The following is a 228500-nucleotide window of genomic DNA, read 5'->3' on the forward strand; positions in this document are numbered from 1 at the left end:
TTGCGGTGCAGAACGCCTTCGACCGCAAGCCGCCTTTCCGTCCTTACGATGGCAATAACTACTTCGCGCCACTGCACAGCGCGATGGGCCGTTATTTCCAACTGACGGCTGACTACAAGTTCAAGTAAGTCGTCATCCCGAAAAAAGCGCCGGAACCCTGTGTTGCGGCGCTTTTTTTAATTTTTGGGGTATTTCCCCGCCGGACCGGCCGCATCCGCCGCCGCCGCGTCCGCCCAAAGGAGACTTGTTTTGAAAACACGCATCATCCCCACCCTGCTTGCCGCGCTGATGCTCGGAACCGGCCTGTACAGCGCAGGCGCGCACGCCGACGAGTCCATCCCGGTTGCCGAATTCTTTAAAAAGCCCGAGTTCAACAGCCAGCCCATCCTGTCGCCCGACGGCCAGAACATGGCCGTGCTGACGCCGCGCAACGGCCGCTTCGTGCTGGCCATCATCAACCTCGACACCCGCGAGTCGAAGGTGGTCGCCTCCGATCCGGATTGGAACGTCAGCAACCCGCAATGGGTGAACAACCAGCGCCTGATCTTTAGCATCAGCAAGGGCGCCGACGAGGTCCTGGAGCGGCAGACCGGCGGCGGCTTGTTCGCCGTGAACCGCGACGGCAGCGCCTTCCGCAAGCTGGTTGTCAGCGTCAAGGAGGCGATGAGCACGGGCGTTTCCTACAAACCCGTCAGCGTGCTGCAGCGCGTGGGCGGCGACAGCAACGACTTGTTCGTCATCAACAACGAGCGGGGCCGCGACGCCGACCTGGGCGCCAGCGACGTGTTCCGCCTCGACACGACGACCGGCCGCATGAGCCTGCAAACATTCAACAATCCCGGCTCCGTCAGCGGCTGGCTGCTGGACCATGCGAATGTGATACGGGTCGCTTCCGCGATGGCCGTGGAGCCGGGCAGCAAGCGTATCCAGCAAACCGTTTATTACCGCGACGACGAGAAGGCGGCGTGGAAAGTCATTTACCGCGCCTACCTCGACGAAGGCAAGGAAATGAACCCGCTGGGCTTCGATTTCGACAATAAAACCCTGTTTGTCGCCGGCCGCTTTGGCGGACGCGACAAGGCGGCCCTGCATATCTGGGATTTCGCCGCGAACCAGGCGGGCGAATTGGTGGCCGAGCATCCCGAGGCCGATATCGATGACAGTTTGCTCGTCGATAATGAGCGCAAGAAAATCATCGGCATCGTGGCCAAGGGCATGAAGAGTGAGATTTACTACTTCGACGAAGAATATGCGCGCTTGCAGGCGACGCTGAACGCCAGCCTGCCGGGCCAGGAAGTGCATTTCCAATGGCGCGGCAACCGCGCCGTGGTCAGCACCAGCGGCGAGAACAATGTCGGCAAGCTGTATTTCTTCGACACTGAGAAGAAGACCCTGGAGCCCTTGTACAGCGTCAAGCCCGCGCTGGACGGCAAAAAGCTGTCGGCGCAAACCGTCATCCAATACACGGCCCGCGATGGCCTCAATATTCCCGCCTACCTGACGCTGCCGGAGGGCCGCCCCGCCAAGGCGCTGCCCCTGGTCGCCTATATCCACGGCGGCCCGCACGCCCGCGACCAGTTCGGTTTCGACCCGATCACGCAGATGCTGGCCTCGCGCGGCTACGCCGTGCTGCAGCCGCAGTTCCGCATGTCGACCGGCTTTGGCTGGAAGCACCACACGGCGGGCTGGAAGCAATGGGGCCTGGCGATGCAGGACGACATCACCGACGGCGTCGCGTCGCTGGTCAAGCAGGGCATCGTCGATCCCAAGCGCGTCTGCATTATCGGCGCCAGTTATGGCGGCTACGCGACCATGTATGGCTTGATCAAAGATCCGGACATGTATAAATGCGGCATTAACTGGGTCGGCGTCACCGACGTCAAGATGTTGTTTACCGTGTCGTGGTCGGATATGTCCGGCCCCGTCATGGACAATATCGGCGCGAAAATGCACGGCGATCCAAAGACCGACGAGGCTTATTTCCACAAAGTGTCGGCCATCGAGCACGCCGCTAAAATCAAGTCTCCGGTCTTGATGGCCTATGGCAGCGAAGATATCCGCGTGCCGCTGATCCACGGTGAAAAAATGCGCGACCAGTTGCGCAAGCAGGGCAACACCGTCGAGTGGGTGGTGATGACCGGTGAGGGCCATGGCTGGAGCAAGGAAAGCAATAACATCAAGTGGGGCGAAACTGTCCTGAACTTCATCGACCGCTACATCGGCGCCGGCGCAAAAGACGACACGGCGAAGCGATAAGCGCTTAGCTCGCCCCTAAAATCCGGCAATCTTGCCGGATTTTTTTTTGCCGGCGCCGTGCCCCGGGTTTATTTATAGATGCCGGAGCCGACGATCATATTGTCGACTTTTTCGATGTAGCCGGCCTTCTGTTCGATGACCTTGGTCACGGGATTGGGCCACTTGAACTCGACCCAGCCCTTGCCGGCGGGGCTGTTGGCGATCTCGATGAGGTTTTTGATGACGGGCTTGCCCTCGTTATCCTTCATTTCGATCAGGTTTTTGCCGACCATCTTGGGATTGTTGCCGTGCGCCAGGGTCACGCCGTGCAGGTCATACACATAGACATACAGGTCGCGGTCGTGGAAGTTGGCGTTGGCCGGGTTGCTGATTTCCGCGAAAGCCTTGTCCTTGCCGGCCGACTTGATCAGCGCCGCCGCTTTCTTGGTCATGGCGACGGCCTCGTCGGCCGTGCCCTTGTCGGCCGCCAGCGCGGCGCACGGCAGGGCGAGGATGCCGAGGCTGAGCGCCACTGTGCTAATCAATGTTTTCATTTTAAAGTCTCCAAAGGTGGGGTGGGTGGGCGCCGGATGGGGGCGTTCTTGTTATCTGTTGCCTAAGGGCATCATAGCGGATTCCCGCCACCTTGGTGTGTCATTTATGCAACGTTGTCGCCGAAGGTGGCCAGCCACAACTGGCGCACGCTGTCCGTGTGCATCTGCACCTGGGCCGGCTCGACCCGGGCCAGGTCCTGGCCCTGCAGGCGCATCTGGTGCTGCAGCTTGCGCAGCGCCCGGTAGGCGTCGGCGGCGCGCGCCGCCAGCGCCGCGTCGATCAGACCCAGCTCGCCGCAAATGCGCAGCAGCGCGATGTTGCCGGCGTTCGCCGTCAGTTGCGGGTGGCGGGCCGCGTGCTGCAGCACGAGAAACTGGACGATGAATTCGATGTCGATCATGCCGCCCGGGTCTTGCTTGAGGTCGAACAGGCCGGGCCGGGGCGGGTGGGCGTCGCGCATCTTCAAGCGCATGGCCAGCACCTCCTGCCTCAGCGGGCCGTCCTGCGGCCGCTCGCGGCGCAGCACGTCTTCGCGGATTTGCTCGAAGCGCTCGCCGATGGCGGCGTCGCCGGCGCAAAAGCGCGCCCGCGTCAGCGCCTGGTGTTCCCACACCCAGGCCGAGTTGGCCTGGTAGCGCTCGAAGGCTTGCACGCTCGACACCAGCATGCCGGAGGCGCCGTCCGGGCGCAGCGCGATGTCGACGTCGAACAGGATGCCGGCCGAGGTGTGCGAGGTCATCCAGGTGATGAAGCGCTGCGCCAGCTTGGCGTACAGGCCGGGCGCGTCCTGGTCGTCGTCGTCGAACAGGAATATGACGTCGAGGTCGGAGACGTAGCCCAACTCCTTGCCGCCCAGCTTGCCGTAGGCGATCACGGCGAATTTCGGCACGTCGCGGTGGCGCGTCGCCAGCGCCTGCCAGGCCGCCTGGATGGTCGCCGCGACGATGGTGTCGGCCAGCCGGGACAGGTAGTCGGCCAGTTTTTCGACGCTCAGGTCGCCGGCCAGGTCTTGCGCCAGCCAGTGGAACAACTGGGCGTGGTGCAGCTCGCGCAGGATGTCCATCTGGCGTTCCGTGTCGCCGGCGGCGCCGCCCAGCTGCTGCTGCAACTGCAGGGCCAGCGCGGCCGGGTCCGGCACCTCGTTGCGGATGCGCGCGTCCAGCAGCTCGTCGAGCAGGATCGGGTGCTGGGTCAGGAAGGTGGCGGCCCAGCCGCTGGCGCAGACCATGCGCACCACGCGCTCCAGCGTGTGCGGGTATTCCGTCAGCAGCGACAGGTAGGCCGAGCGGCGCGCGATGGCCTCGAAGAAGTCGAGCAGGCGCCCCAGCGTCGTCAGCTGGTCGCCGGGGCCGGAGCGCGGCGCGTAGTCGGCGATCAGCGGCAGCGCCGCGTTGACCAGGGCCGCCAGGCGGTTGCGGCTGGCCTCGGGCATCGTTTGCAGCCGCGGCGCCTGCCAGGTGGCGAGCAGGCGCCGCGCGGCGGCGGCCGCTTCGCTGTAGCCGAGCGCGACCAGGCGCGCCTCGATGGCGTCGCGGTTGTCCGGGTCGGCGCAGTCGTTGCCGGCCTGCGGCTCGGCGTTGCCGTCGGCGGCCGCGCTCTTGTCGCTGAACATGGCGTCGAACTGGCCGGCGACGAAGGCGCGGTGCTCCTCCAGCCGGGCCAGCAGCGCGGCCGTGTCGGGCAGGCCCATCATCCGCGCCACCGTCAGCCGGTCCGCCTCGTTGGCCGGCAGCGTGTGCGTCTGGGCGTCGTCGAGGTATTGCAGGCGATGCTCCAGGTTGCGCAGGAAGGTGTAGGATGCCAGCAGTTGCTCGACGATGCTTGGCGTTAGCAGGGATTTGTCGGCCAGCACGCGCAGCGTGGCGCGCGTCGAGCGCTCGCGCAGGGCGGCGTCGCGGCCGCCCCGTATCAGTTGGAACACCTGGGCCAGGAACTCGATTTCGCGGATGCCGCCGCGGCCCAGCTTGACGTTGTTGCTGCGCTCCGGGTGCAAGCGCTCCTGGCGGTCGACCTCGGCGCGGATCTGCCCGTGCATATTGCGGATCGCGTCGATGACGCCGAAGTCCAGGTAGCGGCGGAACACGAAGGGGCGCACGATGGCGTCGAGGGCGGCGATGTCGGCGGCGGCGCCGCTGACGGCGCGCGCCTTGACCCAGGCGTAGCGCTCCCACTCGCGGCCCTGGACGATCAGGTATTGCTCGACCATGTTCAGGCTCGCCACCAGCGGGCCGGAGGCGCCGTTCGGGCGCAGCGCCATGTCGACGCGGAAGGTGAAGCCATCCTCGGTGATCTCCGACAGCGCGGCGATCAGCTTCTTGCCCAGGCGGGTGAAGAATTCGTGGTTCGACAGGGGGCGTTGCTGCGGCCCGCTGGCGAGCGTGTCGCCGTCCTCCGGGTAGACGAAGATCAGGTCGATGTCGGAGGATACGTTGAGCTCGCCGCCGCCCTGCTTGCCCATGGCCAGCACCAGCATGCGCTGCGGCAAGCCCGATTCATGGCCCATCGGCGTGCCGTGCGCCGCCACGGCCTCGGCCATCAGCCCGTCCAGCAGGGTGCGTATGGCGAAGTCGGCGAAGCCCGTCATCGCGCCGACCACCTCGGCCAGGTCGGCGCGGCCGTCCAGGTCGCGCTCGATCAGCGCCGCCACCAGCAGGTTGCGCAGGCGCCGCATGGCGCGCGCCGGCGGCAGCGGCGCGGCGCCGTCCTGGGCGGCCTCCTGGGCCAGGAAGCGGGCGAAGTCGAGCTTGGCCAGCGGCAGTTGCGCCAGCTGCGCCAGCTTGGCGGCGCGCCCGGGGGCGGCGCCCAGCCAGCGCTGGTGGAAACGGGAGGCGGAGATCAAGGGGGAGTGGCTCATCGTCGGCAAGTGTGGGGGCAAGGTCTACGGCAAAAGTAAATAGGGCAAATGGCGGGCAAAGCGGCAGTGCTGCGCATGGGGATGCGGTAGAATTGGGCCGCGGGCAGAAACGCGCGCTGCCCGCAGTGTCGGATTGATGGTAAGGGAGGCGCGGCCTGGACGCAAGCGCGCTGTTTATTTCCTATTTTTATTACGCCGGGCCCGATCTATTAGCTTATCGATGCACAATACGCCAGAGGAGACCGTGACCGCGCACATGCCACTGGCCAAGCGCTGGCACAGGCTGCGTGCCGCCTATCGGTTTTTCAATGTGGCCAGCCACCACGTGCTTGGCTTCACCGTCAAGCTGGCCGTGCTGGCGTACTTCGTCTTCGCCGTCGTCTTCCTGTTCCTGCGCTACGCGATCCTGCCGAATATCGACTACTACAAGCCGGGCATCGAGCGGGCCGCCAGCCGCGCGCTCGGCAACCAGGTCGCCATCGACCGCATCTACGCCTCCTGGCACGGGCTGCGGCCCAACCTCTTCCTCGGCGACGTCAGCCTGCGCGACGGCGACGGCCGCCAGGTGCTGAGCCTGCCGAGCGTGTCGGCCACGCTGTCGTGGTGGAGCGTGCTGGCCGGCGGCGTGCGCTTCGAGTCGCTGGAAATCATCCGCCCCGAGCTGCAGGTGCGGCGCGCGCCCGGCGGCAAGCTGTACGTGGCCGGCATCGCCCTCGCCGACGGCGGCGCCGACGGCAAGGGCGCCGACTGGGTCTTGTCGCAGCGCGAAATCGTCATCCGCGACGGCCGCCTGCACTGGACCGACGGCGTGCGCGGCACCGAGACGCTGGCGCTCGACCATGTCAACCTGGTGCTGCGCAACCAGTGGCGCGACCACCAGTTCGGGCTGCAGGCGACGCCGCCGGCCAGCCTGGCCGCGCCGCTCGACGTGCGCGCCCGCTTCGTCCACCCGCCGTTCGCCCGCAGCATGGCCGACGTCACGCTGTGGAAGGGCGAGGTGTACGCGGACCTGAAGGGCGCCGACCTGGCGGCCTGGAAGCGCTATATCGACTATCCCTTCGAGCTGAGCCAGGGCAAGGGCGCGCTGCGCGCCTGGCTGACGCTGGACCACGCCAAGCTGGCCGCCTTCACGGCCGACGTGCGCCTGGAAGACGTGCAGGCGCGCCTGGGCAAGGACTTGCCGCCGCTGGACCTGCTGCGCGTGCGCGGGCGCGTGTCGGCGCGCGAGGACTACGCCGCCCAGGCGCAGGACGGCAAGCCGACCTTCGGCGCCCGCGGTCACGCCGTCAGCCTCAGCGAATTTTCGCTGGAAACCCGCGACGGCCTGAGCCTGCCGCCGACCACGCTGTCGGAGCGCTATGTCGCCGCCGCCGCCGGCAAGCCGCAGCGCACCGAGCTGCGCGCCCGGGCGCTCGACTTGCAGACGCTGACGGCGCTGGCGGCCCGCCTGCCGCTGGGCGCGGCGAATCTGCAGCTGCTGGAAGAGCTGGCGCCGCGCGGCCGCCTGGAGGATTTTTCCGCCGAATGGCAGGGCCCCTTGGCGGCGCCGCTGGCCTTCCACGTCAAGGGCCAGGTGCTGGGCCTGGGCCTGCGCGCCCAGCCGGCCCGCGCGGCGCAGCCGAAAAGCGCCGCCGCGCCGGCCCAGGAGGCGACGGCCGCCATCCCCGGCTTCGACAACCTGACGGGCAGCGTCGACGCCACCGACAAGGGCGGCAGCGTCAACCTGGCCTCGCGCGACCTGGTGCTGCAGATGCCGGCCTATTTCGCCGAGCCGGCCTTGCCCTTCGAGCAACTGAACCTGAAGGCGCGCTGGTCCTTCGAGGGCCAGGAGCAGTTGCGCGTCGACGTGGACAGTTTCGACTTCCTCCAGCAAGGTCTGGCGGGCACGCTGAAGGGCTCGCACCTGCTGCCGCTGAAGGGCGGCGCCGTCAAGGGCGCCGGCAGCGCCGACTTCAGCGGCACGCTGAACAATTTCGACTTGAAGACGATAGGCCGCTACCTGCCGCTGCAAACCCCGGCCGACCTGCGCCACTGGCTGGTCGGCGCGCTGGAGGACGGCCTGGCCCAGGACGTCGGCCTGCGCCTGCGCGGCGAGCTGGCGCATTTCCCGTTCAAGGCCGACAACGCGCAGGAGCGCGCCCGCGGCGAGTTCCGCGCCGCCGGCCGGCTGGAGAACGCCAAGCTGAACTACGCGCCCGGCGAACTGGCCAAGGACGGCAAGGGGCCGCTGTGGCCGCAGGCCGAGCGCATCAAGGGCAATTTCGTGTTCGACCGGGCGCGCATGGAAATCCGCGGCGACACGGCCGCCACCGGCGGCGTCGCGCTGGCCAATGTGAAGGCCGTCATCGCCGACTTGACCGTGCACGACATGATGCTCGACATCGACGGCAGCGCCCAGGGCGCCATGCAGGAATTCCTCAAGTACATGGCGGCCAGCCCCGTGCTGGAATGGATAGCCCATTTCACCGACCAGACGACGGCCAGCGGCAACGCCAGGCTGGCCCTGAAGCTGCACCTGCCGCTGAACCACATGATCGATTCCAAGGTGCAGGGCACGCTGCAACTGGCCGGCAACGACATCGTGCTGTTCGACGACTTCCCGCCCGTCCAGGGCACGCAGGGCAAGATCGAGTTCAATGAGCACGGCGTCAACCTGAACGGCCTGGCCGGCACCTTCGTCGGCGGCCCCGTGGCCATCGCCGGCGGCAGCTTGCGCGACAACTCGATCGCCGTGCGCATCGGCGGCGCCGTCAGCGTCGACGGCCTGCGCAAGGTCTACACGGCGCCCGTGATGCAGCGCCTGGCCGGCCACCTGAGCGGCGGCGCCCGCTACAGCGGCTTGATCACGGCGCGCGACCACCAATACCAGGTGGCCGTCGACTCGACCCTGGTGGGCCTGGGGCTGGACTTTCCGGCGCCCGTGAAGAAGGCGGCCGCCGACGCCGTGCCGTTCAAGTTCCTGCTCAACGGCGGCGCCGCCAATGAGGCCGGCCTGACGCGCGACGACATCCGCATCAATCTGGGCCCGGCCATTGCCGCCCGCTACCAGCGCCAGAAGCAGGGCAAGGAGGCGTGGCGGGTGGTGCGCGGCGGCGTCGGGGTGAACGCGCCGGCGCCCGAGCCGGACAGCGGCATGATGGTCAACGTCAACCTGAAGTCGCTCAACGTCGATGCTTGGCTGGCCCTCGGCGACGGCATCGCCGGCCCCGCCGCCGGCGGCGCCGAGGCGGGCGGCCCGGAGCTGGCCCAGTACGTCGTGCCGGACTTGATGGCGGCCCGCGCCGGCGAGCTGATCCTGGGCGAGCGCAAGCTCGAAAACGTCGTCGTCGGCGCCAGCCACCACCGCGGCCTGTGGCAGGCCAACGTCGATTCGGCCCAGGCGTCCGGCTATGTCGGCTGGGTCGAGACGGCCTCCGGCCTGGGCAAGATGACGGCGCGCCTGTCCTCGCTGGTGATACCGGAGTCGGCCGCCGGCGACGTCAAGGATTTGCTCGAAGGTAAAAACGGCGTGGCCCAGACCATTCCCGCGCTCGACATCGTCGCCGAGCGCTTCGAATTGTTCAACAAGCAGATCGGCCGGCTCGAACTGCAGGCTTACAACGCGGCGGCCACGGGGCGCGACTGGCGCGTCAGCAAGCTGTCGCTGGCCAATCCGGACGGCGAGTTGAAGGGCACCGGCAAATGGATCGTCAAGGATGGCCAGAGCAACACCAGCCTGAACTTCGGGCTCGACATCGTCGACGCCGGCAAGCTGCTGGAGCGTTTCGGCTTCGCCGACACCGTGCGCAAGGGCAAGGGCAAGCTCAGCGGCGACATCAGCTGGAAGGGCTTGCCGTATTCGCTGGACATTCCCAGCCTGTCCGGGCAGATCCAGCTGAACGTCGAGTCGGGCCAATTCCTCAAGCAAGACCCGGGCGCGGCCAAGCTGCTGGGCGTGCTCAGCCTGCAAGCGCTGCCGCGCCTGCTCAAGCTGGACTTCCACGACGTCTTTTCCGAGGGCCTGGCCTTCGACGGCATCACGGCCACGGCGGCCATCACGCGCGGCGTGGCGAAGACGGATAATTTGAAAATGCACGGCGTCGCCGCCACCGTGCTGATGGACGGCAGCGCCGACATTGCCAACGAATCGACCAATTTGCACGTCGTCGTCATTCCCGAGTTCAACCTGGGCACGGGGCCGCTGGTGTACGCGCTGGCGGTGAACCCGGTGATCGGCCTGGGCAGCTTCCTGGCCCAGTTGTTCTTGCGCGCGCCGGTGATGAAGGCGCTGACCTACCAGATGCAGGTGGCGGGGCCGTGGAAGGCGCCCGTGATCACCAAGCTCGATAGTGGTAAATTGGAGCCTGTGCCGGTTCCGGCGGAATAGGGCGGACCCCGGGGAGTACGCCCCGGCTTTACACAGGATAACGCGGCATGACGCAGGCAGGAGAGGGTATGAACACAGTTGCAGCAGTACAGATGATTTCGTCGCCGTCGGTGCAGCAGAACATCGCGGCGGCGCGCCGCCTGATCGGCCAGGCGGCCGCCACCGGCGCCTGCCTGGTGACGCTGCCGGAATACTGGGCCATCATGGGCCAGAGCGACAGCGACAAGGTGGCGCACGCCGAACAGCCCGGCAGCGGCCCGATCCAGGATTTTATGGCGCAGATGGCGCGCGAGCACGGCGTCTGGCTGATCGGCGGCACGCTGCCGCTGGCGTCCGGCCAGGACGGCAAGGTCTTGAACACGACGCTGGTCTACGACCCGCAGGGCCGGCCGGCCGGGCGCTACGACAAGATCCACCTGTTCGGCTTCACCCGCGGCGGCGAATCGTACGACGAGTCGCGCACCATCGTGCCGGGCGCGGCGGTGGGCAGTTTCGAGGCGCCGTTCGGCCGCGTCGGCCTGTCCGTCTGCTACGACCTGCGCTTCCCCGAGCTGTACCGGGCGATGGGCGCGTGCGCGCTGATCGTCGTGCCGGCCGCGTTCACCCACACCACCGGCCTGGCGCACTGGGAAGTGCTGCTGCGTGCCCGGGCCATCGAAAACCAGTGCTATGTGCTGGCCGCCGCCCAGGGCGGGCTGCACCCGAACGGCCGCCGCACCTGGGGCCACAGCATGCTGATCGACCCCTGGGGCGAGATCAAGGCCATGCTGCCCGAGGGCGAGGGCGTCGTCAGCGGCGACATCGACCCGCTGTTTCTGGCCAGCGTGCGCGAGTCGCTGCCGGCGCTGCGCCACCGGACCATGTAGGCGGCATTCCGCATATTTGAACAAAACCCACGAAAAGACACGATCATGATCCTATTTGAACCGAATCTCTCCACGCTGGCCGTGGCCCGCGACATCCTGCTGACGCCGTTCGGACTGGACGAGGCGAAGCTGTTGAAGGCGCTCGGCACGATGTTCACCCACAAGGTCGACTACGCCGACCTGTACTTCCAGTTCACCAAGAACGAGGGCTGGAGCCTGGAGGAGGGCATCGTCAAGACGGGCAGCTTCTCGATCGACCAGGGCGTCGGCGTGCGCGCCGTGTCGGGCGACAAGACGGCGTTTTCGTATTCGGACGAAATTTCCGAAAACGCGCTGCTGGAGGCGGCGGCGGCCACGCGCACCATCGCCCGCGCCGGCGCCGGCAAGGTCAAGGTGGCCGGCAGCATGCGCCAGCAGGGCGGCCGCTCGCTGTACCTGCCGAACGACCCGCTCGACTCGCTCGACGCGACGGCCAAGGTGAAGCTGCTGGAGCGCGTCGAGAAAATGGCGCGCGCCAAAGACCCCCGCGTGGTGCAGGTGATGGCCGGCCTGGCCGGCGAATACGACGTCGTGCTGGTGGTGCGCAGCGACGGCGTGCTGGCGGCCGACATCCGGCCGCTGGTGCGCGTGTCGGTGACCGTCATCGCCGAGCAGAACGGCCGGCGCGAGATGGGTTCGTCCGGCGGCGGCGGGCGCTACAGCTATGACTACTTCAGCGACGCCGTGCTGGAACAATATGCGACGGAGGCCGTCAACTCGGCCATCGTCAACCTCGACGCGCGGCCGGCCCCGGCCGGGCCGATGACGATCGTGCTGGGACCGGGCTGGCCCGGCGTGCTGCTGCACGAGGCCATCGGCCACGGCCTCGAAGGCGATTTCAACCGCAAGGGCTCGTCGGCGTTTTCCGGGCGCATCGGCGAGCGCGTCGCCGCCAAGGGCGTCACCGTCGTCGACGACGGCACGCTGGCGGACCGCCGCGGCTCGCTGAACATGGACGACGAGGGCAACCCGACCCAGTGCACGACGCTGATCGAGGACGGCATCCTGAAGGGCTACATCCAGGACACGATGAACGCGCGCCTGATGAAGATGCCGGTGACGGGCAATGCGCGGCGCGAATCGTTCGCCCACCTGCCGATGCCGCGCATGACCAACACGTATATGCTGGCCGGCGACAAGGACCCGGAGGAAATCCTCGCCTCCGTCAAGAACGGTCTGTACGCCGTCAATTTCGGCGGCGGCCAGGTCGACATCACGAACGGCAAGTTCGTCTTCTCGGCCAGCGAGGCGTATATGATAGAAAACGGCAAGCTCAGCTACCCGGTCAAGGGCGCCACGCTGATCGGCAACGGCCCTGACGTGCTGAACCGCGTGTCGATGATAGGCAACGACATGCGCCTCGATTCCGGTGTCGGCGTCTGCGGCAAGGAGGGCCAGAGCGTGCCCGTCGGCGTCGGCCAGCCGACGCTGCGCATCGACGGCGTCACCGTCGGCGGCACCGCCTAAGTCCTGGAGCCCCGCCCTAGGGCGGGGCCGCGTCCGCTCTTTACCCGCCGGCGCTCAGAAGCTGTATTTGCCGCGCACGTAAAACGTCCTGCCCAAGGGGTCCGTGTAGCGCGGATCGTAGCCTTGCTGGAAGGTCGTTTGCTGGTTCGTGTAGGGCGGCTCCCGGTCCGTCAGGTTCTTCACGCCAGCTGTCAGCTCGACATTCTTGATCCCCGTGTAACTGCCCGACAGCGACCAGGTCGAGTACGCGCCGACGCGCTGCTTGAAGGCCGCGTCGACGGCGTTCTGGTCGGTGTAGCCGGACAGGTAACGGTTGCCCAGGTTGATATTCCATTTGCCCAGACTCCAGGCCAGCAAAATGTTATGGCGCCAGCGGAACACCGGCGTCGCGTCCGCGTAGATGCCGGCGTTGGCCGTGAACGGGCCGCCGCGCTCGTTCTGGTAGTCGTATTTGTCGACGTAGGTGCCGTCGGCCTGCAGCGTGAAGCTGCCGAAGCGGTTTTTCGGCAGGCGCCAGTTGACGCTGACGTCGACGCCGCGGGTGTGCACCTCGCCCAGGTTTTGCGTGATGTCGAGCACATAGTCGAGCTGCCTGCCGTCGGCGCTGTAGTGGAACAGGTCGCGGTATTTGGCGTAGTCGGCGAAGATGGTCTGCTCGGCGAGGAAATTGATCTGGTCGCGCAGCTTGATGTTCCAGTAGTCGAGCGAGAGCGTGAGGTCGCGCACCGGCTCGATGGCGACGCCGATGCTGTAGGTCTTGGACTTTTCCGGGCGCACCTCGGGATTGCCGCCCTGCCGCACTTTTTGCTGCTGCTGGCAGACGACGTTCGGGTTGGCGCCGGGCACCGCCGTGCCGCCCGGGCACAGCAGCGGGTCGTCGTAGGTGTCGGAGGTGTTGGTGCTGGTCTGCGGGCCGTGCAGGTCGAACAGCGTGGGCGCGCGGAAGCCGCGGTTGTACGAGGCGCGCAGCAGCACTTGCGCGCCGGGCTGGTAGCGCAGCGACACTTTCGGGTTGGTGCTGCCGCCGACGTCGCTGTAGCGGTCGTGGCGCAGCGCCAGGTTCAGCTCCAGGCCCTTCAGCACGGGAACGTTGAGTTCGCCGAACACGGCGCCGATATTGCGGCTGCCGAACTGGTCCAGCGCCTCCGAATAGCCGGAGCTGGACGCCTGCGACGCCAACGCGCGGTCGACCAGGTAGCGGGCCTTGTCGTGGCGCCATTCGGCGCCGACGGCGAAGCCGAGCGGGCCGCCCGGCAGCGTCGTCAGGTCGCGGCTGGCCTTGAAGTCGAGCGCGCTGCTGCTCATTTTGGCGTCGAGGAATTTCCCCAGCAGCAGGGAATCGGCGAGGAAGGCGGCCCCGGCCGCGTCCTGCGCGCCGAAGGGGTTCAGGATGCCCTGGCCGATGCCCTCGACGATGCGGGCGTCGATCACATAGCCGCCCGTGAAGGTGCTGCGGGCCCGGCTGATCGAGTGGCTCAGCGCGCTGTTGTAGTCCCAGCCGTGCAGCGCGCCGTCCAGGCTGAGCACGACGCGGTCGGAGATGCTGGTGTCGAATTGCCGGCGCTTGCCGGTGACGAGGGGGCGCCAGCTCAGCGTCAGGTCTTCGCCGCCGAGGCCGGCCACGGCCGGCACGCCGGCGCTGCCGCCCGGGTAGTAGGGGCTGCTGGCGTGCATGATCAGCTGGACGTCGGGCGGCGCCAGCGGCGGCGGCGCCACCGCCGAGGTGTTGGTGCTGCGGCTATGCAGCCATTCCAGGGCCGCCGTGTGGTCGGCGCCCAGTTTGTAGGAGGCGCGCCCGAGCACGGTTTCCTGGCGCGTCGCCGGCAGGTCGTCGACAAAGGACGAGTAGTCGAAGCGGCAGGTGAGCCGGCTCGTGTCCGGGTTGGGGATCGAGGCCGGCGGCAGGCAGCCGCCGAGGTAGCCGGGGTTGCCGGCGATGCCGTTGTCGGAAAAGAAGTTGGCCGGGAAGGGCGTGCCGCTGGTCTGGCTGACGCCCCGCTCGGGCCGCACGCCGGTGCGCGAAAAGCGCCGCGCCGCGGCCGGCAGCGCGCCCTGGTGGTGGACGTCGAACACGCCGAACAGATTGTAGCCGTCCGTGGCGAGGTCGCCGAAGCCGCCGCTGAGGTTGAAGCGCTGCTCGTCGCCGCCGCCCGGGCGCTGCGGCGCGTACAGCTCGGCCGCCACGGCCCCGCCCTGGACGGAGCGCTTGGTGATGAAGTTGATGACGCCGCCGATGGCGTCCGTGCCGTAGATGGCGGAGGCGCCGTCGCGCAGCACCTCGACCCGTTCCAGCGCGGCGACGGGGAGGATGTTCAGGTCGACCGTGTCGGCGTTGAACGGGTGGTTGGCCAGGCGCCGGCCGTTCAGCAGCACCAGGGTCTTGTCGCCGCCCAGGCCGCGCAGGTCGGCCACGGCGCGCCCGCCGGTGCCGCTGCCGACCGACTGGCTGGCCCCCGTCGAACTCTGGTTCATGGGGATCGTGTTGAGCACTTCCTGGGCCGTCGTCAAGCCCTGTTTGGCGAAGTCCTCGGCGCGGATGGTGGTGATCGGCAAGGCCGTCTGCGCGGCCAGGCGCTTGATCGACGAGCCGGTGATTTCGACGCGCTGCATCGGCGCGTCCTGGGCCGGCGCGTCCTGGGCCGGCGCCGCCGGCGCCAGCAGGGCCAGGCCGCAGGCGGCGCCGGCGCACAGGCCGCGGCGGGAACGGGATAGGGGGGATGGTCGCATGGGGATTCTCCTCGGGCAGGTGGGTGGGGCCGTCGCGGCGGCGCCCGGCGCGCCGCTGCGCGCACGCGTCCGGAGCTGCCAGTGTTGCGCGCCGGGCCGGGCCCGCCTTGGAGTTACATCAGAGGTGCGCGCCGCGCGCGCCGAGGCTGTCGCGGTGGCGCGACAGAGTTCCAAAAGACAATTCACTTGCCAAGGGCCGCCAATTGGCGGTATAGTCGGTGCGACTTTTATGGATTCCGACTATGTTCAGCTTCGCTTTCTTTACCGGCTACTTTTACTTTAGCAATTCCACACCCATGGCGGTGGAGTAGCGGCCGGTTCACGTAGCAAGCAAGACGAGATCCCAGCAAATCCTTCAAAACCGCCAGCGATGGCGGTTTTTTTTTATCCCGACGTTTCATTTTTGGAGAACACCATGCCACGCACCGACGACCTGCGCATCCGCGAAATGAAGGAATTAACGCCGCCGTCGCACCTGATCCGCGAATTCGCCTGCTCCGAGGTGGCCGGCCAGACGGCGGCCGACGCGCGCATCGCGCTGCACCGCATCCTGCACGGCCAGGACGACCGCCTGATGGTCGTCATCGGCCCGTGCTCGATCCACGACACCAAGGCGGCCATGGAATACGCCCGCCTGCTGGTCAAGGAGCGCGCCCGCTTCGCCGGCGAGCTGGAGATCGTCATGCGCGTGTACTTCGAAAAGCCGCGCACGACGGTGGGCTGGAAGGGTTTGATCAACGACCCCTACATGGACAACAGCTTCCGCATCAACGACGGCCTGCGCATGGCGCGCGAGCTGCTGCGCGACATCAACGAGCTGGGCCTGCCGGCCGGCACGGAATTCCTCGACGTCATCAGTCCGCAATACATCGCCGACCTGGTCAGCTGGGGCGCCATCGGCGCCCGCACCACCGAGTCGCAGGTGCACCGCGAGCTGGCCTCGGGCCTGTCCTGCCCGGTCGGCTTCAAGAACGGCACGGACGGCAACGTCAAGATCGCCGTCGAGGCGATCAAGGCGGCGTCGCAGCCCCACCATTTCCTCTCCGTCACGAAGGGCGGCCACTCGGCCATTGTCTCGACCAACGGCAACGAGGATTGCCACATCATCCTGCGCGGCGGCAAGGCGCCGAACTATGACGCGGCCAGCGTCGACGAGGCGTGCAAGGCCATCGGCGCCCAGGGCCTGGCGGCGCGGCTGATGATCGACGCCTCGCACGCGAACAGCTCGAAGAAGCCGGAAAACCAGGTGCCCGTGTGCGCCGACATCGCCGCCCAGGTGGCCGGCGGCGACGCCCGCATCGTCGGCGTGATGGTCGAGTCGAACCTGGTGGCGGGCCGCCAGGACCTGGTGGCGGGCCGCGAGCTGGTGTACGGCCAGTCCGTCACGGACGGCTGCATCGACTGGCAGCACAGCGTCGCCGTGCTGGAGGGGCTGGCGGCCGCCGTGCGCCAGCGCCGCCTGTGCGAAGACGCCTGAGCTTAGAAGGTGTAACTGCCGCGCACGTAGAAGGCCCGCCCGATCGGGTCCGTGTAGCGCGGATCGTAACCCTTCTGGAACATCGTGCCCTGGTTGCTGAACGGCGGCTGCTTGTCGAGCAGGTTTTTCACGCCGGCCGTCAGCAGCAGGCCCGGCACGCCGGCGTAGCTGCCGGAGACGTTGAACAGGCTGTATGACGGCACATGGCCCTTGAAGGCGGGCGCGACGAGGTTCTGGTCCGTGTAGCCGGACGTGAAGGACTGGGCCAGCGTCGCGCCCCAGTCGCCCATGCGCCAGTTCAGCGCCAGGTTGTGCTTCCAGCGGAACACGGGGCCGTTGTCGGCGTAGCGGCCGACGTTCTGGATGAACTCGCCGTTGCGCTCGTTCTGGTACTCATACTTGTGCACATAGGTGCCGTCCAGCGACAGCGTGATGTTGCCATAGTCCTTGGCCGGCAGGCGCAGGTTCACGCTCAGGTCCAGGCCGTCCGTCTTGACCTCGCCCAGGTTGTCGTTGAAATCCTGGATCGCGTAAGGCGTGCCGTCGGCGTTGCGCAGGAACAGGGCCTTGTATTTTTCGTAGTTGCCGAACACGGATTGTTCCGGCAGCGCGGAAATCTTGTCCTTGAGTTTGATGTTCCAGTAATCGAGGGCCACGGTCAATTCCTTGACCGGCTCGACGACGATGCCGAAGGCGAAGGTGGTGGATTTTTCCGGTTTCAAGTCGAGCTTGCCGCCCTGCAGCTTGTACTGCTGCTGGTCGCAGTCGCGCGAGGGGTTGGCGGCCGGAATCGGCTTGCCGCCCGGGCAGAACACCGGGTCGTCATAGGTGTTGCTGGTGTCGTTCTTCGACGGCGGCGCGTTTTTCTCGAACAGCGTCGGGGCGCGGAAACCGGTGCTGGCCGAGCCGCGCAGCAGCACCTGCTTGCTGGGTTGGTAGCGCAGGCCCACTTTCGGGTTGGTGGTGCTGCCGACGTCGCTGTAATTGTCGTAGCGCACGGCCAGCTGCACGTCCAGGTCCTTGATCAGCGGCAGGCTCAATTCGCCGAACACGGCCTTGATATTGCGCGAGCCGTTTTTCGACAGCGAGCCGGACAGCCCGGAACTGGCGGCCTGGCCGGCGATGTCGCGGTTGACGTAGAAGTCGGCTTTTTCGCGGCGCCATTCGGCGCCCACGGCGATGGCCATCGGCCCGCCCGCCATCGGCATCAGTTCGCGGCTGGCCTTGGCGTCGATGCCGTTCGTGGTCACGCTCGCGTGCTGCACTTCGCCGCGCAGGGCCGTGCCGGCCATGTAGGCCAGGCCGGCCGGGGTTTGCGGGGCGAAGGGATTGAGCACGCCGTTGAGGACGCCGGCCGCGAAGGACGCGTCTTGCACATAGCCGCCCGTGAAGACTTCGGACGATTTGCTGATCGCGTGGCTCAAGCCGGTCTTGTAATCCCAGCCGCTCCATTCCCCCTCCAGCGCCGCCACCAGGCGGTCGGCGCTGCCCTTCGAGTCGATCTGCCGCTGGCCCGCCTCGATGGGGCGCCAGCTGACCTCCAGCGGCCCGCCGGACAGGCCGGGCTGGGCCGGCACGCCGCCGGCGTTGCCGGGATAGTAGGGGCTGCTGATCGGCAAAATCAGGTTTTGCTGCGGCGGCGGCGCCGTGCGCGTCTTCACCTTGTTTTCCGAGTGCAGGTATTCCAGCGTGGCCAAGTGGGAGCCGGCCACCTTCAGCACGCCCTTGCCGAAAAAGGCGATCTGCCGCTGTTCCGGCAAGATGTCGATCTGCCGCGTGTAGTCCTGGCGGCAGGTGCCGGTGCCGTTGGTGCTGGGGATGGACAGGGGCGGCAGGCAGCCGCTGGCGAAGCCGGGGTTGCCCGAAGCCTTGGAGAGGGGATCGTGGTAATTGCCGGGGAAGGTGATGCCGCTGGTCGTGCTGGAGCCGCGCTCGAGCGCCACGCCGGTCTTCGCGAAGTCGCGGTCCTGCGACGTCAGCACGCCCTGCTTGTGGATGTCGACGACGCCGAAGACGTTGAAGCCGTCCTGGTCGAGCTTGCCGTAGCCGCCCGACAGGTTCAGGCGCTGCTCGGCGGCGCCCTTGTGCTGCGGGGCGATGATTTCGGCGGTGATGTTGGTGCTGTTGATGGCGCGCTTGGTGATGAAGTTGATCACGCCGCCGATGGCGTCCGTGCCGTAGATGGCGGAGGCGCCGTCGCGCAGCACCTCGACCCGGTCCAGCGCCGACAGGGGGATGATGTTCAGGTCGACGCTGGCGCCGTCGTAGGGGTGGTTGGCGATGCGCCTGCCGTTGAGCAGCACCAGGGTCTTGTCGCCGCCCAGGCCGCGCAAGTCGGCGCTGGACTGGCCGCCCGTGGGCAGGCCGCTGGAGCTGCCGCCGACGGCGTTGCCGCTGCTCACGCTGGTCTGGTTCGCCGGGATCTTGCTCAGCACTTCCTGGGCCGTCGTCAAACCCTGCTTGGCGAATTCCTCGGCCTTGAAGACCGTCAGCGGATTGGCCGTTTCCGACACCAGGCGCTTGATCGACGAACCCGTCACTTCGACTCTTTGCATGGGCGCGTCCTGCGCCAGCGCGGCTTGGGCGGCGAGGCCGATGCCGGCGGCGCACAGGGTGCGGATGGAACGCGACAACAGTGTTTCTCTGAACATGCGGAACTCCCTAAAAAAGCGTGGTTGGCGATGACGGGGGGATGGCTGCGGGGCGGCTGCCCCGGCAGGAGAAAAATTGTTAAAAAACTTAGCATTATTGGCAAGTAAATGTAACGAGGACTTGCGCCTGGTGTCAATCAGTACCAATTAATTGTGCATTTAAACAACGTGCCGCCGGCGTTTGTTTGGCGCCGCGCAAAAAAAGGCGGTGATCGCTCACCGCCCTTGCCGGCCGGCGCGGCGCTTCGGCGGGGCGCTTCGGCGGGGCGCTCCGGCGCGGCGCTTAGTTAAACCTGTAGCTGGCGCCGACCTTGAAGTAGCGGCCGATGGCGCCGCTGGCGTCCATCGGGTTGTAGCTCATGCCGCCGTAGGTCAGCGGGTCCAGCGGCGCGATCTTGTCGGTGACGTTGGCCACCGAGGCGAACAGTTGCAGCGCCTTGCTGTAGTTCCAGCGCGCCGACAAGTCCAGCGTCGTGAACGAGGCTATGCTGCAACCGTTGGGCGCGTCGCTGCCGTTGGCCAGCACCGTGGCGCATTTGGCGCCCTCGAACTTGATGTTCTTCATGTCCGAGCGGTAGTTCAGCGTGGCCGTGACGTTCCAGTCCGCCTTGTCCCAGGAGGTGACGAGGTTGATCTTGTCCTTCGGCGTGCCGGCGCAGTTCGAGGTGTCGCAATTGCCGTGGGTGCCGGCGAACTGGTAGCGCACCGTGTCGGACTCGGCCCGCAACCAGGAGGCGATGTGGGTCCAGGTCAGGCCGATGGTGGCGCGGCCGTATTCGCCCAGGCGCAGGCGCTGCTTGACGTCCAGGTCGATGCCCTTGATCTCCGTGAAGCTGGAGTTGCGGTAGGGCGCCTTGGCCAGCAGCAGCGTGCCGGTGTTGGGCGTGACGACGCCGTTGATGGTCAGGTTGTTGTCGGCGCGGATGGCGTTGGGCAGCGCGGCCGCCTCGTTGTAGGGCAGCGGGTTGATTTCATTGCTGCGCTTGATTTTCCACGCGTCCAGCGACACGCTGGTGTCGTCGAACGGGTCCCACACGAGGCCCAGCGTGTAACCCTTCGACGTCTCCGGCTTCAAGTCCGGATTGCCCAGCTTGACGGCGTTGATGGTGATGTTGCAATCCGTCGAGGTGGCGCCCGGCAACGGCGTCTTGCCGTCCGGGCAGCGCACCGGGTCGACCGTGGGCGCCGCGCCCGTGCTCTGGCTTGCCGTGCCCGACTCGGCCGGGCCGGGGGCGCGGAAGCCTTTCGAGTAGGTGCCGCGCAAGGCGAAGTTCTTCAGCGGCGTCCACTTGGCGCCCAGCTTGGGCGTGGTCGAGTTGAAGTTCTGGTATTTATCGTAGCGCAGCGCGGCCGACAGTTCGACCGTTTTCACGAGCGGCGCCAGCACTTCGGCGTAGACGGCCGACACCTTGCTGTCGCCCTTGGCGGCGACGTAATTCGAGTTCACCGAGCCGTCGCTGGTGCCGTCGAGCGAAGGGTTGTCGAGCTTTTCGCGGCGGTGTTCGGCGCCGACGGCCAGGCCCATCGTGCCGCCGGGCAGGGCGAACAGTTCGCGCGAAGCCTTGATGTCGATGATGTCGAGTTTGGTCTTCGAATCGGAGCGCAGGCTGCGCGCCATCGCCGCGTACAGGGAGGCCGGGTTCTTGCCCGCCTCGGCGCCGATGTAGTAGGGGAAGTACTTGCTGGTCGGGTCGCCCAGCGCCGCCTTGACGACGTTCAGGTTCAGCATATTGCTGTAGTCCAGGTGCAGCTTCGATTCCGAGTGCACATAGGCGCTGTCGTAGTCCCAGCCGGCGAAGCTGCCCCTGGCGCCGATGACGAAACGGTTGAACTCGTTGTTCGCCTTGCGCGTGCTGGCGCCGACGTCGAAGGCGCTGTAGCGCACGCGCACCGGCACGCCATACGGGTTTTGCGGGTGGTTGGCGGCCAGCAGGATGGCGGTGCCGGCGCCGGAGCCGTAGTTGATGACGCCGGCCGGATTGGCGGCGCTGGACGGGAAGGCCACGGTCGGGGTGATCGACGGCGGCACCAGGGTGAACGCGGTGTCGCGCTTCGAGTAGCCCAGCTCGGCGTACAACTGGGTGTCGGCGTTCAGCTGCAGGGTGCCGCGCGTGTAGAGATTGATCGATTCGATTTTCGGCTGCATGGCGCGGAACTGGTCCTGGTGCCAGACGCAGCCGCCCTTCGGGTCGGGCGGCGCGGACGTCGACAGCGCGGCGCAGCCGGGCAGGGAGACATAGTCGAGCGTGGTCGGGTTGCGGATCGAGCCGGCCGGGCTGGCCGTGGCGTCGTTATTGCCATTGATGTAGCCGAGGCCGAACTGGGTGCCGATCGGGTAGCCGTAGGCGCGCAGATCGCCCTTGCCTATCCAGGCGCGGCCGGCGCGGTCCTTGTTGAACAACATGTCCGACTTGGCGTACTCGGCGTTGAAGACGACGTTGAACTTGTCGCTGTCGAGATTGCCCTTGCCGAAGCTGAACGATACCTTGTGCTGCTTGGCGTCGCCCTCGCCGGACAGGCCGGTGTCGGCCTTGAGCAGCATGCCCTCGAAGTCCTTGCGCAAGATGATGTTGACGACGCCGGCGATGGCGTCGGCGCCGTAGGTGGAGGAGGCGCCGTCCTTGAGGATCTCGATGCGTTCGACGATCTGCATCGGCACCGTGCTCATGTCGGTGAAGCTCTTCTGGCCGTCGTCGGCGCGGGCGAACGGCGCCATGCGCCTGCCGTTGAGCAGCACCAGGGTCGAGGTGGCGCCCAGGCCGCGCAGCGAGATCGCCGTCGAGCCGGCGGCGAAGCCGTTGCCGAAGCCGGTGGGCAGCGAGCCGGCGCCGTCGACGGTCAGGGTTTGCAGGTATTCGGCGACGCTGGCCTTGCCCGATTTGAGCAGGTCATCGCGGCCGATGACCTGGACCGGCGAGGCCGTCTCGGCGCTGGCGCGCTTGATGCTCGAACCGGTGATTTCGACGCGCTGGATGGGCGCGTCCTGGGCCAGCGCCGGCAGGGTCAGCAGGGCGGCGGCGCCGCCCGCGCAGAATAGGCGCACGGAACGGGCGATAACTGTTTCCATCATCATTGCTATTACTCCAAGAAAATAGTTGCATGTAAACGGGAAGACCGGACATCAAAACCATACTGGGAAATAGTTGCTGTACAGATAGTTATATTGAAAAGTCTATGTTGACAAATTTCAATTCTTCGATCAAACCATTGCCCGCCGGCCCCTGTCAACGCGCGCGCGCGCGCCGTTCAACATAGAAACAACAGTCATATTGTTTATTTTTTACCGTTAATGAATGGCTATCTTGCCGATGCTGTTTTGCAGCAAGCACATTTAGTTGAGGTTTCATGTATCGGGCCGGGCGCGGCCGCGGCGGGGCCGGCGGGCGGCGCCGCCGCGGCCCCGTTTGATATTGCGCCGCAGCAAATGGCGGCGCGGCCCGGCGCGAAAATATTTATGTCCGCCCGCTTTCGCCCAGGGGCCGAAATATGCGTTATCGTTACGCCTTTTTTGGCCGTGGCGCAAAGCGCGCCGCCGCGGCGGACAGGGCAGGCCGGCTCCCCCATCCGGGGAGCGGCGAAGGCGGCGCGCCGACACGGCGCGCCCACAACACGATAGGGAAGGGTTGCAGATGAGATCAAATTGGGTCCAGCGCTTGGCGCTGGCGGCGACGCTGGGCGGCCTCGGGCCGCTGGCGCTGGCCGCGCCGAACGAGCCGAGCCAGCCAGTGAAGGTATTGCGCTATATCCTGCCGGCGGCGGAGACGGGTTTCGACCCGGCCACCGCGCGCGACCTGTATTCCAACCACATCACGCAAGCCATTTTCGAGCCGCTGTTCACCTACGACTACCTGGCGCGCCCGGCCACGCTGGTGCCGCACGCGGCGGCGGCCCTGCCCGAGGTGTCGGCGGACGGCAAGACGTACACGATACGCTTGAAAAAAGGCATAGTCTTCACGCCCGATCCCGCCTTCAAGGGCAAGCGGCGCGAGCTGACGATGGCCGACTTCGTGTACTCGTGGAAGCGGCTGTTCGACCCGAAGCTGGCCTCGCCGCACGCCTGGTTGTTGGAGAACAAGGTGATCGGCCTGGACCAACTGGCCAAGGACGCCAAAAAGAGCGGCAAGTTCGACTATGACAAGGCGATCCCCGGCTTCGAGCTGCTCGACCCCTACACGCTGCGCATCCACCTGACCCAGACCGACTTCAACCTCGGCATGATCCTGGCCTACGAGCCGGCGGCGGCGCTGGCGCGCGAAGTGGTGCAGATGTACGGCGACGTCAAGGGCGAGGTCGCCTCCAACCCCGTCGGCACCGGCGTCTACAAGCTGGGCCAGTGGGTGCGCGGCAACCGCATCGTGCTGGAGGAAAACACCGACCACTTGCCGGAGATCTGGGACTTCAAGGCCGGCGACGACCCGGACGACGTCCGCATCGTCGCGCAAATGAAGGGCAAGAAGATGCCGCAGATCGGCCGCATCGAAATCAGCGTGCTGATCGAGGACCAGTCGCGCTGGCTGTCCTTCCAGAGCGGCGGCACCGACCTGTTCTGGCTGGACGGGCCGCTGGCGCCGAAGGCCATGCTCGACGGCAAACTGCGGCCGGAGCTGGCGGCCCGCGGCGTGCAGCTGTCGCGCCTGATCGACCCGGAAATCACTTACTACTACTGGAATATGCAAGACCCGGTGCTGGGCGGCTTCTCGAAGGAAAAGATCGCGCTGCGCCGCGCCATCGCCATGGCCCACAACATCGACGAGGAAATCCGCGTCGTCTGGAACGGCCAGGCGCAAAAGATGGAATACCCGATACCGCCGGGCGTGGTCGGCCACGACCCGCACTACCGCAGCCTGCTGCAATACGATCCCGTGCTGGCCAACAAGCTGCTCGACAAGTTCGGCTACAAGAAGGGCCCGGACGGCTGGCGCACCCTGCCCGACGGCAAGCCGCTGGTGCTGCAGTATGCGTCGCGCAACGAGGCCAGCGGCGTGCTGCAGGCGGAAATGTGGCGCAAGACCTATAACTCGATCGGCATCCAGATGCGCAACGACAGGATGATCTTCGCCGACATCATGAAGGCGGAAAAGCTCTGCAAGCTGCAAAGCCGCAGCGCGCCGTGGCTGGCCGACTACCCGGACGGCGACAACTTCATGCAGTTGTTCTACGGCCCGAACACCAACCAGAACAATAATGGCTGCTACCAGGACCCGGAATACGACAAGCTGTACGCGGCCAGCCAAAAGATGCCGGCCGGCCCGGAGCGCGACGTGCTGTTCCACAAGATGGCGCGCCACCTGGAAGTGAACGCCGGCGCCCTGATGGGTTACGCCCGCTACCGCAATATGCTGGCCCAGCCCAGCGTGCTGGGCTACAAAAAACACCCCATCCTGCACCAGGAATGGCAATACATCGACATCGACAAGTCGAAATAAGCCGCGCTTATATTCGCTAAGGAAAAATCATGCTTGCTTATATACTGCGCCGCCTGTGGCAAATGCTGCCGACCATGCTGGGCGTCGTGCTGCTGGTGTTCGTCCTGTTCAACTGGGTGGGCGGCGACCCCGCCTACATCCTGGCGGGCAAGATGTCGAATGCCGAGAGCATCGCCAACATCCGCGCCCAACTGGGCGTCGACCAGCCCTACTACGTGCAATTGTGGATCTTCGTTAAGCAGATCGTCACCTTCGACTTCGGCCAGAGCTGGGCCACCGGCGAAACCGTCTCGCACATCATCGGCAGCCGCCTGGGGCCGTCGCTGACGGTGCTGGTGCCGCTGACGATACTGGAAACCTTCTTCGGCATCGCGCTGGCGCTGGCCATCGCCTTCGTGCGCGGCTCCCTGACGGACCGCGCCGTGATGGTCGCCTGCACCGTCGGCATGTCGATTTCCATCCTCGTCTACATCATCGTCTTCCAGTACGGCTTCGCCTACAAGCTGGGCCTGTTCCCCGTGCAGGGCTGGGGCGAAAGCTTCGCGGAAAACCTGCTGCGCTACGCCACGCTGCCTATCCTGATCGGCCTGGCCGTCTCGATCGCCCCGACGCTGCGGCTGTTCCGCACCTTCGTCCTCGACGAGGTCAACCAGGACTATGTGCGCACGGCGCGCGCCAAGGGCCTGGCCGAGCGCCGCGTCATGTGGGTGCATGTGCTGCGCAACGCCGCCATCCCCATCATCACGCACGTGATGTCGAACCTGCCGGCCCTGCTGATCGGCGCCTTCCTGCTGGAGCGCTTCTTCGGCATCCCCGGCATCGGCCGCGAGGTGATCCTGGCCGTCGAGCGCAGCGACTTCCCGGTGATCAAGGCGATCACCGTCTACGTCGCCGCCGCGACCATGGTCTTCAACCTGCTCACCGACCTGATGTACCAGGCCGTTGACCCACGCGTACAACTGAAGTAAGGATAGCGATGTCGAATACTCACTCTTCGCCGGGCCTGTGGGCCCTGGCGTGGCGCCGTTTGCGCGCCGACCGGCTGGCCATGCTGGCGCTGGGCGTCGTCGGCGCCTTCCTGCTGATGCTGGTGCTGTCGTCCACGGGCCTGATCGTGGCCGACTGGGAGGACGAGGTCGGCGTCAGCTACGCGCCGCCGACCTTCACGGGCGCCGGCGAGGCGGCCGTGCGCGCCAGCGGCGCCAAGGCCGGCCCGCAGCCGGCCACCGAAGTCAATGTGCTGGACCCGCTGGCCGAGGACATCCGCCAGTTGCGCGCCGAGCTGGGCGCCAACCCGGACGTGGCGCTGGACATGTACGGCGTGGCCGACCCGCTGGCCGCCGACGTGGCGCAACTGCGCGCCGGCCTGGCCGGGACGCGCCAGGCCGGCCTGGCGGAGAAGCGCGCCACCCTGCCATTCGGCGCCGACAAATGGGGCCACGACGTGCTGAAGAAAACCGTGAAGGGCGCGGAAACCTCGATCGTCGTCGGCCTCGTCGCGGCCCTGCTGGCGGTGCTGCTGGGCACCCTGTTCGGCGCCTTCGCCGGCTATTACGGCGGCCGCATCGACGACTTCTTCACCTGGTTCTACAGCATCTTCACGGCCATCCCCTCGATCCTGATGATCTTGACGGTGGCCGCCGTGCTGCAGCAAAAAGGCTTGCTGACCATCGTGCTGATCCTCGGCTTGACGGGCTGGACCGGACCCTACCGCCTCATGCGCGCCGAATACATCAAGCACAAGGCGCGCGAATACGTGATGGCGGCCGACGCCATCGGCGCCTCGCACTGGCGCAAGATGTTCTCGCACATCTTCCCCAACGTCAGCCACGTCGCGCTGGTGCAGATGTCCATCCTCGTCGTCGGCTTCATCAAGGCCGAGGTGATCCTCAGCTTCCTCGGCTTCGGCGTGCCGGTCGGCATGGTGTCCTGGGGCAGCATCCTGAACGAGGCGCAAAACGAGTTAATTCTGGGCAAATGGTGGCAATTGACGGCCGCCGCCGTGGCGATGGCGGTGCTGGTGACGGCGTTCTCGCTGTTTACCGACGCCCTGCGCGACGCGCTCGACCCCAAAGTGAAATAGGAGCGGCCATGACACCCGACAGCCACAACAACCTGCTACAGGTGCGCAATCTGCGTGTGACCTTCCGCACCGACAAGAAGAACACCTTCGAAGCCGTCAAGGCGATTTCCTTCAACGTGCCGCGCAACGCCACCGTGGCCCTGGTGGGCGAATCGGGCAGCGGCAAATCCGTCAGCTCGCTGGCCGTGATGGGCCTGTTGCCGGCGGAAACCACCATCATCGACCCGGACAGCCGCATCCTCTTCGACGGGCGCGACCTGCTGCGCATGTCGGACGCCGAGCGGCGCGACATGTGCGGCAAGGACATCTCGATGATCTTCCAGGAGCCGATGTCCTCGCTCAACCCGGTCTTCACGGTCGGCTTCCAGATCGCCGAAGTGCTGCGCCAGCACATGGGCATGAACGGCAAGCAGGCGCGCGCGCGCACGCTGGCGCTGCTGCAGGAAGTCGGCATCCCCGACCCGGCCAGCAAGATCGACGCCTACCCGAGCCAGATGTCGGGCGGCCAGCAACAGCGCGTCATGATCGCCATGGCGATCGCCTGCGAACCGAAGCTGCTGATCGCCGACGAGCCGACGACGGCGCTGGACGTGACGATCCAGAAGCAGATCATGGAACTGATCGCCGCGCTGCAAAAGAAACACCAGATGTCGGTGCTGTTCATCACCCACGACCTGGGGCTGGTGGGCGAGATCGCCGACCACGTCATCGTCATGCGCCACGGCGACGTGCGCGAGACGGGCGCCACGCGCCAGGTCTTCACGGCGCCGCAGGACGCCTACACCAAGGCGCTGCTGCACTGCCGGCCCTCGCTCGACGAGCGGCCGTGGCGCCTGCCCGTCATCGACGACTACATCAGCGGCGCGGCCGCGCCGGGCGCCGCCGTGCGCCAGCGCAGCCGCGGCTACGTGGCCGGCGAGGAGAACGTGCTGGTCGTCGACAAGCTGAGCAAAAGTTTCTTCCTGCGCGAGGGCCTGTTCGGCAAGCGCGAATTCCACGCCGTCAAGGACGTGTCGTTCACCCTGCCGCGCGGCAAGACGCTGGGCGTCGTCGGCGAATCCGGCTCGGGCAAGACGACGGTCGGCCTGACCCTGCTGCGCCTGCACCAGGCCAGCGGCGGCACGGCGCTGTTCGAGGGCAAGGACCTGATCGCCATGCCGGACAAGGAATACCTGCCGTACAAGCGGCGCATCCAGATCATCTTCCAGAACCCGTATGCCTCGCTGAACCCGCGCTTCACCGTCGGCCAGATCCTGCTCGAACCGATGCGCATCCACAAAATCGGCGCCACCGACAAGGAACGCATCGACAAGGCCTACTGGCTGCTGGAAAAAGTCGGCCTGCCGGCGCAAGCCTTCCACCGCTACCCGCACGAATTCTCCGGCGGCCAGCGGCAGCGCATCGCCATCGCCCGCTGCCTGACTATGCAGCCGGAAATCCTCGTCTGCGACGAATCCGTGTCGGCGCTGGACGTGTCGGTGCAAGCCCAGGTGCTGAACCTGCTGCAAGACTTGCAGGACGAATTCGGCATGAGCTACATCTTCATCTCGCACGACCTGTCGGTGGTCAAATACATGGCCGACCAGGTGATGGTGATGCACAAGGGGCAGGTGGTGGAGATGGCCAACTCGGACGAGCTGTACCGCAACCCGAGGCATCCGTACACGCAAACCCTGCTCAGCGCCATCCCGCGCGGCGTGCCGGCGTAACACGGCGCGGCCGGCGCGCCCATCGCGCCGGCATTTTCAGCTACCATGACGGCATGTCCCACCTCATCCAACTCCTGCAGGAATATGGCGTCCTGATCGTCTTCGCCGTCGTGCTGGTCGAACAGATCGGCTTGCCGATTCCCGCCTTTCCCATCCTCATCGTCGCCGGCGCGCTGGCCGTCGACGGCAACGGCAGCTGGCCGGCGGCGCTGGCGGTCAGCATGCTGGCCTGCCTGATCAGCGACTACTTTTGGTTCCGCGCCGGGCGCCACTACGGCAAGCGCATCCTCAAACTGCTGTGCCGCATCTCGCTGTCGCCCGACTACTGCGTCAGCCAGACCGAAGACAACTTCAAGCGCTGGGGGCCGAAAGCGCTGATCGTCGCCAAATTCATCCCCGGCTTCAACACCATCGCGCCGCCGCTGGCCGGCGCGATGGGCACCGGCAACCCGACCTTCCTCGGCTTCAGCGTGCTGGGCGGACTGCTGTGGAGCGGCAGCGGCATCGCCATCGGCGCCTACTTCCACACCAGCGTAGACCAGGTGCTCGACATCCTCGGCGCGATGGGGGCGACGGCGCTGACCGTGCTGGCCGGCCTGCTGCTGCTCTTCATCTGCTTCAAATACGTCGAACGCAAGCGCTTCCAGCAAAAAACGCGGGTCGAGCGCATCAGCATCGACGAACTGCGCCGGCTGATCGACGCCGGCGCGGCGCCCGTGCTGGTGGACGCCCGCAGCGCCACGGCGCAAATGCTGGAGCCGGCCGCGCCCGGCGCCATGCTGTTCAACGGCGGCGCGGCCATCGACGCCATCGGCGCGCTGGCCAAAGACCGCCACATCGTCGTCTACTGCAGCTGCCCGAACGACGTGACGGCCGCCCAGGTCGCGCAACAACTGCAGGCGCGCGGCTACCACCGCGCCAAACCGCTGCATGGCGGGCTGGACGCGTGGAACGCCGCCTACCGGCCGCAGTAGCACAGCCGGGGACAGACCACGATTTCCAGGGCAAGTATTGCCCTGGAAATCGTGGTCTGCCCCCAGCTTTTGGTAGTTTTACTACCCACATTTATGCGTAGTATTGTGGCGTTTTGCGTATTTTCCGCCATGAAATGTACTAAAACTACAAACTCAGCTTGCGCCGCGACCGACTAATCCTTTAAGCTTGGGCTCCCACTTCTTAATTCAGATCATGAGCGCTCAGTCCATTTCCGCCTTGCTTGCCTCGTCCTCCGCTTTCGCCGACGGCCCGCGTTTGCTGGCGGATGTGGGCGGCACGAATGCGCGTTTCGCGCTGCAGACGGCGCCCGGCAGCATCGCCCTGGTCGAGGTCTTGCCGTGCGCCGACTATCCCAGCCTGACGGCGGCGCTGCGGGCGTATCTGGCCTCGCCGGCCGTCGCCGCCGCCGGCGGCCAGGCCGTGCGCCACGCGGCGGTGGCCATCGCCAATCCGGTCGACGGCGACTTTTTGCAGATGACCAATCACCACTGGTCGTTTTCCATCGAGGCCATGCGCGTCGAGTGCGGTTTCGCCACCTTGGTCGTGGTCAACGATTTCACGGCGCTGGCGCGCTCGCTGCCGCATCTGGCGGCGGCCGACAAGCGCCAGGTCGGCGCCGGCCTGGCCCGCGACAACGCGGCGCTGGGGCTGATCGGCGCCGGCACCGGCCTGGGCGTGTCCGGCCTGATTCCCGCCCACGGCCACTGGACGGCGCTGCAAAGCGAGGGCGGCCATGTCAGTTTTTCACCCGTCAACGCCACTGAAATCGCCATCCTGCAATTCGCCTGGCGCGAGTTCGAGCATGTGTCGGCCGAGCGTCTCTTGTCCGGCGTCGGCCTGGAGTTGATTTACCGCGCCCTGGCCGAGCGCGCCGGCGTCGCCGCCGAGGCCATCGGCGCGGCCGAGATCACGCGCCGCGCGCTGGCCGGCGAGTCGCCCCTGTGCGACGAGGTCATCGAGGCGTTTTGCGGCATGCTCGGCACCATCGCCGGCAACGTCGCCGTCACGCTGGGCGCGCTGGGCGGCATTTATATAGGCGGCGGCATCGTGCCGCGCCTGGGCGCGCGCTTCGAGCGCTCGGCTTTCCGCGCCCGTTTCGAGCAAAAAGGCCGTTTCGCCAAGTATCTTTCGCAAGTGCCAACTTTTGTTATCACCGCGCAATATCCCGCCTTTCTTGGTGCATCTGCAATCTTGTCGGAAAAATTGGCCGACGCCTGAGGCCGGGCGGGTGGCGGCGTTTACCCGTTTTTGCGCTTTTCCCGCTTTTATCAGGTACAATTGGCGTCGTTGGATGAAACGGCGTCTCTCGTTCGCACGGACTTTTGCCTGAAAATGGCGGGTCGGAGCCGCCTCACTTTGAAATCAACGGCCAGCCAGCGCTTCGTTTGAAGCGGCGCCGTCGATGCCAGGGCACATTACTCTCCATCTGTAACACTCCCGCTCAGCGCGCATCGGCCAGGGCGTCGGAAAACAGCCTCAACGAGAAATGCAGCAAGGCGGCATCCCCTGATGCCGGTCCCCTGTTCCGCTGAGATGATTTGTTTTGATTTCTTTCTTTGCATACGGTTTGCAATACACATCCGCACAGAATTGCTATGAATACAATTGAGGCGAAAAAAGTCCTCGAAACCGCTTTGCTGTGTGCGCGCGAAGCCTTGTCGATCCACAGCCTGAAAAAGCTGTTTGTCGATGCCGACGACAATGGCCGCGTGCGCGGCGTCGGCGTCGGCGCCGACACGATCAAGCAATTGCTGGAGGAGTTGCGCGCCGATTGGGCCGGCAAGGGCATCGAGGTGGTCAGTCTGGCCTCGGGCTGGCGCTTTCAAAGCCGCCCGGAAATGAAGATGTATCTGGACCGCCTGACGCCGGAGCGGCCGCCGAAGTATTCGCGGGCGACGCTGGAGACGCTGGCCATCATCGCCTACCGCCAGCCGGTGACGCGCGGCGATATCGAGGAGATTCGCGGCGTTGCCGTGAATTCGCAGACGATCAAGATGTTGGAAGACCGCGGCTGGGTCGACGCGATCGGCTACCGCGATGTGGTGGGGCGGCCGGCCTTGCTGGCCACCACCAAGCAGTTTTTGGACGACCTGGGTTTGAATTCGCTGTCCCAGTTGCCGCCTTTGCAGCAAATCAGCGAAATGGGTGGCGGCGGGCTGGAAATGGAAGCCCTGGAAGCCGCCCTGCAAGAAAATTTTGATAAGGCGACGCAAGACGCTGCAATACAGCTTGGTGCAGGTAGCAATACGACTGTGACGGATGTGACAGCAAGCCCTGATGCCGGCCCCGATGCTTCTGCTGTTGAGGAAGCCTACACTCACGACCCTGCGCCAGAATTAACGGTTGACGCTGCGCCAGGTCAGCACAACCAAGAAACGAATAATGACTAATCCGAACACTCCAGATACTCCCGGCGCCGTGATGGGCGCCCCCGACGGCCTTGCTGAGGTCGTCGCCAAGCCGAAGCGGCGCACCAAGGCGCAGATCGAGGCCGATGCCGCCGCGGCGCTGGCCGGCGACGCGCCGGCCAAGCCGAAACGCCGCGCCAAGGCCAAGGCTGAGGCCGATGTTGATGCCGCGCCCGCCGCCGAAGGCGCCGTCGTTGCCGACGCCGCGCCGCCGAAAAAGCCGCGCGCCAAGCCGGCCGCCAAGGCCGAACCGGCTGTGCCGGACGCGGTCGTGGCCGCGCCGTCCGCCGCCCCCGCAGTGAGCGCCGACTCCGCCGCCGCGCCCGACGCCGCGCCGCAGCAGGAGCGCGGCCGCCGCGGTCCGCGGCAGATGCGCGCCCAGCAGGCCGACCGCGCGCCGCGCATCAATTTGCCGCGCAACGCCCAGCTGGCCGACGCGCCGGCCGTGGAAACCGTCGACGCCGAAGGTAATGTCGTCGCCGCCGCGCCGCGCCAGGAGCGCGCGCCGCGCAACGACGTGCGCGGCGCCGGCAAGAATGCCGGCAAGAGCCGCGGCAAGGGCCGCCAGTCCGGCCCGGCCGGCGCCGGCAAGGCGAACGAAGCCGACGCCCTGTTCTCTTTCGTGACCTCGGACGCCTTCGATAGCGACGAGCCGGCCAAGGGCCGCCAGCAGAAGCCGGCCGTGCGCCGCGACCTGACCTCGGACGACGACGCGCCGAAGCTGCACAAGGTGCTGGCCGAGGCCGGCCTCGGTTCGCGCCGCGACATGGAAGACTTGATCGTGTCGGGCCGCGTGTCCGTTAACGGCGAGCCGGCCCACATCGGCCAGCGCATCCTGCCGACCGACCACGTGCGCATCAATGGCAAGCTGATACAGCGCCGCGTCAGCAAGAAGCCGCCGCGCGTGCTGGTCTACCACAAGCCGGCCGGCGAAATCGTCAGCCATGACGATCCGGACGGCCGTCCATCCGTGTTCGACCGCCTGCCGACTATGAAGGCCGGCAAGTGGCTGGCCGTTGGCCGCCTCGACTTCAATACCGAAGGTTTGCTGTTGTTTACGACTTCCGGTGATCTGGCGAACCGCCTGATGCACCCGCGCTACGGCATCGACCGCGAATACGCGGTGCGCACGCTGGGCGAGCTGGAAGAGGGCATGCGCCAGAAACTGCTGGCCGGCGTCGAGCTGGAAGACGGCCTGGCGAACTTCTCGAAGATCGCCGACGGCGGCGGCGAGGGGATCAACAAGTGGTATCGCGTCATCATCAGCGAAGGCCGCAACCGCGAGGTGCGCCGCATGTTCGAGGCCATCGGCCTGACCGTGTCGCGGCTGATCCGTACCCGCTACGGCGCGATGATGCTGCCGAGCGGCTTGAAACGCGGCCGTTGGGAAGAGATGGAAGAAAACACCGTGCGCGACCTGCTGGCCGCCTATGGCATCGAGAAGAAGATGCCGGCCTCGGGCGACCCGCGCGCGGCTGCCGCCGCCAAGGGACGCCAGGCGCGCGAGTCCGATGAGCCGAACGGCAATCGCCTCGACGTCAGCAACCGCAACGCCGATCCGTATCCATCGACCGGGCGCGGCGCCGGCCGCGGCCAGCCGCAGGGCCAGTTCGCCGGCCAGGGCCGTCCGCAGGGCCAGGGCCGTCCAGGCGGCCAAGGCCGTCCGGGTGGTTCCGGCCGTCCCGGCGCCGACAGCCGCGGTCCGGGCCGCGGCCAGGCCGCCGGCCCGTTCGCCGGCCAGCCGCGTTCGTCGGCGGCCGCGTTCGACGGCCAGGGCCGCGCCCAGGGTCAGGGCCGTCCGCAGGGTCAGGGCCAGGGCCGCGCGCCGGCCCGCCAGCCGGACCCGCTGCAAACCGCTTTCGGTTTTGCCAACACGGGGCCGCGCCGCAACGGCGGCGGCGCCGGCCAGGGCCGTCCCGCCCAGCCGCGCGGCGGCATGGACCACGGCATGCCGCGCCGCTCGCGCAAGCCCTAAGCCGCAGCGGCGGCGCGTTCGCGCGCCGCCGTGTTGGCGTCTTCATAAGTGTTGTATGAATGCCCTCGGGGCTGCGCGGCATTGCGGCGCAGTCAAGAAGAGGTTATAATCTGCAGCCTAATAAAAGTTCTCCGCAGGGTGGTTCGGTGGGGAGTGCTTTCATCTGGTTGGGAAATACAAGAAGATGGGCAGATGCCCATTTTTTTTTTGTTGAACCGTTTGTGGCGGGTTGTTCCTGCGCCGCAACGGCTTGGATCTGGAGAATGACTTGCAGCGGTTGGGATTAATAGAAACGACGGTTACTGGACTGGGCTACGAGCTGGTTGATGTCGAACGAGCCGAGCGCGGCCTGCTGCGCGTGTTTATCGATTTTACCGCCGCCGATGCGGCCGAAAAAGGCCCGATCACGGTCGAGGACTGCGCCACGGTCAGCCATCAGTTGTCGCATGTGCTGACGGTGGAAAACGTGCCCTACGAGCGCCTTGAAATTTCTTCCCCCGGCTTGGACCGCCCCGTGCGCAAGCTGGAAGATTTCACGCGTTTCGCCGGCCACGAGGCGATCGTCAAGCTGAAGGTCGCCATGCCGGGTACGAACAACCGGAAGTCGTTCCAGGGCATCTTGCAAGAGCCCGTGGGCGATACTTTGTCGTTAGAATTCGAAGGTAAGGATGGTCCGGCGATGTTGGAGTTTACGCTCGCCGATATGGATAAGGCACGCTTGGTGCCGCAGGTGGATTTTAGGAGTCGCAAAGCATGAGCCGCGAAGTTTTATTATTGGTTGACGCGCTGGCGCGCGAAAAAAACGTCGACAAGGATGTCGTTTTCGGTGCGCTGGAATTCGCGCTGGCGCAAGCCACGAAAAAACGCTACGAGGGCGAGGTCGACATTCGCGTCTCGATCGATCGCGACTCGGGTGAGTTTGAATCTTTCCGTCGCTGGCACGTCGTGCCCGACGAGGCCGGCCTGCAACTGCCGGACCAGGAAATCCTGCATTTCGAAGCCAAGGAACAAATTTCCGACATCGAGATCGACGACCACATCGAAGAACCGATCGAGTCCGTCGAATTCGGCCGCCGCTTCGCCCAGGACACCAAACAGGTGGTCCTGCAGCGCGTCCGCGACGCCGAGCGCGAACAGATCCTGGTCGACTTCCTGGAGCGCGGCGACGCCCTCGTGACCGGCACCATCAAGCGCATGGAGCGCGGCGACGCCATCGTCGAATCGGGCAAGATCGAAGCGCGCCTGCCGCGCGACCAGATGATCCCGAAAGAGAATCTGCGCATCGGCGACCGCGTCCGCGCCTTCATCCTGCGCATCGACCGCAATATGCGCGGCCCGCAAGTGATCCTGTCGCGCACCGCGCCGGACTTCATCATGAAGCTGTTCGAGCTGGAAGTGCCGGAAATCGAGCAGGGCATGCTGGAAATTAAATCGGCCGCCCGCGACGCCGGCGTGCGCGCCAAGATCGCCGTCTACACGGCCGACAAGCGCATCGACCCGATCGGCACCTGCGTCGGCATGCGCGGTTCCCGCGTCCAGGCCGTCACCGGCGAGCTGGGCGGCGAACGCGTCGACATCGTGCTGTGGTCGGAAGATCCTGCCCAGTTCGTCATCGGCGCGCTGGCCCCGGCCAATGTGTCGTCGATCATGGTCGACGAGGAAAAACACGCGATGGACGTGGTGGTCGACGAAGAAAACCTGGCCATCGCCATCGGCCGCTCCGGCCAGAACGTGCGCCTGGCGGCCGAGCTGACCGGCTGGAAGATCAACATCATGACGGCCGAGGAATCGGCCGACAAGTCGGCCCAGGAAACGGCTGCCGTGCGCATCCTGTTCATGGAAAAGCTCGATGTTGACCAGGAAGTGGCTGACATTCTGGTGGAAGAAGGTTTCGCCAGTCTGGAAGAGATCGCCTACGTGCCAATTTCCGAAATGCTGGAAATCGAATCGTTTGACGAAGATACCGTCAATGAATTGCGGACCCGGGCGCGCGATGCGCTGGTCACCGAGGCGATTGCCTCGGAAGAGGGTCTGGAAGGCATGGACGAGGCGTTGGTTGGTCTGGAAAGCATGGACCGCGTCACCGCCGGCAAGCTGGGTCTGGCTGGTATCAAGACTGTTGAAGCATTTGCAGCACTGGCATACGACGAGTTCGGCGCAATCCTGGCCTTGTCTGCGGACCGTGCGCGTGAACTGATTACAAGTGAATTTAAAGATGTGACCGACGATGAGATGAAGTTGGTTGACTCGAAATACGACGACCGCGCCAAGGCCCTCCAGGCCAAGGCATGGAGTCTTGCCGAATCCGCAAAGGCTTAATTTGAGTATCTTTATCATCTCCGCGACACATAGAAAAGAGGACTGAATGGCGAGTAACAACGTAGCCCAATTTGCCACCGAACTGAAGATGCCTGCAGATTTGCTGCTGACGCAGCTGCGTTCTGCCGGCGTCGAGAAAAGTTCGACGTCAGATCCATTGTCGAAAGATGATAAGGACAAGCTTTTGGATCACCTGCGCCGCACGCACGGCGCAGTGGCAGATACTGAGAAAAAGAAAATCACGCTGACGCGCAAGGAAACCACCGAGATCAAGCAGGCCGATGCCACTGGCAAGTCGCGCACGATCCAGGTCGCCGTCAAGAAAGTGCGCACCTTCGTGCAGCGCGACGACGTCGCGCCGGCGCCGGTTGCCGAGGCGCCAGCCCCGGCCGCTCCGGTGATCGACGCGGCCGAAGTGGCGCGCCGCGAGGAAGAGGCGCGCCGCCAGGCCGAACTGATCGCCCGCCAGGAAGCTGAGCTGCGCGAGAAACAGGAACGCCTGGCCAAGCTCGACGCGGAGAAGGAAGCGCAAGCGAAAGCGACGCAAGCGGCCGAACTGAGCGCCAAGCGCGAAGCGGAAGCGGAAGCGAAGAAAGCCGCCGCCAAGGCAGCCACGGCCGTTGCCGCCGTCGCCGCCGGCGCGCCGGTCGTCGCCGACGACGCCGCCGCCGAAGAGAAGAAACGCGCGGCCGCCGAGGAGGCGAAGAAAAAAGCCGCCGTCGCGGCCAAGGAAGCGGCCGACAAGGCCGAAGCCACCGACCGCGCCCGCAAGGCCGTGGCCGACGAAGTCGCGCAGATCAAGGCCATGATGAACGCGCCGCGGCGCGCCATCAAGGCGCCGGAACCGGTGCCCGTGGTCGCCGCCGTCAAGCCGAAGGCGCCGGAAGGCACGCTGCACAAGCCGGCCGACAAGAAGCCGGGCGACAAGCCGGGCGACAAGAAGCCTGTGGTGGCGGACAAGAAGTCGATCAAATCGGCGAACGTGTCCTCGACCTGGTCGGACGATGCGAAAAAACGCGGCGCCTCCGGCGCGGCCAAGCCGCGCGGCAACGCGCCGGCGGGCCGCGACAGCTGGCGCGGCGGTGCCAAGGGCCGTCGCCCCGCGCACCATGACGACCGCGAAACGAATTTCCAGGCGCCTACCGAGGCCGTCGTCAAAGACGTCCACGTGCCGGAGACGATCACCGTCGCCGAACTGGCGCACAAGATGTCCGTCAAGGCATCCGAAGTCATCAAGCATTTGATGAAACTGGGCCAGATGTGCACGATCAACCAGGTGCTGGACCAGGAAACCGCCATGATTCTGGTGGAAGAAATGGGCCACAAGGCGTTCGCCGCCGAGCTCGACGACCCTGAAGCGCTGCTGGCCGACCTCGGCGAGCACGCCCACTTCGAGGCCAAGCCGCGCGCCCCTGTCGTGACCGTCATGGGTCACGTCGACCACGGCAAGACCTCGCTGCTCGATTACATCCGCCGCGCCAAAGTGGCGTCCGGCGAAGCGGGCGGGATTACCCAGCACATCGGCGCTTACCACGTCGAAACGCCGCGCGGCACCATCACCTTCCTCGACACCCCGGGTCACGAAGCCTTTACGGCCATGCGTGCCCGCGGCGCCCGGGCCACCGACATCGTCATTCTGGTGGTTGCCGCCGACGATGGCGTGATGCCGCAAACGAAGGAAGCGATCGCCCACGCGAAAGCGGCCGGCGTGCCGCTGGTGGTCGCCATCAACAAGATCGACAAACCGGGCTCGAACCTGGACCGCGTCAAGCAGGAACTGGTTGCCGAACAAGTCGTGCCGGAAGAATACGGCGGCGAATCGCCGTTCGTGCCCGTGTCGGCGAAAACCGGTGCCGGCATCGACGACCTGCTCGAGCAAGTGCTGCTGCAGGCCGAGGTGCTGGAACTGACGGCCGCCATCGACGCGCCGGCCCGCGGCCTGGTGGTCGAGGCCCGTCTGGACAAGGGCCGCGGCCCCGTCGCGACGATCCTGGTGCAGTCCGGCACGCTCAAGCGCGGCGACGTCGTGCTGGCCGGCTCTTCCTATGGCCGCGTGCGCGCCATGCTGGACGAAAACGGCAAGGCCATCACCGAAGCGGGTCCATCGATTCCTGTGGAAATCCAGGGCTTGACGGAAGTGCCGGTGGCCGGCGAGGAAGTGGTCGTCATGGCCGACGAGCGCAAAGCGCGCGAAATCGGTCTGTTCCGCCAAGGTAAGTTCCGCGACGTCAAACTGGCTAAGCAGCAAGCGTCGAAACTGGAAAACATGTTCGACCAGATGTCCGAAGGCGAAGTCAAAAACCTGCCGCTCATCATCAAGACCGATGTGCAGGGTTCGCAAGAGGCGCTGGTGCAGTCGCTGCAAAAACTGTCGACCTCGGAAGTGCGGGTTCAGGTGGTGCACGCCGGCGTCGGCGGCATCACGGAAACCGACGTCAACCTGGCGATCGCCTCGAAAGGCGTTATCATCGGCTTCAACGCCCGTGCCGACGCGCAGGCGCGCAAGCTGGCCGAGTCGAACGGCGTCGATATCCGCTACTACAACATCATTTACGATGCGATCGACGAGATCAAATCGGCCTTGTCGGGCATGTTGTCGCCAGAGAAGCGCGAAAGCGTCATCGGCCAGGTCGAGATTCGCCAGGTCATCCTGGTGTCGAAAGTGGGCGCGATTGCCGGCTGTCTGGTCACCGACGGCGTCGTCAAGCGCGGCTCCTCGGTACGTTTGTTGCGCAACAACATCGTCACCTGGACCGGCGAAATCGACTCGCTGAAGCGCTTCAAGGACGACGCGAAAGAAGTGCGTTCCGGCTTCGAGTGCGGTCTGTCGCTCAAAGGCTACAACGACATCGAAGTCGGCGACGTACTGGAAGTGTTCGAAGTCCAGGAAATCGCGCGTACACTGTAATAGCAACACGGCTGCGGGCCTATGGTGGTCCGCAGCAACACGTAGGGCGCACGAGCGTCGCGGCATGCCGCGATCGCGAATGCGCCCTGCGGCACTTTAGGAAACCGTCATTATCATGGCCAAACATAGCAAAACCATGCCAGCCCGCGGCTTGCGCGTGGCCGACCAGATCCAGCGCGACCTGGCCGAAATCCTCGCCTACGACCTGAAAGACCCGCGCGTCGGCATGGTCACCGTCACCGAGGTGCAGATCACCCCCGACTACGCCCACGCCAAAGTCTTCTTCACGATGCTCAAAGACAGCAAGGAAGCCGTCAAGAACACCGTCGAGGGCCTGGGCGCCGCCTCCGGCTACATCCGCGGCCAGCTGGGCAAGCGCCTGCACATCCACACCCTGCCGCAACTGCACTTCGTCTACGACTCCTCGACCTCGCGCGGCATGGAAATGTCGCTGCTGATCGACAAGGCCAACGCCGTGCGCGCCGCCGACGCCGAGCCGGACGCGCCCAAGGACGCGGACGCGGAATAAGCGGCCGGCACGATGAAACCAAGCTCACCGAAAAAGATCCGCGACCTCGTCGACGGCGTGCTGCTGCTCGACAAGCCGGTCGGTTTTTCCAGCAACGACGCGCTGATCAAGGCCAAGCGCGTGCTCAACGCCAAGAAAGCCGGCCACACCGGCACGCTCGACCCCTTCGCCACCGGCTTGCTGCCGCTGTGCTTCGGCGAAGCGACCAAATTCTCGCAAGACTTGCTGGAAGCGGACAAGACCTACGAAACCGTCGTGCACCTGGGGCAAAACACCGACACGGGCGACACCGAAGGCGCAGTCATCCAGGAGCGCCCCGTGGCCGTCACGCGCGAGCAGATCGAAGCCGTGCTGGAACGCTACCGCGGCCCCATCCTGCAAACGCCGCCGATGTACTCGGCGCTCAAGCGCGACGGCAAGCCGCTGTACGAATACGCGCGCGCCGGCATCACGCTGGAGCGCGAGGCGCGCCCCGTGACCATCCACAAGCTCGAACTGCTGGCCTATGAAGCGCCGTACCTGACGCTGTCGGTCACCTGCAGCAAAGGCACCTACATCCGCGTGCTGGGCGAAGACATCGGCAACGCGCTGGGCTGCGGCGCCCACCTGAAGGCGCTGCGGCGCACCCAGGTCGGCGCGTTGACGCTGGACCAGGTCGTCACGCTGGACGCGCTGCTCGGCCACGCCGCGCCGCTGAGCCTGCTGGCGCCCGTCGACGCGCTGCTATCCTCGTTCCCGGCCGTCAGCCTGACGGCCGAGCTGGCGAAACGCTTCCTGCAAGGGCAGCGCCTGGCGCTGGGCAAAGAAGAGGCCGTGGCCGTGCCGGCCGAACTGGGCCGCGTGCGCGTCTACGCGGACGGCCGCCTGCTCGGCACCGGCACCATGCAAGAATACGCCATCCTCGCGCCCGAGCGCCTGATCGCCACCGCCCAGCAATAATTGCTTCACCCCCTGGGGTCAGGTCTAGACATGACGGTTTTCTCCGGAAAAACCGCCATGTCTAGACCTGACCCCAGCTTCGAGGGGGCTGGAAATTGACGGGGATCAAATCGGGAATTGCCTTAAATACAGCAATTTGGCGGCGCGGCGCCCGGCCGCGGCACGGGCGGTTTCGCCACAATCGCAGCAAGTCGTTGAAATTGCGGGAAGTTTTAGGATGGTTGCAGGACAATATGCTATACTACGCGGTTCCGGAATCAGGCAAGCTTTCAGATATCTCGTACATCTCCGTACACACCCCGCAGTTTTTCTGTAAATACTACGACCATGTCAAATACAAAACGCGCAATACGTAACATCGCCATCATCGCTCACGTTGACCACGGCAAAACCACTCTCGTCGACAAGCTGCTGCGTCAATCCGGTACTTTCCGCGAGAACCAGCAGGTTGAAAACCGGGTCATGGACTCGAACGACCTCGAAAAGGAACGCGGCATTACGATTTTGTCGAAAAACTGCGCGGTTGAGTACGAAGGCACCCACATCAATATCGTCGACACCCCAGGCCACGCCGACTTCGGCGGCGAAGTGGAGCGCGTGCTGTCGATGGTGGATTCGGTGTTGCTGCTGGTCGATGCACAGGAAGGCCCGATGCCGCAAACCCGTTTCGTCACGCGCAAGGCGCTGGCGCTGGGTCTGAAGCCTATCGTCGTCATCAACAAGATCGACCGTCCGGGCGCGCGTCCGGACTGGGCCATCAACGCCACTTTCGAACTGTTCGACAAACTGGGCGCCACCGACGAGCAGCTGGACTTCCCGGTGGTCTACGCTTCGGCACTGAACGGCTACGCCAGCCTGAACGCGGACGACCGCGAAGGCACGATGAAGCCGCTGTTCGAAGCGATCCTGAAGCACGTGCCTGCCCGTGACGACGACCAGGACGGCCCGCTGCAATTCCAGATCACCTCGCTGGACTATTCTTCCTACGTCGGCAAGATCGGCATCGGCCGCATCACCCGCGGCCGCGTCAAGGCGCTGCAAGACGTGATCGTGCTGAACGGTCCCGATTCGACCCCGATCAAGGCGCGCGTCAACCAGGTGCTGAACTTCAAGGGCCTGGAGCGCGTGATCGTCGACGAAGCGGTCGCCGGCGACATCATCCTGATCAACGGTATCGAAGACATCGGCATCGGTTCCACCGTGTGCGCACCGGACACCCCGGACGCGCTGCCGATGCTGACCGTCGATGAGCCGACGCTGACGATGAACTTCATGGTCAACAACTCGCCGCTGGCCGGCCGCGAAGGCAAGTTCGTCACCAGCCGCCAGTTGCGCGACCGTCTGGACCGCGAATTGAAGGCCAACGTTGCTCTGCGCGTGGCGCCGACCGACGACGACACGATTTTCGAAGTGTCCGGCCGCGGCGAGCTGCACCTGACGATTTTGATCGAAAACATGCGCCGCGAAGGTTTCGAGCTGGCCGTGTCGCGTCCGCGCGTGGTCTACAAGATGGTCGATGGCGTGCGCCAGGAGCCGTTCGAGCTGCTGACCGTTGACGTCGAAGAAGCCAACCAGGGCGGCGTGATGGAAGAACTGGGCCGTCGCCGCGGCGATCTGCAAAACATGGAATCCGATTCCAAGGGCCGTGTGCGCCTGGAATACCGCATCCCTGCGCGCGGCCTGATCGGCTTCCAGTCCGAGTTCATGACGCTGACGCGCGGCACCGGTCTGATGAGCCACATTTTCGATGCCTACGCTCCGGTCGACAACACCAAGGGCGAACTGGGCGGCCGCCGCAACGGCGTGCTGATTTCGCAGGACGACGGCGCCGCCGTTGCCTACGCCATCTGGAAACTGCAAGACCGCGGCCGTATGTTCGTGGTCCACAACGACCCAGTGTACGAAGGCATGATCATCGGTATCCACTCGCGCGACAACGACCTGGTCGTGAACCCGATCAAGGGCAAGCAGCTGACCAACGTGCGTTCCTCGGGCACCGACGAAGCGGTGCGCCTGGTGCCGCCTATCGTCATGTCGCTGGAATACGCGGTTGAATTCATCGACGACGACGAACTGGTCGAAATCACGCCGAAGAGCATCCGTCTGCGCAAGCGCTTCCTGAAAGAGCACGAGCGCAAGCGTAGCTCGCGCGAAGCGTAAGCGTTTTCGGTATCGTCCCGGGGCTGGCCCCGGGAATGTAGCCCGCTGTTCCCGCAAAGCCCGCAACGGCGAAGCGGGGCAGCGGGTTTGCCATTTTTGCCGCCATTTTTTGTAGTGAGTGTATTGTGACCGCCCGAACCCTGCCTTCCCGCCGCCTGTCCGTCGCCCCGATGATGGACTGGACCGACCGCCACTGCCGCGTTTTCCACCGCCAGATCACGCGCCACACCTGGCTCTACACCGAGATGGTGACGACGGGCGCGCTGGTGTACGGCGACGTGGCGCGGCATTTGCAGTTCAACGAGGAGGAGCATCCCGTCGCGCTGCAACTGGGCGGCAGCGATCCGGCCGACCTGGCCACCAGCGCCAGGCTGGGCCAGCAGTGGGGCTACGACGAGATCAACCTGAATTGCGGCTGCCCGTCGGAGCGGGTGCAGAAGGGCGCGTTCGGCGCCTGCCTGATGGCCGAGCCGCAACTGGTGGCCGACTGCGTGAAGGCGATGCGCGACGCCGTGAGCATCGACGTCACCGTCAAGCACCGCATCGGCATCGACCAGTCCGAGTCCTACGACTTCGTGCGCGACTTTGTCGGCACGGTGGCCGGCGCCGGTTGCAGGACGTTTATCGTGCACGCCCGCAACGCCATCCTGAAGGGCCTGAGCCCGAAGGAAAACCGCGAAATTCCGCCGCTGAAATACGACTTCGCCTACCAGTTGAAGCGCGACTTCCCCGATTTTGAAATCATCATCAACGGCGCCATCAAGACGCAGGACGAGATCGACCTGCATTTGCGGCAGGTCGACGGCGTCATGCTGGGCCGCGAGGCTTACCACAATCCGTATTCGATGGCGCAGTTCGACCAGCGCTATTACGGCGACGATTCCGCCGTGAAAAGCCGCGACGAGGTGCTGGCGGCGATGATCCCGTATATCCAGGCGCAGCTGGCGAAAGACGGCGGCCGCGGCTTGAAATTGAACAGCATCACGCGCCATATGCTGGGCCTGATGCAGGGCCTGGCCGGCGCCCGCGGCTTCCGCCAAACCTTGTCCGACGCCAGCAAACTGGCCGCCGGCGACGCCAATTTGTTGCTCGAAGCGGCCGCCCGGGTCGCGCAGCACGCATAAATCTCCGCCGTTTTCCACTTTTGCCGTGCAAGAAACGGCAAAAGTGGAGTTTCTACACAGAAAGTCAATGTGCAAATTTCCAACACCATAATGCTTGCTTTGAGGCAAAACATGCATCTATAATTCAATTCCGGCAAATATTTTTCACAATGTTTTCTTTTTGTTTCAGTGCCGCAGGCACCGTCGCAAGGGATTTTTTTTGTGGGGATTTTGCATTCGCAGTCATAACTTTTTGACATGCGGATTTCAGGTTTCAGTAAACGAGGCTGCGTCTGGCCGGTGTCCCTTGCGTCGTGTTCGGCGCGGGCGGATCACCGGCGGGACGCGGCCTTCGTCATGTATCAGCATCAGCACCTTGGGCACATTCTATTCACAGAATCACTTACGAAGAGCCGAAATGAACTTAGCAAAAATGAAGGTTGGTACTCGCCTGGGCCTCGGGTTCGCGCTGGTGTTGCTGTTGCTGGTGGCCGTGACCGTCGTCGGCATCGCCCGCATGTCGCAGATCCAGGGCCGGCTCGACCACGTGGTCGGCGTCAACAATGTCGTCACCCGCCTCGTCATCGACATGCGCGCCAACGTCAGCGACCGCATCACCTCGCTGCGCATTTTGACGCTGCTGACGGACGCCGGCGATATGGAACCGGAAATGAACCGCATCAAGGCGCAGACGGCCAAGTACCAGGAAGCCCAGAAGAAACTGCAGGAGCAGTTTGCGGTGGAGGCGACGGCCGAGGAAAAGGCGCTGCTGAACGCCATCAAGGAGCATGAGGCGGCGGCGATGCCGGCCATCGCCAAGGCATCCGAGCTGTGGCTGGCCGACAAGGCCGAAGAAGCCACCAAGGTGATGATCAAGGAAATCCGTCCCGTGCAAAAGAAATGGATGGAGGCGCTGGAGCAATTGGCCGTGCTGGAAGACCAGTTGAATGCGCAGGTGCTGACGGATGCCCGCACCGCCTTCGACAGCGCGCGCACTTTCATGATCTTGCTGGGCGTGCTGGCGGTGGCGATGGGCGTGGCGGCGGCGTTCGTCATCACCCGCGGCCTGCTCAAGCAACTGGGCGGCGAGCCGGACTATACGGCGTCGATCGCCGGCAGCATTGCCAAGGGCGATTTGTCGGTGCTGATCAACACCAAGGCGACGGACCAGGACAGCTTGCTGGCGGAAATGAAGGAAATGCGCGACAGCCTGGTGGGCATCGTCGGCCAGGTGCGCATCGGCACGGAAACCATCGGCACGGCTTCGCGTGAAATCGCCGCCGGCAATATCGATCTGTCCTCGCGCACGGAAATGCAGGCCAGCTCGCTGGAAAAAACCTCCTCGGCGATGGAAGAGCTGACGGCCACCGTCAAGCAGAACGCCGACAATGCCCGCGAAGCGAACCAGTTGGCGGCCACCGCCTCCGACGTGGCGCTGAAGGGCGGCTCGGTGGTGTCGCAGGTGGTCGATACGATGAGCTCGATCAACGAGTCGGCGAAGAAAATTGTCGACATCATCGGCGTCATCGACGGCATCGCCTTCCAGACCAATATCCTCGCCTTGAACGCGGCCGTCGAGGCGGCCCGGGCCGGCGAGCAGGGCCGCGGCTTCGCCGTGGTCGCCTCGGAAGTGCGCAATCTGGCGCAGCGCTCGGCCGGCGCGGCCAAGGAAATCAAGATCCTGATCGACGACTCGGCCGAAAAAGTCGAGCGCGGCACCAAGCTGGTCGGCCAGGCCGGCGTGACGATGGGCGAGGTCGTGGCCAGCGTCAAGCGCGTCACCGACATCATGGGCGAAATTTCCAGCGCCAGCCAGGAGCAGAGCGCCGGCATCGAGCAGGTGAACCTGTCGATCATCGAAATGGACAGCATGACGCAGCAAAACGCCTCGCTGGTGGAACAGGCCGCCGCCGCCGCGCAAAGCTTGCAGGACCAGGCCGCCGAGCTGGCCAATGTGGTGAGCATTTTCAAATTGACCGAAGGCGAGGAGGCCGTGCGCGCCGCGCCGGCGGTCGTGGCGCCGCGCGCCGTCGTCCAGCCTTTGCTGGCGCGGGCGGCGGCCAGGAAGCCGGCCGCGCGCAAGCCCGTGGTGGCCGTCGCCGCGCCGCTGGAACGGCCGAAGAAGGTCGCGGCCGGCGCCGGGAATGACGATTGGGAAGAGTTCTGAGCCGTCCGGCAACAGTAATGCTTCGCTTTAATTACATACTTGAGGAAACAAATGTCTACCAATAAGCCCCTGTTGAGCGCGGTTGCAGCCTTGCTCGTTTCGTTCTCCTGCGCCGCGACCGCGGCCGAGGTGCCGGCCAGTTTCGATGCGAAAAACTGCAAGGCCGAGTATCCCAAGGCGTCGTTGATGAATGAAGAGCAGGGCACGGTGTCGATGATGTTCCTGGTGTCCGCCGACGGCAGCGTGCTGGACTCGAAACTGGAGAAAAGCAGCGGCTTCAAGAATCTGGACCGCGCCGCGATCAAGGCCATCAGCGCCTGCAAATTCAAGCCGGGCAGCAAGGACGGCAAGGCCGACCAGACCTGGACCAAGGTCGATTACGCCTGGAAACTGGATTAATTCGGCGTCATCGTTGGTGGCGTTCAATCAGGGCAGGTTCAGCGCACGCTGAGCTTGAGGTACGGCCGGGTCGAACCTCTGCAGTTCGACCATGGCCTGCGCTTCGACGTGTGCGTGCTGCGCTATGACGCGGCGGAGCGTGCGCTGGACATCTGCGAAATCCCTTATATTTGATTCCGTATAGCGCTGCGGCGCGACAGGCATTTTGTGGGGAGGTCGTATGAGCAAGCAGAAATCGGGCGGCGATCAAAGCAAGCAATCGGGCGACGAATCGGCCAGCCGCGGCGGCGAGCCGGCGAAGGTCGATAAGCGCGGCAAGGACGCGGCCAGCACGCCCAAGTCGGGCGGCAAGGGCGGCGCCAAGCAAAAGCAGAAGCGCAAGCGTTGAAGCGGGGGCGGGCGGCGATTGTTGCCGTGTGTGGCCGGATGTAACAAGCTGTAAATGTACGGCGGGCGTGGCTAAATATTCTTATAGTGTAAGCTATTAGGATAGGAGAATTGCCATGAAAAGCCTGTTAGCTGTCGTTTCACTCATCGCGCTGGGAGGCTGCGCCGTGGCGCCCGGTCCGGTCTATTATCAAAGCCGCTCCACGCAGGCTTACGATCCCTACCAGTGGCACACGGTGTCGTCGGAACCGACGTCGGGGCCGGCCGGCTACGCCGCGCCGATCGAATACTCGTCCGTGCCCGTGTATGCGCCGCAGCCCGTGTATGTACAGCGGCCTGTGTACGTGCAGCAACCGTATTACTACACGCCGCCGGTGACGATCGGGCTGGACTTGATGTTCGGCTGGCGTGGCGGACGGCATGGCGGGCACCACCACCACCACGGCCGGCGTTAATCCCGCCGGCGCGCGGCCATTAGGCGGTGCGGCACTGCGCCGCCCGCTGGCTTATTTCTTCCAGAGTACGATGGCCTGCTCGGGCGCCGTGTCCGCCGCGTTCGAGCGTTCCAGCCATTCTCCCAGGCGCTCCGGGTGCTTCACATTGATGCCCATGCCGTCGATGATGCCCACCTGTTCCAGCATCTTGGCGTCGATTTTTGCTTTCGACACTGTCGGCGCGCCCATGACCATGCGGTCGTAAGCCTTGCGCGCCTTGTGTTCCCACTTGTGCAGATTCGTCTCGTCGAAGCGGTTCGCCTCGAAGTAGATGGTCAGCGTGCCGTCGACATTGCCGAAGCCGACGATGCCGGCGCCTTTGCGGATGGTGCTGCTGTTTGCCAGGTCGAATTGCTCGGTCGGCACAAACAGGCCGGCGCGGCCGTCGATGTCGGGACGGCCGACCGGCGTTTCCTTGCCGTAGGAACTCATCTCGGTGATATTTTTTTCTGCAGACATTTCTAATCCTTGACCCCGGCCGGCGGCGGGGCGGCTGCCGCGCGCTTCGGCGGTAACGGGGAGTGTGGGCAATCCTGCCGCCCGGTTCGTCGATTGCCGCGCTGCGTGAACTGCAAAACGGCACATCATTGTAGTCCTAATTTAATTCCCTTGTGCAACATTGCTTTTTATTTTTGCCCGCTCGTCCGCGCTGTACGTGCGGCGGCGGAGGGGAAGTGCGGATTCTAAATGCAACTCTATTGCATTTGTGGCGAATCGACATTATGATGGCTTGCTATTGCAACTGTATTGCAATAAACGCCGGCTTGCCGCCGCTTCCACACGACCGACCACACCGATGACTTTCAAATTGACACCCCTGGCCTTGGCCGTATCCGCCGCCCTGGCCGCAGCCGCCCCCGGCGTCCGCGCGCAGGGCATCGCCACCGAACAGCAATTGCAAACGGTGACCATCAACAGCAGCCGCGCGCCGCTGGACCGCAACCTGCCGTCGACCACGGCCAGCAAGACGCAGGAACAATTGCGCCAGCAGCAGAACATCTTCAATCCGGAAGATGCGCTGCGCAATCTGCCGAGCATGACGATACGCAAGCGCTACAGCGGTGACCGCAATGCCCTGATCGGCGGGCGCAGTTTCGCCACGTCGCAGGCGCCGCGTGCCCTGGTGTTGATGGACGGCTACCTGATCTCGAATTTCCTCGGACGTTTCGACGCGCCGCGCTGGAATATGCTGGCGCCGGAAGAAATCGCCCGTGTCGACGTGCTGTACGGGCCGTTTTCGGCGATTTATCCGGGCAATTCGATCGGCACGACGATCGCCGTCACGACGACGCGGCCGCGCCAGTTCGAGGGGGCGGCGCGCGTGGCCGCGCAATTCCAGGACTATGACGCCTACGGCCTGAAGGGGCGCTACAACAACTACCAGGCTTCGGCCCTGATCGGCGACCGCCTCGCCTCCGGCCTGTGGTATCGGCTGATGGCGAACCACCAGGACGCCACCAGCCAGCCCATGCAGTACTACACGGTCAACGCCGACAGCGCCGGGGTGTTCGCCGCGCCGGCCGGCGGCGGCCCGGCCGTGCCGGTTAGCGGCGTGCTCTACGACACGGCGCCGACCGGCCAGCGGCGCGCCGTCTTCGGCGCCAACGCCGGCGCGATCGACCACACGCGGCAAAACACCTTCAAGGCCACCTTCGGCTATGACTTCGGCCCGGGCCTGGCGGCCGAGGGCTTTCTCGCGTGGTGGGGCAACCAGACGGCCACGCGCAACCAGAGCCTGCTGCGCGACGCCGCCGGCAACACGGTCTGGTCCGGCCGCGTCAGCAATGGCGGCAATGTCTTCGTCGTGCCGGCGGCGGCGTTCGCGCCCTACACCCGCGACGAGCGCCATCTACAGGGCGGCGTCACCGTCAAGACCCGCAACAGGGACGGCTGGAACGCATCGCTGGTGGCCAGCCGCTACGCCATCCTGGCGGACGTGCAGCGCAACGCCGCCGGCGCCGATCCGGTGGCGGCCGGTGGCGGCGCCGGCAACGCGGTGCTGCGCGACGGCACCGGCTTCCAGACGCTGGAGCTGCAATCGACCTATACGCCGGTGGCCGGCGACTGGACCGGCGGCGCGCACGCGCTGACTGTCGGCCTGCACGCCAACGAGTACAAACTCAAGCAGAGCAGCCGCAAGCTGCCCGACTGGCGCGTGGGGGCGGATGGGGAGAGCCAGTTCGTCGGCGGCGAGACGAGTTTGCTCGCGCTGTACGCCCAGGACGCCTGGCGTTTCGCGCCGCGCTGGAAGGTCACGGCCGGCTTGCGCGCCGAGTCGTGGCGGGCGACGGACGGCGTGCAGCGCATCGTGCCGGGCGCGACGCAGCAGTATGCCGGCCAGCGCCAATCCGCCTGGTCGCCCAAGCTGTCGCTGGCATGGGAGGCGGCGCCGGACCTGAGCCTGCGCCTGTCGGCCGGGCGCGGCACCCGCTTCGCCACCGTCACCGAGCTGTACCAGGGCACGCAGTCGGGCAGCAGCATCGTCGTCAACGACCCGAATCTGCGGCCGGAAAAATCCAAGGCGCTGGAACTGTTCGCCGAACGGCGCTTCGACAACGGCAGCCTGCGCGCCTCGCTGTACCAGGACGATATCCGCGACACCATCTGGAGCCAGCAGAACCTGGCCGTGTTCCCCATCGTGACGAATGTGCAGAACGTCGGGCGGGTGCGCAGCCGCGGCCTGGAACTGGCCGGCCAGGTCGACGAGCTGGGCGTCAAAGGCTTGAGCCTGGAAGCGAACATCGCCTTCAGCCGCTCGACGATACTGGAAAACGCCGGCAATCCTGCGACGGTCGGCAAGACCTGGGTGCGCATTCCGCGCGTGCGCTCGGCCACCGTGCTCACTTACGCGCCGGGCGCCGCGTGGAGCGCCTCGGCCACCTACCGCTATTCGGGGCGGCAGTTCAATGAAATGGACAATGCCGACTTCAATCCGGACACCTATGGCGGCCTGTCGCGCCAGAAGCAGCTCGACCTGCGCCTGCTGCTGCGCCTCGGCCGGGGCGTCGAGCTGTCCGCCGGCATCGACAACGTCAACGACAACCGCGCGTACCAGGGCCACCCGTTCCCCGGCCGCACCCTGTTCACCGAAGTGCGCTACGCATTCTAAGGAGGCACATGATCCACATCGAACAATTGAGCAAGCGCTACGACGGCCGCGCCGTCGTCGACGGCTTGAACCTGCACGTGGCCGGCGGCGAGGTGTATGCGCTGCTGGGGCCGAACGGGGCCGGCAAGTCGACCACCATCGGCTGCCTGCTGGGCTTCACGCGGGCCGACGCCGGCCGCATCCGCCTGGCCGGCTCCGCGCTGCCGCCGGCCGAGGCGGCGGTGCGCCACGCCGCCTACATCTCGGAAAACGTTGCGCTGTACGAGCGCCTGACGGGCATGGAGAACGTCGAATTTTTCATGCGCCTGCAGGGGCGCACGCCGCGCCGCGGCGAGATCGAGGGCTGGCTGGAGCGGGCCGGTTTGCCGCCGCAGGCGTGGCAGCGCCAGGCCCACGGCTATTCCAAGGGCATGCGCCAGAAAGTCGGCATCGTCATGGCGCTGGCCAAGGGCGCGCAGGTGCTGGTGCTGGACGAGCCGACCTCGGGCCTGGACCCGGAGGCCAGCGTCAGCTTCGGCGCCCTGATCCGCTCGCTGGCCGAGCAGGGCGCCGCCGTATTGATGGCGACCCACGATTTGTTTCGCGCCCAGGAACTGGCGGACCGCTGCGGCATGCTGGTCGGCGGGCGCCTGGCTGGTGAATGGACTTTAGGAGAAATGCATGCAGGCGAACTTGAACGCAACTACCTTGGCACGCTCGCCGGCCGCGGCTGAGGGCGCGCCGCCGTCCGGCTGGCGGCGCTGGCGCAGCGCCTTTGCCGGCGCCTGGCAGGCCGACTGGCGCGAGCGGCGGCGCGACTGGCGCGTCTGGCTGGTGCTGGGCATCGGCCTGGCGCTGGCCGTGTGCGCCGCGCTGCTGACGGCGCTCGACGTGCGCGACACGCTGGCGGCGCGCGCCCAGGCGCAGCAGGGCGAACAGCGGCGCTGGCTGAACCAGGGCAAAAAAAATCCGCACTCGGCGGCCCACTACGGCGTGTATGTCTTCAAGCCGCTGTCGCCGCTGGCCGCGCTCGATCCCGGCGTCGAGCACTACGTCGGCTCCAGCGTGTGGCTGGAGGCGCACAAGCAAAACGAATTCGTCTACCGCCCGGCCAACGACGAACCGGGCATGGCGCGCCAGTTCGCCCTCAGCCCGGCCCTCGTATTGCAGGTGCTGACGCCGATGGCGCTGATCTTCCTCGGTTTCGGCATGTTCGCCGCCGAGCGCGAAAGCGGCACGCTGGGCAACCTGCGCATCAACGCCGCGCCGCTGGGCGCGATCGCGCTGGCGCGCGGCGCCGTGTTGCTGTGCCTGGGGCTGGTGATGGCGCTGCCGGCCTGCGCCGCCGTCGCCGCGCTGCAGTGGGGCGTGGACGGGGGCGCGCCGTTCAGCGACGGCGGCACGCGCGCGCTGCTGTTCGGCGCCGCCGCGCTGCTCTACCTGTGCACCTGGTGCGCCTTGATCACCGCCGTCTCGGCGTGGATGCCGGGCACGCGCACCAGCCTGGCCGTGCTGATCGCGCTGTGGGCCGGCGCCGCGCTGGTGCTGCCGCGGGTGGCGCTGGAACTGGCGCAGGCGGCCGCGCCGCTGCCCAGCATGCAAAGCTTCCGCGAGCAGATGGACGGCGCGCTCGGCATGCCGGACGACCCGGCCGAGGCCGAGCGGCACAAGCAGGCCATCCTGCGCGAATACGGCGTCGGCGACGTCCGCGACCTGCCGCTGAACTGGGCCGGCATCAGCCTGCGGCGCGGCGAGGAGCATGGCAACCGCGTGTTCGACGCCCATTACGGCCGGCTGTTCGGAGCGATGCAAGGGCAGAGCGACGCGGCCGCATGGGCCGGCTGGCTGTCGCCGACGGTGGCGCTGGCGGCCCTGTCGGGCGCGGCGGCGGCCAGCGACACGGCGCACCACATCCAGTTCGTCCGCGCCGCCGAGGCGCAGCGCCGGGTCATCCAGGACGTGCTGAACGAGGCGATTACGCGCCACCCCGAGCACGACGGCAAGAAGTTCGACGGCGACCAGTCGCTGTGGAAGCAGGTGCCGCCGTTCCGCTTTGCGTTCGCGCCGCTGGCGTGGGGCGGCGCCCTGCGGCACAGCGCGCTGGCCCTGCTGGCGCTGTTTGGCGCCAGCCTGTTATGGAGTGTGCTGGCGGTGCGCCGCCTGCGTTACGGGAGCATCCGATGAAGCAAATTCTGACCTTGATACGCTACGACCTGCGCAGCCAGTTGCGCGAGCGCGGCACGATACTGTTGCTGGCGCTGAGCCTGGCGCTGGCGCTGTTCGGCCTGTCCGAGGGCGCCCGCTTCGCGCGCCTTGGCGCGCAGGCGACGGCGGCGGCGTCGGCCCAGCAGGACGCCGCCCGCATCGACGCCGTCGCCCTGGCCGCGCGCTATTTCGCCGCGCCGGCCGACGCCGCCCTGGCCGCCTTGCCGTGGTGGCGCAACCCGGCCGACGTGCGCGGCTACGCGTTTTACCAGCACGTCGGTTTCGCCGCCAAGCCGGCGGCGGCGGGCGCGCCGCTGGCCATCGCCCAGGCCGACGTGCTGCCGGCCTATGTGCGGGTGCGCGCCGAGTCGATGGAGTCGGTGCGCACGGCCGTCGAGATCGAGCATCCGGCGCGGCTGGCCGCCGGCCGCTTCGACCTGCTGTTTTTCGTCGTCTACCTGTGGCCGCTGGTGTTGCTGACGCTGACCTTGTCGGTGCTGACCCAGGAGCGCGAAAGCCGCCGCCTGCGCGCCTTGCAATTGCAGGGCGTCGGGCTGGGGCGCCTGCTGCTGGCGCAACTGCTGGCGCGCAGCCTGCTGGCCAGCGCGGCGCTGGTGGCGGCGGTGGCGCTGGCGGCCTTGCTGTCGGGCGCGCTGCCGCTGAACGGCGGCGCGGCGCTGGCGCTGCTGCTGTGGGGCGGCGCCGTGCTGTTGTACTCGCTGTTCTGGGCCGGCGTCGCCAGCGTCGTGTGCGCGCTGTGCCACACGCGCATGACGGCGGCCTTCGCCGGCTTCGGCGCCTGGCTGGTGCTGGCGATCCTGCTGCCGGGGGCGTTGACGACGGCGGTGCGGCTGGGCGCGCCGCTGCCGAGCCGGGAAAGCTATGTGCAGGCGATGCGCGACGCCAGCGACGTCGTCCAGGCCAACCGGCTCGGCTCGCTGGCGCGCTTCTACGACCAGCATCCGGAATGGAAGCCGGGCAGGACCGCGCTCGACAAGGTGTCGTCGAGCGTGACGCGCATCCACCGCGCACAAGAGCTGGAAAGGGCGCTGCTGCCGGTCGAACAAGCCTTCGACGGCGCGCGCCAGCGGCAGCAGCGGCTGTTCGGGCAACTGGCGGTGGCCAGCCCCGTCACGCTGGCCTACCAGGCGCTGGCCGAAATCGCCGGCAACGACAGCGCGCGCCAGCAGGCCTTCATCGGCGAGGTGCGGCTGCACCAGCTGCGCCTGCGTGACTTCTTCCAGAGCGCGATCCAGGAGGCGGCGCTGGGCGACGAATTGCAGGAGTGCGCGGCGACCTGCCTGGGCGGCTATGGTTTCCGCGCCTTCGACGCCGTGCCGCGTTTCCGCGCGTCCGCCGGCCTGGCGCAGACGCCGTTGCCGGCGCCGCGCGCCGGCGCGCTGGCGCTGTGGGCCGCCGTCCTGTTCGGGCTGGCCTTGCTGGCGCTGCGCCGCGCCGCGCCGGGGCGGCGGCGCGCGGCGGGCGACTCCCCGCCGCGCAAGGAGCTTTGAGCGCGCCACGCTTGGGGGTAGAATTCCAGCCATTGCGGTGGCTGAAATGCTGGCCTGGATATCGCGCGGCGAAAGGGGCGGAATGGGGATGCATATGCTGGTGCTGCTGCGGATCGCCAGCCCGTTGCTGCTGTGGGGCGGGGCTTGCCGCGCCGGCGACGCCGTGACGCTGTATTACAACGAACGTCCGCCGTATCTGGTCGGCGCGCCGGACGGCGCCGTCAGCGGCCTGACGGCGACGCCGGCGGCGCGCGCCTTCCATGCCGCTGGCATGGACGTGACGTGGGTGAAAACGCCGATCAACCGCCAGCTTGCGCTGTTGCGCGAAGGGGGGCCGCGTTGCACCGTGGGCTGGTTCAAAAACCCCGAGCGCGAGCGCTTCGCCCGCTTTTCCCGGCCGATTTACCGCGACCTGCCCACGGTCGCGCTGACCCGCAGCGATTTTTCGATCCGCCAGAAGCAGCCGCTGGAGAGCGCGCTGGCCACGCCCGGCATCCGCGTGCTGGTCAAGGAAAATTATTCCTACGGCGGCTACATCGACAACATCCTGCTGCGGGTCCACCCGGCCGTCACCAAGACCAGCGCCGAAAGCGTGAACATGATCGCCATGATCGATGCCCGGCGCGCCGACCTGATGTTCGTCGCCGAGGAAGAGGCGCAGTATTTGATCGGTTTGAGCGGCCTGAGCCAGCAAGGTTTCAGCGTCGTGCGCTTCGCCGACATGCCGGGCGGGGAGAGCCGCCATATCATGTGCAGCATGGACCTGCCGGAACAGTGGATGCGCCGGCTGGACCGCGAGATTCAAGTTCCCGAGCGATAATGCTGACGCCCTTTATCAAATAGCTGCCATGCAAACTCCAAACTCACACATGCAGTCAGCGGCTGTCGCAGCGAGCGCGCTTTTTTGCTGCATCGCCTTTCACCTTTGCGATGCAGTTGCGGCGGCACCGGCATCAGTGCCTCTCACGTGCCCTGCATCGATACCAATATCATCATCGCCGCCGAAGTCCGGTCCGCAAGGCTGGACAGTCTACGTTGCCTCCGAGCTGTATCTAAATTCAGCGGCCCCGATTGGCGGGCCGCCCGAGATGCATGCCGACCTGGCGGACTACACGTCGAAGCCGGGCAAGAAGCAATGGTCGTACACCTACGACCTCGACCGCGAATTTTCGGATGGGAAATGGCTGGAGTGCGGATACGGGACCCACAACGAAATCACTTTATCGCAGCGGATGCCTGACTCCATAAAGTCGTGCATCTTCGTTTATCGTAAGGGGGGACAAGGCCGGACAGCACGACATCAAAATCGACTGCCGCTAATGTTTTTTGGATAAGCAGGTGCTGTCCACGAGGCCAGGCAACACTCCCGGTTCCGCGCCCAGCCGCAAGCGGGTGCCCAAAAGAAAAAAAGGCTACAAGCCGAAGCGTGTAACCTTTTGATTTTCTTACTAATTCTCTTGGGTGCCTGATGGGGGGCCACTGGCCACTCGAGAACCCCCAATGCCCGCAAGGCGCCTAAATTGCTGAAACACAGTTCTGTACGGCGCATTGCGCTACAAGTTGCACGGATCGGCAAGCTTTTGCTGCCGAAAGGTAAGTTCGAATTGCCCGGCTATTTCCCCCTCGCTATGCTCAATGGCCGTGTATCTGAATAGGCGGTAATGAACTGGCGCTGGCCCCGGCAGGGAGAGCAATCAGTATCGTCGCACTGCTGTCCCAGCAAGCAATTTCAAAAAAGGCGCCGTTCAACTGAGGCGCTGCATCCTTTCCGTTCCAGTAATTGGGATTTCCTTCGACATAGGGCGCGGCCGATACTGCCGAACGAAATCCTATCGGTACCGCGCTGAAGACCGCCCAGATAAACTGTAGTTTATGCTCCTGGACCAAGGTTTCCTGCGTCGGCTCAAGCTGGCGTCGCCGGTCAAGATGTTGCAGCAAACCTGCTTCGATAGCCGGGCCGACCTGGAGGCGACTTTGCTCAACTACCTGAAGCTTTACAGCCACCACATTCCCCAACGCGCCATCGGCGCCAAAACGCCCATTCAGGCGCTCAAAGAATGGCAGGATCGAAAGCCGGAATTATTCGCTAAACGCGTCTATGATCAAACGGGACTGGACATCTAAAAGGTCTTAGCCAATTCGACTTTGAAACTGTTCCAGTAAACGAAGGTACCATTTACCAAAAGGGTCGCCCCACCGATGCGGGTCATTTAGTTAGTGGGCATCTTCGATATATCCAAACGGTATAAGGCTGGCAGTTGCCGGCCAATAGCAGCCGGTCGGCGATGTGACAATTTGTGCATTTTTTCTATAGTGCCTCCCGTTACAATATTTCAGCCATGCCTCTTAAAATGGCATCATGTATGGACCACAAGAAAAATCATAACTAGGAAAACCATGGGAACCTACACCGACAAAATTCCTCAAAATAAAAGCCCATCAACGGTACATGGGGCTACGCAAAAGCACGGTGGTGGCGGATCAATTTCTCAGTTCGTGGATGAGCGCCCCGCAGCGCTTGCGCAACGAAAACTACAAGAGTTAGCAAACAGCAATTCACGTGTCGCGTCGTTGAGAGCCTACCAGCACATGGCAAATGATCATGCTGTACGGCAAAGGCAAGCTATCCAGGGCAAGCAAGGATTGGTACAGCGTCGACCTTGGGAAGACGCTCAAAACCACGGAGAGAAAGCATGGGAAGATGTCAAAAGATCATGGCTATATTTCCCCGGACAGAAAACAATCAACAAGCTAGCGGAGAAAAATAGTGTAATCGAATCACTTTCGGACAGTAGAGTGCTTGAAATCGAAAATGAGATAAAAATTGACGCGGAAATCAAGAAGCAACCACTGAAGGGCGCCGTAGAGAAAGGCCAGGGTTATAGAGGGATGATGGAAGCGTCGGTATTGGCACTTTGGGCCAATATACCTGACACGGACAGGGCCAAGTGGGATGAAAATTTCATAAATGATTATTTTCCATATCTGGTGCTCGATGAGCCATCATCAGAATTCGATATCGCATTATATCAAATGCTCAGGAATGAGTGTACTGTCGAATCGGTGTGGAACAAGCATAATATTAAAATTCAAGAATTGTTGCCAAATATCGTATCCGTTGACAATCTCGATGAATGGAAAGAGGGGCAGCCAATTCCTTTGCCAGGAGCTGAGTATGGGGAAAAGGAATTTAAAGTGGGATGGAAGGGGAGCGCGGTTGTCAATGCAGTCAGACGTGGCGATAACGAAAGTGGGCTTAAAGGAAAACAGAAATTCGGAGAATATACCGGCCATTATGATCTTGGTGCTGGCTGGTTAAAAGCGGAAGGCAGTTATCGTGAAGGCGACAGCTTGCAGCAAAACGAGATTATCTACCAGATATGGCGAGCCGCTCATAATAATGAGAATCTGGACATGAACGATGCGTCGCAGAGGATGCCATTGCGCCGCATCATAAGAAACCATGTGGTTAACAAGGAGTCCAGACCAATTCTGGAAAATCTGGTTGATGGGCAATATGCTTTTGATTCTCCCGAATATGACATATTGGCTTCAACGCCCAATGTGAGAGCCACCTTGTTTCTAGTGAAGGACCGCGGAAAAGAGTTGGGGATCACTGGGATATCAAAGGTGGAATTTAAGAGTCCCGACGTTATTATATATTTCACTTAACTCGGCTATTTCAGCCACCTATCAGCTAACGCGGTCTGGTTTGGATCAAAATCCAAACCACACATGTAGAGGAAACCCTGTAGTGCGGGAAAAATGGGCACAGTCTTCCCCCATGTAAGCATGCGACCGAACTCCTCTTGCTGAGAGGTCAGTTTTTCACCTAGTTCATCGAACTCGTCGTCTTCCAGGCCCTCCTAGTGTTGCTTTTAATTAACTAAAAGCACTTGGCGGACCCAAAACCTGGCGGTGCTTTAGAGCTGCCCGTCGCTCAGAGTGCTGATGCGCTTAGCGGCCAGAGAGGCCCGGCTCAGGTCCAGGCGTTCGCGTGCTTGAGCAAACTCGGCGTCGATTCGGGCGAGTTCGGCATGAGACCGGGCTTTGGCCTCGCGACGGTCTGATGTTCCGAGGCTCCGGGTGATGTGGGTTTTATTAGGGTATGCTAACCGCAGGGCGGCCGGGATGCGTCGGCGCACGTACTTGATGTCGTTTTCGCCGCGTTCATAAAGATATGGTCCGATTGCTTTCATGTCCGTCACTCCTGGGTGTGTTACAGACCGTATAGCAAGTAAAACGCCGCATAATGCAAAAAAAACGCCAGTTTTCCTTAGAAAACAAGCGTTTATTTTGAAGTACTAATTCTGTGGGGTGGCTGATGGGGCTCGAACCCACGACAACAGGAATCACAATCCTGGACTCTACCAACTGAGCTACAGCCACCACTGATCTAACGTTTGTCTCGGTGTTTCCTAGACAGGTGCCGAATTATACAAACTTCTCCGCGATCGTGCAAATCTAAATGCAGCATCTTTTAAAGTTTTTGCGGATCGTCCGGCATCGGCACCTCGTCGACCGGCGGATGCAGGTCCAGCAGGCTGGAAAACTGCGCCGACAGGGCCGCCGCGCTGGTGTTGGTATAGCCCTGCAATTGCGGCGCGCCGCCCGGCGCGCGCAGCAGGTCCGCCGCGCCCAGCAGCCGCGCCAGTTGCCGCGCCACGGCGTCGCCGGTGTCGATCAGCGTGACGGGGCCGCGCGCGCGCGCGGCCAGCAGGCGCTCGATGGCGGCCTGCACGAAGGGGTAGTGGGTGCAGCCGAGCACCAGGGTGTCGATGTCCTGCGCCAGCAGCGGCCCGATATAGCGTTCCAGCATGGCGACGGTGGCGGGCGTGTCGAGCTCGCACCGCTCGACCTGGTCGGCCAGGCCGGGGCAGCCCTGCAGCAGGAATTCGGCGTGGCTGGCGGCGCTGATCTGTTCGCGCAGCAGCAGGAATTTTTCGCCGGCCAGCGTGGCGACGGTGGCGATGACGCCGACCTTGCCGTTGCGCGTGAGCGCGGCGGCCGGCTTCAGGCCCGGCTCGACGCCGACGATGGGCAGCTCGGGGTAGCGGGCGCGCAGCGCCTTGATGGCGGCGACGGTGGCGGTGTTGCAGGCGACCACCAGGGCCTTGGCGCCGCGCTCGAGCAGGAAGGCGGCAATCGCCAGCGCGCGCCCGGTCAGCATGGCTTCGGACTTGCCGCCGTAGGGGGCGAAGCCCGTGTCGGCGAAATACATCAGGTGCTCTTGCGGCAGTTGCGCGCGGATGTGGCGCAGTACCGACAAGCCGCCCGCGCCGGAGTCGAACACGCCGATGGGCGCGTCCGCGGCGGAGGGGTAGGGGGGGCGTGGAATCATGTGTGTCTTCGCAAAAGGCCGCGCCCGCCATGGGGCGGGCGCGGCCGGGTAACGGAGGCCGCCTCAGGCGACGGCGACCGGGATCTTGCCGAGGCTGTTCAGCGTCTCGATCTTCGCCTGCCATTCCTTCGGACCGGTGTTGTGCACCGACGTGCCGGTCGAGTCGACGGCCACCGTCACCGGCATGTCGACGACGTCGAACTCGTAGATCGCTTCCATGCCGAGGTCGTGGAAGCCGACCACCTTGGCCGTCTTGATCGCCTTCGACACCAGGTAGGCGGCGCCGCCGACGGCCATCAGGTAGGCCGACTGGTGCTGCTTGATCGACTCGATGGCGGCCGGGCCGCGCTCGGCCTTGCCGATCATGGCGATCAGGCCGGTTTTTTCCAGCATCATGTCGGTGAAGCCGTCCATGCGCGTGGCCGTCGTCGGGCCGGCCGGGCCGACGGCTTCGTCGCGCACCGGATCGACCGGGCCGACGTAGTAGATGGCGCGGTTGGCGAAGTCCACCGGCAGGCTTTCGCCCTTGGCCAGCATGTCCTGGATGCGCTTGTGCGCGGCGTCGCGGCCGGTCAGCATCTTGCCGTTCAGCAGCAGGGTCTGGCCCGGCTTCCACGCCGCCACTTCTGCCTTGCTCAGGGTGTCGAGGTTGACGCGCTGCGATTTTTCCGTGTCGGCGGTCCAGTGCACGTCAGGCCACGACGACAGCGCCGGCGGCTCGATGTAGCTGGCGCCGGAGCCGTCGAGGACGAAGTGGGCGTGGCGCGTGGCGGCGCAGTTCGGGATCATCGCCACCGGCTTGGAGGCGGCGTGGGTCGGGTGCATCATGATTTTGACGTCGAGCACGGTGGTCAGGCCGCCCAGGCCCTGGGCGCCTATGCCCAGCGCGTTGATCTTGTCGCACAACTCGATGCGCAGCTCCTCGGTCTTGTTTTGCGGGCCGCGCTTTTTCAGGTCGAACATGTCGATGTCGTCCATCAGCACTTCCTTGGCCATCAGCATGGCCTTTTCGGCGGTGCCGCCGATGCCGATGCCCAGCATGCCGGGCGGGCACCAGCCGGCGCCCATCAGCGGCACCGTCTTCATGACCCAGTCCACCAGCGAGTCGGAGGGGTTGAGCATGACGAATTTCGACTTGTTCTCCGAGCCGCCGCCCTTGGCCGCGACCTTGACGTCGACGGTGTTGCCGGCGACCAGCTCCATGTGCACCACGGCCGGCGTGTTGTCCTTGGTGTTCTTGCGCTCGAAGTGCGGGTCGGCGACGATCGAGGCGCGCAGCTTGTTGTCCTCGAAATTGTAGGCGCGCCGCACGCCCTCGTTGACGGCGTCGGTGACGGTGCCGCTGAAACCCTCGAAGCGCACGCCCATGCCGATCTTCAGGAAGACGTTGACGATGCCGGTGTCCTGGCAGATCGGACGCTTGCCCTCGGCGCACATGCGCGAGTTCGTCAGGATCTGCGCGATCGCATCCTTGGCGGCCGGGCTCTGCTCGGACGCGTAGGCGCGCGCCAGGTGCTCAATGTAATCGGCCGGATGGTAATAGCTGATGTACTGCAGCGCGGCGGCGACGGATTCGATCAGGTCTTCTTGCTTTATGATGGTCATGGTGTTCTCGCAGTGGGAAGTCGGGTATTAATGAGGCTTGGTTTCGTTTTGGGTGCCAACCATGATGCGGTCGGTGTAGGCGATGGCCAGCGCCGACAGCAGGAAGACCACGTGGATGACGGTTTGCGCGATCAGCGTCTGGCCGTCGTAGGCCTTGGCGTTGATGAAGGTTTTCAGCAGGTGGATCGAGGAGATGCCGATGATGGCCATCGCCAGCTTGGTCTTGAGCACGGAGGCGTTAACGTGCGACAGCCACTCCGGCTGGTCCGGGTGCTCGTCGAGGTACATGCGCGAGACGAAGGTTTCGTAGCCGCCGATGATGACCATGATCAGCAGGTTGGAGATCATGACGACGTCGATCAGGCCCAGCACGACGAGCATGATGGTCGATTCGTTGAGCTTGGTCGGGGCGACGCCGCCCGGCACGGCGACGGCCTGGAAGATGTGCTGCAGCGCCGCCTCGTTGCCCATCACGGCGCCGATCAAGTCCTTCAGCTCGACCCAGAAATGGTAGACGTAGACGCATTGCGCAAGAATCAGGCCCAGATACAGGGGCAATTGCAACCAGCGCGTCATGAAAATGAAGGCTGGCAGCGGTCGTAGTTTGGCCGGTTGCCTCGTCTGTTGCGGGACTGTCATCGTGGTGTTCTCCTGTGATGCTGCAAGTTAATATGCCCGACATTTTACACGGGCTGCAAGCCCATGCGTATGCGTCTGTCAACGGAAAGGCGCCGCGGCCCGGGCTTTTCCGGGGCGGCGCGGCGCCTTCCATGCGCCCGCCCAAAACGGAATTTCCGGAAGTTGGTAAAATTACCTAAAGATACATATTTCAAGGAATGTCATCTTGGCCCCGGCGACCCCCGCAGCTGTGGGAAAACACACACAAAAGAACGATGTAAGGCGTCCGTAAGTGACAACGCCTAATGTTCTTAGCAAACTATTATTCACTGGAGACAAGCATGGCCGCGACAGAAAACCAAGGGCAGGGCACGGAGCAGCAGGGACCACAGGAATCGCGCGTGTTCGCGCCGCCGGCGGCCTTCGCCGCGCAGGCGGCGGTATCGGGCATGGCCGCCTACCACGCGCTGTGCGCCGAAGCCGAGCGGGACTACGAAGGTTTTTGGGCCAGGCTGGCGCGGGAAAACCTCAGCTGGCACAAACCGTTCAGCAAAACCCTGAACGAAGACCGGGCGCCGTTCTACCGCTGGTTCGAGGACGGCCAGTTGAACGTGTCCTACAACTGCCTGGACCGCAACCTGGAAAACGGCAACGCCGACAAGACCGCCATCATCTTCGAGGCGGACGACGGCCAGACGAGCAAGGTCAGCTATAAAGAGCTGCACGAAAAAGTCTGCAAATTCGCCAACGGCCTGAAGTCGCTGGGCATAGGCAAGGGCGACCGCGTCATCATCTACATGTCGATGTCGGTCGAGGGCGTGGCGGCGATGCAGGCTTGCGCGCGCATCGGCGCGACCCACTCCGTGGTCTTCGGCGGCTTCTCCGCCAAGTCGCTGCAGGAGCGCATCATCGACGCCGGCGCGGTGGCCGTCATCACGGGCGACCAGCAACTGCGCGGCGGCAAGCAACTGCCGCTGAAAGCCATCGTCGACGAGGCGCTGGCGCTGGGCGGCTGCGGCACGGTCAAGAACGTCATCGTCTACCGGCGCACCGGCGGCGAACTGGCGATGGCGGCCGGGCGCGACGTCTGGCTGCACGAACTGGTGGCGGCGCAGCCGGCCGTGTGCGAGCCGGAATGGGTGGACGCCGAGCATCCGCTGTTCATCCTCTACACGTCCGGCTCGACGGGCACGCCGAAGGGCGTGCAACACGCCAGCGGCGGCTACCTGCTGTGGGCGGCGCTGACGATGAAGTGGAGCTTCGACATCAAGCCGGCCGACGTATTCTGGTGCACCGCCGACATCGGCTGGGTCACGGGCCACAGCTACATCGCCTACGGCCCGATGGCCGTCGGCGCCACCCAGGTGGTGTTCGAGGGCATCCCCACCTTCCCGAACGCCGGCCGCTTCTGGGAAACCATCAAAAAGCACGACGTCAGCATCTTCTACACGGCGCCGACGGCGATCCGCTCGCTGATCAAGGCGGCCGACGTCGATCCGAAAGTACATCCCGACAACTACGACCTGGGCAGCCTGCGCCTGTTGGGCACGGTTGGCGAGCCGATCAATCCAGAAGCGTGGATGTGGTACTACAAGAACATCGGCCGCGAGCGCTGCCCCATCGTCGACACCTTCTGGCAGACGGAGACGGGCGGCCACATGATCACGCCGCTGCCGGGCGCCACGCCGATGGTGCCGGGCTCCTGCACGCTGCCGCTGCCGGGCATCATGGCCGCCATCGTCGACGAGGCCGGCCACGACGTGCCGAACGGGCAGGGCGGCATCCTCGTCGTCAAGCGGCCGTGGCCGTCGATGATACGCACGATCTGGGGCAACCCGGAGCGCTTCAAGAACAGCTACTTCCCGGACGAGCTGGGCGGCAAGATGTACCTGGCCGGCGACGGCGCGATCCGCAACAAGGACACGGGCTACTTCACGATCACGGGGCGCATCGACGACGTGCTGAACGTCTCGGGCCACCGCATGGGCACGATGGAAATCGAATCGGCGCTGGTGGCCAACCCGCTGGTGGCCGAAGCGGCCGTCGTCGGCAAGCCGGACGACACGACGGGCGAGTCGATCTGCGCCTTCGTCGTGCTCAAGCAGGCGCGGCCGACCGGCGAAGACGCCAAGCGGCTGGCGCTGGAGCTGCGCAACTGGGTCGCCAAGGAAATCGGCCCGATCGCCAAGCCGAAGGAAATCCGCTTCGGCGACAACCTGCCGAAGACGCGCTCGGGAAAAATCATGCGCCGCCTGCTGCGCGTGCTGGCCAAGGGCGAGACGATCACCCAGGACATCTCGACGCTGGAAAATCCGGCCATCCTGGAGCAGCTCAAAGAGACGTCCTGAGGCGGCGGAGGGGGATGGGCGGCGGCCGCGGCGCGTGGTGTTTTTGCCATGTCGCGGCGGCGCTGAAAAAACCTTGGCGGAAAACTTGGTGCTTCGCGCAATCCTTGCTATAATTCGCGGCTTCGTGAGAACGAAGATGTAATGCAGGAGAGGTGGATGAGTGGTTGAAGTCGCACGCCTGGAAAGCGTGTATAGGTTCATAGCCTATCGGGGGTTCGAATCCCCCTCTCTCCGCCAAGGATACAACGCAAAAAGCCACCCTCGGGTGGCTTTTTGCGTTGTATCTCTTGGCGGAGAGAAGCAAGCCCCCTGCGGGGCTTGCGCGGGGGATTCGAAGGGCTGGGCCTGCAGGCCCGGCCCTCTCCGAATCGCCCAACTGCTGCCGCTACGCGGCAGCTTCGCGCGCCGAGGGCGCGCGCTTCTTCATACACTTTAGGTTCCATCCGAGCGAGCTAAGCCGTACCGAAAGTACCCAACAAAGCGTGGAAAGGGCACAAATATAAAGGCTGCTTTCAAGCGGCCTTTTTCATTTCCGGCCTTGCCTACCCCCGACAAGGTTGCCCCGTCAGAAATACCGCGAATCATCGTGCCACGATTGCGCTATCGACCAGGCTTTCGCCGCGGTTAAAGTCCACGTTTGACCAATTCAGCGCTATCGCCCCTGATGTGCGCAGCCCTGCGTAAAACTGGAACTACACAGAATTGGCGACTGGCGACTGGCGATTGGCAGCTGGTACTTCTTGGCCAGCACTGCCAGTCCGAACACGCCCCGGATAATTGACCGCCGGTTGTTCCGGCTCTCGTTGCCTTCCTACGTCCCCTGTCGCAATGCCTTTTTAAGATCCGAATGCGCAAAGCTCTTGATCTGCTTGCTAATGCCATCAATCCCGACAAAATTAGTAGGGAATTACTCAGACTTGCTCAGTTTCAAAAAACATTCCAATGTTACATTTCCATTAAGAAACTTTAATTCGTTTTCAACTATGGATGTTGCTAAAAATTTATGTTGGTGTGCAGCGAAACGCTGTTTTCTGACAGTACTTATTTGGCATTTTAAATATTTTTTACCGCCTGCTTTTAGAGAGAGTGGTTTGCTGGAGTGTTCATGAGAGCATCAATTAATAACTGCATTTCTTGGCTAGCGAACAGATTGGCGTGTGCGGGACTACTGCTCGCTGCCTTGCTGCTTGCGAGTACCGCGCAGGCGGCAAGCCCAGCGATTGCCAGCCTGTCTTCGGATGTGTCGATACCGAGCCTTGTGGTCGGCAAGCAAATGAGATTGGCGGCCAGCGCGCCGGAGGTGGTCTTGATGCCAGAGTCGCTAAGCATCGGCAAGATATACACACCCTACAACGCCACCATCACTGCCACTGGCGGCACCGCACCATATACCTTCATGCTCTTGGGCAGCTTGCCGTGGGGAATGAACTTCAATAGTGCCACTGGCGTGATTAGCGGCACTCCAGACTCCAGCGGGACGTTCAATCTGTCTTTCTTCGCCACCGATGCCAATGGCGTGGTCGGTGCGCGCGCCTATAGCTTGGTGATCGGCGCCGGAGCTCCGGTCGCAAATTTTAGTGGCGTGACGGTCGCAGTCAATAGTACCGGCAATCCGGTGGCGCTCAACATCACGGGTGGTATCCCCACCAGCGTCGCCGTTGCGCACCCCCCTGACTATGGCACAGCGACGGCTAGCGGCACCAGTATCACGTATACCCCGACGGCAGGTTATTCCGGGGCGGATAGCTTTACGTACACCGCAACGAATGCCGACGGTACTTCCGGTGCTGGTTTGGTCAGGATCACTGTTAGTGCGCCGGCGCCGGTGCTGGTTCTGGCGCCTGCGTCGCTGGGCAATTTCACGATAGGCATGCCCTACAATACGACAATCACTGCCACAGGCGGCACGGCGCCCTATACCTTTACCCGCACTGGAACCTTGCCGGCGGGCGTTACGTTCAATACTGCCACTGGCGAGCTTCGTGGCACGCCCACCGTAACCGGCCCGTTCAACACGACCATCTCTACCACTGATGCCATGGGCGTGCGTGGTTCGCGCACCTATAGCATCGTGGTCGGTGCCCAGGTGCCAGTCGCCAATGCAGTGAGCGCGACGGTCGCTGCCAATAGCGGCGCCAATCCTATTTCGCTCAACCTGTCTGGCAGCATCGCCACCAGCGTGGCCGTCGCCGGCGCCGCCAGCCATGGCACTGCCACGGCCAGCGGCACCAGCATCACGTACACCCCAACGGCTGGCTACTCCGGACCGGACAGCTTCAGCTACACTGCGACGAATGACAACGGCACGTCCAGCGCAGCGACGGTGACGATCGTAGTCAGCGCGCCCACCTTGACCTTGACGCCAGCCAGCCTGGCCGGCATCCGTATCGCTGCCGCCTATAGCCAGCAGTTCACGGCTGCAGGCGGCGTTGCGCCCTACGCGTATTCCGTCAGCAGTGGCGCCTTGCCTACGGGGCTGGTGCTCGATGCGGCTACCGGCATTGTCAGCGGCACGCCGAGCGCAGTCGGCAGCTTTGCCTTCACCCTGCAGGCGAAGGATGCCAATCAGTTCAGCGTGCAGCAAGCCTTGACCCTGCAGGTAAACCAGGCGCCGCCGCCGGTGGTCAATGAAACGGCGACCACCTCGGCCAACAAGGAAGTGAGCCTGACGATCGCTTCCAGCAATGGCAGCCCGATCACGGACGTCACCATCGTCACGCCGCCACAGCATGGCCGCGTCACGGTGGTCTCGACGGGGGCCTCGGCACGCATGGCGCGCGCCGTGGGCGCCAGCTTCAAGGTGACGTATGTACCAAATGCCGACTACTTTGGCCCGGACAGCTTCAGCTACACGGTGACGGGCGCGGGCGGCACGTCCGCGCCGGCTATCGTCAGCCTGACAGTCGTGCCGCAACCCGTGCCGGCACCCGTGGGGAAGACGGCCACCGTACTGGCCGGTGGCCCGGTGACCCTGCACGTGACGGAAGGGGCCACAGGCGGCCCGTTCACGTCGGTGGCCATCACCACGCAGCCGGCCAGCGGTACGGCGGTGGTCAGCGGCATGGACATCATCTACACGCCTGGCGCGGACACCAGTGGCGACATCAGCATCAGCTACACGCTGTCGAACGTGTTCGGTACCTCGGCGCCCATCAAATCGACGGTTAGCGTCAATCCGGTGCCGCAGGTGCTCAGCCAGAGCGCCACGGTGGCAGCCGGCCTGACGGTCAATGTCGACTTGACGGCGGGCGCCACGGGCGGTCCGTTCAAGGCGGCCAATGTGTTGAGCGTTGCGCCGGAAAACGCGGGCAAGGCGGTGGTGCGCGATGTCGGCACGGCCGGCAAGCCGGTGTACCAGCTGAGCTTTACGGCGTCCGGCAAGTTTGCCGGCGCGGCCGTCATCAACTACACCCTGAGCAACGCCGTTGCCACCTCGAAGCCGGGCATCGTCAATGTGACCGTGACGGCGCGGCGCGACCCGTCGACCGATCCGGACGTGGTCGGCCTGCAGGCGGCGCAAGCGGATGCGGCGCGGCGTTTCGCCAGCGCGCATCTGTCGAACTTCACGCAGCGCCTGGAAAGCCTGCATGGCGATGGCTGGGGCCGTTCCAACTTTGGCCTCAACCTGACTCCGCCGAACGAGAGCGGCAATCCGGCGGCGGCGCTGGCGCGCCGGCAGGAGCAGGAAGCGGACCGCGTGTTCGGCACGGCGGCGGTAAAACCGTACATGCGCAAGACATCCCTGCACCAGCCTGATGCCGGTTTCAGCGGCGACAAACAGGCGGCCGGTGCGGACGTCAGCCAGGCCACGAATGGCTTGCCGGACATGCCGCAGAAGCCGGACACGCAGAAGCAGGCCCTGTCGCTGTGGCTCGGCGGTGCGGTGGAATTTGGCCAGCATTATGCGAATGGCCGCGAGATGGGCTTCCGCTTCCGCACCAACGGCGTCAGCGTGGGCGGCGACTACCGCGTCAGCGACCTGGCGACGCTGGGTGTGGGTGCCGGTTTCAGCCATGACCGCAGCGACGTGGGGCTGAACGGCAGCCGCAGCACGGCCGACAGCGCCGTGGCGGCCGTGTATGGCAGCCTGCGTCCGAGCAAGGGCGTCTTCCTCGACGGCGTGCTCGGTTACGGCACCTTGCAATACGACGCTTCGCGCTACCTGGGCGACGGCAGTGGCTTTGCCACGGGTCAGCGCGACGGCAAGCAGGTGTTCGGCGCGCTGGTGGGCGGCATCGAGATGCGCCAGGAAACGTGGATGTGGTCGCCTTATGGCCGCGTGGAACTGATGTCGGCCAAGCTCGATCCGTACACGGAGACGGTGATGGGCGTCAATGCCCTGAGCTACTTCAAGCAAACCGTGCGTTCGCGCATCGGCGCGCTGGGCGTGCGGGCCGAGGGCGTGTACGTGGGTGGCCCGGGCACTTGGTTCCCCCGTGCGCGTCTCGAGTACCGGCATCAGTTCCAGGGCGCCGATGATGCGCGCCTGGCGTATGCGGACATGGCGGCGGACGGCCCCGTGTACGTGATCCGCACGATGCCGCAACAGACGGGCAACTGGACGGCGGGCCTGGGCGTGAAGCTGCTGCTGTCGAATGGCATGGCGTTGACGCTGGACTACAACCGCAACCTGAATGTCGATAGCGGGCGTAGCCAGTCGGTCATGTTTGGCGTGGAGATGCCGTTGAAGTAGTCGAAGGGAGGGGGAACTGTTGAGTTCCTTGCCGAGGTTCCGAAGCTGCGATGGAACTCTGCTTGGCTACAATCGTGCCATATTTTGTGCAAACCTAAAATTTTTTGGTTTTGCAAATAGGTATATAGTTCCTGATCTCCCCAGTCTCTTTCAGAGATTTTTTTTTGGTATTGCTGGCGTCAGGATGGGCATATGAACCTCTATTCATTGGCGCCATGCCCCAACGGCAACAGACAGTTAGAAATGTATTGAAGATCATTTATGCTTCCATTTTTTGTTGAGAGTAATATTCCTTCCGTTCGATTGTTCGAGCTAAGCGACGGTCGTTTTCAGCTTTTGGAAGTGGCGGAAATAGCGCCGTTTTTACCGGGGTATGGCTACTTGCTTGTAGAGCGCCGACTTGCGGAATTTCTTGTGGAGCATGACGTTGAACGCATTGTCTGTGAGGATGCCGTATTATTCGACAGGACATCCGGCAAGGAGTTCCGGACTCATGTCCAAGTCCGGGTAAGGCAGTATTTCAAGTCGGAGCAAATCAATGACCTCGACATTGCAGGACTGCGCCTCCTGACAATGAACGACGAATATTATTTCATAAGTCCTGAGTTGAAGAATCTCTTGGAACAGGCACCGTTTGAGTACCTTAGTTTTAGAGAAGGGTTGAGCGGATTTGCTGGTACGGACACATGAGGCCCTCCATGGCCGCTTTCTCGAAAGTCTCCATAAAAGGATCGCGATGAGGAAAAATGAACCGCTCGAATTGGGGTACGGCTAGTTGTCCAGTCCCGTTTGATCATAGACGCTTTTAACGAATAATTCTGGCTTTCGATCCTGCCATTCTTCGAGCGCCTGAATGGGCGTTTTGGTGTCGATGGCGCGTTGGGGAATGTGGTGGTTGTAAAGCTTCAGGTAGTTGAGCAAAGCCGCCTCCAGGTCGGCCCGGCTATCGAAGCGGGTTTGCTGCAGCAGTTCGCTGATGCGGCCGTTGAAGCGCTCCACCATGCCGTTCGTTTTGGGGGCGAGGCGGCGCCAAACGATGCTCGATTTCCATGCCGGCGCACACCTTGTCGAAGACATGCTGGCCGCTTGGCTTCTTGTCCTTCATGGCGAAGCGGTCGGTGAATTGCGAGCCGTTGTCGGTCAGAATCTTGGTGATCTTGACCGGCGACGCCAGCTTGAGCCGGCGCAGGAAATCGACGCTGCTGCGGTCGCTCATGTCGCCGTAAATGTGCAGAAACACCCAGCGCGTGGCGCGGTCGATGGCCACGAACAGGTAGCGGTGCGAGGTCTCGTCGGGCATCTGCGGCAGGTATTTGATGTCGATGTGAACGAAGCCCGGCTCGTAGTCCTTGAAGGTCTTCTTGGCCGAGATCGTTTCGCCCTCGGCCTTGGGAATGACGTCTTCCAGGCGCGCCATGCCTTCGCGCTTGAGTAGGCGGGCGATGCCGGAGCGGGACACCTCGGCATTGATGTATTGCCGGGTAATGTAGAGCAGGTCGTCGAGCGGCAAATAGAGCGTCTGGCGCAGCGACAGCACGATGGCCTCCGGCGTTGCGCTCAAGGTCGTGTGCAGGGTGTGGGCGCGGTGCGAGCGGTCTTGCACATCGTCGCGCTTGAGCCACTTGGCGGCGGTGGCGCGGGTGATGTTGAAGACCTTGGCCGCTTGGCGGTCCGACAAGCCGGAGTCCTTGATTTCCTGCCGAATCTTCGGGGTAGTGCGGGCCTGCGGATGGATGCGTGTGCTCATGCGCTCAAACGTTTCGGTGACGTACTGCGATGGGTAAGGGACCGCGGCGGCAAGCCGGCGACCAGTTCGTCAAGCACGGCCTTGGCGCGAAACAGGGCCATGCTGCGACGGGGGATATGATCGCACGAAACTAAACAATTAGAGTCGCCGAAGTCGACTCAGGGCAATATCGATGGTTTCATCTTTCTTGGCAAAGCAAAAACGCACATATTTTCCATTATCCATTCCACTATAAAATGAGGATAACGGTATACAGGCTACGCCCCCACTGATGGTCAGCCAGTCGGCGAACTCAAAGTCCGTCAGGTCGTTCCGCACATTCGAAAATTCAGCCAATTGGAAATAGGTTCCTTGCGTTTCGCACAAGGTAAAGCCGTTTTCAACCAAACCAGCGCGAAGTCTGTCTCGCTTAGGCAGAAATAGATCGGACAAACTCCACGCTCCGCGATGGCACCCAAGGTATGCTGCGATTCCGGCTTGCAGAGGTGCATTCACCGAAAAGATGGCATATTGATGCAGCGCTTGGAGTTTCCGTGTGTACGCTGGTGGCGCGACGCAGTAACCAATTTTCCAACCGGTAACGTGCAGTGTTTTTCCAAAAGAGAAAACGACAAAACTGCGCGACCTCAACTTTGCATGCTGCAAAAAACTGTGGTGCTGCTTTCCGTCGAAGACAATGTGCTCGTAAACTTCGTCGGAAATAATTAGCAAATCATGCTTTTCAGCTATCAGCGCCAGGGCGTTGATTTCTGTGAGGTTGAGTACCCTGCCGGAAGGATTATTTGGACTGTTGATAATCAAAACGCGCGTACGCGGAGTCACCGCATGCTCGACCTCATCCCAGTTGATGCGAAAATCCGGCGCCTTCAACGTGACGATGCGGGGTACTCCGCCTTTGGCCAGAATTGCGGGAATGTAGGAATCATAAGCTGGCTCGAGTATCAGCACTTCATCACCGGGGCACAGCATGCATCCTATTGCAGTGAAAATTGCCTGCGCTGCACCTGCGGTGACCGTGATTTCCTGGTCTGGATCGACATGCACATCCATTTCACTGAGGATTTTCTCAGCAATCGCAGCGCGCAAACTAGGCAGCCCGGCTACTGGGGCATATTGATTATTCTCTCCCCGTAGCGCGGCGGCGGCACATTCAATTAGCGCACCATCGCAGGCGAAGTCCGGGAAGCCCTGCGCGAGATTGATCGCGCCATGCTTTGTCGCTAGGCGGGACATACGGCTAAAAATATTGACCGCCGCGTCAGACCCGTTAGAAGCGTTAATCAGCGCTCCCGGGGCAGGTACACATTCGTCAGAAGAGCGCATTAACTTCGGCCTCGACATTTTCTAACGAGGCTTCGGCCAGCCGAACCGCACGCGCCAGAGTATCGGGGTTGGCTCCCTTGTTCAAAGCTTCGTTGACCAGCTGCATGGTGTAAGTAACGTGAAACACTTCATCAGTCGAGATCGTCGAGAATATCGAACGCAGCGCGGCTCCTTGAGCACAGGGGAACATATCCATCAACGTGAACCAATATGACTGAATCAGGGCCGAGCGCAATTCAAACCCATGAAGCAAGCATATCAGGGAAAAATAGTCGTCACCAACCCAACGATCATAGGCCTGATGATAGCGCTCTTCCTTCCGAAACGCTTCGGAATGTATATGTACTTCGAGCTGCGTGTTAGCTAACTCTGCAAACATGATACTGTGACGTTTTTCGTCTTCGGCGTGGCGCAACAGTAATGCCTTGTTGGGCGTGGTTGGATTCCGTTGCAGAAAGTCCTCAATGAACTTGCCTCCCCAATACTCAGTGAACATATAGCTGACAAAGAGGGATTCTCGCTGGGTTGCATTGCAATACATCGCGCAGATCGACAGGAACTTTTCCGGCTTCATGACATCTAGGTGGGTGAAGATATCTTCGATTGTTTCGCGGTACATACCCTTATAATGCGACTTGCAGCCAGGAAGACCTTGAAGAATGGTGCCAATTTGAATTGGAACCGCGCGCGCGATGTTTTCAATATGTGACTGATCTCTTGTCTTCATAGGTTTGGATAACTCCGTGTTCTACCCGATTATGCAGTGATCTGGGGCAGTATAAATGTATTTAGCGAGCGAAGATGTTCGAATGCTGGAGGGTTAAAACATTAGATTAGATGACTGCCTTATTCAGGAGCATCAGACTCAAGAAACTTTCGTTGATGAAAAGAAATAATGAGCAACCATGTCGTCAGTGCAACCAGGACCAAAGTAAATCCGAGCGTGGCCGCTTGTTCATTGGGCCACGGCATCGTCTGGGGAAACCAGCGCGCTACGCTGCTGACAATCGGCCCGGCGAGATGGACTGAAATCGGTACAGAAAGCGCAATGGCAAGCGGAGCCAAAGCAGAGGTGAAAGCGCGCCGAACCGAGAAGATGGCACCCTGTTTATCGAGCGGTGCTTGTTTTCTCCACAGAACCTGAATCGCAGTGTTTACTAAAGGGTGGAAGAACATGAAAACAAATGCGCCGAGAGTCGACTGAACGATTGAATTCGAGATTGAATAAATTGCGATTCCCATCGTGATGCCCGCCGATCCCATGTATATGGCGCGTACCGGCGGCCGGATGGTGCCGATCAGTGATACTACAATACCTCCAACAACCAGCCCGACACCTCCACTGGCCAGGATGATTGCTACTTTTTGGGCGTCGAACAGCAGCAATGCGAGAGGCACTTGCATCGTTACAAAAATATTGGCTCCGAAGTTTAAGACGCAGATGTAGATGAGCAGCCGAAAGATGTTCTTTCGTTCTATTATCCACCGGAAGCCGAATGTAAAGTCAGGCCAGAAGTTCTGCAGATATTGCCTGAAAATGTTCTGCAGACTTGCAAGACTGCTCCAGCGCGGCAAGGCGAGAAAAAACACGCCGGCAATACTTCCCATAAATGGCAGTACAAGCAATCCAACAACCGTTGAAATGCCAAACTGTCCCATGACGGCCGCGCCCAGAATAGGCGCCATCACAACTACGGCAGCTTCCACCGATTCTTCGTAGGCGGTGATTCGCTCCACGTCGTCCGGTGGGGAAAGCGATGAAACTGTCGCGAGGAGGACGGGCCATCGGATGGTCTGCACAAGCGCGAGGGTCAGCAACAACAGGCCGGCGCCAATTACGGAAAACTGGAAGATTTCGGAATACAGCGCAGCGCACAAGCCCGCAAGCACGATCAGGGCAGAGCATCCGAGGATAACCATTCCGCGCGGTATCAGATCTATCACCGGGCCTACCAGCGGGGATACGAACACAGCGGGCAGCGCGGCAAGCAAAGCCAGCGATGCAAACGTCGCGTAGCTTCCCGTCTTCGTGAACACCCACACCTCCACCGCGAAAATCACCATCGCAATACTGAGCGACGCAAATCCTTCCAGAATGAGAAAAATAATGGCGCGCGAACGCCGCCCTGGCATGGCTTCGATTTGCGCGTTCGGCAGGTTCATTCGCTATCCTTATCCGTAGTTTCGCCGCTTTCATTCACTGGATCAGGACGAACCATGACTCCGCAAATAGCCATAGCGTCAACGTTGGCAATGGCAATGCGCCGGTTTTTTTCGTCGCGCTCTACCCGAATAAAAGGTGCGGCGGAGGCATCGCCAAATATGAATGGATTAATGCTGTAGCGCTGCTCGAGCGTGTACGTGGTCCCATCCGGACGCACATAGTCGAACTGGATTAGGTCAGATTTCATATTCTCCTGTAGCACCCAGGAAATATCATCTTCCAGTGCAGCCCAAATGCGGGTATTCCAATCCTCTTGGCTGAGCTCGGAGCCGATATAGACCTGCTGGGCCGATTTCGAGTGTGCCCGTTTGAGCACCAAAGCATCTTTCTCGGATACAGCGAATTTTTCCAGATCGACCGGGCGTCCGGAATACGAGGTACAGCCCCGACGAAGCGTGCGCGTCCAAGGAACCAGCCTGCTTACGAGCTGTTTCTCGAAGTCTTTCAGTTGACTTGAGTCGTCATCCGCATACTCGCTCAGCAGAGCCAATATTAGCTTGCCCTCGACACCGATATCGGCAGGGTTGCATACCAGGATGACATTGGTGTCGAGCGCCGTCATTTGGATGGCGATGGAGGGAGCCAGCGCATCAGGAGAGTGGGCCATTGATCCGAAGCGCCACAATATATCGAAAGTGGTATCGCTGTCGCGCAGCTGGGAGCCTTCTTGATAAAGCTCGCTTGGAAATACTACTTTTGCGTATGCCTCGGGCACGTGTTGATTGATTTTGTCGACAAACAGGTAGGCATGCGAGCGGTTATAGTCGGTAAGGTGGTTGTCAATCATCACGGCGACGTTCCACTTGGGCTTATCCAGACTGTGCGCGACACTCTTCAGATAAGCGTAAATGGCGGGCATAACCGCTGGCACCATAAATGCTCCATCCAGGAACCGTTCGTTAAACTCGGCTAAACGTTGCTGCGCCAACTCAACCTCGAAGTAGCCGCCCAAACCGGAATCAATATTAAGCTCTAGAAGTTTCAGATTGCCGTCGACAAAAATTCCGTCCGGCCTTGCCATCATGGGGAGAACGGCACGCGACAATCCTTTTTCCAGTAAGGCGAGTTGATCAGGTCTGGCCCAACGCTGCACAAGCCCCGAATCGAAAGCAATTCGGCGTGCTAGGGCGAGGACCGAACGCACGTCGTCCAGCATGCCGCTAAATGTGGTTTCGGAAAAGCAAAGCGGCGTTGGAGAGTAGCGTCCAGGTTCGTAAAGACAGCCCATTTCGCGAAACTGAGCAATCGATTCCAACGCCCATTCGCGTGCTGCTTGCGACGCAGCCGGGAACCGGCTAGTCCCAATATTGGCCGTGCAATCAGTCATCGGATCAGGCCTCGGAAAAAATGGGGTGCGGTACCTGCCGGGTCTCATCGGCATGGACCACGAGTGTTGGACGGAAGACGCCACCGTTGCCTACGTTGACAACATCCTTGTGAGACGAGCGGCCAAGCACTCCGGTTGGCTTGCCTGCATACATGAATAACGCCATTACCGTCGACATATGCTCGCTAATGCCGGTATCAAGTTCTAATACCTCAATCATCGGCGGTATATATTCCTGCACCACCATATGACCAGCCATGGCATCGTCGACCAGCTTATACCACTCCTCCTCGGTGCAACTCTTGCCGATATAGATACCGCGCCCTCTGGTGTCTATCGGCGTCTTCAAGACAAAGCAATTTTTATTGGTGAGAACATGTTGAGGAGACCATAGCTGTTCTGATGTAAGCCCATCAATGCAGGATGTTTTCGCGACGAGGCGATCAATAGCGTCGACTTGCGGCTTGGAGAAATGCTGTCGGATGCTAGGCTCGAACAGCAATGCCAAGCAGCGCTTGTTTTCCGCGACCATCATAGACGGTAGGCCGCTGACTGTTACCAGCCTTCCGTCGGCGAGCGCATTAAGTATTAGTTGCGCTTCCTCAATGTTGTCCTCCCAAGCACACCAATGAATCTTTCCGTCATCGCCCAGAGTGGTATCGATCTTGGTGAAGGCTACATCCATCGGCAAACCATCCGCGAGCACAGCACCGTCCGATCCAGGCAGGAGGTCTTGGACAGGACCAAGGAAGGGAACTGACCATCCGGACATATGCTTGGCTGACTCGAACAAATTGAAAATATCGTTCTTGATTGGGCAGATCTTGCTCCATATAAATCCGACGCGTGGATCGTTCCGCCCAGAGATAGAGCACATAAGTTCCAGGAACGTCTGTGGACTTTCTGACGCCTGGCTAGCCTCCCGCACTTGACTGTCGTAATAGACGCTGTTTCGGAATGCTCGATGCACAGCCGAGGCGTTGGTCATACCACCCGGGCAGTCGGTGTTCGGCTCAACCATAACCAAAGTACCATCTTCCGCTTTCACATAATCGAAACGAGCTAAGTTAATTCCTTGTGCCGTAACCGGTGTCCGGCAAATATATTCATTCAATTGCGACAACTCAGGAAATCGCCTTTGAATGACTTCGTGTTGACAGTACAAAGCTAAGATAACCTCTAATGCCTGAAGTACCAATCCCGAGTCTGAAATGAGGGCGTTGTAGGAACTGGCGCTAAAATACTGGGGTGTAATGGTTACAGGAATAGGTTTAGAACCGTCGTAGCGTCCCCCAAACTCCCAAATTTCAGCTTTCATTTGCTCAAGGTTAGTGCCTATCAAGTTCGTCATCTAGCTTATCCGTTGCATTAAATTAGTCGGTTGGTTGGCATTGCTGCGCAATTTCGGTTTGAAGATCAAAAAATATGGACGCTGCATTGATCGCGCGGACATTCCCAGCTAAGACGGCGACTTGGACAAAAACTTCCTTGATTTCGTGCGCCTGCAATCCAAGGTGTAGTGCTGCGCGCAAATGGAATTTAAGCTGAATATTGCAATCGCCCATGGTACTTAATATTGCAAGAGTCAATAGCTGCCTGGTTTTTATCGCTATCTGTTCCCGACTATAGGCGAAGCCATAAATATCGCTAACAACATGGTCTACCAGATCAGGGAAGATTGGACGAAAACTCTGGTTGCAGCGCTCCGCAGAACCGGGCTCAATTCGGTTCAATATCTCTTTATGCTCTTCGAATGGATTCAATGCTTACCGCCGTCATCTTCATGTATTAAGATATCAGCATGATGCCTTTATATAGCAACCGCTGAAATCGAGGAGCTGAGCTAGATGCGCATCTCAGTCGGTGTTGTAACGTTGTAAGGAACCGGCACCATCCTTTTTGGGGACCCTACAGGATGATGCTTGTTTCCGACGGCGATTAACACTAGATCAGAGTTTGCCTTGATCGCGTGATCAACCGATCCCAGAACGAAATAGCACACGCCGGGATACAGCTTATGAGGTTCGCCTTCATAAACCACATATCCTTCTCCAGCAATGCAGAATAAAATATGATCTCCCTCGTGGGTGTGGTTTGCAACGCCACCACCGGCGGGAAAACGAATAACGTCGGCGCCAAATCCGTTATGTTCAACCAAGGAATCACCTGTGCCCATGCTATTGGCCATTTGGGTGCTGCGCTGGCCTCGCTCGACTTTCATTCCAGTTCCGTCAAATTCACAAAAATTTGCATATTGAAGCATCGCTATTCTTTCAATTCGGTTGAAGAACACAAGACAATTAACCTAGGAAAAAGCCGATAAATATTAAAGCGCTAGGCTCACAATTCAATAATTTAGGTGCTATCTAGCACTATACGAACTCATGGATGGGAGCTAAGACTTTATATTTTTGATAATACAGGCATTTTCCTTCAAAATTATCACCATTTGTCACAATGCCTTAACTTGAGGTTACCTCGGAAAACCGTCGTTTCCGCGCACGCGGGAACCCACACGCCGCTTGTTCAGGGGCTGAGCATGGTTTTCGTTTGCTGACCGGATTGACCCTCTCAGATTGACCCTCCCTCCAGGTCCTCGCGAACGCCGCAACCCTATCGTAAGACCCTTCGAACCCCAATTCTTTTAGATCCTCATGGATCTGTTTCAGCGTGCGCCGCTGCTTGCGTGACGTAAGCGTCGGCTCACCACCGTCTTCCCTTGAGCGCTGCAAATCTCCATGATTGAATTTGGGGCGCAAATTGATTGTGTCCACAAATTCATTTATGGACACAATAATTCAAGCAGTCACAACCAGGGCGAAACGCGGCCCGTATCGCCGGCACAGCGACGAGTTCAAGCGTGCAGCCGTGGCGCGCACGCTGGTCGCCGGCGCCTCGGTGTCGCTGATCGCCCGCGAATTGAAGATCAACGCGAATCAGTTGTTCAGTTGGCGCAAGCGTTTCGCTGGCGAGGTGCCTGCCGGCGGCAACGCGCCGAGCCAATTGGTGGCCGTCACGGTGCTCGATACGCCGCGGGCGCCTGCGCCTGCACCGGCCGCGAGCGTCCCACCCGGCGTGATCGTGCTCAGCGTTGGTCAGGCCCAGCTGCGCTTGGAAGGCCAGGTCGACGCAATCACGTTGGCGCTGTTGCTGGCCCGGTTGCTGCCATGATCGGCCTGCCTGCAGGCACCAATATCTGGTTGGCCGCCGGCGTGACCGACATGCGCGCCGGTATGAACGGACTGGCGGCCAAGGCGCAGACGGCATTGGACGAAGATCCGTTCAGCGGCCACGTGTTCGTGTTCCGGGGCCGACGCGGCGACATGCTCAAAGTTCTGTGGTGGAGCGGCGACGGTTTGTGCCTGCTGGCCAAGCGGCTCGAGCGCGGCCGCTTCGTCTGGCCACAGGCGGGCAGCGGCGGCGTGGCCTTGACGCAGGCGCAGCTGTCGATGCTGCTCGAGGGCATAGACTGGCGCCGGCCCGAGCGCACCTGGCGTCCCACGTCGGCCTTGTAAACATCGCGCGGCTCGCGTAAACTCGGCCCATGCTCAGCACAGCCGACCTGCCCAACGACATCGACGCCTTGAAGGCGCTGTTGTTGGCGAGCGAGCGCCTGGTGCGCGCACGCGACGCGACCATCGCCACCCAAGACGACGCACTGCTGAACATGCAGGCCCAATTGACGACGCGGGCCGCCGAGATCGAGCACCTGAAGCTGCAGATCGCCAAGCTGCGGCGCATGCAATTCGGCCGCAAATCCGAAAAGCTGGACCACCGGATCGAACAGCTTGAACTCCAACTGGAAGACCTGCAGGCCGACGACGCCGAGGCCGAGCGGGAAATGCCAGCGGCGGGCTCGGCGCCGCGCCGGCGCGCACCACGCAAACCATTGCCTGAGCACTTGCCGCGCGACGAGGAAGTGCACTTGCCACTGGCCGACGCCTGCCCGGCATGCGGTGGCGCGCTGCGTCCACTTGGCGAGGACGTGTCCGAACAGCTCGAGTTCGTCCCGGCCAGCTTCCGCGTGATCCGCCATGTGCGCCCCAAGCTGGCCTGCGGCTGCTGCGACGCCATCGTGCAGGCGCCGGCGCCGAGCCGGCCGATCGAACGCGGCATCGCCGGGCCCGGCCTGCTGGCGCACGTGCTGGTGGCCAAGTTCGCCGACCACCTGCCGCTGTATCGCCAGTCCGTGATCTACGCCCGCGAGGGAGTGGACTTGGACCGCGCGCTGCTGGCCAGTTGGTGGGCGCCGCCAGCGCGCTGCTGCGCCCCTTGGTCGACGCGATCCGGAAACACGTGCTGGCGGCCAGCAAACTGCACGCCGACGACACGCCGGTGCAGGTGCTGGCTCCCGGCAACGGCAAGACCAAAACCGGCCGGCTGTGGACCTATGTGCGCGACGACCGGGCGGGCGGCGACGCGACGCCCCCGGCGGTGTGGTTCGCCTACTCGCCGGATCGCAAAGGGATTTATCCGCAAACCCAGCTGGCCTCGTTCAAGGGCGTTCTGCAGGCCGATGCCTATGCCGGCTTCAACTGCCTCTACGAAGGTGGCGTGATCCAGGAGGCGGCCCGCTGGGCGCACGCGCGGCGCAAGTTCCACGACCTGCACGCGGCCCGGCCATCGCCGCTGACCACCGAGGCGCTGCGGCGCATCGCGGAACTGTATGTGATCGAGGCCGAGATCCGGGGCAAACCACCCGACGAACGCAAGGCCGTTCGGCAGGAACGCTCGCGACCGTTGCTAGACGATCTGGGCCGCTGGTTGCGGATCGCGCTCGACAAGCTCTCGCGCAAATCGGACACGGCGGCGGCCATCCAGTACTCGCTGAACCTGTGGCCTGTGTTGATGCGCTACTGCGACGACGGCGCCGTCGAAATCGACAACTCGGCGGCCGAACGAGCGCTGCGCGGCATCGCCATCGGCCGCCGCAACTACCTGTTCGCCGGCGCCGACAGCTGCGGCGAGCGGGCTGCGGCGATTTACTCGCTGATCGGCACCGCCAAGCTGAACGGGGTCGACCCCGAAGCCTGGTTGCGCCATGTGCTGGCGCAGATCGCCGACCACCCCGTCAACCGCGTTGACGAGTTCCTGCCGTGGAACTACCTCCAGCAGATCAACCCTGCTTAAACAACACGCCGCTTCCCAGCGGTGCGACGCTATCATCAGTCAAATTGATTGCCCGTTCAAGACGGTAGTGGCCGGACGCTTACCGCCCAGCTGGTTTGCGACGCCCTGAAGATGGCCATCGCGCACAGACGGCCGCAGCCGGGATTGATTGTTCATTCCGACCGCGGCAGCCAGTATGCCAGCGAGCTTTACCAGGATCTGTTGAAGCAACATGGCTTCGTTTGCAGCATGAGCCGCAAGGGAAATTGCTGGGACAATGCCGTCGCCGAGCGCTTCTTCCTGAACCTCAAGATGGAGCGTGTTTGGCAGCGTCAATATGCCAACCACGCCGAGGCCAAAGCGGACATCACCGACTACATCGTCGGCTTCTACAACTGCAAGCGCATCAATTCAGCGCTGGGCAATCTGCCGCCCACCGTCTATGAACGGAAAATGGCAGCAAGCGAACCTATTGTTGTGTCCGAAATTACTTGACCACCGCAAGCTTCAGGTAGTTGAGCAAAGTCGCCTCCAGGTCGGCCCGGCTATCGAAGCGGGTTTGCTGCAGCAGTTCGCTGATGCGGCCGTTGAAGCGCTCCACCATGCCGTTCGTTTGGGGGTGGCGAGGCGGCGCCAAACGATGCTCGATTTCCATGCCGGCGCACACCTTGTCGAAGGCATGCTGGCCGCTTGGCTTCTTGTCCTTCATGGCGAAGCGGTCGGTGAATTGCGAGCCGTTGTCGGTCAGAATCTTGGTGATCTTGACCGGCGACGCCAGCTTGAGCCGGCGCAGGAAATCGACGCTGCTGCGGTCGCTCATGTCGCCGTAAATGTGCGGAAACACCCAGCGCGTGGCGCGGTCGATGGCCACGAACAGGTAGCGGCGCGAGGTTTCGTCGGGCATCTGCGGCAGGTATTTGATGTCGATGTGAACGAAGCCCGGCTCGTAGTCCTTGAAGGTCTTCTTGGCCGAGATCGTTTCGCCCTCGGCCTTGGGAATGACGTCTTCCAGGCGCGCCATGCCTTCGCGCTTGAGCAGGCGGGCGATGCCGGAGCGGGACACCTCGGCATTGATGTATTGCCGGGTAATGTAGAGCGGGTCGTCGAGCGGCAAATAGAGCGTCTGGCGCAGCGACAGCACGATGGCCTCCTGCGTTGCGCTCAAGGTCGTGTGCAGGGTGTGGGCGCGGTGCGAGCGGTCTTGCACATCGTCGCGCTTGAGCCACTTGGCGGCGGTGGCGCGGGTGATGTTGAAGACCTTGGCCGCTTGGCGGTCCGACAAGCCGGAGTCCTTGATTTCCTGCCGAATCTTCGGGGTAGTGCGGGCCTGCGGATGGATGCGTGTGCTCATGCGCTCAAACGTTTCGGTGACGTACTGCGATGGGTAAGGGACCGCGGCGGCAAGCCGGCGACCAGTTCGTCAAGCACGGCCTTGGCGCGAAACAGGGCCATGCTGCGACGGGGGATATGATCGCACGAAACTAAACAGTTAACCTCAGCCATCAAGTTCGGATACGGGTGAATAATTCCCCTAACGTCATCTCATCGCTCCATATCGTTTCTAAATTCAGTGCATAACGTTTTTGAAGGTCGCTTGCCAGCGTCTCAAATTCAAGTGCATCAGGCAGCCAGCGGCAGCCAGCGACTTGGATATAAATTCAGATATACGTCCAATATTTTATCGTCAGGTCGAAATTTCAGCTTATCTTTATCTGAAAATGCAAACGCCGAAACGAACAATAAAAGGAATGAACGGATTTCGTTTTTTGATGCAGTTGGAAATGCTCTCCGCCACCCCGGGCCTTCGCAACTACGCGACCTATAGGGGCGAGGTAGACTTGACCCGTACTTTGCTGAAATCAATAAAACGAGAAAGGCAAAAATCAAAATTATAAGAATGCTCAAGCTCCACCTTCGTTTCGCACTGGGTTGCGCATTATAATAAATATGCCGCTAGTCGATAAATAGTACATACCTATCGAGGTTGGGAAAATTATTTAAGTTCCATTGTCCTGGTATCTGTATGTGCAGTCATACATCCCGGTACATAGCTACTCTCCCATCCTGACAAGAAGGCGTTATCAATGCAGCATCAAATTAAGGTGATGCATGAATGGCTGCTTCTCGCCGGTTTCAGCCTGCCAGGCGCCCATATGCATCGCCCGAACCATTCCAGTCAATCTTACTCCAGCCCTTTGAAGGGACAAATATCTCCAAGCCACTTGCAGCGAGGGCTTCTGCCAAAATTGAAATGTCTGCCGGTATGCTTACCTGGCTGGAACCATCAAGTACGCGCGGCCCCAAAATTACCCAATAAGGGTGAGGTACACGGTCATCATCAGAACAACAGACTTTGAGAGAAGCATTGGCAGCGTGGGCAATGAAATAGCGATTCTCAGGTGGATAATTGGAACTTTCTCGTTCTTCAAATACGTCAAGTCCCAGAGTCTGAAAAATTGCTAACGCAGCGTCTTGAAGCGCAGGCAGCGGACTGTGGACAAATATAACTTCGTGCATGGTTGTTTCCGTTAATGATGCATCAAATCGAATGTCCGTAGCCGGTAGCGGGTATATCAGAACTCTAACCCATCTGACAGCTTGTGTCAGGTCAAGTCTTAGCTACTACACTTCAGCGCAAGCCCTCAAAACAAGCAAGGCACCAGCCGGAGTCAGAAAATCCGTGTCTGATGCTGGGCCAGCCGGGGGGCGTGCTGGCAGAAACAGACAGTAATGTATACACTTTGGTTCCTGCCGGAATGACAAATTTCCGGTAATTTTCCTCAGGTACACCAACACCTCAGACAAGGACATGCCAATGACACGTGTGATTACAATTCTCACCGAAGACTTTTCCGACTGGGAAACTGCTCTGTTCAATTCTGCCGGCCGTGCTTACTACGGCTTCGATACACGCTTCGCCACCCCGGGCGGCGTTCCAGTCACTTCCTCCGGAGGGATGATCGTCACTCCGCACCTGGCACTCGAAGCCATTCAGCTCGATGAGATTGACGTGCTCATCGTATGCGGCGGCACCATCTGGCAGACCGAACAGGCCCCGAATATCAACGCCCTTGTGAAGGCTGCCCACGAAAAAAACATCATCGTCGCTGGCATTTGCGACGCTACCCGGGTGTTGGCGCAAGCGGGCGTGCTCGACAAGCTGCGCCATACTTCCAATTCGGCGGCGAATCTGTCGGAACTGAATTATGGCGGAGCCGCCTATTATCAGGATGTCCCCTATGCGGTTGCCGACCAGCGCGTCATCACAGCGCCTGGTACGGCGCCGGTCAGCTTCATGGCCGAAATTTTCCGCACCTTGGGTCAAGGCGGCGGCGAACTTGACGCCTATCTGGCGATGCATGCCGCCGAGCACAGCAAGCCTGCCTAAACGGCTGTTCGCGCGATAAACTTCCCTATCGGCCTGTTGTAAGTCAAAACTTGAATGCTGGGCGAAAGCTCGCCAGACTTGATGTGCTTCGCCGATGTGAATGACGAAAGAGCGGAAGTGAAAATAGCGGCCAGCGGTGAGCGCTGGGCCGCATAAAGGGCGCGCGCAGTGCCGCGCGCCCTGTAACAGTCTTACATCTGATCCCAGATTTCGTCGAGACCTTCGCGTGGGAAATCATTGCGCCACACGGGATTTTTCTTGTCGCGGGCCAGCGAGTATTCGCTGCGCCACGTATGCGTCACCGACGAATCATAGGCTTTTTTCAGTTTTTGAATTTCCGCCACGCCCTGATCGGCGCCGACCTTGCTCTTGGCGATGCGCTGCACGCCGTCGGCCCAGCTCTCCGCAACCTTGACGACCTGGCACTCAAACGCCACGACGCTCAATTCCATGCCGTTGCTTTCCTTGGTTTGCTTGGAGCTCAGGGCTTTGCAGTTGGCGCGGTTTTTTGCGGCGAGCACGCTGGCCATCAATTCCATCGAAGCCGGCTTCAGCTTTGGCTGCAGCGCGGCGGGGAAGAGGGCCAGAATGTCCTTGGTCGTTCCCTCTGGATATTCTTTGTCCGCCTTGAGCAAGTCGGCATACGACGCGAAATCGCCGCTTTGGCCGCTGGCTTTCCGGGATGGCCGCAAATGTTCGTTGAGCAATTTGATGCTGCTCTCTTCGTGATTGATGATGGTTTTAATGTACAGGTCAGCCACATTTACCGGCGTCAGCTCTGCCGCGAAAGCCGGGCCGGCCACCGCGACGGTGGACGCAAGCGCCACCAGCGTAGCCGTCACTACTCGATTCAATGTCGTTTTCAATTGTATTTCTCTCCGTTTGCGATATGTCGAACAAATGCGGCAACTGCTTACCGATCATATAGTTGCCTTGCGGAATTTTAACCGATGCAAGCGGATTCTGTTGACGGGCTATCGTACTGCGCGGCGCCTGCCTTCGCGCCGCCTACCAGGGCAGCGGCGCGGGTTCGTCGTTGGCGTGCTCGCCGTAGTACAGCGAGGGCAGGAAGCGCGACAGGTAGGTGAACTCGGTGTAGCAGTGGCGCATCAAGGCCAGGCCCAGCTGGTCGGGAACGTCGCGCTCCGGCTTGTCGCTCGACTGCCCCAGCAGGAAGCGGCTGCGCAGCACGCAACCGAAGGGGGTGTCGCGGGTCTGGTGGATCATCTGGCCGTCCTCCGGGTCGCCGTTGGCGTCGATGGCGATGTGCGCGCCGAAACCGATGCGCGCATAGATGGCGGCCGAGGTTTCCTGCTGCTCGAAGGCCCGCGCCAGTTTGGCGGCGTCGAAGACGTCCTTGGGATCGTGGAATTTCAGTTGCGCGGCCACGGGCGGGATCTCGGCCAGCGACTCGACGGCGCGGATCGAGGCGCCGATGTAGTTTTCACCCTTCTTCCATTTGCTGTCCCAGCCGTGGTGCGCGACGTGGTCGTGCGGATGCCACCATTTGATGTGCTGGGTCGTCTCGAAAAACTTGAACCACCAGTCGAGCATGCGGCCTTTGCAGCCGTGCAGGTCGGTGCGCACCGCGACCACCAGGCAGCCGTTCGGCAGGCGCGCGATGCCCGTCTCCAGGCGCAGCGGCGCGGGCTGGAGGAGGTCGTCAATCGAGGAAAGATCCCATTCTGAAGAATTGTTGCTCATGCTCATGCTCCTTAGTGGTGGAAAGGCGATTATATATTAAAGAAACGTGTAACGTTTCCTTATTTGCGGAGCGTGTAGAATCGCGCTCACCATCACATTTCGGAGGCATGCATGGAACAGTCGGCCCAAGCACCCAGCCGGCCGCGCGGACGGCCGGCGCGGCCCGAGCACGAGTTGCGCGACGCCGCGCTGCGGGCCGCCACCTGGTTGCTGCTGAACGAGGGGTATGCGGCGACGACGATGGAAGCCGTGGCGAAGCATGCCGGCGTGGCGAAAAAATCGCTGTACAAGTACGCCGCCAACCGGGAGGAGCTGGTCACGCTGGTGATACGGAGCTGGACGGATGCGTTCGTGCCGGCCTTCGAGGTGGAGGTGGCGTCGGCGCAGCAGGTGCTGCCGGCGCTGGCGGAGATACTGCAGGCCATGGCGGCGCGCGTGCTGTCGGCCGACGCCGTCGGCATGTTCCGTCTGCTGAGCACGCAGTTTCCGGCCCATGCGGAGATGCTGGCCGTGTATCAGCGCAATGGCATCGAGCGCAGCACGGCGCTGTTGTGCGAGTGGTTCGAGCGCCAGCGCGACCGCGGGCTGGTGCGGGTGGAGGACCCGCGCGCGCTGTGCGGCTTGCTGCTGTCGATGGTGATCGCCGAACCGCTGCGGCAGATGGCGCTGGGCTTGATCGCGCCCGCGCCGCAGTGGGACGTGGCGCCGCGCGTGCAGGCGGCGCTGCGGCTGCTGGGCGGGCAGGCGTTTGCCGTGACCGCGGCCTAGGCGTTCACCACCGCGGCGCCGGCGAGGAAGGCGGCGATGAGGGGATTGACGGCCTGGCTGTGGCTGATCGGCGCCATGTGGCCGCCCTTGGTCTGGACCGCCGCCGCGTTCGGCAGCGCCGCGGCCAGCCGTTCGGCCAGGCGGCGCGTCGAGGCCGGGCTGTTCTGGCCGGACATGACCAGCGCCGGCAGGTCGAGCCGGGCCATGTCGTCCAGCGTGGCCGCTTCGCCCAGCAGGGCCTGGAAGTCCAGTCTGACCTTGGCGATCTGCGCCGTGAAGCGCTCCTGCTGCGCGCCGCCGAGCGCGTCGAACACGCCCGGGCGGTTCCAGTAGTCGATGAAGATGCGCGCGGCGTCGCGCGGCGTGGCGGCGGCGTCGATGGCGGCGACCACGCCCTCGATGTCGAGGCGGGCCGCGTCGTCCGGCGCCAGCAGGTGGAAGGCCACCGGCTCGAAGACGGCCAGCGACAGCACGCGCCCGCGCATCTGCCGCGCCATGCGCAGCGCCGTCGCGCCGCCGTAGGAGTGGCCGACCAGGTGGAAGGGCTGGCCCGGCGCCAGCCTGGCGGCGATGGCGGCGTTGACGGCGTCCACTTCGTGGGCCAGCGTGAACGCGGCGGCGCCGCTGTCGGCCGGGAAGGGCGATGCGCCGTAGCCGAGCAGGTCCACGGCGATGCAGCGGAAGCTGGCCGCCAGCTGCGCCACCAGTTCGGACCACTGGGCGCGGGAACTCATGGAGCTGTGCAGCAGGACGACGGCAGGCCGCGCGTCGGGCGGCGTTGCTTGGGTGTTCATGGTTGGCTGGCGTATCGAAAAAGAAGACCGCGCATTATAGGGGGGCTTTGCCGGTCCGGTCGATTTTGTTGATCTAGCGCAATGTGTTCCGGACGGAAAGTACTGTCTTGAGGTTTGACAACCATGCTCGCCATGCGGATACTCTTATTTCAGAATTGGTTCCCTTATCGGCACAGGCAAGGCGGGTTGACATGCAAAAACTGAGGTTGGCGTTCGCGCTGGTTTGCTGCTCGCTGGGCTGGGCGGGCGGCGCCGTGGCCGAGGACGGCGTGACGGCGCAGGCCATCAAGATCGGCATGGCGAACGCCACCAGCGGCCCGGCTGCAGGCCTGGGCCTGCAGCTGCGCGCCGGCGCCGGCGCCTACCTGAGCAGGGTCAACGCGGCCGGCGGCGTCCACGGCCGCAACGTCGCGCTGGTCAGCGTCGACGACGGCTACGACCCGCAGCAGTCGGCGGCCGCCACGCACACCTTGATCGAGGCGGACAAGGTGTTCGCCCTGTTCGGCTATGTCGGCACGCCGACGTCGACGGCGGCCGTGCCGATCGCCGCGAAGGCCGGCGTGCCCTATCTGTTTCCGTTCACGGGCGCCGAGTTCCTGCGCAACCCCGTCATTCCCGTCGTGTTCAATTTGCGCGCCTCGTATTTCGACGAGACGGAGGCGCTGGTGGCGCGCCTGACGGGCGAGCTGGGCGTGAAGAAGATTGGCCTGTTCATCCAGGACGACGAGTTCGGCGAGGCCGGCAAGGCCGGCGTCAGCCGCGCGCTGCACAAGCGCCGCCTGAGCGCGGCCATGGAGGCGCGCTACAGCCGCAACACGATCGACATCGAGGTCGGGCTGGCGCGCGTCAAGAGCCAGGCGCCGGAGGCGGTGATCTTCATCGGCACCTACCGGCCGCTGGCGGCGCTGGTCAAGAAGGCGCGCGCGGCCGGGCTGAAGACGCGCTTCCTGACGGTGTCCTTCGTCGGCACCAGCGAATTCATCAAGCACGCCGGCGACGCCGGCAACGGCGTCATCATCAGCCAGGTGATGCCCTCGCCGGAGGACGGCGCCGACGCGCTGGTCAAGCAGTACCACGCCGACGTCCTGCCGGCGGCGCGCAACTACGGTTCGCTGGAGGGCTACACCGGCGCCATGGTCCTCGTCGAGGCCTTGAAGCGCTGCGGCCGCGCGCCGACCCGGGCCGGGCTGCTGCGCACGCTGGAGCAGTTGCGGATGGAGGCCGGCGACATCCCCGTTTCCTTCAGCGCGCAACGGCACCAGGGCATGGACCGCGTCTACCTGACGCAGGTGAGGGACGGCAAGGCCGTCCCGTTCAAGAAAGCCGACTGAGGCGGCGCTCAGCGCGCCAGCGGATTCGGCGTCGCCTCCGCGACCTTGAAGAGGATGTTGCGGTCGATGTGGTGGAAGGGCTCGTCCTGGCCCTTGATCAGCATCACGGTGTCCTCCTCGTAACCCCAGCTGCCGTCGGCGTTGATCGTCACCTTGATGCGGTATTCGACCGTCTTGAACGCGTATTCGAGGAAGGGGTTGGAGCGGATGCCGTAGCTGTCGTCGTCGTTGCGGGCCACCAGCTCGAAGCTGGTGGCGTCGGCGGCGGCGCTGCCGGAGGCCATCGCGATCTGCCCGCGCGGGATCGACAGCGTCTGGATCACGGTGCCGGTGGCCGGCTCCCACAGCCAGTAGCCGACCTGCTCGTGATAGGTCTTCACCTGGTCCGGCTTGGTCACGTGGATCTGGTAGCGCAGGCCGTAGAACAACTGCGGGCCGTTGGTGACGGGGTCGATCGGCTGCAGCTCGATGCGCTCGACGAAGGCTTGCTTGCGGGCGCCGTCGGCCTTCGGCTTGATGTCGAGGCCGCGCTCGCCCTGCCAAATGCCGGCCATGCCGCGCAGCGGGCCGAGGTTGGCCAGCGTGTTGCTGTCTATGGCGGAAGGTTCGGTGTAAATATCCTGAGAAAACTGGCTCATCGTTTCATATCCTTGCGTTGGGCTGGAAGAGTTGCACGACGATTGTAAAACATCGGGACCGACTTCAGCGGGCGTGGGTGGCGCGGAACAGCATCGGCGTCACGCCGAAGCGGCGCTCGAAGGCTTTCGACAGCTGGGCCGGCGTGGCGAAGCCGGTGCGCGCGGCGATGTCCTTGAGGGCCACGCGGGCGGCCAGCAGCTGGCGCGCCTGGTCCAGGCGCAGCGTTTCGACGAAGCGGGCCGGCGTCTCGCCGACGGCGGCGCTGAATTTGCGGTGGAAGCTGCGCGCCGACATGGCCACCCGCGCCGCCAGCGCGGGCACGTCGAGCTGTTCCGCCAGATGCTCCTTCATCCATCCGATCAGCGCGGCAAAGGGCGCGCCGGCGCGCGCCTGGGCGTGCAGCATGGGGCTGAACTGCGACTGGTGGCCGGGGCGCCGGGCGTACAGCACGAGGCGGGCGGCGATGGCGTCGCTGACGGCGGCGCCGAGGTCGCGCTCGACCATCGCCAGGCACATGTCGATGCCGGTCGTCACGCCGGCCGAGGTCCACAGGCGGCCGTCTTCGATGTACAGCGCGTCGGCGTCGACCCGCGCGCCCGGGTTGTTGCGCGCCAGCGTGTCGCAGCTGTCCCAATGCGTGGCCACGCGCTTGCCGTCGATCAGGCCGAGCGCGCCCAGCGCCAGCGCGCCGCTGCACACGGAGCCGTAGCGCCGCGCCGTCGCCGCGCAGTCGCGCACCCACAGGCGCACGGCTGGCTCGGCCGCCATGCGCAGCAGGGCGGCCTGCTCGCCGCCGACGATCAAGAGCGTGTGCACGGCGGCCGGCGCCAGCCCGGCCAGCGCGGCGCTGGCGACGCTGACGGCGCTGCTGCTGCGCACGGCGCCGCCCGCCGCGGACAGGATGTGGACGCGGTAGAAGGCGCGGCCGCAGGCGTCGTTGGCGGCCGCGAAGACGGCCGCCGGGCCGCTGACGTCGAGTATCTGCACGCCGTCGAAGGCCAGCAGCGCGATGTGGAGGGAATCGGTCATTGGCAGAATTTAATACATATCCGCTTTTTACGCCAGCGCCGCCAAGCTTCGCTTGGCGGCGTGCCGGGCCGCTCAGAACAGGTGGCGCATGCCGACGTTCAGTTCGCGCGTGCCGCCGGCCGCGCCTATCTGGCCGCCGGCCGGCGCGCCGGCGCTGGCCGTGCGGAAGGTGGCGCCGTTGTCGTTGCCGACCCTGGCCAGCGAGGTGTACAGCGCCGTGCGCTTCGACAGCGCGTAGGTGTAGGCCAGCGCGAATTGCGAGGCGTCGCGGTTGGCGCTCGATTTGTCGTCCTTGCGGATGTACGAGGCCAGCAGCGTGTGCGCGCCCATCGGCACGGTCAGGCCCAGCAGCAGGTCGCGGTTGTCGGCCGTGCCGGTGCCCTTGTTGCTGCCGTAGGCCGCGTGGGCCTTGACGGCGCCGAAGTCGTAGGTGGCGCCGATCAGCGCGCTTTTCGCCTTGTCGCTGGCGTCGCCGTTGTTGGCGCTGTGGTAGGCCAGTTTCACCAGCAGCGGCCCGTTCTGGTAGCCCAGCGCGGCGCCGATGCTGCGCGCCGCGGATGAATTGCCGGCCACCTCGCCCAGGCCGTACAGCAGTTCGGCGCCGAAACCGGAGACGCTCGGCGTGGCGTACTTGAGCGCGTTGTTGATGCGCTTGCCGTTGGTCGGGATCAGGTTGCTGGCGGCGCCGGCGAAGCCGTCGTCCATCGGGTCGATGGCCTTGAACGCGAGGTAGTGCGGCGCGTACTGGCGGCCCAGCGTGACGCTGCCGGCGGCGTCGCTTTTCAGGCCGACGTAGGCTTGGCGGCCGAACAGCAGGCCGCCCTGGTCGGAGGCGCCGGTGTCGGTCAGGATGCCGGCTTCCAGCACGAAGACGGCGGCCAGGCCGTCGCCCAGGTTTTCCGTGCCGCGAAAGCCGAGGCGGCTGCCTTGCAGGATGCCGTCGCGCAGTTTGACTTCATTCGGCTTGAAGGCCGGCAGCGCGGCGCTCGGGGTGTGCGTGCTGGCCTTGCCGCCCGAGATGGACGCCAGGCCGAGGTCGAAGGCGCCGTAGATGCCGACGCTCGATTGGGCCGCGGCGGCGCCGGCGAATGTGCTCAGGATGGCGGCGGCCAGGAGGGATGTTTTCATTGTTTTCCTTGTAGGTTGTTGAGGGTGCTGCGGAACGCCGAATGCTACGGCAGCTTTGTTACAAGATCGTGACGTCTAGATGACTATGGGGCTTGAAAAGCGCCGAAAGTCATCTAGATGTCACGACATCGTAACAATCCCCGACTACGATTGCGTCTGCCGGCAAACGCCCGGCGAACCCCTTCAATCTTATGGAGCCGTACATGTCCGTCACCCACGTTTTCAAACCGCTCGCCGCGCTGCTGACCTTGACGGCGACGCTGGCGCACGCCGACACCACGCTGCTGGTTTACACCGCCCTCGAAGCGGACCAGGTGAAGTCCTATCAAGCCAGGTTCGAGGCCGAGTATCCCGACGTGAAGATCAAGTGGGTGCGCGATTCGACCGGCATCATCACCGCCAAGCTGCTGGCGGAGAAGGCGGCGCCGCAGGCCGACGTCGTCATGGGCGTAGCCGCGACCTCGATCCTGGTGCTGGAAAAGGAGGGCATGCTGCAGCCATACGCGCCCAAGGACATCGACAAGCTGTCCAAGCGCTACGTCGACAACGCCACGCCGCCGAGCTGGGTCGGCATGAACGTCACCGGCGCGGCGATGTGCTTCAACACGGTCGAGGCGGCCAAGCTGGGCCTGAAGAAGCCGGAGACCTGGAAGGACCTGCTCAAGCCCGAGTACAAGGGCAAGATCGTGATGCCGCATCCGGCCTCCAGCGGCACCGGCTTTTTCGACGTGTCGTCCTGGCTGACGATGTTCGGCGAGAAGGACGGCTGGGCCTTCATGGACAGGCTGCACGAGAACATCGGCCAGTACACGCACTCCGGCTCGAAGCCGTGCAAGCAGGCGGCGGCCGGCGAGTTCCCGATCGGGATTTCGTTCGAGTACCGCGCCGCCAAGCTGAAGGAGGGCGGCGCGCCGCTCGACCTGGTGTTCCCGAAAGAGGGCCTGGGCTGGGACGTCGAGGCGACCGCCATCGTCAAGGGGACCCGGCACCTGGAGGCCGCGCGCAAGCTGGCCGATTGGGCGACCTCGAAGGGCGCCGCCGAGCTGTACGCGAAGAACTTCGCCATCGTCGCCCACGCGGGCGTGGCCAAGCCCAGCCCGGCGATCCCGGCCAACTTCGAGCAGATGCTGATCAAGCAGGATTTGCGCTGGTCCTCGCGCGAGCGCGACCGCATCCTGGCCGAGTGGACCAGGCGCTACGACGGCAAGGCCGAGCCGAAGTAAGCGCGGCACGCCGCCCCGACAATTTCAATCCAACACAAAGCGCACGATGAAACAACTCGATTTCCCCGCACCGGCGCAACCGTCCGGCACCGCCCCAGGCGACTGGCTGCGCATCGACCAGGTCAGCAAATCCTTCGGCGCGGCGCGCGTGCTCAACGACGTCACGCTGCCGGTGCGCCAGGGCGAGTTCCTCTGTTTGCTGGGGCCGTCCGGCTGCGGCAAGACGACGCTGCTGCGCATCCTCGCCGGCCTGGAGGCGCAGGACGGCGGCCGCATCCTGATGGGCGGGCGCGACATCGGCGTGCTGCCGCCGGCCCAGCGCGACTACGGCATCGTGTTCCAGTCCTACGCGCTCTTCCCCAACCTGACGGTGGCCGAGAACGTCGCCTACGCGCTGCGCACGCCGCGCCGGCAGCGCGCCGCGCGCGTCGAGGAGCTGCTGGCGCTGGTCGAACTGCCGGGCATGCAGGAGCGCTATCCGGCGCAACTGTCCGGCGGCCAGCAGCAACGCGTGGCGCTGGCGCGCGCGCTGGCCAAGTCGCCCAGCCTGCTGCTGCTCGACGAGCCGCTCTCGGCGCTGGACGCGAAAGTGCGCGAGCACCTGCGCAAGGAGCTGCGCGCGCTGCAGCGCAAGCTCGGCATCACCACCATCATGGTGACCCACGACCAGGACGAGGCGCTGGCGCTGGCCGACACCATCGCCGTGATGCAGCACGGCCGCATCGAGCAACTGGGCACGCCGGAACAGATCTACCGCGCGCCGCAGACGCGCTTCGTCGCCGATTTCGTCGGCCGCGCCAACTGGCTGCCGGTGCGCCTGGACGGCCAGGGCCGGGCCACGCTCGGCCCGCTGTCCTTCGAGGTCGACCTGCCGTTCAGGAACTGCGGCGCGATGGCCTTCTGCCGCCCCGAGGACGTGTTCGTCGAAAAGCAGTGGCACTCCGGCGGCGCGACGGCGATGGCCGTGGTGGAGCGGGTCGAATTCATGGGCGGCCTGCGCCGCGCCGAGCTGGCGCTGTGCGCCGACCGCGACATCCGCATCCTGGCCGACGTGGCGCCCAACGACGCCGGCTACGCGCGCCTGCAGATCGGCCACCGCGTGCCGCTCACCTTCCCCGGCCACAAGCTGCGCTTCTTCATGGACGGCGCGCGATGAGCCGGAGCGCCATGCCCGCCTTCGCGGCGCCGTCGCTGCGCAGCCGCGACGAGCAGGCCGCCGGCCTGCTGGCCTGGCTGCTGGCCGGCGCGCTGCTGCTGTTCATCCTGCTGCCGCTGGCCAGCATCTTCGTCAAGGCCGTGCAGGACCGCGACGGCGCCTTCATCGGCCTGGCCGAAGTGCTGCGCATGCTGGCCGAGCCGCGCATCCAGTCCGCCACGCTGAACAGCCTGGGCCTGGCCGCGCTGACGATGGCCGTGGTGCTGCCGGCGGCGTTCGCCTTCGCCTTTGCGCTGACGCGCTCGCGCATCCCCGGCGCCGCCGCGTTCCGCCTGATTGCCCTGTCGCCGCTGCTGGCGCCGTCGCTGATGCCGGCCATTTCGCTGGTCTACCTGTTCGGCAACCAGGGCCTGCTGAAGGACTGGCTGGGCGCCACCTCGATCTACGGGCCGCTCGGCATCGTCATGGGCGAAGTGTTCTACACCTTTCCGCACGCGCTGCTGATCCTCTGCGCCGCGCTGGCGGTGGCCGACGCGCGCCTGTACGAGGCCGGCACGGCGCTGGGCGCCGGCGTCGCGCGGCGCTTCCTCACCATCACGCTGCCGGGCGCGCGCTACGGCCTGGTGTCCGCCGGCACGCTGGTGTTCACGATGGTGGTGGCCGATTTCGGCGTGCCGAAAGTGATAGGCGGCCAGACCAATGTGCTGGCGCTGGAAGCGTACAAGCAGGTGCTGGGGCAGCAGAACTTCAACCGCGGCGCCGTCATCGGCCTGCTGCTGTTGCTGCCGGCCGTGCTCAGCTTCATCCTCGAGCGCCGCGTCAGCCGCCGCCACGGCGCGACGATGACGGGCAAGTCGGTGCCCTACCGCGCCAAGCCGGCGGCCGGGCGCGACGCCGCGCTGTGGCTGTTCTGCGCGCTGGTGTCGGCCTTCCTGCTGGCGCTGATCGGCGTCGCCGTGGCGGCCGCCTTCATCGACCTGTGGCCGTACAAAATGAGCCTGACGCTGAAGCACTTCGACTTCGAGCAGCTCGACGGCGGCGGCTGGCAAGCCTTCCGCAACAGCCTGGCGGTGGCCGCGTGCAGCGCCGCGCTGGGCAGCGCCGTGGTCTTCCTCACCGCCTACCTGGTGGAAAAGCTGCCGGTGCCGCGCCTGGCCGTGCTGACCATCCGCGGCGTGATCCTGCTGCCGATGGCGGTGCCGGGCATGGTGCTGGGCCTCGGCTACGTGCTGTTCTTCAACGCCCCCGGCAACCCGCTGCACGTGCTGTTCGCCAGCATGACGATGCTGGTGGCCTCGACGGTGGCGCACCTCTACAGCACCGCGCACCTGACAATCACCACCGCGCTGCGCCAGATCGACCCGGAGATGGAGGCGGTGGCGCGCAGCCTGAACCGGCCGTGGTGGCTGAGCTGCGCGCGCGTGACGCTGCCGCTGGCGCTGCCCGCGCTGCTGAACGTGCTGCGCTACCTGTTCGTCTCCAGCATGACCACCGTCAGCTGCGTCATCTTCCTCTACACGCCCGACACCGTGCTGGCCTCGGTGGCCGTGCTGAACATGGACGACGCCGGCGACACCGCCGCCGCCGCCGCGATGGCCACGCTGATCGTCGCCGCCTCCCTGGCCGTCTCGCTGGCGCTGAACGCGCTGGGCTGGTGGTGCGAGCGCCGCGCGCAAATCTGGCGCGCCGCCTGATTCCCTTTTTCTTTCACTGATGACTACCCACTCTATGCACGCTCCCTTGCTTCTCACCCCCGGCCCGCTCGTCACCTCCGCCCGCACCAAAAACGCCATGCTGCACGACTGGGGTTCGTGGGATGGCGACTTCAACGCCCTCACGCGGCGCGTCGGCGAACGCCTGCTGGCCATCATCGACGGCCAGTCCGACTATGTCTGCGTGCCGCTGCAGGGCTCCGGCACCTTCGCCGTCGAGGCGGCGATCGGCAGCCTGCTGCCGCCGGCCGGCAAGCTGCTGGTGCTGTCGAACGGCGCCTACGGCAAGCGCATGGCGCAGCTGACGGCGACCATGGGCCGGCGCGTCGAGACGGCCGACTTCGGCGAAACGGCGCCGGTCGATCCGGCCGTGCTGCGCCAGCGCCTGGAGGACGACCCGGAGATCAGCCATGTCGGCGTGATCCACTGCGAAACCAGCACCGGCATCCTGAACCCGATCGAGGCGATCGCCCGGATGGTGGCGGCGGCCGGGCGCAAGCTGATCATCGATTCGATGAGCGGCTTCGGCGCGCTGCCGCTGTCGAGCAAGACGGTGCCCTTCGAGGCCGTCATCGGCTCCAGCAACAAATGCCTGGAGGGCGTGCCCGGCATGGGCTTCGTGCTGGTCCGCCGCGAGGCGCTGGAACAGGCGGCGGGGCGTTCGCATTCGCTGTCGCTGGACCTGTACGAGCAGTGGCGCTACATGCAAAAGACCGGCCAGTGGCGCTACACGCCGCCGACCCACGTGGTGGCCGCCTTCGACGCCGCGCTGGCGCAGTACGAGGAGGAGGGCGGCGGCCCGGCGCGGCTGGCGCGCTACAGCAACAACTGCGCCACGCTGATCGCGGCGCTGCAGGCGATCGGCCTGCGCTCCTTCCTGCCGGCGCAGATCCAGGCGCCCATCATCGTCACGGTGCACGCGCCGCGGCACCCGGCCTGGAACTTCGGCGAGTTCTACGCCCGCGTCAAGGCGCATGGCGTGCTCCTGTATCCGGGCAAGCTGACCGCCGTCGACACCTTCCGCGTCGGCTGCATCGGCGCCATCGACGCCGCCGACATCGCCCGCGGCGTCGACGCGATCGCCCGCGTGCTGGCCGAGATGGGCATACGCGAATAAGCGGCGCAGTTTTCTTCACACTGAATAGGGATTTGAGATGACAACGATTTTCACCAACACATATCCGGCGCCGCGCTACCGCGGCCCGCTCCAGGCCGTCGTCTTCGACTGGGCCGGCACGATGGTCGACTTCGGCTCCTTCGCGCCGACCCAGGTGCTGATCGACGCCTTCGCCGGCTTCGGCATCGCGGTGTCGCTGGCGGAGGCGCGCCTGCCGATGGGGCTGGCGAAGTGGGACCACATCCGCGCGCTGGGCGACCAGCCGGGCCTGTCGGCGCGCTGGCGCGCCAAATACGGCCGGGCCATGCGCGACGCCGACGTCGACGCCCTGTACGCCGCCTTCCTGCCGCTGCAGGTCGAACGCGTGGCGCAATACTCCGACCCGATCCCCGGCGCGCTCGACGTGCTGGCCGAGCTGCGCGCGCGGCACATCAAAATCGGCTCCTGCTCCGGCTATCCGCGCGTCGTCATGGAGCGCCTGCTGGCCAAGGCGCGCGGCGACGGCCTGCTGGTCGACCACGCCGTCGCCGCCGACGACCTGAAGGCGGGCGGCCGGCCGGGGCCGTGGATGGCGCTGGCGAACGTCGTCGAACTGGGCGTCGGCGAACTGTCGGCCTGCGTCAAGGTGGACGACACCGTGCCCGGCATCGCCGAAGGGTTGGCGGCGCACATGTGGAGCGTCGGCGTGGCCGTCTCCGGCAACGAGCTTGGCCTGGGGCGCGCCGAACTGGCGGCGCTGCCGGCGGACGAGCGCGCGCGGCGGCGCGCGCTGGCCGTGGACAAACTGGCCGGCGCCGGCGCCCACTACGTCATCGACAGCATAGCCGAGCTGCCGCGCGTGCTGGACCTGATCGAAGCGCGCCTGGAGCGCGGCGAGCAGCCGTAAGCGCCGGACAGCCGGGGACAGACCACGATTTTCGGGAAAACATTTCCCGAAAATCGTGGTCTGTCCCCGGCTGCGATGAATTGTGGGACAATCAATTTTGGATTTTTGTTATGGCTGGAGCGTAGTGTAATGGTTGAAAATGCGATTGTTCGTCAGGCCGGCACCACGGTCTGGAAGCAGATCCAGGAGAGCCTGGCGAACGAAATTATGGCCAGCAGGCTGTCGGGGCGCCTGCCCAATGAAACCGCGCTGGCCCAGCATTATTCGGTCAACCGCCACACGGTCCGCCAGGCCGTCAAGGCGCTGGCGGAGCAGGGCATGGTCGAGGTGGTGCACGGCCGCGGCACCTTCGTGCGCGACGATTTCATCGATTACCAGATCGGCCGCCGCACGCGCCTGGCGCACAGCGTCGTCAAGGCGCGCCGCGTCGGCAAGAGCGAGATTCTGCACTGGTCCGGCAAGCGCCCGGGCGCCGAAATCGCCGGCCTGCTGGAGTTGCCCGCCCGCGCCAAGACGCTGGAAATCCATTCCCTCGACGTCCTCGACGGCAAGGTCATCGGCGTGTGTACGCAGTATTTTCCGCTGCCCCGCTTCGACGGCTTCGGCGAGGCTTACGCCAAGGCCGGCAGGACGCATGTGGCGCTGGCCCAGTTCGGCATCGAGCATTTCCAGCGCCGCCTCAGCCGCATCACGGCGCGCCTGCCCAGCCACGAGGTGGCGCAGCAACTGGGCCAGCCGACCGCGCTGCCCATCCTGTACGTCGAGGTCGTCTACGTGGACGAAGCCGGCCGGCCCTTCGAGTACGGCATTTCGCAGTTCAGCAGCAGCGCCGTGCAACTGGTGATCGAACCCGATTGAGGCGCTGTTGTAGCTAAAATACAACTTCTTGGGTGGAAAGTGTTGTATATACCTCTCATCCGGCAATAAGTTCTTGCACTTGCCATTCCCTATGAATTAAATTGGCGGCCTTCAACTAGCCGGCAGTTTTCAGACATCGTCAAGATGCGGGCCAGACCCGGCGCCCGCGCATGTTCCCACCCGTTCGCTCGGCGAACCATTGCGGCGTCAGGATCGACCCAGAGCTACCGGGGGCGGGGAGACACCCGCCCGCGCCAACGGCGCCTGCACAAGAGAAAGCGGAGACAGCTGCTTTGAACACTCTTTGTCCGATTTTATTTAAACGCTAGGGAAGTAAATGATCAAGAAGTCCAAAATGCACAAGCGTCTCGCCTGCACCCACGGCGCGATGCTGGCCCTGAGCGCCGCCATGCCGATCGGCACGGCCGTCGCGCAAACGGCCGCCGCGCCCACCGCCGCGCCGCAACTGGAAACCGTCACGGTCACCGCGCAACGCCGCAAGGAAAACATCCGCGAAGTGCCGGTGTCGGTGACCTTGCTGCGCGATGAAAAACTCGACGTCATGGTGTCCGGCGGGCAGGACATCCGCGTGTTGGCCGGCAAGGTGCCGAGCCTGAACGTGGAATCGTCGAACGGCCGCACCTTCCCCCGTTTCTACATCCGCGGCTACGGCAACACCGACTTCAGCACCTTCGCGTCGCAGCCTGTCTCGCTGATCTACGACGACGTCGTGCAAGAGAACCCTATCCTGAAGGGCTACCCCATCTTCGACCTGGCCGGCGTGGAAGTGCTGCGCGGCCCGCAGGGCACCCTGTTCGGCCGCAACACCCCGGCCGGCGTCGTCAAGTTCGAGTCGGAAAAGCCGAAGCTGACGAAAATCGAGGGCTATTACAACGTCTCGCTGGCCAGCCATATGACGGCCAATTTCGACGGCGCCGTCAACGTTCCGCTGAACAAGGAATGGGCGATGCGCGTCTCGACGCTGCGCCAGCACCGCGACAACTACGTCGATAACAGCTTCACCGGCCGCAAGGATGCGCTGGACGGCTACAACGAACACGCCGAGCGCGTGCAGTTCCTGTATGCGCCGAACGGCAAGTTCAACGCGCTGTTCAATGTGCACCAGCGCACCACGACGGGCAGCTCGCGCCTGTTCAACGCCAACCTGATCAAAAAGGGCACGAACGACATCGTCGACGGCTTCGACGCCGGCCAATCGTTCACCAACGGCCAGAACTTCCAGTACCTGAGCAGCAACGGCGGCAGCGTGCGCCTGAGCTGGGACCTGGACGGCGTCAAGCTGTACTCGATCACCGGCTATGAAGCCGTCGGCAAGTACCTGAGCCGCGGCGACATCGACGGCGGCGTCTTCAAGAACATCCAGCCGAACGCCAACCCGACCCCGTTCGACGTCGAAAGCGCCGGCGGCATCAGCGGCGTCAAGCAGTACACCCAGGAATTCCGCGCCGAGTCGAAAAACGCCGGCCCGTTGAACTGGCAGACCGGCCTGTATTACTTCAACGAAGACGCCAACGGCTACAAGGACAGCTTCAACAGCACCTCGGGCGCGCAACTGGACCACCTGGTCAGCCACCAGAAGAACACGGCCTGGGGCACCTTCGCTTCGGTGAACTACGCGATCAACGACGCGTTCACCGTGCGCGGCGGCCTGCGCTACACCGCCGACAAGAAGGAGTTCAACACGGTCGAGGCGGTCAACGTCGTGCAGATCGGGCCGAAGGGCGTGAGCGAGAGCAAGCACAAGGTCAACTGGGACTTGAGCGGCAGCTACAAGCTGAACAAGGACGTCAACGTGTACGCCCGTATTGCCACCGGCTTCCGCGCGCCGAGCATCGCCGCCGCCAACAAGAACACGCCGATCACCGTGGCCGACGCCGAAACCATCCTCTCCTACGAGGCCGGCATCAAGGCCGACCTGATGAACCGCCGCGCCCGCGTCTCGTTCAGCGTCTACGACTTCGACGTGAAGAACCAGCAGCTGACCGTGGTCGGCGGCAATTCCAACGTCACCCGCCTGATCAACGCGGCCAAGACCAAGGGCCGTGGCGCCGAGCTGGACCTGGAAGGTTTCGTCACGCCGAGCCTGAAAATGTCCATCGGCGGCAGCTATAACTTCACCAAGATCGACGACGCCAGCCTGACGGTTCTTAAATGCAATGGCTGCACGATCACCGACCCGATCAACGCGGCCGGCCTGGTGCAGATCAACGGCAACCCGCTGCCGCAAGCGCCGAAATGGATCGTCAACGGCACCGCCCGTTACTCGATCCCGCTGGCCGACGGCGAGATGTTCGTCTTCACGGACTGGGCTTACCGCAGCAAGATCAACCTGTTCCTGTACGAGGCGGTCGAGTACAGCGCCAAGCCATTGCTGGAAGGCGGCTTGCGCGTGGGTTACACCTGGCAGAGCGGCAAGTATGAAGTGGCCGCCTATGGCCGCAACATCACCAATACCCGCCGTGTCACCGGCGCGATCGACTTCAACAATCTGACCGGCTTCCTCAACGAGCCGCGCATCTGGGGCGTCCAGTTCAAGGGCAATTTCTAAGCCTGAACTAGCCTAGTGTCGAAACAAACCCGCCCAGCCCCGCGCTGCGGCGGGTTTTTTGCATCTGGGCCGCAAGGGCGGGAAAAGAGCGCGGGCGCGGCCCGCTCAAGCCTGCGTCGACGGCGCGCGCGCGTGTTCGTCCAGCACCCGCTCCCAGGCCGGCAGCGCGCGGCGCCAGAAGTCGTCGAGGCTGGCCGCGTCGGCAATCTCCAGGCCGAGAAAGCGCGCCGCCGGCAGCAGCGCCGTGCGCAGCAGCACCTCGGGCGCGGCGCCCGTGTCGAAGGCTTGCGCGCCCGTCTGCTTGGAGAGTTTTTCGCCGTCCGGGTTGGTGACGACGGGCACGTGCAGATACGAGGGATGCGGCAGGCCAAGCAGTTGCTGCAGATAGATTTGCCGCGGCGTCGAGTCGAGCAGATCGGCGCCGCGCACGACGTGGTTGACGCCCTGCGCAGCGTCGTCGACGACGACGGCCAGTTGGTAGGCCCAGAAGCCGTCGGCGCGGCGGATGACGAAGTCGCCCACCGCGTCGGCCAGGTCCTGGCTCAGCGCGCCGTGCCAGCGGTCGGTGTAGTGGATCGTGCTGTGCGCGGGCGGCGGCACGCGCAGGCGCAGCGCGCGCATGGCCTTGCCGGCCGCCATGCCCTGGCGGCAGGTGCCCGGATACACCGGCGCGGCCGCCTGCACGGCGTTGCGGTTCAGGCGCGAGTCGAGGATTTCCTTGCGCGAGCAGGCGCAGGGGTAGAGCGCCGCCCGCAGCGTGTGCGCGGCCGCCTCGTACAGCGCCAGGCGCCGGCTCTGCCAGGTGACCTCACCGTCCCATTGCATGCCGCAGCGCTGCAGCGACGCCAGGATGGCATGGTCGGCGCCGTCCACATTGCGGTCCCAGTCGAGGTCTTCAATGCGCACCAGCCAGGTGCCGCCGTGTACCTTGGCGTCCAGGTAGCTGGCCAGTGCGGCCACCAGCGAACCCAGATGCAGGGTGCCGGTGGGGGAGGGCGCGAAACGCCCGATGTAGCGGGAAGTGTCGGTTTTTGATCTCATTGAAGCCGGAAGGGACTGGAATACAATATTCCTCTATTCTATTCCTTGCGCCCGGTTTCCAGGTCCACTTAGAAGTGGTACTCGGCCCGTATCATCGGCGTTTTGGCCGTGTTGCCGATGCCGCCGGTGGTGGCGTCGGTGTTGCCGAACTTATTGTTCCAGTACTGGTATTGGAGGCCGACGCGGAAGGTATTCTTGGCCTTGCCCATCGCTGCGCCCACGTCGAGCATCAGTTGCATGTCGAGGTTGGTTTCGACGCCCGTTTTGCGGCCCACCTCGTCCGTCCCCTTGGCGTCGATGACGTTGATGTAGCCCTCGAACGACAGCAGCGGCGTCACCGGTATGCCCCACACGGCGTTCAGCATCGCGTGGGTCTTGTAGGTGTAGCGCCCGGTGACATTGGCGATCGGCGCGAAGGCGCCGCTGGGCGCGTTGCTTTCGCGCAAAAGGAAGATGCTGGTGTTGAGGAAGCCCGGCACGTCCCACATCAGCGTCGGGCCCGCCACCAACATGCGCTTGCGCGAGTTGTAGCCGACGTCGTTCTTGGTGTTGATGTCGAAGCCGACGGTCGCGCCGACGCCGCGCACGGGGCCGAAGCGGAGGTCGCCGCCGCGCAGTTTGCCGATGTCGAGCGTGTGGCGGTAGACGATGTAGGCCTCGCTGGCGCCCGAGGTCTGGCCCAGCGAGGCCGGGTCTTTGCTGTCGGACATCAGGTAGTCGACGTTGAGGAAGTTCGTGCCGTACTTGTAGCCGCTGGCGTGGGTCAGCGCGACGATGTTCTTTTTGATGTCTTCCTTGTTGAACGGTTCGCGGAAGGCGCTGCCGGCGCGCCAGCTGATCGATGTGTCGCTCCAGTCGGCCGCCTGGGCGCCCGCCGACAGGCTCAGCATGGCGGCGATGGCGAGACGGGTGGTGGTTGTGTGCACTTGTGACTCCTCTTGACGTTGCAGGGTAAATCATGGCGCCGGCAGCCGCGGCCGCGGTCGGGCAAACCAGGCTGGCCCGGCCATGATGCGAGTAGGCCCGGCGTGCAGGCTTCGCGGTTTTGTAATAGTGGGTATATCAGCTCGGATATAATCATCGCATTTCCGGACAGCCTAGGGGCTGGGACCGGCTTGGATTGCCCGTTAACGCGGCATAAATCGTCACCCTGTGTTGTTTTTACGCTGAAATGTCTGTGCCAGCGCAATATCCCATGCAGAAAAAAATGCCAGATGCCGATACGATAGTTGGCGTTCAGGGCGCCCCGGCGGCGCCGGCATCGGTGGACTTTTGCCGACCGTTAGACAACCACAACAACAGACATGACGACACGCCTGGAACTGCATGACATCAGCAAACGCTATCCCGCCGTGGTGGCCAACGACGCCATTCACCTGACGGTCGAGCCGGGCCAGATCCACGCCGTGTTGGGCGAAAACGGCGCCGGCAAATCGACGCTGATGAAGATCATTTACGGCGCCGTCAAGCCGGACGCGGGCCGCGTGCTGTGGAACGGCAAGGAAGTGCACATCGCCAACCCGGCCGTCGCGCGCGAGCTGGGTATCGCCATGGTGTTCCAGCATTTTTCGCTGTTCGACACGCTCACCGTGACGGAGAACATCGCCCTCGGCCTGCCGGCCGACACCAGGCTGGACGAGCTGGCCCGGCGCATCGAGGCGACGGCCAGCCAGTACGGCCTGGAGCTGGAGCCGCAGCGCCATGTGCACACGCTGTCCGTGGGCGAGTGCCAGCGCGTCGAAATCGTCCGCGCCCTGCTGGCCAAGCCGCAACTGCTGATCCTCGACGAGCCGACCTCGGTGCTGACGCCGGCCGCCGTCGAGAAGCTGTTCGGCACGCTGCGCCAGCTCGCCGCCGAGGGTTGCAGCATCCTCTACATCAGCCACAAGCTCGATGAAATCCGCGCGCTGTGCCACGCCTGCACGGTGGTGCGCGCCGGCAAGAACACCGGCGTCTGCGACCCGCGCGAAGAGTCGGCCGCCAGCCTGTCGCGGATGATGATCGGTTCCGAGCCGCCGGCCATCGCGCGCGCGGCGCGCGCCCCCGGCGCGGCCATGCTGGACGTGAATCAGCTGTGCCTGCCGAAAAGCCACCCGTTCGCCACCGAGCTGCAAGACATTTGCCTGAGGGTGCGCGGCGGCGAAATCGTCGGCCTGGCCGGCGTCTCCGGCAATGGCCAGCAAGAGTTGCTGGCGGCGCTGTCGGGCGAAGACCGGCGCGCGGCCGCCGATTCGATCATGCTGTGCGGCACGCCGGCCGGGCGCCTGCCGCCGGGCCGGCGCCGCGCCCTCGGCTTCGGCTTCGTGCCGGAGGAGCGCCTCGGCCGCGGCGCCGTGCCGGAGATGTCGCTGGCCGACAATGTGATGCTGAGCCTGCAAACCAAGGCCACCATCTGGCGCGGCTTCGTGCGCGGCCGCGCCATCGTCGACATGGCGGCGGCCATCATCGCCCGCTTCGGCGTCAAGGCCGCCGGCCCGCACGCGCCGGCGCGCAGCCTGTCGGGCGGCAATCTGCAAAAATACATCGTCGGGCGCGAAGTGATGCGCAAGCCGAGCGTGCTGGTCGTCGCGCAACCGACCTGGGGCGTCGACGTCGGCGCCGCCGCGCAAATCCGCGCCGAGCTGGTGGCCCTGCGCGACGCCGGCTGCGCGCTGTTGATTATTTCCGAGGAGCTGGACGAATTGTTTGACATTGCCGACCGCCTGCATGTGATCGCGAAGGGGCGGCTGTCGCCGTCGATAGACACGGCCGACGCCAGCGTCGCGCTGATCGGCCAGTGGATGAGCGGGCTGTGGTCGCCGGCGGCGGGGGGCGCGCATGTTTAAGCTGGAAGCGCGGGCCACGCCGTCGGCCGCGATGTCGTGGTGCTCGCCGCTGCTGGCCTTGTTGTTGACGGTGCTGTGCGGCGCCTTGCTGTTCCTCGCCCTGGGCAAGGATCCGCTGGCCGGCCTGGCCGTGTTCTTCTGGGAGCCGATGAAGGACTTGCACGGCCTGTCCGAGCTGGGCGTGAAAGTGGCGCCGCTGCTGTTGATCGCCGTCGGCCTGGCCGTCTGCTACCGCGCCAACGTCTACAACATCGGCGCCGAGGGCCAGTTCGTCGTCGGCGCCGTCAGCGGCGGCGCGGCGGCCCTGTATTGCGACGCCGTCGGCGCCGGCGGCGGCGCCGCCATCGCGCTGGCGCTGCTGGCCGGCATGGCCGGCGGCATGGCCTGGGCCGGCGTCACGGCCTACTTGCGCGACCGCTTCAACGCCAACGAAATCCTGGTGTCGCTGATGCTCGTCTACATCGCCCAACTGCTGCTGAGCTACCTCGTGTACGGCGTGCTGAAAGACCCCGAGGGCTTCAACTTCCCGCAGTCGAAGCTGCTGTCGGACGCGCTGCTGCTGCCGAACGTGATTCCCGGCACCCGCCTGCACCTGGGCATCGTGCTGGCGCTGCTGGCCGCCGTCGGCGGCTGGCTGTTCCTGTCGAAAAGCGTCGCCGGCTTCCGCCTGCGCGTCGGCGGCATGGCGCCGGCCGCCGCCCGCTACGCCGGATTCTCGGCGCGCAAATCGCTGTGGACCTCGATGCTGCTGTGCGGCGCGCTGGCCGGCCTGGCCGGCAGTTGCGAAGTGCTGGGGCCGCTGGGGCAGTTGACGCCGTCGGTGTCGCCCGGCTACGGCTTCGCCGCCATCATCGTCGCCTACGTCGGCCGCCTGCACCCGCTCGGCGTGGTCTTCTCCAGCTTCATCATGGCCATGTTCTACATCGGCGGCGAACTGGCGCAGTCGCGCCTGGGCCTGCCGAGCGCCATCACCGGCGTCTTCCAGGGCGTGCTGCTGTTCGCGCTGCTGGCCTGCGACGTGCTGATCCACTACAAACTACGTTTCAGCGGGAGCAAATAATGGACACGATCGCCCTGCTGGTGGCCGCCAGCATCAACGCCGGCACCCCCCTGATGCTGGCCGCCCTCGGCCTGCTCATCAATGAAAAATCCGGCGTCGTCAACCTCGGCGCCGAGGGCATGATGCTGGTCGGCGCCGTCGTCGGCTTCGCCGTCGCCATCCACAGCGGCAACGCCGCGCTGGGCTTCGCCGCCGGCGCCGCCGCCAGCGTCGTGCTGGCCGCCTTCTTCGCCTGGATGACGGTGTGGCTGGGCACCAACCAATACGCCACCGGCCTGGCGCTGGCCCTGTTCGGCGCCGGCGCCTCGACCTACATCGGCATCAATTACGTCGGCAACAGCCTGAAAAACGGCAAATTCGGCGTGCCCTTCCTGGAAGACATCCCCTTCCTCGGGCCGGCCCTGTTCACCCAGCACCCGATGGTCTACCTGGCGCTGCTGCTGTGCGCCGGCACCGCCTGCTTCCTGTACCGCAGCCGCGCCGGCCTGGTGCTGCGCGCCGTCGGCGAATCGCCGGCCTCGGCCCACGCGCTCGGCTACAAGGTGCGCCGCATCCGCCTCGGCGCCATCCTGTTCGGCGGCGCCTGCTGCGGCCTGGCCGGCGCCTTCATGTCGCTGGTCTACACTCCGCTGTGGGTGGAAAACATGGTGGCCGGGCGCGGCTGGATCGCGCTGGCGCTGACCACCTTCGCCACTTGGCGGCCGGCGCGCGTGGCCGGCGGCGCCTACCTGTTCGGCGGCATCACCATCCTGACCTACACGGTGCAGGGGCAGGGCGTGGCGGTGGCCTCGCAATTGCTGGCGATGCTGCCCTATCTGGCCACCATCGTCGTGCTGGTGCTGATATCGAGCAACGCCAATTACATCAAGCTGAACATGCCGGCGTCGCTGGGGAAAAATTTCCATCCGGGCCAGTAAAGCGGCCGGGGCAATGCAGTGGCAGCGCCGTTTTCTCCCCCGCGGCGAGGCTGGAATTATGTGGCGGGAGTCAACACGAGGAAAATCATGTCCAAAAAAATCTTGCGCGCCGCGCTCAGCACGGCCATCCTGCTGCCCGCCGCGGCCCTGTGCGCGGCGGCGCCCGCCGCCGCGCCGCTGAACGTCGGCTTCGTCTACATCAGCCCGATCGGCGACGCCGGCTGGACCATGCAGCATGACCTCGCGCGCAAGGAAATGGAAAAGGCGCTGGGCGCGAAGATCAGCACCAAGTTCGTCGAAAACGTGCCCGAGGGCGCCGATTCCGAGCGCGTCATCCGCGACCTGGCGCAGCAGGGCAGCAAGCTGGTCATCACCACCTCGTTCGGCTATATGAACCCGACCTTGAAAGTGGCCAAGCAATTCCCTGACGTCAAATTCATCCATTTGACCGGCTACAAGACGGCGGCCAACGTCGCCAACACCAACGCCCGTTTCTACGAGGGCCGCTACCTCGCCGGCGTGCTGGCCGGGAAAATGAGCAAGACCCACACGGCCGGCTACGTGGCCGCCTTCCCCATCCCGGAAGTGTTGCAGGGCGTGAACGCATTCGCGCGCGGCATGCGCAGCGTCGACCCGAAAGCGGAAGTGAAGGTGATCTGGGTCAATAGTTGGTTTGATCCGGGCAAGGAGCGCGACGCCGCCATTACACTGCTGGGGCAAGGGGCCGACGTCGTCACCCACCACACGGATTCGACGGCCGTCGTGCAGGCGGCCGAGGAAAAGGGCAAATACGCGATCGCCTACCATTCGGACATGAAAAAATACGCGCCGAAGGCGCAACTTGGTGCCGTAACGCATCATTGGGGTGCATACTATACGCAGGCGGCGCAGGCCGTCATCGCCGGCACCTGGAAGCCGGGCAGCGTCTGGGGCGGCATCAAGGACGGCATGGTCAAGCTGGAAGGCATCAACGGGGCCGTGCCGGCCGAGGTCAGGAAATTCCTCGCGGCGCGGGAAAAAGAGCTCGTCAGCGGCGCGCTGACGCCGTTCGCCGGGCCGCTGAAAGACAATGAAGGCAAGGTCCGCCTCGACAAGGGCACGCTCGGCGACGAGGCCCTGAACAAGATGGATTACTTCGTCGAAGGCGTGGTGGGCAAGGTGGGCAACAAATAAGGCTGCGGGGGCCGCCCGGTCCCCGCCGCCGCTGGCAGACTGCATCGATCGATGGTCCGGATCGCCAATCGGACCAAGCCGGACCGGCGCCGGTCCGGCACGGGAGGAGAATAATTTCATGGACAGACTGGAAATATTCAAAAGCATCGCGACGCGGGCCGGCAAAGGCGAACTGACCTTCCCGGCCAACGTCAACGCCACGCTGAAGCTGCAAGAGGCGCTCGACGACCCCGACTGCCACATCGACGCGGCCGCCAAAATGGTGACGGCCGAGCCGGTGCTGTCGGCGCGCACCGTGGCCATCGCCAACTCGGCCGCCTACAACCGCAGCGGCGACGAAATCACCAGCGTGCGGGTGGCCGTCAACCGGCTCGGCTTCCGCACCCTGAAAGCGATGGTCGCCGCCGTCATCGTGCGCCAGCTGGGCAGCGGCATCAGCGACCCGGTCCTGCGCGCCAAGGCGGCGCGGCTGTGGGAGCACACGGCCCACGTGGCCGCGCTGGCCCAGGTGCTGGCCAAGAAAGTGAGCCGCATCGACGCCGAGACGGCGATGTTCGCCGCCATCGTCCATGAAGTGGGCGGCTTCTACCTGCTGTCGCAGGCCGAGAGCTACCCCGGCCTGCTCGACGACAACACCGAAGACTGGATCGAATACGGCGAAAAACTGATAGGCCGCGGCGTGCTGCGCCAGCTCGGCGTGCCGGACCAGGTGCTGCAGGCCGTCGAAGGCATGTGGCACGGCGGCAACACGACGCCGCCGCGCACCCTGGGCGACACCCTGCTGCTGGCCAACGACCTGGCGCCCGTCATCTCGCCGCTGCACCCGCCGGAAAGCGCCAACGCCCGCCAGGTGGCGGCGATGATCGACTTCGCGGTCGGCAGCGGCGGCACGCTGCACAGCGTGCTCGACGAATCGGCCGAAGAAATCGAATCGCTGGCCGGCGCGCTGCTGGTATAGCGCCGCGCCAGCCGGGGACAGACCACGATTTTCGGGAAATATTTCCCGAAAATCGTGGTCTGTCCCCTTTTTTACTTACGTCGCGTCAGATGGGGACAGACCACGATTTTGGGGGAAATATTTCCCCGAAAATTGTGGTCTGTCCCCTTTTTTACTTACAATGCCGATCCCATCGTATTTTTACCATAGGATCCCATGTACAAGGTGTTTTCCTCGTTTACCGCGAGCGTTCTGGCCACAAGCCTGGCGCTGGCGTTCCCCGCCCACGCCGCCAATGCCGCCGCGCCCATCGTGCAGGAGGCGCCGCTGCGCGCCCATTTGGCGCTGCTGGCCAGCGACGCGCTGGAAGGCCGCGGCACCGGCCAGCGCGGCGGCGACCTGACCGTCGCCTATCTGGAAAGCCAGGCCATCGTCGCCGGCCTGCAGCCGGTGCGCGGCGGCAGCTACCGCCAGTCCGTCAAGATCGCCGGCGTCAAGGTCTTGCCGGCGGAAAGCAGCATCCACTTGCAAGCCGGCGGCAAGACGCTGCCGATGAGCTACGGCCAGGACTGGGTCTGGATGGCCGGCGACGCCAAGCCGTCGCGCACCCTGGACGCCGAGCTATTGTTCGTCGGCTACGGCATCAGCGCGCCGGAAGAGGGCTGGGACGATTTCAAGGATGTCGATTGCGCGGGCAAGGTGCTGGTGATGATGGTCAACGATCCGGCGCCGACGGCGGCCGAACCGCACCGTTTCGGCGGCAAGGCGCTGACCTATTACGGCCGCTGGACCTATAAGTTCGAGGAGGCGAAGCGACGCGGCGCGGCCGGCGTGCTGTTGATTCACACTAACGCGTCGGCCTCGTATGGCTGGAATGTGGTGCAAAGCAGCTGGGGCACGAGCGAGCGCTTCCAGCTGGCCGAGGGGCGCATCGGCACCGGCATGCAGGGCTGGATCACGGACGCCGCCGCGCGCGCGCTGGCCGGCGCCGGCGGCCAGGATCTGGACGCCTTGCGCGCGGCGGCCGAGCGCAAGGATTTCCGCCCCGTCGCGCTGAACGCCAAGGTCGCCGGCGAGATGAAGTCGGCGGTGCGCGCGGTCGAGCAGTTCAACGTCGCCGGCCTGATCCCCGGCACCGATCCGAAGCTCAAGGACGAGGTGGTGATTTACAGCGCCCACTGGGACCACCTGGGCGTGCAGGCGGGCAGCGGCGACACCATCTTCAACGGCGCCGTCGACAACGCCTCCGGCTCCGCGGCGTTGCTGGCGATGGCCAGGGAAGCGGCCTTGAAGCCGGCGAAACGCAGCCAGATGTTCCTGTGGGTGGCGGCCGAGGAGCAGGGCCTGCTGGGCAGCGCCGCCTACGCCAGCAGCCCGTTGTGGCCGCTGGACAAGACGGCCGCGAATTTGAACCTGGACAGCCTGAATTTCGTCGGCGCCACGCGCGATATCGGCGTCGACGGCAGCGAGCGCAGCGAACTGGGGCAACTGGCGCGGCAGGTGGCCCGGCGCATGGGCATGCGGATCGCCAAGTCCGAACCCGACCTGGCCGGCGGCTACTTCCGCAGCGACCATTTCAGCTTCGCCAAGGCGGGCGTGCCGGCGTTCTCGATCGAGGCCGGGCGCGACTACCTGAAGAACCCGCAGGCGTCGCAAGCCAAGGCGGCCGCGTATGAGGCGCGTTACCACCAGGCCGGCGACGAGTACGACCCGAGCTGGGATCTGTCCGGCATGACCCAGCAGGCGCAATTCACGCTGAACCTGGGGCAGGCCGTGGCGAACGGCGTGAAGATGCCGCAGTGGAAGGCCGGCGACGCCTTCGGCAAGGTGCGCGGCGCGAAGTAAGCGGCGGCGCCGCGGCGGCGCGCAGTCCCCGGATTGGCGCCGCCGTTTTTTTACTAGCGCTTCGGCGCGAGCGTGATGGTGGTGCCGCTCAGGTCTATGCCTTTGATGGCGATGCTGCCGAAGCTGGGCCCGTCCGCGCCGCGCACGCGGATGTTCTGGAAGCTGATTTCGCCGATGGAGCTGGGCAGCCGCAGGGTCAGCGAGCCGTCCTTGCCGACGCTCGCCGCCGCCTGCGCCGGGTCGTAGACGACGTCCTTCATGCTGACGTCCGCTTCGAGAAAACCCAGCATCGGGTGGAGCAGCTTGGCGACATCGCCCCTCACTTCCAGGCCGCGCCTGCGGTCCTGTCCGCTCACCTGCAACAGCAATTGTTCATGCAAGCCCTGCGCCGCGATGCCGCGCAATTGCTCCTCGTCGAGCGGGCGCATGCAGGCGCTGGCGGCGCCGGCCGGCAGCGCTTCGACGGCGCGGCTTTCCAGCGGCGCCAGCATGGCGGTGACGATGGCCGCCGCCATGCGCGCGCTGCGTTGCCTGCGCAGCGCTTCCCGCACGTGCCGGTGCGTGACGAGGTTCCATTCCGCCAGGATGTCGCCGAGACGCTGGCCGGTGCCGCGCTGGCGTTCGATCGCGCTGGCCAGTTGCTCTTCCGAGATCAGCTTTTTCTTGACGAGCAGTTGGCCGATCTGCGATCTGCTGTGGTGGTGTGTCAGCCAGCCCATTTTCCTCTCCCCCTTTGATGTCGGCGCGCCGCGCCGTCTTCAGGCCGACAGCTTGTGCGGGTGCCGCGTCAGCAGCGGCGTGGCGTCGCCGACGATGTCGGACGGGGCGCGGCCGAACCAGCGCTTGCAGGCGCGGTAGAAGGCGCTGGGCTCGGAAAAGCCGAGCTGGAAACTGAGCATTTTCAGCGACAGCTCGCCGCTGTTGAGCGACTGCCGCGCCAGTTCGCGGCGCGTGTCGTCGACCAGCGCCGTGAAGCTGGTGCCTTCCTCGGCCAGGCGGCGCTGCAGCGTGCGTTCGCTCATCATCATGCGCGCGGCGACGTCGTCGCGCATGGGCGGCCCCTTCGGCAGCATGCAGGCCAGCAGCGCCTGGACCTTGGCGCTGAAGGTGGGCGGCTCGGCCCGCGCCAGGCTGGCCAGCACGGCGCCGCCGCTCAGCGGCGCCGCCTGCGGCAGCGCCATCACCATGTCGGTGTCGGCGAATTCCATGACGTTGTGCGGCATGTCGAAGCGCACCGGGCAGCCGAAGGTTTCCGCGTAGACGTGGGCATTGGCGGGCTGGGGAAACGCATATTCGACCACCACCGGGGTGGCGTCGTCGCGCCCGGAGGCGCAGCGCAGCGTGCGCAGCAGCACGCACCAGACGAAGTCGTAGCGCTGCTGCGGCACGGGGCGCTGGGCGCCCGGCAGCACCATGCCGACGCGGGTGTGGCCGTGGCAGCGTTCGATGGTGCTTTGCACGGTCGGCGAGACGAGCATGATGTGGCCCATGACGCCGAGCCAGCCGAGCCGGTGCGGCGTGGATATCTTCAGCCCCAGCAGCGGGTCGCCGGAGCTGTCGACCAGCAGTTCCCACAGGTGGCTCAGTTTGTCCGACAGCGTCAGCGCGTCGCAGGCCAGGCCGTCGCCCTCGTCCAGGCCGGCCTGCTTGAACAGGGCCTCGGCCTCGAAGCCGGAATTGGCCAGGCGCGACTTGACGCCGCGCACCAGGTGCAGTGCGGAAGAGTAGCTCATCGGGCCACCCGCGCCGCCAATGTACTGCGATCAATAAAGTGCATGAACAAGATCAATCTCCCTATGGTCGTCACGGCAATCGGCGCGGCTGCGGCGGCGCCGCCTCAGGGGGCGACGGCGGCGCGCAGGCGCAGGCCGATGCGCTCCTTGAGCCCCTGCAGCTTGGGGTCGATGTCGGCGCGGGTGTCGGCGGCGACACGCTCGCCCAGCAGTTTTTGCATCTCCGGCAGCATCGCCTCGAACTTGCGCTTGACGGGCGATTCGAGGATGGCCACCATCTGCCGCAGCTCGTCCTCGCTGAAGCGCTCGGCCAGCAGCGGCGCGACGGTGCCGGGGATCAGCTTTTGCGCGCTGGCGCGCACCGTCGGCGTGGCCTCGTCCATGAATTTCTTCGCCTCGCCGAGCACGTCCGCCAGCGCCGCGTCGCGCCGCTCCGGCGCCGCGCGCCCCTGCAGCATGGCGCGCGCCTGCTGCACGGCGTCGCCTACGGGCGCCTGCAACATGGCTTGGCCTATCGTGTCGATTTGCCACAACTGTAACACTTGTTGCACCAACTGCTGTTTGGCCGGCGCCACGGCGGCCGGCGCCGGCGCGGCCAGGGCGGCGCCGCACAGGGCCGCCAGCATGATTGTCAGGCTTGTTTTCAACATGGAAACCTCCTAGGGTGGGTATTAAAAATGTCTGTTGTAACTGACCCCGACATAGCGCACGCGGATGTCGCCGGCCACGTCATGGCCGGCGTAGGGGTTGTAGATGACGTTGAGAAAATTGTTGCAGTTCATATTGCAGTCGCTGTTGGCCGGCGTGTTGAAGCGCCCGATCAGGTAGCTGGCCGTCAGGTTCACATCGCTTTGCTTGCTCAGCTTGTAGTTCAGGCCGAAGCTGTACAGTTTGGTGTCCGGCAGCGGCGCGATCAGGTCGATCTTGTCGCCGGGGATGGAGCTTTTGCGCGGCTCGTAGCCGAAGCGCAGCGTCAGTTTCTCGGTGGGGAACAGTTGCAGGCCGTAACCCATGTTCAGCACGCTTTTATAGCCGCGCGGGATCTTCAACTGCCCCGAGTTCGGAATGCCGTACAGGCGCGCCACTTCCAGCAGCTTGATGCTCTGGTCGAACTGGAAGGTCAGCGCGTTCCAGTCGCCCCAGCGGGCGTAGCTGGCATCGACGTTGAGCTGGACATAGCGCAGCGGCTTCAGCTTGATGCCGACCTGCAGGTGGGCGGGGAAGGGGATGGTCGCCGTCAGGTTGCCCTTCTGCTCGCGCGGGATGGAGCTGGGGAAGCCGAGGACGGCGCCGACGATGGGGCCGAACAGGCTGCTGTTCATGCCGTTGACGAAGTTGCGCAGCATCGGCTCGGTGGTGAAGGTGTAGGTGCCGGTGTACTGGGTCTGCGCGCCGCCCTGGTAGACGGCGCCCACGGCGAACCAGTCGCGCGGTTCCCACAGCACGCCCAGGTTGATGGTGGGGTCGAACGGCGCCGTCATCTCCAGGCGCATCTTGGCGGCCTGCTTGAAGGGGTTCACCAGGCCCTCCTTGCCGCCGCCGCACAGGCCGACGCCGAAGGTGTCGAGGATGTTGCCGCCGTTCGTGGGGCACCAGCCCTGCTGGAATTTGCCGAAGATGCCCAGCAGGCTGTTGGGAAAGCGCATGTCGGTGTCGATGACGAAGGCCGAGTGGGCGATCGGCACGGCGACGCCGAAGCTGAGCGTGTCGGAAAACTTGTAGCCCACCGACGGCGCCGCGTACACCAGGCGCTGCAACTGCACCTGGCGGCCCTGGAAGCGGGCCGGGTCGTTCGGGTCGGTGCTGCGGTCTATGCTCATCGCCTGCGACATATAGCTTTGCGTGGCGAAGGTGAAGCGCGAGCCGGCCTTGTTGAAGGCCATGCCGACGCCGGGGATGAGGACGGCGGGCAGGCGCCAGCCGGGCTTGCCGTAACCGGGCACGTACATGCCCTGGCGCACCGGCCCGGTGCTCTGGCCGCTGACCGGGTCGTCGGTCCAGCCGCCGACGCTGAAGCCGGGCGGGGTGTGGAAGCGGGCGGTGCTGCGGATCGAGGCGCCGAAGGCGGAAAAGCTCTCGCTGTCGCCCTTCAGCCGGGCCAGCCCGGCCGGGTTGAAGTGGATCGAGTCGATGCCGGGCGGGTCGGCCGTGACGGCGTTGCCCAGCGCCATGGCGACGACGCTGGTGGTCAGGTTTTCCGTGATGGCCGCCCGCGCCGGCGGCGCCGCGGCTGCGACGGCGCCGGCCAGCAGCGGCCAGCATGCGTGAACGCGGCGGCGCATGTCAGAACGCCAGCGGCAGGTTCAGGTCGAGCGACAGGTTCGGCGAGTCGGCCGTCAGGCCCACGCCGACCGACAGGTTGACGGTGGTTTTCGGCGACACGCGGTAGCCCAGGCCCAGGTTCAGCATGCCCGAGGTTTGCATCAGCGTTTTCGCCGTCTTGCCGTCGGCGAAGGTCAGCTTCGAGCCGGCCGAGATCGCCTCCTGGAAGGACAACGTCGTCGAGATGCCGTAGGACAGGGCGTAGGCGAAGCCGAGGCCGAAGCCGATGCTGGCGCCGGGCGCGACGCGGGTCAGGATGCGCGTGTTGTTGACCTGCCACAGGTTCTTCGCCGGCAGGCTGGCCGTCACGTTGAGCGAGCCGAACAGGGCGACCGGGTCGACGATGCGGTTCACGTTCAGGCCGAGGCTGAAGGCCGCGACGCCGCTGCCGGTGGCCTGGCCGCTGCCGGCGATGACCTTGTACGGGCTGCGCCCGCTGGGCAGGCGCAGATTGCCCGTCAGCGTCAGGTTGGGGCGGTCGCGCCGCGCCGGGATCGGCTGCCAGCGCACGCCCAGGCCGATGTCGCCGATGGAGTTCGACAAGCCCTTGGCGCCGCGCGCCTCCGAGTACTTCGACAGCACGGGCAGGGTGAGGTTGGCGGTCAGGTTGTCGAGCACGCCGTAATCGGCCGAGAAGGTGTTGGTGACCGTGTGCGAGCTGGTGTTTTCGATCTCGAACAGCGTGATGTTGCCCGCCGACAGGTCGGAGATGATCTTTTCCTGGCCGATGTAGGTGTAGTTGAGGTCGTAGCCGAACTGGAACTGCTGGCTGCGGATCAGCGAGTATTGCTTGTCGACGGCGCTCAGGGTCTGCTTCAGCAGCGCCGTTTGCTCGCCTTCGCCCTCCTTCTTGGCCAGCGCGTCGCGCGCCGCGTCGGCGCTGGCCGGCTTCGCCTCCGGGCTTTCCTGGGCCGGCGCGGGAAGGGCCAGCAGCAGCAACGTGGCGGCGAGACAGACGGGCAGGGTGCGTATGGTCATCGTGGGTCCTTGTCGAAAAATGGTGGCGAAAATGGGCGGGGAAAGGCTTACTGGCGCCGCTGCCAGGTGCCGCTGACGCCGGAGTTGAGGGCGCGCTCCAGCAGGTGGCTCTGGTGCTCCAGCGGGCCGAGGCGGGCCTGCTTGGTGACGCGGTCCATGTCGACGACGCCCAGCTCCCGGTCGCTCAGCGCCAGTTGCGCCGGCAGCGGCTGGCCCTTGGCCGGGTAGACGATGAACAGGGTGTTCTTGTCCCACAGCGCGGCGAATTCCGCCACCGAAAAGGCGATGTTGCCGGACGAGGGGTCGGCCACGTAGACGACGCCGTCGCGTATGCCGCGCAGCACGACGAAGTGCTTGGCGCCGGCATAGTCGATCGGCACGATGGCCGGATGGGCCAGCGTCAGCAAGTCCTTGACCTCGGCGCGGAAGCCGGCGGCCTCGACGCCCAGCGCGGCCACATAGCGCTTCATGTCGAGCAGGGAAAAGCCGCGCCGCTCGATGATCTTTTCCTTCTCGCCCCGCTCCAGCATGCCCTCCATGGCCTGCTGCTCGGTCACCTGCATGCCGAGGTGGAAATTGAGGATGGTCACCAGCGCGGCCGAGCCGCAGCTGTAGTCGAAAGCCTGGCGCACGATGTGGCGGTATTTCAGTTCCGAATAGGGCTCCATCTGCACGGCCTGGCTGTAGGCGCCGCCGCCGAGCATGGTTTGCGGCATCTCGTACTGGCCCTTCGGCCTGTCCTTCGGCTCGTGCCGTTCGACCACGCCGGCGCCGGCGATCAGCGCGGCCAGCGCCCCCAGCAAGAGCATCAGCATGGCGCCCCCGGCACGGGCGCGGCCGGCGGCCGCGACGCGGCGATACGATACAGCCGTCCCCGAGGCGTCGGGCGCCCCTCGATTGTCTTCATCTTGTCTCCCGGTTTTCTAATTAGAACGGTCGTGCTTTATTAAGCCGACAATTGTTCTTTCTTTTTTTATAATTTATTAACGCATGATTTGCGCGGCAGCGGCAACCCAAAATATTAGATTCGCACCTCTAGCGTGTTTGCAAAAACTTATGCTAACGCAAACAACAGTGGCGCGACGCAGGCGCCACTCTGTCTGGCTCGCAAGGCCAAGCGCTTGGCTTTCCAGGCCAGACCGCGATGGTGGACCGGGGCCGGCGGCGCCTCCTATCATGAATTTAATTAATATTCACATAATATTAAGAGCCCGCGGCGGACCACCCGGCCGGGCCGGTGCGGCGCCCCTATCCGCGGCGCCGCAGCCGTCGCGGCACTGTCTGAAAGCACGGCTATTCCAGCCATCCAAACCAATACGGAGATAAACACCATGAAATTATTCAAGCAAAGCGCCATCGCCGCCATCCTGTCCACGCTCGCGCTGGGCGCTTCGGCCATGACGCCTATCCAGGACAGCGAGCTGAGCGCGGTCACCGGCCAGGACGGCGTGTCGATCACGGCCAACCTGAACGTCAAGATCGACTCCTTCGTCTACACCGACACGGACGCGGTGAACGCCTCGACCGGCCTGGGCGGCGGCTCGGTCAGCTTCAACGGCATCAAGGTCAACGGCCTGATCGCGGCCAGCATCGACATCCTCAGCCGCGCCTCCTTCCTGCAGGCGGCCGGCGCCGCCGGCGTGACCAACCCCGGCTCCTTCTACAACTCGCAGACCGGCGGCGACGTCGTGCAGATCGCCATTCCGACCGACGTCCAGGTCGCCACCGGCAAGTTCATCAACGTCGCGGTCGACGCGATCAAGATGGGCAACAGCGCCGCCTCGTTCGGCTCCCTGGCGCTGAACCAGCTCGACCTGCGCGGCACCCAGGTGTGGATCTGGGCGCACTGATGGCCCGCGGCGGCGCTGGCTTTCCAGGCCAGACGGTTGGCCCGGAAAGTCAGCGCGGCAAGCTGGACCGGCGCCGCCGCAGCCCATAAGATGGACTTGCAATCTTGAATGAATACCAAGGCGGCCAAGGGACTTTCCCCGGCGCCGCCGACCCGCGCAGCAACCATTCCAACTACGGAGACAAACACCATGAAACTGTTCAAACAAAGCGCCATTGCCGCCATCCTGTCCACGCTCGCGCTGAGCGCCTCGGCCATGACGCCGATCCAGGACAGCGAGCTGAGCGCGGTCACAGGCCAGGACGGCGTGTCGATCACGGCCAACCTGAACGTCAAGATCGACTCCTTCGTCTACACCGACACGGATGCGGTGGACGCCTCGACCGGCCTGGGCGGCGGTTCGGTCAGCTTCAACGGCATCAAGGTCAACGGCCTGATCGCCGCCAGCATCGACATCCTCAGCCGCGCCTCCTTCCTGCAGGCGGCCGGCGCCGCCGGCGTGACCAACCCCGGCTCCTTCTACAACTCGCAGACCGGCGGCGACGTCGTGCAGATCGCCATCCCGACCGACGTCCAGGTTGCCAACGGCAAGTTCATCAACGTCGCGGTCGACGCGATCAAGATGGGCAACAGCACCGCCTCGTTCGGTTCCCTGGCGTTGAACCAGCTTGACCTGCGCGGCACCCAGGTCTGGATCTGGGCGCACTAATCGCGCTTGTCCCGCCGGCATGCCGGCCGGCTCCCGATGGCGGGGCCGGCCGGCGTTTGCAAGCCGCCTAGGCGTCCCCGCCTTGGCGCCCGCCTAGGCGCTTGCCTCGTTCCCGATGGAATCATGATGACGACTCTCTTTCTTTCGCCGCAACGCCGTGCCGCCGCCATGCTGGCCGGCCTGGCCTTCGCGCTGCCGGCCGCGGCCCAGTTGCAGCGGCTCGACGACCAGGCCCTGTCGCGCGTGCACGGACAGGGTTTGCTGACGATGAGCAACGGCAGCCTGGGCGGCTTCGATTTCACCCGCATCGGCTTCGACGCCGACATCGCCCTGAGCGCCAATTTGCGCAATGTGCGCCTGGGCGAATACTCGCTGGCCGCGCGCAACGGCCTGGGCGCCGACATCGACATGCCGCTGCTGCAGTTCGGCCGCAGCGACGCCGGCGACGCGGCCCGTCTGGTACAGATCAGCAATCCCTATTTTGAATTCGTCTACCGCGGCGACGCCGCGGCGCGCGAAGTGATCGGCATGCGCATCGGCTTCGACGGCATCAGCGGCGACGTCGGCCTGAAGCTGGCCAGCCTGTCCGGTTCGCTGCGGGTGGGCGCCAGCGGCGCCGACGGCGCGCCGCTGCTGCTTGACTCGCGGCTGGACCCGGGCGGCGGCAAGCGCTGGGACGGCGCCTGCGCGGCGCCCTGTTTGCCCATGGCGCAACTGGGCGGCGTGCGGGCCGGCGACGCCAGCGGCCCGAGCCGCGATTTCTGGATTTCGATGTTGAAGACGGGCGTGCAATTCCAGGCGCCGGCCGGCAGCGCGCAATTGCCCGATCCGGCCCAGGCCGGCCTGTGGCTGAACTGGCGCGACCGGCTCGTCGCGCTGGGCGTGAATGGCGTCACGCCGCCGAACCTGCCGAAAGGACGCTGAGCATGCGCGCGCGCCTGGGCGCGGTCTGGCTGGCGGCGGCGTGCGCGCCGGCCGCCGCGCTGGAACCGCTGAACGACACGGCGCTGTCGGCCGTGCGCGGCGGTGACGGCATCAGCTTCGATGTGGCCGGATTTTCGATGTCGGGCGATGCCCGCGTGCGCTACAGCGCGACGCCGGCGAGCAGCTTATATGTGGAGAAAATGAGCGCTTCGCGCAGCGACGGCGCCGACCCGTTCGGCGATCCCTATCGGCTCGACATCGTCGCCGGCAAGGGCGCTCTGGCGGACGTGTTCCAACTGGACTTTCCGCGCAACGCGGCGGGCGAGCAGCGCTGGCAGTTCGCCTACGACTGGGGCGTGGCGGCCGACGGTATCGCGCGCGATGGCGGCAGCGTCGTCTTCAGGGACACCGTCTGGCGCGGCGGCGGCCTGCAGTTTTCCACGCCGCAGGGTAACGACGGCATCGCCTTCGGGCTGGCGCTGAACCTGGCGGTGGGCGAGCTGGCGCTGCGCCCGCGCGGCCGCGCCGAGGCCGGCGGACAACTGGCGCTGCGCGGCATCCGCCTCGGCGGCGTCGATGCCGACGGCAACTTCAACAATACCCCGTGGGCGCTGGCCGACGTCGCCGCGCAGCCGGCCGTCGTCAACGTGCTGACCGACGTCAACGGGCCGCGCCTGCACATCGGCATCGGCTGGCCGGACGCCCGCTTTGGCAACGGCGCGGCGCCGTCCGGCGGCCTGTCGATCGAGAACATTTCCTTTGCCGGCGCCGGCCAGCCCAGCGTCGACCTGGGCTCGTCGCGCATCGGCGCGATGCAGATCCAGTATCTTGATATCAGGTTCAAGCGCTGATATGGGCCGCCTGCCGCTGGCCGTGTGCAGCCTGTTCTGCGGCGCCGTCCTGGCGTCCGAGCCGCTGCGCCCGCTCGACGACCGCGAGCTGGCCGAGGTGCGCGGCGGCGACGGCATCAGCTTCGCCGCGCACATCGTGTTGAACGACCCGGCGCTGGTGGGCGCCGTCAGCGATAGCCGCCTGTCGCTGGGCTTCAAGGGCGACGGTCCGAGCAACTACCTGGTCATTAAAAACCTGCGCGGCGTCGTCGACATGTTCGCCGTCAGCGTCGGCGTGCACCAGCGGGGCGACGGCGGCGACTACATTGCGCTGGGCTTGCCCGGCTATATCCGCTACAGCAATTTCGGCTTTGAATCGCTGAGCGTGCAGGGCGACCCGCTGGCGCCGGTGACGGGCAGCCTGGGCAGCCTGAACATCCACGGCGCCGTGTCGATGCAGGGGCAGTTCCGCATGTGGGCGCATTGAGCGCGCCGATTAGAACGGCAGCGCTTGCTTGCTGAGGGCGACGGCGACGATGTAGCCGAACGCGGTCAGCGCGCCGGCGAAGGCCAGCACGCGCACGGTTTTGGTCTTGCCGAGTTTCAGCGCGAACGCGCCCAGCACGATGTACAGCAGCACCGCGACGACCTTGGCCGTGAGCCACGATTGCGCCAGCGGATACTGGCTGCTCCACACGGCCAGGCCGATGGCGCTGGCCAGCAGCAGGGTGTCGATCAAATGCGGCGCAATCTTCACCCAGCGCCGCTGCAGCATGGCCGAATCGTCCAGCATCCAGCAGCCGCGCACCAGGAAGAAAACGCCGCTGAGCATGGCGCAAGTGATGTGGAAGTGTTTCAGGGCGAAATAGCTCATCGTGCGGAATTCCTTAGTGGTATGGATGGCCGCCATCATCGGCTTTCGCGGACCGTTGCGCAAGCTGAATTTTGCGCCGTGGCCCGGCCATCAAAACATGCAGAAAGTAAGGTGTTGGCTATCCGTCCGCGCGGCGCTGGCGGCCGCCCGCATCAGGCAAAGATTTGCCGCAGGCTGAATCCGATTTGCAGCAGGCAGCAAATAATGATGATGGCTATTAAACCCAGATGGGTTTGTAAAGCCGGGCCGATTCTTTCTTTGGCTACCGCCTGCGGCGCCGGAATGGATTGAAATCGGATAGCCCGTCCGGTTAGCACCAGTAGCAGCATGGTAATCGGGAAGGATTGAATGTGTACATGCTGCGGAAAGAGTATCCAGGCAATGCCGAGGATGGCGGAGGCCAGCGCGGCGGCATCGCATAAAAGAACGGCGAAGCGTCTTTTTTGAAAACCTGCCAGCGGCGCGGCCAGCACGCCGTTTTCCCGCTTGGGCAAGCGGCCCAGGACCAACCATTTCGAACCGGACTTATCGACGACTATGTGCATTGCAAAGGTCTTTTCTTCTATTCAGTGTGGTAATGCATTACCTGATTTTTCCTGCCTGATCGGCGGCCGGCCGCCGACCAGGCAGGCAGGAAGGCTGGATCAAGCCGCCTTCATCCCGCTCGCCTTATGGCGCCGAGCAATACGAATTGTAGGCATACAGCGCGCCGGCGCCGATCATAATGCCGCCACCGAGCGCTTGTCCACCTGGGAACACGGAAATGCCGGCGCCGATGCCGCCGATGCCGCCCCAGAAACCAGCGGTGCTGGCGTATTGTCCCGGTGTCATGCTGTCCGAGCAGAAAGCGCGGCCGCCCGATACTTCTTGAATTTCATTAAATGATAAAGCTTGCATTCATACTCCAATAATTAATACAACATGGAAAATGTCCATGCTTCACTTCCTCAAGAAAAACGATACCGGTAAATATCATTTCCCCTTTCAGAACCGTATCCATGCCATGCCTGGATTGCATGACGTGAAATTAATCCGATGAATAGATATATCAGTTGAAACATTGCATTTTTAATATATCATCGTGGAAATATTGTGGTCAAGGAATTTTATTGAGCGATTCCAGGGGGCGATAGTCGTTATTTGTTTTATGGGGAAATGTAATGTTTATATTCGGAAAATGATTTGAATGTCGCGTCGCCGGTGATTATTTCACCGGCATGGCGGGCGGCCCTGGGCGCAAAAAAATACCCGCCGACCGTTTCCGGAAGGCGGGTGCAAAGGGTCAAGCGGTGCGCGGCGCGTCGTTTAAGCGGGTTCGCGCTGGATCTGGGCCGTGATCTCGTAGGAGCGCAGGCGGTGGGCGTGCTCGAAGATTTGCGAGGTGATCATCAATTCGTCGGCGCCGGTGCGCTCGATGAACGCCCGCAGTTGCGCCGCGACGGTGGCGGGGGCGCCGATGGCCGAGCAGGACAGCACGCTGTCGAGCATGGCTTTTTCCTGCGCGCCGATCTGCTCCAGATAGCCGGGCACGGGCGGCGGCAGGCGCGCCGGCCGGCCGCTGCGCAGGTTGACGAAGCCCTGCTGCATCGAGCTGGCGCGCAGTTGGGCGTCGGCGTCGGTGTCGGCGGCGCAGACGTTGAAGCCCAGCATCACATACGGTTTGGCCAGATGCGCGGAGGGCCGGAAGTTGGCGCGGTAAAAGGCCACGGCCTGCATCATTTGCTGCGGCGCGAAGTGGGAGGCGAAGGCGTAGGGCAGGCCGAGGTGGGCCGCCAGTTGCGCGCCGAACAGGCTCGAACCGAGTATCCACACGGGCACCTTGCTGCCCTGGCCGGGCACGGCCAGCACGCGCTGCCTGGGCGCGTCCGACAAATAGTCCATCAGTTCCTGCACGTCCTGCGGAAAGGCATCGGGGTCGGAGTCGAGCGTGCGCCGCAGCGCCCGCGCCGTGTGCAGGTCGGAGCCGGGCGCGCGGCCCAGGCCGAGGTCGATGCGGCCGGGGTGGAGCGCTTCCAGCGTGCCGAACTGTTCGGCGATCACCAGCGGCGCGTGGTTCGGCAGCATGACCCCGCCGGCGCCCACGCGTATCGTCGTCGTGCCGGCGGCGACGTGGGCCATGACGACGGCGGTGGCGGCGCTGGCGATGCCGGGCATGCCGTGGTGTTCGGCCAGCCAGTAACGCCGGTAACCCCAGCGTTCGCCGTGCCGGGCCAGGTCCAGCGCGTTGCGCAAGGCGGTGGCGGCGTCGCCCCCTTCGACGATGGGGGCGAGGTCGAGTATGGAAAATGGAATCATGCCTGGGATATCGGGACGGCGTGGCGAAACGCAATGGCGAACTTTGCTATTCCCCTGCGGCGCGCAGGGCCATCGGCGGACGTCGAGCCTTGCCGCCGGCGGCGCGGCGAACTTTCCGCCGACGCCCAAGTCTGACTGGTGTACTGAGTTCACCGGACGGGCGGCGCCGCATGCATTGCCAGGAATTATTCAAACCGGACGGGCGTCAGCTGACGCTGTACAGCCGCGCGCCGATCACGGCGCTGGCCGCCGCGCCCAGTCCGTTTGCCGAGCCGCTGGGCGCCAATCCGCATCTGCGCTGGCATCCGCTGCGCGGCGAGTGGGTCACTTACGCGCCGTACCGGCAGGAGCGCACTTTTCTGCCGCCGCCGCAATACAATCCGCTGGCCGCCACGCTCGACCCGCTCTATCCGACCGAGCTGCCGCGTGGCGACTACGACGTGGCCGTCTTCGACAATCGTTTCCCGGCGCTGGCGCTGGAGGCGCGCGCGCCGCCGCCGCTGATCGTGCCGACGGCCGCCGCGCGCGGCCACTGCGAGGTGGTGGTGTTCACGCAGGACGCGCGGGCCTCGCTGGGCGCGCTCGGCCTGGAGCACATCGAGTTGCTGCTGCAGGTGTGGGCGGCGCGCACGGCGCGGCTGGCGGCGCGCGCGCCCGTCGCCTATGTGCTGCCGTTTGAAAACCGCGGCGCCGAGGTGGGCGTCACGCTGCACCACCCGCACGGACAAATCTACGCCTATCCTTTCGTGCCGCCGGTGCCGCGGCGCATGCTGGAACAGGAGCGCGCCTTCTACGAGGAAAACGGCACGGCGCTGCTGGTCGACCTGGCCCAGCGCGAGGTGGCCAGCGGCGCGCGCCTGCTGTACCGGGGCCAGCACGCCGTGGCCTTCGTGCCCGTCTGCGCGCGCTATCCCTACGAGGTGTGGGTGACGCCGCTGGCCCAGGTCGGCCAGTTCGCCGCGCTGACGCCGCCGCAGCGGGCCGATCTGGCGCGCGCGCTGAAGACGGTGCTGCTGAAATACGAGGGGCTGTGGCAGCGCCCGTTCCCCTATTTGATGGCGTGGTATCAGGCGCCCACCGACGGCCAGCCGCATCCGGAGACGCAGTTGCACGCGCAGTTCTTGCCGCCTTACCGCACGCGCGAGCGCCTCAAATATCTGGCGGGAACGGAACTGGCGGCCGGCCTGTTCGCGATGGACGCGCTGCCCGAGGACAAGGCGCGCGAGTTGCAGCAGGTGGCCGTCAGCCTGGAGCCGCCATGACGGCGCCGGGCGAGCACGAGACGCGCGCCAAGCTGGCGCAGATGCGCCGCTGGCTGGAGCAGTCCGGCGCCGGCGCGCTGCGCTTGCGCGGCGTCGACTGGTTCGCCTGGGCCACGGCGGGCGGCTCGAACGCGGTGCTGCTGGCGGCCGAGGCCGGGGTTGCCGAGGTGCTGGTGACGGCCGCCGCCGCCTACCTGCTGACGGACCCGATCGAAGCGGCCCGGCTGCAGCACGAGGAGGTGCTGGCGCCGTGGACCTGGCAGGTGTCGCCGTGGGCGCAGCGCGAGTTGCGCGAGCATTTCGTGCAGCACGCGGCGGCCGGCGCGGTTGTGCTGAGCGACCGCCCGGGGCCGCGCGAGCACGCTTTGCCGGCCTGCGCGCGCGAGGCCCGCCTGGTGCTGGGGCCGCAGGAGCGCGAACGCTACCGGCGGCTGGGCCGGCTGGCGGCCGGCGCCGCCGGCGAGGCGCTGCGGGCGGCGCGGCCGCGCTGGAGCGAGCACGAGCTGGCCGGCGCGGCCGCCCATGCGCTGTGCGCGCGCGGCCTGCAGCCGGCGCTGGTGCTGGCGGCCGGCGAGGAGCGCCTGGCGCGCTACCGCCACCCGCTGCCGACGGCGCGGCCGCTGGGCCGGCGCGCGATGCTGGTGCTGTGCGCGCGCCGCCACGGCCTGTACGCGAACCTGACCCGCTTCGTCTGCTTCGGCGTCGGCGCCGACCCGCGCCAGGAGCAGTTGATGGCGCTGGAGGCGGTGGCGCTGGACGCCTGCGAGGCGGGCCAGCCGCTGTGCACGGTCTACCGCGCGCTCGACGGCGCCTACGCCTATGCCGGCTGGCCGGACGCGATCCTGCAGCACCACCAGGGCGGCATCACCGGCTATCTGGCGCGCGAGGTGCTGGCCACGGCGCACACGGAGATCACCCTGCGCGAGGGCATGGCGCTGGCCTTCAACCCCAGCCTGGACGGCATCAAGATCGAGGACACGTTTTTGCTGGAGGACGAGGCGCTGTGCAACCTGACCTTCGACCCGGACTGGCCGTGGGCCGAGGTGCAGGGGCGCCGCCGCCCGCTTTGCCTGGAGAGAGCATGATCAGCCTGCACGACTACTTTGGCGGCGCGCCGGCCGTGCGCGCGTCGGCGCCGGGCCGCGTCAACCTGCTCGGCGAGCACACCGACTACAACGAGGGCTTCATGCTGCCGACGGCGACGGCGCAGCGCACCGAGGTGGCGCTGGCGCCGGCCGCGGACGAGCATCACCAGTGGTATTCGGCGACGCTGGACCGGCATGTGCGCTTCGCGCGGGACGGCCACGCGCCGCCCGGTTTCGGCCGCTACATAGAGGGTTGCATCCGCATGCTGGAGGCGCGCGCCGTCGTCGTGCCGCCGCTGCGCCTCTACGTGCGCTCCGACGTGCCGGTCGGCGCCGGCCTGTCGAGCAGCGCGGCGCTGGAGCTGGCCACCCTGCGCGCGCTGCGCAGCCTGCTCGGGCTGGCGCTCGACGACGTCGTGCTGGCGCTGATCGGGCAGGAGGCCGAGGTGCGTTACGCGCAGGTCAATTGCGGCGTGATGGACCAGATGGCGGCCAGCCTGGCCGACAGCGAGCACATGCTGTTTCTCGACGCCCGCAGCCTGCAGTTCGCGCTGCTGCCGCTGCCGGCGGACGCGGAGTTGCTCGTCGTCGATTCCGGCGTCGCCCGCAGCCTGGCCGCCAGCAAGTACAACGAGCGCCGCCGCGAGTGCGAGGCGGCGGCGCGCCTGCTGGGCGTGGCGGCGCTGCGCGACGTCGCCGAGGTGGATCTGGTCGAGCGCCTGCCGCAGCCGTTGCGCCGGCGCGCGCGCCACGTGGTCAGCGAAAACCGCCGCGTGCTGCAGGCTTGCGCGCAGCCGGGCGCGGCCGAGTTCGGCCGCCTGATGCGCCAGTCGCACGCCAGCCTGCGCGACGATTACGAGGTGTCGATCGGCGAGCTGGACACGCTCGCCGAGTTGCTGTGCGCCCAGCCCGAGGTGTACGGCGCGCGCCTGACGGGGGCCGGCTTCGGCGGCGCCTGCGTGGCCCTGTGCCGGCGCGGCCAGGGCGCGGCGGCCGGGCGCGCCGTGCTGGCGCGCTACAACGCCGGCGCCCGCCAGGGGCGCGTGTTGCTGCCGCTGCCCGCGCAGCAAGCTTGATCCAGTTAAAGCTGCGGCCGGGAACCGGGAGGGCGGCGGAACCACGGCCGCCGGAGCGGCTCCAACAGGAAACCCCCATGCGGGCGCAGCCACACACAACGAGGAGACAATGTCCGAGTTCGCCTATCCCCGGCCGCAACTGGTGCGCGAGCACTGGCAGTCGCTCAACGGCGCGTGGCGCTTCGCTTTCGACGACGCGCGGCGCTACCGCCTGCCGGCCGACCCGATTGCCTGGACGCACGACATCATCGTGCCGTTTCCGCCCGAGTCGGCGGCCAGCGGGGTGGGCGAGCGGGGCTTCCACAGCGTCTGCTGGTATCAGCGCGAATTCGACATCGCGCCGGGGCCGCAGCGCGTGCTGCTGCATTTCGGCGCCGTCGACTACCGCGCCAAGGTCTGGGTCAACGGCCACGTCGTCGCCGAGCACGAGGGCGGCCACACGCCCTTCGTGGCCGACATCGGCGACGTGCTCAACGGCGACGGCCGCCACACGCTCACCGTCTACGTCGAGGACGATCCGCACGACCTGGCCAAGCCGCGCGGCAAGCAGGACTGGCAGCTGGAGCCGCATTCGATCTGGTATCCGCGCACCACCGGCATCTGGCAAACCGTGTGGCTGGAGCGGGTCGCGCGGACCTATATCCAGAAGCTGCGCTGGACGCCGATTTTCGAGGGCTATGAAATCGGCTGCGAAATCGTCGCCGGCGGCGACGTCGAGCCGGACCTGATCGTCGAGGTGCGCATCTGGCACGGCGCCAGCCTGCTGGCCGACGACCAGTACACGCTGCTGGGCAACGAGGCGAACCGCAAGATCGCGCTGTCCGACCCGGGCATCGACGATTCCCGCAACGAGTTGCTGTGGAGCCCGGAGCGGCCGACGCTGCTCGACGCCGAAGTCCGCCTGCGCCTGGGCGGGCAGGTGCTCGACACGGTGCGCTCGTACACGGCGCTGCGCTCGGTGGCGATCAACCGCGACCGCTTCATGCTCAACGGCCGGCCCTATCCGCTGCGGCTGGTGCTGGACCAGGGTTACTGGCCCGACACCTTGCTGGCGGCGCCGTCGGACGCGGCGCTGCGCCGCGACGTCGAGCTGGCCAAGGCGCTCGGCTTCAACGGCGTGCGCAAGCACCAGAAAATCGAGAACCCGCGCTATCTGTACTGGGCCGACCGGCTCGGCCTGCTGGTGTGGGAGGAGATGCCGTCGGCCTACCGCTTTTCGACGCGCGCCATCACGCGCATGGTGCGCGAATGGACCGAGGTGATCGAGCGCGACTACAGCCACCCCTGCGTGCTGGTGTGGGTGCCGTTCAACGAGTCGTGGGGCGTGCCGAACCTGACGGCGATCCAGGCCCACCGCAACGCCGTCGAGGCCCTGTACCACCTGACGCGCACGCTGGACGCGACGCGGCCCGTGATCGGCAACGACGGCTGGGAAGCCTCGGCCACGGACATCCTCGGCATCCACGACTACGACTGCGACCCGGAGCGGCTGCAAGCCCGTTACGCCATCTCGGACAGCTCGCGCACGATCCTGTTCGACCAGCGCCGCCCGGGCGGGCGCATCCTCACGCTGGACGGTTTTCCGCACCGCGGCCAGCCCATCGTGCTCACCGAGTTCGGCGGCATCGCCTTCAGCAAGGCGGCCGGCGCCGCCACCTGGGGCTATTCGCGGGTGGGCAGCGAGGCCGGCTTCCTCGACCTGTACCGGCGCCTGCTGGCGGTGGTCAACACGGCGCAGTTGTTCAGCGGCTTTTGCTACACCCAGTTCGCCGACACCTTTCAGGAGGCCAACGGTTTGCTGTATGCGGACCGCACGCCGAAGGTCGAACTGGATTTGCTGTGCGCGGCCACGCGCAACGAGAAAATCGATTGAGGCGGGCGGCGGGCCGCCGGCCTTTCATTGGAGGTGACATGGATGCTGCGTTGCACTGGGGGGCGGCATGAGCGGGGCCGACGACGCCGCGGCCGCGCCCTTCCTGTCGTATTGGCAAGCCGGTTACGAGGGCGCCGACCATGTCACGCGCGCGGGGCGGGCGCTGTCGATGAACGAGGCCAGCGGCCATCTGGCGCGCGTGCGCGAGGATTACGCGCTGCTGCGCCAGTTCGGCATACGCACGGTGCGCGAGAGCGTCGGCTGGCGCCTGGTCGAGCGCGACGGCCGCTTCGATTTTTCCCCGCTGGCCGAGCGCGCCCGCGTGGCGCGCGAGCTGGGCTTGCAGATTTACTGGACCTTCAAGCATTACGGCTGGCCGCCCGACATCGACCTGTTCGGGCCGCAGTTCGTCGCGCGCTTCGCGCGCTTTTGCACGGCCGTGTGCGAATACCTGGCGCCGTTCGGCGGCGCCGCGCCGGTGTACTCGCCGATCAATGAAATCTCCTTCACGAGCTGGGGCTTGTCGGTGCACATGTTCCACGGCGTCGACATGGGCCGGCCCGATCCGGGCCGGGACGGCAAGCGGCAACTGGTGCGCGCCGCCATCGCCGGCTGCGACGCGATCTGGGCCGTCGAGCCGCGCGCCCGCATCCTGCATTGCGACCCGCTGATCCACGTGATCGCGCCGCCGGGGCGGCCCGACTGGGCAGCCTCGGCGGCGCAGTGGCGCGAAGCGCAGTTCGAGGCCTGGGACATGCTGTGCGGGCGCAGCGAGCCGGAGCTGGGCGGCGCCGAGCGCTACCTCGACTTGATCGGCTTGAACTATTACCACAGCAACCAGTGGGAAAGCGGCAGCAATCTGCGCCTGTGGTGGCACCTCGGCGAGCCGCGCCGCATGCCGCTGCACGCCTTGTTGCTGGAGGTGCAGCGGCGTTACCGCCGGCCCGTGCTGCTGGCCGAAACCAGCCACGTCGGCAGCGGCCGCGGCGCCTGGATACGCGAGATGGCGCAGCAGGCGGCCTTGACGCACCAGCACGGCGGCGACCTGCGCGGCATATGCATCTATCCGATCATCGACCGGCCGGACTGGGAGGACGAGAATTTCTGGCACCACAGCGGCCTGTGGGATGTCAGTGTGAGCGGGCCGGAGCGCTTGCGGCGCGTGCTGTCCGAGCCTTATGCGATGGGGCTGCGCCAGGCCATGAGCTTGACGCGGCGCCTGTGTTCAACGTATGCGCCACCGGGGCGGGAAGGAGCTGGCATGAGGACTATCATCGTTTTCTCTCATCTTCGTTGGAACTTCGTCTACCAGAGGCCGCAGCAATTGCTGTCGCGGCTGGCGCAGTTTTACCATGTGCTGTTCGTCGAGGAGCCCATCCTGCGCGAGGGCGCGCCCCACTTGATGCTGTCGACGCCGGCGCCGAACGTGACCCTGTGCCAGCCGCAGACGCCGGTGCCGGCGCCCGGCTTCCACGACGACCAGTTGGCCGTGCTGCAGTCGCTGCTGAGCGAGGTGGCGCCGGACGAGGACCCGATCGTCTGGTTCTACACGCCGATGGCCTTGCCGCTGCTGCCGCAACTGCATCCGCACCTGGTCGTCTACGATTGCATGGACGAGCTGGCCGCGTTCAGGAATCCGCCCAAGCAGTTGCTGCAGCGCGAGACGGCCTTGCTGGCGCGCGCCGACCTGGTGTTCGCCGGCGGCCCCAGCCTGTTCGAGGCCAAGCGGGGGCGCCATCCGCACACCCACTGTTTTGCCAGCAGCGTCGACGTCGTGCATTTCGAGCAGGCGCTGGACCGCCACAACGGCCATCCGGCACACCTGAACATCCCGGCGCCGCGGCTCGGCTACTACGGCGTCATCGACGAACGCTTCGATCCGGCGCTGGTGGCGGCCCTGGCCGACGCCCACAGCAATTGGCAGATCGTGCTGGTCGGCCCGGTGCTGAAGATCGACCCGGCCAGCCTGCCGCAGCGGCAAAACATCCATTACCTCGGCCAGCAGCCCTACCAGGCGCTGCCGCACTTCCTGGCCGGCTGGGACGTTTGCCTGCTGCCGTTCGCGCTGAACGAGGCGACCCGTTTCATCAGCCCGACCAAGGTGCTGGAATACATGGCGGCGCAACTGCCCATCGTCAGCACGGCCATTACCGACATCGCCGTGCCGTATGGCGACGTGGTCGCGATCGCCGCCGACGCGGCCGGCTTCGTGCGCGCCTGCGAGGAAGCGCTGGCGGCCACGCCGCAGCAGCGCGCCGCGGGCGCCGCGCGCATGGCCGCCGTCGTCGCCGCCACTTCGTGGGACGCGACGGTGGAGCAGATGCGCGCGCTGCTGGAGTCGACCAGGCCGGGCCAGGGCGCGCGCGCCGGCGCGGCGGCGGCGCCGGCCGCGGCCGCCGCGGCGCCGGCGGCCACCGTCAATCCGCTGCGCGCGCCCAAGGCGCCGGCGGCGGTGCAGTGCGCCATCATCGGCGCCGGTCCGACCGGCCTGAGCGCCGCCTACCACCTGGGCCCGGACACGCTGTTGCTGGAGCGGCATGCCAGCGTCGGCGGCTGGTGCCGTTCCATCAGCGACGCCGGTTTCACCTTCGACCACGCCGGCCACATCATGTTTTCGACCGATCCGTATGTGCTGGAGCTGTACGGCCTGCTGCTGGGAGCGAATATGCACTGGCAAAACCGCGAGGCCTGGATATACAGCAAGCACGTCTACACGCGCTACCCCTTCCAGGGCGCCTTGTACGGTTTGCCGCCGGCCGTCATCAAGGAATGCCTGGTCGGCGCCATCCAGGCCCGCTTCGGCGCCTTGCGCGCGGCGCCGGCCTGCGCCCCGCTCAAGCCGGTCGACGACTGCTGCGGCGACGGCGCCGACCTGGGCGGCGCGGCGCAGGCGGCGCCGGCCCGGCCGGAGCCGCGCAATTTCGAGCAATTCATCGAGCAGGTCTGGGGCGCCGGCATCGCCAAACATTTCGCCTTGCCGTACAACCGCAAGCTGTGGACGGTGCCGTTGGCGGAAATGGAAACGTCGTGGCTGGGCGGGCGGGTGCCGCTGCCGGACCTGGAGGAAATCATCGAAGGCGCGCTGGAACCGGTGGCGCGGCCGATGGGGCCGAACGCGCGCTTCGGCTATCCGCTGCGGGGCGGCTTCCAGGCCCTGATGTCGGCCTTCCTGCCGCACATCCGTGGCAAGGTCGAGCTCAACGCGGAGGTCGTGCAACTGCTGCCGCTCCAGCACGTGCTGGCGCTGGCCGACGGCCGCCGCTACCGCTACCGCCAACTGATCAGCACGATGCCGCTGCCGGAACTGGTGCGGCTGATAGGCGAGCAGGCTCCGGCCGAGGTGCGGGCCGCCGCGCGCGCCTTGCGCCACGTGTCGGTGCGCTGCGTCAACCTTGGCGTCGCGCGCGAGCACATCACCGACAAGCATTGGGTCTACTATCCCGAGGAGACGATTTTCCACCGCATTTTCGTCCAAGGCAACGCCAGCCCGTATTGCAACCCGCCGGGCGGCTTCGGCCTGAGCTGCGAGATATCCTATTCGCCGAGCAAGCCGCTGCCGCTGAGCGGCGCGGCGTTGGTGGCGCGCTGCATGGCCGATTGCATCAAGGTCGGCATGCTGCGGCCGGACGACCAGTTGCTGGCGGCCAACCAGGTCGACATGCCGTATGCCTATGTCATCTACGACCATGCCCGCGCCGCCAATGTGGCGCTGGTGAAGGCGTGGCTGGCCGGCCACGACATCGTGCTGGCCGGGCGCTACAGCGAGTGGGAATACTACAACTCGGACCATGCCTTCCTCGCCGGCAGGAAGGCGGCCCAGGCGGTCGATGCCGAGGCCGGCGGCGCCCAGCAGAACGTGTTGGGCGATTAGCGTGGCTGGGGGCGGCGGGCGGTATGGCCGCAGCTCCCCGTCAAGGGCGGCGCCGGCTACATCGGCGCGCACATGATGCGGCGCCTGTGGCGGGCCGGCAATGGCACTGCCCGCCGGCGTATGCGGATCTGCGTCCGATCCTGCGGCGCGCGTGGGCGTGGAAATTGCGTTTGTCGGAAAACGCCGAGACGAAAACAGGCCCGGCGTCGCCGCCGTGCCTGCCTTGCAGCGCGCCGTCTTAGTAGCGTTGGATGATGCCGTTTGCCACGCGGACCCGGTCGCCGATCTGGAATGCGGGCTGCGACTGCTGCGTGATGACTTTGCTGCTGCCGTCGTCGAGGCGCAGCGTGACGCGATAGGCGACGTCGGCGGACGAGCCCGCCCCTCCCAGCGTGCCCGAGGTGCCGGACTGGCTGGTGCTGCCGGACGAGTCCATGCTGCCGGCCTGTGCGCGGGGAATGCTTTCGATCGACTGCACCACGCCCTGCATCGACATCGTGGAAGCCTGGCTGGTGTCGGCGGCGGATGTGCCGCTGGCCTGGTAGCTGCTGCCGGCCATGGAAGAACCATAGGGCTCGCCGGTGGCGCCGATGCGCTCGTCCGTGCTGCTGCAGGCGCCCAGCGCGGCGCACATCAATCCCGCCAATACCGTGTAGCTTTTCGTTCCCATAATAATCTCCTTATTCAAATTTCCGCTCAGAATTTGTTGGCAAAATTTTATTTAATACACTGCTCCATTATTCAAGACATTCTGCATGACATTATCAAGTAGATATTAATAGTTCGGCTGCCCCCGGCTTGGCCGGATCGCTTCGCCCGCGCCGCTAAGGTAAGAGGGGAAAGCCGGTCCGATGTTCACGCGATCCCAGTTTCAGGTTGAGCTGCATCAAGCGAATTAATGCTTATTTTCACGTATAGCGCCTTGCATCGGCGGGAGATCAAGGGCCTGAATATCGCCTTGGAAACAATTGAGGAACGTCAAATTATTCAATTGAAGACGGCGCAATAATTTGATTTTTGGAAATCCGGGAATATGAAAATGCCTACACGGACGAGTGAAAAAATCATCGAAGATTTAATTATTGCAGTGTATGGTCCGGCGCCTGAACCGCGCCGGCAATACCAGCTGGCGCAGAGCCTGCACGCACTGGTGAGATTGGCGAAAACCGAGCAGTTACGCGAGCTGAAAGCGGATGTCGAGCGCGCGGCCGGGGCGGCGGCGGGTTCCGGCAGCCGGCGCGAAACCCGGACCATCTTGCGCAAGATCGGCATGAATTGCAACGCCAGGCAGGGGCAGTTTCAGTTCGACAAGGAAGACAGCGCCAGGTCGGAATAAGCGAGGCGGCGCGGCTGGGGCGGCGCCGTTTTTCAGGAGTGGAAGGCGCGCTCCGCCTTGGGCCAGTATGCCCACAGCAAGGCGGCGGCCAGCGTGCCGGCGCTGCAATCGACCAGCCAGTCGGCGACCGTGCCGTGCCGGTACGGGAAAAAACTCTGCACCACCTCGTCGAGGGCGCCCATCAGCGCGATCGTCGCCAGCGACTGGATGGCGCGGCGGGACGGCGTGCCCGGGGTGCCGCTGAACAGGAGGAAGGTCAGGCCGGCGTATGCGATCGAGTGCAGTACGAGGCCGGAAGCGAAATTGGCGATTTCGGCCCGCGCGCGCGGCAGCGATCCCAGAATCAAGATCAGCAGGTAGAGCACAATGGCGCTGCGATAGCGCAGTTGTTGATGGCGCGACGAAATGAGCAGCGTGGCGATGGTGTGGCGCATGGTCGGTGGCAGGGGGAAAAGGGGAACAATAGCATGTTGCCAGGCAAAAAAAAGCCCGCTGGTGAAAGCGGGCCAAAAACCCAAAGAGGGTCAAGAGTCGGAAACCTGCAACGCGGTGGCGCTTCGCAGTTGAAACGCCACCAAAAAAGGGTTGGTGTGCCGCTACGTAGCGAGACAGCACACCTGGCTGCAATCACGCATATCGGTTGCGTGTAGTGCAGATGTGACCAGCATAAGGGATGAAGATGACACGGCTATGACACAGCGCAACAAATTGTCATTTTGTTTGAAATAGGCGGTTTTGGCGCACCTCAGCCCGCTGCGGAGCATGGGGCGAAAAAAAAGCCCGCTGGTGAAAGCGGGCTTAAAACTATTTTCTTGGAGGAGAATAGTGGAGACAGATGCATTATGCTGCATCGCCACATATATGTCTAATTGCAATTTCAGATATCAGATATAATATTTTGGCATATCTATATGCCTTGTCGCGCTCATTCCATCACGGGCACCGTGTAGTTCAGCGCCAGCCTGCCGCCGTCGACGTAGATGGTTTGCCCCGTCATATAGGTGGCGTCGGCACTGGCCAGGAAGGCGGCGATGCCGGCCACTTCCTCCGGTTCGCCGCAGCGCCCCAGCGGCGTGCGTGACAGGATAGTATGGCGCGCCTCCGGGCTGGAAAGCACAGCCTGCTTGGCCAGTTCGGTGAGGATGGTGCCGGGGCCGATGCCGTTGACGCGCACGCCGTGCGGCGCCAGGTTCAGCGCCATGACCTTGGTTAGTTGGTTGATGCCGCCTTTGGACACCACATACGGCACCTGGTTCGGGATCGCCAGCGTGGCGTTGACGCTCGACATGTTGATGATGCAGCCGCTGCGCTGCTTGACCATTTCGCGCGCGACGGCCTGGCCGCACAGGAACATGGATTTCAGGTTGATGCGGATGACGCGGTCGAAATCGTCTTCGCTCAGGTCGAGAAAGTCGGCCGCGTGGGTGATGCCGGCGTTATTGACGAGAATGTCGATTCGCCCGAAGCGCGCCAGCGTCGCCGCGAGGAGGGCGTCGACGTCGGCTTTCTGGCTGACGTCGGCGGTGAAAAAGCAGGCTTGCGGCCCCAGCGCGGCGGCGGCTTGCTCGCCCTCGGGTTTGATGTCGACCAGCATCACGCTGGCCCCTTCGGCGATCAGGCGTTGCGCGCAGGCCAGGCCGATACCCTGGGTTGCGCCGGTCACGATGGCTACTTGTTGGACTAGTTTCATTACGCTTTCCCAATAGAGTATGAGGGGGCAAGGCGCGCGCCACGGCGGCGCCTCGTCAAATAATGATGGCCTGGTTCGGCAACTGGTTGGGGCGTGCGCCGTCGGCGGGGAAATGCTTGCGCAGCAGCTCGTTGAGGGCGGCGATCGCCCGCAGCGTGCTGTCGTGGTATGCGCCGCCGGCGTAGCCCTGCGTCATCGTCTGGCAAATCGCCTGCCATTCGGCGGGGGCGATGCGGCGCCCGACGTTGCGGTCGGCAACGATGTCGACTTGCCGCTCGGCCAGGTTGACATAGATCAGCACACCGCAATTCTCTTCCGTGTCCCACACGCCGTATTGGGCGAACAGGGTCAGCGCCCGCTGGCGGTTGCCGACGTCGCGGAAAATGTCGCCGATGCCCAGCGACGCTTCCAGAATCAGGCGGATTTCCGCCGTGTGGGTTTGCTCGCCCTGTGCGATGGCTTGTTCAATGGCGTGCAGGCTGGCATCGGGAAACGCCGCGCGGGCGGCCGCCGCCGTGCTGCGCAGGTGGGGCAGGGCGCGCCGGCAGCGCTGCCAGAAGGAGGCGGGCGCCTTCATCACCAGTTCCCCGAGGCGCCGCCGCCATCGAAACTGCCGCCGCCACCGGAGATGCCGCCGCCCCCGCCGAAGCCACCGCCGTCGCCGCCGAACCCGCCGCCGCCGGCGTGGCCGCCGCCCAAAGCCCGCCCCAGCGCGGCGCCTAGCAGCACGCCGCTGGCGTCGCGCGCCCAGCCGCCGTGGTGCAGGCGCGGCGGGCCTCCGCGCGAGCGCAACATTGCCGCCAGCGCCAGTACGCCGAACAGCAACAGCGGTCCCCAGAAGGCGGCCGTGTCGCCGGCCTCGGCCGCGCGCGTCTGCTTGGCGGCGGGAAATTGCTCCTGATTGAGCAGCGCGGCAATGGCGCCGACCCCGGCGACCAGGCCGCCGTAGTAATCGTTTTGGCGGAAATGCGGCGCGATCACGTCCTGCAGCACGCGCTTCGACTGCGCATCCGTCAGCACGCCCTGCACGCCGCGCCCGGCCTCGATGCGCAGGCGCCGCAGCGCCGGCGGATTGTCCTTGGCCACCAGCAGCAACACGCCGTCGTCGACGCCCTTGCGCCCCAGCTTCCACGCGTCGGCGACGCGGATGCCGTATTGCTCGATGGCTTCCGGCGCGGTGCTGGCCACCAGCAGGACGGCGATCTGGCTGCCGGTCTTCGCCTCGTAATCGGCCAGCACGCCCTCCAGCGCGGCGCGCTGCTGGCCGTCGAGCATGCCGGCGCCGTCGCTGACGTGGGCGCGCAGCGGCGGCACCGGCACCAGTTGTTGCGCGCCGGCCAGCGCGCCGGCCAGCAGCAGGCCCAGCGCACAGGCAAGGGCGGCCAGTTTGCGCGCGATACCCATGTTATTTACCGAAGTTGACGGCGGGAGCGGTCGATATCGCCTTCTCGTTCTCGACGCTGAAAGAGGGCTTGACCTGGTAACCGAACAGCATCGCCGTCAGATTGCTGGGGAAGCTGCGCGCCAGCACGTTGTACTCCTGGATGGCGGCGATATAGCGCTGGCGCGCCACGGTGATGCGGTTTTCCGTGCCTTCCAGCTGCGACTGCAAGTCGCGGAAACTGGTGTCAGCCTTCAGATCCGGATATTTCTCCGACACGGCCATCAGCCGCGACAGCGCCGACGACAACTCGCCCTGTACCTGCTGGAATTTTTGGAAGGCGGCCGGGTTGTTCAGCACCTCGGGCGTGATCTGGAAGCTGGTGGCGGCGGCGCGCGCCCGCGTCACCGATTCCAGCGTTTCCCGCTCGTGGGTGGCGTAGCCCTTGACGGTGTTGACGAGGTTGGGGATCAGGTCGGCGCGCCGTTGATACTGGTTCACCACCTCGCCCCAGGCGGCCTTGCTCGCCTCGTCCTTGCTCTGGAACTGGTTGTAGCCGCAGCCCGACAGCAGGCCGGCGAGGAGACCCAGCACGAGAACCAGGCGCATCCAGGGGGAGAAGCGGTTGGCGATGATAGGCATGATGAGGGTGGCGCTGCGCGCGTGTGGGAAGGTGGCTTAAATATACTCCAAACTTGGCAAGATGCTTCGCCGCGGCCGTCTTTAAATCGCGCGCGCCGCCGCCGCTTTGCGGCTTTCCCGGCCCGCGGACGGTACAATGCGGGGTTTGCAACTGCATAGATAAAGGCGCGCCGTGAATTTCATCAATAAATTATCCGCCGCGTGGACGGCCAACAATTCCCTGCTGTGCGTCGGCCTCGACCCCGACATCGCCAAGCTGCCGCAGCACCTGCGCGGGCAGCCGGACGGCATTTTCACCTTCTGCACCCAGATCATCGACGCCACCGCCGACCTGGCGTGCTCGTTCAAGCCGCAGATCGCGTATTTCGCCGCGCTCGGCGCGGAACGCCAACTGGAAGACATCTGCCGCTATGTGCGCGAGAACTACCCGCATATTCCCCTGATCCTCGACGCCAAGCGCGGCGACATCGGCGCCACGGCGAGCCAGTACGCGCGCGAGGCTTTCGAGCGCTACGGCGCCGACGCCGTCACCGTCAACCCTTACATGGGCGCCGACTCGGTCGAGCCGTATATGGAGTGGGCCGACCGCGGCGTCATCATCCTGTGCCGCACCTCGAACCCGGGCGGCTCCGACCTGCAATTCCTGAACGTCGACGGCAAGCCCCTGTACCAGCACGTGGCCCGCCTGGTCGCGGAGAAGTGGAACAAGAACGGCCAGTGCGCGCTCGTCGTCGGCGCCACCTTCCCCGAGGAACTGGCGCAGGTGCGCGCCATCGTCGGCGACATGCCGCTGCTGGTGCCGGGCGTCGGCGCCCAGGGCGGCGACGTGGCCGCCACGGTGGCCGCCGGCAAGACGGCGAACGGCATGGGCATGATGATCAACTCCTCGCGGGCCATCATCTACGCCAAGCCGGAGCAGGGCGAGGACTACGCCGCCGCCGCCCGCCGGGTGGCGCTGGAAACCCGCGACGCCATCAATCAGCACCGCGGCTGAGGCCGCGCGCCGGCGCCGCTCCGCGCGGCCGCCGGCTTCTTGCGCCCGCGCTACTGGCGCTGCGGCGCGACGATCTCGGCGTAGTCGTACAGCGCGCCGAGGATTTGCTCGCCGCGCTCGTCGGCCGTTTCCGACAACTGGTCTATCTCGCTGAACAAATCATCCACCGTGCGCGCCCCGGCGGCGCCGTCGAACAGGCGGGCGGCGCGGTGCTCTTCCCAGCGCTCGGCCTCGTCCGCGCTCAAGGTGGCGGGGAAGTTGCGCGCGCGGTAGCGGAACAGCAATTCCTGCAGGCGCGCGTCGCCGAACGAGGGGCGGGCGCTGGCCAGGCGCTGCGGGCTTTCTTTGCGCAGCGATTCCAGCAGGCGGCGGTCGTCGTTGCTGATGAAGCCGCCGTACAGATCCTCGTCGACATCGACGGCTTCGGCCGCGCCGGGGCGGCGGAACACCTCGGCCCAGACGGCCGTCATGTCCGGCCCGCCGGCCGCCTTGGCCGCGTGGGCGCGCGCCGCGTCCAGGTCGATGCCCCAGCGCGCGGCCATGGCCGGCGACAGCGTCTTGACATTGCCGACCAACATGGGCGACTTGTTCATATGGATGCTTTTCACGGGCAGGCGCGTCACGCCCTCGGGCAGCGCGTCGCTGCGCGTGAACAGGCGCGTGCGTATCGTCGCCGCGTCCAGCGTGAACAGCTCGGCCGGGTCGTAACTGCAATCCCAGACGATGACCTCGTTTTTATTGCTCGGATGGGTGGCCAGCGGCCAGACCAGGCCGATGCAGCCGCGCTCGGCCGGGAACATGCCCGACACGTGCAGGAAAGGCTGGCGCGTCGCCGGCGCCAAATTCATGCCCATCTCGTCGGCGACCCGCTCCTTCTTGTGCAGCGCGAAACAGAAATCGAACAGCTTCGGCTGCTTTTGCCGGATCAGGCGGGCCAGCGCGATCGTCGCGCGCACGTCCGACAGCGCGTCGTGGGCCGATTCGTGCAGCAGGCCGTTGGCCGCGCACAGGTGTTCGAGGCGGAAGCTGGGGCGGCCGTCTTCCTTCGTCGGCCAGACGATGCCCTCGGGGCGCAGCGCATACGTCATGCGCACCACGTCGAGGATGTCCCAGCGGCCGCACTGGTTCTGCCATTCGCGCGCATAGGGATCGATCAGGTTGCGCCAAAACATGAAGCGGGTGATCTCGTCGTCGAAGCGTATCGTGTTGTAGCCGACGCCGACCGTGCCCGGCAGCGCAAACGCCTGCTCGATCGTGGCGGCGAACTGGTGCTCCGGCACGCCCTGTTCCAGGCATTGCTGCGGCGTGATGCCGGTGATCAGGCAGGATTGCGGATCGGGCAGGAAGTCCGGCGCCGGTTGGCAAAACAACATGATGGGCGCGCCGATTTCATTGAGCTCGGCGTCGGTGCGGATCGCGGCGAACTGGGCCGGGCGGTCGCGGCGCGGCTGCGCGCCAAAGGTTTCATAATCGTGCCAAAGGAAAGTCTGCTTAGTCATCGTGTATCGCTAAAAAATAGTCGTGGCGCCCGCGCGCGCGGCGGGGCGTCCTTCAGTTTGTCCGCATTCTGCCGTTACCACTGTTGAGTTGGCTTTTTCGGGGCGGCGGCGCGCTCTCCCCCGGCAAGCCCGTATGTTTACACAGAATGCGCGTCCAAGGAGAGCTATTGTGTCAAATTCCATATCCATCGCCGCTTCCGGCAAGAACGCCGCCGAACTGCGCGGCGGGCCGGACAAGGTCAAGCCGCGCGACGTGGCCGCCGAGATGTCGCCGTCCGCCAAAGCCAAGCTGCAACAGAACGCCGCCATCCTGGAGGCGTCTGTCAGCGTCTCGATGGGCGCGGAAAACAAACCGCTCACGCTGCTGCTCAAATCGGCCATCACCAGCATCAACGAAACCCTGCGCGGCGAATTTGGCGAGAACGCCATCGAAAACGCCGCCGCCCAGGACAATTCGGCGGCCGCCACGGCGGGGCGCATTGTCTCGCTGTCGACGGGATTTTTCGAATCGTACAAGAAACAGCATCCGGGCGAAGACGAGGACGCCGCGCTGGGCAAGTTCATGGAAACCATACGCGGCGGCTTCGAGCGCGGCTACAAGGAGGCGGCCGACATCCTGAAGGGCTTGAACGTGTTCAAAGGCGAGCTCGCCGGCGAGATCGACAAGACCTACCAGCTGGTTCAGAAAGGCTACGCCGACTTCGAGGCGGCGCACAAGAAAAAACCGGAAACCGATACGAAAGAGCCGGCAACTCCGGTTAAACCAGGCTAATCAAGTCGACACGCGGTTGCGCCCCGCGTGCTTGGCGCGGTATAGGGCGGCGTCGGCGGCGGCGATCAGCGCGTGCTCGTCCTGGCCGGGCGCCAGCGGGGCGACGCCGAAGGAAGCCGTCACATGCGGCAAGGGACAGCGCATATCGGCGAACACCACCGACTGCCGCAGGCGCTCGCACAGGCGCTCGGCCACCAGCGCGGCCACCTTGTCGCTGGTGTCGGGCAAAATCACCATCATCTCCTCGCCGCCGTAGCGCACCGCGCAATCGTTCGGGCGCAGCGCCGCGCTGAGCACCTGGGCCGCAGCGCGCAGCGCCTGGTCGCCGGCCAGATGGCCGTGGCTATCGTTGAAGCGCTTGAAATGGTCGAGGTCTATCATGATCAGCGACAGCGGCGTGTTGGCGCCGTGTGCCGTCGCGACCATCGTCGGCAACAAATCATTCAACCAGGCGCGGTTATACAAGCCCGTCAAACCGTCGACCATCGACAACTGCCGGTAAAACTCGCCGACCTTCTGGCGCCGGCGCAACTGGGCGTTGGCGGCGCGTATGCGGAAGGACAACAGACGCAGCAAATTGCGCGCCAGCGCGTTCGACGCATCGATCAACTGCCACACCAGCTCGGCCTCGATGACCAGCAAATCCGTCTCCTCGACGGCGGAAATGGCCGACAAATTGCTTTCCTCGTCGAGCACCGACTGCTCGCCGACGCTCTCGCCCGGCAACACCTTGCTGACCGTGCCATCGGCCATGCCGGTGGCCGTATCCGTGGCGACCTCCAGCGCGCCGCGCAAGACGATATACAAACGGGCCCGGCGGGCGTCGGCGATTGCCTGGCCTGGTTGCAGACGGACCAGCGGGCAAGTGGCCAACAAGGCCGCGACGGCGGCGTCGGCCGAATCCCGGAACAACTGCAAATCGCCGACCTGATAACTCGAAGCGCCAAAAAGACCAATATGTTCCAAAATAAAACTTTCAAAAAGCGAGAAACTCAACGGTAACGCCGGTGCAGCAATCATAGCGCAACTTACCCGCCTGGTCAGCGGCGGCCATTGCCCACGGCAAAAAACCGCCATGTCTAGACCTGACCCCAGTATTGAAAAACGCCCCTGGGGTCAGGTCTAGACATGGCGGTTTTGGCGCGGCGCTGGCGTGCCGGGCCGGCTCGTGGTTCAATGGCGGCCTGGGTGTGCTGCGGAGGTGCGATGGCTTGGATGGATGCGGTGGGGACGGTGCATGCGGCCGACGCTAAGGCGCGGATTGTGTCGCTGGTGCCGTCAATTACGGAGTTGTTGTGCGATTTGGGTTTGGCCGGGCAGCTCGTCGGCCGCACGGGCTTTTGTGTCCATCCGGCCGACTCCGTGCGGGCGATCGCCAAGGTCGGCGGCACCAAGGATGTGAATGTCGAGAGGATACGCGCGCTCGCGCCCTCGCATCTGGTGGTGAATGTCGATGAGAATGAGCGGCCCACCGTGGCGGCCTTGGCGGAGTTTGTCCCGCATGTGGTGGTCACGCATCCGCTGGCGCCGCGCGATAATGTGGCGCTGGCCCGTTTGATGGGCGGCATTTTTTGCGCCGAGGCCAGGGCCGAGGCCTGGTGCGCCGCCTTCGAGGCGGAGTGGGCCTTGTTGCAGGCCGCGCCCAAGGGGCCGCCCCGGACCATGTTGTATTGCATCTGGCAGGATCCGTGGATGGCCGTCTCGCGCGATACCTATATCGCCAATATGCTGGCGCAGATCGGCTGGCGCGTGCCCGATTTGGGCGCCGCCCGCTATCCCCGTTTCGACTGGAGTGAGGAATTGCTCGCGTCGCTGGACGGCGTGCTGTTGTCGAGCGAGCCATATCGTTTCACCGAGGCGCATGTCGATGCGCTGGAGCGGCAAATCGGTAAGCCCGTGCAGTTGCTCGATGGGGAGATGATGTCGTGGTACGGCAGCCGTTCTTTGGCGGGTTTGCGCTATCTGCGCGAACTGGCCGGGGCGTGAGGCGGGGCGGGTAGCACTGGCGGCCTGGGCGGCCGCCAGCATCCTTTGCTAGCTGAGCGGTTTATTCGCTGATGTCGTCGGTTTCGGCGTCGGCGTCGGCCGCCACTTTGCCGCTGGCGTGGCGCTTGCTGTCGTGCAGCCGTCCCAGCGCGCTGTCAATGGCGCGCTTGAGTTTCTCGGCCGCGCCGGCGATGGCCTGGTGCAGGGTGGCGTTGTGGTCGCTGACGGCGATCGGCTGGTAGCCGGTGATGCGCGCTTCCATCAGGCAGCGGTTGTCGCCGTCGGCCGATTTCTGGCTGTTGTTGTCACTGAGGTGAACTTCGACGCGGGTGATGTTGTCGCGAAAACGGTTGACGGCTGATTCAACTACGGACTGCACGTGCTCGGTTAATCCAGCGTTGCGTTCAATGGTGCTGTCGGTATTGATGTTGATTTGCATATGCTCACTCCGGTTATTCAAAAATAAACCCTGCCAAGCCGGCGGCGCGGCGCTGCAGTCGTAGCATTGACATCCAGCGCCTTGCCTGCGTGCGTTTGGCGCGAACTGTCCCCGCGCCAAATCCAACTTGGCTACAACGTTTTGCACACGGATTTATCTTACACCTTTTCCCCATTCTTGCCAGTGCCGTTCGCCTGCCCAGCCGGGGACAGATCATGTTTTTCAAAAAATTATTTCTTGAAAAATCGTGGTCTGTCCCCGGCTGTGGCGCCGCCTTAGCCGTTGATTAGGCCGGCCGCGATGTTGATCGACAGGCCCAGCACGACGAGGTTGAAGAAGAAGCTCAGCACCGACTGGGCCAGGACGATTTTGCGCATGCCCCGCGTGCGCACGCTGACGTCCGAGGTCTGCGCGGCGACGGCGACGGTGAAGGCGAAGTACAGGAAGTCCCAGTAGTCGGGATTGTCCTCGCCTTCGGGAAATTGCAGCGGCTTGTCCTTGCCGCCCTGGTAGTACAGGTGGGCGTAGTGGACGCAGAACAGGGTGCCGACGAGGAACCAGGAGCCGAGCAGGGTGATGACGGTGAAGCCGTAGTGCAGCGCCTTTGCGTCGGGCGTCATGTGCTGGAGCGCCGACAATTGCGAAATGATCGCCGCCAGGCTCATGATGGCGGCCACCGACAGCGTCACCAGCACCAGCGCGGCGCGCTCGTCCTGGCGCGCCGACATGTCCCTCACTTTGCGGTGGTCGGCCCGCATCATCATCGTCGCCACGGTGAGCAGGTAGGCCCAGACGGCGACGTTCCAGGCCGTCAGCAGGCGCGTCATCAGTTGCCAGGCGTCCGGCAGCAGCAGGCCGACGGCGAGGCCCAGGGCGATTGCCAGGCTCAGGTGCGGGCGGCTGCGGACGAAGGTGTGGAAGGGGAGGGGGATGCGCATGGCGGTTCGCGAGGGCAATGTTGACAGCGCATCTTACCGCCTGGCGCCGCCCATGCGGCGCCGATTTCAGGCGGCGCCGGCGCTTTTTTCGGCGCGGGCCGCCTCTTCCTTCTCGTGGTGGGGGAAGCGGTCCATGCGCGACAGCACCGGGAAGCCCAGCGCCCACGTGGCCGTGACGACGACGGTGGCGGCGCCGCCGAACAGGACGGCGCGCACCAGGCCGAACCAGCCGGCCGTCAGGCCCGATTCGAATTCGCCCAGTTCGTTGGAGGCGCCGATGAAGACGGCGTTGACGGCGCTGACGCGGCCGCGGATCGCGTCCGGGGTCTCGAATTGCACCAGCAGGTGGCGGATGTAGACGCTGACCATGTCGCCGGCGCCCATCAGGAACAGGGCGACGAGGGCGACGGCGACGCTGCCGGTGGCGCCCAGCACGATGGTGGCCAGGCCGAACACGGCGACGCCGCCGAACATCCACAGGCCGACCCGGCGCGTGATGGGGAAGAAGGCCAGTGCCACCGAGCACAGCGCGGCGCCCATGCCGGGCGCCGTGCGCAGCAGGCCCAGGCCGGTCGGCCCGGTGTGCAGCACGTCGTGCGCCAGCGCCGGCAGCAGCGCCGTGGCGCCGCCGAACAGCACGGCGAACAGGTCCAGCGAGATGGCGCCCAGCACCACCGGCTTCGACCAGACGAAGCGCAGCCCTTCGAGCACGGTGTGCCAGCTGGCCGGCTCGCGGCTGGTGGCCTGCGGCGCCGCGTGCGTCATGCGCATCAGTAACACGGAGACGCTCAGCAGCGTCGCCGCCGCCAGGTAGACCACGCCCGGCCCGGCCAGGTAGAGCAGGCCGCCCAGCGTCGGCCCGAGGATGACGGCGACGTGGAAGCTTGACGAGCTGAGGGCGACGGCCTTGCTGAAGCTTGCCGCCGGCACCATGTTGACCAGCACGGCCTGGGTGGCCGGCATCATGAAGGCGCGCGCGCTGCCGAACAGCACCAGCACGGCGAACACGGGCCAGACGACGCCCAGGCCGGCCACGGTGAAGGCCAGCAGGGCCAGCGCGCACAGCAGTTGCGCGACGAGGCACAGGGCGATGATGTTGCGGCGGTTGTAGCGGTCGGCCGCGTGGCCGGCGATCAGGATCAGCAGCAGGAAGGGGGCGAACTGGGCCAGGCCGATCAGGCCGAGGTCGAACAGGCTGCCCGTCAACTGGTAGACCTGCCAGCCGATGGCCACGCTTTGCATCTGCACGGCCAGCGTGCCGAGGACGCGGGCGGACAGGTAAAACGCGAAATTGCGGTGCCGTAAAACGCTGAATCCGTTGCTCGAAGAGGGCGTGCTCATGAAGACTTTCTAGGGGGCCGGGCCGGCGTAGATTAAAATACTGGTCGGCTGGAAATTATTTCGCACCATTGTGCCTGATGTATGGCATCGCTGCATGATGCCCAGCCGAAACAGTCTTTCCGCCGCCCAGCCCGCCCTTCACCCCCGCCTGACAAGCTTTTCCCCTGTCGTTCGCCATGCATAAGACAATTTTCGACACCCCTGTTATTAACACCCTGATGCGCTGGTTTTCCGTCGCCATGCTGCGCCTGCTCGGCTGGAAAACGGAGGGCATCCAGCCCGCCGATCCGAAATACGTGCTGATCGCCGCGCCGCATACGAGCAACTGGGATTTTCCGTACACGCTGATGTTGTGCTTCGCGCTGCGTCTGCGCGTGTACTGGGTGGGCAAGGCGAGCCTGTTCCAATGGCCGCTGGGGCCGCTGGCGCGCTGGCTGGGCGGCATCGCCGTCGACCGCAGCGCCACCAAGAACATGGTGCAGGCGACGGTCGACGCCTTCGCGCGCCAGGAGCGGCTGGTGGTGATCGTCGCGCCCGAGGGCACGCGCGGCCGCGTCAGCCACTGGAAGACGGGCTTTTACCACATCGCCCACGGCGCCGGCGTGCCGGTGGCGCTGGCCTACCTCGACTTCAAGCGCAAGGCCGGCGGCATCGGCCGGATGTTCCACACCAGCGGCGACATCGAGCGCGACATGGAGCAGATCCAGCAGTTCTACCGTGGCGTGACGGGCAAGAACCAGGACCAGTTCGACGCGGCGCGCATCTGCACCAAGCGCGGACCGGACTGAGCGGCCGCCCCCTGACGACGGCGCCGCCGCGTTTGCTTACTTGGCCAGGTCGGCCTCGGTGGTGAAGGCGTCGGCGTAGAACTCTTCCTCCGGCAGCTTGCACAGCTGCACGAAATCGCGCTTGGCGGAATCGACGACGACCGGCGCGCCGCAGGCGTACACCTGGTGGCCCGACAGGTCGGGCAGGTCGTCGATGACGGCGCGGTGGACGAAACCGCCGCGCCCCTGCCACTGGTCGTCCGGCTGGGCGTCGGAGACGACCGGCACGTACTGGAAGTTCGGCAGTTCGGCCGCCCACCGGCGGCACAGCGCGTCCATGTACAAGTCCTGCGGCCGCCGTCCGCCCCAGTACAGCAGCATGGGCCGCGGCGACTTCAGGTGGATCATGTGCTCGACGATGGCCTTGATGGGCGCAAAGCCGGTGCCCGAGGCCAGCAGCACGATCGGTTTGTCCGAGTCTTCGCGCAGGAAGAAGGTGCCGAGCGGGCCCTCGAAGCGCAGGATGTCGCGCTCCTTCATCGTGTTGAACACGGATTCGGTGAACAGGCCGCCCGGCATGTGGCGGATGTGCAGGGTCAGCGGGCCCTCGCCGTCGGGCGCGCTGGCCATGCTGTAACTGCGCCGCTTGCCGTCGCGCAGCATGAATTCGATGTACTGGCCGGCGCGGTATTGCAGGCGCTCGTTGGCGGGCAGTTGCAGCGTCAGCACGACGACGTCGGGCGCCACTTTCTCGATGCTGGTCACGCGCGAGGGCATCTTCTTGATCGGGTAGTCGCTGCTGCCGGCCACTTCGCGCGCTTCGATGACGAGGTCGGCGCTGGTGGTGGCGCAGCAGAACAGCGACATGCCGGCCGCTTCCTCGTCCACCGTCAGGGCGCGCTGCTGGTGCGCCTTGTGCTGCACGCTGCCGCGCACAACCTTGCCCTTGCACGAGCCGCAGGCGCCGTTTTTGCAGCCATAAGGTAGGCCGACGCCGGCCCGTATCGCCGCCGCCAGCACCGTTTCGTCCGCGTCGCAGCTAAACTGGTGGCCGCTGGGCTGAACGGTAATTTGAAAAGTCATACAATCCTTGAAATGAAAAACACAATCACTCACAGTATTCATCGGCCGCGCCTGCTCATTCTCGGCTGCGGCGACGTCGGCATGCGTTTGCTGCCCTTGCTGCGCGGGCGCTTCCGCGTCTTCGCCGTGACCAGCCAGCCGGGCCGCCGCGCCGAATTGCGCGCCGCCGGCGCCATCCCCGTCGTTGCCGACCTCGACGACCGCGCCAGCCTGGCGCGGCTGTCCGGCCTGGCCTCGCGCATCGTGCACCTGGCGCCGCCGCGGGCCGACGGCATGCTGGACCGGCGCACGCGCAATGTATGCGCCATTTTACCTGAGCGCGCGCGCCTCGTTTACGTCAGCACCAGCGGCGTCTACGGCGATTGCGGCGGCGCCGTCATCGACGAGACGCGCGCCGTCGCGCCGAGCAATGAGCGGGCCAAACGCCGCGTCGACGCCGAACGCGTGCTGCGCGCCTGGGCCAGGGGCAGCCACAGCGTCCTGTCGATTTTGCGCGTGCCGGGCATTTACGCGGCCGAGCGCCTGCCGCTCAAGCGCTTGCAGCTGGGCACGCCGGCGCTGGACGCGGCCGACGATGTGTACAGCAACCACATCCACGCCGACGATCTGGCGCACATCATCGCGCGGGCCCTGTTCCGCGGGTTGCCGGGCCGGGTCTACCACGCCGTCGACGACAGCGACATGAAGATGGCCGACTATTTCGATGCCGTGGCCGACGCCCACGCCTTGCCGCGGTCGCCGCGGCTGCCCCGCGCCGCGTTGCGCGAGGCGGTCTCGCCGGTGTTGCTGTCCTTCATGTCGGAGTCGCGCCGCATGCTGAACCGCCGCATCAAGGACGAGCTGGGCGTGCGGCTGCGCTACGCGCGGGTCGCGGATGCCCTGCGACAGAGAGTAAAATAGTGAATTATTAAGCAGCAACACAGAGGATGCCCCACATGACCTATGAAGAATACCTGGACGAAGTCACCACGCTGATCACGGAAAAATACTTGCTGAGCGATGAGGCGGCGATCAAGCTGGTCGTCAACGCGCAGGCGGGCAATTATTTCGTCGTGCATGACAAGAACGATACGATGCGCAATCTGGACCGCGCCCACAAGGATGCCAAAGTGTTGTATGAGGCGAGCCTGAAAAAGGCCAAATAAGCATCTTTTTTCCACCCGGCGGGGTGGATGTGGCATGATTTGGTGCGATGCACCATTTTTTGACGCACCTCAAACGTCATACGCTCACGACACGATATCGTGAGCAAAGTCGTCATCAGGCGGCTGTAGTTTGCTAGTAGTTGGCAATTCCGGTCCGCCCCGCCAGAGGGCGCGGCCTTCTATTGGGAGCGTGCGATGCCTCACATCACTCATCCGACCAAAGAGCAAGTCCGGGCCTATATGCACCAGCGCGAGGGCGCCCGCAAACCGCCGCCGACGCCGGCGGAAATCCGCCGCCAGCTCGGCTGGAGCAATGTCGATTTTTCATCCTGCGGCACGCAGGCATGGTTTTTTCCCGCCGAAATCGCCCAACTCACGACCCTGCTGGCCGTCGAATGGCTGTTTCGCGCCGGTGGCGTCAGCGGTACACATTGATAGATTTCAATAGAATTTAAGCACGCTTGCCGTTTTTGGAGTATTCTCTATCACATCTGATGCGCGTCAAATCTCTTCAATAATCACAAAATACCTGTTAGTTAAGCAAAAACTAACAATTTCGTGTATTATACGGCCCGTGCGGGAAAAACCGCATAAACCACAGGGATTTTTTGGCGTGTCACCACGTGGTTCTGGCAAGGATAGGCGTTCCGGCGTCATATTTTTGCAAAAATACAACAAGTTCGGATTCAATCATGACTATCAAACAAATTACAGCATTGCCTACCTACAATCCAAACCGCGTGTTGGATGCCATCATCGAAAAACTGCAGCTGAAAAACGACGCGGCATTGTCGCGCGCGCTGGAAGTGGCGCCGCCGGTGATCAGCAAAATCCGCCACAACACGCTGCCGATCGGCGCGACCATCCTCATTCGCATGCACGAAATCAGCGATTTCAGCATACGCGAACTGCGCGAAATGATGGCCGCTTAAACGCCGTCTGCCGGCATGCGGCGGCCATCGCGGCTGCCGTGCCGGTCTGCGCAGCACTAGTGCGTAGCAAAAAATAGCAATGCGGCGTCCGGCGCCGCAACTTGCCACTTAGTTGAAATGCTCAGGCTGTCGTACTAATCGTCGTGCCCGTGGTCTGGCCGTTGGTGTTCACGGTGGACGTGGGCGCCACCTCGCGAGGCGGCGGTGGCGGCGGTGGCGGTTTTACCTGCTGTGTCGTTTCCGGCGGTTTCTGCGGCGCGATCTGCACCGCGGCCTTGTTGCTTGAAATAGTGCTAACTGTCATGATGCCCTCGGCTCAACGATGGTGAACAGCGCTACCGACCCCGCGATGCCGGCGTCTGCCACAACATCGCGTAGATATCTCTCTTCCGGATCAAGTTGATGCACATCAACTTCCTCAGTATATTCAAGCTCTGCCTGAATTCAACCTAAAGTTTGCGCCGCGTAGGCGGGCTTTGTCGCGCCTCAAGCGTCGCCGCCTGGCCGCCGGCCTGCCTCCGTGGCAAGAAAAACGGCGGCAACACGCGGGGGCTTCCCGCGTGACGCCGCCGCTTTCAGTGCGCCAGGGGCCTGGCCTATGCCTGCGGCGTCAATGCCGGGCGGTCCATATAGAAGCGGTTTGCCTCGCCGGCGGAGGCCGCGCTGGAAAATGCCGTTGCCGGCGCCCGGCTGGAAAACGCCGTGTTGACGGCCGCGCTGGAGAAGGCGGTTGCCGGCGCCCGGCTGGAGAACGCCGTCTTCACGGCGGCGCTGGAAAAGGCCGTTTTTGCGGAGGCACTGGAAAACGCGGTCTGCACGGCGGCGCTGGAGAACGCCGTTTTGGTCGCCGCGCTGGAGAAGGCCGTCTTCACGGCGGCGCTGGAGAAGGCGGTCGCCGGCGCCCGGCTGGAAAATGCCGTTTGTACGGCGGCGCTGGAGAAGGCCGTGTTCGCCGCTGCGCTGGAAAAGGCAGTTTGCGCCGCGCCGGCCGATTCCATCGTCGCCGCCGAGCGTAGATAGTCGTCGCCAAATGTTTCTTCGTACAATTCCTTCATGCGCTCGCCAACGCGGTGGTGGGCTTCCAGGTCGGCCTCGCCGCGCAAGCCGACATAGGGGAAGTGGTGCAGGAAGTAGCCGAAGACTTGCTCGCAATCGACGGCATATTTCATCGTGTCGAGGATGTGGTAGTGCCAGAAGGTGTCGACGTCGAACAGCGGCGCCGTCGCTTCGGCCGGGAAAATTTTCATCAGGTAGAGGAAACGGCGGTATTCAAACTCGACCGCGTTGGCTTTTTCCAGCGACCAGCCTTCGCCGGATTCCTGGTGCATCAGCTTGACCTTGATCGGGTCCAAATCGAGGGCGGCAATGGCTTGGAAGTTGTCATTCGAATTCATGAGTGATAGTCCTTTTGGAAAGTCGACTGTTCGGAATATGAAAACGGCAATGATGCTTACTGGATATCGCCATTTATCCCCGCGCGCTGTGCAGGTGAACTCGGCTGATATCGGCACACCGCTGAACTGGAGTGCTTACGGGAAGTGTAATGAAAAATTACTTGAGGCAAGTTGTCTTGCGACAACTTCCTTAGTATAGGCAAACGCGGCGTGATTTCAACCCGAATTTCAATGGGTGTTGCGTTCGGGAAACGGCGGGGTGGCGGTGGGAGGGGCGCTGCGGTGTTATAGCGTTGTGCTCGGCTCCGGAGCCGGGATGGGCTCCGGAGCGTCCTTTATCAGTTGCTTGCAGGCAGGGTCGGGCGGTTGGTATAGAAGCTGGCGCGTGCTTCTTGGGCTGCGGCGTCGACGGCAACGCGGGTCGAGAACGCCGTCTGTGGCTTGGCGTCGGCGGCAACACGGGTCGAGAATGCCGTCTGCGGCTTGGCGTCGGCGGCAACGCGGGTCGAGAACGCCGTCTGCGGCTTAGCGTCGGCGGCGACGCGGGTCGAGAACGCCGTCTGCGGCTTGGCGTCGGCGGCAACGCGGGTCGAGAACGCCGTCTGCGGCTTGGCGTCGGCGGCAACGCGGGTCGAGAATGCCGTCAGCGGCTTGGCGTCTGCGGCAACACGGGTCGAGAATGCCGTTTGCGGCGCACCGTCGAGCGCAACGCGGGTCGAGAATGCTGCTTTGTCTTCTGCCGTATCACGGATGTAAGCCTCGCCAAACGTTGCCTCGTACAATTCCTTCATCCGGTCGCCGTGGCGTTGATGCACTTCTTCGTCGGCCTCGCCGCGCAGGCCGACATAGGGGAAGTGATGCAGGAAATAGCCGAATATCGCTTCGCAATCGACAGCATATTTCAGGGTGTCAAGAATATGGTAGTGCCAGAAGATGTCGACATCGAACAAGGGCGCCGTTTGCTCAGTTGGGTATTGTTTCATCAGTATCAGAAAGCGACGATACTCAAACTCCATGGCATTGGCTTTTTCCAGGCTCCAGCCTTCACCGGACTCCTTATGCATGAGCTTTACTTTGATCGCGTCCAGATCCAGTTCTGTGATTGCTTTGAAATTGTTGTTAGATGTCATGATTGGCTTCCTTTGGGAGACGGTTATCGCGCAGCTTGGACGTGAGAACTCTGCAATTGACGTCATGTTGACGCAGAGCATTGTTTTCATTTTCCTCCTGGATGAAAGAGCAACATTGATATAGATCAATGTTCTGTCGGAAAATTCTTGGGCCACCGTTACCGAATCCTACGGCGGCAAGGGCGGCGCGGTCTGGAGGCGCTCGCATCATGCCAAGTGGTCATCCAGTTCAGCTTGTTCTTCCAGGTACGGGTAGGCCGGATCGGCCTTGATCGGCACCGACACCATCACCGTCATGCCGGCGCCATAGCTGCTTTTGATTGAGAACTTACCACCGAGTATTTTGATGCGCTCCTCGATGCCGACCAGGCCGAAGGAGCCGACCTTGTTGCGGCCCTCCTTGAGCACGCCGATGCCATTGTCCTTGACCGTCATCGACAGGATGTCGCCGTCCTTTTTCAGTTCGACCTGCACCAGGCTGGCCTTGGCGTGTTGCGAGATATTGCTCAGCGATTCCTGCAGGATGCGGAAAAATGCCGTCGCACAATGGTCGTTGAGGCGGATGTCGGTCTGGTTTTCATTCAATTCGCAGACGATGCCGGTGCGGCGGCGGAACTCGGCGATCTGCCACTCGACGGCCGCGTTCAAGCCCAGGTCGAGTACGGTCGGGCGCAAGTCGTTGATGATGTGGCGCACGCTCTTGATGGTGGCGTCGATCTGGCTCAGCGTCGAGCGGGCGCGCGCGTTCAGGCGCGGGTGGCGGCGCTCGGTGCGCGAGGCCAGCATGTCGGCATCGATGCGCAGCACCAGCAGGTTCTGGCCGAGGTCGTCGTGGATTTCGCGGGCGATGCGCTTGCGCTCTTCTTCCTTGATGTGGTCGGCGTGGGCGGCCAGGCGGCGCAACTTCTGGTGGGAGATTTGCAGCTTGGCCTGGCTGTCGCGCAACTCCTGGGTCATCGCCTTGGCCATCTGGATGGCCCGCATGCGCGACGACGACAGCGTGTGGAACAGGGCATAGATCAGCATCGCGCCGATGGAGCCGGCCAGCATCGCCAGCCAGGGAAAGTAAATGTCGAAGCGTGTGTAGAGATCGTTCTTTCTGACGCTGAAGTGGGCTTGCCACAGGCGCCCATTGTAGTTGATGGGCACCGTCGTCGACAGCGTGCTGCGGGCCGATGGCGTCCACTGCAGCGCCGGCGGCAGCGCCGTCTGGCTGTCGAACACCAGCGCGCCGGCGCCGCGCAGCTTGGGCTGGGCGGCAGTGCCGCCGTCATACAGGGCCACGTGCACCGAGCGCACCGGCAATTCGCTGAGCACGCCCTGCACCAGCGACTGCAGATTGAAGCCGACGCCGATCGAGCCGATGTAGGCGGCGCGGCGCTCGGCGACGTTACCCGTGGGCATGCCGGCGCGGTAGATGGGCAGGCGCATTGCCAGGGCCTTCATCGCGGGCCGGCCCGGTACGACGATCAGGTGGCCGGAGTTGCTGACCTCGCCGCTGTCGCGCGACTCTTCCAGCGCCCTGGCGCGGAAAGGCTGGGCGGCGACATCGACACCGAATATTTCCGGCGCGTTGGCGATCGGCTCCATATAGGTCAGCACCGAGTAGTTGGGGCGCTTGCCCGTCGGTTTCAGGACAAACGGCGGGTAGCCGTCATAGATGGCTTCATCGCGGTGCACCTTGGCCTCGAAAGCGGGGCGCTCTTCCTCGGTGACAAACTTGGCGAAATTAATCGTTTCAATGGCTGGGTAATGTTCTTCCAGCGACAGGCCGTCCACGTAGTGGCGGAACTGCAGGCGGGTAATGTTTTCCGAGACTTGGAACAGGCTGGCTGTGCCGCGCAGCAAGTCGGCATACGACTTGATGCGCGCGCCTATGCTGTACTGGGCCGTGTGCGCCAGGTTCTTGAAGCGCTGGTTCGAGTCGGCCTCGATCGACTTCGACGCCGTCAGGTAGAACAGCAGCCCGACGCAGGACGACAGCAGCACGCCGATCCACCAGATCGGCCGCTTGGGGGAAAACTTATTTTTCTTGCCCATGAAGGAAAGCATCGTCAGCCGCATCAGGAGATCGTGTATCCAAGTCTGCCGTGCAGTGCTGCATCCTCAGGCCGGAAAACTTTGCATTGTTGAAACTTTTTTAACAATGTGTAATATACAAACCAATGGCAAGTCCGTCAACAAGCTTTTGCTGCGCGCGGGATATTCGGACGGGCGCGGGCGTAAAAAAACCCGCCGGAGCGGGTTCGCTGGCGGGGCGCCGCGCTTACTTGGCGGCCCAGCTGTCCTTGAGGGTGACGATGCGGTTGAAGACGGGTTTGCCCGGCGTCGAGTCGACGTGGTCGGCGATGAAATAGCCGTGCCGCTCGAACTGGAAGCGCTGCTCCGGCAGCGCCGCCGCCATGCCCGGCTCCAGATAGGCGCGCACCACTTCCTTGGCGTTCGGGTTCAGCGCCAGTTTGAAGTCCTTGCCGCCGGCGTCGGGCTGGGGGATGGTGAACAGGCGGTCGTACAGGCGCACTTCGGCCTCCAGCGCGGTGGCCGCGCTGACCCAGTGGATGTTGCCCTTGACCTTGTAGGTGGCGCTGCCGTCCGTGCCCGAGCGGCTGTCCTCGAAGTAATTGCAATGGACGGCGACGACCTTGCCGTTCTCGTCCTTGTCAAAACCCGTGCATTCGACGACGAAGCCGTAGCGCAGGCGCACGCGGCTGCCCGGCTTGTCGCCGCTCGGCGGATACAGGCGGAAATAGCCCTTGCTCGGCACTTCCATGAAGTCGTCTTCCTCTATCCACAGGTGCTTGGTCAGCGGGAAGCTGCGCAGGCCGCGCTCGGGGAAGTGCGGGTGCACGGGCGACTCGCACGCGACGCTCTCGCCGTCGGCGAAATTGTCGATCACCAGCTTGAGCGGGCGCAGCACGGCGGAGGCGCGCGGCGCCTTCGGGTCCAGGTCTTCGCGCAGGCAGCCCTCGAAGGTGCTCATGTCGATCCAGCCGTCCGACTTGGTCACGCCGATCCGCTCGCAAAACAGTTGCACCGAATCGGGCGTGAAGCCGCGCCGGCGCAGGCCGACCAGGGTCGGCATGCGCGGATCGTCCCAGCCGTCGACGATGCCCTCGTCGACCAGTTGGCGCAGCTTGCGCTTGCTGGTGACGACGTAGGTGAGGTTCAGGCGGGCGAATTCGTACTGGCGCGGCACCGGCAGGCGGAAGAAGCCGCCGGCCGACAGCGTCTCCAGCAGCCAGTCGTAGAACGGCCGGTGGTCCTGGAACTCCAGCGTGCAGACGGAGTGGGTGATGTTTTCCAGCGCGTCCGAAATCGGGTGCGTGTAGTCGTACATCGGGTAGATGCACCAGGCGTCGCCCGTGCGGTGGTGGTGGGCGTGGCGGATGCGGTAGATGGCCGGGTCGCGCAGGTTCATGTTCGGCGCCGCCATGGCGTCCTCGCTGACCTTGGCGCGCAGGATGTGCGCGCCGTCCGGGAACTGGCCGGCGCGCATGGCGCGGAACAGGGCCAGCGACTCATCGGCCGGACGGTTGCGGAAGGGCGAGTTCTTGCCGGGCTGGTTGAAATTGCCGCGGTTGGCCGCCATCTCGTCGGCGCTCTGGCTGTCGACATAGGCGAAGCCGGCCGTGATCAGGTATTCGGCCATCGCGTACAACTGCTCGAAGTAGTCGCTGGCGTAGTGCAGGTGGTTTTCCGTGCCGTCAGGGCCGTCTGACTCCCAGTTGAAGCCCAGCCACTTGACGCTGTCGATGATGGTGTCGACGTATTCCTGCTCTTCCTTGGCCGGGTTGGTGTCGTCGAAGCGCAGGTTGCAGCGGCCGCCGAAGTCGCGCGCCAGGCCGAAGTTCACGCAGATCGATTTGGCGTGGCCGATGTGCAGGTAGCCGTTCGGCTCGGGCGGGAAGCGCGTGATGACCGGCGGCAGGCCGGTGCGCGTGTGGGTGCCGGCTGCCAGATCGCTCTCGACGATGGCGCGCAGGAAATTGGACGTCAGCACCGGTGCTGCCGGCGCGCTGTTGTTTTTATCGTTGCTCATGTGTTAAGTGCTTTGGAAGTGACAGGTTGCCGGCATTTTACCGTAAGCGCCCGCGTTTATCGCCGCCGTTGGGGGCAGGCGGCAATATTTGCGGAAATCCGCGCCGCCGCGCCGCCATTTCGCGCGGGCGGCGGGACGGCGGCCGTTTTCTATAGGATAATTCGTCTTTAATTGTTTTGGCATACGTCCTGGAGTGTCCATATGGAAAATTTATACAATGTCCTTGGCGTCCCTCCCAATGCCAGCGACGACGAAATCAAGAAGGTGTACCGCTCGCTGGCGATGCGCTTCCACCCCGACCGCAACACGGCGCCCGGCGCGGAGCAACGCTTCAAGAGCATCACGAAAGCCTACGAAATCCTGTCCGACCCTGTCAAGCGCGCGGAATACAACCAAAGCGTGAACCACCGCATCATCATCGATCCGGAGGCGGAAGCGTATGCGCTGTGGCGCGCCGTGTTCAGCCTGCACGGCACCAGCTTGCCGGCCTGAGGCGGCCCCCCGCCGGGCGCCCCGGCTAGCCGCCTCGGCTGGCCGGCCCGGCCGGTTTTAACCATCATCGAGAGCGGCGCCGCCTGCGGCGCCATGCATTACATTGGAAAGAAGAACATGAGAAGAGTACACCCCGAATTTGCCTATCAGTCGCGCGAGCTGGGCGGCCAGATCGAAGGCATTCTGGGCGACCCGCCTAACCGCAAGAATTACCAGAGCATGGTCAGCGCCCTCGTCAGCGAGTACGCCAGCGGCGGCGGCATTGAGGACGTCAACATGCTCAGCTTCGCGCTGGTCGACCACATCGAGTTCAACAACCCGAAGGGCTTGCTGGCCGCCAGCGAGGACTATGAGATGGGCGCGCCCGGCCCCGTGTTCGCCATGGCCTCCTGCGCCGGCGCCGAGGCGGCCAAGATGTACGCGGCCATCGGCGACAGCTTCCCCGACCTGGCGCGCCAGGCCATCATCACGGCCTTCCTGTACAAGAACCCGCGGCTGTGGGACGACGAGGACCAGTCGCTCGAGCAACTCGGCGTCAACGACGACGGCGACGACGTGCAGGACGAGGACGACGTCAACGACGATTTCGCGCAAATGTTTGACCAAGACGGAGACGACAATGGCAGATAACAGCAATCTTCCGGCGCTGACCAGGCAAGTCACCGAGCTGGTGCTGGCCGGCTCGCTGGGCCACGCCGAGCAGGCGTTTTCCGACGCCGCCGATCAGTACGGCGACCTGGCCGTCGTCGAGGTGCTCGGCAGCATCCCGCCGCAGGTGACGGCCTTGCACCTGGCCGGCTTCGACGGCGGCAAGATGTCGCTGGCGACGCTGCTGGTGCCGCCCAAGGCCTGGGCCGACAGCCTGGCCTTCATCGCCGCCACCTGGAGCGACGACCAGATCGAGGACGACCCGGAGCGCATCGCCGAGGCCCTGTTCGCCCACATCCACGGCATCGTCTTCTCGGCCGAGGACGCCGAGCGCCGCCGCGCGCTGCTGTTCGAAGCCTCGGCGACGGACTGGGGCGCGACGGCCTTCGCCATCCTGTTCTCGATGGCGCCCAAGGAAATCCTCGAAGTGGCCGGCGAAATCCTCGTCAAGGGCCCCTACATCACGGGCCAGACCTCGTCCGACAACGACGTCGTGCCGCTGGCCATCGAACTGGCGCAAGCCAATGAGGACGGCTGGGACCGCTCGCTGTTCGAGCTGTTCCCCGACTTCCGCCACAGCGGCGACCTGGTCGACGCCGAGTTCAGCGACGATCCGGACGAAGAGCCGGCCTTCCTGCAGCGCAGCACCAAGGAATTGCTGTACCGCTTGCGCAAGCAAGTGCCGAGCACGCGCAGCGGCGTGGCCAAACCGGGCGCCCGGCGCAGCCTGGGCACCGGCATCTTCTCCTGATGGCCGGCGACACCATGCTGCCTGCCATCGTCGCAGAAAACCTGCCGCGCCTGGTGCGCGCCATCAAGTTGCTGGCGCACGATCCGCGCCCCGACGCGGCCGCCAGCCTGGCCGATGAGCTGACCGGCATCACGGCGATGGTGGCGGAAAAGTTCACCAACGAGCGCACGGCCGAGGGCATCCAGAAGGCCCTGTACCTGACCGTCGGCGGCGTCTCGCTGGGGCTGGAGCACGCGCTGATGCACGACGGCGACCAGGCCGCGCTCGACTTCCTCGTCGAGCACGGCGCCGAGCACGCCTTCCAGGCCGGCTTCCGCCTCGTGCGCGAGCTGTCGCAACTGCCCGAAGACGCCCTCGTCGGCGAATACGACCTGGACCCCGTCTACGTGCAGCGCCGCTTGCGCGACCTGTTCGTCGACCTGTGCAGCGCCGACCCGAACAAGAACTGGAACGGGCCGGAGAAATACGCGCAGCAACTCAAGCAGCGCAAGGACGTGCAAGCCATCGTGCGCCTGGCCGGCTGGCTGCGCCGGCACAATGACCGCGGCCCCGTCAGCGACGCCGACCTGAACGCCGAGGGCGTCATCGCGCTGGCCGTCATCTTCGCCATCGAGGGCGGCGGCATCGTCGCGCGCACCGGCCAGAAGGAATTCGAGCGCCTGGTGCGCTCGGTGCGCAAGAACAAGCCCGACTTCGAGGCGGGCTGGGCGGCGCTGCTGGCCAAGGTGCCGGTGCAGCACCACGAGGTGCTGCGCGACCGCATCGACGCCTACCGCACGCACTGCACGGTGATCCAGCAAATCCTCACGCGCACCAGCATGAAAAAACTGTTCGAGCAACTGGAAAACTACGCCGGCTCCGAGCTCGACGCCGACTACGCCTGAGTTGCCGCAACAGCGGGGGACAGACCACGATTTCCGGGAAAGATTCCCCCGGAAATCGTGGTCTGTCCCCTTGGTCCATGACGTCGACTACGCCTGAGTTGCGGCAACAGCGGGGGACAGACCACAATTTCCGGGAAAGATTTCCCGGAAATCGTGGTCTGTCCCCTTGCTTTTAGCCGGCTTGGGCGGCCTCGGCAGCGAGCGCGATGAAGGCGTCGACCAGCGGCGCGCTCTGGCCCTGCAGCCGCGCCAGCAGCAGGCTGGTGGTCGCCGCCGGGTCGGCGATGGGCCGGTAGCAGACGCCGTCCATGTGGATGCGGTCGAACGAGGCCGGCAGCACCGAGATGCCGCAGCCGGCCGCCACCAGGCCGATGATGGTCGACGCTTCGCCCGCCTCCTGGGCGATGTGGGGCACGAAGCCGGCGGCCCGGCACAGCCGGAAGATCTGCGGGTAGATGCCGGTGCCGGCGTCTTTCGGGTACATGACGAAGGCTTGTCCGGCCAGTTCCCGGATCGCGATGCTGGCCTGGGCGGCCAGCGGGTGGGCGCTCGGCAGCACCAGCCGCAGCGGGTCCTGGCGCAGGGTGCTCAGGCTGACGCTGGCGGGGATCGCCACTTCCGGCGGGCGCACGAAGCCCAGGTCCAGCGTGCGCTGGCCGATCGCCTCGATCTGCGGCAGCGTGGCCATTTCGTGCAGCGTCAGCCTGACCAGCGGAAAGCGCTGGCGGTAGCGGTTGATGACGGTGGCGAACAGCGGCGTGAACGGCGTCGAGAACGTGAAGCCGATGCGCAGCTCGCCCGCTTCGCCGCGCTGGGCCCGGCGCGCCGTCACGGCCGCCTGTTCCGCCAGCGCCAGGATGCGCCTGGCGTCGTCGAGGAAGAGCCGGCCCGCTTCCGTCAGCCGCACCCAGCGCTTGCTGCGCTCGAACAGTTGCGCGCCCAGTTCCGCCTCCAGCGCCTGGATTTGCTGGCTCAGCGGCGGCTGGCCGATGTGCAGGCGCTCGGCGGCGCGGGTGAAGTGCAGTTCTTCGGCGACGGCGACGAAGTAGCGCAGGTGGCGCAATTCCATGTTTGTTATCTGTTTAAAGTATGAGTAATGACTTGAATATATATTGGACGATATTAATACGCAATCTTATGATGGTTTGTCGCCGCTTTTTTCCTGTCCGCCACCATGTCCGCTTCCACCATCCCCACCGCGCCGTCCGCGCGCCCGGCCATCGCCGCCGGCACGCCGGAGTTCCGGCGCAGTAACCGAGCCTTGTTTTTCGGCGGTTTCGCCACGTTCGCGCTGTTGTATTGCGTGCAGCCGCTGATGCCGCTGCTGTCGCGCGAGTTCGCGCTGACGCCGGCGCAAAGCAGCGGGGCGCTGTCGATCGCCACGGCGGCGCTGGCCGTGTCGCTGCTGCTGACCAGCGCCGTTTCCGACCGGCTCGGGCGCAAGCCGCTGATGGTGGCGGCGCTGGCCGTCGCCGCCTTGATGACGCTGCTATGCGCCTTCGCCCGCTCCTACCCGCAGTTGCTGCTGATGCGCGCCGCGCTCGGCCTCGCGCTGGGCGGCATGCCAGCCATCGCCATGGCCTATCTGGCCGAGGAGATCGAGGCGCCGTCGCTGGGCCTGTCGATGGGCTTGTACATCTCCGGCAGCGCCTTCGGCGGCATGGCCGGCCGCGTCCTCGTGGCCGTGCTCAGCGACATCTGGTCGTGGCGCGCGGCGCTGGCGCTGATGGGCGTGCTGGGCCTGTGCGCGGCGGTCGAGTTCTGGCGCAGCCTGCCGCGCTCGAAAAACTTCGTCGCCAGCGCCGACGGCTGGCGCGCGCTGCCGGCCGGTTTGCGCCGCCACCTGGGCGATGCCGGCCTGCCCAGCTTGTTCTTGCTGGCTTTCCTGCTGATGGGCTGCTTCGTCAGCATGTACAACTACATCGCTTACCGCCTGCTGGCGGCGCCGTTCAAGCTGAGCCAGAGCACGGTCGGCGCCATTGCGCTGCTGTATCTGATCGGCATCGTCAGCGCCGTCTGGGCCGGCCGCCTGGTCGACCGGCTGGGCCGCCGTGGCGTGCTGTGGATGCTGCTGTCGGCGATGCTGGCCGGCTTGCTGCTGACGCTGGCGGATTCGCTGCCCGTGATCATCGCCGGCATGGCGCTGTTTACCTTCGGTTTCTTCGCCGCGCACTCGGTCGCCAGCAGCTGGGTTGGACGGCGGGCGCGCGCGCCTCAGGCGCTGGCGTCGGCCCTGTATCTGTTCTTTTACTACCTCGGTTCCAGCGCCGTCGGCTCGCTGTCCGGGCTGTTGTGGGCGCGCGACGGCTGGTCCGGCGTGGTGGCGGCGCTGGCCGCCGGCCTGGGGCTGGCATTGCTGATTGCGCTGCGGCTGCGCAATCTGGCGCCGCTGGGACCGCGCGCGCCGGCCCTGGCCGTGCCCTGACACCGTTCAGCTCGGGCAGTTGTGGTAGTGGCGCTGGCCCTCGGCCGTGATGGTGATGCAGTATGTCAGCAAGGCGCTGCTGATTTTATAGGTGCGGGCGGTGCTGTTGCCCCGCGGCGTCAATTCCTCCATCTTGGCTCCCTGATACCATTTCGGCGGCACGGCCGCGTGGGCCGCCGCGAAACCCCGTTCCAGCCGAGCCTGCGGCGTGTCCAGCGGCGCCGGCTCTCCCCGCGAGGGAAATTCCCTGCGCAAATCCTTGTCGATTTTGCCGATATCGCGTTTGGCGAGACGCAGGATTTCGTCGGCGCTGAGACGGGCGGGGGCCGCCTCGACGATGATTTCCGGCGCCGCCGTGGGCGTTTCCGGCGCGGGCGCCTGCGCCTGGACGGGCGCGGGCGCGCTGCGTTGCGGCGCCTCGGGGGGGCGCGCCGCCAGCCGTGGCGGCGGCGAGGGCGGCCGCGCCGCCACGGCCCGGCTTGGGGGCGTTGGCGCCAGCCGCAGCCATTGGATCGCCGGCCGCTCGGCTTGCGCCGCTTCGGCGGGCGGCACGGGGCGGTTTTGCAGGAAGGCATACAACAGCGCCAGATGCAGCGTGGCGGCCAGCAGGCCGATGCCGATGCGCGGCGCGTTCAGGTTTGTTGTCATCGTCGGCGGCGCGGTAAAAGAGTTGCTGCAATGTATCTTATTAAAATGATAGTTGCATAACCCGTAACGCTTGCTTACAAAGTTCTTGCCGCGCGGTTTGACTTGCCGCCTCGTCCTGCGCGCATTATTTGCGGTGACGCAAAAATGCCGCGAAGCGGACTGGGCCTGTCGGAAACTTCGGCCACGCCACCCCCGTCTAATCGAATACGGGCGCACCTTTGGTGCCCGGGATAGACAAGGAGGCTAATCATGCTACAAGCGAATGAAATCCAACAGCGCTTTAATACGATTCAGCAAGCCATTGGGCAAGCCTCGCAGGCTTGTTCCGCCGAACGGAATCTGCCCAGCGAGTTGCGGGATTGCATACAGCGGCTGGACCGGCAATCCGACCTGGCGCAGGAGGCGATCCAGTCGCGCGACGAAATGCGCATCCGCAAAGTGGTCGACGACCTGGAGCAACTGGGCGACCGCGCCAAGCAAGTCTGCGGCAGCGACGCCAAGCTGACGCCGCAAATGAAAAATGCCGTGCTGAGAGTGCACGACGAGCTGTCGGAATTGAAACATCAACTGCACTAGGCGCTGGCGCCCATGCCGCGGCCGGCAGTTGGACCTCACATCTGCCGGAACAGGTGCGCATACAGGGGACTGACGCGCACTTGGCCGCTGCGCCCGTGCAGCTTCAAGGACAGCTTGCCGGCTTCGTCGCGCACGGCGCTGTCGACGCAAGCGGCATTGACGATGGTGCCGCGATGAACCTGCCAGAACTGGGCCGTGTCCAGTTGCGGCAGTAATTCCTTCAGGCTGCTGCGTATCAGCGCCTCGCCATCGGCCGTGACGACGTTGACATACTTGTCGAGCGCCTCGAAGTACAGCACCTGCGCCAGCGGGATCATGCGCACCTGGTTGCCGACGGCGGCGCGGATCACGCTTAAACGCGGCTGCGGCGGCGCCAGCGCCTGCAACTGGCCGAGCAATTGCGCCAGATTCTCCAAGCCGTCCGGCTGGCGGGCGCCCAGGCGCTGGCGCAGGCGCTCGATGGTCTTGCCGAGGCGCGCGTCGTTGACCGGCTTCAGCACATAGTCGGCGGCCGCGTGCTCGAACGCGGCCAGCGCGAATTCATCGTAGGCGGTGACGAACACAATCTGCGGAAACGGACGTCCGGCCGGCCAGCCCTCGGCCAATTCCTCTGCCGCCTCCAGCCCCGTCTTGCCCGGCATTTTGATGTCGAGAAACAGAATGTCGGGCAGCAGGGCCTGCGCCTGCCGCAGTGCCTCGACGCCGTTGGCGCAGGTGGCGACGATGCGCAACTGCGGCCACAGGCGTTGCAGGGCGTGGCTCAGGGCGGCGGCCAGGATGGGTTCGTCTTCGGCGATCAAGGCGCGCAAGGCGGTGTTGTCGTTCATGGCGGGTTCAGGGGCAGGGTGAGTCGGGCGACGGCGCCGGCCGGCGCGCCATCGGTCAGGGTAAAGCTGGCCTGTTCGGCGTATAGGGCCTGCAGGCGTTCGCGGATATTGCTCAGGCCGACGTGCGTGCCTTGCCGCGCCGGCGCGGCCGGCTGCAGGCCGAGGCCAAGGCCTAGGCCGTTGTCGCTGACGGTCAGCACCAGGGTCTGGCCTTCGCGCGCGGCGCTGACGGCGATGTGGCCGCCGGCGATGTTCGGCTCCAATCCGTGCTGGATGGCGTTTTCGACCAACGGTTGCAGCAGCATCGGCGGCACGGCCAGCGCGCGTAGCGCGTCCGGCAGTTGCACGGTGTAGCTCAGGCGCTGGCCCATGCGCACCGACATCAGGCCCAGATAGGCTTGCATCAGCGAAAATTCCTGCGCCAGTGTGGTCGTCTGCGCGCGCGACGAGCGCAGCGTGGCGCGCAGGTACTGGATCAACTGGTCCAGCAGCAACTGAGCGCGCTCCGGATCGAAACCGATCAAGCCCTGCAGATTGGCCAGCGTGTTGAACAACATATGCGGTTCGATCTGCGCCTGCAGCAATTGCAATTGCGCCTGCAACGCCTGGCGGGCGACCGTTTCTGCGCGGGCCTTTTCGGCCGCCGCCAACGCTTCCAGCCGGGCGATCTTTTCCTTGTTGGCGAAAAACAGCAAGCCGCCGGCGCAGGCGACCAGCGTAAACAGCAACATGCTGAGATCCTTGGGCGCGATCGCCGACAGCGAGGTGAGGGAGGCGGAGCGCGTCACCTTGACGCCCATCAGCGCGCCGAACAGCGCCATGCCGGCCGATTGCGCCAGCGGCACGGCGGCCAGCACGATCAGCGCCAGCGTCTTCCAGCCGGGCCGCCGCTGCTCGCCCCACCATGCCAGCCGGGCGCCGTCGATGATGATGAAGGCGCTGCTGCCGATGCACATCGACGCCACCAGGTTTTCCAGCAGATACTGGCCGGTGCCGAGCACATAGGTGATGAACAGGCCGCAAAAGAGGTTGAAGGCCAGGGAGTAGCGGTAGTCCATGGCGAAGCGGCGCCAGGGAAAACCTTGCAAGATCTTGCTGGACAGTGTCATGCCGGACTGCTTTCGGAAAGGTAGATCGAGCCGGGATTGTCCGGCGGCGCGGCCGCGGCCGGCAATATGGATGCGACGAAAGCGGGTCTGGCCGGAGCCAAACCCGTTTGGGTGGCTACAGCACGCCCTGCGCGCGCAGCGCGGCGATGCGCTCGGCGCTGTGGCCGAGCACCTCGCGCAGCACCGCGTCGGTATGCTGGCCGAGCAGCGGCGGCGCCAGCGCCGTGCACGTCGGCGTCGCCGACAGGCGCATCGGGCTGCGCACCAGCTTGACCTTGCCGGCGCTCGGGTGCGGCATGTCGAAGGCCAGGCCGCGCGCCCGCACCTGCGGGTTCGCGAAGACGTCGGCGATGTCGTTGATCGGCCCGCACGGCACGCCGACCGCCTCCAGCGCGTCTATCCACTGCGCCCGCGTGCGGCCCTTGACCATCTCGGCCAGCAGCGGCACGAGGACGTCGCGGTGGGCGACGCGCAGCGGATTGCTGGCGAAGCGGGCGTCGCCGGCCAGGTCCGGGCGCTGCCCGACCTCGACGAATTTCTGGTACTGGCTGTCGTTGCCGGCCGCGACGATGATGTGGCCGTCGGCGCAGGCGAAGGTCTGGTAGGGCACGATGTTGGCGTGGGCGTTGCCCCAACGCTTAGGCGCCTTGCCGCTGTTCAGGTAATTGCTGCCCATATTGGCCAGCATCGCCACCTGCACGTCGAGCAGGGCCATGTCGATATGCTGGCCCTCGCCCGTGCGGTCGCGGTGGCTCAGCGCGGCCAGCACGGCGATGGTCGCGTACATGCCGGTCATGACATCGGTGAGGGCGACGCCGGTCTTCTGCGGGCCGCCGCCGGGCAGGTCGTCGCGCTCGCCGGTGACCGACATCATCCCGCCCATGCCCTGGATCAGGAAGTCGTAGCCGGGGCGGTGCGCGTATGGCCCGTCCTGGCCGAAACCCGTCACCGAGCAATACACCAGGTCCGGCTTGATTTCCTTCAGCGCGGCATAGTCGAGGCCGTAGCGTTGCAGGTGGCCGACCTTGAAGTTTTCCAGTACCACGTCCGAGTGGCGCGCCAGTTCGCGCACCAGGGCCTGGCCCTCCGCGCTGGCGATGTCGATCGTCACCGAGCGCTTGCCGCGGTTGGCGGCCAGGTAGTACGCCGCCTCGCTGGTGTCATTGCCGTCGGCGTCCTTGGCGTAGGGCGGACCCCAGGCGCGCGTGTCGTCGCCGCTGCCCGGCCTTTCGATCTTGATGACGTCGGCGCCCAGGTCCGCCAGGTTCTGCGAGCACCACGGCCCGGCCAGCACGCGGCTCAGGTCGAGCACGCGCAGATGGCCCAGCGCCGTGGGGGCGGCCGGGGTTTTTTTAGTCGAATCTGCCATCTTGTCCTTTAACAGTGGTAACGTTGGAAACAAAGTCTAGAACACATCACCATCCTTGTCGAATACCTCACCCGCGAAACCTCCATGTGGCCCTATCCTAAAATTGTTGCGCACCGCGGCGGCGGCACGCTGGCGCCGGAAAACACCTTTGCCGCGCTGCGCTGCGGCCTGGACTACGGCTTCCGCGCCGTCGAATTCGACGTCATGCTGTCGCGCGACGGCGTCGGCGTCGTATTGCACGACGACCAGCTCGGCCGCACCGTCGCCGGCAGCGGCAGCGTCGCCGAGCGCACGGCCGCCGAACTGACGGCGCTGGACGCCGGCAGCTGGTTCAGCCCCCTGTTCGCGGACGAGCGCGTGCCCGACTTCGGCCAGTTCATGGCCTACTGCAAGGCCAGGCGCATCTGGATGAATATCGAAATCAAGCCGGTGCCCGGCCACGAGCGGGCGACGGGGAGGGCGGTGGCGGCCGCCGTGCGGGCCGGCTTCGGCGCCGAGATCGCGGCCGGCGACCCGGCGCAACTGCCGCTGCTGTCCTCGTTCAGCGCCGCGGCGCTGGCGGCGGCGCGCGACGCCGCGCCGCAACTGCCGCGCGCCTACCTGCTCGACGCGCTGCCGGCCGACTGGCGGGCGCAGAGCGCGGCCTTGGGCGCCGTCGCCGTGCACACCAACCACCGGCACCTGACGCCGGCGCTGGCGCGGGCGGTCAAGGACGCCGGCCTGGGCCTGTTCTGCTACACCGTCAACGAGCCCGAGCGGGCGCGCACCCTGCTGGGCTGGGGCGTGGACGGCTTCTGCACCGACCGCATCGACCTGATCGGCCCCGCCTTTGCCTAGGAAGGCGGGCCGGCGACTGCTCTTTGTCTCGCCCGGCCTGCCATTTCGGGCAAAGTTATCACGTATAATCTTTCCTTTAAAGTTGCCAGCCACTTTCGCTAAAAAACATGAAATCATCTGAAATCCGCGACAAATTCCTCAAATTTTTCGAGTCGAAGGGTCATTCGATCGTTCGCTCGAGCCCTTTGGTGCCCGGTAACGATCCGACCATGTTGTTGACCAACAGTGGCATGGTGCAGTTCAAGGATGTCTTCCTCGGCCTCGACACGCGCCCCTATTCGCGCGCCACCTCTGTGCAGCGCTGCGTGCGCGCCGGCGGCAAGCACAACGATCTGGAAAACGTCGGTTACACGGCGCGCCACCACACCTTCTTCGAAATGCTGGGCAATTTCAGCTTCGGCGACTATTTCAAGCGCGACGCCATCCAGTACGCCTGGGAATTGCTGACCAAGGTCTACGGCCTGCCCGCCGAGAAACTGACCGTCACCGTGTATATCGAGGACGATGAGGCTTACGATATCTGGGCCAAGGAAATCGGCGTGCCGGTCGAGCGCATCATCCGCATCGGCGACAACAAGGGCGCGCGCTACGCCTCGGACAATTTCTGGCAGATGGCCGACACCGGCCCTTGCGGCCCGTGCACGGAGATTTTCTATGACCACGGCCCGGAGATCTGGGGCGGCCCGCCGGGCAGCCCGGAGGAGGACGGCGACCGTTTCATCGAAATCTGGAACCTGGTGTTCATGCAGTTCAACCGCGACGAGCAGGGCAATATGCCGCGCCTGCCCAAGCCTTGCGTCGACACGGGCATGGGCCTGGAGCGCCTCGCCGCCGTGCTGCAGCACGTCCACAGCAACTATGAAATCGACCTGTTCCAGAACCTGATCAAGGCGGCCGCGCGCGAAACCGGCGCCACCGACCTGGCAAACAATTCGCTCAAGGTCATCGCCGACCATATCCGCGCCTGCTCCTTCCTGATCGTCGACGGCATCATTCCGGGCAGCGAAGGCCACGGCTATGTGTTGCGGCGCATTATCCGCCGGGCGCTGCGCCACGGCCACAAGCTGGGCCAGAGCAAGCCCTTCTTCTACAAGCTGGTGGCCGACCTGGTCGCCGAGATGGGCCTCGCCTATCCTGAGCTGAGCGAGGCGCAGGCGCGCGTCGAGCAGGTGCTCAAGCAGGAAGAGGAGCGTTTCGGCGAGACGCTGGAAAACGGCATGAAGATCCTTGAGGCGCAACTGGCCAAGGACGGCAAGAACCTGGACGGCGCCACCGCCTTCACCTTGTATGACACCTATGGCTTCCCGCTGGACCTGACGGCCGACATCTGCCGCGAACGCGAGATCACGCTCGACGAGGCCGGCTTCGCCGCCGCCATGGAGCAGCAAAAGAAAACCGCGCGCGCCGCCGGCAAGTTCAAGATGGCCGCCGGGGTCGAGTACGCGGGCGCGAAAACGCCTTTCGTCGGCTACGAGAAACTGGCGCATGACAGCAAGGTCATCGCGCTGTACGCCGACGGCGTGGCGGTGCAGCAGCTGAGCGCCGGCCAGTCCGGCATCGTCGTGCTCGACACGACGCCGTTCTACGCCGAATCCGGCGGCCAGGTCGGCGACCAGGGCGTGATCGACGCCGCGGCCGCCTCGTTCAAGGTGGAAGACACGCTGAAGATCCAGGCCGACGTGTTCGGCCACCACGGCGAGCTGTCGCACGGCGTGCTGAAGGTCGGCGACGCCGTCGCCGCCGCCGTCGACGAGGCGACGCGCGGGCGCACCATCCGCAACCACTCGGCCACCCACCTGATGCACAAGGCCTTGCGCGAAGTGCTGGGCGGCCATGTGGCGCAAAAGGGTTCGCTGGTCGACCCGGACAAGACCCGTTTCGACTTCAGCCACAACGCGCCGATGACGGCCGAGCAGATCAGCCAGGTCGAGGCCATCGTCAACAAGGAAATCCTCGCCAACCAGGCCACCCAGGCCCAGCACATGTCGTTCGACGACGCCGTCAAGCATGGCGCGATGGCCTTGTTCGGCGAGAAGTACGGCGACGAGGTGCGCGTGCTCGACATCGGCTCCTCGCGCGAGCTGTGCGGCGGCGTCCACGTGCACCGCACGGGCGACATCGGCCTGTTCAAGATCATCGGCGAAGGCGGCGTCGCCGCCGGCATCCGCCGCGTCGAGGCCGTCACGGGCGAGGGCGCGCTGGCGCTGGTGCAAACGCTGAACCGCCGCCTGCTCGACGCGGCCGCCGCGCTGAAGACCAATCCCGAGGAACTGGGCCAGCGCATCGGCCAGGTGCAGGACCACGTCAAGGCGCTGGAGAAGGAATTGGCGGCGCTGAAGTCGAAGCTGGCGGCCGGGCAGGGCGACGAGCTGGCCACCCAGGCCGTCGACGTGAACGGCGTCAAGGTGCTGGCGGCCGTGCTGGACGGCGCCGACGTGGCGCGCCTGCGCGAAACCATGGACAAGCTGAAGGACAAGCTGAAAACGGCCGCCATCGTGCTCGCCAGCGTCGCCGACGGCAAGGTCAGCCTGATCGCCGGCGTCACCGCCGACGCCACGGCGAAGGTCAAGGCGGGCGAGCTGGTCAATTTCGTTGCACAACAAGTGGGCGGAAAAGGCGGCGGACGCCCCGATATGGCGCAGGCCGGCGGTACAGATCCTACCAACCTGGCGCAGGCTTTGGCCGGCGTGCCGGCCTGGGTCGCGCAGCGCGCCTGAGAGTGAAAACAGCGACGCGGCCGGGGCCGCGTGGTTGTTTTATTACTAGAATTGTCGTTGTGACCTCACAACAGTTGCTGAACTATTTTGGTGCAGCGCGTCATTTGCCCGTATTTGGAGTAGTATGTCGAAAATCAGTGCAACAAACCGAGCGGGATATTGATGAGCGACACACTACTACTTGATAACGAGATCATGGAATTCCAAAAAGAACTCGACGCACGGGGCTTGAATTGTCCCTTGCCGATTCTCAAGGCGAAGAAGGCCCTGGCAGAGCTGCAAAGCGGCGAAGTGCTGCGGATTATGGCCACCGACCCTGGTTCCGTGCGCGACTTCCAGGCTTTCGCCAAGCAAACCGGCAACGCCCTGCTGTCGCATATACAGACGGGCCGCGAGTTCGTCTTCCTGATGCAGCGGAAATAGTGAAAGACGCCGCGGCGGTCCCGAAACGGCCGGCCGCGGCGCGCTTTTGCTGCTGTGCAGCGATTTTCCCGTCCAGACCAAAGCAAGACCGATACCGGCCGTCCGATTGTTTTAGACGGCTTCTTCTAACAAAAAATCGCACGATCGTGCTTTAATTCTGTTTGTCGCCGGGTTTTCTCTTATAATCTAGCCCACATTTACTTAGTCCGTCATTTTTATAATTTCCCAAAGGCACAGCTATGAAAGTCTTGGTACCCGTCAAACGCGTGGTCGACTACAACGTCAAAGTCCGCGTCAAAAGTGACGGCACTGGCGTCGATACCGCCAACGTCAAAATGTCGATGAACCCGTTCGACGAGATCGCGCTGGAAGAGGCGATGCGCCTGAAGGAAGCCGGCAAGGTCAGCGAAGTGGTGGCCGTGTCCTGCGGCGTGACGCAGTGCCAGGAAACCCTGCGCACGGCGATGGCCATCGGCGCCGACCGCGGCATCCTGGTGGAGACGGCGGCCGAGCTGGAACCGCTGGCCGTGGCCAAGCTGGTCAAGGCCCTGGCCGAGAAGGAACAACCGCAACTGATCATCCTGGGCAAGCAGGCGATCGACGACGACAGCAACCAGACCGGCCAGATGCTGGCGGCCCTGCTGGGTTGGCCGCAGGCGACGTTCGCCTCGAAGGTCGTGCTCGACGACGGCAAGGTGACGGTCACGCGCGAAGTCGACGGCGGCCTGGAAACGCTGACCTTGACGCTGCCGGCCATCGTCACCACCGACCTGCGCCTGAACGAGCCGCGCTATGTGACGCTGCCGAACATCATGAAGGCGAAGAAAAAGCCGCTCGACACCGTCAAGCCGGAAGAGCTGGGCGTCGATTGCGCGCCGCGCCTGAAAACCTTGAGAGTCGTCGAGCCGGCCAAGCGCTCGGCCGGCATCAAGGTGCCGGACGTCGCGACCCTGGTCGCCAAGCTGCGCAACGAAGCCAAAGTCATCTGAAGCGCGGCCTCGCCGTCCCAACCACATGAATCGGGCAGCGCGCGGGCCCCGTCCCGCCCGACGCTGCCGACATATTAGGAATTATCATGGTCGCCTTAGTTATTGCTGAACACGACAACGCTTCGTTGAAAGGAAGCACCCTCCACACCGTGACCGCCGCGCTGCAATGCGGCGGCGAGGTCCATGTTCTGGTCGCCGGCAGCAATGCCGGCGCGGCCGCCGCGGCCGCCGCGCAGATCGCCGGCGTGGCCAAGGTGCTCGTCGCCGACGCCCCCGCGTTCGCCGACGGCCTGGCCGAGAACGTCGCCGAGCAGGTGCTGGCCGTCGCCGCCGCCTACAGCCACATCCTGGCCCCCGCCACCGCCTACGGCAAGAACATCCTGCCGCGCGTCGCCGCCAAGCTGGACGTGGCGCAAATCTCGGAAATCACCAAGGTCGACGCCCCTGACACCTTCGAGCGTCCGATCTACGCCGGTAACGCCATCGCCACTGTGCAATCGAGCGACAAGGTGAAAGTCATCACCGTGCGCAGCACCGGCTTCGACGCCGCCGCCGCCAGCGGCGGTGCGGCCGCGACCGAAACGCTGGCCGCCGTCGCCGATTCCGGCAAGTCGGTCTTCGTCGGCCGCGAAGTGGCCAAGTCGGACCGTCCGGAACTGACGGCCGCCAAGATCATCGTCTCCGGCGGCCGCGGTATCGGCTCGGCGGAAAACTTCAAGGTGCTCGAACCGTTGGCCGACAAGCTCAACGCGGCCATGGGCGCCTCGCGCGCCGCCGTCGACGCCGGCTTCGTGCCGAACGACTGGCAAGTGGGCCAGACCGGCAAGATCGTCGCGCCGTCGCTGTACATCGCCGTCGGCATTTCCGGCGCCATCCAGCATCTGGCCGGCATGAAGGATTCGAAAACCATCGTCGCCATCAACAAGGATCCGGAAGCGCCCATCTTCGCCGTGGCCGACTATGGCATCGTCGGCGACCTGTTCGAGATCGTGCCGGAACTGATCAAAGAACTGGGTTGAAGCGGTCGGCATCAAGTTGAATTAACCTTCACAAGCCACGCTGGTCCAAGGCATACAGTGCCGGGCCACCGTGGCTTGTTTTCTTGGAGAGTGAGATGAGCTACACAGCGCCGTTGAAAGATATGTTGTTCGTGATGAATGAACTGGCCGGTCTGGCCGACATCAGCACGATGCCCGCCTGCGAAGATGCAACGCCGGACACCGCCGAGGCGGTGCTTGAGGAAAACGCCAAGTTCTGCGCCAGCGTCGTGGCGCCCTTGAACGGGGGCAGCGACAAGGAGCCGAGCTTCTGGCACGACGGCAATGTGACGACGTCGAAAGGCTTCAAGGAAGCGTTCAAGGCCTTCGCCGAAGCCGGCTGGCAGGGCGTGCAGCATCCGACCGAGTTCGGCGGCCAGGGCTTGCCCAAGCTGCTGGCCACGCCGTGCATCGAGATGCTGAACTCGGCCAGCGTGTCGTTCGCGCTGGTCGCGCTGCTGTCGGACGGCGCCATCGAGGCCCTGCTGACGGCCGGCAGCGACGCGCAGAAAGCCACCTACCTGGCGCCGCTGGTGTCGGGCAAGTGGACCGGCACGATGAATTTGACCGAGCCGCAGGCCGGCTCCGACCTGGCCGCCGTGCGCGCCCGCGCCGTGCCGCAGGACGACGGCACGTATAAAGTGTTCGGCACCAAAATCTTCATCACCTACGGCGAACACGACATGGCCGAGAACATCGTCCACCTGGTGCTGGCGCGCACGCCGGACGCGCCGCCCGGCGTCAAGGGGATTTCCCTGTTCATCGTGCCGAAGTTCCTCGTCAACGCCGACGGCAGCCTGGGCGCGCGCAACGACGCCCACTGCGTGTCGATCGAGCACAAGCTGGGCATCAAGGCCAGCCCGACGGCCGTGTTGCAGTTCGGCGACCACGGCGGCGCCATCGGCACCCTGGTGGGCGAGGAAAACCGCGGCCTCGAATACATGTTCATCATGATGAACGCGGCCCGCTTCGGCGTCGGCATGCAGGGCATCGGCCTGGCCGAGCGCGCCTACCAGCAGGCCGTGGCGTTCGCCAAGGAGCGCGTGCAGTCGCGCGACGTGGCCGGCTCGGCCGGTCCCGTGACCATCATCCACCACCCGGACGTGCGCCGCATGCTGATGTCGATGCGCGCCCAGACCGAGGCGGCGCGCGCGCTGGCCTACGTCGGCGCCGCGCTCAGCGACATCGCCCACCACCATCCGGACGCGGCGCTGCGCGCCGATAGCCTGGCCACCTATGAATACCTGGTGCCGGTCATCAAGGGCTGGGCGACGGAAATGTCGCAGGACGTCACCCGCGACGGCGTGCAGGTGCACGGCGGCATGGGCTTCATCGAGGAAACCGGCGCCGCCCAGCACTACCGCGACGCCAAGATCCTGACGATCTACGAAGGCACGACGGCGATCCAGGCGAACGACTTGGTCGGCCGCAAGACCGTGCGCGACGGCGGCGCCGTGGCCAGGGCCATCCTCGCCCAGGTGCGCGCCACCGAGGCGCAACTGGCCGATATCGGCGGCGCCGATTTCCAGGCCATCGGCCGCCAGTTGGGCGAAGGCAGCGTGGCGCTGGAAGCCGTGGTCGAGTACGTCGTGGCGAACATGAAGACGGATATCAAGGCCGTCTTCGCCGGCAGCGTGCTGTACCTGAAGCTGGCCGGCATCGTGCTGGGCGGCTGGCAGATGGCCCGCGCCGCCATCGTCGCCCGGCAGAAACTCGACGCCGGCGACGGCGACGCGGCCTTCTACGGCGCCAAGATCGCCACCGCGCGCTTCTTCGCCGACCACATCCTGTCGCAGGCGTCCGGCTTGCGCACGGCCATCATCGACGGCAGCGCCGGCGTGCTGGCCTTGCGCGAAGACCAGTTCTAAGCCGCGACAGGGTGCCGGACTCTGCCCCGGCGGGACGCCAGATCCCGCCGGGGGCGTTCCAGATTGGCGCCCGGAGCCGCGGTCTGCGGTTGCCAGCCCTTTCAGCCGCCTGCGAGGACGCCCGAGTGTGGCGGGCTGGCCTCGTTGTGGCCGCCGCGCAAGATATTTAATTAATAGTGATTGTTAATTTAGAATATCAAATATATCATTTTAGTTCTGCCGGGCTGGTCGTATGGCGGTAATCCCTGGCGCGCCGTGCCTGTGGCGGCGCTGGCAGGGTGTCAGGCAGTGGCATTTACATCCGCGTTCAGACTTGAAAGATATGTTATGAAATTCATTCAATATCCACTTTTCATCCTTTCCCTGGCGATACTCCCGGCCGCCCAGGCGGACAGCATCCATGTCCCCGCATTCTCATTGTCCGGCCCTGCGTTGGCGCAGGGGGCTTCCGGCAATAAGGCGGGGCAATTGCTGTCGAATGCGAACGGCGTCACCACCATCGCGGTGACGGGCTGGCAGTCGTCCGCCGGCCATTACACCGAACAGGGCGCCGGCAATTATCGGGATCAATCCAGCTTCAATGTGGCGGTTAATCCCGGGTATCGCATCACGGGCTTTTCATTCACGGGCACTTTTGTCGGTGTTCAAGTCCTGGATGCGAATCCCGGCGTGCCGAACAGTTCCCTTGTCACCCCCGGGGCCGCCGACAATGGCGCCCACGTCGGCATATCGCTGGGGCGTGGCGTGAACGGCGCGGCGTTTGCCGAGCCGTCGCGGCAAATCTCGCAGCTAAATGGCAGTTTCGACTTCGAATTGAGCGTCAAAAATCTCAGTTTGAGCGAGGCGCTTTCCCTGAGCCTGTATGGCGGCGTCGATATGTTTGCCAGGGCGGGCGAATGGGTCATCGAAAATGATGCGGGATCGTTTTATCGCTATTACGATAACTACGCCAGCATGAATATCCTGAATCCGACGCTGACGGTGTATTACGCCCCGGCGCTGGCGGTGCCGGAGCCGGAAAGCTACGCGATGTTGCTGCTCGGCCTGGCGTTCATGGGCATGGCGCGGCGCCGCAAGTCTGTTTGACGCCCCGTCTAGACGCTCAGTCTTGACGTAAAAAACGCCAGCATTCCCATGCTGGCGTTATAGGCTTGCTGCGTCCGCTTAGCGGCGGGCGATGCTGTTGCCGGCGTTCTTGACGCGGTCGCCGACGGCCAGGCCGGGGTCCTGGTCGAAGTTGAAATCGGCCTTCGCGCCGTTCTCATATTGCACGGCGACGGTCCAGATTTTGCTGGCCTTCATTTTCTGCTCGACCTTGTTGCCGGCATAGGCGCCGCCCGCCGCGCCGGCCAGCGTGGCCAAGTCCTTGCCGCGGCCGCCGCCCACCTGATTGCCCAGCAAGGCGCCGGCCACGCCGCCGCCGATCAGGCCCAGGGCGCTGCCTTCGCCGGCTTTTTCCGACACGTTGACCGACAAGACCTTGCCGCAGTCATTGCAGATGGCCGCCTGCGCCGCAGGACGGTCCGCGCCGCCCGCCTTCAGCGCCGCCTTGGCGTTCGCCTGCGCCTTCGTGTACTCGGCCTTGGCGTCGCGCGTGCACTGCATGCGCGCGCTGGAGCTGCTTTCCTCGGCGCACAGCTTCTTGTCGTCGGCGTAGCGCGTCGCGGCGCGCTGGTTGTCGATGGAATACTGCTCTTTCGGCGTCAGCCTGCTTTGCGCGAAGGCCGAGGTCGACAGTAGGGCGGCGACGAGCAGGGTCGGGATGAGTGGACGGCGGATCATGGGATTCTCCAAAGGTTGTCAATTCAACCCGTCCGTAGCGGTGGGCGGGGGGCTCGCGCCTGTGGCGGCGAATTGCTTCAGTATAAATGTATTTTGTGCCTTTGCTATCACTGTTGTTTTCGTGTGCGCGCTCAGCCGTAGGCACCGCCCGTGTACAGCAGGTCGAACAGGCGGGCCAGCGTGGCGATCAGCGTGGCGGCGCCGACCATCAGCGTGGCCACCAGCAGCAGCGCCAGCGGCCAGTTCGACGCCGACTGCTTGCCGGAGCCGGTGTTGCGGGCGGCATCCCATTTGTCGTCGGGCGTCAGGCCCAGCACCAGCGCTTCGAGAAAGCCGACGATGGCCGACAGCGTCAGCGGCAGCACTTTGTAGAACCAGTCCGCCTCGGGCGCCAGTACAGCCACCAGCAGGCTGGCCGGCAGCGCGGCGAGGTGGGCCCAGGCCCAGCGGTCCCGCTTGCCGCCCAGATAGAGGCGGTGCGCGCCCAGCGCGCCCAGCAGAAAGGCCAGCAGGCTGGCGAAGGTTTTGTTTTTATGCGAAGCGGCCATGGTTGTCATAGGGGAGAAGCGGGAAAGCCGCAAGTATCGGTCAAAACCTTGTTGCTGTCATAGCACTTTAAGGTAACAAGACTATTGCGCGCCAAGGCCGCGCAGTTCATAATGTTCGATTAGCCCAAATTACACGCCAGTTATCATTAACGCTTGCTGCCTGGCGGTAAAGCGCGCTATAATTTGCGGCTTTTTCCGCCCAGCACACTTTTTGGAAATATTATGGTCGTTATTCGTTTAGCTCGTGGAGGCGCCAAGAAGCGCCCGTTCTTCAACATCGTTGCAACGGACTCGCGCAATCGCCGCGATGGCCGCTTCATTGAGCGCATCGGTTTTTACAACCCGATGGCATCGGGTGGCGAAGTGCCATTCCGTATCACTGAAGACCGTCTGTCGTACTGGCAAGGCGTTGGCGCACAATTGTCGCCAACCGTCGCTCGCCTGATCGCGTCCGGCAAAGTAGCAGCTTAAGTTAGATCACTGGTTTGACGGTTAAGACTGCATCCGGGGTGAAAGTCCCCGACGATCTGGTACAGGTAGGCTATGTCTCCGGTGCCTATGGCGTTGCCGGCGGTGTCAGGGTCACCCCTTTCTCCGTGGACGCGGATGCCTTGTTGAGCGTCAAAACCTGGTGGTTCGATAAGCCGAACGTGCATGACGTTGACGTCAAGCATGTGAAACTTCACGGCGGCGACGTCGTGGCCCAGTTGGTGGGTGTGGTAGGGCGGGATGCCGCAGAAGCGCTGAAGGGCGCCGCTGTGCAGGTTCCGCGCAGCCATTTCCCGGCACTGTCGGCTGACGAATTTTATTGGTCCGACCTGATCGGACTGACAGTACAGAATTTGCAAGGCGAATGTCTCGGGCAGGTCACCGACATGATGAGCAACGGTCCGCAATCGATTTTGCGTATCGCTCCCGTCGTCGATGCCGGCGCGGACGCCGCCGAGAAGGCGCCTGAGCGCCTGATCCCGTTTGTCGGCCAGTTTGTCATCCATGTGGACAAGACCGGCAAGACCATTACGGTCGACTGGGGTCTGGATTATTAAGCGGCGGCACAGGAAGCGGGCTTGCGATGCAATTTGATGTCGTCACCTTGTTCCCGGAGATGTTTGCCGCCCTGACGCAGTCGGGCGTGACCCGGCGCGCCTTCGAACAACAGAAATGTGGCTTGTCGCTGTGGAATCCGCGCGATTTCACCAGCGATAATCACCGTACCGTCGACGACCGCCCATATGGCGGCGGCCCCGGCATGGTGATGCTGGCCAAGCCGCTGGAGGCGACCCTCGCCGCCGCCCGGCAGCGCCAGACCGATCTGGGACTGGCCGCGCCGCGCGTGGTGTTCATGTCGCCGCAGGGGCGCGCGCTGACGCACGAGCGCGTGATGCAATTGAAGCAGGAGCCGGGTCTGGTGATACTGTGCGGCCGCTACGAAGCGGTCGACCAGCGCCTGATCGAGCGCTGCGTCGACGAGGAAATCAGCCTCGGCGATTTCGTGCTGTCCGGCGGCGAGTTGCCGGCGATGGCCTTGATGGACGCCGTGATACGGCAGTTGCCGGGCGTGCTCAACACGGACGCCTCGGCCGTCGAGGACAGCTTCGTCAACGGTTTGCTCGATTCGCCGCACTACACGCGGCCGGAAACGTACGAGGGCATGGGCGTGCCGCCTGTCTTGATGGGCGGCAACCACGCCGAGATCGAGAAGTGGCGCCGCCAGCGCATGCTCGAAGCGACGGCGCGCAAGCGCCCCGACTTGCTGGCCAAGGCGCGCGGCGCCGGCCTGTTGTCGCGCGCCGACGAACAGTTTTTGTCGGGCTTGTGATTGCTTCACGGGCCCGTGTTGTTGGTAGTACCGCGCGGGCGTCTTGCCCGCATGTTTAACCCCATCCTCTACCGGGCAGGCGCGAGCCTTTAGCGCCGGCAAGATGGTTTCTGGAGTAAGAAAAATGGACTTGATTCAGCAATTAGAGCAGGAAGAAATCGCCCGTCTGGGTAAATCGATCCCTGCGTTCGCCCCTGGCGACACCGTAATCGTCAACGTCAACGTCGTCGAAGGCACCCGCAAGCGCGCCCAGGCATACGAAGGCGTCGTCATCTCCCGTCGTAACCGCGGCCTGAACTCGAACTTCATCGTTCGTAAGATCTCGTCCGGCGAAGGCGTCGAGCGTACGTTCCAATTGTACTCCCCGCTGATCGCTTCGATCGAAGTGAAACGCCGCGGTGACGTGCGCCGCGCCAAGCTGTACTATCTGCGTGAGCGTTCGGGCAAATCGGCGCGTATCAAAGAGAAACTGCCGCAACGTCGCGTTGTGGCGAAAGCAAGCGCTTAATTCTAGCGCCTGTGTCTGGAAGAAGGGGCGCCTGCAGGTGCCCCTTTTTTGTATCTGCCGCAGCGGGAGGAAGCTTGACTACATTGCTGTTCGATCCGCGCCAGTTGGCGGTCGAGTCGATCGCCGGCGAGCGCGCCGTCGCCGCCGAGCGCCTGACGGCGCCGTGGTTGCGCCAGCGCTTCGCCGATCCGCCCGTGTGGCAGCCGGAGGCCGTCGAGGCGCCGCCCGGCGCGACGGCGCCGACGGCGGCCTCGGTGCTGGTGCCGCTGGTGCAGCGCGAGGCCGGCCTGACGATCCTGCTGACGCTGCGCACGGCGCACCTGAGCCAGCACGCCGGCCAGGTCAGCTTTCCCGGCGGGCGCGCCGAGCCGGGCGACGGCTCGGTCGTCGAGACGGCGCTGCGCGAAACGGAGGAGGAGGTCGGCTTGCAGCGGCGCCACGTCGACGTGCTCGGCACCTTGCCCGACTATCTGACCGGCACCGGCTTTCGCGTCACCCCCGTCGTCGCCCTGGTCGCGCCGCCGTTCGCGCTGCGCGCCGACCCGTCCGAGGTGGCCGAGATTTTCGAGGTGCCGCTGGCCTTCCTGATGGACGGCTTGCACCACCAGCGCCTGTCGGCCACCTTCCCGGCCGGCCGCCGCACCTTCTATGCGATGCCGTATGAGCGCTTCTATATCTGGGGCGCCACCGCCGGCATGCTGCGCAATCTGTTCCATTTCCTGCGCGCCTAAGTGCCTTATTGACATTTTAACAAGCAGATGGTAGTTGTAATAAGTTTGATTCCGGCATTACACTGCGCTATCGTAGCGTGCATTACGGCATTGCTGATCTAAAAGGACGTTTGATGACATTTCTTTCCATTCTATGCGCGCTACTGATCGAGCAACTCAAGCCGCTGCGCGCGGACAATCCCATCTATGCCGAAATCAAGAGCCTGGCGATGCGGATGGAAACCTGGTTCAACGCCGGCCACCCGCGCCACGGGCGCATGGGCTGGTTCCTGATGATGGCGATGCTGATGCTGCCGACGGCCCTGGTCTACTGGGTGCTGATCCATTACAAGCTGCCGCTGGTCGCCTTCGCCTGGAACATCCTGATCGTCTACCTGACGCTGGGCTTCCGCCACTACAGCCATTACTTCACCTCGATCCAGCTGGCCCTGAGCGCCGGCGACGAGGCGGCCGCGCGCAGCCTGCTGGCCGAGTGGACCAAGCAAGACACGGTGGGCATGGAAGCCAATGAGATCGCCCGCATCGCCGTGGAAAAATCGCTGATCACGACGCACCGCAACGTCTTCGGCGTGTTCTTCTGGTTCCTGATGCCGCTGGGGCCGGCCTGCGCCGTCATGTACCGCGTCGCCGAATACCTGGCGCGCGCCTGGAACGAGCCCGAGCACATGCGCAACGAGGCTTTCGGCGAATTCGCCGCCCGCGCCTTTTACTGGATAGACTGGATTCCCGCGCGCCTGACGGCCGTCGCCTTCGCCGTCGTCGGCAATTTCGAGGACGCCATCTACGCCTGGCGCAATTTCGCCGACCGCTGGCAGGACGAGGCCATCGGCATCATCCTGTCGGCCGGCGGCGGCGCCATGGGCGTGCGCCTGGGCACGCCGCAGGAAAACGCGGCCAAGGTCTTGCCGGCCGACGCAGCCACCGTCGACAGCAGCGACAGCGAGGGCGAGAGCCTGCCCGGCGACGAGCCCAGCGTGCGCGCCCTGCAAAGCACGGTGGGCCTGGTCTGGCGCGCGCTGTTGCTGTGGATGTTGTTGCTGTTGTTGCTGTCCGGCGCGGTCTGGCTCGGCTAAACGGGCGCGAACGGCGCCACGGGACTACAATGCTGTTGTAACGCGGCTGGATAAGCAGGTCTTCTATAAGATATAATACTCAGGTATTGCAAGACCAGCTTCACCCGCCCGGCCCAGCTGCCGGGGTTATTCACGCATTCTTGTCCCACCGTCTATGGCCGACTCAGCACACACCAACAGAGAACTTGCCAGCGAGTTCTTCATTCTTGGCGTCACCAGCGATGGCAAACAATTCCGTCCCAGCGACTGGGCCGAACGCCTGTGCGGCGTGATGTCCTGCTTCAATCCCGAAGCGGGGCCGAATGCGCACCTGCAGTTCTCGCCCTACGTGCGGCCGACCATCGTCAACGGCATGAAGTCCGTCGTCGTCAACGCCAAGCTGAAACAACTCGAACCGATGGCCTTCCACTTTGTCGTCGAGTTCGCCAAGGACAATGACCTGCAAGTGGTCGACGCCTGCTTCCTGCCCTATCCGGACGAGCGCCCCTGAGGCGGCGCGGCCCCGCCGCGCCGTTTGAGCCAGATCAAGGCCGCCGCACGCCGCCGGCGTAGCGTGGTGCTGCAGCGCGCGCGCCGCGCGCGCCGGACCGGAAATCAGGGGGCGCCATGCGTATCGGGGATATCTGTACTGTGCAAACCGTGCACTGCAAACGCGACATGACGGTGCAGGAGGCGGCGCTGCTGATGCGCACCCACCACGTCGGCGACCTCGTCGTCGTCGAGCAGCCGAACGGCGAGCAGGTTCCCGTCGGCATCATCACCGACCGCGACATCGTCGTTTCCGTCATCGCCCTCGGCCTCGACCCGGCCAGCCTGCTCGTCGGCGACATCATGACGGAGGAGTTGATGACGGCCACCGAGGACGAGGACGTCTACGAAACCATCGAACGCATGCGCTTCAAGAGCATCCGCCGCCTGCCGGTGGTCAACAGCATGGGCGGTTTGAGCGGCATCGTCAGCGTCGACGACCTGCTCGAATTCCTCGCCGAGGAAATGGGCGAGTTGTCGCGCATCAGCTCCGGCCAGCTGGCCCACGAGAAGCAGGCGCGCCAGTAGGCGGCCGTCTCAGGTGGTGCTGAGCTCGGCGACGAAGTCGTACATATCGCCGCGGAAGTAGGAGCGGCAAAACTCCACGGCGCGGCCGTCGCGCACAAAACCCAGGCGCTCGACCGACAGGCCGGCGTCGCCCTCCCTGGCCTGCAGCAGGGTCGCCTGCTCGGCGTTCAGTAGCAGCGCGCTCAGGCGCTGCAGCGCCCGCACCGGGCGGTTGCCGGCCCGCTCCAATGCATCGTACATCGACACCTCGACGGCTTCCAGCGACGGCAGGCAGGCCGCGACGATGGTCGCGTATTCCAGGCACATGGGAATCTCGTCGGCGTAACGGATGCGGTGGAAGCGGTACACCGGCGCGCCCGGGCTGAGTCGCAGGCGCAGCGCCTCCTCCGGCGTCACCGTGCCGGCCGAGCGTTTCAGCCAGACGCTGCGCGGCGTGCGCCCGCGCGCCCGCATGTCCTCGGAGAACGAGGTCAGCTTGGCGAAATTCTTTTCGATCCGCGTGTTGATGAAATTGCCCGAGCCGGGCCGGCGCACCAGCAAGCCTTCGCTGACGAGGCCGTCGATGGCCTTGCGCACCGTGATGCGCGACACGGCCAGGTCCGCCGCCAACTGGCGTTCCGCCGGCAGCGCCTCGTCCGGGCCGAGGATGCGCTTGTCGATTGCCTCGCGCAGCGCGCGCTGCAATTGCTGGTAGAGGGGCAGGCTGCTGCCTTGCCCCAGGCTTTGCATGATGTGTGCCAGGGATGTCATGCCGTCTCCGTTGCGGCGCGTCCGTGCGCGCCTGCTATATGTATAGGGAATGCGTCGCTGGATAATACCAAAAAAGACCGTCGCAAGACCAATTCCACGGGTTTTATCTATCGCGTGCGCCCTGTCTCGTTTGCCGCGCCACGGGCGGGGGAAAGTGGTCTGTATGTTTGCAGCAACGATATGAAAAAAATATTCTAACTGGTAGTATTCTGGTATTGGATAGGAGTATATTGGCGTTGAATTGGTTTTGTAGTGGTTGGAATGAAGGATCTGCAGCCCGTCGTGGAGGCGGCGGGCTGGTAAGAAGATCCATGTTAAAAATGAAATGGTTTCGTCCGAAGCCGACATCTAGGGGGAGTACATGAAACGCAATTTGACACCTGGCAACGCCGCGTTCACTGCGGCATCGCGCAATTTGACACCGATCGCCACCGCCGTCGCGATCCTCATCGCCGGCGCCGGCTTCGCCCAAGCGCAGGAAGCGGTACAGCCGACGGCCGTGGTCACCGTCTCGGGCGTGCGCGCCGCGCTGGAGCAGTCGCTGAAACAAAAACGCAACGCCGACTCCGTCGTCGAAGTGGTGACGGCCGAGGACATCGGAAAGATGCCCGACCGTAACGTGGCCGACGCGATCCAGCGCCTGCCAGGTGTGAATACGCAATCGTCGGCCGGCGGCGAGGGCGGCTTCGGCGAAAACGACCGCGTCAGTCTGCGCGGCACCAGCCCCAGCCTGCAGCAAACCCTGTTCAACGGCCACGCCATCAGCACCGGCGACTGGTTCGTGCTGAACCAGTTCGGCGGCAACGTCGGCCGCAGCAGCAGCTTCTCGCTGCTGCCGTCCGAGCTGGTCAGCTCCGTCGTCGTCAAGAAGAGCGCCACGGCCGACCTGGTCGAGGGCGGCGTGTCCGGCGCCATCGACGTGATCACCCGCCGTCCGCTGGAATTCAAGAAGCCGATCACGGTCGAGGGATCGATCCAGGCCGTCTACAACGACCTGGCGAAAAAAACCGAGCCGCAATTCTCCGCCATGGTCAACTGGAAGAACGACAGCAACACGCTGGGCGTGATGGTGCAGGGCTTCTCGCAAAAAACCTCGGTGCGCCGCGACGGCCAGGAAATACTCGGCTATACGACCATCCAGCCGACGAGTGCCGCGGCCCAGAAAGACCCCTCGCTGGCCGGCGTGACGCTGCCGATCTTCATCGGCTCCACCCTGTTCGAGCAAAAGAAAACCCGCGAAGGCGGCGCCTTCGATATCGAGTTCAAGGCGAGCAAGGATTTGACGCTGGATGTGAACGGTTTCTACTCGGAACTGAAGGCGCCGCATCAAAACACCAATGTGCTGGCCGCGCCGGGCAATACCATCAACCGTGACGGCGGCGTGCCCCTGCCCGGCTATGTGGTGCGCAACGGCACCCTGGTCAAGGCCAGTTTCGCCAGCAACTCCGGCGAAGTGGACAATATCTACCGCCCCGACGCCGGCGGCAAAGCGTACTACCTCGATTTCAACTTCAAGTACCGCGCCACGCCCGACCTGTTCTTCACGGGCAAGGTCGGCAAGACCCACGGCGTCGGTTACGACCGCAAGGATGTCTATTACCAGAACAACCTCAACGGCGGCATGAGTTACGCCTTGAATGGCATGAGCCCGGCGACCGTGGCCTTCCCGGGCGGCACGCCCGAGAAGCCGTTCACGACGGCCTGGGCCGGCGGCGGCGAGGCGCAATCCGTTGACAAGGAACAGTACGCCCAGGCCGATGGCGAGCTGCGCGTCGGCAAGGGCATCCTCGACGGCGTCAAGTTCGGCGCCCGTGTAACCGACCACAAGCGCAGCGCCGAGCATCCGCTGGAAATGGGCCTGGGCCCCTTGGGGAAAACGAATCCTGGGCCGGTCTGGAACGGCACCATGTATCCAGGCAATTTCGGCAGCAACCTGGGCGGCAATTTGCCGCACAACTTCTTCCTCTACGACGGCGCCGCGCTGGCCGCCTGGGCCGCCATTCCCGGCAACCGCCGGACCGACGCAGTGGCCCGGCACAATTGGAAGGATGAATTCAAGCTGCAAGAGAAGACCAGCGCCATCTATGGCATGGCCAATCTGGCGGGCGAGGGTTGGAGCGGCAATGCCGGCCTGCGCGCCGTGCGCACCAAGCAGACCTCGACGGTGAACGAGGCCAACGGCCCGAACGTCGGTTCCGATTTCGGCAGCTACAAGACGGTCGTCTACGAGCGCACCTATACTGACTACCTGCCTAGCGCCAACGTCAAGTTCGACTTGCGCGACGACCTCGTCGTGCGTGCCGCGCTTGCCAAAACGGTGGCCCGTCCCGATTACAGCGCCTTGGGTGGCGCCGTGTCGCTGAACGACGACGCATTGAGCGGCACCAAGGGCAACGTCTACCTGAACCCGGTCCGTTCCAACAACGCCGAAGCGAGCATCGAGTGGTATTTCGCGCCGAAATCGGCCGTTTCGATGGGCTTGTTCTATATGGACTTGACGTCGGTGGTGGCGCAGCGCGGCATCACGTCGACCTACCTCAACAGCAAGACGGGCAAAGAGGCTTCCTACGGCATTACCGAGTCGTACAACACCAAGGGCAAGAACAAGGGTGTCGAGCTGAGCTATCAGCAACCGCTGTTCAACAACTTTGGCGTGCTGCTCAACTACACTTACGCCAACGGTAAGCTGAACGACGGCGGCGAGTTGTTGAACGCCTCGAAGGACACCTACAATGTGACCGCCTTCTATGAGGACAGCCGCTTCAGCGGGCGTCTGGCCTACAACTACCGTTCGGCCTACAAGGCCGGCGTCGACCGCAGCGCCAGCCAGCACGTCGAGGGCAGCGGCGGCCTGGCCGGCTCCTTGAACTACAAGATCAACGAGAATTTCACGATCACCTTCGACGCCCTGAACTTGACCAACACCACCATTAAAATGTACGCGGACAATAAGGACCAGCCGCGGGCGTTTTACTCGAACGGCCGGACGTTCTACCTCGGCCTGCGCGGCAAGATGTAATCGCACGGGCCGGCGCGCGCGCGGGGGTGCGGGCGCCGGTTCAGATTACTGTTTTGTCAGGCAAGTCCCTTCGCGGGGGCTTGCCTTTTTTTTTGTGCGCCAGCGTTGGCAATGCTGCAAAAAAATACATTGATTGGTAGTTGTTTGGTATCAAACAAGCGTATATTTACCTTGAATTGGTTTTGTATTGGTCTAGTAATTCGGCGCCTGCGCCCATCTCCGGCTTGCGTCGCCAGTCTTTGTTGCTTTGCTGTTTAGTTCGGCGGATCCGTCACCGGAGCCGCCATTTTTGATCCGCCCGGCGCTGCGCCGGCCGCGCGGCGCTGTTGGGTTTTTATTTCAACATTCCAAGCCCTGCCGTATCAAAGGGCGATCATGAGGGGACAAAATGAACAGTACATTGACAGCCACTGCGGCGCTGGCTTGGCTGGCCGCGGCGGCCAGCCCCGGCGCGCAGGCGCAGCAGGCGGCCGCCGGCGCGATCCAGGAAGTGGTGGTGACGGGCATCCGCGCCTCGCTGCAACAGTCGCTCAACCAGAAGCGCAACAGCGATTCCGTGGTCGACGTCGTCACGGCCGAGGACATCGGCAAGCTGCCCGACAAGAACGTCGCCGACGCCGTCCAGCGCGTGCCGGGCGTGAATATTTCCTCGGCCTCCGGCGGCGACGGCGGGTTTTCCGAAAACGACCGCGTCAGCATACGCGGCACCAGCCCCAGCCTGACCCAGACGCTGATCAACGGCCACGCCGTCGGCACCGGCGACTGGTTCGTCAGCGACCAGGTCGGCACGGTCGGGCGCAGCGTCAGTTTCGCGCTGCTGCCGGCCGAGATCGTCAGCCGCGTGACGGTGCAAAAAAGCGCCCAGGCCGATCAGGTCGAGGGCGGCGTGGCCGGCGCCGTCAACATCGAGACGCGCAAGCCGCTCGCCTTCAAGCAGGCGCTGACGGCCGAACTCGCGCTGCAAGCCATTTACGCCGATTTGCCGGGGCGCACGGACCCCCAGATCAGCGGCCTGGTCAACTGGAAGAACGAGGCCAATTCCCTGGGCGTGCTGCTGCAACTGTTTTCCCAGACGCGCCACGAGCGCCGCGATGGCCAGGAATTCTTCGGCTACACGCCGATCGCCGCGGGCAGCCCGGCCGCGCTGGCCTACCCCGAGCTGGCCGGCGTGCTGGCGCCGCAGGGCGTGAACGCGGCGCTGTTCGAGCAGACGCGCAAGCGCCGCGGCGGCAGCATCGACGTCCAGCTCAAGCCGAACGCCGACCTGATGCTCGACATCAACGGTTTCATCTCGAAGCTGGACGCCGCCAATTACAACCGCAGCTTCTACAGCCAGCCGGCGGCCAACCTGAACGCCGTCGACGCGGCCGGCAAGCAGGTCGGCAGCGTGCCGTCCCAGTACCTGGTGAGGAACAACACGCTGGTGTCGGCCGTGTTCCCGGCCGCGCCCGCCGGCGCCGCCTACAACGCCCAGCTGGCGCCGGCGCTGGTGGACCAGATCTACCGGCCCGGTTCGAGCTCGTCGACCGCCTATGTCGACGTCAACGGCAGTTACCGCGCCAACGAGCGCCTGCGTTTGTCTGGCAGCGCCGGGTATACGCGCGGCATCGGCGAAACCCCGGTCGACCTCGGTTACTCGGCGGCCCTGGGCGGCACCGGCGTGTCCTACCAGATGAACGGCCTGTCGCCGGCGCGGCTGAGCTTTCCCGGCCTGGACGTGAGCAAATTCGGCAACGCCGTCTCGGCCGCCGGCTGGGGCTCGAACGTGAAGACGCTGGACACGGAGCGCTACGCCCAGGCCGACGCCGAACTCAGCATCGGCAACGGCATCTGGGAGTTGGCCAAGGCCGGCCTGCGCTACGCCGCCCACCACCGCAACGTCGCGTGGCCGGAAAACCGCAGTTGCCCGCGCTGCGACGGCAGCGCTGCGGCGCCGCTGCCGGTGTGGGACGGCAGCACCTATCCCGCGAATTACGGCAGCAGCCTCGGCGGCGGCCCCCTGGGCCGCTACTGGCAGCTGAGCCCGGCCGCAGTGCTGGCCTGGGCCAATCAGTACGATAACTCCGGCGGGCCGAATTCGCGCAACTGGCCGGCCGAGCTGGACGTCAGGGAAAAGAACATGGCCGCCTATGCGATGGTCAACCTGGCCGGCGAGCAGTGGCGCGGCAATGTCGGCGTGCGCGTCGTGCGCACCCGCCAGACGACGCTGACGAATGTGCCGGGCGGGCCGCATCCCATCGGCCAGAACAACGTCGTCGGCCCGTACACGCCGACCGTGGCCGAGCACAGTTACACGGACGTGCTGCCCAGCGCCAACTTCAAATTCGACCTGAGCAAGACCCTGGTGGCGCGCGTCGCCGTCGCCAAGACGATGGCGCGGGCCGATTACAGCGCGCTGGTGGGGGCCGTCAATCTGAACGACCAGGTGCTGACCGGCTCGGGCGGCAATCCGGACTTGAAGCCGGTCCGCTCGACCAACTACGACGCCACGCTGGAGTGGTATTTCGCGCCGAAAGCCCTGCTGTCGGTCGGCGCCTTCTATATGGACATGAAGTCGTATGTGACCTTCGGCACGGCGTCCGTGGTCTACTACAACAACACCTTCAAGAAGTCCAATACCTACGCGATCCAGTCGCCGACGAATATCGCCGCCAAGAACAAGGGCGTCGAATTGGGTTACCAGCAGGGCTTGTGGGGCGGCTTCGGCGTCGTCGGCAACTACACCTACACGGACGGCAAGGCGGCCGACGGTTCGCCGGTCGTCGGCAGCTCGAAGTCGACCTATAACGCGGAAGCCTATTACGAGGACGAACGCTTCAGCGCGCGGCTGGCCTACACCTACCGTTCGAGCTTTTTGACGGGGCTGTTCAGCAGTTCGCCGCAGCACGTGAACGGGGTCGGCAATCTGGCCGCTTCGCTCAATTACAAGATCAACGAGCGCTTTTCGCTGACCTTCGACGCGCTGAACTTGAACAACGCCGTGCTGAAATCCTACGGCGCCAGCCGCGACCAGCCGATCGCCCTGTACGCCAACGGCCGCCAGTATTATTTCGGCTTGCGCGCCAAGCTGTAGCATGCGCCGCCGTCGCCAAGCCGGGCCGCGACGGCAGCCATTTTTTCAAGATTGCATACGATGAATTCTATTGTTGAACAAACGGGCGCGGCCCCCCGCGCCGCCGATGCAAGGGCGCCGGCCGCCCGGCGTTATCTGTCGCTCGACGTCTTGCGCGGCTTGACCGTCACCTTGATGATCATCGTCAACACGCCGGGCAGTGAAACGGGCAGTTATGCGCCGCTGCTGCACGCGCTCTGGCACGGCTTCACGCCGACGGACTGGGTCTTCCCCACCTTCCTGTTTGTGGTCGGCAACGCGCTCAGCTTCGCCTTGCCGAAATACGCGGCGCTGGGCGACGCCGCCGTCTGCGCCAGGATAGGGCGGCGCGCGGCGACCATTTTCGCGCTCGGTTTCCTGCTGTACTGGTTCCCGTTCTTCAAACCCGACGCCGCCGGCGCCTGGGCGCTGGCGCCGCTGGCGTCGACGCGGATTCCCGGCGTGCTGCAGCGCATCGCGCTGTGCTTCGCGCTGGCGGCGCTGATTTTGCATTTCTGGAAGGCCCGTGGCGCCTGGCTTTTTTGCGCGCTGGCGCTGCTGGGCCACTGGTTTGCCCTGGCCCAGTTCGGCGACTACACGCTGGCCGGCAATGCCGGCCTGAAGCTGGACTTGTGGCTGCTCGGCGAGCGCCACTTGTACCATGGCGAGGGCATCGCCTTCGACCCGGAAGGCGTGCTCGGCACCTTGCCCGCCACCGTCAACGTCATTGCCGGCTACTTCGCCGGCCGCTTGATCCAGGCGCGCGGTCCGGCTTACGCCAGCATCGTCCGCTTGCTGTTGGCCGGCCTCGCCTGCATTGCGCTGGGCCTGTGCTGGAGCAGCGTTTTACCGATCAACAAGAAGCTGTGGACCGGTTCGTATGTCTTGTACACGGTCGGCCTGGACCTGCTGGTGTTGCCGCTGCTGATATTCGTGATCGAACTGAGGAAGCTGACGCGCTGGACGTATTTCTTCGAGGTCTTCGGCAAGAATACCCTGTTCATCTACCTGCTCTCCGAAGTCGCCGTCGTCATCCTGTTCACCGTGCGGGTGGAGGGGCAGAGCGGCTATGCCTACTTGTACGGCAAGGTGTTCCAGGGTTTGGCCAGTCCGGCCAACAGCTCGCTGCTGTTCGCCGTCGCCTTCATGCTGGCGTGCTGGCTGGTGGCGTATGCGCTGGACCGCGCCAGAATATATATCAAGGTCTAGTGCTTTGCAGCGCGCTTGCGCCAAACGGCAACGGCGCGCCAGCGTCCCGCTACACTGGGCCATGGCCACGCTACGCGATGATTACGATATTCCATGGAAGGATGCGTTGACGCGGTATTTTCCCGCGTTCATGGCGTTTTACTTTCCCCGGGCGCACGCGGCCATCGACTGGCGCGCTCCCACCGTGTTTCTTGAGACGGAATTGGCGCAACTGGCGCGCGACGCCATGCTGGGGCGGCGCATGGCCGACAAGCTGGTGCAAGTGACGCTGCACGGCGGTGCCGTCGAGTGGGTGCTGCTGCATCTGGAGGTGCAGGGCCGGCGCGAGGGCGGTTTCGCCGAGCGCATGTTCACCTACAATTATCGTATCTGGGACCGTTACCGCCGCCCCGTCGCCAGCCTGGCTTTGCTGGCCGACGGCAGCCGTAGCTGGAAGCCCGACAGCTTCGGCTACCGGCTGCTCGGCAGCAGCATGCGGCTGAGTTTCCCGGTGGTCAAGTTGAGCGCCTATGCCGACAGGGTCGAGCAGTTGCTGCTCGATGACAATCCCTTCGGGCTGGTGACCGCCGCCCATTTGTTGACCCGGCAAACCAAGGGCGACAGCCGGCGGCGCCGCGCGGAAAAACGCCGCCTCGTCATGCTGCTGTTTCAGCGGAATTGGGACAAACGACGTATCATCGACTTCCTCAACGTCATAGACTGGATGATGCGTTTACCGGCAGAATTGGAGCGCGCGCTGTGGAACGATATCCGGGTAATGGAAAGGAGCGACGCGATGCCTTACATGAGCATGTTCGAGCGCATGTTGCGCGACGAGGGACGCCAGGAGGGGCGCCAGGAAGGATGGCGCGAAGGCCGCCAGGAAGGTTTGCAGAGCATTCTGGCGGCGCTGCTGGAAGAGCGTTTCGGCCCCTTGCCGTCCGAGGTGCGGGAGCGCCTGGCGGGTGCCGACGGCGAGCAGATGCTGTGCTGGGCCAAGGCCGTGTTGGCCGCGCCGACCTTGAGCGCGGTGTTCCGCCAGCCCTAAAATTTGAGGTACAAGCCCCTGCGGTTCGCCAGCGCGACCAATAGCAGCATGGCGAAGGTGAGGGCGGCGGCATTGAGCAGCCCCGCGCCGCCGCCGGCCTCCAGGTAGGGCCACCAGAAACGCGGCAATCCCAGCATCGCGGCCAGTTGTTCCCACAGGTCCGGCAGGATATAGGCGAGCAGGGCGTTGGCGCCGACCGGCAGCAGCAGCGCCGTCCAGCGCCGCCATTTCAGCACGTCGATGGTGACATAGAACAGCAGGAACAGGGCCAGCACGATGCCGGCGCTCACCAGGGTATAGGATTCGGTGGCGTGGATTTTGTTGATATGGTGATAGGGCCGCAGCAACATCCCGGCGGCAAACAGGCCGGCGGCGAAGCAGGCCATGAAGCGGATGCGCAGGCCATGCGGCTGAGCCGGCGCGTCGGCGTCGCGCACGAACAGGGTGCCGACCAAGGTGCCGGCGAGCACATTCGCGGCCGTCGACCCCAGCAGTTGCGGCACGTTGACGAATTGCCGCAGCGCCGAGGGCAGGAAATCGAGGCTGCCGGCCTCGCCCCCCATGTACAGCGCAATCAGGCCGGCGAAGGCGCCCATCAGCGCCGTTGCGTTGCCGCCGGCCGCCAGATAGATCAGGCTGCACAGCAGGTAGGCCCAGCCTATCATGCCGAGAATGCCCCACCAGCCATGCTGCAGCCAGACGCTGTCGAATTCGCTGTCTGGCGTACCGCGAAAGGCCGGCAGCAGCGCCAACATCAGCGCGGCGCCGGCGTACCACGCGGCCCCGCGGGCCGGGCTTTGCCGCCACAGCAAAATGACGGCGCTGTAAAACAGCAGGAAATACAGGGGACGCGGCAGCGGCGCGGCCGCCGCGTCATAGCGGTAGGCGTTGGCCAGCACGACGCCGGCGAGCATCAGGCCGGCGGCGCGCCAGGCCAGCCGGGCCAGCAGCGCCGGGCCGACGCGGCCGCGCTGGCGGTGCAGCGACAGCGGAATGGCGACGCCGACGATGAACAGAAAACCGGGAAACACCAGGTCGGGCAGCGTCACGCCGTCGGCCCGCGCGCCGGCGTGCTTGAGCCAGTGCGGCAGGCCGGGCATGGCGGCGATGTAGTTCACCCAGATCATGGCCAGCACGATGAAGCCGCGGAAGGCGTCGAGGCTGAGCAGGCGTTCGGCAGCCACGGCGCGGGCCGGCGGAAGGGGCATGGTGCGGCTTTCCCTGTGTGGATGGGCGCGGCGCGGCCGCAGGCTGCCCGGTTCTGCTCCTTGCGTTTATTTGCCGGTTGGGCGGTTGATCCACAGCAGCCAGTAGCGGGCCAGGTCGCCCAGGCCGTCGTTGCCCTGGACCGTTTCCAGCGTCTTGATGGCATCGTCCTTGCGGCCGGCCATCGCATACGAGTAGCCCAGGCGCAGTTTGGCGTCGTCGGGGCGCTTCAGGCCGCCCTTGGCAATGCCTTTCTGTATCAACTCGATGCCCTTGTCGAACTGGTCCATCGTGACGTAGGCGTAACCCAGGTTGACCAGGCCGGTGCCGTCTTTCGACTTCGCCGCGCCGGCCTCGCCCGAGCCGATATTCTTCTGGTCGTCGGCGGCGCCCTTGGCGGCCTGGTCGCGCAGCTTCTTGTGTTTCGCGGCCTGGGTGCCGGTGCCCAGCACGCCGGCGGCGAAACCGGCGTCCAGCACTTTTTTCGCTTCCGTGGGGAAGGTCGCCAGCAGCGCCAGTTCCGCCATTTCCGTGTATTCCTCAGGCGCCATCACTTTCACGGCGGCGTATTCCAGGCGGAAGACGTCGAGCTGGAAACGGGTCGAGTAGCCGTCCTTGCTCTGGGTCCGGCTGAGCAAGTCGGTCCAGTAGTCGTCCGTCGGGTAGAACTTCACCAGTTGTTCGAGGGCGATCAGGTAGGTGGTCTTGTCCTTGGTCTTCGCGCCCGTGTTGGCCAGCAATTGCAATTCCTCGATGGCCGGTTGTTTGCCGGCTTGCTGGTTGGCGCGCAAGTCGCTCAGCAACTCCTGCTTGGCCTTTTCCATGTCGTTGCCGAAGTAGTAGGCGCGGATGATGTAGGGACGCACCTTGTTGAGGTCGCCGGTTTCCTTCTGGTAGCGCATGAACCAGGTGATCGCCTTCGGATAGTCTTTGGCGTTGTAGTGGTAGTTGGCCAGCGCCTGGATGAAGTCGCCGCGGTCGGCCACCGGCAGGTTGCCGGAGTCGATGATGGCTTCCAGCGAGGCCATGGCCATGGCGTTGTCGCCGGTGACGGAGGCGAGCGCGATGCGCAGGCGGTGCAGCACGAAGGTTTCGTAAGGGGTCTTGTCGGCCAGCGCCTCGGCCTGGTTGATGCGGCTGAGCACCTCGGCGTAGTTCTTGGCGTCCATCAGGGTTTTCACCTGGGCCGGGTCGATCAGCTTGAACATTTCCTGGCGCACCGTGTCGCCCTTGGGCGCTTCGGCCGCGGCGGCGGGTTTGTCGGCCGCCTGGCTCAGGCCGGGGGCGAAGTTCAAGCCGATGGCGGCCAGGAGCAGAGTGATACGGGCGAGACGGAACTGGGACATGGTAAATCCTTCAATCGGTGGCGAAATGACGGGCTGGCGGGTCAGCGCGCGGCCGCGTCGCAAATGGGGGGACGGCAATCACAAAACGCAAAGTACGCTATTCTGCCACCGCCGCCCCGGAATGGGCAGGGGCCGGCGGCAAAACGCGTATTGTCACACAAACTGCGGCGCCGGATCGGCCAAGGCCGCGGCGCCGGCAAGGCGCGGCAGGGCCAGGCCGGCGCCGTCGAACAGCAGGCAGTGCTGCGGCGGCAGGTGCAGGCCGATGCGCGCGCCGGCCGGCGGCGGCGCCGCGCCGGCCGCCTGCTTCAGCGCGACCAGTTCGGCGGCGCCCGCCAGCGCCGCGTAGACCAGCGACAGGTCGCCCAGGTATTCGCTGTGGGCGACGGCGGCGTCGACCCGGTTGGCGCCGGCCAGCCCGGGCGCGTCCAGCACGATGTGCTCGGCGCGCACGCCCAGCGTCAGCGCCGCGCCGGCCGCCACGCCGGCGCCGTCGGCGTCCACCGCGACGACGGCGCCGTCGGCCAGGCGCACGCGCAGACGGCCGGCGCCGCCGTCCAGCGCCGTGCAGGCGATGAAATTCATCTTCGGCGCGCCGAGGAAACCGGCGACGAACAGATTGCCCGGATGGTTGTACAACGCGTGGGGCGTGCCGACCTGCTCGACGCGTCCGCCGTTGAAGACGACGATGCGCTGGCCCAGCGTCATCGCCTCGACCTGGTCGTGGGTGACGTAGACCATGGTGGTGCCCAGCTCCCGGTGCAGGCGGCTGAGTTCGACGCGCATCTGCACGCGCAGGCTGGCGTCGAGGTTGGAGAGCGGCTCGTCGAACAGGAACACCTGCGGCTTGCGCACGATGGCGCGGCCGATGGCCACGCGCTGGCGCTGGCCGCCGGACAGCTCCTTCGGCTTGCGCCCCAGCAGCGGCTCGATCTGCAGGATGGCGGCGGCGCGTCCCACCGCCTGCTTCACCTCGGCCGCCTTGTGGCCGGCCAGTTTCAGCGCGAAGGCCATGTTTTCATACACCGTCATGTGCGGATACAGCGCGTAGGACTGGAACACCATCGCCAGGCCGCGCCGTGCCGGCGCGATGTCGTTGGCCAGCTGCCCGCCGATGTACAGCTCGCCGCCGCTGATGCTCTCCAGCCCGGCGATCATGCGCAGCAGCGTCGACTTGCCGCAGCCGGAGGGGCCGACGAAGACGACGAACTCGCCGTCGCCGATGTCGAGGTCGACGCCGTGGATGACGGCGTGCTTGTCGTCGTAGCGCTTGACGACGTTTTTCAGCGCGATCCGGGCCATTGCCGTTCCTACGCGGCCACGGCCTGGGCGTCGGCGCCCGGCGCGTCCTTGGCGCGCAGCGGCATGAAGCGCGACAGGATCAGCACCGGCAGCGCCGCCAGCAGCACCCACAGGAAGAATTTCGGGTAGCCCAGCGCCGTCTGGATGGCGCCGCTGACCATCTTGAACAGCACCAGGCCGAGCTGCATGATGCCGGTGGCGAAGGCGTAGTGGGCGGTCTGGTACTTGCCGGTGGCGACCACCTGCATCATGAACAGGATCAGGCCGATGAAGCCGAAGCCGTAGCCGAACATTTCGACGCCGAGGGTGGCGGTGATGACGGCTATGTCGGTCGGCAGCGCGTGGCTCAGGTAGTAGAACACCAGGTTCGGCAGATTCATGGCCAGGATCAGGAAGGGCATGGCCCGCTTCAAGCCCAGCCAGGAGGCGAAGTAGCCGCCGCCTATGCTGCCCAGCACGAAGGCGACGGTGCCGGCGGTGCCGTAGATGGCGCCCACCTCGGTCGTCGACAGGCCCAGGCCGCCGAGGGCGCGGGCCTCGCGCAGGAACAGCGGGCCGATGGTCTGCACCTGGGCCTCGCCGGCGCGGAACAGGATGATGAAGACGATGGCCATGCCGATGCCGGGTTTCTTGAAGAATTCGCTGAGCACGTCCCACAGCGTGGCGGCGATGGCGCCGACGCTCTGCTTGTCGGTGGCGGGATTGGCGGCCAGCGGCAGCGCCCAGGTATGGTAGAGGGCCAGCAGCAGCATCATCGCGCCGAGGATCAGGAAGATGATGGTCCAGGCCGGCGCGACGCCGATGGTTTTCTCGAAATGGCCGGCGAGGATCACCAGGCCGCCCAGCGAGATGAACTTGCCGGCGTTGAAGAAGGCGCCGGTCCAGCCGGCGTAGGCGGCCTGCTGCTGGTCCGTCAGGCTGGAGATGTACAGGCCGTCGCAGGCGATGTCGTGGGTGGCCGAGGCGACCGCCGCCAGGCCCAGCACGGCGATGCCGGCGGCGAACCAGACCGGCGTCTGCAGCGCCAGCGCGACCAGGCCCAGGCTCAGGCCGCCGACGAACTGGAAGGTGACGATGATGATCTTCTTGCTGGGCGCCAGTTCCAGGAAGGGGCTCCAGAGCGACTTGAAGACCCAGGCGAAGCCGATCATGCCGGTCCAGTAGGCGATGTCCTCGTTCGGCACGCCCATGCTCTTGAACATCAGGCCGGCCACCAGCGCCACCGCGTAGAACGGCAGGCCCTGGGCGAAATACAGGGTCGGTATCCAGGTCGCCGGGCTGCGGCTGTTTGTCTTGTTCGTGTTCATTCTCGTCTCCTCGTGTATGCGTGGGGCGCCGGCGCCGCACTATGAAACCGGCGGCGTGCGCCCCCGGCTCTTCTCTGCTTATGCGAAACCGGGCACCGGGCAGCGGCCCGTCGCTTCCAGCTCGCCGCCGAGCCAGGCGTTGACGGCGGCCAGCGCCGGCGCCGCGAAGCCGTAGGTCAGCAGGGCCGGCGCGGCGATGTCGAGCGCCTGGTAGGGGTTCCACAGCGCCAGGTGCAGGTCGGGGCGCCAGCCGGCGCGCGCGCGCGGGCCGTAGCGCAGGCGCGAGGTCGAGGCCAGCACGACAAAGCGGCCGTCGTCGGGCAGCGCGCCCCAGTCGAAGCTTTCGGCGTCGGCGAAGGTGACCATGTCGACGTCGTACAGGCGGCCCAGCGAGGCGGCCACCGCCGCCGCCGGCACGCCGGCTTCGGAGACGCCGTCGCTGACCACGTCCTGGCGTACCACCAGGCGCAGTTTGGCGCCGGCCGGCGGACGGCGCACGGCGCCGCGCGCGCTCAGGCCGCGGCGCCAGGCCTCGGCCATCAGCGCGCGGTCGGCCGCGTCCTCCGGATAGTCGCGCGCCTGGCAGGGATAGGCGGCGGCCAGCGCCGCCAGGCGCGCCAGACGGCGCTGCACCTGCCCGGCGTCCAGCTGGCCGGAGGCGATGGCGGCGCCGATCGCCTGCAGCGTTTCCTCCTGCGTTTCGCGGGTGCCCAGCGCCATCACCATGTCGGCGCCGGCGCCCAGCGCGCGCACGGCGGCGTTGCCGACGCCGTAGCGGCCGGCGATGGCGTGCATGTCCATGCCGTCGGTGATGATGACGCCGCCGAAGTTCCACTCCTCGCGCAGCAGATCGTGCAGGATGCGGCGCGACATCGTGGCCGGGTTGTCGGCGTCCAGCGCCGGGTAGACGATGTGCGCGGTCATCATCGCCGGGGCCTGGCCGGCGGCGGCGCGGAAGGGCGCGAATTCGAATTGCCGCAGCTGCTCCAGCGGCTTGTCGACGCGCGGCAGGTCGCGGTGCGAATCGACGTGGGTGTCGCCGTGGCCGGGGAAGTGCTTGACGCAGCAGGCCACGCCCTCGCTGTGGCTGCCCTCCATCCAGGCCATCGCCAGTTCGGTGGCGCGGCGCGGGTCGGCGCCGAAGGAGCGCTCGGCGATGACCGGGTTGTCGGGGTTGTTGTTCAGGTCCAGCACCGGCGCGAAGTTCCAGTTGAAGCCGAGCGAGCGCGCCGCCCGCGCCACGGCCGCGCCGACGGCGCGCGCCAGGCCGGCGTCGTCGGCCGCGCCCAGCGCCATCGCCGCCGGCGGCGCCGGCACCCAGGTCGAGCGCACCACGGCGCCGCCTTCCTGGTCGATGGCGATCAGCGCCTGCGGCCCCATGACGGCGCGCAGGTCGGCCGTCAGGCGCGCCAGTTGCGCCGAGTCGACCATGTTGGCGCGGAACAGGCAGACGGCGCGGATCGCGTTGGCGCGCAGGAAGTCGGCCGTCTCCGCGTCCAGCTCGGTGCCGGGGAAGCGTATCATGATCAGTTGGCCGGCGAGGCGGCGGTTGTCCTTGGTTTGTGGTGTCGTCATTTCACTGCTCCATCCATGCCGCGCATGAAGAATCGTTGGGTAAATAGGAAGGCTGCCAGTGTCGGCAGAATGGTCAAGATGGTGCCGGCCGCGACCACGCGGGTGCTGCTGCCGAAGGTGCCGCGCAGGTAGAGCACGCCCACCGACAGGGGGAATTCGTCGGGTTTGCTCATGACGATGGACGGCCAGATGTATTCGTTCCAGGACTCGACCGCCGTCAGGACGCCGACCGTGGCCAGCCACGGCGCGATCAGGGGCAGCATGATCTTGCTGAAGATGGTCCACTCGGAGGCGCCGTCGACGCGGGCCGCGTCGACCAGGTCTTGCGGCACCTCCTCGAAGGCTTGCTTGAGCAGCAGGATGGCGACGGCCGTGACGACGTTGGGCAGCACCACGCCGGTGTAGCTGTCGACCAGGCTCAGCTCGGTGACGGTGATGAAGTTGACGAGGAAGTTGACCTCGGACGGCAGCACCAGCGTGGCCAGGATCAGGCCGAGCACCAGCTTGCGGCCGCGGAAGCGCAGGCGCGCCAGCGGGTAGGCCGCCATCGAGCAGAGCAGCAGCTTCCAGAACACCGTGCAGACGGCGATCAGCAGCGAATTCTTGTAGAAGGACAGCATCGGTATGCTGCGGAACACCTCGGCGAAGTTTTCCAGCGAGGGCGCGCGCGGCCAGAACGTCGGCGGGTAGGCGAAGATGTTGCCCTCGGTGGAGAGGGCCGTCACCAGCGTCCACCAGAAGGGGAACACGCACAGCAGCGCCAGCGCGCACAGCAGCAGGTAGTGGCCGGCCAGCGCCAGGCCGCTCGGCGTCGAGCTCGTCCTCATCCGCGCGGCCCCGGTTTCAGGTAGCGCAGGCAGAGCAGGGCGACGCCGACGCAGCACAGCGAGACGACCATGCTGGCGGCCAGCGCGCGCGGCAGCTTCAAGTGCTTCAAGCCCTGGTCGTAGGCGTAGTACAGGGCCGTGAAGGTGGAGTTCATCGGCCCGCCCTGGGTCAGCACGTCGACCTCCTGGTAAGCCTTGAGGGCGGCCAGCACCGACAGGATGGAGCACAGCGCGATGGTCGGGCGCAGCATCGGCACGGTGATTTTCCAGAACATCTGCCAGCGGGTGGCGCCGTCCAGCACGGCCGCCTCCTGCATGTCGGCGGGCACCGCCTGCAGCGCCGCCAGGTACATCACCATATACCAGCCCAGGCCGCGCCAGACGGTGACGAACATCACGGCGCCCAGGGCCAGGGCGTCGTCCGACAGCCAGCCGACCGGCGCGTTGGCCAGGCGCAGCGCCTGCAGCGCGTAGTTCAGCGCGCCCTGCTCGTGGAACATGAAGCCCCACATGATGCCGACCACGGAGACGGTCGTCACGACCGGCACGTAGAAGGCGGCGCGGAACAGGCGCATGCCGGGCAGGCGGTGGTTGACCAGCACGGCCAGGCCCAGCGCGCCGACCTGGGTGACGGGCACCACCAGCAGGAACAGCAGGGAGTTGAGCAGGCCGGTGACGAACATCTCGTTGTCGAAGATGTAGCGGAAGTTGTCCAGGCCGACCCAGGCCGTCGGCCGCACCAGGCTGTAGTCGGTGAACGCCAGGTAGGAGCCGAAGCCGACCGGCCAGAACGAAAACAGCGCCAGCAGCAGCAGGGCCGGCGCCAGGAACAGCCAGGCTTGGGTGGTGTGGCGGCGGGCGAGCGTCATCGCTTACAGGGCGCGCTGCGAGGCGAGCTTGCGGTTCCAGATCAGCACGGCCTGGTCGAGCGCCTGCCTGACGTCCTGCTTGCCGGTGACGCCGGCCTCGACGGCCTTGACCAGCGAGCGGCGCAGCTCGTCGTAGTCGCTGACGCCGGCCACGTACAGGGTGCGCGCGTGGGCCATCGAGCGGGCGCCGGCGGCGACGGCCTTCTCGGCCGCGCCGGCCTGCTTCGGCAGCTCCAGGAAGAAGGGGTCGGCGGCGGCCTTGACGGCGGTGGGGAAGACGCTGGCCTGGCGCGCGAAGGCCAGCTGGTTGTCGTCGTTGCTGAGGTAGCGGGCGAACTTGCCGACGGCCGGCAGCAGGCGCAGGTGCACGCCTTTCGGGATGGCGAAATGGATCAGCCAGCCGCCGTCGGCGATGCCGGTCGGCCCCAGCGGCGCCGGCGCCACGTCGGTGATCGCGTAGATGTCCTTGGCGTCGCTCTGGATGCGCTTGAGGGCCGTCGGCGGCGCCAGCAGCATGCCCAGGCGGCCGCCCTTGTAGGCGTCGACCACGGCGGGGAAGTTATCCTCGGCGAACAGGCCCTCCTTGAGCAGGCCGCCGGCCTTGTAGGTGTCGGCCAGCTTCTGCACCAGCGCGACGTGGCGCGGCGAATTGAACACGGCGCGGCCGTCGGCGATGACGGCCAGGCCCTGCTGCATGAACAGGCCGTCGATCTTCGCCAGCGCCGGCGCGATGCCGGCCTTGCCGGTGCGGGCGGCGATCTGCCGCGCGAACGCCAGTTGCTCGTCCAGGCTGGCCGGGCCGCGTTGCAGGCCGGCGGCCTTGAAGATCTCGGTGTTGAAGGCGATCACGGCGACGTTGCTGTACATCGGGAAGCCGTAGGTCTTGCCCTTGAAGGTCAGGTCCTCGAGGGTGCTGGGGAGGTAGCGCCCGCGCGCCTCCTGGATCAACAGGTCGACCGGCGTCAGCAGGCCGTCGCGGGCGTACTCGTCGGCCCAGGGCACGTTCAGGTTGACCAGGGCCGGCGGCGTGCCGGCGACGATGCGCGTGACCAGCTTGGTCTGGATCACGTCCCAGGGAAAATCCACCCACTCGATTTTGACGTCGGGGTTCTGCTCCTCGTAGCGCTTGACGAGGGCGTCGAAGTAGGGCGTGAATTTGGGCTTCATGCTGAAGGTCCAGAATTCGATTTTTTCCACGGCGCCGGCGCAGGGCGCGATCAGGCTTGCCGCCGCCAGGGCCGTCAACAGTCTCTTGATGATCATCTCGTTCCCGGACGCTGGGCGCCTCATGGTTATTATGTGCCGCCGGCTTCCTTGCCGCCCGGCGGATTCGACTCCAGGGCCGCGCCGCCGGCCTTGCGTCCGGCCGGCGCGGCGCCCGCCGCTCAATTGGTCTTGGTGACCTTGCTCAAATGGCGCGGGCGGTCCGGGTCCAGGCCGCGCGCGGCCGCCAGCTTGGCCGCCATCACGTAGAAGGCCTGCACGGCGACGATCGGGTCGAGGTCCGGCGTGGCGGCGGTCGGCAGGGTCAGGTCGCGCTCGGCGATGTCGGCCGGCGCCGCCAGCAGCACGCGGGCGCCGCGCTCGCGCATCTCGCGCGCCAGCTGCAGCAGGCTGGCCTGGGTCGGGCCGCGCGTGGCGAAGATCATCAGGGGATAGCCGTCCTCGATCAATGCCATCGGGCCGTGCTTGATCTCGGCGCCGCTGAAGGCTTCGGCCTGCAGGGCCGAGGTTTCCTTGAACTTCAGCGCCGACTCCAGCGCGATCGGGAAGCTGATGCCGCGCCCGACCACCATGATGTTCTTGGCCGGGGCCAGCACCTCGATGGCGTTCGACCAGTCGCTGCGGGTGGCCTCCAGCAGCGCCTCCGGCAGCGCCGCCAGCCCGTCCAGCAGCTCGGGGTCGTTCTGCCACTGCGCCACCAGGCGCGCGCCGGCCACCAGGCTGGTGATGAAGCTCTTGGTCGCGGCCACGCTCTGTTCGCGGCCGGCGTGCAGCGGCATCGCCCACTCGGCCGCGTGGGCCAGCGGCGAGTCGGTTTCATTGACCAGCGCGATGGTGGTGGCGCCGCCGTCGCGGAAGTAGCGGATCGGCTCGACCACGTCCGGGCTCTGGCCCGACTGGGAGATGGCGATGGTCAGCGTGTCGCGCGTCACCAGCGGCGATTTGTACAGCGTCACCAGCGACATCGGCAGCGAGGCGACGACGCGGCCCAGGCGCGCCATGATCAGGTAGGCGCAGTAGTTGGCGGCGTGGTCGGAGCTGCCGCGCGCCACCGTCAGCGCGGTGGAGAACGAGGTGCTCCTCAATTTGCGGCCCAGCTCCGCGTAGCGTTCGGTGTCGCTGGCCAGCTGCAGGGCGACGCACTCGGCGGCGGATACGGCTTCTTTAAGCATCATTGAGGTCACACAATTCTCCTTCGATATAGACAGCTTTGAGTTTAAGGTCGCGATCGAGTACCACCAGATCGGCGTAACTGCCGTGGGCCAGACGGCCGCGTTCTTGCAGGCCCAGGTAGTCGGCGGCGTGGGTCGACACGCGTTTCGAGGCGTCGGCCAGGTCCAGCCCGAGGCCGACCAGGTTGCGCAGCGCCTGGTCCATCGTCAGCGTGCTGCCGGCCAGCGTGCCGTCGGGCAGGCGCACGCCGCCCATGCATTTGTGCACGGCGTGGCGGCCCAGCATGTACTCGCCGTCCGGCATGCCGGTGGCGGCCGTCGAATCGGTGACGCAGTACAGGCGCGGGATGGCGCGCAGCGCGACCTTGATGGCGCCCGGGTGGACGTGCAGCAGGTCGGGGATCAGTTCGGCGTATTCGGCGTGCGCCAGGGCGGCGCCGACCATGCCCGGCTCGCGGTGGTGCAGGCCGCTCATGGCGTTGAACAGGTGGGTGAAGCCGGCCGCGCCGTGCTCCAGCGCGGCCACGCCGTCCTCGTAGGAGCCCAGCGTGTGGCCGATCTGCACGCGCATGCCGGCGTCGGACAGCTCGCGCACCAGGCCCAGGTGGCCGGCGATCTCCGGCGCCACCGTGATCAGGCGCAGCGGCGCGTAGGCGGCCAGGCGGCGCACTTCGGCCAGCGTGGCGGCGCGGGCGTAGTTCGGCTGCGCGCCCAGCTTGCCGGAGTTGATGTAGGGCCCCTCCAGGTGGGCGCCCAGCACGCGCGCGGTGCCGGGGCGGCGCTGCGCGGCCGCCGCGCCGATCGCCTTCAGGGCGACGTCGATGTCTTCCGGCGGCGCCGTCATGGTCGTCGCCAGCATGCTGGTGGTGCCGTGGCGGGCGTGCATCGCGGCGATCGCGTAGACCGCCTCGCCGCCCTCCATGACGTCCTTGCCGGCGCCGCCGTGCACGTGCAGGTCGATGAAGCCGGGGATGACGTAGTCGTCGGCGTTGAACGAGGGGTTCACCGGGCTGCCTTCGACGGCCTTGATGCGCTCGTCGAAGTCGATCGTGCCGTTGACCCAGCCGCCCGGGGTGAGGATATTGCCTTTGATTGCACCGCTCATCTGCGCGACTCCGCTACGAATTCATAATAATCACTACGGCAATACGAGTGGGTCAGTTCCACCGCCGCGCCGCTGTCGAGGTAACTGACGCGGGTGATGTGCAGCATCGCCGCACCCGCCTTGAGGCCCGCCAGCTTGGCCTGTTCGGCGCTGGCGTTGACGGCGCGGATATGCTGCAGCGCGCGCATCGGGATCGTGCCCTTCGATTCCAGATAACCGTACAGCGAGTCGGTGACGCGCTGCGGGTCGGGCATGTAGAGGGCCGGGATGGTGGTCGTCTCGATCGCCATGACGACCTCGTCGGCGGTGCGCAGGCGCTTCAGGCGCGCCACCGGCATGTGCGGCGACAGGCCCAGCGACAGCAGCTCCAGCGGCGCGGCCACGCCGATGTCGCGCTGCAGCCAGCGCGAGCCGGCCGTGAAGCCGCGCTGGCGCAGCTCCTCGGAAAAGCTGGTCAGGCGCGACAGCGGCTGCTCCAGCTTCGGCGTGATGTAGGTGCCGGAGCCGCGCTTGCGGGTCAGCATGCCGCGCTCGCACAGCATGTCGATGGCCTTGCGCGCCGTGACGCGGGAAATCTGCAGCACCTCCGACAGCACCCGCTCCGAGGGCAGGGCCTGGTTGGCGCGCCAGTCGCCGCCGGCGATGCCGTCCGACAGGGTGTTGGCCAGTTGCATATACAGGGGGGTGTCGCTGTCGGGATCGGGCGTGAACGCGCCCAGTTTGCTCAGCATGGCGGATGCTCCCTCAGGTGTTGGCGGATCAGGCGCAGGGCGCCGGCGGCGGAGTCGCCGTGGGCCGGCACGACGCGGGCCAGCAAACCCTCCGGCAAATACGCGCGCAGCGGCTCGGCCAAGCCGCCGCACAGGGCGACGGGCAGTTGGCCGCTGGGGTCGAGGGCGGCGGCGATCAGCGCGACCTGCGCGCCGGCCTCGGCCAGGATGGCGCGCGCGGTCGGGTCGTCGGCGGCGTGCTCGAGCACCAGGCGCGCCAGTTGCGCGTAGGCGGTCTGGTTGGCGGCGGCCAGCCAGCCCTGGAAGGCGTCGCGGTGGCCGCCGCAGGCGTCGAGGACGGTGCTGGCGAAGGCGCTGGCGGCGGCGCGGCCGTCGGCGACCTGCTGGGCGTGGCCGACGGCGCGCATGCCGATCCAGGCGCCGCCGGCCTCGTCGCCGGAGGGGAAGCCCCAGCCGCCCACCTCGCGCCGTTCGCCGCGGGCGTCGAGCACTTCGCCGACGCTGCCGGTGCCGATCGCCACGACGGCGCCGGGCTGGCCCTGGTGGGCGCCCAGCAGCGTCGTCAAGGCGTCCGATTCCAGCGCGATGGCGGCGTAGCCGGGGTTTTTTTCCAGGAATTTGGTGGCCCACTGGCAGTTGTGCACGCCGGCCAGGCCGAGGCCGATGGCGCAGTGGCGCAGCGGCGGGTGGGCGATGCCGGCCGCGCTGAAGGCCTTGAGCACGGCGTTGCCGACGGCGACCCAGGCCTGGTCTATGCCGTGCGCCAAGCCCGACGGGCCGTTCTGGCCCTGGGCCAGTTCGCTGCCGTCGGCCCGCGACAGGCGCACGCGGGTGCCGCTGCCGCCGCCGTCTACGCCGATGTGATAGTCGATCATTTTTTGTGTGGTCCGCTGGCTGGTTGGGATGCTTCCGGCCGGGCCTGTGAATGCCGCATTGCGGGAAGCTGAGCGCACTATATGGTTGCCAAACCAGCTTGTCAACAGGTATTTAAGTGGTATTGATAATGGCCAAAGAGGTCTGGCGGAAAGCGTTGGGTGCTTCCGCCTAAGTCTTTGTTTTTGCAGGTTTTGTTAAAAAATGGAAATGGTATTGAAATTGGACTTGTTCAATGCCAATTCTGCCCGTGGCGCTGCCGCCGCCGCGCCGCGCCGCGCTTGATATGGGCCGCCATCCGGAGTACAGTCCGGCCTTTACACCTAGTTGGAAGTACAAAATGAATGACAAGGCAGCAAAGAGCGCTTATTGGGATGACTGGCAGCGCGAGGCGCTGGCGGCCGGCGTCGCCGCTCCCCTCGCAACGCTGGGCATGGAAGTGTTGCGCGCGCACCGTAAAAACCGCTGGCCGAAGGAGTTTCTCGGACGCGAGGACGACGGCCCGCACATGCTGACGATGTGTCTGGAGGAACCGGCCGAAACCGAGCTGTTCTTTATTGAAAACCTGTATCCCTACGATGCGGCGCTGATCGAGTCGACCCGCGTCCGCCTGGGGCTGGCGTAAGGGCGGGCGCGCCTACTCGACCTTGAATTTCTCTTCCTGCCGCCGCCTGTGGATGCGCAGGCTGAGCAGTCCCAAGCCGACCAGCATCATGCTGGCGGCGTTCGTTTCGGGCACGCTGGCCATCGGGCCCGGCGGCAGCGCCACCGGGCTGGCCGCGGCGCGGCCGTGGCGCTGCGCGCCGGCGTCGACACTGGCGGGCGCCGCCGGCGCCCCGTCCCACACGGCGTCGCCGGCGGCATGCCATGCCGGCGCCGCGACGCCAGGCGTTTCCTGATGAATCTGGACGGCCGCCGCCGGTCCGGCGCAGGCCGCCAGTAGCAGCGCCGTCGCCTCAAGTATCGCGAATTTCATTGCACCTTCCCCATTTGCGTCGAAGCCGCCACATCCCTTGCCTGCCGCACTGATGTCGCGGTTTTTTTTTATTGCGGCATTTTATTGAATCATAAGAAAATGATAATTGGTATTTAATTTTAATAATAAAAATGGCAACGATTTGATGTGCGCGCTATCGCCGGCGGCAACGCCCGGCGTGGCGCTTGCCGGGGCGGCAAGACTTGCTGGATGGAACGTCGGTTTGCGGTAAAATACTTTTTAGTAATGTTGTATTTATGGGAATTTGTGCGGCGCGGGCGGCGCCGGCTTCAGGGCCGCGCCGGTCTTGCCGTTAATGGTGCAGGGACGGCGGCCGGCGGGGAAATCCCGTGTCGATCGCGCGCCGTGGTGTCATAATGCCCGCAGTGTTACGCCAGCCGCCGCAAGCCGCGCGCGAACCGGTAGTCGATGTCAACAGGATGCGCCCGCGCCGTTTGCGGGCCGCACGATAGTTTAATCACGCAATGGAGTCAGGCACGATGAGCAAAGCACAGGACAGTAAGAAGGAAAGCAAGAAGGAACCGGCGAAAACCATGAAGGAAAAGAAGGAGGCGAAGAAGGCCAAGAAAGAAGAGCGCAAGCACTAATCGCCATGTTCGCCCGGCGCACACCGCTGTCGCCGCCGGCCGCGCCGCTGCGCCGGCTGGCCGCCGTCGCACTATTGGCCGGCGCCGGCGCCGCCGCGCAGGCGGCCGCGCCGTCGACCTTCGGCACCATCGTCGGCAACGCCGTGCTGTGCCTGGACCAGATCGACAACGCTTATTTCCACGCCTATCTGTCGACCTCGTTCGGGCCGGCCTATAAGCGCGAGGGCGGCGCCTACTGGTTCAAGGCGGACGCGAGCTTGTGGGGCGCGGCCATCACCGACGTCATCGTCAGCGACGACACGAGCGCGCTGACCTTTGTCGGGGTGGTGGCCGACACGACGCCGGAAAAAATCGACGAAGCCATCGTCGCGGCGGCCGGTCTGCACTACAAAAAAATAGACGCCAGCAAGTACCCGGTGCGCGAATCGAGTCCGGGCAGCAAAATCGTCTACTTCCGCACCAAATCAAAAGTCTTTTGCGCCAAATACAAGCCGCTGCCACCGGGGAACAAGTGAGGCGCTGGCCACTTCCCGGCGCGCGCGCCGCATCCTCAGGGTTTCCATGTACACGCAATTTTTCCAACTGAAACAGGCGGCGTTTTCCATCGCCCCCGATCCGCGCTACCTGTTCATGAGCGAGCGCCACCGCGAGGCGCTGGCCCACCTGTTGTATGGCGTCGGCGGTGGCGGCGGCTTCGTGCTGTTGACCGGCGAGATAGGCGCCGGCAAGACCACCGTCTGCCGCTGCTTCATGGAGCAGATTCCGCCGCACTGCAAGTTGGCCTACATCTTCAACCCCAAGCTATCGGTCGAGGAGTTGCTGCTGTCCGTGTGCGACGAGTTCGGCATCGTCCTGGCGCCGCGCGGCGCCGGCCCGGCCAGCGTGAAGGTCTATGTCGACGCCATCAATGCCTACCTGCTGGCCAGCCACGGGCGTGGCGACAACAATGTGCTGATCATCGACGAGGCGCAAAACCTGTCGGCCGAGGTGCTGGAGCAGCTGCGCCTGCTGACCAACCTGGAGACGAGCGAGCGCAAGCTCTTGCAAATCATCCTGATCGGCCAACCGGAGCTGCGCGCGATGTTGGCGCGGCCCGAACTGGAGCAACTGGCGCAGCGCGTGATCGCGCGCTACCACCTCGGCTCGCTGTCGGCCGGCGAGTGCGCCGGCTATATTGCGCACCGCCTGGCCGTGGCCGTGGCCGGGGCGACGGGGCCGGCGCCTTTCCCGCCGCGCCTGATGGGGCTGATCCACCAACTGAGCCAGGGCGTGCCGCGCCGCATCAACCTGTTGTGCGACCGCGCGCTGCTGGGCGCCTATGTCGAGAACCGGCGCGAAGTGAGCCGCGCCATTTTGCGCACGGCCGCCGCCGAGGTGTTCGGCGCCGCGCGCCAGCGCGCAGGCGGCGGCTGGCGCTGGCCGTCCGTGCTGGCCGGCGTGATGGCGGGCGCCTTGCTGAGCGGCGCGGCCGCGTGGCAATGGCTGCCGCGCACCGTGGCGCCGCCGGCCAGCGCGGCGCGGCCGGCGCCGCTTGCGCCGCCGGCCGTTGCCGCCGTGGCGCCGGCGCCGGCCGCGACGCCGGCGCCGGCCGACAATGGCGCCGCGCTGCGCGCGCTGGCGGCCCTGTGGGGCCAGGCGCTGCCGGAGGGCCAGCCTTGCCAGGTCGCCGCGAAGCTGAACCTGCGCTGCCACCAAAGCCACGGCGGGCTCGACGAGTTGCGCCTGCTGGACCGGCCGGCCGTGCTGAGCCTGCGCGACGGTGCCGGCGCGCCAACCTACGCCGTGCTGACGGCGCTCGGCGACGCCGGCGCGACGCTGCGCGTCGGCGGCGTCGACAGCCAGCTCAGCCTGGACGCGCTGGCGGCGCGCTTCGACGGCAGTTTCGTGACGTTCTGGCGGGCGCCGCGCAGTTGGCGCGACGAAGTGACGGCCGGCGACCGCGGCCCCGATGTCGACTGGCTGGCGCGGCGCCTGGCGCAGATGCATGGCCTGGCGAGGCCGGCCGACAACGAGGCGCTCGACGCCAATCTGCAGCGCCTGCTGCGCGAGTTCCAGCAGGGCCAGAAATTGAAGGCGGATGGCGTTGCTGGTCCAAAAACATTTATCCGTCTGATCCAGTTGGACGGCGCCAAGGAGCCGCGACTGCTGAGCCAGACGCAGGGCGCCGACGCGGTGGCGGGGAAATAATATGTCGTATATTTTAGAAGCACTGAAAAAATCCCAGGCCGAGCGTCAGTTGGGGGAATTGCCGACGCTGCATGCGCCGCAGTTGCAAACGGGCCCGGCCGGCGCCGGCGGCGTCTGGCGCCAGCCGCTCTGGCTGGCGCTGGGCGCCACTTCGCTGCTGGCGTTGACGCTGGCGGTGCTGATGTGGCGCCAGGCGGCGCCAACGGTGGTGCCGGCCGCGCCCGTAGTCGCGGCCCCGGCTTTGCCTGCCGCCGCGCCGGCGCCCCCGGCGGCTCCGGCAATCCCGGCGGCTCCGGCACCGCCGGCCGCTGCGCCGGCCGCGGCCGTGGTAGCGCGCGTTGCGCCGCCGCGGCCGCCGCTGGCTGCGCCGAAAGCGCCGAAAGCGGCCGCGCCGGCTGCCGCCATTGTTGTCGAGGCGGCGCCGGCCGTAGCGCCGCCGCCGGCTGCGGCCGACGACAATCTGGCCGGCTTGCGCGAATTGCCCGAGGCGGTACAAAGGCAGCTTCCGGCGCTGGCGCTGGGCGGCTACATTTACTCGAAGGACCCGGCTTCCCGTCTACTGCTGATCGACAAGGTGCTGCGCCACGAGGGCGAGGAAGTGGCGCCCGGTTTGATCCTGGAAAAGCTTTTGCCGAAGGGGGCGGTGTTCAATTTCAAGGGGTATCGCTACCGCGTCCCGTATTGACGCGGCGCGGCCGGCGCGGCGAATCTTGGGGCCGCTTGCCGCATGATTGTTGCGCATCAAAAGCGGCAACGGTAAGCTGAACAGTCATGCCGCTTGCCAGTCCAACCAATGTCGACACCGCGCCAACCGTCGACTTTGGGAGCAAGCATGACTACAGAAACCGCCGCGTCCGTGCCGCTGATCGACGGCATCAGCAATCTCGACAAGATCAAGCATATCGTCGTGCTGATGATGGAAAATCGCTCCTTCGACCACATGCTGGGCTACCTGAGCCTGGAGGGCGGCCGCACCGATATCGACGGCCTGCAGGCGACATTTTCCAATACCCACCTGGGCCAGCGCTATCCGGTCCACCACCTGCAACGCACGGCGCTGGGGTTGGAACAAAGCCCGGCGCACGACGGCGCCTCGGTGCTGCGGCAGCTTGCCGGCCAAAACGGCGGCTTCGTCGACGACTACGCGCTGACGCATCCGGGCGACCCCGAGCCGGCGCTGGTGATGGGTTACTACAACGCCGCGGATTTGCCGGCCTACGATTTCCTGGCGCGGCAGTTTTGTGTCTGCGACCGCTGGTTCAGCGCCGTGCCCGGTGCGACCTGGCCGAACCGCCTGTACGCGATGAGCGGGCGGGCCAGCGGCAGCAAGGACAACAAACGGGTGCCGCTGTACGCCAACAAATCCTTCCTGCGCCACCTCGACCGTGCCTATGTCAGCTGGAAATTTTACTCGGAGCGCAAGCCGTGGACGCTGGCGCTGACAGACGAACATTACCGCTCTTCGGAAAACTACGAACCCTTCGGCAGCGCGCGGCGGCGCTATGGCTTCATCGGCGACGCGCTGGCCGGCACCTTGCCGTCGGTGGCGTGGATCGACCCGCATTTTTTTGAAAACGACGACCATCCGCCGGCCGACGTGCGCGCCGGCCAGGCGTTCGTGGCCCAGGTGTACCAGGCGCTGGCGCGCGGCCCGGCCTGGGGCGAGACGCTGCTGGTGCTGTGCTACGACGAGCACGGCGGCTTTTACGACCATGTCGCACCGGGGCCGGCGGCCGATGCCGACCCCGCCTTCCAGCAATACGGCGTGCGCGTGCCGGCTTTGCTGGTCAGTCCGTGGGTGGCGCCCGCCAGCGTGCACCACGGCGTGCTCGACCACTGCTCCATCATCAAGACCATCCTGCTGCGCTTCTGCCGTTCGGCATCGAACGACATCCCGGACATGGGCGCGCGGGTCGGGGCGGCGGCGGCGCTGGGTGCGCCTCTGGCGGAGCCGCGCGCGCGCGTGGCGCCGCCCATGCCCGCCACCGCCATCGCCGAATGGGCCGCGTGGCAGGCGGCGAACTGGGGTGTCGGCGAGATGGCCGCGCTGTCGGCGGAGGAGGCGGGGGCGATCGCCGCCGACAAGCACATTGCGAAAACCTCGAAAAAGGCGATGGCGGCCAATGGCAAGGCGGCGCCGGTGCCCATTGCCAAGCGGCGCAGGAAGCGGGGCCGCCCAGCGACAGCACAATCAGCGACTTGAAACTGTTGTTTGAGAAATATCAGTTTGTCATTTCGCTGTCATGTAAAAATGTTATGTTGCTGATATCGCTTAAAGGCAAGGAATTTCCATGTTGAACAAAACCTGGGCCGCCCTATTTTTGGCGGCCTCGCTTCAGATGGGCGGTGCACATTGCGCCGAAGGGACCACAATACGCGGGGCGGCGCCTGCGGCGACGCAGTCGGACGTCGCCTCCGCCAGCGCGGCCGGCTATCTCGGCGCGCTCGACGATGCGGACTTGCTGCCGACGACGCTCAGTCCGGCGCCGCAGCTGAACTCGGCCGTACCGGAGCCGAACCCCTACGCTTTGCTGCTGGTTGGATTGGTTATGCTGGGTTTCACCTCAAGGCGCGCGCGCAACGAAATATTCTCGCGCAACCCCTGACGGGCCGTGCGCCGGTGGGCGCGGCGTCGATCTTTCTCCTCGGACATGGCTGCGTATAATGGCGCCATTCCCACCGAAGGCGAAGAGGTTGAGCAATGCAGCAAGAAATTTCCACCGACGCGGGCCAGGTGCTGGGCGTTGTCGGCCGCTCCGGTAGCGGCAAGACCACCTTGCTTGAATTTCTTGTGACGCAATTGTCGTCCCGGGGGCTGCGCGTCAATGTCATCAAGCACAGCCACCATGACCTGGTGCTGGAACCGGCCCACAAGGACAGCGCCAGGCTGCGCATGGTCGGCGCGGCCGAGGTGCTGGTGGCGTCGCCGTTCCGCTACGCCATCATGCATGAATTGCGCGGTGCGCCCGAGCCGACGCTGGCGGAGCAAATCGCCCGCCTGGCACCGGCCGACCTGACGCTGGTGGAGGGGTTCAAGCTGACGCCGATCGCCAAGTTGGAGGTATTCCGTCCGGCGCTAGGGCAGGCGCCGCTGTACCCGCACGACCCGAATATCGTCGCGGTCGCTTCCGATATGCCGGTCCCGTTCGATGTGCCGGATGGCGTCGCCTGGCTGGACTTGAATGCGCCGCAACAGGTGCTGGCCTGGTTATTGAGCGGCGTCAAGCATCCGACCAGGCCGTCAATCCCAGGCTAAAGTTTTCGCCGCCGCATCCGTTAACTTTGGTAGACCTTCATTGGAGAAGCACATGGACGTTACTAACATTGCGCAACTATCAAGCAGCATGGCGGAGACGGGAACGCGGCAAGCCGTCGGCATGGCCGTCCTGAAAAAAGCCCAGGATATCCAGAGTTCGACGGCAACCGCGCTGATCGAGGCGTTGCCTCCGGTGCAATCGACACCGAATTTGCCGGCCCACCTGGGCAGCAGAATCAACACCACCGCCTGAGTCTGGCTGCGGCGCCCCTCGCGCGCCGTTTGCCCAGCCCGGACACCTCTTGCGGTGTATCCGGGCTTTCTTGCATGGCATTCCGCTCCGGCTTGCCACCTCGGCTTGCCCCCTTTTGTTATCAAATAAAATTCTTTAGATATCTGCTATTTGTTGCCAGATTCAGTAGAATCACTCTGACGCATCGGGGCAGGGGGAGCGGTCACGTCAAAAAATAAAAAATCTTGTGTAAGGATGCGCGACGCTACTGCGACTACCGTTCAGTTGCAGATTCTTGCATCTACCCCCTAGCCGTTTAATACATTTTTACACTGGAGATTTACTATGAACAAACGTCAAGCCCTGATCGCCGCCGCCCTTGCCACCGTCTGCGCCGCCGGCGTCGCCAACGCCGCCGACAAGGAAAAAGAGAAATGCTATGGCGTCGCCAAGGCTGGCCAGAACGATTGCGCCGCCGCCAACGGTTCGCACTCTTGCGCCGGCCAGTCGAAAACCGATATGGGCGCCAACGAATGGAAATACGTGGCCAAAGGCACGTGCGAGAAGGTCAGCGGCAAACTGAGCGCGCCGAAGTAAGCGGCCTTGTCGCACCGCAGCGTAGCCATGCCAATGTCACACACCTCTGCCCTGAGCGGTACGGGAGTGGGATTGCGGGCTCCGCATTACCGCCAGTTCATCGAGCAGCGGCCCGCCGTTGACTGGCTCGAAGTACACACCGAAAATTATCTCGATCAGGCCGGTTGGGACTGGCATGTGTTGCAGCAACTGCGGCGCGATTATCCGATCAGCCTGCACGGCGTCGGCCTGGGTCTGGGCTCGGCGCGCGGCTTTTCCGAACAGCATTTGCAGCGGGTGCGCAGCCTGGTCGAGCGCGTTGAGCCGGCGCTGGTATCTGAACACCTGTGCTGGGGCGCCGTCGATGGGCGCCAGCTCAACGATTTATTGCCGTTGACGCTGAACGAGGCCGCGCTGGCCTTGTTGTGCGAGCGGGTCGAGCGCGTGCAGGAGGGCTTGAAGCGGCAGATTTTGCTGGAGAATGTCTCCACTTACCTGCGTTTTCGCGACGATGCGATGAGCGAGGCGGAATTCATGGCCGCGCTGGCGCGCCGCAGCGGATGCGGCTTGTTGCTGGACGTGAACAATCTATACGTGAACCAGTGTAACCACGGCGAAGACGCGCTGGCGGCGCTGGTGACGCTGGCCGTCGGCAGCGTCGGCGAAATCCACCTGGCCGGCCACCTGGTCACGCCGCAGGCGGTGATCGACCACCACGGCGACACGGTGGCCGAGCCGGTCTGGGCGCTGTACCGGGCGGCGCTGCGGCGTTTCGGCCGCGTGCCGACGCTGATCGAATGGGACAGCGACATTCCCGCGCTCGACGTGCTGCTGGGCGAGGCGGCCAAGGCGGCCGCGCTGGCGGCGGCCTGGCCGGCGCCGGCTGCGGTCGCGGCCAGCGCCAAACAGGCCGGCAGCGCAGCGCAGCCTGCCGGCCCGGAGCTGGCCGCCGTGCAGCACAGTTTTGCGACGGCGCTGCTGGCCCCGGCGCAACAGGAGGCGGCCCTGGCCCACTGCAAAGGCGAAGACAATATCCACCGCTTCGCCCTCTACCGTGGCAACTTGACGGCGACTTGGGAGAAAACCCTGGCGCACGCCTACCCGGTGTTGCGCATGCTGGTGGGCGCGGAGTGTTTTGGCGGCTTGGCGCGGGCCTACGGCCATGCCCAGCCGTCCGACAGCGGCGACCTGAACCGTTTCGGCGGCCAGTTCGCGTCCTTCCTGGCCGCCTTCCCGCACATGGCCCATTTACCTTATCTGCCAGACATGGCGCGCCTGGAGTGGGCCTTGCACCGCGCCCATTACGGCGCCGACGCCCGCGCTGTCAGTGCGGCCGACATCGCCGCCGTCGGGGCGCAGCGTATCGAAACGGCGCAGTTGCGCCTGCATCCGGCCTGCACGCTGCTGGCCTCGGACTGGGCCACGCTGCCGCTGTGGCAGGCACACCAGGACGGCGGCGCGGCGGCGTTTCCGGCGCAGATGCTGGGCGACAGTTATGCCATCGTCACACGTCCGGCGTGGCAGGCGCAGGCGCTGCCACTGAGCAAGGCCGCGCACGCGGCGCTGGCCGTGCTGGCCGGCGGCGGCCAGTTTGGCGCCGCGCTTGATGCCGCCTTCGACGTCGACGAGGGCTTCGACGTCGCCACCCACATTCAGCAATGGAGCGCGCACGCGGTCATTGCCGAGATTGTCTGTAACGACTGATGCGTCCGTCGTCCGCAGACAGCCCCATCCCCGTCCGCGCGCTGCGGACGGACCTATTCACCATTACAATAAACGAGACAAAGCAATGAAAACCCTACTCGGCCTGCATGCCTATTCGACCCGATTCGACACCACCGTCAACGACTGGGGCGGTTCCCTGCTCAGTCTGGCCATCCGCTTTTTCGTCGGCGCGCAATTTTTGCGGGCGGGGCTGACCAAGATCAGCGACTGGGGCGCGACCGTGGCCCTGTTCCATGATGAGTACCATGTGCCGCTGCTGTCGCCGGATGTGGCGGCTGTGATGGGGGCGTCGGCCGAACTGGTGCTGCCCGTCATGCTGTTCGTCGGCCTGCTGTCGCGTCCGGCCGCACTGGCCCTGCTGCTGGTCAATGTGATGGCCGTGCTTTCGTACCCACAACTGTTCTCGTTCGAGTGTCCTGCCGCCATCAACGACCACTTCTACTGGGGCGCGCTGTTGCTGGTGGTGGCCGCCTTCGGCCCGGGGCGTTTCTCGCTCGACCATATACTCGGCAAAAAAGAGTAGGCGCGGGCTCAGTCCGGGCGCGCGCGGAACGCCTGCAGCAGGCGTTCCTCGCCGTTCAAGTGCGGGTATAGGTCGTTGGTGGCGCGGGTCGCCGCGATCATGCGGCTCAGCTGCTTGTCCTCGAAGCGGGCCAGCTCCTCGCTGGCCGCCTGCAGCGCCAGCGTCAGCTTGGCCCTGGCGTTTTGGTAGAGGATGCCGCTGTACTGGCCTGTATTTTTCAGCAACTCTTCGGCGTTCTCGATCACCAGCCGCAAATCGCCGATCAGGCGTTCCTGGGTGTGAATGCCGGGTTCAGGACTGTCCATCGCGTCCCCCTTCAAACTGGTTGATATACTAACTTATAATATAAACAACAACGTCGGGCCGAATTTGATGTGGCACAAGGCGGGCAAGCGGACGGCCGTTTTTTTCAGCTTAACTGTTTATTTCCCAAGCACAAGATCTGCTTGGCAACATTCTTGCGCTTTGTCACAAAGGCGCGGCGACGACGGCGATGCGGATGTCGCCGACGCTGATGTGTTGTCCGGCGCGTATCTTGCACGTTTTGCGCAGTTCTTGCTGCCCGTCTATCCAGACGACGCCGCTGGCGACCAGCACCTTGCCGGCGCCGCCGCTGTCGCACAGGCCCACCAGTTTCAACAACTGGTTCAATTCAATATACTCCGACGTCAATTCAAAACTTACTCTCTGCATGGCTATCCTCTGTTACAACGAAATGGGGCGGGTGTCCGGGGCGGCGCCACGGCGCCGCAGGCGCGCAGTGTACCCGAGCGCGGGCTGGCGCGGGTAAAGCGGCGCCGCGCCGGCCTCAGGCGGCCGGCCCCGTCATCGCCAGCGGCACGATCCACTGCTCGAACTGCTCGGCGCTGACAAAGCCCAGCGCCAGCGCCGCCTCCTTCAGCGTCGTGCCGTCCTGCTGGGCGCGCTTGGCGATCTGCGCCGCGCGGTCGTAGCCGATGTGCGGCGCCAAGGCCGTCACCAACATCAGCGAACGCTCCATCAACTCGGCGATGCGCGCCCGGTTCGCCTCGATGCCGTGGGCGCAATGGGCGTCGAAGCTGCGCATACCGTCGGCCAGCAGGCGCGCGCTTTGCAGGAAATTATGGGCGATCAGCGGCTTGAACACATTCAGCTCGAAATTGCCGGAGGCGCCGCCGACGGTGACGGCGACGTCGTTGCCGAACACCTGGCAGCACAGCATCGTCAGCGCCTCGCACTGGGTCGGATTGACCTTGCCCGGCATGATAGAGCTGCCCGGCTCGTTTTCGGGAATCGTGATCTCGCCCAAGCCAGAGCGGGGGCCGGAAGCCATCCAGCGCACATCGTTGGCCAGCTTCATCAGCGCCGTCGCCAGGGTTTTCAGCGCGCCGTGCGCCGCCACCAGGGCATCGTGGGCGGCCAGCGCGGCGAACTTGTTGGCGGCGCTGGCGAAGGGGAGGGCGGTGCGCGCGGCCAGACCGGCGGCGATGCGTGTGGCAAACTGCGGATGCGCGTTCAAGCCCGTGCCGACGGCCGTGCCGCCGGCGGCCAGTTGCAGCAGCGGCGGCAGCGCCGCGGCAATCAGATGCTCGGCAAAATCAAGCTGGGCAACATAGCCGGAGAATTCCTGGCCCAGCGTCAGCGGCGTGGCGTCCTGCAGATGGGTGCGGCCGATCTTGACGATGTCGGCGAAGGCGGCGACCTTGCCGTCGAGCGTGGCGCGCAACTGCCGCAGCGCCGGCAGCACGGCGTGCGCCAGCGCCTGCGCCGCCGCGACGTGGATCGCGGTCGGAAAAATATCGTTCGACGACTGCCCCAGGTTGACATCGTCGTTCGGGTGCAGCAGGCGCTCGGCGCCGCGCACGCCGCCCATCAGCTCCGAGCCCCGGTTGGCCAGCACCTCGTTCATATTCATATTGCTCTGGGTGCCAGAACCCGTCTGCCACAGCGCCAGCGGGAACGCGGCCGCGTGCCGGCCGTCCAGCACCTCATCGGCCGCCAGCATGATCGCCGCCGCCTTCGGCTCGTCCAGCAAGCCCAGATCGCGGTTGACGGCGGCGGCCGTGCGCTTGACCTCGGCCAGCGCCGCGATCAACTCGGGCGGCATGCGCTCCGTGGAAATCGCGAAATGTTCCAGCGAACGCTGGGTTTGCGCACCCCATAAACTGTCCGCCGGCACCTCAATCGGGCCGAAACTATCGCGTTCGATTCTGCTATTCATGCCTATCCCTTTCGCATTGACTGAGTGGTCCAGTGTACTCCAGCAGCGTAAAATTGCGTCAGGGCTACAAATTTCCCGAATCCTGCCGATATAGCAGCTACACTTCATTGCAACCCAGCCAGGCGGCCACGACATGCAGCACAGCACAGCCACCACCATGACGCGGCGCGCGAGCGCCATCGCCATCGCCATCGCCGCGTATGCCGGCGGCGCCGGCGCGGCCGAACTCGGCGCGGCGCTGGTGCGCTCCCACATCGGCCAGCCGCTGGTGGCCGACATCGAACTGACGGCCCTGGGCGCCGACGACATGACCGGCCTGCAAGTGCGGCTGGCCTCGCCCGACGTCTATCGCGGTGGCAACATCGAAATGAACCCGGCGCTGCAAACACTACGCCTGAGCATCATGCGGCGCGACCAGCGCCAATTCCTGCATCTGACCTCGCTGCGCCGCATCGACGCCGACTACCTGAACCTCTACCTCGAACTGAGCGTTGGCGGCCGCAGCGCCGTGCGCGCCGCGACACTGTGGCTGACGCCGGACCCGGCGCCGCCACCGGCTGCCGTGCCGCCCGTGGCGGCGGCGCCGCAGGCGGAACCGGCGGCGCCGCGCCAACGCGCCATCCCGCTGCACCGGCCGGCGGCCGTGCCCGTCCCGGTGATGGCCGCGCCGCTCAGCCATCACCGTCCGGAACCGGGCGCCGTCGCCGCGCGCCGCCCCGGCGGATCGCGCAAAGCGGCCGCGTGCGCTCCGGCCGCCTCCGGCGACGCGACACTCTGCATTGCGCTGGAAGAAAAAAACGTCGCGCTCAACAGCAAGCTCATCGAACTCGAAAGCAAAATCAAAGTATTGCAGCAAGAACTAATGCCGGCGTCGCCGCGGGCACCGGCGCCGCTCCCTGCCGCGCCGGCCAAAGCCAAACCGCCGGCCGCCGTGCCGGCCAAAAAAACGCCGGCGGGGCCGACCAGCGGCAGCCTGCTGCTGGCGGGCGGGGCGGCCGTCCTGCTGCTGCTCATCGGCATAGGCGTCCACCTATACCGGCGCCGCAAACAAGCGCCGGCGCCGACCGTAGCGTCGAAATACTGGGTCCTGCTGCGGCGTCCCTTCCGCCGCAAAAAGGCTGCCGAGACAGCCGAAGAAGGCGTCGCCGACGCCATAACGGAATAAAAGCAAGATTAGTCAAAAATAAATGAAATTCCCCTTCAATAGTGCTGGGCAATTCCGAAAAAATCAGGTTATACTGCACCCAGTGGTTTAAGACCACGACAAAAAACGGTCCAGGACCTGGCGCAGCCACCAACGATAGCGTGGCGCGACAAACAGGTTTAACGTTGAATAAACGTCCTGTCCCGGAAGCGGTTCGCGATGCCGACAATGCGCACGCGGACGCCGGATGCAACCGGCGACGAGGCGACACCAGGAGATACCTGGTGTTCGCTCTCCCCAATTCCCCTCCCAGAAAAATACCCGCGACCCCCGCCAAACGGCAACTTTGGGGTCAGGTCTAGACATGACGGTTTTTCCCAAAAAACAACGCTGTTGTCCGCTTGAAGTGTGGCGTTTTCCCCGAAAACCGCCATGTCTAGACCTGACCCCAGGGGGATTGCAACTTTTTGGGCGAAAAAAAAGCGCCCGCAGGCGCTTTCGCTGGTGTGCCGCTTTACAGGTTCGGCCGCGGTGCTGGCATGACGTTGGCCAGTTGTGTCATCCATGGTTCGGTGACGGCGCGGATTTCGCGGTCGTTGGCAAGGATTTGTTTCAGCAGGTCGATTTTGCGCATGCGCGGCGTGCCGCTCAGGGCGGGCACGGCACCGGCCGTCGCGCCGCGTGCTTCGCTGGCGCATTGCTTTTCCAGTTGGCTCAGGCTGTCCCAGTCGCTCGCACGGGCCGCTTTGACCATTTGATTGGTCATGCCGGCAATGTTTTCGTACATCGAGAGGACTTCGGTGGAGGTCATGAGCGCACCCGTAGCTAAATTAGAAAAAGATTACTGCTTGTCTAGGTTAGCGGCGCCGTTTTGGGAAACTTTAGGGTGCTTTTGAAAAAATTTGAAAAATAATTGAAGTATTTTGCGATCCTCGCTTGCGACCTTCGCTTGCGATCCTCGCTTGCGGTGCCCGCGCCGGCAGGGCGCGCGGGGCAGGGCGGGCCGCCGCAGCGGCCCGCCGGGTGTCAGCGCACCAGTTCTTCCAGGCCGGCGCTGAGCTCGCTGAGCGGCGGCATTTTGTCGATCAGCAGGTTAGGCGCCAGGCCCAGCGCTTCCGCCACTTCGGTCGGGTAGCAACTGCTCACTTCGTCGGGGCTGAGTTTGGCTTCGTCGACGCGCGCGGCCCACGCGCCCAGGTGGATCACGGCCGCCATGCGGTTCAGTTCCGCTTTGTTGACGGGGTCGGGGAAGGCGCCGATGGCTTCCGAGAACGGCTCGGGGAATTTCCAGCGCTTCGCCAGTTCCGCCCCGACGTCGGCGAAGCAGTAGCCGAGCGAGGCCATTTCGGCGTCGAGCCGGCGCCCGTCCAGCGGCGGCGCGATCTTGTCGAGCTGGATCGCCTGTTCCGGCATCGCCGAGTGCAGCACCAGTTGGCCGATCGCGTGCATCATGCCGATCGTGAACGCCAGGTCGGTGTTTTCGCCGGCCTGTTTGGCGATCCATTTGGCCGAGACGGCCGTGTGCAGGCTGTAGCGCCAGAATTGTTTCAGGTCCAGGCCGGGTACGGCCTTGAAGCCGCTGACGAGGCCGGAGCTGATGACCAGGGTGCGCACGGTGACGAAGCCGAGCATCAGCACGGCGTCTTCGACGGTGCCGATGCTGCGTGAGACGTGGTAGTAGGCCGAGTTGGCCAGGCGCAGCAATTTGGCGCTGAGCACGGGGTCGGTGGACACCTTCTTGGCGATTTGCTCGGTCGAGACGCTTGCATTATTGAAACTGTTGATCAGCTCCTCCACAACTTTGGGAGCCGTAGGCAATGCATGGGGGTTTTGGAATAGCGCCTCAAGTTTCATTTTATTGGTCTCCTGTATGGGTCCACTGTACTACCGAGAACTATATGCCGGTTTGTGGGGGCGAAGCGAAAATTTGCGGCGAGATTGTGGCATTTCCGCCCCCTCCTTCCGAGGCCAGCATACCAATATATTTGCGCACTGGAAAGTTCAATTGTGTGCGTCCCGCGCCTGCGGCGATTTTCATTCCGCCAATTCGCCGTTTGGGGCGCGCAATACGCCGTCCATCGCAATGTATGGCGTTTTTTTTATCCCGCCATTTATAGTGGATTTTGTATCATTGCCTCGGCGCTGCGCCATTTTCTTCTGCGGTCAAATTTATAAAGGGACATCCATGCATATTGCACTCCGATCCGCACGCGCGGCGCCAGCCAGGTCCGCCCTCGCCTTGGCCTTGTGCGCCGCCGCGCTGGCCTTCGCGCCGGCCCGCGCCGCCGACCCGGCCACCCCCGCCGCCGAGGCGCGCCGCGCCGCCGCGCCTGGCGACGACTTTTACGATTACGCCAACGGCGCCTGGATGGCGGCGACGGAGATTCCCGCCGACCGCGGCAACTGGGGCAGCTTTGCCGCGCTGTCCGAGCAAACCAACGCGCGCATCGTCAAACTGATCGAGGCCGCCGCCGCCGCACCGGCGGGGAGCGGCGCCAGGCAGGTGGCCGACTTCTACCGCGCCTACATGGACGAGGCGGCGATCGAGGCCAGGGGCCTGGCGCCGCTGAAGCCGCTGCTGGGCAAGCTCGACGCCGTGGCCGACAAGGCGGCCCTGGCGCGCGCGCTGGGCGCCAGCCTGCGCGCCGACGTCGACCCGCTGAACATGACCGATTTCTTCACCGAGAATTTGTTCGGCCTGTGGGTCGCGCAAGGCCTGGACGACCCCACGCGCAACGTGCCCTACCTGCTGCAGGGCGGCCTGGGCATGCCGGACCGCGCCTACTACCTGACGGACAGCCCGAAGATGGCCGAGCTGCGCGGCCACTACCAGGCCCACATTGCCGCGACGCTGGCGCTGGCCGGTTACGCCGACGCGCCCGCGCGCGCCGCCCGCGTGTTTGCGCTGGAGCGCCAGATCGCCCAGTCGCACGGCAGCCGCGAGGACTCGGTCGATGTCGCCAAGGGCAACAATGTGTGGCGCGCCGCCGATTTCGCCAAGCACGCCCCCGGCCTCGACTGGCAGGCATTCTTCAAGAGCGCCCGCCTGGGCGGCCAGGACCGCTTCATCGTCTGGCACCCGGGCGCGCTGAGCGGCGCCGCCGCGCTGGTGGCGTCCACGCCGCTGGCGACCTGGAAAGACTACCTGCGCTTCCACACCATCAACCAGTTCGGCGGTACGCTGCCGAAGGCGCTGGCCGAGCAGCACTTCGCCTTTTACGGCAAAACCTTGAGCGGCACGCCGCAGCAGCCCCTGCGCTGGAAACGCGCGCTGGCGGCCAGCAACGCCGCGCTGCCGGACGCGGTGGGCCAGATGTACGTCGAACGCTACGTCGCGCCGGAATCGAAGGCGCGTGTGCAGCAAATGGTCGCCAACATCGTCGCTGCCTTCTCGCGCCGCGCCGAGCAGCTCGACTGGATGGCGCCGGCGACGAAGGCGCAAGCCCAGCAAAAACTGCAGACGCTGTACGTCGGCGTGAGCTATCCGGAGCGCTGGAAATCGTATCGCGGCCTGAAGGTGCTGCCGGGCGACGCCTTCGGCAACGCGCTGCGCGCCGAGCAGCACTACTACGGCGAACAACTGGCCAAGCTGGGCCAGCCGGTCGACCGCAGCGCCTGGGCGATGCCGCCGCACGTGGTCAACGCCGTCAACCTGCCGCTGCAGAACGCGCTGAACTTCCCGGCCGCGATCCTGCAGGCGCCGTTCTTCGATCCGGCGGCGTCCGACGCGGCCAACTACGGCGGCATCGGCGCCACCATCGGCCATGAAATCAGCCACAGCTTCGACGACCAGGGCGCCCAGTTCGACGCCCAGGGCCGCCTGCGCGACTGGTGGACGGCGGCCGACCTGGAGCACTTCAAGCAAGCCTCGGCGGCGCTGGCGGCGCAGTATTCAAGCTACCGGCCCTTCCCCGACCTGGCCGTCAACGGCCAGCTGACGCTGAGCGAAAACCTGGCCGACCTGGCCGGTGTGGCCGCCGCCTACGATGCCTTCAAGACGGCGCAGGCCGGCCGCAGCGCATCGGCCGAGGCCGACCGCGAGTTCTTCCTCGGCTATGCGCAAACCTGGCGCAGCAAGGCACGCGAGCCGGTGGCGCGCCGGCAGATCCTGACCAACGGCCACGCCCCCGACGCCTACCGCGCCGCCACCGTACGCAATCTGGACGCCTGGTATCCGGCCTTCGACGTGCAGCCGGGCCAGACCCTGTATCTGGCGCCCGAGCAGCGCGTGCGCGTCTGGTAAGGAGAGGGGCGGCGCATCAGGCACAATAGCTCTTTTGCGCCGCCCCCTCCCGCACACCATGAGCAAGCCACTCGACGACATCGACGCCATCACCCACCGCACGCTGGACTACTACGAGCGCCACGCCGAGCAATTCTTCGAGGGCACGCGCAGCCACGACGTCAGCCAGAACATCGACGCCCTGCTGGCCGCCATCGAGGCGGCCGCGCCGTATGCCATCCTCGACCTCGGCTGCGGCCCGGGGCGCGACCTGAAAACCTTCGCCGCCCTCGGCCACACGGCCGTCGGCGTCGACGGCTCGGCGCGCTTTGTCGACATGGCGCGCGCCCACAGCGGCTGCACAGTGTGGCGGCAAGACTTCGTCAACCTGGACCTGCCGGTCGCGCAATTCGACGGCGTGTTCGCCAACGCGGCGCTGTTCCACCTGCCCAGCGCGGCGCTGCCGCAAGTGCTGGCGCGCCTGTACGCCTGCCTGAAGCCGGGCGGCGCCTTGTTCAGCTCCAACCCGCGCGGCGCCAACGAAGAGGGCTGGAACGGCGCCCGCTACGGCAGTTACTACGATTACGCCACCTGGGAACGCTTCATGACGGCGGCCGGCTTCGTCGCGCTCGGCCACTACTACCGGCCGCCCGGCCTGCCGCGCGAACAGCAGCCGTGGCTGGCCAGCCTGTGGCGCAAACCGGCCTGAACCGTCGGCGGCAAGATTCAGCAGGAAGCGGCCAAAGACGCCAACAACTAACGCGCGAAAAGCTGGGGACAGACCACGATTTCCGAGAAATATTTCTCGGAAATCGTGGTCTGTCCCCGGCTGTCCGAAAATCAAGGGCGAAGCGAAGGACGTCGGCGGCAAGATCCAGCGGGAAGTTGGCGAGGTGCAGAAGGAAGCGGGGAAGATGCAGGAAGCGGCCTAAGGCGCCAACAAATAACGCGCGAAAAGCTGGGGACAGACCACGATTTCCGAGAAATATTTCTCGGAAATCGTGGTCTGTCCCCGGCTGTATCGGGCTTAGTTGCCGCCCAGGTGTTTTTTGAAGAAGGCTTCGATGGTCGAGTAGACGTGGCGCTGGCCGGCGCGCGATGAGATGCCGTGCTTGGCGCCCGGATAGGTCATCAGTTCGAAGTGCACGCCGCGGTTGACCAGGGCGTCTATCATGCGCGTCGTGTTGGTGAACAGTACGTTGTCGTCGGCCATGCCGTGCACCAGCAGCAGCGGCGAGCGCAGTCCGTCGAGGTGGGCGTATACGCCGGCGTTACGGTAGCCTGCCACGTTGTTCTTCGGCGCGTCCATGAATTGCTCCGTGTAGTGGGTGTCGTACAAGGCCCAGTCCGTCACCGGCGCCACCGACACGCCCATCGCCACCTTGTCCGACGCCGCCGCCAGCAGGCGCAGCGTCATGAAGCCGCCGTAGCTCCAGCCGAACACGCCGATGCGCTTGGCGTCGACGAAGCTTTGCTTGCCCAGCCAGTCGATGCCGACGAGCTGGTCGGCCACTTCGCTGGCGCCCAGGTTGCGGTAGATGGCGTCGGTGAAGACGCGCTCGCGCCGCGACGAGCCGCGGTTATCCAGGCGGAACACGACAAAGCCCTGCTGCGCCATGTACTGGTCGAAGTGGTTGCCCCAGCGCCGCGCCACGTGCTGCGAGTGCGGCCCGCCGTAGGTCGACAGGAACACCGGGTAGCGCTTGGCCGCGTTGAAGTTGGCCGGCTTGATCAGCGAGTAGTGCAGCGTCTGGCCGTCGTTCGATTGCAGCGTGCCGTATTCCGTTTTCAGGTGGTCGGCCTGGTATTTGCCGTAGGGGTGGGCGGCGTTCAGCTCGTTGCGTTCGAGCCAGCCGACCAGCGCGCCGTCGGGGCGGCGGATGCTCACCTGCGGCGGCGTGTTCGGGTCCGAGTAGGTGTCGACGAAGACTTCGCCGTTGCGCGCGAAGGCGGCGTCGTGCCAGCCGTCGCCCTGGGTGATGCGCTGCGGCCGTTCGGCCGTGCTGCCGTCCAGCGCCAGCGCGTAGGTTTGCTTGTCGATGACGGCGTCGCGGTTCGAGGCGACGAACACGCGGCCGGCTTTTTCATCGACGGCCAGCACATTGTCGATGCCCCACGCGCCGCTGGAAATCGGGTGCAGCAGGCGGCCGTCCATGGCGTACAGGTACAGGTGGTTGCGGCCGCTGCGCTCGGAGGACCAGATGAAACCCTTGCGCCCGTCCAGGAAGCGCAGGTTGTCGTGGATGCTGACCCAGGTCGGCGAGGTTTCCGTGATCAGGGTGCGCTGCACCAGCGTGGCGGCGTCGACCGACACCAGCTCCAGGCGCTTCTGGTCGCGCGTCTGGCGCTGGAACAGCAGGGCCTTGCCGTCCGCGCTCCAGTCGGCGCGCACCAGGTAGATGTCGCTGTCGGCGCCCAGTTCGACCTGGCGGCGCGCGCCCGTTTCCGGCGAGACGATCAGCAGTTGCACCAGCACGTTGGGGTCGCCGGCGGCCGGGTAGCGCTGCTCGACGACGTCGGTGCGGTCGGCGAAAATCTCGAAGCGGCGTACCACCGGCACCGGCGCCTCGTCATAGCGCTTGTAGGCGATGGCCGAGTCGTCCGGCGCCCAGTAGTAACCGGTGCGCTGGCCCATTTCTTCCTGCGCGACGAACTCCGCCTCGGCGTTGTGGATCGTGCCCGCGCCGTCCGTCGTCAGCTGGCGCTGCTGGCCGCTTTTCAGGTCGATGACGAACAGGTTCTGGTCGCGCACGAAGGATACATAGCGGCCCTTCGGCGAGATCTTCGGATCGAGCACATTGCCCGACGCGACCAGGCGCGCCGCGTCCGGTTTGGCGGCGTCGACCAGGTACAGATTGCCGGCCAGCGGCACCAGCAACTGCTTGCCGTCCGGCGACCAGCTATAGTTCAGGATGCCGTTCAGGCTGGCGGTGCGGTCGCGCTCGCGGCGCGCCTTTTCCTGGTCCGACAACTGCTCGTTCGGCACCAGCACCTTGGAGTCGAGCAGCAGGTGGGCGCGCTTGTCCTTCAGGTTGAATTCCCACAGGTCGAGCTGGAACTGGTTGTCGGGGCGGCCGCGCAGGAAGGTCACGCGGGCGCCGTCGGGCGACACCTTCAGGTTGCGCATGCCGGGGCCGGCCAGCGCCGGATCGGCGTGGATGCGCTCCAGGGTAAGGCGCTCGGCGGCGGCGGGAACGCTGGCCAGGGCGGCCAGGAAACACAGAATAAAACGCATGGATGTCTCGTTGATAGTGAGGAAATATTGGCAAAACCAGCAGGCAGACGATACCAGAGCGCGGCCATTTAAGCGATAGCGCGGGCCACGGAATACGCGGTGAAACGCCGACTTTCCTTCGGCATCAACTATGAAAATGCCGCGTTTCGTATGGCGATGCGCGGCCCCCGTGGCAGAAACATCCCCCGCGAAAACGGCCGGCTCAGGCCCCGGCTTGCCGCCGGGGCGCCGCCGCCGGCGCGGCGTGCGCGCCGTGCATGCGCCGCAGCGACAGCCGGTTCAGATACCAGGTCAGCAGCACGGCCGCCACCGTCAGGCCCAGCACCAGGCCGATCCAGAAGCCGGTGGCGGCCATCGGCGCGTCCGGCGCCCACGGCAGGCCGGCCGGGGCCAGCCCCAGCACATAGCCGAGCGGCAGCGAGAAGCCCCAGAACGCCAGCAACTGGATCAGCATCGGCTGGCGTGTCACCTTGTAGCCGCGGATCGCGCACGACGTCGCCACCTGGGTCGCGTCGGACAACTGGAACAGCGCGGCGAACAGCAGCAATTGCGCGGCCAGTTCCCGCACCGCCGGATCGGACGTGTAGGCGGCCGCGATCTGGTGGCGGAACAGCGCGATGCCGGCGGCCGACACCACCGCCGCCGTCAGCGACAGCGCGACGCCGACCCAGGAGACGAAGCGGGCGCGGCGCAGATTGCCTTCGCCGACGGCGTGGCCGACCCGCGTCACCAGCGCGATGCCGAAGGTCAGCGGCACCATGAACACGACGGACGAGAAGTTCAGCGCGATCTGGTGCGCGGACACCTGCACCACGCCATAGCGCGCCACCAGCAGGCTGATGACGCCGAAGGCGCTGGCCTCGGCGAAGTAGGTGACGCCGATCGGCAGGCCCAGGCGCAGCATGCCGCTCAGCTCCGGCCAGTGCGGCCATTCCCAGTGCGTGAACGGATAGGTGGCGCGGTAGGCCGGCGCGTAGCGTATCCACGCCAGCATCGCCGCCAGCATGGCCCACATGCTGACGCTGGTGGCGACGGCGCAGCCGACGCCGCCCATTTCCGGCAAGCCCCAGTGGCCGTAGATCAGCAGCCAGTTGACCAGCACGTTGAGGGCCAGCGCGCCCAGCGCGATGACCATCACCGGCTTGGTCTGGTTGATGCTGGTGCTGTAGCCGTACAGGGCGCGGTAGGCGGCGAAGGCCGGCAAGCCGGTGCTGATGATGTGCACGAACAGCGAAGCCTTGGCGTTGACGGCCGCGCTCAGGTACAGGTGGTCGAAGACGACGGTGGCCAGATTGGCCAGCGCGCAGCCGGCCAGGCCGACGGCGAAGCCCTTCCACAGCGACTGCCGGACGATGTGCGGCACGCGCGCCAGCCGCTCGGCGCCAAACTCGTGCGCGACAATCGAATTGATTGCCATCATAATGCCGAGCACGCTGACCAGGATGATCGACCAGATCGACGCGCCCAGCGACACCGCCGCCAATTCCTCTGCGCTGGCGTGGCCGCTCATGGCGACGTCGGCGACGGCCATGCCAACGGTCGCGAGCTGGCCGATCAGCATCGGCCAAGCCAGGCGCCACAGGGCGGAGACTTCGACGCGGACGGCGGACAGGGTGAAGGCTGTGGTGTGGGGCATGGGCGGCTGACCTTGTAAAACGCTCAATTCTACGGGAAACGGCCGTTTTTCACCGGGAGGCAGCCGCGGCTGTAGGAAATTGTTACATCTGTATTGTCGGCGCGGCGGCGTCCCTGCGCGTTGCTAGCGCAACCGGCATCATAATTTTATGGAGAAGTAAGATGAATCGCACATTGACGGGCGCGCTGTTGTTGGCAGCCACATTTTTCACGCAACTTGCCGCGCACGCGGGCGAACTGACGCTGTACACGGATGATGATTTCCAAGGCCGCGCGGTGACGTTGCACGAATCGGCGGCGAATTTTGTCGAGCTCGGCTTCAACGACCGCGCCTCCAGCGTCGTCGTGCGCTCCGGCCGCTGGGAAGTGTGCGCCGACGCCAACTTCAACGGCACCTGCGTCGTGTTCGGGCCGGGCGAGTACCCGAGCCTGCAAGGCTTCAACGACAAGGTGTCGTCGGCGCGCGAAGTGGGCCATGGCGGCGGTAACTGGCGCGACCGCGACCGCGACCGCGATCGCGACCGTGGTCATGGCCACGGCCGGCGCGGTATGCTGGAGCTGTTCACCCAGCCCGGCCTGCGCGGTAATTCGACCCACATCGTCGGCGATACCGATGACTTCGGGCCGATGGGTTTCAACAACCGCACCTACAGCCTGAATGTCGAAAGCGGCACCTGGCAGTTGTGCAGCGAAACCGAGTACCGCGGCGTGTGCCGCCTGTTCGAGCCGGGCCGCTATCCGCAAGTCGGCCGCGAACTGAGCGGCCGCGTGTCGTCGGCGCGCCTGGTCGACGGTGGCGGCGGCGGCTGGCGTCCGCCTGCCGAGGAGACGGCGCCGGTGATGCTGTTTTCCGGCGACGGCATGCGCGGCCGCATGGTGCCCTTGCGGCGCGATGCGCGTAATTTCGAGGCCATCGATTTCAACGACCGCACCGGCTCCATCATCGTCAATGAGGGGCAGTGGGAATTTTGCATGCACGCCGACTTCGACGGGCGCTGCGTCGTGTTCGGTCCGGGCCGCTACGACCGCCTGGGCGGCATGAACAACCAGATCTCGTCGGCGCGCCGGCTGCGCTGACGCAGTCCCGCCCGCCGCGGGCAAGGGGGCGGACTCGGCGGGACGCGGCATCCCGCCGCCTCCCTTGAGCGTGGCGCTTGCGCCGCGCGGCCCGCCGTTCTATCCTTGCCCCACCGCCGGTATCACGGCAAGCGGCCCGCGCGTGGGCGAACCTGAGGAGCGCATCGGTGGACTACAAGGACTACTACAAGACGCTGGGGCTGGAAAAAACGGCATCGGACGAGGACATCAAGAAAGCCTACCGCAAACTGATCCGCAAATACCATCCGGACGTCAGCAAGGAGGCCGACGCCGACAAGCGCACCAAGGAATTGAACGAGGCCTACGGCGTGCTGGGCGACGCCGACAAGCGCGCCGCCTACGACGAGCTGGGGCGCGAACAGCGCGCCGGGCAGCCGTTCCGCGCGCCGCCGGACTGGCCGTCCGGCTTCGACGCCTCCGGCGGCGGCGACTATTTCGCCGACCTGTTCGCCCACCTGGGCGGACGCCGGCGCGGCCCGTTCCGGGCGCGCGGCGAGGACAGCCACGCCAGCATCGTCATCGAGCTGGCCGACACTTACCACGGCGCCACGCGCACGATCGCGTTGCGCGTGGCCGAGCCGGACGCCTACGGGCGCGTCGTCACGCGCGAGCGCAGCCTCGACGTCAGCATCCCGAAAGGCGTCACCGAGGGCCAGCAGCTGAGGCTGGCCGGGCAGGGCCAGTCGGGCAGGGGCGGCGGCCCGGCGGGCGACCTTTACCTGGAAATCCACTTCAAGGCGGACCCGCGCTACCGCGTCGACGGCCGCGACGTGTTCGCCAGCGTGCCGGTGGCGCCGTGGGAGGCGGCGCTGGGCGCGCACATCGACGTGCCGACGCCGTCCGGCAGCGTGACGGTGACGGTGCCGGAGCACTCCCAGAATGGCCGCAAGTTGCGCCTGAAGGGGCGCGGCATCCCCGGCCATCCTCCCGGCGACCTGTACCTGCTGCTGGAACTGGTGCTGCCGCCGGCGCGCAACGCCAGGGCGCGCGAACTGTATGAAACGATGGCGCGCGAGCTGGCCTTCAATCCGCGCCAGAAGATGGGAGCGTAATCATGGCCCAGACACACATCGTCGTGGGCGTCGCGCTGGACGAGTCGGCGCTGACGCTGGAGGAACTGGCGCGCGCCTGCGCGGTCGAGCCGGAATGGGTGCGCGAGCGCGTCGACACCGGCATTCTCGGCGGTCCCGCGGCGCCGTCGCAACGGCGTTTCAGCGGCGCCGACCTGGCGCGCGCGCGCCGCCTGCGCGACGTCGAGCGCACTTTCGACGCCGACGAAAACCTGGCCGCGCTGGTGGTGGATCTGTCGGAGGAGGTGAGGCGCCTGCGCGCCCGGCTGCGCGCGGCCGGACTGGTCTGAGCCGGCCGCTCAGGCCGGCGCGCCGTCCTTGACGACGGTCACGCGGCTGATGAAAAAGCGGCCGTCGACGACGACGCGGTGCGGCACGCCGCTGACGGCAAAGCCG

General features: G+C 65.1%; 197 protein-coding genes, 2 tRNA genes and 5 pseudogenes (2 of these 204 running past the window's edge). 119 read left to right on the forward strand and 85 right to left on the reverse strand.

Going from position 1 to position 228500, the window contains the following annotated elements:
* Together OIK44_RS06615 and OIK44_RS06620 are read left to right on the forward strand one after the other, a co-directional pair.
* On the forward strand, positions 1-128 hold the 3' end of the coding sequence (locus OIK44_RS06615) for a TonB-dependent receptor (RefSeq protein ID WP_273669940.1). 2491 nt of this gene lie to the left of the window's left edge; 128 of the gene's 2619 nt are visible here — the last part of the coding sequence; its start codon lies beyond the left edge, outside the window; the stop codon is at positions 126-128.
* A gap of 121 nt (positions 129-249) precedes the next feature.
* Positions 250-2256 carry a S9 family peptidase gene (locus OIK44_RS06620; protein WP_273669941.1) on the forward strand — a complete coding sequence of 669 codons (2007 nt, stop codon included), beginning with the start codon at positions 250-252 and terminating at the stop codon, positions 2254-2256.
* A 68-nt stretch (positions 2257-2324) separates the two neighbouring features.
* Here the strand turns inward: OIK44_RS06620 and OIK44_RS06625 are convergent, their stop codons facing one another.
* Together OIK44_RS06625 and glnE are read right to left on the reverse strand one after the other, a co-directional pair.
* Positions 2325-2789, reverse strand: coding sequence for a cache domain-containing protein (locus OIK44_RS06625; protein WP_273669942.1), 465 nt, complete (start codon positions 2787-2789; stop codon positions 2325-2327).
* 104 nt (positions 2790-2893) lie between these two features.
* Positions 2894-5644: a bifunctional [glutamate--ammonia ligase]-adenylyl-L-tyrosine phosphorylase/[glutamate--ammonia-ligase] adenylyltransferase gene (gene glnE / locus OIK44_RS06630; RefSeq protein WP_273669943.1), complete on the reverse strand. Its 2751-nt coding sequence runs from the start codon at positions 5642-5644 to the stop codon at positions 2894-2896.
* A 220-nt stretch (positions 5645-5864) separates the two neighbouring features.
* On the opposite strand from glnE, the gene OIK44_RS06635 reads away from it, so the two are divergent.
* The 3 genes from OIK44_RS06635 to tldD all read left to right on the forward strand — a co-directional run bounded on the left by OIK44_RS06635 (position 5865) and on the right by tldD (position 12382).
* Positions 5865-10010 (forward strand): YhdP family protein, encoded by a 4146-nt coding sequence (locus OIK44_RS06635; RefSeq protein ID WP_273669944.1) that lies wholly within the window; start codon positions 5865-5867, stop codon positions 10008-10010.
* 68 nt (positions 10011-10078) lie between these two features.
* Positions 10079-10876: a carbon-nitrogen hydrolase family protein gene (locus OIK44_RS06640; protein ID WP_273669945.1), complete on the forward strand. Its 798-nt coding sequence runs from the start codon at positions 10079-10081 to the stop codon at positions 10874-10876.
* Between the two features lie 45 nt (positions 10877-10921).
* A complete protein-coding gene (gene tldD, locus OIK44_RS06645) occupies positions 10922-12382 on the forward strand; it encodes a metalloprotease TldD (protein WP_273669946.1) in 1461 nt (486 codons plus the stop codon).
* Positions 12383-12436: 54 nt separating this feature from the next.
* Here tldD and OIK44_RS06650 read toward each other — a convergent pair whose 3' ends face one another.
* Positions 12437-15109: a TonB-dependent receptor gene (locus OIK44_RS06650; RefSeq protein WP_273669947.1), complete on the reverse strand. Its 2673-nt coding sequence runs from the start codon at positions 15107-15109 to the stop codon at positions 12437-12439.
* A gap of 415 nt (positions 15110-15524) precedes the next feature.
* Here OIK44_RS06650 and aroG point away from each other — a divergent pair, with 415 nt between their 5' ends.
* A complete protein-coding gene (gene aroG, locus OIK44_RS06655; protein ID WP_273669948.1) occupies positions 15525-16586 on the forward strand; it encodes a 3-deoxy-7-phosphoheptulonate synthase AroG in 1062 nt (353 codons plus the stop codon).
* Between the two features lie 2 nt (positions 16587-16588).
* Here aroG and OIK44_RS06660 read toward each other — a convergent pair whose 3' ends face one another.
* Together OIK44_RS06660 and OIK44_RS06665 are read right to left on the reverse strand one after the other, a co-directional pair.
* Entirely contained in the window at positions 16589-19237 is a 2649-nt protein-coding gene (locus tag OIK44_RS06660; protein WP_273669949.1) for a TonB-dependent receptor, read from the reverse strand.
* Between the two features lie 283 nt (positions 19238-19520).
* Positions 19521-22304: a TonB-dependent receptor gene (locus OIK44_RS06665; protein WP_273669950.1), complete on the reverse strand. Its 2784-nt coding sequence runs from the start codon at positions 22302-22304 to the stop codon at positions 19521-19523.
* Positions 22305-22866: 562 nt separating this feature from the next.
* On the opposite strand from OIK44_RS06665, the gene OIK44_RS06670 reads away from it, so the two are divergent.
* The 19 genes from OIK44_RS06670 (at position 22867) to OIK44_RS06760 (ending at position 47200) form a co-directional block, all read left to right on the forward strand.
* A complete protein-coding gene (locus tag OIK44_RS06670) occupies positions 22867-24663 on the forward strand; it encodes an ABC transporter substrate-binding protein (protein ID WP_273669951.1) in 1797 nt (598 codons plus the stop codon).
* A gap of 29 nt (positions 24664-24692) precedes the next feature.
* Positions 24693-25631, forward strand: a complete 939-nt coding sequence (locus OIK44_RS06675; RefSeq protein ID WP_273669952.1) for an ABC transporter permease — start codon at positions 24693-24695, stop codon at positions 25629-25631.
* Between the two features lie 8 nt (positions 25632-25639).
* The gene (locus OIK44_RS06680; protein ID WP_273669953.1) at positions 25640-26746 is read left to right on the forward strand and encodes an ABC transporter permease; all 1107 of its coding nucleotides are present in this window, start codon (positions 25640-25642) and stop codon (positions 26744-26746) included.
* An 8-nt stretch (positions 26747-26754) separates the two neighbouring features.
* The gene (locus OIK44_RS06685; protein ID WP_273669954.1) at positions 26755-28455 is read left to right on the forward strand and encodes an ABC transporter ATP-binding protein; all 1701 of its coding nucleotides are present in this window, start codon (positions 26755-26757) and stop codon (positions 28453-28455) included.
* 53 nt (positions 28456-28508) lie between these two features.
* A complete protein-coding gene (locus tag OIK44_RS06690; protein ID WP_273669955.1) occupies positions 28509-29429 on the forward strand; it encodes a VTT domain-containing protein in 921 nt (306 codons plus the stop codon).
* A gap of 214 nt (positions 29430-29643) precedes the next feature.
* Positions 29644-30669: a glucokinase gene (locus OIK44_RS06695; RefSeq protein WP_273669956.1), complete on the forward strand. Its 1026-nt coding sequence runs from the start codon at positions 29644-29646 to the stop codon at positions 30667-30669.
* Between the two features lie 377 nt (positions 30670-31046).
* Positions 31047-31841: an SMC-Scp complex subunit ScpB gene (gene scpB, locus OIK44_RS06700; RefSeq protein WP_273669957.1), complete on the forward strand. Its 795-nt coding sequence runs from the start codon at positions 31047-31049 to the stop codon at positions 31839-31841.
* Positions 31834-33834, forward strand: a complete 2001-nt coding sequence (gene rluB, locus OIK44_RS06705; protein WP_273669958.1) for a 23S rRNA pseudouridine(2605) synthase RluB — start codon at positions 31834-31836, stop codon at positions 33832-33834. The genes scpB and rluB overlap by 8 nt, the downstream gene beginning before the upstream one ends.
* Positions 33835-34102: 268 nt before the next feature.
* Positions 34103-34591 (forward strand): ribosome maturation factor RimP, encoded by a 489-nt coding sequence (gene rimP, locus OIK44_RS06710; RefSeq protein ID WP_273670352.1) that lies wholly within the window; start codon positions 34103-34105, stop codon positions 34589-34591.
* Positions 34588-36153 carry a transcription termination factor NusA gene (nusA, locus tag OIK44_RS06715; RefSeq protein WP_273669959.1) on the forward strand — a complete coding sequence of 522 codons (1566 nt, stop codon included), beginning with the start codon at positions 34588-34590 and terminating at the stop codon, positions 36151-36153. Before rimP ends, nusA begins: the two co-directional genes overlap by 4 nt.
* Before the next feature lie 46 nt (positions 36154-36199).
* Complete coding sequence (gene infB, locus OIK44_RS06720) at positions 36200-39061, forward strand: translation initiation factor IF-2 (RefSeq protein WP_273669960.1); 2862 nt, start codon at positions 36200-36202, stop codon at positions 39059-39061.
* 115 nt (positions 39062-39176) lie between these two features.
* Positions 39177-39590 carry a 30S ribosome-binding factor RbfA gene (gene rbfA, locus OIK44_RS06725; protein ID WP_273669961.1) on the forward strand — a complete coding sequence of 138 codons (414 nt, stop codon included), beginning with the start codon at positions 39177-39179 and terminating at the stop codon, positions 39588-39590.
* Between the two features lie 12 nt (positions 39591-39602).
* On the forward strand, positions 39603-40529 hold the full coding sequence (gene truB / locus OIK44_RS06730; RefSeq protein ID WP_273669962.1) for a tRNA pseudouridine(55) synthase TruB: 927 nt from the start codon (positions 39603-39605) through the stop codon (positions 40527-40529).
* A gap of 327 nt (positions 40530-40856) precedes the next feature.
* Positions 40857-42689 carry a translational GTPase TypA gene (typA, locus tag OIK44_RS06735; protein WP_273669963.1) on the forward strand — a complete coding sequence of 611 codons (1833 nt, stop codon included), beginning with the start codon at positions 40857-40859 and terminating at the stop codon, positions 42687-42689.
* 125 nt (positions 42690-42814) lie between these two features.
* The gene (gene dusA / locus OIK44_RS06740) at positions 42815-43813 is read left to right on the forward strand and encodes a tRNA dihydrouridine(20/20a) synthase DusA (RefSeq protein WP_273669964.1); all 999 of its coding nucleotides are present in this window, start codon (positions 42815-42817) and stop codon (positions 43811-43813) included.
* Positions 43814-44210: 397 nt separating this feature from the next.
* Complete coding sequence (locus OIK44_RS06745) at positions 44211-45959, forward strand: methyl-accepting chemotaxis protein (protein WP_273669965.1); 1749 nt, start codon at positions 44211-44213, stop codon at positions 45957-45959.
* Positions 45960-46010: 51 nt separating this feature from the next.
* Positions 46011-46358 (forward strand): energy transducer TonB, encoded by a 348-nt coding sequence (locus tag OIK44_RS06750; protein ID WP_273669966.1) that lies wholly within the window; start codon positions 46011-46013, stop codon positions 46356-46358.
* 220 nt (positions 46359-46578) lie between these two features.
* On the forward strand, positions 46579-46746 hold the full coding sequence (locus OIK44_RS06755; RefSeq protein WP_273669967.1) for a hypothetical protein: 168 nt from the start codon (positions 46579-46581) through the stop codon (positions 46744-46746).
* A gap of 115 nt (positions 46747-46861) precedes the next feature.
* Positions 46862-47200 carry a hypothetical protein gene (locus tag OIK44_RS06760; protein ID WP_273669968.1) on the forward strand — a complete coding sequence of 113 codons (339 nt, stop codon included), beginning with the start codon at positions 46862-46864 and terminating at the stop codon, positions 47198-47200.
* Between the two features lie 51 nt (positions 47201-47251).
* Here the strand turns inward: OIK44_RS06760 and OIK44_RS06765 are convergent, their stop codons facing one another.
* The gene (locus OIK44_RS06765) at positions 47252-47698 is read right to left on the reverse strand and encodes a hypothetical protein (RefSeq protein WP_273669969.1); all 447 of its coding nucleotides are present in this window, start codon (positions 47696-47698) and stop codon (positions 47252-47254) included.
* Between the two features lie 337 nt (positions 47699-48035).
* On the opposite strand from OIK44_RS06765, the gene OIK44_RS06770 reads away from it, so the two are divergent.
* The 8 genes and pseudogenes from OIK44_RS06770 (at position 48036) to OIK44_RS06800 (ending at position 57715) form a co-directional block, all read left to right on the forward strand.
* Positions 48036-50348 carry a TonB-dependent receptor gene (locus OIK44_RS06770; protein ID WP_273669970.1) on the forward strand — a complete coding sequence of 771 codons (2313 nt, stop codon included), beginning with the start codon at positions 48036-48038 and terminating at the stop codon, positions 50346-50348.
* Between the two features lie 8 nt (positions 50349-50356).
* Positions 50357-51061 (forward strand): ABC transporter ATP-binding protein, encoded by a 705-nt coding sequence (locus OIK44_RS06775; RefSeq protein ID WP_273669971.1) that lies wholly within the window; start codon positions 50357-50359, stop codon positions 51059-51061.
* On the forward strand, positions 51021-52511 hold the full coding sequence (locus OIK44_RS06780) for a DUF3526 domain-containing protein (RefSeq protein ID WP_273669972.1): 1491 nt from the start codon (positions 51021-51023) through the stop codon (positions 52509-52511). The genes OIK44_RS06775 and OIK44_RS06780 overlap by 41 nt, the downstream gene beginning before the upstream one ends.
* Entirely contained in the window at positions 52508-54043 is a 1536-nt protein-coding gene (locus tag OIK44_RS06785) for a DUF3526 domain-containing protein (RefSeq protein WP_273669973.1), read from the forward strand. The genes OIK44_RS06780 and OIK44_RS06785 overlap by 4 nt, the downstream gene beginning before the upstream one ends.
* A gap of 82 nt (positions 54044-54125) precedes the next feature.
* Positions 54126-54863, forward strand: a complete 738-nt coding sequence (locus OIK44_RS06790; protein ID WP_273669974.1) for a substrate-binding periplasmic protein — start codon at positions 54126-54128, stop codon at positions 54861-54863.
* A gap of 49 nt (positions 54864-54912) precedes the next feature.
* Complete coding sequence (locus OIK44_RS25700) at positions 54913-55377, forward strand: STY0301 family protein (protein WP_420213838.1); 465 nt, start codon at positions 54913-54915, stop codon at positions 55375-55377.
* Positions 55378-55969: 592 nt separating this feature from the next.
* Positions 55970-56167, forward strand: a pseudogene (locus OIK44_RS06795) (IS481 family transposase); the annotation flags it as partial.
* Between the two features lie 273 nt (positions 56168-56440).
* Positions 56441-57715, forward strand: a complete 1275-nt coding sequence (locus OIK44_RS06800; RefSeq protein WP_273669975.1) for a hypothetical protein — start codon at positions 56441-56443, stop codon at positions 57713-57715.
* Between the two features lie 251 nt (positions 57716-57966).
* Here the strand turns inward: OIK44_RS06800 and OIK44_RS06805 are convergent, their stop codons facing one another.
* The 5 genes from OIK44_RS06805 to OIK44_RS06825 all read right to left on the reverse strand — a co-directional run bounded on the left by OIK44_RS06805 (position 57967) and on the right by OIK44_RS06825 (position 61628).
* Positions 57967-58242, reverse strand: coding sequence for a DUF6538 domain-containing protein (locus tag OIK44_RS06805; RefSeq protein WP_273669976.1), 276 nt, complete (start codon positions 58240-58242; stop codon positions 57967-57969).
* A 114-nt stretch (positions 58243-58356) separates the two neighbouring features.
* A tRNA-His gene (locus OIK44_RS06810) sits at positions 58357-58432 on the reverse strand.
* Positions 58433-58523: 91 nt separating this feature from the next.
* Positions 58524-59384, reverse strand: coding sequence for a glutamate racemase (gene murI / locus OIK44_RS06815; RefSeq protein ID WP_273669977.1), 861 nt, complete (start codon positions 59382-59384; stop codon positions 58524-58526).
* A gap of 63 nt (positions 59385-59447) precedes the next feature.
* Entirely contained in the window at positions 59448-60989 is a 1542-nt protein-coding gene (locus OIK44_RS06820) for a fumarate hydratase (protein ID WP_273669978.1), read from the reverse strand.
* 27 nt (positions 60990-61016) lie between these two features.
* The gene (locus tag OIK44_RS06825; protein ID WP_273669979.1) at positions 61017-61628 is read right to left on the reverse strand and encodes a TIGR00645 family protein; all 612 of its coding nucleotides are present in this window, start codon (positions 61626-61628) and stop codon (positions 61017-61019) included.
* Positions 61629-61948: 320 nt separating this feature from the next.
* Between OIK44_RS06825 and acs the strand changes: the two genes are divergently transcribed.
* From acs to OIK44_RS06845, 4 genes are all read left to right on the forward strand, one after another.
* Positions 61949-63955 carry an acetate--CoA ligase gene (acs, locus tag OIK44_RS06830; protein ID WP_273669980.1) on the forward strand — a complete coding sequence of 669 codons (2007 nt, stop codon included), beginning with the start codon at positions 61949-61951 and terminating at the stop codon, positions 63953-63955.
* Positions 63956-64101: 146 nt separating this feature from the next.
* A tRNA-Ser gene (locus tag OIK44_RS06835) sits at positions 64102-64192 on the forward strand.
* Between the two features lie 1072 nt (positions 64193-65264).
* Complete coding sequence (locus OIK44_RS06840; RefSeq protein ID WP_420213829.1) at positions 65265-68648, forward strand: autotransporter domain-containing protein; 3384 nt, start codon at positions 65265-65267, stop codon at positions 68646-68648.
* Positions 68649-68909: 261 nt separating this feature from the next.
* Complete coding sequence (locus tag OIK44_RS06845; protein ID WP_273669981.1) at positions 68910-69338, forward strand: hypothetical protein; 429 nt, start codon at positions 68910-68912, stop codon at positions 69336-69338.
* A gap of 81 nt (positions 69339-69419) precedes the next feature.
* On the opposite strand, the pseudogene OIK44_RS06850 reads toward OIK44_RS06845, so the two are convergent.
* The 8 genes and pseudogenes from OIK44_RS06850 to OIK44_RS06885 all read right to left on the reverse strand — a co-directional run bounded on the left by OIK44_RS06850 (position 69420) and on the right by OIK44_RS06885 (position 77490).
* Positions 69420-70395: pseudogene (locus OIK44_RS06850) on the reverse strand (IS481 family transposase).
* 138 nt (positions 70396-70533) lie between these two features.
* Entirely contained in the window at positions 70534-71718 is a 1185-nt protein-coding gene (locus OIK44_RS06855; protein ID WP_273669982.1) for a methionine aminotransferase, read from the reverse strand.
* Positions 71705-72445 carry a hypothetical protein gene (locus tag OIK44_RS06860; RefSeq protein ID WP_273669983.1) on the reverse strand — a complete coding sequence of 247 codons (741 nt, stop codon included), beginning with the start codon at positions 72443-72445 and terminating at the stop codon, positions 71705-71707. The genes OIK44_RS06855 and OIK44_RS06860 overlap by 14 nt, the downstream gene beginning before the upstream one ends.
* Positions 72446-72564: 119 nt before the next feature.
* On the reverse strand, positions 72565-73881 hold the full coding sequence (locus OIK44_RS06865; RefSeq protein ID WP_273669984.1) for an MFS transporter: 1317 nt from the start codon (positions 73879-73881) through the stop codon (positions 72565-72567).
* The gene (locus OIK44_RS06870; protein WP_273669985.1) at positions 73878-75269 is read right to left on the reverse strand and encodes a hypothetical protein; all 1392 of its coding nucleotides are present in this window, start codon (positions 75267-75269) and stop codon (positions 73878-73880) included. Before OIK44_RS06870 ends, OIK44_RS06865 begins: the two co-directional genes overlap by 4 nt.
* Positions 75270-75273: 4 nt before the next feature.
* Complete coding sequence (locus OIK44_RS06875) at positions 75274-76620, reverse strand: hypothetical protein (RefSeq protein ID WP_273669986.1); 1347 nt, start codon at positions 76618-76620, stop codon at positions 75274-75276.
* Between the two features lie 22 nt (positions 76621-76642).
* Positions 76643-77032: a carboxymuconolactone decarboxylase family protein gene (locus tag OIK44_RS06880; protein WP_273669987.1), complete on the reverse strand. Its 390-nt coding sequence runs from the start codon at positions 77030-77032 to the stop codon at positions 76643-76645.
* Between the two features lie 80 nt (positions 77033-77112).
* Entirely contained in the window at positions 77113-77490 is a 378-nt protein-coding gene (locus OIK44_RS06885; RefSeq protein WP_273669988.1) for a cupin domain-containing protein, read from the reverse strand.
* Between the two features lie 563 nt (positions 77491-78053).
* Here OIK44_RS06885 and tnpA point away from each other — a divergent pair.
* The 5 genes and pseudogenes from tnpA to OIK44_RS06910 all read left to right on the forward strand — a co-directional run.
* The gene (gene tnpA, locus OIK44_RS06890; protein WP_273669989.1) at positions 78054-78440 is read left to right on the forward strand and encodes an IS66-like element accessory protein TnpA; all 387 of its coding nucleotides are present in this window, start codon (positions 78054-78056) and stop codon (positions 78438-78440) included.
* Between the two features lie 62 nt (positions 78441-78502).
* On the forward strand, positions 78503-78784 hold the full coding sequence (tnpB, locus tag OIK44_RS06895; protein WP_420213839.1) for an IS66 family insertion sequence element accessory protein TnpB: 282 nt from the start codon (positions 78503-78505) through the stop codon (positions 78782-78784).
* A gap of 224 nt (positions 78785-79008) precedes the next feature.
* Positions 79009-80264: pseudogene (tnpC, locus tag OIK44_RS06900) on the forward strand (IS66 family transposase); the annotation flags it as partial.
* Positions 80265-80303: 39 nt separating this feature from the next.
* Positions 80304-80399, forward strand: a complete 96-nt coding sequence (locus tag OIK44_RS06905; protein ID WP_273670354.1) for a hypothetical protein — start codon at positions 80304-80306, stop codon at positions 80397-80399.
* 78 nt (positions 80400-80477) lie between these two features.
* Positions 80478-80873: pseudogene (locus tag OIK44_RS06910) on the forward strand (DDE-type integrase/transposase/recombinase); the annotation flags it as partial.
* 7 nt (positions 80874-80880) lie between these two features.
* Here OIK44_RS06910 and OIK44_RS06915 read toward each other — a convergent pair.
* Both OIK44_RS06915 and OIK44_RS06920 read right to left on the reverse strand, forming a co-directional pair.
* A pseudogene (locus tag OIK44_RS06915) lies at positions 80881-81729 on the reverse strand (DDE-type integrase/transposase/recombinase); the annotation flags it as partial.
* A 782-nt stretch (positions 81730-82511) separates the two neighbouring features.
* Positions 82512-82895 (reverse strand): hypothetical protein, encoded by a 384-nt coding sequence (locus tag OIK44_RS06920; protein ID WP_273669992.1) that lies wholly within the window; start codon positions 82893-82895, stop codon positions 82512-82514.
* Between the two features lie 298 nt (positions 82896-83193).
* On the opposite strand from OIK44_RS06920, the gene OIK44_RS06925 reads away from it, so the two are divergent.
* On the forward strand, positions 83194-83766 hold the full coding sequence (locus OIK44_RS06925) for a type 1 glutamine amidotransferase family protein (RefSeq protein ID WP_273669993.1): 573 nt from the start codon (positions 83194-83196) through the stop codon (positions 83764-83766).
* A gap of 191 nt (positions 83767-83957) precedes the next feature.
* Here OIK44_RS06925 and OIK44_RS06930 read toward each other — a convergent pair whose 3' ends face one another.
* Together OIK44_RS06930 and OIK44_RS06935 are read right to left on the reverse strand one after the other, a co-directional pair.
* Complete coding sequence (locus tag OIK44_RS06930; protein WP_273669994.1) at positions 83958-84632, reverse strand: hypothetical protein; 675 nt, start codon at positions 84630-84632, stop codon at positions 83958-83960.
* Positions 84633-84774: 142 nt separating this feature from the next.
* A complete protein-coding gene (locus tag OIK44_RS06935; protein ID WP_273669995.1) occupies positions 84775-85470 on the reverse strand; it encodes a DAPG hydrolase family protein in 696 nt (231 codons plus the stop codon).
* A gap of 111 nt (positions 85471-85581) precedes the next feature.
* On the opposite strand from OIK44_RS06935, the gene OIK44_RS06940 reads away from it, so the two are divergent.
* Positions 85582-86238, forward strand: a complete 657-nt coding sequence (locus OIK44_RS06940; RefSeq protein ID WP_273669996.1) for a TetR/AcrR family transcriptional regulator — start codon at positions 85582-85584, stop codon at positions 86236-86238.
* On the opposite strand, the gene OIK44_RS06945 is transcribed toward OIK44_RS06940, so the two are convergent.
* Positions 86235-87032, reverse strand: a complete 798-nt coding sequence (locus tag OIK44_RS06945; RefSeq protein ID WP_273669997.1) for an alpha/beta fold hydrolase — start codon at positions 87030-87032, stop codon at positions 86235-86237. The genes OIK44_RS06940 and OIK44_RS06945 overlap by 4 nt on opposite strands.
* 191 nt (positions 87033-87223) lie before the next feature.
* On the opposite strand from OIK44_RS06945, the gene OIK44_RS06950 reads away from it, so the two are divergent.
* Positions 87224-88363 (forward strand): ABC transporter substrate-binding protein, encoded by a 1140-nt coding sequence (locus OIK44_RS06950; RefSeq protein WP_273669998.1) that lies wholly within the window; start codon positions 87224-87226, stop codon positions 88361-88363.
* Positions 88364-88371: 8 nt separating this feature from the next.
* On the opposite strand, the gene OIK44_RS06955 is transcribed toward OIK44_RS06950, so the two are convergent.
* The 3 genes from OIK44_RS06955 to OIK44_RS06965 form a co-directional block, all read right to left on the reverse strand.
* Positions 88372-89001 carry an FABP family protein gene (locus OIK44_RS06955; RefSeq protein ID WP_273669999.1) on the reverse strand — a complete coding sequence of 210 codons (630 nt, stop codon included), beginning with the start codon at positions 88999-89001 and terminating at the stop codon, positions 88372-88374.
* A gap of 64 nt (positions 89002-89065) precedes the next feature.
* Positions 89066-90031, reverse strand: coding sequence for a GlxA family transcriptional regulator (locus OIK44_RS06960; RefSeq protein WP_273670000.1), 966 nt, complete (start codon positions 90029-90031; stop codon positions 89066-89068).
* Between the two features lie 72 nt (positions 90032-90103).
* A complete protein-coding gene (locus tag OIK44_RS06965) occupies positions 90104-91159 on the reverse strand; it encodes a porin (protein WP_273670001.1) in 1056 nt (351 codons plus the stop codon).
* Positions 91160-91362: 203 nt separating this feature from the next.
* On the opposite strand from OIK44_RS06965, the gene OIK44_RS06970 reads away from it, so the two are divergent.
* The 7 genes from OIK44_RS06970 to OIK44_RS07000 all read left to right on the forward strand — a co-directional run bounded on the left by OIK44_RS06970 (position 91363) and on the right by OIK44_RS07000 (position 100680).
* A complete protein-coding gene (locus OIK44_RS06970) occupies positions 91363-92382 on the forward strand; it encodes a putative 2-aminoethylphosphonate ABC transporter substrate-binding protein (protein WP_273670002.1) in 1020 nt (339 codons plus the stop codon).
* A gap of 46 nt (positions 92383-92428) precedes the next feature.
* Positions 92429-93538, forward strand: a complete 1110-nt coding sequence (locus OIK44_RS06975) for a putative 2-aminoethylphosphonate ABC transporter ATP-binding protein (RefSeq protein WP_273670003.1) — start codon at positions 92429-92431, stop codon at positions 93536-93538.
* Complete coding sequence (locus OIK44_RS06980; RefSeq protein WP_273670004.1) at positions 93535-95232, forward strand: putative 2-aminoethylphosphonate ABC transporter permease subunit; 1698 nt, start codon at positions 93535-93537, stop codon at positions 95230-95232. Before OIK44_RS06975 ends, OIK44_RS06980 begins: the two co-directional genes overlap by 4 nt.
* 34 nt (positions 95233-95266) lie before the next feature.
* Positions 95267-96367, forward strand: coding sequence for a 2-aminoethylphosphonate--pyruvate transaminase (locus OIK44_RS06985; protein ID WP_420213830.1), 1101 nt, complete (start codon positions 95267-95269; stop codon positions 96365-96367).
* 37 nt (positions 96368-96404) lie between these two features.
* Positions 96405-97253, forward strand: coding sequence for a phosphonoacetaldehyde hydrolase (phnX, locus tag OIK44_RS06990; RefSeq protein WP_273670006.1), 849 nt, complete (start codon positions 96405-96407; stop codon positions 97251-97253).
* Positions 97254-97382: 129 nt separating this feature from the next.
* A complete protein-coding gene (gene phnF / locus OIK44_RS06995; protein ID WP_273670007.1) occupies positions 97383-98111 on the forward strand; it encodes a phosphonate metabolism transcriptional regulator PhnF in 729 nt (242 codons plus the stop codon).
* Between the two features lie 337 nt (positions 98112-98448).
* Positions 98449-100680: a TonB-dependent receptor gene (locus tag OIK44_RS07000; RefSeq protein ID WP_273670008.1), complete on the forward strand. Its 2232-nt coding sequence runs from the start codon at positions 98449-98451 to the stop codon at positions 100678-100680.
* Positions 100681-100785: 105 nt separating this feature from the next.
* Here the strand turns inward: OIK44_RS07000 and gluQRS are convergent, their stop codons facing one another.
* Positions 100786-101721 carry a tRNA glutamyl-Q(34) synthetase GluQRS gene (gluQRS, locus tag OIK44_RS07005; RefSeq protein ID WP_273670009.1) on the reverse strand — a complete coding sequence of 312 codons (936 nt, stop codon included), beginning with the start codon at positions 101719-101721 and terminating at the stop codon, positions 100786-100788.
* Between the two features lie 68 nt (positions 101722-101789).
* A complete protein-coding gene (locus OIK44_RS07010) occupies positions 101790-102611 on the reverse strand; it encodes an outer envelope protein (protein ID WP_273670355.1) in 822 nt (273 codons plus the stop codon).
* A 414-nt stretch (positions 102612-103025) separates the two neighbouring features.
* On the opposite strand from OIK44_RS07010, the gene OIK44_RS07015 reads away from it, so the two are divergent.
* The 6 genes from OIK44_RS07015 (at position 103026) to OIK44_RS07040 (ending at position 110478) form a co-directional block, all read left to right on the forward strand.
* Entirely contained in the window at positions 103026-104546 is a 1521-nt protein-coding gene (locus OIK44_RS07015; protein WP_273670010.1) for an ABC transporter ATP-binding protein, read from the forward strand.
* Positions 104539-105606, forward strand: a complete 1068-nt coding sequence (locus OIK44_RS07020; RefSeq protein WP_273670011.1) for an ABC transporter permease — start codon at positions 104539-104541, stop codon at positions 105604-105606. The genes OIK44_RS07015 and OIK44_RS07020 overlap by 8 nt, the downstream gene beginning before the upstream one ends.
* Entirely contained in the window at positions 105606-106523 is a 918-nt protein-coding gene (locus OIK44_RS07025; RefSeq protein ID WP_273670012.1) for an ABC transporter permease, read from the forward strand. The genes OIK44_RS07020 and OIK44_RS07025 overlap by 1 nt, the downstream gene beginning before the upstream one ends.
* An 87-nt stretch (positions 106524-106610) precedes the next feature.
* Entirely contained in the window at positions 106611-107696 is a 1086-nt protein-coding gene (locus OIK44_RS07030; protein WP_273670013.1) for a BMP family ABC transporter substrate-binding protein, read from the forward strand.
* 118 nt (positions 107697-107814) lie between these two features.
* Positions 107815-108654, forward strand: coding sequence for an HDOD domain-containing protein (locus tag OIK44_RS07035; RefSeq protein ID WP_273670014.1), 840 nt, complete (start codon positions 107815-107817; stop codon positions 108652-108654).
* A gap of 195 nt (positions 108655-108849) precedes the next feature.
* Entirely contained in the window at positions 108850-110478 is a 1629-nt protein-coding gene (locus OIK44_RS07040; protein WP_273670015.1) for a M28 family peptidase, read from the forward strand.
* Positions 110479-110531: 53 nt separating this feature from the next.
* Here OIK44_RS07040 and OIK44_RS07045 read toward each other — a convergent pair whose 3' ends face one another.
* From OIK44_RS07045 to OIK44_RS07070, 6 genes are all read right to left on the reverse strand, one after another.
* The gene (locus tag OIK44_RS07045) at positions 110532-111197 is read right to left on the reverse strand and encodes a cyclic di-GMP-binding domain-containing protein, MshE-related (protein ID WP_273670016.1); all 666 of its coding nucleotides are present in this window, start codon (positions 111195-111197) and stop codon (positions 110532-110534) included.
* Between the two features lie 39 nt (positions 111198-111236).
* Positions 111237-112211, reverse strand: a complete 975-nt coding sequence (locus OIK44_RS07050) for an AraC family transcriptional regulator (protein WP_273670017.1) — start codon at positions 112209-112211, stop codon at positions 111237-111239.
* Between the two features lie 104 nt (positions 112212-112315).
* Positions 112316-112861 carry a DUF2059 domain-containing protein gene (locus tag OIK44_RS07055; protein ID WP_273670018.1) on the reverse strand — a complete coding sequence of 182 codons (546 nt, stop codon included), beginning with the start codon at positions 112859-112861 and terminating at the stop codon, positions 112316-112318.
* Positions 112862-112882: 21 nt separating this feature from the next.
* Positions 112883-114493: an OmpP1/FadL family transporter gene (locus OIK44_RS07060; RefSeq protein ID WP_273670019.1), complete on the reverse strand. Its 1611-nt coding sequence runs from the start codon at positions 114491-114493 to the stop codon at positions 112883-112885.
* 1 nt (position 114494) lies between these two features.
* A complete protein-coding gene (locus OIK44_RS07065; RefSeq protein ID WP_273670020.1) occupies positions 114495-115511 on the reverse strand; it encodes a transporter in 1017 nt (338 codons plus the stop codon).
* 47 nt (positions 115512-115558) lie between these two features.
* On the reverse strand, positions 115559-116326 hold the full coding sequence (locus OIK44_RS07070; RefSeq protein WP_273670021.1) for a C39 family peptidase: 768 nt from the start codon (positions 116324-116326) through the stop codon (positions 115559-115561).
* A 516-nt stretch (positions 116327-116842) separates the two neighbouring features.
* Here OIK44_RS07070 and OIK44_RS07075 point away from each other — a divergent pair.
* From OIK44_RS07075 to OIK44_RS07095, 5 genes are all read left to right on the forward strand, one after another.
* Complete coding sequence (locus OIK44_RS07075; protein ID WP_273670022.1) at positions 116843-117361, forward strand: DUF6160 family protein; 519 nt, start codon at positions 116843-116845, stop codon at positions 117359-117361.
* 189 nt (positions 117362-117550) lie between these two features.
* Complete coding sequence (locus OIK44_RS07080) at positions 117551-118069, forward strand: DUF6160 family protein (RefSeq protein WP_273670023.1); 519 nt, start codon at positions 117551-117553, stop codon at positions 118067-118069.
* Positions 118070-118192: 123 nt separating this feature from the next.
* Positions 118193-118993: a hypothetical protein gene (locus OIK44_RS07085; protein WP_273670024.1), complete on the forward strand. Its 801-nt coding sequence runs from the start codon at positions 118193-118195 to the stop codon at positions 118991-118993.
* 2 nt (positions 118994-118995) lie between these two features.
* The gene (locus OIK44_RS07090) at positions 118996-119844 is read left to right on the forward strand and encodes a hypothetical protein (RefSeq protein WP_273670025.1); all 849 of its coding nucleotides are present in this window, start codon (positions 118996-118998) and stop codon (positions 119842-119844) included.
* 1 nt (position 119845) lies between these two features.
* Positions 119846-120310 carry a hypothetical protein gene (locus OIK44_RS07095; RefSeq protein ID WP_273670026.1) on the forward strand — a complete coding sequence of 155 codons (465 nt, stop codon included), beginning with the start codon at positions 119846-119848 and terminating at the stop codon, positions 120308-120310.
* A gap of 9 nt (positions 120311-120319) precedes the next feature.
* Here OIK44_RS07095 and OIK44_RS07100 read toward each other — a convergent pair whose 3' ends face one another.
* The 4 genes from OIK44_RS07100 to OIK44_RS07115 all read right to left on the reverse strand — a co-directional run bounded on the left by OIK44_RS07100 (position 120320) and on the right by OIK44_RS07115 (position 122992).
* On the reverse strand, positions 120320-120697 hold the full coding sequence (locus tag OIK44_RS07100) for a SirB2 family protein (protein ID WP_273670027.1): 378 nt from the start codon (positions 120695-120697) through the stop codon (positions 120320-120322).
* A 152-nt stretch (positions 120698-120849) separates the two neighbouring features.
* Positions 120850-121242, reverse strand: coding sequence for a hypothetical protein (locus tag OIK44_RS07105; RefSeq protein WP_273670028.1), 393 nt, complete (start codon positions 121240-121242; stop codon positions 120850-120852).
* A 124-nt stretch (positions 121243-121366) separates the two neighbouring features.
* Positions 121367-121594, reverse strand: a complete 228-nt coding sequence (locus OIK44_RS07110; protein ID WP_273670029.1) for a hypothetical protein — start codon at positions 121592-121594, stop codon at positions 121367-121369.
* Positions 121595-122002: 408 nt separating this feature from the next.
* Positions 122003-122992 carry an LLM class flavin-dependent oxidoreductase gene (locus tag OIK44_RS07115; RefSeq protein ID WP_273670030.1) on the reverse strand — a complete coding sequence of 330 codons (990 nt, stop codon included), beginning with the start codon at positions 122990-122992 and terminating at the stop codon, positions 122003-122005.
* A 170-nt stretch (positions 122993-123162) separates the two neighbouring features.
* Between OIK44_RS07115 and galT the strand changes: the two genes are divergently transcribed.
* The 5 genes from galT to OIK44_RS07140 all read left to right on the forward strand — a co-directional run bounded on the left by galT (position 123163) and on the right by OIK44_RS07140 (position 132159).
* Positions 123163-124254, forward strand: a complete 1092-nt coding sequence (gene galT / locus OIK44_RS07120) for a galactose-1-phosphate uridylyltransferase (protein WP_273670031.1) — start codon at positions 123163-123165, stop codon at positions 124252-124254.
* Positions 124251-125339, forward strand: a complete 1089-nt coding sequence (locus OIK44_RS07125) for a M24 family metallopeptidase (RefSeq protein ID WP_273670032.1) — start codon at positions 124251-124253, stop codon at positions 125337-125339. Before galT ends, OIK44_RS07125 begins: the two co-directional genes overlap by 4 nt.
* The gene (galK, locus tag OIK44_RS07130; protein ID WP_273670033.1) at positions 125336-126415 is read left to right on the forward strand and encodes a galactokinase; all 1080 of its coding nucleotides are present in this window, start codon (positions 125336-125338) and stop codon (positions 126413-126415) included. The genes OIK44_RS07125 and galK overlap by 4 nt, the downstream gene beginning before the upstream one ends.
* 109 nt (positions 126416-126524) lie before the next feature.
* The gene (locus OIK44_RS07135; protein WP_273670034.1) at positions 126525-128288 is read left to right on the forward strand and encodes a glycoside hydrolase family 2 protein; all 1764 of its coding nucleotides are present in this window, start codon (positions 126525-126527) and stop codon (positions 128286-128288) included.
* Positions 128289-128355: 67 nt separating this feature from the next.
* Positions 128356-132159: an FAD-dependent oxidoreductase gene (locus OIK44_RS07140; protein ID WP_273670035.1), complete on the forward strand. Its 3804-nt coding sequence runs from the start codon at positions 128356-128358 to the stop codon at positions 132157-132159.
* A gap of 238 nt (positions 132160-132397) precedes the next feature.
* Here the strand turns inward: OIK44_RS07140 and OIK44_RS07145 are convergent, their stop codons facing one another.
* On the reverse strand, positions 132398-132829 hold the full coding sequence (locus tag OIK44_RS07145) for a hypothetical protein (protein WP_273670036.1): 432 nt from the start codon (positions 132827-132829) through the stop codon (positions 132398-132400).
* Positions 132830-133198: 369 nt separating this feature from the next.
* Between OIK44_RS07145 and OIK44_RS07150 the strand changes: the two genes are divergently transcribed.
* Positions 133199-133495: a hypothetical protein gene (locus tag OIK44_RS07150; RefSeq protein ID WP_273670037.1), complete on the forward strand. Its 297-nt coding sequence runs from the start codon at positions 133199-133201 to the stop codon at positions 133493-133495.
* Positions 133496-133527: 32 nt separating this feature from the next.
* On the opposite strand, the gene OIK44_RS07155 is transcribed toward OIK44_RS07150, so the two are convergent.
* The 5 genes from OIK44_RS07155 to OIK44_RS07175 all read right to left on the reverse strand — a co-directional run bounded on the left by OIK44_RS07155 (position 133528) and on the right by OIK44_RS07175 (position 137175).
* Positions 133528-133929 (reverse strand): VanZ family protein, encoded by a 402-nt coding sequence (locus OIK44_RS07155; RefSeq protein WP_273670038.1) that lies wholly within the window; start codon positions 133927-133929, stop codon positions 133528-133530.
* Between the two features lie 491 nt (positions 133930-134420).
* Complete coding sequence (locus OIK44_RS07160) at positions 134421-135185, reverse strand: SDR family NAD(P)-dependent oxidoreductase (RefSeq protein ID WP_273670039.1); 765 nt, start codon at positions 135183-135185, stop codon at positions 134421-134423.
* Between the two features lie 55 nt (positions 135186-135240).
* A complete protein-coding gene (locus OIK44_RS07165) occupies positions 135241-135762 on the reverse strand; it encodes a TPM domain-containing protein (RefSeq protein WP_273670040.1) in 522 nt (173 codons plus the stop codon).
* Positions 135762-136589 (reverse strand): TPM domain-containing protein, encoded by an 828-nt coding sequence (locus OIK44_RS07170; RefSeq protein WP_273670041.1) that lies wholly within the window; start codon positions 136587-136589, stop codon positions 135762-135764. The genes OIK44_RS07165 and OIK44_RS07170 overlap by 1 nt, the downstream gene beginning before the upstream one ends.
* 1 nt (position 136590) lies before the next feature.
* Positions 136591-137175 (reverse strand): LemA family protein, encoded by a 585-nt coding sequence (locus OIK44_RS07175; RefSeq protein ID WP_273670356.1) that lies wholly within the window; start codon positions 137173-137175, stop codon positions 136591-136593.
* A gap of 205 nt (positions 137176-137380) precedes the next feature.
* Here OIK44_RS07175 and pyrF point away from each other — a divergent pair, with 205 nt between their 5' ends.
* On the forward strand, positions 137381-138202 hold the full coding sequence (gene pyrF / locus OIK44_RS07180) for an orotidine-5'-phosphate decarboxylase (protein ID WP_273670042.1): 822 nt from the start codon (positions 137381-137383) through the stop codon (positions 138200-138202).
* A gap of 50 nt (positions 138203-138252) precedes the next feature.
* Here pyrF and sbcB read toward each other — a convergent pair whose 3' ends face one another.
* Entirely contained in the window at positions 138253-139701 is a 1449-nt protein-coding gene (sbcB, locus tag OIK44_RS07185) for an exodeoxyribonuclease I (protein WP_273670043.1), read from the reverse strand.
* Positions 139702-139870: 169 nt separating this feature from the next.
* Here sbcB and OIK44_RS07190 point away from each other — a divergent pair, with 169 nt between their 5' ends.
* Complete coding sequence (locus OIK44_RS07190) at positions 139871-140473, forward strand: DUF5610 domain-containing protein (protein ID WP_273670044.1); 603 nt, start codon at positions 139871-139873, stop codon at positions 140471-140473.
* On the opposite strand, the gene OIK44_RS07195 is transcribed toward OIK44_RS07190, so the two are convergent.
* A complete protein-coding gene (locus OIK44_RS07195; protein WP_273670045.1) occupies positions 140474-141439 on the reverse strand; it encodes a GGDEF domain-containing protein in 966 nt (321 codons plus the stop codon).
* A gap of 240 nt (positions 141440-141679) precedes the next feature.
* Here OIK44_RS07195 and OIK44_RS07200 point away from each other — a divergent pair, with 240 nt between their 5' ends.
* Positions 141680-142459 (forward strand): helical backbone metal receptor, encoded by a 780-nt coding sequence (locus OIK44_RS07200; protein ID WP_273670046.1) that lies wholly within the window; start codon positions 141680-141682, stop codon positions 142457-142459.
* 61 nt (positions 142460-142520) lie between these two features.
* Here OIK44_RS07200 and OIK44_RS07205 read toward each other — a convergent pair whose 3' ends face one another.
* From OIK44_RS07205 to OIK44_RS07215, 3 genes are all read right to left on the reverse strand, one after another.
* Complete coding sequence (locus OIK44_RS07205) at positions 142521-142898, reverse strand: HPF/RaiA family ribosome-associated protein (RefSeq protein WP_273670047.1); 378 nt, start codon at positions 142896-142898, stop codon at positions 142521-142523.
* 275 nt (positions 142899-143173) lie between these two features.
* The gene (locus OIK44_RS07210; protein ID WP_273670048.1) at positions 143174-143836 is read right to left on the reverse strand and encodes a DUF1345 domain-containing protein; all 663 of its coding nucleotides are present in this window, start codon (positions 143834-143836) and stop codon (positions 143174-143176) included.
* Between the two features lie 66 nt (positions 143837-143902).
* On the reverse strand, positions 143903-145177 hold the full coding sequence (locus OIK44_RS07215; protein ID WP_273670049.1) for an MFS transporter: 1275 nt from the start codon (positions 145175-145177) through the stop codon (positions 143903-143905).
* Between the two features lie 176 nt (positions 145178-145353).
* On the opposite strand from OIK44_RS07215, the gene OIK44_RS07220 reads away from it, so the two are divergent.
* Positions 145354-145965, forward strand: a complete 612-nt coding sequence (locus tag OIK44_RS07220; protein WP_273670050.1) for a lysophospholipid acyltransferase family protein — start codon at positions 145354-145356, stop codon at positions 145963-145965.
* Positions 145966-146001: 36 nt separating this feature from the next.
* Here OIK44_RS07220 and OIK44_RS07225 read toward each other — a convergent pair whose 3' ends face one another.
* Complete coding sequence (locus tag OIK44_RS07225; RefSeq protein WP_273670051.1) at positions 146002-147027, reverse strand: CDP-6-deoxy-delta-3,4-glucoseen reductase; 1026 nt, start codon at positions 147025-147027, stop codon at positions 146002-146004.
* Positions 147028-147039: 12 nt separating this feature from the next.
* On the opposite strand from OIK44_RS07225, the gene OIK44_RS07230 reads away from it, so the two are divergent.
* From OIK44_RS07230 to OIK44_RS07245, 4 genes are all read left to right on the forward strand, one after another.
* Positions 147040-147927, forward strand: coding sequence for a Rossmann-fold NAD(P)-binding domain-containing protein (locus OIK44_RS07230; protein ID WP_273670052.1), 888 nt, complete (start codon positions 147040-147042; stop codon positions 147925-147927).
* A 35-nt stretch (positions 147928-147962) separates the two neighbouring features.
* Complete coding sequence (locus OIK44_RS07235; RefSeq protein WP_273670053.1) at positions 147963-148172, forward strand: hypothetical protein; 210 nt, start codon at positions 147963-147965, stop codon at positions 148170-148172.
* 195 nt (positions 148173-148367) lie between these two features.
* Positions 148368-148607 (forward strand): hypothetical protein, encoded by a 240-nt coding sequence (locus tag OIK44_RS07240; protein ID WP_273670054.1) that lies wholly within the window; start codon positions 148368-148370, stop codon positions 148605-148607.
* Positions 148608-148864: 257 nt separating this feature from the next.
* Entirely contained in the window at positions 148865-149104 is a 240-nt protein-coding gene (locus OIK44_RS07245) for a hypothetical protein (protein ID WP_420213831.1), read from the forward strand.
* 121 nt (positions 149105-149225) lie between these two features.
* On the opposite strand, the gene OIK44_RS07250 is transcribed toward OIK44_RS07245, so the two are convergent.
* The 5 genes from OIK44_RS07250 to OIK44_RS07270 form a co-directional block, all read right to left on the reverse strand.
* Complete coding sequence (locus tag OIK44_RS07250; RefSeq protein WP_273670055.1) at positions 149226-149408, reverse strand: hypothetical protein; 183 nt, start codon at positions 149406-149408, stop codon at positions 149226-149228.
* A gap of 292 nt (positions 149409-149700) precedes the next feature.
* Complete coding sequence (locus OIK44_RS07255; protein WP_273670056.1) at positions 149701-150498, reverse strand: hypothetical protein; 798 nt, start codon at positions 150496-150498, stop codon at positions 149701-149703.
* Positions 150499-150836: 338 nt separating this feature from the next.
* Complete coding sequence (locus OIK44_RS07260; RefSeq protein ID WP_273670057.1) at positions 150837-151628, reverse strand: glycine-rich domain-containing protein; 792 nt, start codon at positions 151626-151628, stop codon at positions 150837-150839.
* Between the two features lie 207 nt (positions 151629-151835).
* On the reverse strand, positions 151836-153692 hold the full coding sequence (locus tag OIK44_RS07265) for a CHASE domain-containing protein (protein WP_273670058.1): 1857 nt from the start codon (positions 153690-153692) through the stop codon (positions 151836-151838).
* 202 nt (positions 153693-153894) lie between these two features.
* Complete coding sequence (locus OIK44_RS07270; RefSeq protein ID WP_273670059.1) at positions 153895-155667, reverse strand: glutamine--tRNA ligase/YqeY domain fusion protein; 1773 nt, start codon at positions 155665-155667, stop codon at positions 153895-153897.
* Between the two features lie 201 nt (positions 155668-155868).
* On the opposite strand from OIK44_RS07270, the gene OIK44_RS07275 reads away from it, so the two are divergent.
* The 4 genes from OIK44_RS07275 (at position 155869) to OIK44_RS07290 (ending at position 158442) form a co-directional block, all read left to right on the forward strand.
* The gene (locus tag OIK44_RS07275) at positions 155869-156159 is read left to right on the forward strand and encodes a DnaJ domain-containing protein (RefSeq protein ID WP_273670060.1); all 291 of its coding nucleotides are present in this window, start codon (positions 155869-155871) and stop codon (positions 156157-156159) included.
* A 117-nt stretch (positions 156160-156276) separates the two neighbouring features.
* A complete protein-coding gene (locus OIK44_RS07280; protein WP_273670061.1) occupies positions 156277-156789 on the forward strand; it encodes a hypothetical protein in 513 nt (170 codons plus the stop codon).
* Complete coding sequence (locus OIK44_RS07285; protein ID WP_273670062.1) at positions 156779-157558, forward strand: hypothetical protein; 780 nt, start codon at positions 156779-156781, stop codon at positions 157556-157558. The genes OIK44_RS07280 and OIK44_RS07285 overlap by 11 nt, the downstream gene beginning before the upstream one ends.
* Before the next feature lie 14 nt (positions 157559-157572).
* The gene (locus OIK44_RS07290; protein WP_273670063.1) at positions 157573-158442 is read left to right on the forward strand and encodes a DUF6178 family protein; all 870 of its coding nucleotides are present in this window, start codon (positions 157573-157575) and stop codon (positions 158440-158442) included.
* Positions 158443-158614: 172 nt separating this feature from the next.
* On the opposite strand, the gene OIK44_RS07295 is transcribed toward OIK44_RS07290, so the two are convergent.
* The gene (locus OIK44_RS07295; protein ID WP_273670064.1) at positions 158615-159511 is read right to left on the reverse strand and encodes a LysR substrate-binding domain-containing protein; all 897 of its coding nucleotides are present in this window, start codon (positions 159509-159511) and stop codon (positions 158615-158617) included.
* 105 nt (positions 159512-159616) lie between these two features.
* Between OIK44_RS07295 and OIK44_RS07300 the strand changes: the two genes are divergently transcribed.
* The gene (locus tag OIK44_RS07300; RefSeq protein WP_273670065.1) at positions 159617-160867 is read left to right on the forward strand and encodes an MFS transporter; all 1251 of its coding nucleotides are present in this window, start codon (positions 159617-159619) and stop codon (positions 160865-160867) included.
* Between the two features lie 6 nt (positions 160868-160873).
* Here the strand turns inward: OIK44_RS07300 and OIK44_RS07305 are convergent, their stop codons facing one another.
* Complete coding sequence (locus tag OIK44_RS07305; protein WP_273670066.1) at positions 160874-161515, reverse strand: hypothetical protein; 642 nt, start codon at positions 161513-161515, stop codon at positions 160874-160876.
* A 249-nt stretch (positions 161516-161764) separates the two neighbouring features.
* On the opposite strand from OIK44_RS07305, the gene OIK44_RS07310 reads away from it, so the two are divergent.
* On the forward strand, positions 161765-162091 hold the full coding sequence (locus OIK44_RS07310) for a hypothetical protein (RefSeq protein ID WP_273670067.1): 327 nt from the start codon (positions 161765-161767) through the stop codon (positions 162089-162091).
* Between the two features lie 35 nt (positions 162092-162126).
* Here the strand turns inward: OIK44_RS07310 and OIK44_RS07315 are convergent, their stop codons facing one another.
* The 3 genes from OIK44_RS07315 to OIK44_RS07325 all read right to left on the reverse strand — a co-directional run bounded on the left by OIK44_RS07315 (position 162127) and on the right by OIK44_RS07325 (position 165396).
* Positions 162127-162918, reverse strand: coding sequence for a LytR/AlgR family response regulator transcription factor (locus tag OIK44_RS07315; protein WP_273670068.1), 792 nt, complete (start codon positions 162916-162918; stop codon positions 162127-162129).
* Positions 162915-164027, reverse strand: a complete 1113-nt coding sequence (locus OIK44_RS07320) for a sensor histidine kinase (protein WP_273670069.1) — start codon at positions 164025-164027, stop codon at positions 162915-162917. The genes OIK44_RS07315 and OIK44_RS07320 overlap by 4 nt, the downstream gene beginning before the upstream one ends.
* 115 nt (positions 164028-164142) lie before the next feature.
* Positions 164143-165396: a CaiB/BaiF CoA transferase family protein gene (locus OIK44_RS07325; RefSeq protein WP_273670070.1), complete on the reverse strand. Its 1254-nt coding sequence runs from the start codon at positions 165394-165396 to the stop codon at positions 164143-164145.
* Between the two features lie 84 nt (positions 165397-165480).
* Here OIK44_RS07325 and ugpQ point away from each other — a divergent pair, with 84 nt between their 5' ends.
* The 7 genes from ugpQ (at position 165481) to OIK44_RS07360 (ending at position 174353) form a co-directional block, all read left to right on the forward strand.
* A complete protein-coding gene (gene ugpQ / locus OIK44_RS07330; protein WP_273670071.1) occupies positions 165481-166233 on the forward strand; it encodes a glycerophosphodiester phosphodiesterase in 753 nt (250 codons plus the stop codon).
* Positions 166234-166340: 107 nt separating this feature from the next.
* The gene (alaS, locus tag OIK44_RS07335; protein ID WP_273670072.1) at positions 166341-168950 is read left to right on the forward strand and encodes an alanine--tRNA ligase; all 2610 of its coding nucleotides are present in this window, start codon (positions 166341-166343) and stop codon (positions 168948-168950) included.
* Between the two features lie 195 nt (positions 168951-169145).
* Complete coding sequence (locus OIK44_RS07340; protein ID WP_273670357.1) at positions 169146-169373, forward strand: sulfurtransferase TusA family protein; 228 nt, start codon at positions 169146-169148, stop codon at positions 169371-169373.
* Positions 169374-169612: 239 nt separating this feature from the next.
* Entirely contained in the window at positions 169613-170362 is a 750-nt protein-coding gene (locus OIK44_RS07345; protein WP_273670073.1) for an electron transfer flavoprotein subunit beta/FixA family protein, read from the forward strand.
* 86 nt (positions 170363-170448) lie between these two features.
* Positions 170449-171381, forward strand: a complete 933-nt coding sequence (locus tag OIK44_RS07350) for an electron transfer flavoprotein subunit alpha/FixB family protein (protein WP_273670074.1) — start codon at positions 170449-170451, stop codon at positions 171379-171381.
* A 95-nt stretch (positions 171382-171476) separates the two neighbouring features.
* The gene (locus tag OIK44_RS07355; protein WP_273670075.1) at positions 171477-173267 is read left to right on the forward strand and encodes an acyl-CoA dehydrogenase; all 1791 of its coding nucleotides are present in this window, start codon (positions 171477-171479) and stop codon (positions 173265-173267) included.
* Positions 173268-173594: 327 nt separating this feature from the next.
* Positions 173595-174353, forward strand: a complete 759-nt coding sequence (locus tag OIK44_RS07360; protein WP_273670076.1) for a PEP-CTERM sorting domain-containing protein — start codon at positions 173595-173597, stop codon at positions 174351-174353.
* Between the two features lie 78 nt (positions 174354-174431).
* Here the strand turns inward: OIK44_RS07360 and OIK44_RS07365 are convergent, their stop codons facing one another.
* Both OIK44_RS07365 and OIK44_RS07370 read right to left on the reverse strand, forming a co-directional pair.
* Positions 174432-175049, reverse strand: a complete 618-nt coding sequence (locus OIK44_RS07365; RefSeq protein WP_273670077.1) for a glycine zipper 2TM domain-containing protein — start codon at positions 175047-175049, stop codon at positions 174432-174434.
* Positions 175050-175180: 131 nt separating this feature from the next.
* Positions 175181-175597 (reverse strand): NINE protein, encoded by a 417-nt coding sequence (locus OIK44_RS07370; RefSeq protein ID WP_273670078.1) that lies wholly within the window; start codon positions 175595-175597, stop codon positions 175181-175183.
* Between the two features lie 222 nt (positions 175598-175819).
* On the opposite strand from OIK44_RS07370, the gene rpsP reads away from it, so the two are divergent.
* From rpsP to OIK44_RS07410, 8 genes are all read left to right on the forward strand, one after another.
* Positions 175820-176068 (forward strand): 30S ribosomal protein S16, encoded by a 249-nt coding sequence (gene rpsP, locus OIK44_RS07375; RefSeq protein WP_273670079.1) that lies wholly within the window; start codon positions 175820-175822, stop codon positions 176066-176068.
* A gap of 38 nt (positions 176069-176106) precedes the next feature.
* A complete protein-coding gene (gene rimM / locus OIK44_RS07380) occupies positions 176107-176643 on the forward strand; it encodes a ribosome maturation factor RimM (RefSeq protein ID WP_273670080.1) in 537 nt (178 codons plus the stop codon).
* Between the two features lie 26 nt (positions 176644-176669).
* On the forward strand, positions 176670-177416 hold the full coding sequence (gene trmD / locus OIK44_RS07385) for a tRNA (guanosine(37)-N1)-methyltransferase TrmD (RefSeq protein ID WP_273670081.1): 747 nt from the start codon (positions 176670-176672) through the stop codon (positions 177414-177416).
* A 124-nt stretch (positions 177417-177540) separates the two neighbouring features.
* A complete protein-coding gene (gene rplS, locus OIK44_RS07390; protein ID WP_273670082.1) occupies positions 177541-177924 on the forward strand; it encodes a 50S ribosomal protein L19 in 384 nt (127 codons plus the stop codon).
* Between the two features lie 74 nt (positions 177925-177998).
* Positions 177999-178655 (forward strand): CoA pyrophosphatase, encoded by a 657-nt coding sequence (locus OIK44_RS07395; protein ID WP_273670083.1) that lies wholly within the window; start codon positions 177999-178001, stop codon positions 178653-178655.
* Positions 178656-178768: 113 nt separating this feature from the next.
* Entirely contained in the window at positions 178769-179728 is a 960-nt protein-coding gene (locus OIK44_RS07400) for a CobD/CbiB family protein (protein WP_273670084.1), read from the forward strand.
* 154 nt (positions 179729-179882) lie between these two features.
* A complete protein-coding gene (locus tag OIK44_RS07405) occupies positions 179883-180218 on the forward strand; it encodes a DUF3579 domain-containing protein (RefSeq protein ID WP_273670085.1) in 336 nt (111 codons plus the stop codon).
* 116 nt (positions 180219-180334) lie between these two features.
* Complete coding sequence (locus OIK44_RS07410; protein WP_273670086.1) at positions 180335-180784, forward strand: CBS domain-containing protein; 450 nt, start codon at positions 180335-180337, stop codon at positions 180782-180784.
* 9 nt (positions 180785-180793) lie between these two features.
* Here OIK44_RS07410 and OIK44_RS07415 read toward each other — a convergent pair whose 3' ends face one another.
* Complete coding sequence (locus OIK44_RS07415) at positions 180794-181534, reverse strand: GntR family transcriptional regulator (protein ID WP_337587194.1); 741 nt, start codon at positions 181532-181534, stop codon at positions 180794-180796.
* 361 nt (positions 181535-181895) lie between these two features.
* Here OIK44_RS07415 and OIK44_RS07420 point away from each other — a divergent pair, with 361 nt between their 5' ends.
* The 4 genes from OIK44_RS07420 to OIK44_RS07435 all read left to right on the forward strand — a co-directional run bounded on the left by OIK44_RS07420 (position 181896) and on the right by OIK44_RS07435 (position 189880).
* Entirely contained in the window at positions 181896-184553 is a 2658-nt protein-coding gene (locus tag OIK44_RS07420; protein ID WP_273670088.1) for a TonB-dependent receptor, read from the forward strand.
* A gap of 400 nt (positions 184554-184953) precedes the next feature.
* Positions 184954-187626: a TonB-dependent receptor gene (locus OIK44_RS07425; protein WP_273670089.1), complete on the forward strand. Its 2673-nt coding sequence runs from the start codon at positions 184954-184956 to the stop codon at positions 187624-187626.
* 60 nt (positions 187627-187686) lie between these two features.
* Positions 187687-188853, forward strand: a complete 1167-nt coding sequence (locus tag OIK44_RS07430) for an acyltransferase family protein (RefSeq protein WP_273670090.1) — start codon at positions 187687-187689, stop codon at positions 188851-188853.
* Positions 188854-188959: 106 nt separating this feature from the next.
* Positions 188960-189880, forward strand: a complete 921-nt coding sequence (locus tag OIK44_RS07435) for an RpnC/YadD family protein (RefSeq protein ID WP_337587195.1) — start codon at positions 188960-188962, stop codon at positions 189878-189880.
* Here the strand turns inward: OIK44_RS07435 and OIK44_RS07440 are convergent.
* The 12 genes from OIK44_RS07440 to OIK44_RS07495 all read right to left on the reverse strand — a co-directional run bounded on the left by OIK44_RS07440 (position 189877) and on the right by OIK44_RS07495 (position 203419).
* Positions 189877-191088 (reverse strand): DUF5009 domain-containing protein, encoded by a 1212-nt coding sequence (locus tag OIK44_RS07440; RefSeq protein ID WP_273670092.1) that lies wholly within the window; start codon positions 191086-191088, stop codon positions 189877-189879. The genes OIK44_RS07435 and OIK44_RS07440 overlap by 4 nt on opposite strands.
* 66 nt (positions 191089-191154) lie before the next feature.
* Entirely contained in the window at positions 191155-192432 is a 1278-nt protein-coding gene (locus OIK44_RS07445) for a tetratricopeptide repeat protein (protein WP_273670093.1), read from the reverse strand.
* 153 nt (positions 192433-192585) lie between these two features.
* Positions 192586-193734 carry an ABC transporter ATP-binding protein gene (locus OIK44_RS07450; protein ID WP_273670094.1) on the reverse strand — a complete coding sequence of 383 codons (1149 nt, stop codon included), beginning with the start codon at positions 193732-193734 and terminating at the stop codon, positions 192586-192588.
* A gap of 8 nt (positions 193735-193742) precedes the next feature.
* Entirely contained in the window at positions 193743-195041 is a 1299-nt protein-coding gene (locus OIK44_RS07455; protein WP_273670095.1) for an MFS transporter, read from the reverse strand.
* A 78-nt stretch (positions 195042-195119) separates the two neighbouring features.
* Positions 195120-196616 (reverse strand): beta-N-acetylhexosaminidase, encoded by a 1497-nt coding sequence (nagZ, locus tag OIK44_RS07460; protein WP_273670096.1) that lies wholly within the window; start codon positions 196614-196616, stop codon positions 195120-195122.
* The gene (locus OIK44_RS07465; RefSeq protein ID WP_273670097.1) at positions 196613-197443 is read right to left on the reverse strand and encodes a carbohydrate ABC transporter permease; all 831 of its coding nucleotides are present in this window, start codon (positions 197441-197443) and stop codon (positions 196613-196615) included. The genes nagZ and OIK44_RS07465 overlap by 4 nt, the downstream gene beginning before the upstream one ends.
* Positions 197440-198312, reverse strand: a complete 873-nt coding sequence (locus OIK44_RS07470) for a carbohydrate ABC transporter permease (RefSeq protein ID WP_273670098.1) — start codon at positions 198310-198312, stop codon at positions 197440-197442. Before OIK44_RS07470 ends, OIK44_RS07465 begins: the two co-directional genes overlap by 4 nt.
* A 3-nt stretch (positions 198313-198315) precedes the next feature.
* Complete coding sequence (locus tag OIK44_RS07475) at positions 198316-199575, reverse strand: ABC transporter substrate-binding protein (protein ID WP_273670099.1); 1260 nt, start codon at positions 199573-199575, stop codon at positions 198316-198318.
* A gap of 122 nt (positions 199576-199697) precedes the next feature.
* A complete protein-coding gene (locus OIK44_RS07480) occupies positions 199698-200711 on the reverse strand; it encodes an SIS domain-containing protein (protein ID WP_273670358.1) in 1014 nt (337 codons plus the stop codon).
* Positions 200701-201813, reverse strand: a complete 1113-nt coding sequence (gene nagA, locus OIK44_RS07485) for an N-acetylglucosamine-6-phosphate deacetylase (protein WP_273670100.1) — start codon at positions 201811-201813, stop codon at positions 200701-200703. The genes OIK44_RS07480 and nagA overlap by 11 nt, the downstream gene beginning before the upstream one ends.
* On the reverse strand, positions 201810-202544 hold the full coding sequence (locus OIK44_RS07490; RefSeq protein WP_273670101.1) for a GntR family transcriptional regulator: 735 nt from the start codon (positions 202542-202544) through the stop codon (positions 201810-201812). The genes nagA and OIK44_RS07490 overlap by 4 nt, the downstream gene beginning before the upstream one ends.
* On the reverse strand, positions 202538-203419 hold the full coding sequence (locus OIK44_RS07495) for a glucosamine kinase nucleotide-binding domain-containing protein (RefSeq protein WP_273670102.1): 882 nt from the start codon (positions 203417-203419) through the stop codon (positions 202538-202540). Before OIK44_RS07495 ends, OIK44_RS07490 begins: the two co-directional genes overlap by 7 nt.
* Before the next feature lie 338 nt (positions 203420-203757).
* Here OIK44_RS07495 and OIK44_RS07500 point away from each other — a divergent pair, with 338 nt between their 5' ends.
* Entirely contained in the window at positions 203758-204042 is a 285-nt protein-coding gene (locus OIK44_RS07500; RefSeq protein WP_273670103.1) for a hypothetical protein, read from the forward strand.
* 12 nt (positions 204043-204054) lie between these two features.
* Here the strand turns inward: OIK44_RS07500 and OIK44_RS07505 are convergent, their stop codons facing one another.
* A complete protein-coding gene (locus tag OIK44_RS07505) occupies positions 204055-204393 on the reverse strand; it encodes a hypothetical protein (RefSeq protein WP_273670104.1) in 339 nt (112 codons plus the stop codon).
* A 613-nt stretch (positions 204394-205006) separates the two neighbouring features.
* Between OIK44_RS07505 and OIK44_RS07510 the strand changes: the two genes are divergently transcribed.
* The 10 genes from OIK44_RS07510 to OIK44_RS07555 all read left to right on the forward strand — a co-directional run bounded on the left by OIK44_RS07510 (position 205007) and on the right by OIK44_RS07555 (position 213500).
* The gene (locus OIK44_RS07510; RefSeq protein WP_273670105.1) at positions 205007-205516 is read left to right on the forward strand and encodes a hypothetical protein; all 510 of its coding nucleotides are present in this window, start codon (positions 205007-205009) and stop codon (positions 205514-205516) included.
* Between the two features lie 46 nt (positions 205517-205562).
* The gene (locus OIK44_RS07515) at positions 205563-207188 is read left to right on the forward strand and encodes an ExeA family protein (protein WP_273670106.1); all 1626 of its coding nucleotides are present in this window, start codon (positions 205563-205565) and stop codon (positions 207186-207188) included.
* Between the two features lies 1 nt (position 207189).
* Complete coding sequence (locus OIK44_RS07520; protein WP_273670107.1) at positions 207190-207873, forward strand: general secretion pathway protein GspB; 684 nt, start codon at positions 207190-207192, stop codon at positions 207871-207873.
* A gap of 147 nt (positions 207874-208020) precedes the next feature.
* Positions 208021-209391 (forward strand): alkaline phosphatase family protein, encoded by a 1371-nt coding sequence (locus OIK44_RS07525; RefSeq protein WP_273670108.1) that lies wholly within the window; start codon positions 208021-208023, stop codon positions 209389-209391.
* Positions 209392-209479: 88 nt separating this feature from the next.
* Complete coding sequence (locus OIK44_RS07530) at positions 209480-209794, forward strand: PEP-CTERM sorting domain-containing protein (RefSeq protein WP_273670109.1); 315 nt, start codon at positions 209480-209482, stop codon at positions 209792-209794.
* 95 nt (positions 209795-209889) lie between these two features.
* On the forward strand, positions 209890-210444 hold the full coding sequence (mobB, locus tag OIK44_RS07535; protein WP_273670110.1) for a molybdopterin-guanine dinucleotide biosynthesis protein B: 555 nt from the start codon (positions 209890-209892) through the stop codon (positions 210442-210444).
* A gap of 52 nt (positions 210445-210496) precedes the next feature.
* The gene (locus tag OIK44_RS07540; protein WP_273670111.1) at positions 210497-210697 is read left to right on the forward strand and encodes a YjfB family protein; all 201 of its coding nucleotides are present in this window, start codon (positions 210497-210499) and stop codon (positions 210695-210697) included.
* A 324-nt stretch (positions 210698-211021) separates the two neighbouring features.
* Positions 211022-211273 carry a BufA1 family periplasmic bufferin-type metallophore gene (locus tag OIK44_RS07545; protein ID WP_273670112.1) on the forward strand — a complete coding sequence of 84 codons (252 nt, stop codon included), beginning with the start codon at positions 211022-211024 and terminating at the stop codon, positions 211271-211273.
* 66 nt (positions 211274-211339) lie between these two features.
* A complete protein-coding gene (bufB, locus tag OIK44_RS07550) occupies positions 211340-212956 on the forward strand; it encodes an MNIO family bufferin maturase (RefSeq protein WP_474522664.1) in 1617 nt (538 codons plus the stop codon).
* 85 nt (positions 212957-213041) lie between these two features.
* On the forward strand, positions 213042-213500 hold the full coding sequence (locus OIK44_RS07555; RefSeq protein WP_273670114.1) for a DoxX family protein: 459 nt from the start codon (positions 213042-213044) through the stop codon (positions 213498-213500).
* Positions 213501-213508: 8 nt separating this feature from the next.
* On the opposite strand, the gene OIK44_RS07560 is transcribed toward OIK44_RS07555, so the two are convergent.
* The 3 genes from OIK44_RS07560 to fumC all read right to left on the reverse strand — a co-directional run bounded on the left by OIK44_RS07560 (position 213509) and on the right by fumC (position 215700).
* Positions 213509-213805 carry a DUF883 family protein gene (locus OIK44_RS07560; RefSeq protein ID WP_273670115.1) on the reverse strand — a complete coding sequence of 99 codons (297 nt, stop codon included), beginning with the start codon at positions 213803-213805 and terminating at the stop codon, positions 213509-213511.
* Positions 213806-213968: 163 nt separating this feature from the next.
* Complete coding sequence (locus tag OIK44_RS07565; protein WP_273670116.1) at positions 213969-214193, reverse strand: RNA-binding S4 domain-containing protein; 225 nt, start codon at positions 214191-214193, stop codon at positions 213969-213971.
* Between the two features lie 115 nt (positions 214194-214308).
* On the reverse strand, positions 214309-215700 hold the full coding sequence (fumC, locus tag OIK44_RS07570) for a class II fumarate hydratase (RefSeq protein WP_273670117.1): 1392 nt from the start codon (positions 215698-215700) through the stop codon (positions 214309-214311).
* A gap of 133 nt (positions 215701-215833) precedes the next feature.
* Between fumC and OIK44_RS07575 the strand changes: the two genes are divergently transcribed.
* Positions 215834-216865, forward strand: a complete 1032-nt coding sequence (locus tag OIK44_RS07575; RefSeq protein ID WP_273670118.1) for a type IV pilus assembly protein FimV — start codon at positions 215834-215836, stop codon at positions 216863-216865.
* Positions 216866-217358: 493 nt separating this feature from the next.
* On the opposite strand, the gene OIK44_RS07580 is transcribed toward OIK44_RS07575, so the two are convergent.
* Positions 217359-217655: a flagellar protein FliT gene (locus OIK44_RS07580; RefSeq protein WP_273670119.1), complete on the reverse strand. Its 297-nt coding sequence runs from the start codon at positions 217653-217655 to the stop codon at positions 217359-217361.
* A 215-nt stretch (positions 217656-217870) separates the two neighbouring features.
* Positions 217871-218698, reverse strand: a complete 828-nt coding sequence (locus OIK44_RS07585; RefSeq protein WP_273670120.1) for an HDOD domain-containing protein — start codon at positions 218696-218698, stop codon at positions 217871-217873.
* 331 nt (positions 218699-219029) lie between these two features.
* Between OIK44_RS07585 and OIK44_RS07590 the strand changes: the two genes are divergently transcribed.
* Together OIK44_RS07590 and OIK44_RS07595 are read left to right on the forward strand one after the other, a co-directional pair.
* Entirely contained in the window at positions 219030-221087 is a 2058-nt protein-coding gene (locus tag OIK44_RS07590) for a M13 family metallopeptidase (protein WP_273670121.1), read from the forward strand.
* A 58-nt stretch (positions 221088-221145) separates the two neighbouring features.
* Positions 221146-221775 carry a class I SAM-dependent methyltransferase gene (locus OIK44_RS07595; protein WP_273670122.1) on the forward strand — a complete coding sequence of 210 codons (630 nt, stop codon included), beginning with the start codon at positions 221146-221148 and terminating at the stop codon, positions 221773-221775.
* Positions 221776-222093: 318 nt separating this feature from the next.
* Here OIK44_RS07595 and OIK44_RS07600 read toward each other — a convergent pair whose 3' ends face one another.
* The gene (locus OIK44_RS07600; RefSeq protein WP_273670123.1) at positions 222094-224301 is read right to left on the reverse strand and encodes a S9 family peptidase; all 2208 of its coding nucleotides are present in this window, start codon (positions 224299-224301) and stop codon (positions 222094-222096) included.
* A gap of 202 nt (positions 224302-224503) precedes the next feature.
* Positions 224504-225937, reverse strand: coding sequence for an MATE family efflux transporter (locus tag OIK44_RS07605; protein ID WP_273670124.1), 1434 nt, complete (start codon positions 225935-225937; stop codon positions 224504-224506).
* A 161-nt stretch (positions 225938-226098) separates the two neighbouring features.
* Between OIK44_RS07605 and OIK44_RS07610 the strand changes: the two genes are divergently transcribed.
* The 3 genes from OIK44_RS07610 to OIK44_RS07620 all read left to right on the forward strand — a co-directional run bounded on the left by OIK44_RS07610 (position 226099) and on the right by OIK44_RS07620 (position 228394).
* Positions 226099-227013, forward strand: a complete 915-nt coding sequence (locus OIK44_RS07610) for a beta/gamma crystallin-related protein (RefSeq protein WP_273670125.1) — start codon at positions 226099-226101, stop codon at positions 227011-227013.
* 167 nt (positions 227014-227180) lie between these two features.
* Positions 227181-228086: a DnaJ C-terminal domain-containing protein gene (locus tag OIK44_RS07615; protein ID WP_273670126.1), complete on the forward strand. Its 906-nt coding sequence runs from the start codon at positions 227181-227183 to the stop codon at positions 228084-228086.
* A gap of 2 nt (positions 228087-228088) precedes the next feature.
* Positions 228089-228394, forward strand: a complete 306-nt coding sequence (locus tag OIK44_RS07620; protein ID WP_273670127.1) for a MerR family transcriptional regulator — start codon at positions 228089-228091, stop codon at positions 228392-228394.
* Positions 228395-228403: 9 nt separating this feature from the next.
* On the opposite strand, the gene OIK44_RS07625 is transcribed toward OIK44_RS07620, so the two are convergent.
* On the reverse strand, positions 228404-228500 hold the end of the coding sequence (locus OIK44_RS07625) for a hypothetical protein (RefSeq protein ID WP_273670128.1). 131 nt of this gene lie beyond the right edge of the window; only the last 97 of its 228 coding nucleotides appear in the window; its start codon lies off the right edge, out of view; it ends in the stop codon at positions 228404-228406.

Origin of the sequence: Janthinobacterium fluminis (genome assembly GCF_028595325.1) — a bacterium.
Lineage (GTDB): Bacteria > Pseudomonadota > Gammaproteobacteria > Burkholderiales > Burkholderiaceae_D > Janthinobacterium > Janthinobacterium fluminis.

Excerpts from the sequence above, each read along its gene's own strand:
- OIK44_RS06775 (WP_273669971.1), top strand. The coding sequence starts at position 50,357 with ATGATCCACATCGAACAATTGAGCAAGCGCTACGACGGCCGCGCCGTC.
- sbcB (WP_273670043.1), bottom strand. The coding sequence starts at position 139,701 with ATGACTAAGCAGACTTTCCTTTGGCACGATTATGAAACCTTTGGCGCG.
- OIK44_RS07465 (WP_273670097.1), bottom strand. The coding sequence starts at position 197,443 with ATGAGGACGAGCTCGACGCCGAGCGGCCTGGCGCTGGCCGGCCACTAC.
- OIK44_RS07060 (WP_273670019.1), bottom strand. The coding sequence starts at position 114,493 with ATGCGCCGCCGCGTTCACGCATGCTGGCCGCTGCTGGCCGGCGCCGTC.
- OIK44_RS07110 (WP_273670029.1), bottom strand. The coding sequence starts at position 121,594 with ATGCAAGCTTTATCATTTAATGAAATTCAAGAAGTATCGGGCGGCCGC.
- OIK44_RS07035 (WP_273670014.1), top strand. The coding sequence starts at position 107,815 with ATGGACAGACTGGAAATATTCAAAAGCATCGCGACGCGGGCCGGCAAA.
- OIK44_RS06885 (WP_273669988.1), bottom strand. The coding sequence starts at position 77,490 with ATGAAAGTCGAGCGAGGCCAGCGCAGCACCCAAATGGCCAATAGCATG.
- OIK44_RS06745 (WP_273669965.1), top strand. The coding sequence starts at position 44,211 with ATGAACTTAGCAAAAATGAAGGTTGGTACTCGCCTGGGCCTCGGGTTC.
- OIK44_RS07470 (WP_273670098.1), bottom strand. The coding sequence starts at position 198,312 with ATGACGCTCGCCCGCCGCCACACCACCCAAGCCTGGCTGTTCCTGGCG.
- OIK44_RS06925 (WP_273669993.1), top strand. The coding sequence starts at position 83,194 with ATGACACGTGTGATTACAATTCTCACCGAAGACTTTTCCGACTGGGAA.
- OIK44_RS07495 (WP_273670102.1), bottom strand. The coding sequence starts at position 203,419 with ATGATCGACTATCACATCGGCGTAGACGGCGGCGGCAGCGGCACCCGC.
- OIK44_RS07270 (WP_273670059.1), bottom strand. The coding sequence starts at position 155,667 with ATGAGCAACGATAAAAACAACAGCGCGCCGGCAGCACCGGTGCTGACG.
- OIK44_RS06960 (WP_273670000.1), bottom strand. The coding sequence starts at position 90,031 with ATGACCGATTCCCTCCACATCGCGCTGCTGGCCTTCGACGGCGTGCAG.
- truB (WP_273669962.1), top strand. The coding sequence starts at position 39,603 with ATGAAACCAAGCTCACCGAAAAAGATCCGCGACCTCGTCGACGGCGTG.
- OIK44_RS07540 (WP_273670111.1), top strand. The coding sequence starts at position 210,497 with ATGGACGTTACTAACATTGCGCAACTATCAAGCAGCATGGCGGAGACG.
- OIK44_RS07000 (WP_273670008.1), top strand. The coding sequence starts at position 98,449 with ATGATCAAGAAGTCCAAAATGCACAAGCGTCTCGCCTGCACCCACGGC.
- OIK44_RS07135 (WP_273670034.1), top strand. The coding sequence starts at position 126,525 with ATGTCCGAGTTCGCCTATCCCCGGCCGCAACTGGTGCGCGAGCACTGG.
- phnX (WP_273670006.1), top strand. The coding sequence starts at position 96,405 with ATGACAACGATTTTCACCAACACATATCCGGCGCCGCGCTACCGCGGC.
- OIK44_RS07025 (WP_273670012.1), top strand. The coding sequence starts at position 105,606 with ATGGACACGATCGCCCTGCTGGTGGCCGCCAGCATCAACGCCGGCACC.
- OIK44_RS06920 (WP_273669992.1), bottom strand. The coding sequence starts at position 82,895 with ATGCACGAAGTTATATTTGTCCACAGTCCGCTGCCTGCGCTTCAAGAC.
- OIK44_RS07355 (WP_273670075.1), top strand. The coding sequence starts at position 171,477 with ATGAGCTACACAGCGCCGTTGAAAGATATGTTGTTCGTGATGAATGAA.
- OIK44_RS07150 (WP_273670037.1), top strand. The coding sequence starts at position 133,199 with ATGCCTACACGGACGAGTGAAAAAATCATCGAAGATTTAATTATTGCA.
- OIK44_RS07220 (WP_273670050.1), top strand. The coding sequence starts at position 145,354 with ATGCATAAGACAATTTTCGACACCCCTGTTATTAACACCCTGATGCGC.
- OIK44_RS07555 (WP_273670114.1), top strand. The coding sequence starts at position 213,042 with ATGAAAACCCTACTCGGCCTGCATGCCTATTCGACCCGATTCGACACC.
- OIK44_RS07370 (WP_273670078.1), bottom strand. The coding sequence starts at position 175,597 with ATGGCCGCTTCGCATAAAAACAAAACCTTCGCCAGCCTGCTGGCCTTT.
- OIK44_RS06790 (WP_273669974.1), top strand. The coding sequence starts at position 54,126 with ATGGGGATGCATATGCTGGTGCTGCTGCGGATCGCCAGCCCGTTGCTG.
- OIK44_RS06975 (WP_273670003.1), top strand. The coding sequence starts at position 92,429 with ATGAAACAACTCGATTTCCCCGCACCGGCGCAACCGTCCGGCACCGCC.
- OIK44_RS06945 (WP_273669997.1), bottom strand. The coding sequence starts at position 87,032 with ATGAACACCCAAGCAACGCCGCCCGACGCGCGGCCTGCCGTCGTCCTG.
- OIK44_RS07210 (WP_273670048.1), bottom strand. The coding sequence starts at position 143,836 with ATGCGCATCCCCCTCCCCTTCCACACCTTCGTCCGCAGCCGCCCGCAC.
- OIK44_RS06970 (WP_273670002.1), top strand. The coding sequence starts at position 91,363 with ATGTCCGTCACCCACGTTTTCAAACCGCTCGCCGCGCTGCTGACCTTG.
- OIK44_RS06875 (WP_273669986.1), bottom strand. The coding sequence starts at position 76,620 with ATGACGAACTTGATAGGCACTAACCTTGAGCAAATGAAAGCTGAAATT.
- OIK44_RS07520 (WP_273670107.1), top strand. The coding sequence starts at position 207,190 with ATGTCGTATATTTTAGAAGCACTGAAAAAATCCCAGGCCGAGCGTCAG.
- OIK44_RS07325 (WP_273670070.1), bottom strand. The coding sequence starts at position 165,396 with ATGGCAGATTCGACTAAAAAAACCCCGGCCGCCCCCACGGCGCTGGGC.
- nagA (WP_273670100.1), bottom strand. The coding sequence starts at position 201,813 with ATGAGCGGTGCAATCAAAGGCAATATCCTCACCCCGGGCGGCTGGGTC.
- OIK44_RS07275 (WP_273670060.1), top strand. The coding sequence starts at position 155,869 with ATGGAAAATTTATACAATGTCCTTGGCGTCCCTCCCAATGCCAGCGAC.
- OIK44_RS07295 (WP_273670064.1), bottom strand. The coding sequence starts at position 159,511 with ATGGAATTGCGCCACCTGCGCTACTTCGTCGCCGTCGCCGAAGAACTG.
- OIK44_RS07565 (WP_273670116.1), bottom strand. The coding sequence starts at position 214,193 with ATGCAGAGAGTAAGTTTTGAATTGACGTCGGAGTATATTGAATTGAAC.
- OIK44_RS07070 (WP_273670021.1), bottom strand. The coding sequence starts at position 116,326 with ATGCTGATGCTCTTGCTGGGGGCGCTGGCCGCGCTGATCGCCGGCGCC.
- OIK44_RS07475 (WP_273670099.1), bottom strand. The coding sequence starts at position 199,575 with ATGATCATCAAGAGACTGTTGACGGCCCTGGCGGCGGCAAGCCTGATC.
- OIK44_RS07055 (WP_273670018.1), bottom strand. The coding sequence starts at position 112,861 with ATGTTGAAAACAAGCCTGACAATCATGCTGGCGGCCCTGTGCGGCGCC.
- OIK44_RS06965 (WP_273670001.1), bottom strand. The coding sequence starts at position 91,159 with ATGAAAACATCCCTCCTGGCCGCCGCCATCCTGAGCACATTCGCCGGC.
- OIK44_RS07020 (WP_273670011.1), top strand. The coding sequence starts at position 104,539 with ATGTTTAAGCTGGAAGCGCGGGCCACGCCGTCGGCCGCGATGTCGTGG.
- nagZ (WP_273670096.1), bottom strand. The coding sequence starts at position 196,616 with ATGACGACACCACAAACCAAGGACAACCGCCGCCTCGCCGGCCAACTG.
- OIK44_RS07155 (WP_273670038.1), bottom strand. The coding sequence starts at position 133,929 with ATGCGCCACACCATCGCCACGCTGCTCATTTCGTCGCGCCATCAACAA.
- OIK44_RS07260 (WP_273670057.1), bottom strand. The coding sequence starts at position 151,628 with ATGACATCTAACAACAATTTCAAAGCAATCACAGAACTGGATCTGGAC.
- OIK44_RS07590 (WP_273670121.1), top strand. The coding sequence starts at position 219,030 with ATGCATATTGCACTCCGATCCGCACGCGCGGCGCCAGCCAGGTCCGCC.
- OIK44_RS07165 (WP_273670040.1), bottom strand. The coding sequence starts at position 135,762 with ATGAAGGCGCCCGCCTCCTTCTGGCAGCGCTGCCGGCGCGCCCTGCCC.
- OIK44_RS06805 (WP_273669976.1), bottom strand. The coding sequence starts at position 58,242 with ATGAAAGCAATCGGACCATATCTTTATGAACGCGGCGAAAACGACATC.
- OIK44_RS07215 (WP_273670049.1), bottom strand. The coding sequence starts at position 145,177 with ATGAGCACGCCCTCTTCGAGCAACGGATTCAGCGTTTTACGGCACCGC.
- OIK44_RS07510 (WP_273670105.1), top strand. The coding sequence starts at position 205,007 with ATGTTCGCCCGGCGCACACCGCTGTCGCCGCCGGCCGCGCCGCTGCGC.
- OIK44_RS07140 (WP_273670035.1), top strand. The coding sequence starts at position 128,356 with ATGAGCGGGGCCGACGACGCCGCGGCCGCGCCCTTCCTGTCGTATTGG.
- OIK44_RS06640 (WP_273669945.1), top strand. The coding sequence starts at position 10,079 with ATGAACACAGTTGCAGCAGTACAGATGATTTCGTCGCCGTCGGTGCAG.
- OIK44_RS06695 (WP_273669956.1), top strand. The coding sequence starts at position 29,644 with ATGAGCGCTCAGTCCATTTCCGCCTTGCTTGCCTCGTCCTCCGCTTTC.
- OIK44_RS06865 (WP_273669984.1), bottom strand. The coding sequence starts at position 73,881 with ATGAACCTGCCGAACGCGCAAATCGAAGCCATGCCAGGGCGGCGTTCG.
- OIK44_RS06765 (WP_273669969.1), bottom strand. The coding sequence starts at position 47,698 with ATGTCTGCAGAAAAAAATATCACCGAGATGAGTTCCTACGGCAAGGAA.
- OIK44_RS06625 (WP_273669942.1), bottom strand. The coding sequence starts at position 2,789 with ATGAAAACATTGATTAGCACAGTGGCGCTCAGCCTCGGCATCCTCGCC.
- OIK44_RS06680 (WP_273669953.1), top strand. The coding sequence starts at position 25,640 with ATGTCGAATACTCACTCTTCGCCGGGCCTGTGGGCCCTGGCGTGGCGC.
- OIK44_RS07250 (WP_273670055.1), bottom strand. The coding sequence starts at position 149,408 with ATGACAGTTAGCACTATTTCAAGCAACAAGGCCGCGGTGCAGATCGCG.
- fumC (WP_273670117.1), bottom strand. The coding sequence starts at position 215,700 with ATGAATAGCAGAATCGAACGCGATAGTTTCGGCCCGATTGAGGTGCCG.
- OIK44_RS07440 (WP_273670092.1), bottom strand. The coding sequence starts at position 191,088 with ATGCCCCTTCCGCCGGCCCGCGCCGTGGCTGCCGAACGCCTGCTCAGC.
- OIK44_RS07610 (WP_273670125.1), top strand. The coding sequence starts at position 226,099 with ATGAATCGCACATTGACGGGCGCGCTGTTGTTGGCAGCCACATTTTTC.
- OIK44_RS07010 (WP_273670355.1), bottom strand. The coding sequence starts at position 102,611 with ATGCTGAGCCTGTCGGCGGGCGCCCAGGCGGCCGACTGGAGCGACACA.
- OIK44_RS07455 (WP_273670095.1), bottom strand. The coding sequence starts at position 195,041 with ATGAACACGAACAAGACAAACAGCCGCAGCCCGGCGACCTGGATACCG.
- OIK44_RS06820 (WP_273669978.1), bottom strand. The coding sequence starts at position 60,989 with ATGACCATCATAAAGCAAGAAGACCTGATCGAATCCGTCGCCGCCGCG.
- OIK44_RS07240 (WP_273670054.1), top strand. The coding sequence starts at position 148,368 with ATGCCTCACATCACTCATCCGACCAAAGAGCAAGTCCGGGCCTATATG.
- OIK44_RS06755 (WP_273669967.1), top strand. The coding sequence starts at position 46,579 with ATGAGCAAGCAGAAATCGGGCGGCGATCAAAGCAAGCAATCGGGCGAC.
- OIK44_RS06750 (WP_273669966.1), top strand. The coding sequence starts at position 46,011 with ATGTCTACCAATAAGCCCCTGTTGAGCGCGGTTGCAGCCTTGCTCGTT.
- OIK44_RS07245 (WP_420213831.1), top strand. The coding sequence starts at position 148,865 with ATGACTATCAAACAAATTACAGCATTGCCTACCTACAATCCAAACCGC.
- OIK44_RS07115 (WP_273670030.1), bottom strand. The coding sequence starts at position 122,992 with ATGATTCCATTTTCCATACTCGACCTCGCCCCCATCGTCGAAGGGGGC.
- OIK44_RS06660 (WP_273669949.1), bottom strand. The coding sequence starts at position 19,237 with ATGTTCAGAGAAACACTGTTGTCGCGTTCCATCCGCACCCTGTGCGCC.
- OIK44_RS07490 (WP_273670101.1), bottom strand. The coding sequence starts at position 202,544 with ATGCTGAGCAAACTGGGCGCGTTCACGCCCGATCCCGACAGCGACACC.
- trmD (WP_273670081.1), top strand. The coding sequence starts at position 176,670 with ATGCAATTTGATGTCGTCACCTTGTTCCCGGAGATGTTTGCCGCCCTG.
- tldD (WP_273669946.1), top strand. The coding sequence starts at position 10,922 with ATGATCCTATTTGAACCGAATCTCTCCACGCTGGCCGTGGCCCGCGAC.
- acs (WP_273669980.1), top strand. The coding sequence starts at position 61,949 with ATGGCCGCGACAGAAAACCAAGGGCAGGGCACGGAGCAGCAGGGACCA.
- rplS (WP_273670082.1), top strand. The coding sequence starts at position 177,541 with ATGGACTTGATTCAGCAATTAGAGCAGGAAGAAATCGCCCGTCTGGGT.
- OIK44_RS07360 (WP_273670076.1), top strand. The coding sequence starts at position 173,595 with ATGAAATTCATTCAATATCCACTTTTCATCCTTTCCCTGGCGATACTC.
- OIK44_RS07040 (WP_273670015.1), top strand. The coding sequence starts at position 108,850 with ATGTACAAGGTGTTTTCCTCGTTTACCGCGAGCGTTCTGGCCACAAGC.
- OIK44_RS06685 (WP_273669954.1), top strand. The coding sequence starts at position 26,755 with ATGACACCCGACAGCCACAACAACCTGCTACAGGTGCGCAATCTGCGT.
- OIK44_RS06950 (WP_273669998.1), top strand. The coding sequence starts at position 87,224 with ATGCAAAAACTGAGGTTGGCGTTCGCGCTGGTTTGCTGCTCGCTGGGC.
- OIK44_RS07265 (WP_273670058.1), bottom strand. The coding sequence starts at position 153,692 with ATGCGGCTGACGATGCTTTCCTTCATGGGCAAGAAAAATAAGTTTTCC.
- ugpQ (WP_273670071.1), top strand. The coding sequence starts at position 165,481 with ATGTGGCCCTATCCTAAAATTGTTGCGCACCGCGGCGGCGGCACGCTG.
- galK (WP_273670033.1), top strand. The coding sequence starts at position 125,336 with ATGATCAGCCTGCACGACTACTTTGGCGGCGCGCCGGCCGTGCGCGCG.
- mobB (WP_273670110.1), top strand. The coding sequence starts at position 209,890 with ATGCAGCAAGAAATTTCCACCGACGCGGGCCAGGTGCTGGGCGTTGTC.
- OIK44_RS07315 (WP_273670068.1), bottom strand. The coding sequence starts at position 162,918 with ATGAACGACAACACCGCCTTGCGCGCCTTGATCGCCGAAGACGAACCC.
- OIK44_RS07205 (WP_273670047.1), bottom strand. The coding sequence starts at position 142,898 with ATGCAAATCAACATCAATACCGACAGCACCATTGAACGCAACGCTGGA.
- infB (WP_273669960.1), top strand. The coding sequence starts at position 36,200 with ATGGCGAGTAACAACGTAGCCCAATTTGCCACCGAACTGAAGATGCCT.
- galT (WP_273670031.1), top strand. The coding sequence starts at position 123,163 with ATGCATTGCCAGGAATTATTCAAACCGGACGGGCGTCAGCTGACGCTG.
- OIK44_RS06650 (WP_273669947.1), bottom strand. The coding sequence starts at position 15,109 with ATGCGACCATCCCCCCTATCCCGTTCCCGCCGCGGCCTGTGCGCCGGC.
- OIK44_RS06845 (WP_273669981.1), top strand. The coding sequence starts at position 68,910 with ATGCTTCCATTTTTTGTTGAGAGTAATATTCCTTCCGTTCGATTGTTC.
- OIK44_RS07450 (WP_273670094.1), bottom strand. The coding sequence starts at position 193,734 with ATGGCCCGGATCGCGCTGAAAAACGTCGTCAAGCGCTACGACGACAAG.
- OIK44_RS06670 (WP_273669951.1), top strand. The coding sequence starts at position 22,867 with ATGAGATCAAATTGGGTCCAGCGCTTGGCGCTGGCGGCGACGCTGGGC.
- OIK44_RS07365 (WP_273670077.1), bottom strand. The coding sequence starts at position 175,049 with ATGATCCGCCGTCCACTCATCCCGACCCTGCTCGTCGCCGCCCTACTG.
- OIK44_RS07095 (WP_273670026.1), top strand. The coding sequence starts at position 119,846 with ATGGGCCGCCTGCCGCTGGCCGTGTGCAGCCTGTTCTGCGGCGCCGTC.
- aroG (WP_273669948.1), top strand. The coding sequence starts at position 15,525 with ATGCCACGCACCGACGACCTGCGCATCCGCGAAATGAAGGAATTAACG.
- OIK44_RS07530 (WP_273670109.1), top strand. The coding sequence starts at position 209,480 with ATGTTGAACAAAACCTGGGCCGCCCTATTTTTGGCGGCCTCGCTTCAG.
- OIK44_RS06980 (WP_273670004.1), top strand. The coding sequence starts at position 93,535 with ATGAGCCGGAGCGCCATGCCCGCCTTCGCGGCGCCGTCGCTGCGCAGC.
- OIK44_RS07230 (WP_273670052.1), top strand. The coding sequence starts at position 147,040 with ATGAAAAACACAATCACTCACAGTATTCATCGGCCGCGCCTGCTCATT.
- OIK44_RS07170 (WP_273670041.1), bottom strand. The coding sequence starts at position 136,589 with ATGGGTATCGCGCGCAAACTGGCCGCCCTTGCCTGTGCGCTGGGCCTG.
- OIK44_RS07085 (WP_273670024.1), top strand. The coding sequence starts at position 118,193 with ATGATGACGACTCTCTTTCTTTCGCCGCAACGCCGTGCCGCCGCCATG.
- OIK44_RS07605 (WP_273670124.1), bottom strand. The coding sequence starts at position 225,937 with ATGCCCCACACCACAGCCTTCACCCTGTCCGCCGTCCGCGTCGAAGTC.
- OIK44_RS06690 (WP_273669955.1), top strand. The coding sequence starts at position 28,509 with ATGTCCCACCTCATCCAACTCCTGCAGGAATATGGCGTCCTGATCGTC.
- OIK44_RS06770 (WP_273669970.1), top strand. The coding sequence starts at position 48,036 with ATGACTTTCAAATTGACACCCCTGGCCTTGGCCGTATCCGCCGCCCTG.
- OIK44_RS07280 (WP_273670061.1), top strand. The coding sequence starts at position 156,277 with ATGAGAAGAGTACACCCCGAATTTGCCTATCAGTCGCGCGAGCTGGGC.
- OIK44_RS07015 (WP_273670010.1), top strand. The coding sequence starts at position 103,026 with ATGACGACACGCCTGGAACTGCATGACATCAGCAAACGCTATCCCGCC.
- OIK44_RS07350 (WP_273670074.1), top strand. The coding sequence starts at position 170,449 with ATGGTCGCCTTAGTTATTGCTGAACACGACAACGCTTCGTTGAAAGGA.
- OIK44_RS07500 (WP_273670103.1), top strand. The coding sequence starts at position 203,758 with ATGAATGACAAGGCAGCAAAGAGCGCTTATTGGGATGACTGGCAGCGC.
- OIK44_RS07075 (WP_273670022.1), top strand. The coding sequence starts at position 116,843 with ATGAAATTATTCAAGCAAAGCGCCATCGCCGCCATCCTGTCCACGCTC.
- OIK44_RS07415 (WP_337587194.1), bottom strand. The coding sequence starts at position 181,534 with ATGACATCCCTGGCACACATCATGCAAAGCCTGGGGCAAGGCAGCAGC.
- OIK44_RS07575 (WP_273670118.1), top strand. The coding sequence starts at position 215,834 with ATGCAGCACAGCACAGCCACCACCATGACGCGGCGCGCGAGCGCCATC.
- tnpB (WP_420213839.1), top strand. The coding sequence starts at position 78,503 with ATGAACGGACTGGCGGCCAAGGCGCAGACGGCATTGGACGAAGATCCG.
- OIK44_RS07045 (WP_273670016.1), bottom strand. The coding sequence starts at position 111,197 with ATGGGCTGGCTGACACACCACCACAGCAGATCGCAGATCGGCCAACTG.
- tnpA (WP_273669989.1), top strand. The coding sequence starts at position 78,054 with ATGGACACAATAATTCAAGCAGTCACAACCAGGGCGAAACGCGGCCCG.
- OIK44_RS06825 (WP_273669979.1), bottom strand. The coding sequence starts at position 61,628 with ATGACAGTCCCGCAACAGACGAGGCAACCGGCCAAACTACGACCGCTG.
- OIK44_RS07600 (WP_273670123.1), bottom strand. The coding sequence starts at position 224,301 with ATGCGTTTTATTCTGTGTTTCCTGGCCGCCCTGGCCAGCGTTCCCGCC.
- OIK44_RS07320 (WP_273670069.1), bottom strand. The coding sequence starts at position 164,027 with ATGACACTGTCCAGCAAGATCTTGCAAGGTTTTCCCTGGCGCCGCTTC.
- OIK44_RS07585 (WP_273670120.1), bottom strand. The coding sequence starts at position 218,698 with ATGAAACTTGAGGCGCTATTCCAAAACCCCCATGCATTGCCTACGGCT.
- OIK44_RS06675 (WP_273669952.1), top strand. The coding sequence starts at position 24,693 with ATGCTTGCTTATATACTGCGCCGCCTGTGGCAAATGCTGCCGACCATG.
- OIK44_RS06665 (WP_273669950.1), bottom strand. The coding sequence starts at position 22,304 with ATGGAAACAGTTATCGCCCGTTCCGTGCGCCTATTCTGCGCGGGCGGC.
- OIK44_RS06935 (WP_273669995.1), bottom strand. The coding sequence starts at position 85,470 with ATGAGCAACAATTCTTCAGAATGGGATCTTTCCTCGATTGACGACCTC.
- OIK44_RS07340 (WP_273670357.1), top strand. The coding sequence starts at position 169,146 with ATGGAATTCCAAAAAGAACTCGACGCACGGGGCTTGAATTGTCCCTTG.
- alaS (WP_273670072.1), top strand. The coding sequence starts at position 166,341 with ATGAAATCATCTGAAATCCGCGACAAATTCCTCAAATTTTTCGAGTCG.
- OIK44_RS07200 (WP_273670046.1), top strand. The coding sequence starts at position 141,680 with ATGGCTTGGATGGATGCGGTGGGGACGGTGCATGCGGCCGACGCTAAG.
- glnE (WP_273669943.1), bottom strand. The coding sequence starts at position 5,644 with ATGAGCCACTCCCCCTTGATCTCCGCCTCCCGTTTCCACCAGCGCTGG.
- nusA (WP_273669959.1), top strand. The coding sequence starts at position 34,588 with ATGAGCCGCGAAGTTTTATTATTGGTTGACGCGCTGGCGCGCGAAAAA.
- OIK44_RS07345 (WP_273670073.1), top strand. The coding sequence starts at position 169,613 with ATGAAAGTCTTGGTACCCGTCAAACGCGTGGTCGACTACAACGTCAAA.
- OIK44_RS07030 (WP_273670013.1), top strand. The coding sequence starts at position 106,611 with ATGTCCAAAAAAATCTTGCGCGCCGCGCTCAGCACGGCCATCCTGCTG.
- OIK44_RS07620 (WP_273670127.1), top strand. The coding sequence starts at position 228,089 with ATGGCCCAGACACACATCGTCGTGGGCGTCGCGCTGGACGAGTCGGCG.
- OIK44_RS06860 (WP_273669983.1), bottom strand. The coding sequence starts at position 72,445 with ATGAAGACAAGAGATCAGTCACATATTGAAAACATCGCGCGCGCGGTT.
- rpsP (WP_273670079.1), top strand. The coding sequence starts at position 175,820 with ATGGTCGTTATTCGTTTAGCTCGTGGAGGCGCCAAGAAGCGCCCGTTC.
- OIK44_RS07300 (WP_273670065.1), top strand. The coding sequence starts at position 159,617 with ATGTCCGCTTCCACCATCCCCACCGCGCCGTCCGCGCGCCCGGCCATC.
- OIK44_RS07175 (WP_273670356.1), bottom strand. The coding sequence starts at position 137,175 with ATGCGCCTGGTTCTCGTGCTGGGTCTCCTCGCCGGCCTGCTGTCGGGC.
- OIK44_RS25700 (WP_420213838.1), top strand. The coding sequence starts at position 54,913 with ATGCAGTCAGCGGCTGTCGCAGCGAGCGCGCTTTTTTGCTGCATCGCC.
- OIK44_RS07420 (WP_273670088.1), top strand. The coding sequence starts at position 181,896 with ATGAAACGCAATTTGACACCTGGCAACGCCGCGTTCACTGCGGCATCG.
- gluQRS (WP_273670009.1), bottom strand. The coding sequence starts at position 101,721 with ATGAGATCAAAAACCGACACTTCCCGCTACATCGGGCGTTTCGCGCCC.
- OIK44_RS07290 (WP_273670063.1), top strand. The coding sequence starts at position 157,573 with ATGCTGCCTGCCATCGTCGCAGAAAACCTGCCGCGCCTGGTGCGCGCC.
- OIK44_RS06635 (WP_273669944.1), top strand. The coding sequence starts at position 5,865 with ATGCACAATACGCCAGAGGAGACCGTGACCGCGCACATGCCACTGGCC.
- OIK44_RS07285 (WP_273670062.1), top strand. The coding sequence starts at position 156,779 with ATGGCAGATAACAGCAATCTTCCGGCGCTGACCAGGCAAGTCACCGAG.
- OIK44_RS07310 (WP_273670067.1), top strand. The coding sequence starts at position 161,765 with ATGCTACAAGCGAATGAAATCCAACAGCGCTTTAATACGATTCAGCAA.
- OIK44_RS07160 (WP_273670039.1), bottom strand. The coding sequence starts at position 135,185 with ATGAAACTAGTCCAACAAGTAGCCATCGTGACCGGCGCAACCCAGGGT.
- OIK44_RS06785 (WP_273669973.1), top strand. The coding sequence starts at position 52,508 with ATGAAGCAAATTCTGACCTTGATACGCTACGACCTGCGCAGCCAGTTG.
- OIK44_RS07090 (WP_273670025.1), top strand. The coding sequence starts at position 118,996 with ATGCGCGCGCGCCTGGGCGCGGTCTGGCTGGCGGCGGCGTGCGCGCCG.
- OIK44_RS06870 (WP_273669985.1), bottom strand. The coding sequence starts at position 75,269 with ATGACTGATTGCACGGCCAATATTGGGACTAGCCGGTTCCCGGCTGCG.
- typA (WP_273669963.1), top strand. The coding sequence starts at position 40,857 with ATGTCAAATACAAAACGCGCAATACGTAACATCGCCATCATCGCTCAC.
- OIK44_RS07065 (WP_273670020.1), bottom strand. The coding sequence starts at position 115,511 with ATGACCATACGCACCCTGCCCGTCTGTCTCGCCGCCACGTTGCTGCTG.
- OIK44_RS07445 (WP_273670093.1), bottom strand. The coding sequence starts at position 192,432 with ATGTCCCAGTTCCGTCTCGCCCGTATCACTCTGCTCCTGGCCGCCATC.
- OIK44_RS07405 (WP_273670085.1), top strand. The coding sequence starts at position 179,883 with ATGGCCGACTCAGCACACACCAACAGAGAACTTGCCAGCGAGTTCTTC.
- OIK44_RS06760 (WP_273669968.1), top strand. The coding sequence starts at position 46,862 with ATGAAAAGCCTGTTAGCTGTCGTTTCACTCATCGCGCTGGGAGGCTGC.
- OIK44_RS06840 (WP_420213829.1), top strand. The coding sequence starts at position 65,265 with ATGCCAGAGTCGCTAAGCATCGGCAAGATATACACACCCTACAACGCC.
- OIK44_RS07105 (WP_273670028.1), bottom strand. The coding sequence starts at position 121,242 with ATGCACATAGTCGTCGATAAGTCCGGTTCGAAATGGTTGGTCCTGGGC.
- phnF (WP_273670007.1), top strand. The coding sequence starts at position 97,383 with ATGGTTGAAAATGCGATTGTTCGTCAGGCCGGCACCACGGTCTGGAAG.
- OIK44_RS06955 (WP_273669999.1), bottom strand. The coding sequence starts at position 89,001 with ATGAGCCAGTTTTCTCAGGATATTTACACCGAACCTTCCGCCATAGAC.
- OIK44_RS06855 (WP_273669982.1), bottom strand. The coding sequence starts at position 71,718 with ATGCGCTCTTCTGACGAATGTGTACCTGCCCCGGGAGCGCTGATTAAC.
- OIK44_RS07410 (WP_273670086.1), top strand. The coding sequence starts at position 180,335 with ATGCGTATCGGGGATATCTGTACTGTGCAAACCGTGCACTGCAAACGC.
- OIK44_RS07480 (WP_273670358.1), bottom strand. The coding sequence starts at position 200,711 with ATGATGCTTAAAGAAGCCGTATCCGCCGCCGAGTGCGTCGCCCTGCAG.
- OIK44_RS07545 (WP_273670112.1), top strand. The coding sequence starts at position 211,022 with ATGAACAAACGTCAAGCCCTGATCGCCGCCGCCCTTGCCACCGTCTGC.
- OIK44_RS07145 (WP_273670036.1), bottom strand. The coding sequence starts at position 132,829 with ATGGGAACGAAAAGCTACACGGTATTGGCGGGATTGATGTGCGCCGCG.
- OIK44_RS07400 (WP_273670084.1), top strand. The coding sequence starts at position 178,769 with ATGACATTTCTTTCCATTCTATGCGCGCTACTGATCGAGCAACTCAAG.
- rbfA (WP_273669961.1), top strand. The coding sequence starts at position 39,177 with ATGGCCAAACATAGCAAAACCATGCCAGCCCGCGGCTTGCGCGTGGCC.
- OIK44_RS07125 (WP_273670032.1), top strand. The coding sequence starts at position 124,251 with ATGACGGCGCCGGGCGAGCACGAGACGCGCGCCAAGCTGGCGCAGATG.
- OIK44_RS07525 (WP_273670108.1), top strand. The coding sequence starts at position 208,021 with ATGACTACAGAAACCGCCGCGTCCGTGCCGCTGATCGACGGCATCAGC.
- OIK44_RS07255 (WP_273670056.1), bottom strand. The coding sequence starts at position 150,498 with ATGAATTCGAATGACAACTTCCAAGCCATTGCCGCCCTCGATTTGGAC.
- OIK44_RS07100 (WP_273670027.1), bottom strand. The coding sequence starts at position 120,697 with ATGAGCTATTTCGCCCTGAAACACTTCCACATCACTTGCGCCATGCTC.
- OIK44_RS07430 (WP_273670090.1), top strand. The coding sequence starts at position 187,687 with ATGAATTCTATTGTTGAACAAACGGGCGCGGCCCCCCGCGCCGCCGAT.
- OIK44_RS07235 (WP_273670053.1), top strand. The coding sequence starts at position 147,963 with ATGACCTATGAAGAATACCTGGACGAAGTCACCACGCTGATCACGGAA.
- OIK44_RS07560 (WP_273670115.1), bottom strand. The coding sequence starts at position 213,805 with ATGGACAGTCCTGAACCCGGCATTCACACCCAGGAACGCCTGATCGGC.
- OIK44_RS07595 (WP_273670122.1), top strand. The coding sequence starts at position 221,146 with ATGAGCAAGCCACTCGACGACATCGACGCCATCACCCACCGCACGCTG.
- murI (WP_273669977.1), bottom strand. The coding sequence starts at position 59,384 with ATGATTCCACGCCCCCCCTACCCCTCCGCCGCGGACGCGCCCATCGGC.
- OIK44_RS07080 (WP_273670023.1), top strand. The coding sequence starts at position 117,551 with ATGAAACTGTTCAAACAAAGCGCCATTGCCGCCATCCTGTCCACGCTC.
- OIK44_RS07225 (WP_273670051.1), bottom strand. The coding sequence starts at position 147,027 with ATGACTTTTCAAATTACCGTTCAGCCCAGCGGCCACCAGTTTAGCTGC.
- OIK44_RS06940 (WP_273669996.1), top strand. The coding sequence starts at position 85,582 with ATGGAACAGTCGGCCCAAGCACCCAGCCGGCCGCGCGGACGGCCGGCG.
- OIK44_RS07580 (WP_273670119.1), bottom strand. The coding sequence starts at position 217,655 with ATGACCTCCACCGAAGTCCTCTCGATGTACGAAAACATTGCCGGCATG.
- OIK44_RS07050 (WP_273670017.1), bottom strand. The coding sequence starts at position 112,211 with ATGAGCTACTCTTCCGCACTGCACCTGGTGCGCGGCGTCAAGTCGCGC.
- OIK44_RS07505 (WP_273670104.1), bottom strand. The coding sequence starts at position 204,393 with ATGAAATTCGCGATACTTGAGGCGACGGCGCTGCTACTGGCGGCCTGC.
- scpB (WP_273669957.1), top strand. The coding sequence starts at position 31,047 with ATGAATACAATTGAGGCGAAAAAAGTCCTCGAAACCGCTTTGCTGTGT.
- OIK44_RS06985 (WP_420213830.1), top strand. The coding sequence starts at position 95,267 with ATGCACGCTCCCTTGCTTCTCACCCCCGGCCCGCTCGTCACCTCCGCC.
- OIK44_RS07305 (WP_273670066.1), bottom strand. The coding sequence starts at position 161,515 with ATGACAACAAACCTGAACGCGCCGCGCATCGGCATCGGCCTGCTGGCC.
- OIK44_RS06800 (WP_273669975.1), top strand. The coding sequence starts at position 56,441 with ATGGGAACCTACACCGACAAAATTCCTCAAAATAAAAGCCCATCAACG.
- rluB (WP_273669958.1), top strand. The coding sequence starts at position 31,834 with ATGACTAATCCGAACACTCCAGATACTCCCGGCGCCGTGATGGGCGCC.
- OIK44_RS07515 (WP_273670106.1), top strand. The coding sequence starts at position 205,563 with ATGTACACGCAATTTTTCCAACTGAAACAGGCGGCGTTTTCCATCGCC.